General features: G+C 63.6%; 234 protein-coding genes, 5 tRNA genes and 6 pseudogenes (1 of these 245 cut by a window edge). 101 read left to right on the plus strand and 144 right to left on the minus strand.

Annotated features, from left to right (window positions below):
* Positions 1-661 (plus strand): hypothetical protein (locus tag OB905_11840; GenBank protein ID MCU4926665.1); only part of this gene is annotated, 661 nt, incomplete at its 5' end.
* Positions 662-852: 191 nt separating this feature from the next.
* Here OB905_11840 and OB905_11845 read toward each other — a convergent pair.
* The 4 genes from OB905_11845 to OB905_11860 all read right to left on the minus strand — a co-directional run bounded on the left by OB905_11845 (position 853) and on the right by OB905_11860 (position 4,175).
* Positions 853-1,344: a hypothetical protein gene (locus tag OB905_11845; GenBank protein MCU4926666.1), complete on the minus strand. Its 492-nt coding sequence runs from the start codon at positions 1,342-1,344 to the stop codon at positions 853-855.
* Between the two features lie 3 nt (positions 1,345-1,347).
* A complete protein-coding gene (locus OB905_11850; protein MCU4926667.1) occupies positions 1,348-1,473 on the minus strand; it encodes a hydrogenase maturation nickel metallochaperone HypA in 126 nt (41 codons plus the stop codon).
* Between the two features lie 220 nt (positions 1,474-1,693).
* A complete protein-coding gene (locus OB905_11855) occupies positions 1,694-2,119 on the minus strand; it encodes a hypothetical protein (protein ID MCU4926668.1) in 426 nt (141 codons plus the stop codon).
* A 694-nt stretch (positions 2,120-2,813) separates the two neighbouring features.
* Entirely contained in the window at positions 2,814-4,175 is a 1,362-nt protein-coding gene (locus OB905_11860) for a transposase (protein ID MCU4926669.1), read from the minus strand.
* 703 nt (positions 4,176-4,878) lie between these two features.
* Between OB905_11860 and OB905_11865 the strand changes: the two genes are divergently transcribed.
* The 6 genes from OB905_11865 to OB905_11890 all read left to right on the plus strand — a co-directional run bounded on the left by OB905_11865 (position 4,879) and on the right by OB905_11890 (position 9,469).
* Positions 4,879-5,304, plus strand: a complete 426-nt coding sequence (locus tag OB905_11865; protein ID MCU4926670.1) for a universal stress protein — start codon at positions 4,879-4,881, stop codon at positions 5,302-5,304.
* A 137-nt stretch (positions 5,305-5,441) separates the two neighbouring features.
* Positions 5,442-6,155 carry a hypothetical protein gene (locus OB905_11870; protein ID MCU4926671.1) on the plus strand — a complete coding sequence of 238 codons (714 nt, stop codon included), beginning with the start codon at positions 5,442-5,444 and terminating at the stop codon, positions 6,153-6,155.
* A gap of 190 nt (positions 6,156-6,345) precedes the next feature.
* Positions 6,346-6,525 (plus strand): hypothetical protein, encoded by a 180-nt coding sequence (locus OB905_11875; protein ID MCU4926672.1) that lies wholly within the window; start codon positions 6,346-6,348, stop codon positions 6,523-6,525.
* A gap of 87 nt (positions 6,526-6,612) precedes the next feature.
* Positions 6,613-7,563: an extracellular solute-binding protein gene (locus OB905_11880; GenBank protein ID MCU4926673.1), complete on the plus strand. Its 951-nt coding sequence runs from the start codon at positions 6,613-6,615 to the stop codon at positions 7,561-7,563.
* Positions 7,560-8,402 carry an ABC transporter permease gene (locus tag OB905_11885; protein ID MCU4926674.1) on the plus strand — a complete coding sequence of 281 codons (843 nt, stop codon included), beginning with the start codon at positions 7,560-7,562 and terminating at the stop codon, positions 8,400-8,402. Before OB905_11880 ends, OB905_11885 begins: the two co-directional genes overlap by 4 nt.
* Complete coding sequence (locus OB905_11890; GenBank protein ID MCU4926675.1) at positions 8,399-9,469, plus strand: ABC transporter ATP-binding protein; 1,071 nt, start codon at positions 8,399-8,401, stop codon at positions 9,467-9,469. Before OB905_11885 ends, OB905_11890 begins: the two co-directional genes overlap by 4 nt.
* 42 nt (positions 9,470-9,511) lie before the next feature.
* Here OB905_11890 and OB905_11895 read toward each other — a convergent pair whose 3' ends face one another.
* The 3 genes from OB905_11895 to surE all read right to left on the minus strand — a co-directional run bounded on the left by OB905_11895 (position 9,512) and on the right by surE (position 11,904).
* Positions 9,512-10,381 (minus strand): hypothetical protein, encoded by an 870-nt coding sequence (locus tag OB905_11895; protein MCU4926676.1) that lies wholly within the window; start codon positions 10,379-10,381, stop codon positions 9,512-9,514.
* Positions 10,382-10,452: 71 nt separating this feature from the next.
* Positions 10,453-10,833, minus strand: coding sequence for a hypothetical protein (locus OB905_11900; protein ID MCU4926677.1), 381 nt, complete (start codon positions 10,831-10,833; stop codon positions 10,453-10,455).
* 264 nt (positions 10,834-11,097) lie between these two features.
* Entirely contained in the window at positions 11,098-11,904 is an 807-nt protein-coding gene (gene surE, locus OB905_11905) for a 5'/3'-nucleotidase SurE (GenBank protein ID MCU4926678.1), read from the minus strand.
* 135 nt (positions 11,905-12,039) lie between these two features.
* Here surE and OB905_11910 point away from each other — a divergent pair, with 135 nt between their 5' ends.
* Positions 12,040-13,812, plus strand: a complete 1,773-nt coding sequence (locus OB905_11910) for an ABC transporter substrate-binding protein (protein ID MCU4926679.1) — start codon at positions 12,040-12,042, stop codon at positions 13,810-13,812.
* Positions 13,812-14,657: a phosphatase PAP2 family protein gene (locus tag OB905_11915; protein MCU4926680.1), complete on the plus strand. Its 846-nt coding sequence runs from the start codon at positions 13,812-13,814 to the stop codon at positions 14,655-14,657. Before OB905_11910 ends, OB905_11915 begins: the two co-directional genes overlap by 1 nt.
* A gap of 25 nt (positions 14,658-14,682) precedes the next feature.
* On the opposite strand, the gene OB905_11920 is transcribed toward OB905_11915, so the two are convergent.
* Positions 14,683-15,090 carry a hypothetical protein gene (locus tag OB905_11920; GenBank protein MCU4926681.1) on the minus strand — a complete coding sequence of 136 codons (408 nt, stop codon included), beginning with the start codon at positions 15,088-15,090 and terminating at the stop codon, positions 14,683-14,685.
* A 71-nt stretch (positions 15,091-15,161) separates the two neighbouring features.
* Positions 15,162-15,572 carry a hypothetical protein gene (locus OB905_11925; GenBank protein ID MCU4926682.1) on the minus strand — a complete coding sequence of 137 codons (411 nt, stop codon included), beginning with the start codon at positions 15,570-15,572 and terminating at the stop codon, positions 15,162-15,164.
* A 70-nt stretch (positions 15,573-15,642) separates the two neighbouring features.
* On the opposite strand from OB905_11925, the gene OB905_11930 reads away from it, so the two are divergent.
* The 3 genes from OB905_11930 (at position 15,643) to OB905_11940 (ending at position 17,634) form a co-directional block, all read left to right on the plus strand.
* Positions 15,643-16,122, plus strand: coding sequence for an MOSC domain-containing protein (locus OB905_11930; protein MCU4926683.1), 480 nt, complete (start codon positions 15,643-15,645; stop codon positions 16,120-16,122).
* Positions 16,123-16,267: 145 nt separating this feature from the next.
* Positions 16,268-17,068: a YqcI/YcgG family protein gene (locus OB905_11935; protein ID MCU4926684.1), complete on the plus strand. Its 801-nt coding sequence runs from the start codon at positions 16,268-16,270 to the stop codon at positions 17,066-17,068.
* Positions 17,065-17,634, plus strand: a complete 570-nt coding sequence (locus tag OB905_11940) for a cysteine hydrolase (protein MCU4926685.1) — start codon at positions 17,065-17,067, stop codon at positions 17,632-17,634. Before OB905_11935 ends, OB905_11940 begins: the two co-directional genes overlap by 4 nt.
* Before the next feature lie 34 nt (positions 17,635-17,668).
* Here OB905_11940 and OB905_11945 read toward each other — a convergent pair whose 3' ends face one another.
* Together OB905_11945 and OB905_11950 are read right to left on the minus strand one after the other, a co-directional pair.
* Positions 17,669-18,421 (minus strand): DUF2797 domain-containing protein, encoded by a 753-nt coding sequence (locus OB905_11945; GenBank protein MCU4926686.1) that lies wholly within the window; start codon positions 18,419-18,421, stop codon positions 17,669-17,671.
* 36 nt (positions 18,422-18,457) lie between these two features.
* The gene (locus OB905_11950; GenBank protein ID MCU4926687.1) at positions 18,458-18,733 is read right to left on the minus strand and encodes a hypothetical protein; all 276 of its coding nucleotides are present in this window, start codon (positions 18,731-18,733) and stop codon (positions 18,458-18,460) included.
* 257 nt (positions 18,734-18,990) lie between these two features.
* Here OB905_11950 and OB905_11955 point away from each other — a divergent pair, with 257 nt between their 5' ends.
* Both OB905_11955 and OB905_11960 read left to right on the plus strand, forming a co-directional pair.
* Positions 18,991-19,887 (plus strand): hypothetical protein, encoded by an 897-nt coding sequence (locus tag OB905_11955; GenBank protein MCU4926688.1) that lies wholly within the window; start codon positions 18,991-18,993, stop codon positions 19,885-19,887.
* Position 19,888: 1 nt separating this feature from the next.
* Positions 19,889-21,115, plus strand: coding sequence for a DR2241 family protein (locus OB905_11960; GenBank protein ID MCU4926689.1), 1,227 nt, complete (start codon positions 19,889-19,891; stop codon positions 21,113-21,115).
* A 37-nt stretch (positions 21,116-21,152) separates the two neighbouring features.
* Here the strand turns inward: OB905_11960 and OB905_11965 are convergent, their stop codons facing one another.
* The 3 genes from OB905_11965 to OB905_11975 form a co-directional block, all read right to left on the minus strand.
* A complete protein-coding gene (locus OB905_11965; GenBank protein ID MCU4926690.1) occupies positions 21,153-21,731 on the minus strand; it encodes a hypothetical protein in 579 nt (192 codons plus the stop codon).
* 10 nt (positions 21,732-21,741) lie between these two features.
* On the minus strand, positions 21,742-21,936 hold the full coding sequence (locus tag OB905_11970; GenBank protein ID MCU4926691.1) for a methytransferase partner Trm112: 195 nt from the start codon (positions 21,934-21,936) through the stop codon (positions 21,742-21,744).
* 137 nt (positions 21,937-22,073) lie between these two features.
* Positions 22,074-23,438: an adenylosuccinate synthase gene (locus OB905_11975; GenBank protein MCU4926692.1), complete on the minus strand. Its 1,365-nt coding sequence runs from the start codon at positions 23,436-23,438 to the stop codon at positions 22,074-22,076.
* A gap of 199 nt (positions 23,439-23,637) precedes the next feature.
* On the opposite strand from OB905_11975, the gene OB905_11980 reads away from it, so the two are divergent.
* Positions 23,638-23,943: a hypothetical protein gene (locus tag OB905_11980; GenBank protein ID MCU4926693.1), complete on the plus strand. Its 306-nt coding sequence runs from the start codon at positions 23,638-23,640 to the stop codon at positions 23,941-23,943.
* 6 nt (positions 23,944-23,949) lie between these two features.
* On the opposite strand, the gene OB905_11985 is transcribed toward OB905_11980, so the two are convergent.
* The 6 genes from OB905_11985 to OB905_12010 all read right to left on the minus strand — a co-directional run bounded on the left by OB905_11985 (position 23,950) and on the right by OB905_12010 (position 30,707).
* Positions 23,950-26,319, minus strand: coding sequence for a transcriptional regulator (locus tag OB905_11985; GenBank protein ID MCU4926694.1), 2,370 nt, complete (start codon positions 26,317-26,319; stop codon positions 23,950-23,952).
* Between the two features lie 38 nt (positions 26,320-26,357).
* Complete coding sequence (locus OB905_11990) at positions 26,358-26,636, minus strand: UPF0058 family protein (protein MCU4926695.1); 279 nt, start codon at positions 26,634-26,636, stop codon at positions 26,358-26,360.
* A gap of 98 nt (positions 26,637-26,734) precedes the next feature.
* Positions 26,735-27,373 (minus strand): DUF998 domain-containing protein, encoded by a 639-nt coding sequence (locus OB905_11995; protein ID MCU4926696.1) that lies wholly within the window; start codon positions 27,371-27,373, stop codon positions 26,735-26,737.
* 69 nt (positions 27,374-27,442) lie between these two features.
* Positions 27,443-28,891 (minus strand): PAS domain S-box protein, encoded by a 1,449-nt coding sequence (locus OB905_12000; protein MCU4926697.1) that lies wholly within the window; start codon positions 28,889-28,891, stop codon positions 27,443-27,445.
* Between the two features lie 74 nt (positions 28,892-28,965).
* Positions 28,966-30,156 (minus strand): ABC transporter ATP-binding protein, encoded by a 1,191-nt coding sequence (locus OB905_12005; GenBank protein ID MCU4926698.1) that lies wholly within the window; start codon positions 30,154-30,156, stop codon positions 28,966-28,968.
* 80 nt (positions 30,157-30,236) lie between these two features.
* The gene (locus OB905_12010) at positions 30,237-30,707 is read right to left on the minus strand and encodes a DUF5793 family protein (protein MCU4926699.1); all 471 of its coding nucleotides are present in this window, start codon (positions 30,705-30,707) and stop codon (positions 30,237-30,239) included.
* 121 nt (positions 30,708-30,828) lie between these two features.
* On the opposite strand from OB905_12010, the gene OB905_12015 reads away from it, so the two are divergent.
* Positions 30,829-31,464, plus strand: a complete 636-nt coding sequence (locus OB905_12015) for a class I SAM-dependent methyltransferase (GenBank protein ID MCU4926700.1) — start codon at positions 30,829-30,831, stop codon at positions 31,462-31,464.
* 55 nt (positions 31,465-31,519) lie between these two features.
* Positions 31,520-31,590: transfer RNA gene (locus OB905_12020), tRNA-Gly, on the plus strand.
* A 200-nt stretch (positions 31,591-31,790) separates the two neighbouring features.
* Here OB905_12020 and OB905_12025 read toward each other — a convergent pair.
* Both OB905_12025 and OB905_12030 read right to left on the minus strand, forming a co-directional pair.
* Positions 31,791-32,243 (minus strand): response regulator, encoded by a 453-nt coding sequence (locus OB905_12025; protein ID MCU4926701.1) that lies wholly within the window; start codon positions 32,241-32,243, stop codon positions 31,791-31,793.
* Between the two features lie 96 nt (positions 32,244-32,339).
* Positions 32,340-32,888, minus strand: coding sequence for a hypothetical protein (locus OB905_12030; GenBank protein ID MCU4926702.1), 549 nt, complete (start codon positions 32,886-32,888; stop codon positions 32,340-32,342).
* A gap of 162 nt (positions 32,889-33,050) precedes the next feature.
* Between OB905_12030 and OB905_12035 the strand changes: the two genes are divergently transcribed.
* Complete coding sequence (locus OB905_12035; protein ID MCU4926703.1) at positions 33,051-33,641, plus strand: GNAT family N-acetyltransferase; 591 nt, start codon at positions 33,051-33,053, stop codon at positions 33,639-33,641.
* A gap of 126 nt (positions 33,642-33,767) precedes the next feature.
* On the plus strand, positions 33,768-34,745 hold the full coding sequence (gene fen, locus OB905_12040; GenBank protein ID MCU4926704.1) for a flap endonuclease-1: 978 nt from the start codon (positions 33,768-33,770) through the stop codon (positions 34,743-34,745).
* Positions 34,746-34,799: 54 nt separating this feature from the next.
* Here the strand turns inward: fen and OB905_12045 are convergent, their stop codons facing one another.
* On the minus strand, positions 34,800-35,960 hold the full coding sequence (locus OB905_12045; GenBank protein ID MCU4926705.1) for an FAD-dependent oxidoreductase: 1,161 nt from the start codon (positions 35,958-35,960) through the stop codon (positions 34,800-34,802).
* Between the two features lie 142 nt (positions 35,961-36,102).
* Here OB905_12045 and OB905_12050 point away from each other — a divergent pair, with 142 nt between their 5' ends.
* Both OB905_12050 and OB905_12055 read left to right on the plus strand, forming a co-directional pair.
* A complete protein-coding gene (locus OB905_12050) occupies positions 36,103-36,831 on the plus strand; it encodes an O-methyltransferase (protein MCU4926706.1) in 729 nt (242 codons plus the stop codon).
* Between the two features lie 114 nt (positions 36,832-36,945).
* Complete coding sequence (locus OB905_12055) at positions 36,946-37,122, plus strand: hypothetical protein (protein ID MCU4926707.1); 177 nt, start codon at positions 36,946-36,948, stop codon at positions 37,120-37,122.
* A gap of 646 nt (positions 37,123-37,768) precedes the next feature.
* Here the strand turns inward: OB905_12055 and mvaD are convergent.
* Entirely contained in the window at positions 37,769-38,752 is a 984-nt protein-coding gene (gene mvaD / locus OB905_12060) for a phosphomevalonate decarboxylase MvaD (GenBank protein ID MCU4926708.1), read from the minus strand.
* A gap of 154 nt (positions 38,753-38,906) precedes the next feature.
* Here mvaD and OB905_12065 point away from each other — a divergent pair, with 154 nt between their 5' ends.
* From OB905_12065 to OB905_12075, 3 genes are all read left to right on the plus strand, one after another.
* A complete protein-coding gene (locus tag OB905_12065; protein MCU4926709.1) occupies positions 38,907-39,326 on the plus strand; it encodes a hypothetical protein in 420 nt (139 codons plus the stop codon).
* Positions 39,327-39,394: 68 nt separating this feature from the next.
* Positions 39,395-40,078 (plus strand): endonuclease III, encoded by a 684-nt coding sequence (gene nth, locus OB905_12070; GenBank protein ID MCU4926710.1) that lies wholly within the window; start codon positions 39,395-39,397, stop codon positions 40,076-40,078.
* Positions 40,079-40,201: 123 nt separating this feature from the next.
* Entirely contained in the window at positions 40,202-40,432 is a 231-nt protein-coding gene (locus OB905_12075; GenBank protein MCU4926711.1) for a hypothetical protein, read from the plus strand.
* 14 nt (positions 40,433-40,446) lie between these two features.
* Here OB905_12075 and OB905_12080 read toward each other — a convergent pair whose 3' ends face one another.
* The 4 genes from OB905_12080 to OB905_12095 form a co-directional block, all read right to left on the minus strand.
* The gene (locus OB905_12080) at positions 40,447-41,262 is read right to left on the minus strand and encodes an NAD(+)/NADH kinase (protein MCU4926712.1); all 816 of its coding nucleotides are present in this window, start codon (positions 41,260-41,262) and stop codon (positions 40,447-40,449) included.
* Positions 41,263-41,316: 54 nt separating this feature from the next.
* Positions 41,317-41,727 (minus strand): CoA-binding protein, encoded by a 411-nt coding sequence (locus OB905_12085; protein MCU4926713.1) that lies wholly within the window; start codon positions 41,725-41,727, stop codon positions 41,317-41,319.
* A gap of 95 nt (positions 41,728-41,822) precedes the next feature.
* Positions 41,823-42,443, minus strand: coding sequence for a recombinase RecA (locus tag OB905_12090; protein MCU4926714.1), 621 nt, complete (start codon positions 42,441-42,443; stop codon positions 41,823-41,825).
* 149 nt (positions 42,444-42,592) lie between these two features.
* Positions 42,593-43,453, minus strand: coding sequence for a geranylgeranylglycerol-phosphate geranylgeranyltransferase (locus tag OB905_12095; protein MCU4926715.1), 861 nt, complete (start codon positions 43,451-43,453; stop codon positions 42,593-42,595).
* A gap of 200 nt (positions 43,454-43,653) precedes the next feature.
* Between OB905_12095 and OB905_12100 the strand changes: the two genes are divergently transcribed.
* From OB905_12100 to OB905_12110, 3 genes and pseudogenes are all read left to right on the plus strand, one after another.
* Positions 43,654-43,728 (plus strand) — tRNA-Arg (locus tag OB905_12100).
* A gap of 235 nt (positions 43,729-43,963) precedes the next feature.
* A pseudogene (locus OB905_12105) lies at positions 43,964-44,452 on the plus strand (restriction endonuclease).
* A gap of 175 nt (positions 44,453-44,627) precedes the next feature.
* Complete coding sequence (locus OB905_12110) at positions 44,628-45,248, plus strand: peptide-methionine (S)-S-oxide reductase (GenBank protein MCU4926716.1); 621 nt, start codon at positions 44,628-44,630, stop codon at positions 45,246-45,248.
* 52 nt (positions 45,249-45,300) lie between these two features.
* On the opposite strand, the pseudogene OB905_12115 reads toward OB905_12110, so the two are convergent.
* The 5 genes and pseudogenes from OB905_12115 to OB905_12135 all read right to left on the minus strand — a co-directional run bounded on the left by OB905_12115 (position 45,301) and on the right by OB905_12135 (position 47,317).
* Positions 45,301-45,420, minus strand: a pseudogene (locus tag OB905_12115) (transcriptional regulator).
* 4 nt (positions 45,421-45,424) lie between these two features.
* The gene (locus OB905_12120) at positions 45,425-45,796 is read right to left on the minus strand and encodes a DUF2237 domain-containing protein (protein ID MCU4926717.1); all 372 of its coding nucleotides are present in this window, start codon (positions 45,794-45,796) and stop codon (positions 45,425-45,427) included.
* 186 nt (positions 45,797-45,982) lie between these two features.
* Complete coding sequence (locus OB905_12125) at positions 45,983-46,279, minus strand: hypothetical protein (GenBank protein ID MCU4926718.1); 297 nt, start codon at positions 46,277-46,279, stop codon at positions 45,983-45,985.
* Positions 46,280-46,596: 317 nt separating this feature from the next.
* Complete coding sequence (locus tag OB905_12130) at positions 46,597-46,827, minus strand: UPF0058 family protein (GenBank protein ID MCU4926719.1); 231 nt, start codon at positions 46,825-46,827, stop codon at positions 46,597-46,599.
* A gap of 397 nt (positions 46,828-47,224) precedes the next feature.
* Positions 47,225-47,317, minus strand: a pseudogene (locus OB905_12135) (IS6 family transposase).
* 275 nt (positions 47,318-47,592) lie between these two features.
* On the opposite strand from OB905_12135, the gene OB905_12140 reads away from it, so the two are divergent.
* Complete coding sequence (locus OB905_12140; protein MCU4926720.1) at positions 47,593-47,943, plus strand: cupin domain-containing protein; 351 nt, start codon at positions 47,593-47,595, stop codon at positions 47,941-47,943.
* A 70-nt stretch (positions 47,944-48,013) separates the two neighbouring features.
* Entirely contained in the window at positions 48,014-48,259 is a 246-nt protein-coding gene (locus OB905_12145) for a hypothetical protein (protein MCU4926721.1), read from the plus strand.
* Positions 48,260-48,441: 182 nt separating this feature from the next.
* Here the strand turns inward: OB905_12145 and OB905_12150 are convergent, their stop codons facing one another.
* The 4 genes from OB905_12150 to OB905_12165 all read right to left on the minus strand — a co-directional run bounded on the left by OB905_12150 (position 48,442) and on the right by OB905_12165 (position 52,039).
* Positions 48,442-49,407, minus strand: a complete 966-nt coding sequence (locus OB905_12150; GenBank protein ID MCU4926722.1) for a transcription initiation factor IIB — start codon at positions 49,405-49,407, stop codon at positions 48,442-48,444.
* Positions 49,408-49,651: 244 nt separating this feature from the next.
* Complete coding sequence (locus OB905_12155; GenBank protein MCU4926723.1) at positions 49,652-50,425, minus strand: 2-oxo acid dehydrogenase subunit E2; 774 nt, start codon at positions 50,423-50,425, stop codon at positions 49,652-49,654.
* Positions 50,422-51,015 carry a protoporphyrinogen oxidase gene (locus OB905_12160; GenBank protein MCU4926724.1) on the minus strand — a complete coding sequence of 198 codons (594 nt, stop codon included), beginning with the start codon at positions 51,013-51,015 and terminating at the stop codon, positions 50,422-50,424. The genes OB905_12155 and OB905_12160 overlap by 4 nt, the downstream gene beginning before the upstream one ends.
* Before the next feature lie 160 nt (positions 51,016-51,175).
* On the minus strand, positions 51,176-52,039 hold the full coding sequence (locus tag OB905_12165) for a hypothetical protein (protein MCU4926725.1): 864 nt from the start codon (positions 52,037-52,039) through the stop codon (positions 51,176-51,178).
* Positions 52,040-52,359: 320 nt separating this feature from the next.
* Here OB905_12165 and OB905_12170 point away from each other — a divergent pair, with 320 nt between their 5' ends.
* The 7 genes from OB905_12170 to OB905_12200 all read left to right on the plus strand — a co-directional run bounded on the left by OB905_12170 (position 52,360) and on the right by OB905_12200 (position 63,422).
* A complete protein-coding gene (locus tag OB905_12170; GenBank protein MCU4926726.1) occupies positions 52,360-56,433 on the plus strand; it encodes an N-6 DNA methylase in 4,074 nt (1,357 codons plus the stop codon).
* A gap of 238 nt (positions 56,434-56,671) precedes the next feature.
* The gene (locus OB905_12175) at positions 56,672-59,497 is read left to right on the plus strand and encodes a DEAD/DEAH box helicase (protein ID MCU4926727.1); all 2,826 of its coding nucleotides are present in this window, start codon (positions 56,672-56,674) and stop codon (positions 59,495-59,497) included.
* A 218-nt stretch (positions 59,498-59,715) separates the two neighbouring features.
* On the plus strand, positions 59,716-61,242 hold the full coding sequence (locus OB905_12180) for a stage II sporulation protein M (GenBank protein ID MCU4926728.1): 1,527 nt from the start codon (positions 59,716-59,718) through the stop codon (positions 61,240-61,242).
* A gap of 74 nt (positions 61,243-61,316) precedes the next feature.
* A complete protein-coding gene (locus tag OB905_12185) occupies positions 61,317-61,895 on the plus strand; it encodes a hypothetical protein (GenBank protein MCU4926729.1) in 579 nt (192 codons plus the stop codon).
* A gap of 84 nt (positions 61,896-61,979) precedes the next feature.
* Positions 61,980-62,630, plus strand: a complete 651-nt coding sequence (locus OB905_12190; protein MCU4926730.1) for a protein sorting system archaetidylserine decarboxylase — start codon at positions 61,980-61,982, stop codon at positions 62,628-62,630.
* A gap of 47 nt (positions 62,631-62,677) precedes the next feature.
* Positions 62,678-62,917, plus strand: coding sequence for a hypothetical protein (locus OB905_12195; GenBank protein ID MCU4926731.1), 240 nt, complete (start codon positions 62,678-62,680; stop codon positions 62,915-62,917).
* A gap of 151 nt (positions 62,918-63,068) precedes the next feature.
* Positions 63,069-63,422 carry a hypothetical protein gene (locus tag OB905_12200; protein ID MCU4926732.1) on the plus strand — a complete coding sequence of 118 codons (354 nt, stop codon included), beginning with the start codon at positions 63,069-63,071 and terminating at the stop codon, positions 63,420-63,422.
* Between the two features lie 95 nt (positions 63,423-63,517).
* Here the strand turns inward: OB905_12200 and OB905_12205 are convergent, their stop codons facing one another.
* The 4 genes from OB905_12205 to OB905_12220 form a co-directional block, all read right to left on the minus strand.
* On the minus strand, positions 63,518-63,670 hold the full coding sequence (locus OB905_12205; GenBank protein ID MCU4926733.1) for a hypothetical protein: 153 nt from the start codon (positions 63,668-63,670) through the stop codon (positions 63,518-63,520).
* A gap of 139 nt (positions 63,671-63,809) precedes the next feature.
* Complete coding sequence (locus OB905_12210) at positions 63,810-66,008, minus strand: CDC48 family AAA ATPase (GenBank protein MCU4926734.1); 2,199 nt, start codon at positions 66,006-66,008, stop codon at positions 63,810-63,812.
* 46 nt (positions 66,009-66,054) lie between these two features.
* A complete protein-coding gene (locus OB905_12215) occupies positions 66,055-66,300 on the minus strand; it encodes a hypothetical protein (GenBank protein ID MCU4926735.1) in 246 nt (81 codons plus the stop codon).
* Positions 66,300-66,806 carry a DUF5796 family protein gene (locus OB905_12220; protein MCU4926736.1) on the minus strand — a complete coding sequence of 169 codons (507 nt, stop codon included), beginning with the start codon at positions 66,804-66,806 and terminating at the stop codon, positions 66,300-66,302. The genes OB905_12215 and OB905_12220 overlap by 1 nt, the downstream gene beginning before the upstream one ends.
* A 110-nt stretch (positions 66,807-66,916) precedes the next feature.
* On the opposite strand from OB905_12220, the gene OB905_12225 reads away from it, so the two are divergent.
* Positions 66,917-67,789 carry a shikimate kinase gene (locus tag OB905_12225; GenBank protein MCU4926737.1) on the plus strand — a complete coding sequence of 291 codons (873 nt, stop codon included), beginning with the start codon at positions 66,917-66,919 and terminating at the stop codon, positions 67,787-67,789.
* Complete coding sequence (locus tag OB905_12230; protein MCU4926738.1) at positions 67,786-68,106, plus strand: chorismate mutase; 321 nt, start codon at positions 67,786-67,788, stop codon at positions 68,104-68,106. Before OB905_12225 ends, OB905_12230 begins: the two co-directional genes overlap by 4 nt.
* A gap of 287 nt (positions 68,107-68,393) precedes the next feature.
* Here the strand turns inward: OB905_12230 and OB905_12235 are convergent, their stop codons facing one another.
* The 5 genes from OB905_12235 to OB905_12255 form a co-directional block, all read right to left on the minus strand.
* Positions 68,394-68,747, minus strand: a complete 354-nt coding sequence (locus tag OB905_12235; GenBank protein ID MCU4926739.1) for a type II toxin-antitoxin system PemK/MazF family toxin — start codon at positions 68,745-68,747, stop codon at positions 68,394-68,396.
* A complete protein-coding gene (locus OB905_12240; GenBank protein MCU4926740.1) occupies positions 68,744-68,983 on the minus strand; it encodes a hypothetical protein in 240 nt (79 codons plus the stop codon). Before OB905_12240 ends, OB905_12235 begins: the two co-directional genes overlap by 4 nt.
* A 124-nt stretch (positions 68,984-69,107) precedes the next feature.
* On the minus strand, positions 69,108-69,500 hold the full coding sequence (locus OB905_12245) for a type II toxin-antitoxin system VapC family toxin (GenBank protein ID MCU4926741.1): 393 nt from the start codon (positions 69,498-69,500) through the stop codon (positions 69,108-69,110).
* Positions 69,497-69,757: an antitoxin VapB family protein gene (locus OB905_12250; GenBank protein ID MCU4926742.1), complete on the minus strand. Its 261-nt coding sequence runs from the start codon at positions 69,755-69,757 to the stop codon at positions 69,497-69,499. Before OB905_12250 ends, OB905_12245 begins: the two co-directional genes overlap by 4 nt.
* 184 nt (positions 69,758-69,941) lie before the next feature.
* Complete coding sequence (locus OB905_12255) at positions 69,942-70,808, minus strand: UbiA family prenyltransferase (GenBank protein MCU4926743.1); 867 nt, start codon at positions 70,806-70,808, stop codon at positions 69,942-69,944.
* Between the two features lie 222 nt (positions 70,809-71,030).
* Between OB905_12255 and sucC the strand changes: the two genes are divergently transcribed.
* The gene (sucC, locus tag OB905_12260; protein ID MCU4926744.1) at positions 71,031-72,179 is read left to right on the plus strand and encodes an ADP-forming succinate--CoA ligase subunit beta; all 1,149 of its coding nucleotides are present in this window, start codon (positions 71,031-71,033) and stop codon (positions 72,177-72,179) included.
* Positions 72,176-73,048 carry a succinate--CoA ligase subunit alpha gene (sucD, locus tag OB905_12265; GenBank protein MCU4926745.1) on the plus strand — a complete coding sequence of 291 codons (873 nt, stop codon included), beginning with the start codon at positions 72,176-72,178 and terminating at the stop codon, positions 73,046-73,048. The genes sucC and sucD overlap by 4 nt, the downstream gene beginning before the upstream one ends.
* Positions 73,049-73,113: 65 nt before the next feature.
* On the opposite strand, the gene OB905_12270 is transcribed toward sucD, so the two are convergent.
* On the minus strand, positions 73,114-73,680 hold the full coding sequence (locus OB905_12270) for a hypothetical protein (protein ID MCU4926746.1): 567 nt from the start codon (positions 73,678-73,680) through the stop codon (positions 73,114-73,116).
* 139 nt (positions 73,681-73,819) lie between these two features.
* Between OB905_12270 and OB905_12275 the strand changes: the two genes are divergently transcribed.
* Positions 73,820-75,025, plus strand: a complete 1,206-nt coding sequence (locus OB905_12275) for an aminotransferase class I/II-fold pyridoxal phosphate-dependent enzyme (protein ID MCU4926747.1) — start codon at positions 73,820-73,822, stop codon at positions 75,023-75,025.
* A 24-nt stretch (positions 75,026-75,049) separates the two neighbouring features.
* Here the strand turns inward: OB905_12275 and OB905_12280 are convergent, their stop codons facing one another.
* The 3 genes from OB905_12280 to OB905_12290 all read right to left on the minus strand — a co-directional run bounded on the left by OB905_12280 (position 75,050) and on the right by OB905_12290 (position 79,224).
* The gene (locus OB905_12280; GenBank protein MCU4926748.1) at positions 75,050-76,552 is read right to left on the minus strand and encodes a replication factor C large subunit; all 1,503 of its coding nucleotides are present in this window, start codon (positions 76,550-76,552) and stop codon (positions 75,050-75,052) included.
* Between the two features lie 75 nt (positions 76,553-76,627).
* Positions 76,628-76,867, minus strand: a complete 240-nt coding sequence (locus OB905_12285; protein ID MCU4926749.1) for a hypothetical protein — start codon at positions 76,865-76,867, stop codon at positions 76,628-76,630.
* A gap of 203 nt (positions 76,868-77,070) precedes the next feature.
* Positions 77,071-79,224: an ATP-binding protein gene (locus OB905_12290; GenBank protein ID MCU4926750.1), complete on the minus strand. Its 2,154-nt coding sequence runs from the start codon at positions 79,222-79,224 to the stop codon at positions 77,071-77,073.
* A gap of 251 nt (positions 79,225-79,475) precedes the next feature.
* Between OB905_12290 and sdhC the strand changes: the two genes are divergently transcribed.
* The 5 genes from sdhC to OB905_12315 all read left to right on the plus strand — a co-directional run bounded on the left by sdhC (position 79,476) and on the right by OB905_12315 (position 83,547).
* The gene (gene sdhC / locus OB905_12295) at positions 79,476-79,904 is read left to right on the plus strand and encodes a succinate dehydrogenase, cytochrome b556 subunit (protein ID MCU4926751.1); all 429 of its coding nucleotides are present in this window, start codon (positions 79,476-79,478) and stop codon (positions 79,902-79,904) included.
* A complete protein-coding gene (locus tag OB905_12300; GenBank protein ID MCU4926752.1) occupies positions 79,904-80,269 on the plus strand; it encodes a succinate dehydrogenase in 366 nt (121 codons plus the stop codon). Before sdhC ends, OB905_12300 begins: the two co-directional genes overlap by 1 nt.
* A gap of 1 nt (position 80,270) precedes the next feature.
* Positions 80,271-81,152: a succinate dehydrogenase/fumarate reductase iron-sulfur subunit gene (locus OB905_12305; GenBank protein MCU4926753.1), complete on the plus strand. Its 882-nt coding sequence runs from the start codon at positions 80,271-80,273 to the stop codon at positions 81,150-81,152.
* Positions 81,153-81,154: 2 nt separating this feature from the next.
* Positions 81,155-82,993, plus strand: coding sequence for an FAD-binding protein (locus tag OB905_12310; protein ID MCU4926754.1), 1,839 nt, complete (start codon positions 81,155-81,157; stop codon positions 82,991-82,993).
* 332 nt (positions 82,994-83,325) lie between these two features.
* A complete protein-coding gene (locus OB905_12315; protein MCU4926755.1) occupies positions 83,326-83,547 on the plus strand; it encodes a helix-turn-helix domain-containing protein in 222 nt (73 codons plus the stop codon).
* Positions 83,548-83,563: 16 nt separating this feature from the next.
* On the opposite strand, the gene OB905_12320 is transcribed toward OB905_12315, so the two are convergent.
* Complete coding sequence (locus tag OB905_12320; GenBank protein MCU4926756.1) at positions 83,564-84,379, minus strand: HD domain-containing protein; 816 nt, start codon at positions 84,377-84,379, stop codon at positions 83,564-83,566.
* A gap of 59 nt (positions 84,380-84,438) precedes the next feature.
* Complete coding sequence (locus tag OB905_12325) at positions 84,439-84,918, minus strand: redoxin domain-containing protein (protein ID MCU4926757.1); 480 nt, start codon at positions 84,916-84,918, stop codon at positions 84,439-84,441.
* A gap of 273 nt (positions 84,919-85,191) precedes the next feature.
* Here OB905_12325 and OB905_12330 point away from each other — a divergent pair, with 273 nt between their 5' ends.
* The 4 genes and pseudogenes from OB905_12330 (at position 85,192) to OB905_12345 (ending at position 89,913) form a co-directional block, all read left to right on the plus strand.
* Positions 85,192-85,494, plus strand: a complete 303-nt coding sequence (locus tag OB905_12330) for a twin-arginine translocase TatA/TatE family subunit (protein ID MCU4926758.1) — start codon at positions 85,192-85,194, stop codon at positions 85,492-85,494.
* A 15-nt stretch (positions 85,495-85,509) separates the two neighbouring features.
* Positions 85,510-85,582 (plus strand) — tRNA-Arg (locus OB905_12335).
* A 378-nt stretch (positions 85,583-85,960) separates the two neighbouring features.
* A pseudogene (locus OB905_12340) lies at positions 85,961-87,874 on the plus strand (type II/IV secretion system ATPase subunit).
* 473 nt (positions 87,875-88,347) lie between these two features.
* Positions 88,348-89,913: a type II secretion system F family protein gene (locus OB905_12345; GenBank protein ID MCU4926759.1), complete on the plus strand. Its 1,566-nt coding sequence runs from the start codon at positions 88,348-88,350 to the stop codon at positions 89,911-89,913.
* A 68-nt stretch (positions 89,914-89,981) separates the two neighbouring features.
* Here OB905_12345 and OB905_12350 read toward each other — a convergent pair whose 3' ends face one another.
* The 8 genes from OB905_12350 to OB905_12385 are packed head-to-tail and all read right to left on the minus strand — an operon-like array spanning position 89,982 to position 95,314.
* Positions 89,982-90,806, minus strand: coding sequence for a hypothetical protein (locus tag OB905_12350; protein ID MCU4926760.1), 825 nt, complete (start codon positions 90,804-90,806; stop codon positions 89,982-89,984).
* Positions 90,799-91,245, minus strand: coding sequence for a hypothetical protein (locus tag OB905_12355; protein ID MCU4926761.1), 447 nt, complete (start codon positions 91,243-91,245; stop codon positions 90,799-90,801). Before OB905_12355 ends, OB905_12350 begins: the two co-directional genes overlap by 8 nt.
* Complete coding sequence (locus OB905_12360; GenBank protein MCU4926762.1) at positions 91,238-92,155, minus strand: hypothetical protein; 918 nt, start codon at positions 92,153-92,155, stop codon at positions 91,238-91,240. Before OB905_12360 ends, OB905_12355 begins: the two co-directional genes overlap by 8 nt.
* Complete coding sequence (locus tag OB905_12365; protein MCU4926763.1) at positions 92,143-92,790, minus strand: hypothetical protein; 648 nt, start codon at positions 92,788-92,790, stop codon at positions 92,143-92,145. The genes OB905_12360 and OB905_12365 overlap by 13 nt, the downstream gene beginning before the upstream one ends.
* A 2-nt stretch (positions 92,791-92,792) precedes the next feature.
* The gene (locus OB905_12370; GenBank protein MCU4926764.1) at positions 92,793-93,269 is read right to left on the minus strand and encodes a hypothetical protein; all 477 of its coding nucleotides are present in this window, start codon (positions 93,267-93,269) and stop codon (positions 92,793-92,795) included.
* 54 nt (positions 93,270-93,323) lie between these two features.
* Positions 93,324-94,097 carry a DUF5803 family protein gene (locus OB905_12375; GenBank protein ID MCU4926765.1) on the minus strand — a complete coding sequence of 258 codons (774 nt, stop codon included), beginning with the start codon at positions 94,095-94,097 and terminating at the stop codon, positions 93,324-93,326.
* Between the two features lie 5 nt (positions 94,098-94,102).
* The gene (locus tag OB905_12380) at positions 94,103-94,795 is read right to left on the minus strand and encodes a DUF2110 family protein (protein ID MCU4926766.1); all 693 of its coding nucleotides are present in this window, start codon (positions 94,793-94,795) and stop codon (positions 94,103-94,105) included.
* Positions 94,796-95,314, minus strand: a complete 519-nt coding sequence (locus tag OB905_12385) for a transcription factor (protein ID MCU4926767.1) — start codon at positions 95,312-95,314, stop codon at positions 94,796-94,798.
* A 457-nt stretch (positions 95,315-95,771) separates the two neighbouring features.
* Here OB905_12385 and OB905_12390 point away from each other — a divergent pair, with 457 nt between their 5' ends.
* Complete coding sequence (locus tag OB905_12390; GenBank protein ID MCU4926768.1) at positions 95,772-96,089, plus strand: DNA-directed RNA polymerase subunit M; 318 nt, start codon at positions 95,772-95,774, stop codon at positions 96,087-96,089.
* A 498-nt stretch (positions 96,090-96,587) separates the two neighbouring features.
* On the plus strand, positions 96,588-96,881 hold the full coding sequence (locus OB905_12395; protein MCU4926769.1) for a hypothetical protein: 294 nt from the start codon (positions 96,588-96,590) through the stop codon (positions 96,879-96,881).
* Between the two features lie 161 nt (positions 96,882-97,042).
* Here OB905_12395 and OB905_12400 read toward each other — a convergent pair whose 3' ends face one another.
* Positions 97,043-98,419, minus strand: a complete 1,377-nt coding sequence (locus tag OB905_12400; GenBank protein ID MCU4926770.1) for a restriction endonuclease — start codon at positions 98,417-98,419, stop codon at positions 97,043-97,045.
* 192 nt (positions 98,420-98,611) lie between these two features.
* Between OB905_12400 and OB905_12405 the strand changes: the two genes are divergently transcribed.
* The 4 genes from OB905_12405 to OB905_12420 all read left to right on the plus strand — a co-directional run bounded on the left by OB905_12405 (position 98,612) and on the right by OB905_12420 (position 101,309).
* Positions 98,612-98,770, plus strand: coding sequence for a hypothetical protein (locus OB905_12405; GenBank protein MCU4926771.1), 159 nt, complete (start codon positions 98,612-98,614; stop codon positions 98,768-98,770).
* Positions 98,771-98,838: 68 nt separating this feature from the next.
* Positions 98,839-99,840: an MBL fold metallo-hydrolase gene (locus OB905_12410; protein ID MCU4926772.1), complete on the plus strand. Its 1,002-nt coding sequence runs from the start codon at positions 98,839-98,841 to the stop codon at positions 99,838-99,840.
* Positions 99,841-100,010: 170 nt separating this feature from the next.
* The gene (locus OB905_12415) at positions 100,011-100,595 is read left to right on the plus strand and encodes a hypothetical protein (GenBank protein ID MCU4926773.1); all 585 of its coding nucleotides are present in this window, start codon (positions 100,011-100,013) and stop codon (positions 100,593-100,595) included.
* Positions 100,596-100,616: 21 nt separating this feature from the next.
* A complete protein-coding gene (locus OB905_12420) occupies positions 100,617-101,309 on the plus strand; it encodes a cytochrome C biogenesis protein (protein MCU4926774.1) in 693 nt (230 codons plus the stop codon).
* Between the two features lie 15 nt (positions 101,310-101,324).
* Here OB905_12420 and OB905_12425 read toward each other — a convergent pair whose 3' ends face one another.
* Both OB905_12425 and OB905_12430 read right to left on the minus strand, forming a co-directional pair.
* Positions 101,325-102,122: an N-acyl homoserine lactonase family protein gene (locus OB905_12425; GenBank protein MCU4926775.1), complete on the minus strand. Its 798-nt coding sequence runs from the start codon at positions 102,120-102,122 to the stop codon at positions 101,325-101,327.
* A gap of 167 nt (positions 102,123-102,289) precedes the next feature.
* Complete coding sequence (locus OB905_12430) at positions 102,290-103,342, minus strand: NAD(P)-dependent alcohol dehydrogenase (GenBank protein MCU4926776.1); 1,053 nt, start codon at positions 103,340-103,342, stop codon at positions 102,290-102,292.
* 245 nt (positions 103,343-103,587) lie between these two features.
* Here OB905_12430 and OB905_12435 point away from each other — a divergent pair, with 245 nt between their 5' ends.
* Together OB905_12435 and OB905_12440 are read left to right on the plus strand one after the other, a co-directional pair.
* A complete protein-coding gene (locus tag OB905_12435) occupies positions 103,588-103,722 on the plus strand; it encodes a transporter (protein ID MCU4926777.1) in 135 nt (44 codons plus the stop codon).
* Positions 103,723-103,813: 91 nt separating this feature from the next.
* Positions 103,814-105,103, plus strand: coding sequence for an NAD(P)/FAD-dependent oxidoreductase (locus tag OB905_12440; protein ID MCU4926778.1), 1,290 nt, complete (start codon positions 103,814-103,816; stop codon positions 105,101-105,103).
* A 3-nt stretch (positions 105,104-105,106) separates the two neighbouring features.
* On the opposite strand, the gene OB905_12445 is transcribed toward OB905_12440, so the two are convergent.
* Positions 105,107-105,826 carry a metallophosphoesterase gene (locus OB905_12445; protein ID MCU4926779.1) on the minus strand — a complete coding sequence of 240 codons (720 nt, stop codon included), beginning with the start codon at positions 105,824-105,826 and terminating at the stop codon, positions 105,107-105,109.
* A complete protein-coding gene (gene artA / locus OB905_12450; protein MCU4926780.1) occupies positions 105,826-106,866 on the minus strand; it encodes an archaeosortase A in 1,041 nt (346 codons plus the stop codon). Before artA ends, OB905_12445 begins: the two co-directional genes overlap by 1 nt.
* A 147-nt stretch (positions 106,867-107,013) precedes the next feature.
* Between artA and OB905_12455 the strand changes: the two genes are divergently transcribed.
* Positions 107,014-107,793, plus strand: a complete 780-nt coding sequence (locus tag OB905_12455) for a winged helix-turn-helix transcriptional regulator (GenBank protein ID MCU4926781.1) — start codon at positions 107,014-107,016, stop codon at positions 107,791-107,793.
* Between the two features lie 247 nt (positions 107,794-108,040).
* On the plus strand, positions 108,041-108,754 hold the full coding sequence (locus tag OB905_12460; GenBank protein ID MCU4926782.1) for a class I SAM-dependent methyltransferase: 714 nt from the start codon (positions 108,041-108,043) through the stop codon (positions 108,752-108,754).
* A gap of 153 nt (positions 108,755-108,907) precedes the next feature.
* On the opposite strand, the gene OB905_12465 is transcribed toward OB905_12460, so the two are convergent.
* The 6 genes from OB905_12465 to OB905_12490 all read right to left on the minus strand — a co-directional run bounded on the left by OB905_12465 (position 108,908) and on the right by OB905_12490 (position 111,437).
* Entirely contained in the window at positions 108,908-109,078 is a 171-nt protein-coding gene (locus OB905_12465; protein MCU4926783.1) for a hypothetical protein, read from the minus strand.
* 52 nt (positions 109,079-109,130) lie between these two features.
* Positions 109,131-109,901, minus strand: a complete 771-nt coding sequence (locus OB905_12470; GenBank protein ID MCU4926784.1) for a proteasome assembly chaperone family protein — start codon at positions 109,899-109,901, stop codon at positions 109,131-109,133.
* Between the two features lie 69 nt (positions 109,902-109,970).
* Positions 109,971-110,147 (minus strand): RNA-protein complex protein Nop10, encoded by a 177-nt coding sequence (locus OB905_12475; GenBank protein ID MCU4926785.1) that lies wholly within the window; start codon positions 110,145-110,147, stop codon positions 109,971-109,973.
* A gap of 29 nt (positions 110,148-110,176) precedes the next feature.
* Positions 110,177-110,977, minus strand: a complete 801-nt coding sequence (locus OB905_12480; protein ID MCU4926786.1) for a translation initiation factor IF-2 subunit alpha — start codon at positions 110,975-110,977, stop codon at positions 110,177-110,179.
* Positions 110,974-111,147 carry a 30S ribosomal protein S27e gene (locus OB905_12485; GenBank protein MCU4926787.1) on the minus strand — a complete coding sequence of 58 codons (174 nt, stop codon included), beginning with the start codon at positions 111,145-111,147 and terminating at the stop codon, positions 110,974-110,976. The genes OB905_12480 and OB905_12485 overlap by 4 nt, the downstream gene beginning before the upstream one ends.
* Positions 111,148-111,152: 5 nt before the next feature.
* Entirely contained in the window at positions 111,153-111,437 is a 285-nt protein-coding gene (locus tag OB905_12490) for a 50S ribosomal protein L44e (protein ID MCU4926788.1), read from the minus strand.
* A gap of 180 nt (positions 111,438-111,617) precedes the next feature.
* Here OB905_12490 and OB905_12495 point away from each other — a divergent pair, with 180 nt between their 5' ends.
* The 7 genes from OB905_12495 to OB905_12525 all read left to right on the plus strand — a co-directional run bounded on the left by OB905_12495 (position 111,618) and on the right by OB905_12525 (position 116,374).
* Positions 111,618-111,884, plus strand: coding sequence for a hypothetical protein (locus tag OB905_12495; GenBank protein MCU4926789.1), 267 nt, complete (start codon positions 111,618-111,620; stop codon positions 111,882-111,884).
* A gap of 78 nt (positions 111,885-111,962) precedes the next feature.
* Positions 111,963-112,736: a glycosyltransferase gene (locus OB905_12500; GenBank protein ID MCU4926790.1), complete on the plus strand. Its 774-nt coding sequence runs from the start codon at positions 111,963-111,965 to the stop codon at positions 112,734-112,736.
* Entirely contained in the window at positions 112,733-113,185 is a 453-nt protein-coding gene (locus OB905_12505) for a GtrA family protein (GenBank protein ID MCU4926791.1), read from the plus strand. The genes OB905_12500 and OB905_12505 overlap by 4 nt, the downstream gene beginning before the upstream one ends.
* A gap of 64 nt (positions 113,186-113,249) precedes the next feature.
* Positions 113,250-113,324 (plus strand) — tRNA-Met (locus OB905_12510).
* Between the two features lie 478 nt (positions 113,325-113,802).
* Complete coding sequence (locus tag OB905_12515; protein MCU4926792.1) at positions 113,803-114,765, plus strand: acetamidase/formamidase family protein; 963 nt, start codon at positions 113,803-113,805, stop codon at positions 114,763-114,765.
* A gap of 94 nt (positions 114,766-114,859) precedes the next feature.
* A complete protein-coding gene (locus tag OB905_12520; protein ID MCU4926793.1) occupies positions 114,860-115,978 on the plus strand; it encodes a helix-turn-helix domain-containing protein in 1,119 nt (372 codons plus the stop codon).
* A 42-nt stretch (positions 115,979-116,020) separates the two neighbouring features.
* Positions 116,021-116,374, plus strand: a complete 354-nt coding sequence (locus OB905_12525; protein MCU4926794.1) for a hypothetical protein — start codon at positions 116,021-116,023, stop codon at positions 116,372-116,374.
* A 49-nt stretch (positions 116,375-116,423) separates the two neighbouring features.
* On the opposite strand, the gene OB905_12530 is transcribed toward OB905_12525, so the two are convergent.
* The 10 genes from OB905_12530 to OB905_12575 all read right to left on the minus strand — a co-directional run bounded on the left by OB905_12530 (position 116,424) and on the right by OB905_12575 (position 129,786).
* Positions 116,424-117,860, minus strand: a complete 1,437-nt coding sequence (locus tag OB905_12530) for an ATP-binding cassette domain-containing protein (protein MCU4926795.1) — start codon at positions 117,858-117,860, stop codon at positions 116,424-116,426.
* Positions 117,853-118,938 carry an ABC transporter ATP-binding protein gene (locus tag OB905_12535; GenBank protein MCU4926796.1) on the minus strand — a complete coding sequence of 362 codons (1,086 nt, stop codon included), beginning with the start codon at positions 118,936-118,938 and terminating at the stop codon, positions 117,853-117,855. The genes OB905_12530 and OB905_12535 overlap by 8 nt, the downstream gene beginning before the upstream one ends.
* Complete coding sequence (locus OB905_12540) at positions 118,938-119,963, minus strand: ABC transporter permease (GenBank protein MCU4926797.1); 1,026 nt, start codon at positions 119,961-119,963, stop codon at positions 118,938-118,940. The genes OB905_12535 and OB905_12540 overlap by 1 nt, the downstream gene beginning before the upstream one ends.
* Before the next feature lie 220 nt (positions 119,964-120,183).
* Positions 120,184-121,137: an ABC transporter permease gene (locus tag OB905_12545; GenBank protein ID MCU4926798.1), complete on the minus strand. Its 954-nt coding sequence runs from the start codon at positions 121,135-121,137 to the stop codon at positions 120,184-120,186.
* Positions 121,138-121,224: 87 nt separating this feature from the next.
* Complete coding sequence (locus OB905_12550; protein ID MCU4926799.1) at positions 121,225-123,156, minus strand: ABC transporter substrate-binding protein; 1,932 nt, start codon at positions 123,154-123,156, stop codon at positions 121,225-121,227.
* Between the two features lie 162 nt (positions 123,157-123,318).
* Positions 123,319-123,888, minus strand: coding sequence for a hypoxanthine/guanine phosphoribosyltransferase (gene hpt, locus OB905_12555; GenBank protein MCU4926800.1), 570 nt, complete (start codon positions 123,886-123,888; stop codon positions 123,319-123,321).
* Positions 123,889-123,979: 91 nt separating this feature from the next.
* Positions 123,980-125,185 (minus strand): bifunctional phosphopantothenoylcysteine decarboxylase/phosphopantothenate--cysteine ligase CoaBC, encoded by a 1,206-nt coding sequence (gene coaBC / locus OB905_12560; GenBank protein ID MCU4926801.1) that lies wholly within the window; start codon positions 125,183-125,185, stop codon positions 123,980-123,982.
* A gap of 74 nt (positions 125,186-125,259) precedes the next feature.
* Complete coding sequence (locus tag OB905_12565; protein ID MCU4926802.1) at positions 125,260-126,435, minus strand: PQQ-binding-like beta-propeller repeat protein; 1,176 nt, start codon at positions 126,433-126,435, stop codon at positions 125,260-125,262.
* A gap of 264 nt (positions 126,436-126,699) precedes the next feature.
* Entirely contained in the window at positions 126,700-128,919 is a 2,220-nt protein-coding gene (locus tag OB905_12570) for an IucA/IucC family siderophore biosynthesis protein (GenBank protein ID MCU4926803.1), read from the minus strand.
* A 129-nt stretch (positions 128,920-129,048) separates the two neighbouring features.
* Entirely contained in the window at positions 129,049-129,786 is a 738-nt protein-coding gene (locus tag OB905_12575) for an NAD(P)/FAD-dependent oxidoreductase (GenBank protein ID MCU4926804.1), read from the minus strand.
* Positions 129,787-129,893: 107 nt separating this feature from the next.
* Here OB905_12575 and OB905_12580 point away from each other — a divergent pair, with 107 nt between their 5' ends.
* Together OB905_12580 and trkA are read left to right on the plus strand one after the other, a co-directional pair.
* Positions 129,894-130,415, plus strand: coding sequence for an SRPBCC family protein (locus tag OB905_12580; protein ID MCU4926805.1), 522 nt, complete (start codon positions 129,894-129,896; stop codon positions 130,413-130,415).
* Positions 130,416-130,547: 132 nt separating this feature from the next.
* Positions 130,548-131,885 (plus strand): Trk system potassium transporter TrkA, encoded by a 1,338-nt coding sequence (gene trkA, locus OB905_12585; protein MCU4926806.1) that lies wholly within the window; start codon positions 130,548-130,550, stop codon positions 131,883-131,885.
* Between the two features lie 38 nt (positions 131,886-131,923).
* On the opposite strand, the gene OB905_12590 is transcribed toward trkA, so the two are convergent.
* Genes OB905_12590 through OB905_12600 form a run of 3 tightly spaced genes read right to left on the minus strand, consistent with a single transcriptional unit; the run spans position 131,924 to position 134,643 of the window.
* Complete coding sequence (locus OB905_12590; protein MCU4926807.1) at positions 131,924-132,991, minus strand: M42 family metallopeptidase; 1,068 nt, start codon at positions 132,989-132,991, stop codon at positions 131,924-131,926.
* Positions 132,992-133,042: 51 nt separating this feature from the next.
* On the minus strand, positions 133,043-133,714 hold the full coding sequence (locus OB905_12595) for an alpha/beta fold hydrolase (protein ID MCU4926808.1): 672 nt from the start codon (positions 133,712-133,714) through the stop codon (positions 133,043-133,045).
* Positions 133,711-134,643, minus strand: a complete 933-nt coding sequence (locus tag OB905_12600) for a VOC family protein (GenBank protein MCU4926809.1) — start codon at positions 134,641-134,643, stop codon at positions 133,711-133,713. The genes OB905_12595 and OB905_12600 overlap by 4 nt, the downstream gene beginning before the upstream one ends.
* Before the next feature lie 101 nt (positions 134,644-134,744).
* Between OB905_12600 and OB905_12605 the strand changes: the two genes are divergently transcribed.
* Complete coding sequence (locus OB905_12605; protein MCU4926810.1) at positions 134,745-135,236, plus strand: tryptophan-rich sensory protein; 492 nt, start codon at positions 134,745-134,747, stop codon at positions 135,234-135,236.
* 17 nt (positions 135,237-135,253) lie between these two features.
* Here OB905_12605 and OB905_12610 read toward each other — a convergent pair whose 3' ends face one another.
* The 4 genes from OB905_12610 to OB905_12625 all read right to left on the minus strand — a co-directional run bounded on the left by OB905_12610 (position 135,254) and on the right by OB905_12625 (position 139,900).
* Complete coding sequence (locus OB905_12610; protein MCU4926811.1) at positions 135,254-136,192, minus strand: alpha/beta fold hydrolase; 939 nt, start codon at positions 136,190-136,192, stop codon at positions 135,254-135,256.
* Positions 136,193-136,273: 81 nt separating this feature from the next.
* Positions 136,274-138,274, minus strand: coding sequence for a malectin domain-containing carbohydrate-binding protein (locus OB905_12615; protein MCU4926812.1), 2,001 nt, complete (start codon positions 138,272-138,274; stop codon positions 136,274-136,276).
* A gap of 88 nt (positions 138,275-138,362) precedes the next feature.
* Complete coding sequence (gene meaB / locus OB905_12620) at positions 138,363-139,487, minus strand: methylmalonyl Co-A mutase-associated GTPase MeaB (protein ID MCU4926813.1); 1,125 nt, start codon at positions 139,485-139,487, stop codon at positions 138,363-138,365.
* The gene (locus OB905_12625) at positions 139,484-139,900 is read right to left on the minus strand and encodes a cobalamin B12-binding domain-containing protein (GenBank protein MCU4926814.1); all 417 of its coding nucleotides are present in this window, start codon (positions 139,898-139,900) and stop codon (positions 139,484-139,486) included. The genes meaB and OB905_12625 overlap by 4 nt, the downstream gene beginning before the upstream one ends.
* 217 nt (positions 139,901-140,117) lie before the next feature.
* Here OB905_12625 and OB905_12630 point away from each other — a divergent pair, with 217 nt between their 5' ends.
* A complete protein-coding gene (locus OB905_12630) occupies positions 140,118-140,792 on the plus strand; it encodes an HD domain-containing protein (protein ID MCU4926815.1) in 675 nt (224 codons plus the stop codon).
* 30 nt (positions 140,793-140,822) lie between these two features.
* Here the strand turns inward: OB905_12630 and OB905_12635 are convergent, their stop codons facing one another.
* On the minus strand, positions 140,823-141,500 hold the full coding sequence (locus tag OB905_12635) for a LysE family translocator (protein MCU4926816.1): 678 nt from the start codon (positions 141,498-141,500) through the stop codon (positions 140,823-140,825).
* Between the two features lie 128 nt (positions 141,501-141,628).
* On the opposite strand from OB905_12635, the gene OB905_12640 reads away from it, so the two are divergent.
* Positions 141,629-142,198: a hypothetical protein gene (locus OB905_12640; GenBank protein MCU4926817.1), complete on the plus strand. Its 570-nt coding sequence runs from the start codon at positions 141,629-141,631 to the stop codon at positions 142,196-142,198.
* Between the two features lie 160 nt (positions 142,199-142,358).
* Here the strand turns inward: OB905_12640 and OB905_12645 are convergent.
* Both OB905_12645 and OB905_12650 read right to left on the minus strand, forming a co-directional pair.
* A tRNA-Ser gene (locus tag OB905_12645) sits at positions 142,359-142,442 on the minus strand.
* A 23-nt stretch (positions 142,443-142,465) separates the two neighbouring features.
* On the minus strand, positions 142,466-143,224 hold the full coding sequence (locus tag OB905_12650; protein ID MCU4926818.1) for a hypothetical protein: 759 nt from the start codon (positions 143,222-143,224) through the stop codon (positions 142,466-142,468).
* A gap of 94 nt (positions 143,225-143,318) precedes the next feature.
* Here OB905_12650 and OB905_12655 point away from each other — a divergent pair, with 94 nt between their 5' ends.
* Positions 143,319-143,798: a hypothetical protein gene (locus OB905_12655; GenBank protein ID MCU4926819.1), complete on the plus strand. Its 480-nt coding sequence runs from the start codon at positions 143,319-143,321 to the stop codon at positions 143,796-143,798.
* 65 nt (positions 143,799-143,863) lie between these two features.
* Here OB905_12655 and OB905_12660 read toward each other — a convergent pair whose 3' ends face one another.
* From OB905_12660 to OB905_12680, 5 genes and pseudogenes are all read right to left on the minus strand, one after another.
* Positions 143,864-144,538 carry a uracil-DNA glycosylase gene (locus OB905_12660; GenBank protein MCU4926820.1) on the minus strand — a complete coding sequence of 225 codons (675 nt, stop codon included), beginning with the start codon at positions 144,536-144,538 and terminating at the stop codon, positions 143,864-143,866.
* A 147-nt stretch (positions 144,539-144,685) separates the two neighbouring features.
* Positions 144,686-145,564: an Mrp/NBP35 family ATP-binding protein gene (locus OB905_12665; GenBank protein ID MCU4926821.1), complete on the minus strand. Its 879-nt coding sequence runs from the start codon at positions 145,562-145,564 to the stop codon at positions 144,686-144,688.
* A gap of 81 nt (positions 145,565-145,645) precedes the next feature.
* Positions 145,646-145,825 (minus strand): annotated as a pseudogene (locus OB905_12670) (iron-sulfur cluster assembly protein).
* 87 nt (positions 145,826-145,912) lie between these two features.
* Positions 145,913-146,236: a hypothetical protein gene (locus OB905_12675; protein MCU4926822.1), complete on the minus strand. Its 324-nt coding sequence runs from the start codon at positions 146,234-146,236 to the stop codon at positions 145,913-145,915.
* A gap of 285 nt (positions 146,237-146,521) precedes the next feature.
* On the minus strand, positions 146,522-147,832 hold the full coding sequence (locus OB905_12680) for a polysaccharide deacetylase family protein (protein ID MCU4926823.1): 1,311 nt from the start codon (positions 147,830-147,832) through the stop codon (positions 146,522-146,524).
* Positions 147,833-148,257: 425 nt separating this feature from the next.
* Between OB905_12680 and OB905_12685 the strand changes: the two genes are divergently transcribed.
* On the plus strand, positions 148,258-149,109 hold the full coding sequence (locus OB905_12685) for a translation initiation factor eIF-2B (protein MCU4926824.1): 852 nt from the start codon (positions 148,258-148,260) through the stop codon (positions 149,107-149,109).
* 24 nt (positions 149,110-149,133) lie between these two features.
* Here OB905_12685 and OB905_12690 read toward each other — a convergent pair whose 3' ends face one another.
* Positions 149,134-149,841 (minus strand): ThuA domain-containing protein, encoded by a 708-nt coding sequence (locus tag OB905_12690; protein ID MCU4926825.1) that lies wholly within the window; start codon positions 149,839-149,841, stop codon positions 149,134-149,136.
* A 269-nt stretch (positions 149,842-150,110) separates the two neighbouring features.
* On the opposite strand from OB905_12690, the pseudogene OB905_12695 reads away from it, so the two are divergent.
* Together OB905_12695 and OB905_12700 are read left to right on the plus strand one after the other, a co-directional pair.
* Positions 150,111-151,178 (plus strand): annotated as a pseudogene (locus OB905_12695) (Gfo/Idh/MocA family oxidoreductase).
* A 319-nt stretch (positions 151,179-151,497) separates the two neighbouring features.
* On the plus strand, positions 151,498-151,914 hold the full coding sequence (locus OB905_12700; protein MCU4926826.1) for a universal stress protein: 417 nt from the start codon (positions 151,498-151,500) through the stop codon (positions 151,912-151,914).
* Positions 151,915-151,977: 63 nt separating this feature from the next.
* Here OB905_12700 and psmB read toward each other — a convergent pair whose 3' ends face one another.
* The 3 genes from psmB to OB905_12715 form a co-directional block, all read right to left on the minus strand.
* Positions 151,978-152,709 (minus strand): archaeal proteasome endopeptidase complex subunit beta, encoded by a 732-nt coding sequence (gene psmB, locus OB905_12705; protein ID MCU4926827.1) that lies wholly within the window; start codon positions 152,707-152,709, stop codon positions 151,978-151,980.
* 126 nt (positions 152,710-152,835) lie between these two features.
* The gene (gene allB / locus OB905_12710; GenBank protein ID MCU4926828.1) at positions 152,836-154,200 is read right to left on the minus strand and encodes an allantoinase AllB; all 1,365 of its coding nucleotides are present in this window, start codon (positions 154,198-154,200) and stop codon (positions 152,836-152,838) included.
* Positions 154,201-154,249: 49 nt separating this feature from the next.
* Positions 154,250-154,423 (minus strand): hypothetical protein, encoded by a 174-nt coding sequence (locus OB905_12715; GenBank protein ID MCU4926829.1) that lies wholly within the window; start codon positions 154,421-154,423, stop codon positions 154,250-154,252.
* 329 nt (positions 154,424-154,752) lie between these two features.
* On the opposite strand from OB905_12715, the gene OB905_12720 reads away from it, so the two are divergent.
* Both OB905_12720 and OB905_12725 read left to right on the plus strand, forming a co-directional pair.
* Entirely contained in the window at positions 154,753-155,106 is a 354-nt protein-coding gene (locus tag OB905_12720) for a DUF555 domain-containing protein (protein MCU4926830.1), read from the plus strand.
* Positions 155,107-155,202: 96 nt separating this feature from the next.
* Positions 155,203-155,742: a CBS domain-containing protein gene (locus OB905_12725; protein MCU4926831.1), complete on the plus strand. Its 540-nt coding sequence runs from the start codon at positions 155,203-155,205 to the stop codon at positions 155,740-155,742.
* Between the two features lie 68 nt (positions 155,743-155,810).
* On the opposite strand, the gene OB905_12730 is transcribed toward OB905_12725, so the two are convergent.
* From OB905_12730 to OB905_12750, 5 genes are read right to left on the minus strand one after another with little or no spacing between them, the layout of a single operon-like run.
* Entirely contained in the window at positions 155,811-156,587 is a 777-nt protein-coding gene (locus tag OB905_12730) for an ABC transporter ATP-binding protein (GenBank protein MCU4926832.1), read from the minus strand.
* On the minus strand, positions 156,587-157,366 hold the full coding sequence (locus tag OB905_12735; protein ID MCU4926833.1) for an ABC transporter ATP-binding protein: 780 nt from the start codon (positions 157,364-157,366) through the stop codon (positions 156,587-156,589). Before OB905_12735 ends, OB905_12730 begins: the two co-directional genes overlap by 1 nt.
* The gene (locus OB905_12740) at positions 157,366-158,469 is read right to left on the minus strand and encodes an urea ABC transporter permease (GenBank protein ID MCU4926834.1); all 1,104 of its coding nucleotides are present in this window, start codon (positions 158,467-158,469) and stop codon (positions 157,366-157,368) included. Before OB905_12740 ends, OB905_12735 begins: the two co-directional genes overlap by 1 nt.
* The gene (urtB, locus tag OB905_12745) at positions 158,466-159,377 is read right to left on the minus strand and encodes an urea ABC transporter, permease protein UrtB (GenBank protein MCU4926835.1); all 912 of its coding nucleotides are present in this window, start codon (positions 159,375-159,377) and stop codon (positions 158,466-158,468) included. The genes OB905_12740 and urtB overlap by 4 nt, the downstream gene beginning before the upstream one ends.
* 3 nt (positions 159,378-159,380) lie before the next feature.
* Entirely contained in the window at positions 159,381-160,643 is a 1,263-nt protein-coding gene (locus OB905_12750) for an urea ABC transporter substrate-binding protein (protein ID MCU4926836.1), read from the minus strand.
* Between the two features lie 522 nt (positions 160,644-161,165).
* Here OB905_12750 and OB905_12755 point away from each other — a divergent pair.
* From OB905_12755 to OB905_12785, 7 genes are all read left to right on the plus strand, one after another.
* Positions 161,166-161,579, plus strand: coding sequence for an urease subunit beta (locus OB905_12755; protein MCU4926837.1), 414 nt, complete (start codon positions 161,166-161,168; stop codon positions 161,577-161,579).
* On the plus strand, positions 161,576-163,282 hold the full coding sequence (gene ureC, locus OB905_12760) for an urease subunit alpha (GenBank protein MCU4926838.1): 1,707 nt from the start codon (positions 161,576-161,578) through the stop codon (positions 163,280-163,282). The genes OB905_12755 and ureC overlap by 4 nt, the downstream gene beginning before the upstream one ends.
* 88 nt (positions 163,283-163,370) lie before the next feature.
* A complete protein-coding gene (locus OB905_12765; GenBank protein MCU4926839.1) occupies positions 163,371-163,787 on the plus strand; it encodes an urease subunit gamma in 417 nt (138 codons plus the stop codon).
* The gene (gene ureG, locus OB905_12770) at positions 163,788-164,408 is read left to right on the plus strand and encodes an urease accessory protein UreG (protein MCU4926840.1); all 621 of its coding nucleotides are present in this window, start codon (positions 163,788-163,790) and stop codon (positions 164,406-164,408) included.
* Positions 164,405-165,388: an urease accessory protein UreD gene (locus tag OB905_12775; protein MCU4926841.1), complete on the plus strand. Its 984-nt coding sequence runs from the start codon at positions 164,405-164,407 to the stop codon at positions 165,386-165,388. Before ureG ends, OB905_12775 begins: the two co-directional genes overlap by 4 nt.
* Positions 165,388-166,101 carry an urease accessory protein UreE gene (gene ureE / locus OB905_12780; GenBank protein MCU4926842.1) on the plus strand — a complete coding sequence of 238 codons (714 nt, stop codon included), beginning with the start codon at positions 165,388-165,390 and terminating at the stop codon, positions 166,099-166,101. Before OB905_12775 ends, ureE begins: the two co-directional genes overlap by 1 nt.
* Entirely contained in the window at positions 166,091-166,855 is a 765-nt protein-coding gene (locus tag OB905_12785) for an urease accessory protein UreF (GenBank protein MCU4926843.1), read from the plus strand. Before ureE ends, OB905_12785 begins: the two co-directional genes overlap by 11 nt.
* Positions 166,856-167,156: 301 nt before the next feature.
* Here the strand turns inward: OB905_12785 and nikR are convergent, their stop codons facing one another.
* A complete protein-coding gene (gene nikR / locus OB905_12790; protein ID MCU4926844.1) occupies positions 167,157-167,576 on the minus strand; it encodes a nickel-responsive transcriptional regulator NikR in 420 nt (139 codons plus the stop codon).
* 139 nt (positions 167,577-167,715) lie between these two features.
* Here nikR and OB905_12795 point away from each other — a divergent pair, with 139 nt between their 5' ends.
* Positions 167,716-168,159: a hypothetical protein gene (locus OB905_12795; GenBank protein ID MCU4926845.1), complete on the plus strand. Its 444-nt coding sequence runs from the start codon at positions 167,716-167,718 to the stop codon at positions 168,157-168,159.
* Positions 168,160-168,245: 86 nt separating this feature from the next.
* Here OB905_12795 and OB905_12800 read toward each other — a convergent pair whose 3' ends face one another.
* The 8 genes from OB905_12800 to mfnA all read right to left on the minus strand — a co-directional run bounded on the left by OB905_12800 (position 168,246) and on the right by mfnA (position 178,447).
* Positions 168,246-168,554 (minus strand): transcription factor S, encoded by a 309-nt coding sequence (locus tag OB905_12800; protein MCU4926846.1) that lies wholly within the window; start codon positions 168,552-168,554, stop codon positions 168,246-168,248.
* 81 nt (positions 168,555-168,635) lie between these two features.
* Positions 168,636-171,395 (minus strand): malectin domain-containing carbohydrate-binding protein, encoded by a 2,760-nt coding sequence (locus OB905_12805; GenBank protein ID MCU4926847.1) that lies wholly within the window; start codon positions 171,393-171,395, stop codon positions 168,636-168,638.
* A gap of 190 nt (positions 171,396-171,585) precedes the next feature.
* Positions 171,586-172,332, minus strand: coding sequence for a methyltransferase domain-containing protein (locus tag OB905_12810; protein MCU4926848.1), 747 nt, complete (start codon positions 172,330-172,332; stop codon positions 171,586-171,588).
* A complete protein-coding gene (locus OB905_12815; GenBank protein ID MCU4926849.1) occupies positions 172,329-172,712 on the minus strand; it encodes a nascent polypeptide-associated complex protein in 384 nt (127 codons plus the stop codon). Before OB905_12815 ends, OB905_12810 begins: the two co-directional genes overlap by 4 nt.
* 81 nt (positions 172,713-172,793) lie before the next feature.
* Positions 172,794-174,551: a pyruvate kinase gene (gene pyk / locus OB905_12820; GenBank protein MCU4926850.1), complete on the minus strand. Its 1,758-nt coding sequence runs from the start codon at positions 174,549-174,551 to the stop codon at positions 172,794-172,796.
* Between the two features lie 172 nt (positions 174,552-174,723).
* The gene (metG, locus tag OB905_12825; protein ID MCU4926851.1) at positions 174,724-176,859 is read right to left on the minus strand and encodes a methionine--tRNA ligase; all 2,136 of its coding nucleotides are present in this window, start codon (positions 176,857-176,859) and stop codon (positions 174,724-174,726) included.
* Between the two features lie 67 nt (positions 176,860-176,926).
* Positions 176,927-177,283, minus strand: a complete 357-nt coding sequence (locus OB905_12830; GenBank protein ID MCU4926852.1) for a hypothetical protein — start codon at positions 177,281-177,283, stop codon at positions 176,927-176,929.
* Positions 177,284-177,361: 78 nt separating this feature from the next.
* Complete coding sequence (gene mfnA, locus OB905_12835) at positions 177,362-178,447, minus strand: tyrosine decarboxylase MfnA (protein ID MCU4926853.1); 1,086 nt, start codon at positions 178,445-178,447, stop codon at positions 177,362-177,364.
* A 181-nt stretch (positions 178,448-178,628) separates the two neighbouring features.
* Here mfnA and OB905_12840 point away from each other — a divergent pair, with 181 nt between their 5' ends.
* Complete coding sequence (locus tag OB905_12840; GenBank protein MCU4926854.1) at positions 178,629-179,423, plus strand: hypothetical protein; 795 nt, start codon at positions 178,629-178,631, stop codon at positions 179,421-179,423.
* Between the two features lie 19 nt (positions 179,424-179,442).
* Here the strand turns inward: OB905_12840 and OB905_12845 are convergent, their stop codons facing one another.
* Positions 179,443-180,339 (minus strand): PhzF family phenazine biosynthesis protein, encoded by an 897-nt coding sequence (locus OB905_12845; protein MCU4926855.1) that lies wholly within the window; start codon positions 180,337-180,339, stop codon positions 179,443-179,445.
* Positions 180,340-180,437: 98 nt separating this feature from the next.
* Positions 180,438-181,883: a phosphomethylpyrimidine synthase ThiC gene (thiC, locus tag OB905_12850; GenBank protein MCU4926856.1), complete on the minus strand. Its 1,446-nt coding sequence runs from the start codon at positions 181,881-181,883 to the stop codon at positions 180,438-180,440.
* Between the two features lie 105 nt (positions 181,884-181,988).
* Here thiC and OB905_12855 point away from each other — a divergent pair, with 105 nt between their 5' ends.
* On the plus strand, positions 181,989-182,684 hold the full coding sequence (locus OB905_12855; protein ID MCU4926857.1) for a phosphoribosyltransferase: 696 nt from the start codon (positions 181,989-181,991) through the stop codon (positions 182,682-182,684).
* Positions 182,685-182,726: 42 nt separating this feature from the next.
* Positions 182,727-183,380, plus strand: coding sequence for a DUF192 domain-containing protein (locus tag OB905_12860; protein ID MCU4926858.1), 654 nt, complete (start codon positions 182,727-182,729; stop codon positions 183,378-183,380).
* A 3-nt stretch (positions 183,381-183,383) separates the two neighbouring features.
* Here the strand turns inward: OB905_12860 and OB905_12865 are convergent, their stop codons facing one another.
* From OB905_12865 to OB905_12875, 3 genes are all read right to left on the minus strand, one after another.
* On the minus strand, positions 183,384-184,412 hold the full coding sequence (locus tag OB905_12865) for a segregation/condensation protein A (GenBank protein ID MCU4926859.1): 1,029 nt from the start codon (positions 184,410-184,412) through the stop codon (positions 183,384-183,386).
* Complete coding sequence (gene smc / locus OB905_12870; protein MCU4926860.1) at positions 184,405-187,980, minus strand: chromosome segregation protein SMC; 3,576 nt, start codon at positions 187,978-187,980, stop codon at positions 184,405-184,407. Before smc ends, OB905_12865 begins: the two co-directional genes overlap by 8 nt.
* Positions 187,981-188,052: 72 nt before the next feature.
* Complete coding sequence (locus OB905_12875; GenBank protein MCU4926861.1) at positions 188,053-188,400, minus strand: hypothetical protein; 348 nt, start codon at positions 188,398-188,400, stop codon at positions 188,053-188,055.
* Positions 188,401-188,585: 185 nt separating this feature from the next.
* On the opposite strand from OB905_12875, the gene gatB reads away from it, so the two are divergent.
* The gene (gene gatB / locus OB905_12880) at positions 188,586-190,082 is read left to right on the plus strand and encodes an Asp-tRNA(Asn)/Glu-tRNA(Gln) amidotransferase subunit GatB (protein ID MCU4926862.1); all 1,497 of its coding nucleotides are present in this window, start codon (positions 188,586-188,588) and stop codon (positions 190,080-190,082) included.
* A 193-nt stretch (positions 190,083-190,275) separates the two neighbouring features.
* On the opposite strand, the gene OB905_12885 is transcribed toward gatB, so the two are convergent.
* The 4 genes from OB905_12885 to OB905_12900 all read right to left on the minus strand — a co-directional run bounded on the left by OB905_12885 (position 190,276) and on the right by OB905_12900 (position 192,170).
* On the minus strand, positions 190,276-190,488 hold the full coding sequence (locus OB905_12885) for a helix-turn-helix transcriptional regulator (GenBank protein MCU4926863.1): 213 nt from the start codon (positions 190,486-190,488) through the stop codon (positions 190,276-190,278).
* 2 nt (positions 190,489-190,490) lie between these two features.
* Positions 190,491-190,895, minus strand: coding sequence for a DUF2178 domain-containing protein (locus OB905_12890; protein MCU4926864.1), 405 nt, complete (start codon positions 190,893-190,895; stop codon positions 190,491-190,493).
* 228 nt (positions 190,896-191,123) lie between these two features.
* The gene (locus OB905_12895; protein ID MCU4926865.1) at positions 191,124-191,348 is read right to left on the minus strand and encodes a DUF2892 domain-containing protein; all 225 of its coding nucleotides are present in this window, start codon (positions 191,346-191,348) and stop codon (positions 191,124-191,126) included.
* A gap of 6 nt (positions 191,349-191,354) precedes the next feature.
* Entirely contained in the window at positions 191,355-192,170 is an 816-nt protein-coding gene (locus OB905_12900) for an NAD(P)H-binding protein (GenBank protein MCU4926866.1), read from the minus strand.
* A 141-nt stretch (positions 192,171-192,311) separates the two neighbouring features.
* Between OB905_12900 and OB905_12905 the strand changes: the two genes are divergently transcribed.
* Positions 192,312-192,911 carry a helix-turn-helix domain-containing protein gene (locus tag OB905_12905; GenBank protein ID MCU4926867.1) on the plus strand — a complete coding sequence of 200 codons (600 nt, stop codon included), beginning with the start codon at positions 192,312-192,314 and terminating at the stop codon, positions 192,909-192,911.
* 73 nt (positions 192,912-192,984) lie between these two features.
* On the opposite strand, the gene OB905_12910 is transcribed toward OB905_12905, so the two are convergent.
* From OB905_12910 to OB905_12955, 10 genes are all read right to left on the minus strand, one after another.
* Positions 192,985-193,620 (minus strand): IS6 family transposase, encoded by a 636-nt coding sequence (locus tag OB905_12910; protein ID MCU4926868.1) that lies wholly within the window; start codon positions 193,618-193,620, stop codon positions 192,985-192,987.
* Positions 193,621-193,830: 210 nt separating this feature from the next.
* The gene (locus OB905_12915; protein ID MCU4926869.1) at positions 193,831-195,009 is read right to left on the minus strand and encodes an XdhC family protein; all 1,179 of its coding nucleotides are present in this window, start codon (positions 195,007-195,009) and stop codon (positions 193,831-193,833) included.
* 33 nt (positions 195,010-195,042) lie between these two features.
* Complete coding sequence (locus OB905_12920; protein ID MCU4926870.1) at positions 195,043-195,963, minus strand: DUF364 domain-containing protein; 921 nt, start codon at positions 195,961-195,963, stop codon at positions 195,043-195,045.
* Positions 195,960-197,462, minus strand: coding sequence for a VWA domain-containing protein (locus OB905_12925; GenBank protein ID MCU4926871.1), 1,503 nt, complete (start codon positions 197,460-197,462; stop codon positions 195,960-195,962). Before OB905_12925 ends, OB905_12920 begins: the two co-directional genes overlap by 4 nt.
* Position 197,463: 1 nt before the next feature.
* Positions 197,464-198,471, minus strand: coding sequence for a MoxR family ATPase (locus OB905_12930; GenBank protein MCU4926872.1), 1,008 nt, complete (start codon positions 198,469-198,471; stop codon positions 197,464-197,466).
* Positions 198,468-199,625 carry an XdhC family protein gene (locus OB905_12935; protein ID MCU4926873.1) on the minus strand — a complete coding sequence of 386 codons (1,158 nt, stop codon included), beginning with the start codon at positions 199,623-199,625 and terminating at the stop codon, positions 198,468-198,470. Before OB905_12935 ends, OB905_12930 begins: the two co-directional genes overlap by 4 nt.
* Before the next feature lie 64 nt (positions 199,626-199,689).
* A complete protein-coding gene (locus OB905_12940) occupies positions 199,690-202,152 on the minus strand; it encodes an aerobic carbon-monoxide dehydrogenase large subunit (protein ID MCU4926874.1) in 2,463 nt (820 codons plus the stop codon).
* Entirely contained in the window at positions 202,149-202,826 is a 678-nt protein-coding gene (locus tag OB905_12945) for a (2Fe-2S)-binding protein (protein MCU4926875.1), read from the minus strand. Before OB905_12945 ends, OB905_12940 begins: the two co-directional genes overlap by 4 nt.
* 28 nt (positions 202,827-202,854) lie before the next feature.
* A complete protein-coding gene (locus OB905_12950; protein ID MCU4926876.1) occupies positions 202,855-203,742 on the minus strand; it encodes a xanthine dehydrogenase family protein subunit M in 888 nt (295 codons plus the stop codon).
* Positions 203,739-204,332: an SRPBCC domain-containing protein gene (locus tag OB905_12955; protein MCU4926877.1), complete on the minus strand. Its 594-nt coding sequence runs from the start codon at positions 204,330-204,332 to the stop codon at positions 203,739-203,741. The genes OB905_12950 and OB905_12955 overlap by 4 nt, the downstream gene beginning before the upstream one ends.
* 228 nt (positions 204,333-204,560) lie before the next feature.
* Between OB905_12955 and OB905_12960 the strand changes: the two genes are divergently transcribed.
* Entirely contained in the window at positions 204,561-205,832 is a 1,272-nt protein-coding gene (locus OB905_12960) for a molybdopterin molybdotransferase MoeA (protein ID MCU4926878.1), read from the plus strand.
* Positions 205,829-206,497, plus strand: a complete 669-nt coding sequence (locus tag OB905_12965; protein ID MCU4926879.1) for a nucleotidyltransferase family protein — start codon at positions 205,829-205,831, stop codon at positions 206,495-206,497. Before OB905_12960 ends, OB905_12965 begins: the two co-directional genes overlap by 4 nt.
* A 7-nt stretch (positions 206,498-206,504) precedes the next feature.
* On the opposite strand, the gene OB905_12970 is transcribed toward OB905_12965, so the two are convergent.
* Together OB905_12970 and OB905_12975 are read right to left on the minus strand one after the other, a co-directional pair.
* Positions 206,505-206,669 carry a type II toxin-antitoxin system PrlF family antitoxin gene (locus OB905_12970; protein MCU4926880.1) on the minus strand — a complete coding sequence of 55 codons (165 nt, stop codon included), beginning with the start codon at positions 206,667-206,669 and terminating at the stop codon, positions 206,505-206,507.
* A 68-nt stretch (positions 206,670-206,737) separates the two neighbouring features.
* Complete coding sequence (locus tag OB905_12975; GenBank protein MCU4926881.1) at positions 206,738-207,028, minus strand: hypothetical protein; 291 nt, start codon at positions 207,026-207,028, stop codon at positions 206,738-206,740.
* A gap of 292 nt (positions 207,029-207,320) precedes the next feature.
* On the opposite strand from OB905_12975, the gene OB905_12980 reads away from it, so the two are divergent.
* The gene (locus OB905_12980) at positions 207,321-207,665 is read left to right on the plus strand and encodes a hypothetical protein (protein MCU4926882.1); all 345 of its coding nucleotides are present in this window, start codon (positions 207,321-207,323) and stop codon (positions 207,663-207,665) included.
* A gap of 78 nt (positions 207,666-207,743) precedes the next feature.
* Here the strand turns inward: OB905_12980 and OB905_12985 are convergent, their stop codons facing one another.
* Together OB905_12985 and OB905_12990 are read right to left on the minus strand one after the other, a co-directional pair.
* Complete coding sequence (locus OB905_12985) at positions 207,744-208,376, minus strand: tRNA (cytidine(56)-2'-O)-methyltransferase (GenBank protein ID MCU4926883.1); 633 nt, start codon at positions 208,374-208,376, stop codon at positions 207,744-207,746.
* 75 nt (positions 208,377-208,451) lie between these two features.
* Positions 208,452-210,494, minus strand: a complete 2,043-nt coding sequence (locus tag OB905_12990; protein MCU4926884.1) for a cation:proton antiporter — start codon at positions 210,492-210,494, stop codon at positions 208,452-208,454.
* A gap of 226 nt (positions 210,495-210,720) precedes the next feature.
* Between OB905_12990 and OB905_12995 the strand changes: the two genes are divergently transcribed.
* The 6 genes from OB905_12995 (at position 210,721) to OB905_13020 (ending at position 216,528) form a co-directional block, all read left to right on the plus strand.
* Positions 210,721-211,056: a hypothetical protein gene (locus OB905_12995; protein ID MCU4926885.1), complete on the plus strand. Its 336-nt coding sequence runs from the start codon at positions 210,721-210,723 to the stop codon at positions 211,054-211,056.
* Between the two features lie 80 nt (positions 211,057-211,136).
* Entirely contained in the window at positions 211,137-212,189 is a 1,053-nt protein-coding gene (locus OB905_13000) for an MBL fold metallo-hydrolase (protein MCU4926886.1), read from the plus strand.
* Positions 212,186-212,461, plus strand: a complete 276-nt coding sequence (locus OB905_13005) for a DUF3006 domain-containing protein (GenBank protein MCU4926887.1) — start codon at positions 212,186-212,188, stop codon at positions 212,459-212,461. The genes OB905_13000 and OB905_13005 overlap by 4 nt, the downstream gene beginning before the upstream one ends.
* A gap of 163 nt (positions 212,462-212,624) precedes the next feature.
* The gene (locus OB905_13010) at positions 212,625-214,691 is read left to right on the plus strand and encodes a PAS domain S-box protein (GenBank protein MCU4926888.1); all 2,067 of its coding nucleotides are present in this window, start codon (positions 212,625-212,627) and stop codon (positions 214,689-214,691) included.
* Between the two features lie 118 nt (positions 214,692-214,809).
* On the plus strand, positions 214,810-215,112 hold the full coding sequence (locus OB905_13015; protein ID MCU4926889.1) for a hypothetical protein: 303 nt from the start codon (positions 214,810-214,812) through the stop codon (positions 215,110-215,112).
* 276 nt (positions 215,113-215,388) lie between these two features.
* Positions 215,389-216,528: a hypothetical protein gene (locus tag OB905_13020; protein ID MCU4926890.1), complete on the plus strand. Its 1,140-nt coding sequence runs from the start codon at positions 215,389-215,391 to the stop codon at positions 216,526-216,528.
* 28 nt (positions 216,529-216,556) lie between these two features.
* On the opposite strand, the gene OB905_13025 is transcribed toward OB905_13020, so the two are convergent.
* The 4 genes from OB905_13025 to OB905_13040 are packed head-to-tail and all read right to left on the minus strand — an operon-like array spanning position 216,557 to position 219,599.
* Positions 216,557-217,339, minus strand: coding sequence for a hypothetical protein (locus OB905_13025; GenBank protein ID MCU4926891.1), 783 nt, complete (start codon positions 217,337-217,339; stop codon positions 216,557-216,559).
* On the minus strand, positions 217,332-218,057 hold the full coding sequence (locus OB905_13030; protein ID MCU4926892.1) for a hypothetical protein: 726 nt from the start codon (positions 218,055-218,057) through the stop codon (positions 217,332-217,334). The genes OB905_13025 and OB905_13030 overlap by 8 nt, the downstream gene beginning before the upstream one ends.
* A 49-nt stretch (positions 218,058-218,106) precedes the next feature.
* A complete protein-coding gene (locus OB905_13035) occupies positions 218,107-218,619 on the minus strand; it encodes a hypothetical protein (protein MCU4926893.1) in 513 nt (170 codons plus the stop codon).
* A complete protein-coding gene (locus tag OB905_13040; protein ID MCU4926894.1) occupies positions 218,616-219,599 on the minus strand; it encodes a hypothetical protein in 984 nt (327 codons plus the stop codon). Before OB905_13040 ends, OB905_13035 begins: the two co-directional genes overlap by 4 nt.
* A 170-nt stretch (positions 219,600-219,769) precedes the next feature.
* Between OB905_13040 and OB905_13045 the strand changes: the two genes are divergently transcribed.
* Entirely contained in the window at positions 219,770-220,210 is a 441-nt protein-coding gene (locus tag OB905_13045) for a plastocyanin/azurin family copper-binding protein (GenBank protein ID MCU4926895.1), read from the plus strand.
* 135 nt (positions 220,211-220,345) lie between these two features.
* Here OB905_13045 and OB905_13050 read toward each other — a convergent pair whose 3' ends face one another.
* The 3 genes in view from OB905_13050 to OB905_13060 are tightly spaced (each overlapping or abutting the next) and all read right to left on the minus strand, a layout consistent with a single transcriptional unit that may run on beyond the window.
* Positions 220,346-220,987 carry a 30S ribosomal protein S3ae gene (locus OB905_13050; protein ID MCU4926896.1) on the minus strand — a complete coding sequence of 214 codons (642 nt, stop codon included), beginning with the start codon at positions 220,985-220,987 and terminating at the stop codon, positions 220,346-220,348.
* On the minus strand, positions 220,980-221,330 hold the full coding sequence (locus tag OB905_13055; protein ID MCU4926897.1) for a KEOPS complex subunit Pcc1: 351 nt from the start codon (positions 221,328-221,330) through the stop codon (positions 220,980-220,982). Before OB905_13055 ends, OB905_13050 begins: the two co-directional genes overlap by 8 nt.
* Positions 221,327-222,080, minus strand: the 3' portion of a protein-coding gene (locus OB905_13060; GenBank protein MCU4926898.1) for an exonuclease. It continues 434 nt past the right edge of the window; 754 of the gene's 1,188 nt are visible here — the last part of the coding sequence; the start codon falls outside the window, past its right edge — the gene reads right to left on this strand; the stop codon is at positions 221,327-221,329. The genes OB905_13055 and OB905_13060 overlap by 4 nt, the downstream gene beginning before the upstream one ends.

Below are 222,080 nucleotides of genomic sequence, written 5' to 3' on the forward strand. Positions count from 1 at the left end.
TGACGATACCGAGAGCAATGACGATACCGAGAGCAATGACGATACCGAGAGCAATGACGATACCGAGAGCAATAGCGAGTATGAGCAATGTCCCTTATCTATTGTTGAGGTTTCAGCCTTGCCGGCTCCCGCCCGCGAAGAAGTAACCACTGCAATTGAGGGTGGTGAGTACGAGACTCGCAATGGCCTGACTCTTCCCGAGGTAATCGACGTTGACGAATCGTATCTCTGGTATCGGAACGAGGACGAAAGCACGTATTTTGATCCAGAGGTTGAACAAGGATCGACAGAATCACAACTTCAGCTTGTAGAAACGTACCCCTCATCTGGCGTCGAGGTACATTTGCTTAATGGGGTTGATGACGGTATGCAGTTTGACGTCCGTATCGAACACGTTGACCTCGACGATGTCTCCATCGAAGAAACGGTGGAAGGAAGCTCAGATGAGAGAACCAATTTCGGCTTTGGTTACCGAGGGACCTATCGTGTCACAGTCGAGGGAGAGGAAGTGTCTAACGTGGTTGAACACGAGTTCTTAGAGGAAAACTGGGTCGTTATTACTGAGGAAGGTAGTGTGGAGGTCACTACTGGGTGGGATGTCGGTCAATCATTGTGCGGATGGGATGATGACGGTGAAGTCACAGTCCGCTGGCCACAGTGATGAGTTCATACTTATTGACCGCCACTTCTGCAAATCGGGTCAAGTCTCGTGCCACATTCGCGCCTTATATTCAGCACAATCCTTCGAACATATATGGGCGCTAAGACACTGTCAAGTGTTCAATAAGCACACGTATTTATCGCGCGTTCCGCTTAAGACCAGTCTGCAAATAAAGGGCAACCAGACGTCCGCTACTTTTGCTCACGGAACTTCCACTGTTCCGGATCCGCACACGGCGGCTTGACGAACCAGTGACGCCAGCGATTCGCCGCCTGGCCGGTGAGATCGACCGGCATCGGCCCGTGTGCGATAAATCCCTGTTGGCGGAGTGGGATGAGCGCGTCCGAGAGTTCGCCCTTGCTCACCTGGCGCGTCTCCTGGGCAATACTGCTCGCGTGGCGGCGCTGGTAGATCTTCAGGTCGTCCGTCGCGTACTTCAGACACGCCTCGTACAGCTCGCGAAGCTGCGGGTTACTCGGGTAGTACCCCTCCTCTTCGCCCTCGACGTCGACAGCGCCGTACTCGGAGACGACGCTTTTCATCTGGTTCTCGATGACGTCGGTCATCGTTTCCCCAGCAGCCTCGCAGGCGCTTTTGAAGTCGTCTTTGAGCTTGCTGTCGACTTTCGCGCTGAGGCGCGTCTGCCCGGCGCTACTGTAGCCGTCGGCACCCATCCGACTCATCGGTCACCTCGCGAGCGTCGTCTTCGCGCTCCCGCAGTATGGGCACCGTCGGAACTCGTACGTCCCGTAGTCGTTCTCGACGTCGACGACGAACTGCTGCCCACAGGTGTGGCACTGATAGTCGGGCATGCTCCCTCACATCTAGTAGTGGCTGCCTCCACTTCTCGTTCACTCCCGTGCCGTCTTGGTTGATCACTGCCAGCCGTGTACACAGATTCGGGGGTAAATGACCCCGCTGTGTACACGGATGAACACGCAGACGGGGCGGCGATAGACAGTTTAGCCACACGCCCCCTGGGGGGTGTACTGAGCGGCTTATCGCGCGGGTGCCCGCTCGTACGCGGGGCGCTCATGGCCGCACCTCCTGTTCGGTCCGGTGAGCGCACTCGATCGCTGGATCGTGTCGATCTCCGTCGAGTGCCTCGCCTGTGGCGTGGTGCATCTCGTGTTCGGCAGCTGGGCCGCCGTCGGTTTCCTCGACGTCGATCACCCCGATGAAGTCGGCTTTGCGGAGCGTACAGAGGTGGGCACACGGCCCGTCGTGGTACTGCCAGCCTTTGCAGTCGCAGCGGCCGATGTACTCGCCGTTCTCGATCCCGAGGGCGCAGTAGTGGACGTCTGCGCCGCCGCGAAGGGTGACTTTGTAGCCGTATCGACCGAACTTCTCGAGTAGAGCGTCGGCTGGGTGTGCGCGAATCCACGAGTCGGTGTTGGTGTCGCGCTGCTCGAGGAAGTCGAGGGGTTCGCCGTCGGTAGATTGTGGGAAGGCGCTCATGAGCGGCGGGGCACCTCCGATACGGGGTGGGGGCCTTGCTCACAGACGCGCTGGGGGATGCCCCCTCGCGACGATACAGTTATCATCTTCCCGCCACAATGTGGGCAATAACGTCTCACGTCGCGACACCTCCGCTCTCTTCGGGTTTGACACGACGGCGTTTTTCAGTTGCCCGCCCGGCGAGTCCACTCGAAATTTTCTGCCGTGGTCAGGGATCGTGATCACGAGGATTGGACGTTGGCTCGACCAGACTTGCCTAGAGTAACGATCTCGGCCGCACTCGCAGTAGCTGTGGAAGCCGGAATTGGCGCCGCTGGGTTGGAGATACCCCTATCCGCGGGTGAACACGGAGTGTGCTCCCTGGGAGTTCCTCGAGCAGTGCACCCCAACGACCGATGCTCAGTAGAGAAATCGGCATCTCCACCTCCTTTTTCTCACAGACGCGACAGGAGATTACCTGTACAATTTGGTGTAAGGATGATATACAGGGGAGAAGTTACACCCTTACATGGACTTTCTGAATCGGCAAGAGATAGCCACGGATGGCGGCTCGGCGATTTTCGTCGAAGAAGGTCCGAGCGAAACCACGGCACAGGCGGTGCTTCGTGGAATTGCTGTCCTCACTGACGTCCCAGAGCGCAATATGGATCCGCTATACGACAGTGTCGACCCAGAGTCAGTGAACTACCCTACCCTACTCGCTCACGGCTGACGCCGTTCGCTCGTTGAGGGTAGGGCTTCCTGCTTCCACGACGCGCTTTGCAGACACGGAATCGGTGTCCGTAGGGAGCGCAGTCTCCACAGGCGTTCGAAAATCGCTGTGCGATTTTCGCAGCCCATCAGAATCGCTGTGCGATTCTGAGGACGTTGATTCGGAGTGTCCCACTCCTATATCTTCGAGGCCGCGAGAAAGGATGTTCCACGCCGCGTTCGCGTCCCTGTCCGCCTCAAACCCACAGGCAGGACAAGAGTGTTCACGAACCCACAACGGCTTATCTGTCGAAACGCCACAGGACGCACACTCTTTCGTCGTTCCTCTCGGGTTGACCGCCACGAAATGCGTCCCTTCACGCTTACACTTGTATTCGAGCAACGACAGAAACGTTCGCCACGCCGCCGACGCCCTGTTGCGGCTGTTCGATGGCGATTCCATCATCCCCTTCACGTTCAGATCTTCGACCGCCACGAAGTCGTACTCCCGAGCGTAGTAGTTCGAGAGTTTGTGCAAGAAGTCGCGGCGCTTACGTCGGAGGTCGGCGTGACACTCTGCGACACGACGCCGTTGTTTCTCGTAGTTGGCAGACCCGTGTTGCTTCCGCGAGAGCTTCCGTTGCTCGCGCTCCAGTCGCTCCCGTTCGTCGGAGAGGTCGAGCGACCCAACGGCGGTCCCGTCGGTGTCGTGTGCGTACTTGAGAATCCCCACGTCGATACCGACACACCGCTCGGGATTCTCAGGCGGTTCGGGCGGTTCACGGTCCATTTCGACGCCGAACGTGGCGAACCACTCGCCCGTCGGCTCCTTCTTGACCGTGACCTGTTTGAGCGCCGCATCGTCCTCAGAAATCGGAGATTTCTGATGGGCTGCACGAGAGCTGTCGCTCTCGTGAACGTCGGGGATGGCGCGGTGGAGGCGAACCGGTATGTCCGCGAGTTTCGAGAGTGACAGCACAGTCTGACCGCCCTTCTTGTCGAGCTTGAAGCCAGACTGGCTGTACGTGAAACTGCGGAACTCCCGTGGCGGTTTCCACTTGAGTTGACCGACGCCGTAACCGTTCTCCTTGAGTTTGGAGAGGCTGTTGAGGTTATCGAACAGCCGTTCTACAACAGTTTGGAGAACCTTCGAATACACGTCCGAGAGACCGTCCCACCATTTCTTAAGATCGGGGAGTTCCGACCGAAGTGTAGTCATCGACGGCAGTTCGCCGTGTTCGTCTTGGTACTCGTTGAGCCGATAGAGCGTGTGGTTGTACAGTTGCCTACAAATATCGCGGTGACGGTCCAACTCCTCTCGGTGGACGTCGGACGGCTTGAGGCGGTATTTGTAGGCGTAGTACATACGCTACTCTCGTTCTTCAATTAGTTCGTCCAGTTGCTCACGGATGAACGACGAGAGGTTGAGGTGGTTGTCCTCTATCCACTCGTCTTGGTCCTCTCGGATGGTGATTGTCTTCCGCTTCACTGTGATGCACACTATACACGTTACACGTATAGCATCTTCGATTGCGTGGGCCTGTGGGCTGAGCGTCGAACGTGTTTGAAAACTGTGCGGCGTTGACGAGACGCCTTGCGTCTCGTTCGCACACCAGAAACCTCCGATTTCTGGGGACGTCCTCAGAAACGCGAGCGTTTCTGATGGGCTGCACAAGAGCTTGCTCTTGTGAACGCTGTATCCCCTCCCTACTGCGCTACTCATTCACTCCGCTCGTTGCGTTGCTCCTTGAGGAAGGGGGCTTAGCGCCTCAATTCAGCTAAACAGACTAATGGACCACTCACAGCGGCACTCGACCGATCTCTCTATCGAATTCACTCACGAGGGGTGTACAATTCGGCTCGACGGTCACGAGAGGATAACAATCACGGAGTCGTCGTCCGGTTACGGTTGACGATCGATCCCCGTCGATCCAGATACTACCGTCGAAACCGAGTGAGCCGACCCAGCGCGGCGACGGCAGGCAGTCCGCTCACCAGAGTCCATTTACACCTCCCACTCGTGTGGAGGTCGCCATACGCTTTTACCACGACCGCCCCTCAGTACGGGTATGCCACCGCACGTACTGCTTCCGGTCGATGGCTCCGAGAGCGCACAGGAAGCGATCGAGTTCGCAGCGGCGTCGGTCGACGCGAGCGCATTCACACTTATCCACGTAGTTACCCCGACGCAGGGCGTCGAAGGGAATTACTACGGAGTGGATCTGCACGAGCAGGCCGTCGAACGCGGGGAGCAACTGTGCGAGGACGCTCACGACGAACTCGCAAACGCCCTCGACACCGACGACGTAGCCATCGACACGACGGTCGAGACCGGGCGGCCCGCGCCAACGATCGTCGCGTACGCAGCCGACAACGACGTCGACCACATCGTCATGGGGAGCACAGGACGTTCTGGCCTCTCGCGAGTGTTACTCGGGAGTGTCGCCGAAACCGTCGTCAGGCGGGCGACCGTCCCCGTCACCGTTGTTCGATAACCACCGACTCGGACGATGAACGAGCCCCAGTCCCTCCCATCGTGTCCGAGCGCCGAGTCTGTGCGCAGAACTGAGCCGCCCGTAGCTACCCACCAGTCGCCAGCGGGGGCCGACACTATCGCCGAGTCACTCCCGAGATGAGCGCCAGTACGGATCCCGACCGGCGCAAACCGATCTCGTTCGATCCGCCAGCAGTCGGGCTCGCGGCGCTTCCGACCCGGCTGGCACTGGCGACGCGTTCGATGAGCGGGCGGTCGTGGGCGGTGCTGTTCGTCGTCGTCCCGGTCGGGCTGCTCGGTGCCAGCCTCTGGATCACGCCTCGCGTTGCGAACGGACTCGTGGGACTCAGTGGCTTTCTCGCACTCACGCTGTGGGCGACGGGGTACTACAACTACGGCCGGGCGCGGGTTCGAATCAATCCTAGCCGCGGGACGCTGATCGCGGTTCTGGGAAATGCCGACGGGCTGGAGCGAACCGTCGACCTCGGTCGAGTCGAGTCAGTGTCCGTCGAGCGGGGCGGTGCGGTCGCGCTCCTCCGAGTCGACGACCACTCTTTCGCGTGGATCGAGCGGGTCGTGATCCCGGATCCCGTTGCGATTTCCGAGCGACAACTGCCGTCCGCTCGCGACGCACTCCAAGTGGCGGGCGTCTCCGTCTCAGATCCGAACCCGGTCGCCGGTCGACGGTCGCGCTCGGCGACGGTTCGGCTCGTCGTCACGCCACTCGTCCTCGTCGGCGTTCCGCTCGCTGCCCTCGTCGCGTTCGGACGGTCGGTTCTGCTTACGAACGGCGCGGTGATCGTACTCGTCCTGGCGGTGGGTGCAATCGGGTGGGAACTGCGCGCCAGATGATGCGATAACCGATTCCAGTTTTGAGTGTCGGCTTCCGGTATATGATCGCTATCCTCTCGTCTCGGCAGTACGACGATCGCCCGTACCAGAGAACCCGTGGTAGCGTGAATCGCTTGCTTCTACGCTCGATTCTGACCGCCGTCGAACGGATCGTACCAAAATAAATAGGCAGAGCGTTTAAGACAATCCGATGGGAGAGGATGGCGACAGCGGACGAATCCTCGCATCGTGTGACGAGTGTGGGGCGGTATACGCCGCGGTCGAACTCGCTGACGGCTCGATTCTGCCGATCGGCTCTCGATCTGGATGCCGGTGTGGGGCGGGCTCGTTTTCCCGCGTCGAGGGCGTGAACGGAGACGATCCGTTGTAGTGCGGGGAGAGAAACCATAGTTGGTTACATCGATCCACGGCAGGAATCGGAGGTGGTTATATATTCCACCGCCAGTGAGTAGTGTACATGCATTCGTCCAGCGTCGATTCTGGGGCTCGCGTGACCCGACGAGGCGCCCTCGCGTCAATCAGTCTCGCCGTAGGGGGCAGCGTCGCGGGCTGTCTTGGGAGCACGTCCGACGCCGTTCGCGTCCTCTCGGCTGGCAGTCTCGCACAGACGTTCGAATCGCACGTCGGTCCGGCGTTCGAATCCGAGACCGGAACCGATGTCCACGGCGAGTACTACGGGGCAAACGTCGTGATGCGGATGGTCGAGGACCGGACCAAACACCCGGACGTCATCGTCAGCGCCGACGCGACGCTCCTTCGCGACCGCCTGTACGGCGACGTGACCGACTGGGACGTCGAGTTCGCAGCCAACAGCGTCGGTATCGGCTACAACGAGGAAACCGCGTTCGGGCGGGGACTCGAGGCCGGCGAGCCCTGGTACGAGCTCGCACTCGCCGCCGACGAGGGGGACCTCTCGATTGGCGATCCGAACCTCGATCCGCTTGGCTACCGGGCCGTTCAGGCGTTCGCCCTCGCAGAAGCCGAGTACGACATCGACGGATTTCGCGACGAGCTGCTGGAACTGGTCTACCGGGAGCCCGACGAACCACAGATGATGGCCGGCGTCGAGAGCGGATCGCGGGCCGCCTCGGTCGTCTATCGGAACATGGCCGTCGACCACGAGATGCCCTTCGTCGAGTTTCCGGCTGCGTACAACTTCGCCAACCTCGAGCTGGCCGACCACTACGCGACCGTCTCCTACACCACCGATGAGGAGGAGTACACCGCCGAGGGGCGGCCGGTGATCTACAACGCGACGGTAAGCGACGAGGCTGACAATCCCCGGGCAGGCCACGACCTCGTTCAGTTTCTGGCCGACAACCCGTCGGTACTCACTGGCGCCGGGCTGACTGTCGACGCTCCTCTTCCCCGCCCGTCTGGCGATCTTCCGGAGGAGATCACGGTATGAGTCACTCCGAGCCAACCAGGGAGCGCGGAGAAAACGCGTCCCGCGTCGGCCTGTTCGACCGACTCCCGGAGCTGTTCGTCCCCGCGCTTCTCGGCGCGCTCTTGCTCGTCTACTTCGCTCTCCCGTTCGTCGCGTTTCTGGCCCGTACCGGAACCACGAACGTTCTCGCGGAGCTGTGGACGCCACAGGCCCGGCTCGCGATCCGCAACTCCCTGCTGACCGCGCCGATCTCGACCGTGATCGCAACCACGTTTGGCGTCCCGCTCGCGTACGTTCTCGCCCGGTCGTCGTTTCCGGGCAAGCGCATCGTCGAGGCGATCGTGATCCTCCCGCTCGTCATCCCTCCCGTCGTCGGCGGGGCGATGCTCCTGACGGCCGTTGGCCGCTTTACCCCGGTCGGCTCGGCCGCCGCAGCCGCGGGCATTCCGCTGACCGACAGCCTGATCGGAGTGATCCTCGCTCAGACGTTCGTTGCCGCCCCGTTCGTCGTCATCACCGCGAGAGCTGGCTTCGGCGCCATCGACGTCCGGCTGGAGCAGGCCTCGCGATCGCTCGGATACGGCCCGCTTTCGACGTTCTGGAACGTCTCCTTGCCGCTGGCTCGTGGCTCGATCATCGCCGGAGTCGTGCTCACGTTCGCGCGGGCGATCGGCGAGTTCGGTGCGACGATGATGGTCGCGTACAACCCGCGGACGATGCCGACGCGAATCTGGGTCGACTTCATCGCCGGTGGCATCGACGCCGTCGTCCCGCTTGCACTCGCCCTGCTCGCGATCACGCTACTCGTCCTCGCAGCCGTCCAACGGTTCGGTCGCGTTCCGACGGTGATCGAGCGATGATTCTCGACGTCGATAGCCTCACTCACCGATACGGCGCCGAGCCCGTCGTCGAGGACGTCTCGTTTGGCCTCGATACCGGCGAGTTCGGCGCAATTCTCGGCCCCAGCGGCTGTGGCAAGACGACGATCGTCCAGGCGATCGCCGGCCACGTCCGCCCGACGGGCGGTCGGGTCCGCCTCCGTGGAACCGACGTTACCGACGACCCTCCAGAGTCTCGACGCGTGGGGATCGTCTTCCAGCGCTCGACGCTGTACCCTCACATGACCGTCCGGGAGAACGTCGCCTACGGCCTGGCGGCCCACGACGTGCCAGCCGACGAACGCCCCGAGATCGTCTCCGAGTACCTCGACCTGGTCGCACTCGCCGACCGCCACGACGCCTACCCCGCTGCACTCTCCGGCGGACAGCGCCGCCGTGTCGAACTGGCCCGCGCGCTGGCGCCCCAGCCCGAGATCCTCCTGCTCGATGAACCCCTCTCTGCGCTCGATCGCGGGCTGCGCGAACGATTGCGCGAGGAGATCGCCCGCATCCAGCGCGAGACGGACGTCACCACGCTGTTGGTCACCCACGACCAGGAGGAGGCGATGGCACTGGCCGACCGGCTCGTCGTGTTGCACAACGGACGGGTCGCGGGCATCGGCGAGCCGCGGGCGCTCTACGAGTCGCCGCCGACACCGTTCGTCGGCTCGTTTCTCGGCCGCTCAAACGCGCTCTCGGCGATTGTCGTCGATCGACATCCCCTCGTCCTCGCGCTCGGCGATCGGGAGGTTACCGTCCCGGAAGCGGTAGCACGTCCCCCCGGAACATCGGTTACCTGTCACGTTCGCCCACAGGATCTCTCGCTCGTACCCGGCGCGACCGACGAGACCGTCTCGCTCCCCGGAACCATCGTCCGGGTGCGGGACCTCGGCAGCCGCTACGACGTCACCGTCCGAATCAAGACCGGCGACGAACTCGTCGTCGAACGAACCGCCAATCCGCCCGCGGTCGGCGACAGCTGCACCGTCTCGCTGCCCGTCCGGGCCGTAACTGTCTTCGATAGCGAGCAGACAGCTGCGACCGCGTGATCTCGGCTCGACGGAGAACAGACATTCACAGTCCTCGACCGCTCAGCACGCTCGACTGGAACCGGGCACCCTGGTTCGGAGCTCCTCGAGTTCGGTATCATCTGGGGGCGCTGGCGCTCCAGTCGGCCGTTCGCGGAGGAACGCTGTGTACGCTCGGCGCTGTTCTCGGTCCGCGAACACGCGCCGCTGTATCTCGTCGACGGTGTCGACGCTCGTCGCCGCGTCGCGCTCGCGCCAGCGGTTTACGTGACTGAAAAAGACGTCGTCGTCGGTCTCCCGGTGCGGACCGTCTCCGCGAGCGCGTGTTGCCCACTCGCGAACCTCGGTGACGACCGCTTTATGCTGTGTCCAGTCGAGGTCGGCCAGCCGTCCGGTGTCGACAGCGAGCCCGCCCTCGAGGCTGACGGCGATCTCGTCGGTCCCGTTCGCTGCTGTACTCTCTGCGTCCCGATCGGCGGCGACACCTGCGTCGGCCACCCTTCCGCCGTTGCCGACCGCGGACGCCTCTAGTACGGCGACACGAACAATTGGCACCTCAAGCGGACGCTGAATCCGGTAGAGATAGTAGCCGACCGCAGAGAGGAGCAGCGAGACGAACAGCGTCGGGAGCGCGAAAATCGCACCGACGAGAACCACCAACGCGCCGTGGGGTCCGTAGGGTCGGTACTTGATCGTACACGTCGCGTCGCCGCGTCCAAGCGCTGTCCACCACCGCGCTGGCTCGCCGGCTGCCGACTGAGTGTCTGCGATCCGGTGAACGCCGTCGGCGCCGGCGACCGTCTCACCGTCGCTCTCTGTGCCGACGACGGTGCGGAGATGTGTGGCCGGACGCTCCCCGCTCCGTTCGTAGCGGACGGTCGGAATCCCGGCATCTACGTCAGTAGACGTCCCCCGCCCTTCGGAATCGTCCATACGCTCTCTCGGTCCCGTCTGCAGTAAGAAGTGTCGAATCGACGCCCGCCGATCGCTGCTACGTCAGCCGATCACTCGTTCAAGTGCGAGCGATACCCCTTTGGCTCGAAGCCACGTCGGCAGATCACTCGCTTTCTCCCGACGCTGATGGCGCTGACCTGATTTTCCGACTCCATCCGTTCGACGGTCGTCGCCAGACGACTCTCGCTCCAGCCGGTTTCCTGGAGCACGGTCTCCCTGTCGACGCGGCCGCCCTGCTTGACCAGCAGCCGCAACACCTTGTCCTCATCGCCCAGATCGCGCTCGTCGACGCCGTACTCGACCTGCTCGGCGTAACTCAGCGTCTCGTTGCCGCCGTCGGTGGCCGACTCGTCGCCTTCGTCCTTCCTGTCGGCGTCGTCACTACTGCGCCAGAAAGACCGCAGTCGAGCCCACAATGAATCCTGTGACATAGTTACCTACCCCGAAGCCGTGTGTTCGTTCTACGTACTCCTACCTTGCTCTTGTGATTCATTTTGATCATTTGTTACTGTGTCCACCCAGCCCGCACGCGTTCTAGCCGACAAGAGGTGGACGATAGCGAAAGCCAGCCGCCTTGCGAACTGCAAGGTACTTACCTGTCGCCAATCTCGACAGTCGTTACCACTGTCCCACCGGCGGAGGGTGCGATGGGGAGAGACGAACCGTTCTCCACCGGCTGCTGGGGCGTCAGCTGATTACTTCTGAAGCTCCACCGACTCGTGGTAGGACTCGATGACCTGCTCTAAACTCTCGTGTCGGTTCGCCACGTGGGGTGCCGTCAGCGGCGAGACGCTGATCCGTCCCTCGACGACGGCCCGCCGGTCGGTCCCCGGCGGATCCGGAAGCTCGTCTGGTTCCATGCGCTCCCAGACGCGGTCGTGGAGCGTGATCTGTGCACCCTCACGCTCGGCGTCCATCTCGTAGCGCTTTGCGGGGCGCGTGATCTCGACCGACGCCGGCTCGTCTGCGGGGAGCGGGACGTTGACGTTGAGGTAGGTGGCGTGCTCGAAGACGCCACCCGTCGGCGCGCGGTCGGCGAGAAAGCGCGTCACTCGTGCCCCCTCTTCGAAGGAGTTGCGGTCGAGTGTGATCTCGTGGAATGGGCGATCGGTTGTCGCGGGGACGTACAGCGAGGTCGCGATCGCTGGCACGTCGAAAAAGGCGGCCTCCACGGCCGCGCTGATCGTCCCCGAGCGCCCCAGCGCGTACTCTCCGAGGTTCGCGCCGCGATTGCAGCCGGAGACGACGAGATCCGGCTCCGGAACGAGCTCGGCCAGTCCGGCGACGACGCAGTCGGCGGGCGTTCCCTCGAGTGCGTACCCTAGCTCGTGTTCTCTCACCGCGACCTCGTGAGAGATCGACCGCCCGACTGCGCTCTGGTCGTCTGCCGGCGCGACGGCGGTCACCGACGCGTCCGCCGACAGCGCGTCATAGAGCGCCCGAATCCCGGGACTGTCGATCCCGTCGTCGTTCGTCAGCAAGATCTCGGGGTCGGTGTCCATGCTCGTCCCGTCGGATGGTGGTGCGAAAAACACACCGCTTCGTCGCTCTCTCGCCGGTCGGCCCTGACGCGTTCGGGCAACGTGATGACGCAATACAATTATAGCTCGGCTCTCCAAGTGCCAGCAACGACTCCGATGAGTGAGCTACTCGCCGACGGTCCCCACTCCTGCAGTCGCCGATCGTTTCTCGCCTCCGGTGCGGTCGGCGCGACGGTGGCGACGAGCGGCTGCATTCAGCGGCTCCGAAACGCCGTCACCCGCGACCCAGTCGAACAGCTATCGCTGACGATTACCACTCTCCCCTCGGACGACGACAGGGAGGGCGTCCAGATCGCACGCTATCTGCAGCGCGTTCTCGAGGACGCAGGGATAGACGTCTCTCTCGAGGTGCCGACCCACTCGTCGTTTCTGCGCACGATTCTCATCAATCACGACTTCGACTGCTTCGTCGCCCGCCACCCCGGCTCGACGGATCCGGACTTCCTCTACGAGGCGCTTTTCTCTCAGTATGCGCCCGAATCGGGCTGGCAGAACCCGTACGGGTTTACCAACCTCGCGTTCGACGAGTTCCTCGAAGAGCAGCGCCACGCCGACGGAGCCGAGCGCGAGGACGCCGTCGAGCGCCTTCTCGAGGCGTTTCTGGTCGAACGACCGTTCGTACCGATCTGCGTTCCCGAGGAGAATCGCGTCGTCCGCACGGATCGATTCGACGGGTGGGATACCGCCCATCCCGCAACGCGCCTCGGGCTGCTCGAACTGGAGCCACTCGACGGTACAGACCAGCTTCGCACGACCGTCATCGACGCACGTCTCTCCCAGAACCTCAACCCGCTCGCGGCGGAGTTTCGAAATCGCGGAACGGTCGTCGACCTCCTCTACGACTCGCTGGCGACGGACGGACCCGATGGACTCGTCCCGTGGCTCGCCGAGGAGTGGGAGTGGGACGAGGACGGAGACGGCGGCGGGACGCTCGCAGTCACGCTTCGCGACGACCTCACGTTCCACGACGGCGAGCCGTTGACCGCCGACGACGTCGCCTTTACCTACGAGTTCATCGCCGACACCTCGCGTGGCGACAGCGCCGTTGCCTCCCCGTCGTCCCGGTACCGGGGCCTTGCGTCGGCCGTCGTCGATGCCGCCGCCAACAGCGGCGACGAGCGCTCGCTGACGCTCTCGATTGAGGCCGGCGAGGCGGTTGCCGAACGGGCGCTGACCGTTCCGATCCTCCCCGAACACATCTGGGATGATCGTGCCGAGCAGGTAACCATCCCCGGCGTCCAGATCGCACAGGGCACGACGGAGGCGCTAATCGCGGATAACATTCCAGCCGTGGGGAGCGGGGCATTCCAGTTTGACAGTCGAACCGAGCGCCAGCACCTGACGCTCGAGCGATTCGACGATCACTTCACCCAACGTGGGGACGTCGACCTCCCGTCTGCCGACGTCGAGTCGATCCGATTCCAGATCGATCCGCGGAGTACCTCCGCGATCGAAATCGTTGCCGACGACGCAGCCGACGTAACGCTCTCGACGCTCGAGACGTACGCCATAGATGCCGTCGAAGAGGGCGACGGCGTCGAGTTGCTCGAATCGCCGTCGCCGACGTTCTACCACGTCGGCTTCAACGCCCGGTCGGAACCATTCAGCAATCCCCACGTTCGACGCGCGGTCTCGCAGCTCGTCGACCGCGAGCACATTGTCGAGACCATCTTCGAAGGGTACGCCAGCCCGACGGCCGTCCCGGTCGCCGAGGAGTGGGTGCCCGACGACCTGGCTTGGGACGGCGCCGATCCCGTTGCACCGTTTCTCGGAACCGACGGCGAGATCGACGCCTCGGCCGTCCAAGAGGAGTTTACCGACGTCGGCTTCGCGTACGACGAGGGGGGTGACCTCCTGGTGAGACGCTGATGCTCCAGCAAGTCCTGCTCCGGTTGGCGGTCGTCGTCACCGCGATGATCCTGCTCGGGATTGCGCTGTTCGTCGGCCGGTACCGGCTTCGGGATACGCTGTCTGAGTGGCGCAGCCGGGTCCGGGCAACGGTGCCGATCGTGATCGTCCTCGCGTCGGTGCTCGCGCTAAACGGCGTCGCGAGACAGCGCGTCCCCGACATCTCCGAGATGATCGGCTGGCAGCTCACCGGCACGATCTACGACATCGAGGGGGAGTTGATCGTCCGGCTACAACAGTACGCGACGCCGGAGCTCACAGCATACTTCTCGTTCATTTATATCTACGCATACATATTCATGCTCATCTTCCCGGTTATCGCCTACTTCGCGCTCTCGAACACCAGGCCCCTCCGGGAACTGCTCGCGGCATACACGCTGAACTACGTGCTCGGAATTTTGCTGTATACGTTCGTCATCGCTCTCGGGCCGCGCAATATTATGCCCGAAATGGTTGAGGCCCTACTGTACGACACCTACCCGCGTTACCAGCACCTCACCCGCGAGGTCAACCGCAACACGAACGTCTTCCCCTCGTTGCACACCTCCCTGGCTGCGACCGTGACCTTTCTCGCGTTCCGGACCCGGGACGTCTATCCGAAGTGGTTTATCGTCGCCCTCTGGCTCGGAATCAGCATCGCTATCTCGACGATGTATCTCGGAATCCACTGGGCGATCGACGTCCTCGCCGGAATCGGCCTCGCGTACGTCTGTGTCGTGTTAGCTGGCCACCTCGTCGGCCGCTGGTCGCTGTCGGCGGTTCTGGCACCTCGTCTCCGCGCGGTTCGCGGACGAGGAGACGACTGAGACCTCCCCGTCGCCGGTGGTCCGATCACCTCTCTTGCCGTCGGTGTCTGAGGACGACGATCCCCGCGAGCAGCGCAACTCCCAGCGCCCCGATCAGGGGCCGGATTGGGTCGACGTAGGTCGCCAGCCAGGACGCGCTAAACAGCGCGACGAGGACGGCGTTGCAGTGCGGGCAGGCAACGGCCAGGAACCCACCAACAGCTCCGCCGTAGGCACAGCCGTCGCCGCCACAATCAGAGAGGACCATTCGCTGACGAACGTAGCCAAAGACCAGTACGGAGGTAAGAAACAGAAAGCCGTAGTCGAGTGCCGTTCGGGGCACCATTCGGTCGAACACCGGCGTTGGAACGAGACCGGTGATCACGCCGGTCGCGAGGAAGAAGCCGGCTGCGGCGAGTGCGGGGTAGAAGACTGCGTTTCGATTCGATTGCACGGGATACTCGTTCGACTCTGCGGACAAAAATCGGTCGGGAGAGCCCGACTGCGTTCGGAGCTGCCAGAGCCTCAGTCGTCGTCTTCGATCGCGTCGGCGATGCGCTTTAGCGCTCGAGTCTGATCACGCATCTCGTCTCTGAGCTGTCTGACCTCGCGGACGAGCTCTTCGTTGCCCACGTCGCTCTCGCCACCTCGACCGGCGCCCGGACCGCCGGGGCCGCCGCCACCCATCATGCCACCCATCATCTGGGCGAACGGGTTGCCGCCGCCACCCATGCCGCCGGGTGGGCCGCCACCGCCGCCGAACGGGCTCTCGGGGCGCTCGCCGTCCTCTTCGGCCTCTTCTGCGCGCTGCTCGCGAATCTCTTCGACGCGCTCGCGGAAGGACTTTTCCTCGTCGGCGCCGTCGTCTCCGGGTTCGTTTTCGGGTTCGTCCGACATAGCTGCGGATTCTGTACCACCGCGGAAAAGGATTACCATGTCTTCGGGATCGCTGATACGTTCGTCGTCGGTTCGAAGCGTCTACGATCGCACCGCTCTAACGGCCACCATGGCAGGTCGTGTCCACGCAATCTACGTCGCACCCGAGCAGGGAGCCCCGATGGAGCGAGTCGACCAGGTCCGGGCGGTTGCCGGTCGCGGCCTCGTGGGGGATCGCTACTACGACGACGAGGGGACCTTTGTCGACCGCGAGGGCTGTGCGCTCACACTGATCGAGCGTGAGGCGTTGCTCGCGATCGAACGCGAGTACGAACTCACACTTGCGTCCGGCGCTCACCGGCGGAACGTGATCACGACTGGGATCGATCTCGAGACGCTGGTTGAGGGTCGGTTCAGGGTCGGTGAGGCACTCTGCGTCGGGATCGAACCTTGCGATCCCTGCGCGTATCTTGAGCGCCAGCTCGGACGCGAGGGAGTTCGCGAGGCGCTGGCCGATCGGGGTGGGCTCCGCGCTCGCATCCTCGACGGTGGGACGATCGGCGAGGGAGAGGCAGTCCGGCCGCGATCTGATTCGACTGCACCGAGCTGACTGTATACCGTGAGCTGATTCGAACAACATGCACTGATATCGACCAGTGGTGTCTGTTTGTGGATCTCTGATCGCTCTGGAAAGAACCGACAGCCACTTTTCCGTGCTTTCCTGAGCGATACGTGAGGCCGGAGCACTCAGACCAATGAACGAGCCAGGAATGCAGTCGCTAATGGATCAACGGACACTCGACCGACGCGTCCAGGCCGGAGAGATGCCACAGTGGGTCACGGACCACTGGGAGTCGTTTCAGGATGGCCTCCTCGGACAGCGAAACGACAGCCCGTTCCCCTGTTTTTTCGGCGCGGAGTCCGTCGAGAACGGCGACCCCCTCTACACCGCCGTTCCGTCGATGAGCGACGCTGACGCGCTGTTGACGCTACGAGATCGGATCCTCGAGTACCTCGACACCTACCGCGATCACTCCGATCGCGCCTCGCTGGTCACGTTCTTCAAGCCCCCTGCACAGCCGATGTCCGAGCGCGAGTACCACGATGCGCTCTGGCACATTCTCCAGACTCTCCACCTTCACGACCCCGAACCGTGGCCCGACGACATTCCGACCGATCCAGATGACCCGTATTGGGAGTTCTGTCTCGGCGGCGAACCGATGTTTCCGACCTGTCGCGCTCCCTTCTACGAGACGCGCAAGAGCCGGTACTGTCCGATCGGTCTCGAGATCACGTTCCAACCCCGCGCCCTCTTCGAGGAGATGGACGTCACCGCCGACACCGACTTCGGCCAGCACGCACGCGACGTGATCCAGGATCGACTCGAGGAGTACGACGGGGTCTGTCCCCATGCCGATCTTGGAGATTGGGGCGTCGAGGGCGACCGAGAGTGGCCCCAGTACATGCTCTCTTCGGACGAGGAGCAGGCGCCGTCGGCGTGTCCGATCACGATCTCTCGGGAACACCCAAAGCCCGGCGCGAGGCTGCCCGAATGACCGCTCCCAGAACCGGCGAGATTGCCGACGACGCGGTCTTGGTGGTGATCGATCTCCAGGAGGGGTTCGACGAGCCAGCCTGGGGAGAGCGGAACAATCCAGACGCCGAGGAGCGTGCGAGCGATCTCCTCGAATACTGGCGCCGGACGGATCGCCCCGTCGTCCACGTTCGCCACGCCTCGACCGAGCCTGACTCGCCGCTTCGCCCCGACCGTCCCGGATTCGCCTTCAAACCCGAGACAGCCCCCTTGCCGACCGAAGCCTCCTTCGAGAAGTCGGTCAACGGGGCGTTCGTCGACACTGATCTCGACGCGTGGCTTCGCGAGCACGGCTTCGAGACGCTAGTTCTCGTCGGATTGACGACAGACCACTGTGTCTCGACGACGGCCCGTATGGGAGAAAATCGGGGCTTTGAGGTCTGTGTGGTCGCGGATGCGACGGCGACGTTCGACCGGACGCTAGACGGAGAGCGCTTCGATGCGGATCTCGTCCACCGAACGGCGCTTGCCCATCTCGACGGCGAGTTCGCGACGATACGTCGGACTGATGAGATTCTCGACGCCTGAGAGTGCCCGGTCGCGATCTCTTTTCCGAGCCGTTTCACCCGAACGAGCCGAGCGAAGACTGGAGTCGTCGACGCGACTCACCAGTCTCTACCTCGTATCCCACCAGATCGCGCATGTCCACGGCGTAGCTCGTCCCACCGGTTTCGAGCACCAGCGTCCGTCCCCGTACCCCCTGGACGGTCCCTCGAGCAACTGTCTCGCGAACGGGGGTTCGGTCGAGGTCGAGACCGTACTCGAACTGGTAGCGGTCGATAACGTCGAATTCGGCGAGTAGCTCCTCCCAGGCGGGCTCGTCGAGCGGGGCCGCAAGCGCGTCGATCTTGGCGTCGACACGGACGCGGTCGACCAGGTCGTTAGCAATCTCTGCTTCGAGTTCGCGGGCGATTCGACCGTTCGAGACGGTGTGAATGTGCGCTGCGCGCTCGGCGCCCTGCTCGCGCAGGCGCGTCTCGAGGCGTCGGTGTTTCGTGACGCCGACTTTGAATACGTCGGGTGCGAACGCAGCGAGGTAGACCGCGTGTTCCTGATAGCAGTCCATCTCGGGTTTCAGGCAGGTGCCGGTACAGCGCGCACAGATCCACGTGCTGGTGTGGGACTCGCAGTAGGGCGTCTTGGGGCGGTCACACGAGACGTGTTCGTCACCGTCGACGACGCCCGCACAGCGACGCTCGCCGAGCGTGTAGGAGAGCCCCGTTCCTGGCTCGAGAGGCTCACGGCGCACGCGACCTCCCTCACTGACGAGCAGCGCCGACCCCCGACCGCTCGGCTCGTATCCGACGAGTTGCACGGCTGTTCTTCGAGGCGGACCGAAAAAGGCGTAGCGTTACTGATTGCGGCGCTGTCGACGCCGGCGACTCGATCTGAGATCACGTCGGACGCCGGTGGTGAGTATCCCGATTGGAACGCCGACGATTGCAGCACCGGCGATGACGAGCAAGACTACTGTCGGCGGGAGCAGCGCGACGAGTGAACCGACAGAGGGATCCGATTGCAGGGTCATCTGAACGTCTTCTGGATTCATCGTGAACGCGACGAGTGCGACGACGAACGCGTACGTAAAGCCAATCGAGAGGAGCGTTCTGATCGGACGTGAGATCATCCGTTCACTGTGGTGGCGGATAGACGCGACCAACACGTCAGGGTGACGAAGTCCGCGACGAAGCAAATCGGAGCGGGATCGGGAAGACATGGCTAACACTCTGCGCGGACGACGATATACATACTGGTGGTTACGAGTGTCCAGTGAACCTGTGTGTCTCGTTTCAGTCCGTTCTGCGCTACAGCAACGCACGAGATTCGGCGGCGACCGACGCCGACAGCGAAGTCCCTAAACCATCCCACTCCTAACCGCCGCCTATGCAAGCGCTGGTCATCGCAGCCCACGGGTCGCACCTGAACCCGGACGCCTCAGATCCGACCTACGCCCACGCGGACGCCATCCGCGAAACGGGCGCGTTCGACGAGGTCAGAGAGGCGTTCTGGAAGGAGGAACCGCACTTTCGCGAGGTGATCCGCACCGTCGAAGCCGACGAGGTGTTCGTCGTCCCGCTGTTTATCAGTGAGGGGTACTTCACCGAGCAGGTGATCCCCCGCGAGCTTCGTCTCGAGGAGTGGGATCCCGAGCTGTGGGACTCGGACGGAACCGACGCCGCTCACGTCACCCTGGAGGCGACAGACGTCGACAAGACGGTCCACTACTGCGGCCCTGCCGGCACGCACGACGCGATGACCGACGTCATCGTTGGGCGCGCCGAGAGCGTGACGAACGACGCCGACGTTGGAGAGGGGTTCGGCCTCGCCGTCGTCGGGCACGGCACGGAACGAAACGAAAACTCCGCGAAGGCCATCGAGTACCACACCGAGCGCATCCGCGAGCGCGACCGCTTCGACGAGGTCAAGGCGCTGTTCATGGACGAGGAGCCCGAGGTCGACGACGTCACGGACTACTTCGAGAGCGAGGACGTGGTCGTCGTCCCTCTCTTCGTCGCCGACGGCTACCACACCCAGGAGGACATTCCAGAGGACATGGGGCTGACCCAGGACTACCGTCTCGGCTGGGACGTTCCCGCGACGGTCGACGGCCATCGGATCTGGTACGCCGGCGCTGTCGGCACCGAGTCGCTGATGGCCGACGTGCTTCTCGAACGGGCGGCCGATGCGGGTGCCGCCGTCGGTGACGCGAGAGCACGCCTCGGTACCCACTCGACCGAGACCGGGACCGACTCCGGGGTGAACGCCGGGACGGGTGACTGACGTGGCACTCTCCGACCAGACGGTCGCAACACTCCGAGATGCGGCCGACGACGGCGGCGTCGCGTTCGACGGTCTTCGGGTGGAAACGGACGAGGCGGGCTATGCCGTCGAGACGCCAGCGGGAGCCGAAACCGGGCTCTCAGCCGACGACCTCCCGGCGGCACTAGAAGCGGTCGCCACGCACGTCACGAACTGGCGCTACTGGCAACACACCGTCGGCGGCGAGGGGACGGCTCGCCGAGCATTCTTGCGCTGGTGTGAACGCGCACCGATCGCGGATGCCAGTCCCGACGAGAACGGAGAAGACCTCGCCGTTCCGGACCGTTATGGGGCCCTGCGCGACGGGATCGTCCGCGAGTGGGGACAGCTCCAAATCACCGCTCGGGTGCCGGCCGACGACGAACACGCTGCCGGCGAGGAATCAGCGGACGACCGGGCAGACGACGAGCGTGCGTCAGGCGGCGAGCGTACGTCGGCCGGCGAACGCGTCTACGACCTGCGACACGTCGCTGACGTCGACGCCGAACGTGGCGAACTCGACGTCTACGACGATCCGAGAGCGGCCCGTGAGATCGCCACTGCCGACGAGGACGGACGGTACCGGCCGCTGAAGACGGCGCCGACGCTCGCTTCCGGCTGGATCTTTCCTGACCTCTCGGGTGCGGAGCTCGTCGAGACCGTCGGCTTCTTCTACCCCGCGACGATCCAAAACTGGCACCGTGAGCACCGGGGGAGCTTAGACGTCGACCACTGGCTCGGGACCGCACAGCGCCAGACGGGCATCTACGACGTGATCGACGAACTCCCTCGAGAGGCCGTCGAGTGGATGGCAGAGGCCTGCTGTGTCGACTCGCAGTGTCTCAGGCGTCGCGAGTGGCAGTACGAGGAGGGCGACGAGCTCGCCGTCGACGGCGGCGACGGAGCGTTCCCCTGTCGGGAGCCCTGCTCGCTCGTCGTCGCGGCGGCCCGGAAATGGGCGATCCTCGAGAGCGAAGAGGAGAAGACCTGGCAGCTCGAACTCACCACCAGCGAGTTACATCAGCTCGAGGCACTGATCGACGCCGTTGCAGACGGGCGAACCGACGAGATTCGAGAGGCAGACGTCTACGAAGGAGCAAACCGGTATCGCGCGCGCTATCTGCGAGCCAAGCGATTCGAGGACGGCGAGCTTCCGGCCGTCGAGCGAGACGGCGAGCTTCCGGCCGTCGAGCGAGACGGCGAGGACTAGCTGAGCGCCCTCGACGCGCTCGATACCCGGCCGACAGCTACGAGACCAACAGGAAGCCGGCGACACCGACGCCCGCGAGAACTGCGAGCAATCCGGCTACGGCGACGACGCCGCCGACCACCGCGGTCGTCGCGAGCCCGATTCCAAGCGCCGCGACGCCGAGGGCGACGACGCCGAGCGTCGCCGGATCGATTGTCGAGTCGTCGACGACCCGTTCGAGGGCTGTCGATTCAGCTGGCTCACGCGAGGGAGTCGAGAGTGTCTCGTCGACGTCGATCGGGGACGGTGCCGGTTCGGCGGTCACCTCGACGTCGACGGTCTCGGTTCCGTAGCCGATCGAGACCGAGAGCGTCCCGGTTACTGGATCGTCGATTTCGGCGACGGTGACCGGGATTGCGAGGCGCTCGTCCGGTTTCACGTAGTGATTCGAGTGATCGATACTCGCGACCGCGTCGAGATCGCCGTCGATCCGGCAGTGGGCGTGGGCCGGGACGCTGTGGCCGCGCAACAGCAGGTCGAACGAGCCGGAGACGCTCACCGCGTCGGTCGACGCCGCGAGCGACTCGCCGCCGTTGCGGTTGACGTCGATCGCGATGGGGTGAGCGGTGCCGGACACGAGTGGTCACCTACGCGGGAGTTTCTTCGCGCATATCTGGTGGCAGCAGGTTCGGGATCCCGTCCTCGATCGGGTAGCGCTCGCCACACTCGCTACAGACCAGGGTTCCAGAGATGATCTCATCGCCGTCGTACTCGGCGTCCTCGAGTTCGAGGTCGTGTTTGTCCAGTGGGCAGCAGAGGATATCCAGTAGCGACTCCTTCATGGTAGAACACCTGATCGCGGGGAGCAAAAGGTTTCGGGAACCGACCGGTCAGCGGTGGTGCCGGTTTCAGTCAGACAGCCGCGACGGCAGGTTCGTCAGTGAAGCCGTGACCGGCTCGTCTGCTCGTTCGAGCGTGGCTACTCGTAGGGGTTCTCGACGACGACGGTCTCTTCGCGGCCGGGACCGACACCGACGGCGTAGATCGGCGCGTCGAGTTCGTCGCTTACGTACTCGAGATACGTGCGGGCGTTTTCCGGAATCGCCTCGTAGCCCTCGTCGGCGACGGTGGCCCAGTCGACCTCGGGCCAGCCCTCGAACGTCTTGAGATTCGCCTCACACCGAGCCCACTGCTCGGTCGTCGGCGGAACGGTGAATATCTCCTCACCATCGAACTCGTAGCTATGGCCAACGTTCACTTCCTCAAGTCCCGCGAGGACGTCGATATGGTTGATCGCGAGGCCGGTGAAGCCGTTGGCACGCGCGGCGTGGCGCAACATTGGGATGTCGAGCCAGCCGACGCGCCGGGGACGACCGGTGACGGTGCCGTACTCGCCGCCTTCGTCACGGATGTCGGTCGCGAGTTGCTCTTCAGCCTCATCCGCTCCCACGTCTGCGTCGTAGTCGGGCGTCTGGCCTTCAACGCCGCCGAGTTCGGTCGGCAGCGGGCCGGTTCCGACTCGCGAGAGGTAGGCCTTGACGATGCCGACGACCTCGCCCCGCCCGACCGTCGTCGGGCCGAGGCCCGTGCCGACGGTTGCGCCGCCCGCCGTCGGGTTCGAGGAGGTGACGTAGGGGTAGACCCCGTGGTCGATGTCGATCGAGGTTCCCTGTGCCCCCTCTAACATGACGTTCTCGCCGGCGTCGATGCGCTCTTGCAGGAAGGTGCCACAGTCGACGGTCATGTTCTCGTCGGCGAGGCGCTCGCCGTACTCGCGGTACGTGTCGTAGAGGTGTTCGATGTCGAACTCCTCGCCGGTCTGCTTGCCGAAAACTTCCTCGGCAAGCGCTTTTTTCTGCGGGACGACGTACTCGAGCCGTTCGCGCAGCACCTCGGGGTCGAGTAAGTCGCCGACGCGGACGCCCCGTCGGCCCGCCTTGTCCTCGTAGGTGGGGCCGATGCCCCGACCCGTGGTGCCGGCGGCGAGATCCTCTTTCTCGTCTTCCTCGATCCCGTCTAACGCGCGGTGGTATGGGAGGATGACGTGGGCGCGCTCGGCGACGCGGACGTCCGGTTCGAGCCCGCGCTCGCGCAGCGCGTCGATCTCCTCGAACAGGGTCTCGGGGTTAACGACGCAGCCGTTTCCGAGGACGCCGATCTTCCCGCGAACGGCGCCGGAGGGGACCAGCGAGAGCTTGTACTTCGTCCCGTCGTGGACGACGGTGTGTCCTGCGTTGTCCCCGCCCTGATAGCGGGCGACCACGTCGGCGGCGTCGCCGTAGAGATCCACGACACCACCCTTGCCTTCGTCGCCGAGTTGCGCCCCGACGATGGTGACGGTCATAACAGCGCGGGCTTCTTGCCGTGCCGATATACAGATTACGGTCTGGTCGCCTCAACCACCCCAGAGAGAACGCACGCCGACCGCCGTGGCGACCAGATCCGAATCGTTAACTTCTCTCACGCACGACATCGTACCACAATCCTCGTTCTCTTCCGAGAGAGTAACATTTAAACGGCGGAAAGACAAGTTAACAAATGCCATGATAGACCGACTGGAGAAGGAAGTCGATATGCTGGAACGGCATCTGCAGGTCCTGAAGATGGTCATCGAGAACGAACCGATCGGGATCGTGAAAATGTCCAACGAGACCGGATACCCCCACCACAAGGTGCGCTACTCGCTGCGCGTCTTAGAGGAGGAGAACCTCATCGAGCCCTCGAGCCAGGGTGCGATCAAGACCGAGCGTACCGCGGAATTCGTCGACGAACTCGACGACAAGATGGACCACATCGTCGAGAAACTCGACGGGATGAAGATCGAAGACGTCGCCGAGATCGAAGGCTAACCGCGCTTATAGCTCTGGAACCGTCAGGTGGAAGCCCCCGTCACGCGCTTCGACCAGACAGAGATGGTACCCCTGTTTTCGGGACACGGTGACGTAACTCTGTTTTGAACTGCGGCTCAGGAAGCCACGCTTCGTCGCTTCCTCCGTTACCGCGAGCGCGCCCGGCTCGAAGTAACTCGTCGTCACACTGATCGCTGCGCCGAAGTCGGGGTAGGCTGCGGTGACCGCGGAGGCCGCCTCCTCGATCTCCTCGAGCATCTCCTCGGTCGCTGGCTCTCGCGATTCGTTGAACATCACCGCGACCAGCGGCGTCCCCATCTTGTCGAAGGCGACGAGGTCGAAGTCCACCTCGGTGGGACCCTCCTCGTTCTCGTCTTCGTCCAGCGAAATTCCGGCGTGAAGCTCGATGCGGTCGATACGCGGGATGACGTCGTAGAGGTCTGCCAGCCCGGCCGTGTGACCGGTGTCCCGAATCTCGAACAGCAGCGTTTCGGTCAGCCAGTCGACGAACTGGTACTCGATCGTCGAGGCGAGAAACGCGTCGAAGGGCTGTCCGGTTACCGTTACCTCGTCGGCGTCGAACTCGGTGTGGTGTTCGAGCTGGAGGTTCGACGAAACCTCGCTTCGCTCCGCACTGCCCTCGTGGGCCGCGTTGAGCGTCGGATCGCTTTTCGAGGCGTATCGGACGAACAGATTGGTTCCCGGCAGCGCTCGTTCGGGCGAGAGCTGCTCACCGCCGCCGCTGCCCGAACCGACGTCTAAACTTCGCGCTCGCTCCTGCTCGAGCTGTCCTTCGAGTGACTCGATTCGTCCCTGCAGTTGCTCGATCGTCGAGGCGAGTTCCCGGTTCTTTGCGCGCAGTTTCTCCCGGTCGTCCTCGAGTGCCTCCTGCTTTGCGACCAGTGCATCCCGCTGATCGGTGACCTGCTGTAGCTGCTCGGTGAGTGCGGCGAGTCTGTCGCCGGCAGCTCGCTCCCCTCCCGCCTCGCCACCGCCTGCTGCCTGCGAGGCGACGTCGGCCGTGGCCTCTTCCCCGACTGCACTCGCTGTTTGGCCGCGTGAACGCTCCCGCTGGCCGGACGTGTCCGCACTCGACTGATCGGGCGCTTCGTCCGGCGTCGGCGGCTGTGACCGCTCGGGGTCGATCGACGGAATGCGCCGCGTCTCGCGCCACTGTGCCTCCTGCTCGAAGCGCGCCTTTTGGTCGCCGTCCTCGCTGCTCGCCGCCTGCCCGCTCTCTTCCTGCGGTGTACTGGCTTCTTGACTGGTGGGCTTCTCGGGCGATTCGGGAGGCACTGTCGCGTCGCCGCTGTCGGTGGTCGACTCCACATCGATCGTCTCGTCGCGGTCTTCGGCAGCACCACCTTCCGTCGGTGTCGACTCGTCCGGTCCCGACTCCACGCCGGCTTCCGCCTCGTCGTCTGGAGGAGAACTGACACCGTCGTCGGATGCGTCCTCGACGGTCTCGCCGGTTTCGGGCGAGGCGCTCCCGGTGTCGTTGTCTGTCTGTGGACTCACGGAGTGGCTCGAGCCCGAATTGACGGGTGAATCGGATTCGGGCGCCGCGGCGGCCGCATCGACGGCGCCGTCACTCGGTCCGGCCGCCAGCGGATCCGTCTCGCGCTCGGTTGGCGCTGTCTCGGTGACCGGTTCCGTCTCTTCACCCGCCCCGTTATCGAGCTTCGGATCGTCTTCTCCGGCCGCAGACACGGCGTTTTCGGTGACTGCCGTCTCTGGTTCAGGGACGCTGGTCGTCGGTTCGGTAGTGCTGGTCGTCGGTTCGGTAGTGCTGGTCGTCGGCTCGGTGGTGTTTTCTGTCTCTGGTTCGGGTTCGTTCGGGCTCGGAACGTCGGTAACCTCGATGTCGACGTCGACGACCTCGTAGATGCCGACCTCGTCGTCGGCGCGTTCGAAGGCCTCGTCACCCGTGAGGAGGCGCTCTGAGTTGCCGATGTAGGCCGCCGCCATCCGGCGCCCGCCGTAGTAGACAGCGTAGTAGTCGCCCGAGAGCACCTGCTCTGAGAGTTCGACGTAGCCGGTAAACGAGCCATTCTGCAGCGTGCTATCGACCTCCGACAGTGACGTCTCGTTTGTGTAGTAGTTCGCCTGCGTCGAGCCACCCTGTGCTTGCATCGCACAGAGGAGCGGAAGTGAGGGTGCCGGTGCGGCGTAGACGGTGCCTGAAGCGTGTTCGAAGTCGTCGATGGTGCCGTCGACGACGCCGACGATACGGCCGTTGAGCATAAACAGCCACGACGGTCCGGTCGTGACCGCACCCGAGAAGCCGTTGTTCGCGAGCGTGGTGAGTTCCTCGTACCCGCCGCTGAAGGTGCGGGAATCCCAGCGCTCGACGCGCTCTTGCGTGCGCGAGTCCATGCCGCCAACAAGCCGGAACCGGACTAAATACGTTTCGCCTAGATCTTCGATTCGGCGTCGTCGGCGAGCTCTTGCATCCGCTTGCCGATCCGGCCGGCGCTCGAGAACTCGTCTTCGCTCATCGCACCCGCGAGCGCGTTCCCAAGCACGAAGACGGCGTGTTTGTGTTCGCTCTTGGATTTGTGAACGTGGGAGGGATCGACGTCGAGCTGGTGATAGGCGTCGAAGAGGCTCTCGTCCACCTCCTCGCGCTCCGAGAAGTACTCCATGATGACGACGAGCTCTTGGTGGAGCTCGAGGAGTTCGTCCTTGTGCATACACCGCCGTACGAACGGTTTCGGTTTAAGGGTTGTGTGCAATTCGGACACATATCGGCGCGGCACTCGCGAGGCGTCCGTCCCGTCTCGGGAGGCATTTACTGTCGCCACATCGCTGCTGCCAGCAGGAAGATCCACGCGCCAAACGCGGCGGCAGCGAGCAGTTCGGGCACCGCGAACCACCCCATTGGATCCTCACCGACTCGCCGCGAGAGCAGCCATGCCAGCCAGATTACTGGCTGGCTGATTCCGAGCCAGATCGAGGTCAGTCCCAGCCGGACTCGCTCCGTGAGGACGAGCCCAGACCCATACATCCACTGAGCGACGGGGCCCAGCGCGAAGTACAGCAGGGCTGCTGGACCGTGGAGATCGGTGCCGAGGTAGACGTCAGTGTGATCGAGGAAGAACACGCCGACGCCGACGAGAGAGATCGTCGCGACGGCTACCAGTGCAATGCCCGCGCGTTCGAGAGTGGCCTGGCTTTCGATCCAGAGACGCCACGCAAACGGGATTCCGAGCAGACCACCCAGCACGAGACCACCGTTGAACAGCCAGAACGTCTCCGCGCCGAGACGGCCCATATCCGAGAGGGCGCGATCGCTCCAGGTGAACGTCTCTGTGGGTGCCAGCAGCGACGAGAGGACGATCGTACCGATCGCGACGAGTGGAGCCAGTAGGCCGCAAGCGGCTGCGGCTCGAACCGCCTGCTGGTTCCGCCCGCGATATGTCTCCGACATATCGGTCCGATCAAACTAGAGTCACATCAAGTTACCCCACGGGCGGGACAGTCACGTCGATGGAGTGGGTTAGGAACCCGACGTTGGAAGCACGACCGTGACAACGTTTCCGCCCTCGGGATGGGAGTCGTACTGCAACTCGCCGCCGAGTTCCGCGACAATCCACGACACTAACCAGAGACCGAGTCCGCTCCCGTGGCGAAGCGGGGTGATCTCGTCGGCCTCGAAGATGAGGGTTCGCTGGGTCGGATCGATTTCGGGCCCTTCGTCAGCGACGGAGAGTGAGACCGCGCCGCCCGACCGGTCTACGGCGACCGAGACGCGTGGCTCGTCGATCTCGGCGTGTTCGACCGCGTTTTCGAGAAGTTCCTCAACGGCGGCCTGGAGGCGCGGATCCACCGAGACGTCTGCTTCCTCACCCACGTGGAGTTCGACCGTCGCGGCCGGGTAGCGGTCCTGGACGGTTGCCGTTGCATCCGACATGATCGCCACGAGCGAAACGGGATCACGTTCGGCGTCACTCTCCAGAACGGTGTCGACCAGCGTCTTGGCGCGTTCGGAGAGGTCGAGTAGCCCGGCGGCAGCCGTCGCCACCTCCGTCGCGTACTCGACGTGGCGCTCGTCTTCGAGTTCGTCTGCGAGGAGGTTGGCAAAGCCGATGACCGCGTTCAGGTCGTTTCGCATATCGTGGCGCAACACCCGATGGAGGACAGTGAGCTGCCGTTCGCGGTTTTTCAGCGACGTGATGTCACGCCCTTCGGGTACCAGCCTCTGGACCGTTCCGTCGTCGTCGCTGATCGGCCTGATCGAGAAATCGATAACCGCCTGGCGCGCCTGACCACGGATGGTGAGTTGCTCTCTGAAGAATTCGCCCTCGCTGGCGCGCTCAACCCCGCGACGGACGGTCTCAGTGGCGCGATCTGTCTCGATCCAGTGAGTCTCCCACAGGGGCTTTCCGACGACGTCATCGCGATTTAGTCCACCGAACTGCAGGGCCGTCTCGTTGATTTCGACGACCGTTCCGTCAGCCTCTAGCAGGCCCGTAAACTGGTAGGTGTTGTTGAAGACGGCCTCGAACTGTCGCTGGCGGCGCTTTCGACTCGATAGATCGCGAAAGATGCCGGTGAATAGCTGTCTCCCATCGTATTCGTGCTCGCGCAAACTGATCAGCACTGGGACCTCGTGGCCCTCGCGGTGGAGCGCCGGCAGTTCGACGCCATCCCAGTCGATGTGTTTCTCACCGGTTCTGACGTACTTCTTCAATCCCGCGAGGTGAGCGCCCTGGAGCCGTTCGGGGATGAGTTCGAGCTTCGACTCACCGATCAACTCGTCCGGACTGTAGCCGAGAATTGTCTCGATAGCGGGGTTCGCGTAGACGATCGTGCTCGTCTCGTCGATCGTCAACACGCCTTCGGAGGTGTTCTCCACCAGCGTCTCGAAAAAGGCCGAATCGGTCCGTGGATCGATCCGAGCCGACTCGCCATCTCCTGGCTCGTCGTCGCCGGTCCGGTTTCTCACGTGCTTCACAGAGCCGCGGCCTGCATAAACGTGTTCTGGCTCACAATTAGTGAACCACCGATCCGTTCGCGCGCTCAGTCTGCGGTGGCCGTGACGTCATCCTCGCGGTGACCGGCGGGGAACCACGCGAGTTCGTGGTCGGCCGTCACACGGACGGCGACGCGCTCGTCTAAGTCGATGTGGTCGGAGTGGTTGTGCATGCACTCGATGGTTTCGCCGGTGTCCAACTCGACGCGGTAGAGGACCGTCGGTCCGAGATAGCGCCGGTAGACGACGGTGCCGTCGGCCTCTGCCTCGTCGGCGACCGGGTAGGCGGTGACGTCGTCGGGGCGGACGAGCAGGTCGATCCACGAGCCGTCGTACTCGGGGACGAGTCCGTGGACGTTCTCTCGGAGGACCCGACCCAGCGAGGTGTCGACGTGGTCGCCCCGAACCGCGCCAGCCAGGAAGCTCGCGTGACCGAGAAAGCCCGCAACGAAGCGAGACTCGGGCTGCTGGAAGATCTGTTCGGGCGTGTCGATCTGCTCGATCGTCCCGGCGTTCATCACGGCGACGCGATCGGAGACAGAGAGCGCTTCCTCCTGGTCGTGGGTTACCGAGATGGCGGTGACGCCGGTCTCTTTGATAATCCGCCGTACCTCCTCGCGCATCTCTACACGCAGATCGACGTCGAGATTGGAGAACGGCTCGTCGAGCAGGAGGATTTCCGGCTCGGGTGCGAGCGAGCGAGCCAGCGCAACCCGCTGTTGTTGTCCCCCCGAGAGCTGCTCTGGTCGGCTCGAGCCGTGCTCCGTGAGTCCGACCAGTGCGAGAAGATCGTCGACGCGTTGTTCGCGTTCGTCCGCCGGGAGGTCCTGAATCCCGAACGCGACGTTCTCGCGGGCAGTCATGTGCGGAAAGAGGGCGAACTCCTGAAAGACGACTCCAATCCCGCGCTGTTCGGGTGGATGGAATTGGCCGTCGCCGGCGACGGCCTCCTCACCGAGCCGGATCTCTCCGCCATCCGGCCGCTCGAGGCCCGCGATGAGCCGGAGCGTTGTCGTCTTTCCACAGCCAGAGGGGCCGAGTAGCGTCAGAATCTCGCCATCGCGAACGGAAATCGATAACTCAGAAATGACGTCCTCGTTCCCGTACTGCTTCGATACGCCCTCGAGTTGGAGGACGGGTTCGCTGGTCGCGCCAGCGCTCGCACTCGACCTCGCCGAATCGGAGCGCCCGCGTTCGGCTATCGTTCCGTCCTCGGTAAGCAGTTGTCCGTTCCCCATGGGGCCTCGCCCGGCTCGAGCCGGTGTTCGTTCATTTAGGGCAGCCTAAAACACTTATAGTTGCCGGTTGGAAGCGATGCCTACAGCTCGACGCCACTCGGGATCAGGCTGTGCTGGCGCAGGAGGTTCCCCGTTTCGTCGTACACCAGAAACGTCCGCTTGTCGTAGGTGACGAACGGCTCGCCGTCGATCGTGATCGCCACCTCGTAGCGACCCTCCCCGGCCGTGGCCGTCTCCCCGTAGCCGCGAGCGGCGTCGACGAACTGTAACACACCATCGGCTGGCGCATTGAGTTCGAGGATAAACTCGCCAGTGACACGGTTCGTGACGCTGACGACGCCCGCACTCTCCTCGTCTATGGGCTCTCGCAGCCTGAACGAGGCATCGGTCTCCTCGGCTGCGAGCACTTCGCCCTCGGCGTCTGTGAGGCGCTCTCGAATCATCTCCGTCGACCCCGTTACGTCGATCGAGACCACTGGCTTGGCTGGCTCGCCCTCGGTCTCGGCCCAGTCGACGTTGCTCACGTCCAGGGTGAAATCCTCGCGCCTCATTCGGTAGCTGACGGTTAGGACTCCGACGGTATGAACGTAACGCACGGCGCACTCTTCGCCGGGTACTCGGTTCGCGTCGCACCGAACGCTTTTTCGCTCCCTCGACGCAAACTGCGTCGAAATGGACCGCCGAACCGACGTCCGGGCCACCTACGACCGGATCGCCTCACACTTTGCAGCCACGCGGGAGTACGCCTGGCCCGAGGTCGAAACGTTCCTCGAGGCCGCCCCCGACCGTGGGATCGGACTCGACCTGGGCTGTGGTAACTGCAGACATGCGGAACTCCTCGCCGGGCAACTGGATCGCGTGATCGGCCTCGACGTCAGTCGCGGGCTGCTCGAAACCGGACGCAATCGGGCTATCGATCGCGGGTTCGACGTCGATCTCGTCCACGGTGACGCCGCCTCTCTGCCGCTTACAGCCGACACCGTCGACGTCGCAGTCTACGTCGCGACGCTACACCATCTCCCGACGCGGGAGAGCCGTCGCCAGAGCCTCGACGAACTCGCCCGCGTACTGGCCCCGGACAGTCGAGCACTCATCAGCGCGTGGTCGACCGCCCACGACCGCTTCGAGGGGACGGAGTCGTTCGATACCACGGTCGAGTGGACACTTCCTGGCGGCGAGCGCGTCGACCGGTTCTATCACATCTACGCCCCCGACGCTTTCGAGCGCGATCTCGAGGCGAGTGACATCGACCTCCTCGAGTGGGAACTGTCGAGCGGAAACTGTTATGCGACGGTCACATCCCCCTGACGGGTCGGTCCAAAGAGGAAGTCACTTAAGGTCGTATCTCGAACCGCCGGATGGAGCGCGGATGGTCTAGTGGTAGGACCTGAGCCTTCCAAGCTCATGGCCCGGGTTCAAATCCCGGTCCGCGCATTCCTTCGGCGAACAATATCGTGAGCCGAAGGAATCGAATGAGGGATTCGAATCAGGGAGGAGCTACGCTTCGACCGTGGTTCAAATCCCGGTCCGCGCACTGTTTTCGAATCTCCCGGATTCGGAAGCCAGCAAATCTTCGATTTGTGCTGCTTCGGCGAGCAAATCCGTGAGCCCCAAGGCTTCACTCCCGGTGCCGATTACGACGGCGTCGGTGGATGGCGGACGGTGTCGATCCAGAAGTTTTCGATCGCCTGGGCCATCGAGTTGAACTCGGCCATATCGTTCGGTTTGGTGAGGTAGGCGTTCGCAGCGTTGTCGTAGCTGCGCAGAATATCCTCTTCGGTCTCGGAACTCGAGAGGATGAGTATTGGCGGGGGCGGGTAGTCGAGTTCCCTGTTGAGTACGTCGAGTACCTCGAATCCATCTGTCCGTGGCAGATTTAGATCGAGGAGCACGAGGTCGGGGTGGGGATCTCCGTCTGCCTCTTGGCGCTGTTGGAAGTAGTCGGTGGCCCCTTTGCCGTCGGTGACGACGTGAAATTCGATTACGCTGTCCGTCACCGAAAACGCCTCCTGGGTGAGACGGACGTCGCCGGGATTGTCCTCGACGAGCAGAATGTCGACTGGCTCGTCAGGCGTGTACTGGGTCATGGCTCTACGTCTATTTAGTGTCGAGCGACCGTAAGGGCCCCTCCTAAACACTTGGAATAGCCAGGCCTCTGCAAGCCGATAGCGGTGCGTCCCGACTCAGTCTTCCAGCGGCGAGTCGGGCGAGCGATCTTCGGTGTCGACCGTCAGGGCAAACACGAGTCCGAGGATCAGCCCGAACAGGAGGTGTCCGACGAGACTCTCGACGGCCAGCGTCGGAAAGCCACCCCCGTCGCCGGTTCCGAGCGCGTCGGAAACTGTCGGGAGGAGGATAACTGGAAGGACGGCCCAGACTGCTAACCCGTAGGCGACGCCCGAGCCGATAATCCGGGCCGCGAGTCCGGTCTGGGACAGTGCCTCAGTTTCGGGATTGGTGCGAACAATCCCCAGGATCGACTCGCGAGTGATGAGAAAGCCGAAGATAGCGCCCAGAACGACGCCGTGGCCGGCGTGAATCGCCCATCCCGTAGCACCTGGATCGAAGCCGTAGAACGTCGGAATCGCGCTCTCGATGATGTCTGGATCGGCGAGCCACAGCACCAATCCCATCGCGAGCGCGCCCAGTGCGCCGCCGACTGCGCCGCCGACCGGCCAGCCGATGCGACTGTCGATCCCGTACGTGGTCGTCTCCTCGGACTCGGTGCTCATGACACGGTCGGTACGACGATCACTCCCAAAAGCATTGGTCAGGCACACGTCTGATCTTGATCGGGGACCGGACCCCATCACGCGTCCTCACAGTGATTCTGCCCGCCTCACCCGCCCATCCGTACCGAGGAACTCTTTGGAACCGACGCCCGACTACCGAACGTGGATCTCGAGTACGACCTCCTGGGGTGGCCCCCTGACGGCCCGCAACTGCGCCTCGACCACGAGCGGTTTAGCTACGCCGGCAAGTTCGTGATGACAAACACGGGAAAGGCCGTCGTCAGAGCGCCCGATGCGGGCGGTTCGAACTGTGTGGACGAGATCGACGACGATGTCGTCGCCGCCGTCTCGTTCAACGAGGACCGAACGGACGAGACGCGCCTCTGGATTCGGTACGTCACCGTGGCTCGCGACCACCGAGGCGAGGGGATCGGCCCCGAACTCGTCGCGTTCGTCCGCGACCGGGCGGTCGCCCGCGGCTACGACCGACTTCGGATCGCCGTCAACAATCCCTTCGCCTACGTGGCGCTGTACCAGGCCGGGTTCGGCTTCACCGACGAGACGACGGGGATCGCCGAACTCGTCCTCGAGTACGAAGCCGACGGTGGGGCGGCGACCGACCGGACGGTTACAGCCTACCGGGACGGACTCGAACGCTTTCTCGACCGAGACTCACTCTCTGAGGAAGAGCGTGCGTTCGTCGAGGACCGTCTCGAGCGCGAGCGGCCCGACTGGCTCCAGACGACTGGGTGACTACTCACACGTACTCCAGACGGCAGACACCCATACGCCCCCCAACCGACAGACGCCCACACTGCGTGGCAGGCTACCCGCACGCAAAGGGAACCGTTCAATTGTCGGCGGTTCCGATACCCGGTAATGGGAAACGCAGCGCTTCGAGACCTCGCGTGTATCGAGGAGGTCCCCTTCGACGAGCTAGACGGCGTCGTCGCGGTCGACGCGCACAACTGGCTCTACCGGTATCTGACGACGACGGTCAAGTGGACCTCGAGTGGCAAGTACACGACTGCAGACGGGACGGAGGTCGCGAATCTGATCGGGATCGTCCAGGGGCTCCCGAAGTTCTTCGAGAACGATCTCGTCCCGGTGATGGTCTTCGACGGTGGTCCCTCCGAGCTCAAGACCGACGAGATCGACGCCCGTCGCGAGCAGCGCGAGACGTACGAGGAACAACTCGAGGTCGCCCGCGAGGAGGGCGACGAACTCGCAATCGCACAGCTCGAGTCACGGACTCAGCGACTGACGCCGACGATCCAGGAGACCAGCCGGAAACTGCTCGAGTTGCTCGACGTTCCCGTCGTCGAGGCGCCCGCCGAGGGTGAAGCACAGGCGGCACACATGGTCAAGCGCGGAGACGCCGACTACGTCGGTTCGGAGGACTACGACGCGCTGCTGTTCGGTGCGCCACTGACGCTGCGCCAGCTGACCAGCAAGGGCGATCCGGAGTTGATGGACTTAGCGGCCACCCTGGCACACCACGACCTCACGCTCGAACAACTGATCGACGCCGCGATCCTCATCGGGACGGATTTCAACGAGGGCGTTCACGGGATCGGCCCCAAAACCGCGATCACTGAGATAACCGAACACGGCGACCTCTGGAGCGTCCTCGAAGCCCGCGGGGCGAGCGTCGAGTACGGCGACCGCGTCAGACAGCTGTTTCGCGAGCCGAACGTGACAGACGACTACGAGGCCGAGACGACGCTCGATCCCGACGTCGAGGCGGCCAGAGCCTACGTCATCGACGAGTGGGGCGTCGACGACGGTGAGGTCGCACGCGGCTTCGAGCGCATCGAGTCGACGCTCGTCCAGACGGGGCTCGACGAGTGGGTGTGAGGCGGCGTGGCCGCGACGGCAGGTCTATCGCGGCTCCGAGACCTCCATCCCGGACTACTCCCGACTACATCCAAGCTCGCTTCCCGCCAGCCCGACGGCGTTCCGTGCGCCACCTACGGAGGATAGGTAGCCGACGCCGACGCCCGCTTTCATCGCCTTTGCTGCGCGACCCGTGACGATCGCGGATCCGACCTGTGCGACGGCGTCGTCGCCGATGCTGACCAGCCAGCCCGGCGAGTCGAAGGCGAACGAGTCGAGTGCTGTATCTGCCGGTTCACTGCCGCGACCGTCCGCTTCCCGTACGGCCTCGACAGTCCGAACCACGTTGGTCGCCGCAGTTTTCGCCTCTCGAATCGCCGACTGAGCGCTTGCCGGAACCGCTTCGCCGTCGGCGTCGATCACGCGGGCGGCGTCGCCCAGAGCAACCGTTCGGTCGTCGAGACGGAGGTCGGCCCGTACCGTCGGGCGATCGCCTGCCAGTGCGTCTGCGCCCCGAATACCACCCGCCCAGACGAACTGATCGTAGGCGAGGCGTTCGCCGGAGGCGAGGTGGACCGTCTTCTCGTCGGCGTCGGTCACCGTCGCTTCCGTCCGAACTACCACTCCGGCGTCTGCGAGGGCGTCCGCTACCGCGCGCTGGAAGTTCGCCGGAAAGCTCGGCGCGACGCTGTCTTCTTGCTCGAGAATCGTTACCGTTGCCGCGACGCCCTCCTGTTCGGCGAGCGCAGCGAGTTCGCCGGCGACTTGTATCCCCGAAAGCCCGGCGCCCCCGACGACGATTCGCGGGCCCCCGGAGTCCTCCCGGAGCGCCTCGTAGAAGCCTCGACGGATTTGGATCGCGTGCTCGAGGCGTTTTAGCGGGGTCGCGTGTTCTCGAACGCCAGTGAGTCCGTAGTACGCCGTCTCGGCGCCCAGACAGGTCGCGGCGACATCGTAGGAGACCGTTCCAGTCGAACAGTGGACGGTCCGCGATTCGCGGTCTACCTCCTCGACGGTCGCGACGTGAACGGTCGCTCGGTCGAGCGCCGACGGCAGCGAGACAGTGATCTCCTCGGCGAGCGACGGCCGACGGATCACCCGGTGGAGTTCGTGCTGGAGGAGGTGATCCGGTGATTCGTTTATCACGGTGAGTTCGACGTCGCTCGGTAGCGTCCGTTCGAGGAGTCGCGTGAGTGTCAATCCGGCGTACCCCGCTCCCAGAACCACGACGTGCATATCCGGTCTAGGGAGTCGAGACGTAAAGCTGTGATCGCCGCGGGTTCCGACGCTACTGCACTCTCACGGAACTGTCCGGCAGGGTCTTGACCGACGGCACCGGTGGCTACTATTAACTCGGCCCGTCCACAACTGGGGTCCAATGTCCGAACTCATCCTCGGTCGACACATCCCCGACGAGCTCACCACCATGGCGCGCGAGATCGGTCCCGAACCGGGCACCGTACTCGCCGAGATGGAAGCCGCCGCCGTCGACGAAGGGTTCCCGATCGTCGGCCCCGAGGTCGGCGGCTGGCTGGCCCAACTCGCCCGCATTCGGGGCGCCGAGCGGATCCTCGAACTCGGCTCGGGCTTTGGCTACTCGGCGTGCTGGTTCGCCCGGGCGCTCCCAGATGACGGCGAGATCATCCTCACCGAGTTCGACGCGGATCTACTCGACCGGGCGGAGCACTATCTCGAGCGAGTCGGCGCCAGCGACCTGGGAACGTTCGAAGCGGGCGACGCGGTCGAGATCGCCGCCCGGCAGGACGACCCCTTCGACGTGGTCCTCATCGACATCGATAAACACCAGTACCCCGAGGCGTTCGAGACGGTCCGGGATCTGGTCGCGCCAGGAGGACTGATCGTCGCCGACAACACGATCACCGGCGGCAGGGAACGCGTCGACGGCTCCGTCCACTTCGAAACGGTGCGGACCGCGCTCGCGGAGCCCGACTTCGACGTCGACGATGCTGATCTCGCGGAGAACACGAGAGTCGACACAGAGGGTGTTATCACGTACGTAGAGCGCCTCCGTGACGATCCCGACTTTGAGTCGACGCTGTTGCCGCTGGGCGACGGGTTGACTGTGTCGACCCGGATCCGGGAATAGTGGTTGTTGGTACTGGTCCTCAGAGATCACAGAACGCGTGATGGGGTCGTTCAGTGGATGTCACGTAGTAAATTCACAAGGTACATATTTGAGAGCAGGTGGAACTGTAGCATAATGAATGAGAATCCAGTCATCTTCCGCCTCAATCTGATTATCGGACTGCTGATTGCCAATCTGGTACTACTGCTGCTCTTGTTTCTCCCGCTGGAGGTGCTCTTTCTCGGCGGAGTGGTGCCTGCCATCCTCCTTCCAGTATCGGCCCTGGTAATCCTTATTCTGCTTCTTCGGTGAGTGCACGTGCCAACTGAACATCGTACTGGGAGTATGAGGTCACCAATCAGCTCTAGGATTTCGATCAGGTAGTCGCGGTAGATTGTCCACCGAACACGACTCGCCGGATACCATATTCGAACGCGCCAACGACCAATGGGATCCACAACACCATCGGCCAAAACCCGAGCCCGATTTCAAAGATGGTCGGCGTTAGCCCTGCACCAGACGACTGTGCCGAATCAATCATAGACGACCACGAGATAGCGAGCGCCCATGCGTAGATTCCGAAAGCGATGAGAACAGGGGTGATGAGACGATACCGCGCCGAAACGTAGGCCGGAACCCCGCCAAAAAACAATGTTCCCCCAACGATCCATGCGCCCGGCCACGGCCACGTTACAAAACCGAGGCCATTACCGTGCTCGAAACTTGCGAGATGAAGGTGAACGAGAAGCGTAAGGAAACATAGTACGACGCCAGTTCCAATCGCAAATAGGAGCGGGGAATCCCATCGCTGGAGGCGACTCATGTTGGTAGATAATGATATTGTCTGTCATAATTGTTATGCATATTGAACACTACGCTAAGTCTCTCACCTCTACTGATCACAAGCCTACGTTTCATTCGCTTTCTATCGACTGTCTCTGGCGGTCAGTCCCGCCGCTCAGAACAGGTGCTCGTCGGCGTCGAGGATCTCGGCCGGGCCGCCCACGCGCCAGGACATCGTCTGAACGTCGCAGTCGGCGATCTCGGCTTCCACGCGCTCGGCGTACTCTTCGGTGGTGTTGACGTAGACACTCGCACCCGTGTCAGTCGAGAAGTAGACCGGAATCCCCTCCTCCTCGCGGAGTTCGCGGACGCGGTTGAACACCCGCAGCGTCGCGGGCTGCCAGTAGACCCAGCCCTGCGGTCCGGTCATCGTGGTCGCGGCCAGCGACAGGGAGTCGTGCTCAGCCAGTGAGAACGCCCGGTCGAAGTCACCCTCACGTAAGGCGTCGCGCATCTCGGCGATCTGGCCGTGGATGTGGGCGTTTCGGGCGCCGAACATGTGGCTGTCTTCGGCCTCGTTATGGGCGTCTTCGGTCTCCTTGTGGTAGGGAACCAGGGCGGCGATGATCCGGACGTCCTCGCCGAGACCCGTCGGGACCTCCCGGGAGCGACAGTCGTCGTCGTTGAGTCCGGTGTACAGCTGCGAGAAGCCGCCAGTGACGGCGCGGGCGGCCGACGCGGAGCCGACGCGGGCAATCGTCGAGATTTCCTCGAGATCGACGTCCATCCCGGCGGCGTCCGCGAGTGCCATCGCGGCGGCCGCGAAGCCAGAGGACGAAGAACCCAGTCCGACGTTCGTCGGGAAGCTGTTCTCGCTCTCGAGCCGAACCGGCGCGTCCGCGTTGACTGCGTCGGCGCGGGCACGGACCTTCGCGACGACGGTCTCGACGCGCTCGGCCGCCCGGCCGGTGAGTTCCTCGCCGTCGACGACGTAGACGTCCTCTTCGAGGTCCTCCGAGAACTCGACGGTCGTCTTCGTGTGACTCGGCGCGGTGCAGACGCTGATGCTGTCGTGGTAGGGCAACCGTTCGACGCCGTCGCGCATCCCGTGGTACTTGACCAGCCCCTGGATGGGGTGGGCCTTCGCCGTCGCTTTCATACCCGGACACGCGCAGGTCGCCCGCTTAAAGCTCACGGCATTCGGGTCAGGGGGGCGCCGGTTGTTCCCGGTCTATTTTGGACGACGTCCGGATATTGTAATGAATTCGACATGGGCGTGGGGATTGATCCATTTCGACGGTGTGGGTATGCACATGGGTAGCACAGCGATCGACCGCCAGCAGGTACGGCGCGCTCGGGACCACTTACCGAAGTGGATCTCCGAGGCGAGAGAGCGAGCGTTCGTCGAGCTGTTCGCCGGTCCGGACTCGGCGGTTACTGACGGGGAGCTGGCGGTGCTGGATGCGATCGATTCGGACCTTACCCGACAGGACGGTATCGGACTGTGGGGTGCCGACGAGTACGGGATCGCCGCAGGCGACCGCCTCAACACCGACGCCCCGCTCGTGGTCTGTACATACCACCCCGAGATCCCCTACGAGGGGTATCGCGGCACCGAAAGCCTCGACGAAGCAACTCGTGAGGAGTTAAACGACGTACTCTGGGACTACTGCGAGCGCGTCGCCGATCTCGTCTCGGCAGAGCTCGCGACGTTTCTCGATTCGGCCGGTTGAGAATCGTCACGCTGTCGAGTGCCACACGGAACCGAACGCCTGAAATGGTCGCTCTCGCAAGCGCTCGTATGGGAACCCCTCTCGAGAACCGCGAGGAGCAGGCCGTAGAGATCGTTGATCGACTCGCAGACGAGTACCCCGACTCGACGATTTCGCTTCGGTACGCGAACCGACTCCAGTTGCTGATCGCCGTGATCCTCTCGGCACAGTGTACCGACGAACGCGTCAACCAGGAGACCGCCCACCTCTTCGAGACGTACGACGGCCCCGAAGCGTACGCGAACGCCCCACAGGAGGAACTCGCAGAGGCCCTGAGTTCGATCACCTACTACAACAACAAGGCGAAATACATCCGAAACGCCTGCCAGCAGATCGTCGAGGACCACGACGGCGAGGTGCCGGATACGATGAGCGAGCTAACTGACCTTCCCGGTGTGGGTCGCAAGACCGCGAACGTCGTCCTCCAGCACGGCCACGACATCGTCGAGGGGGTCGTCGTCGATACGCACGTACAGCGTCTCTCCCGCCGACTCGGACTCACCGACGAGGAGTATCCTGAGCCGATCGAGCAGGAGCTGATGGCACTCGTTCCCGAGGACGCCTGGCAGCAGTTCACCCATCTCTGTATCGATCACGGACGGGCGGTCTGTTCGGCCCGGAGCCCCTCCTGTGAGGACTGCGTCCTCGCGGATCTCTGCCCCTCAGAGAAGGGCGACAGCGACGTCGACCTCGCCTCGGGCGAGCCCTGGTGACTGGCTCGACACCCAAAACCGCCTTCGAACCGTCCGACAGCGGGAGGGGAGACAACCCGTGCCGACCGTCGCAAGCCCAACGCCTTTTCGCGTACCGGGGATAGCCCCCACCGAGTGAGACTTATGTCCGAGAATGACGAGCACGGCCGCGATGTCGAACTGGCAAAGGAGGACACCGAGGCGACGGACGAGCAGGACGACGAACTCACCGAGGAAGAAAAAGAAGCCCGCGAGCGCCACGCCGAGGAGCAGCGGCGACAGGACATCGAGCACCAGTCGGACGAGCGCGAGAACGACGCCTTAGAAAACGCGAACCCGAACAATCACCGCGACGAGGAGCCATACAATAGCTGAACGCGTCTGACACCCTAGTTCTGCGTCCGGTCACCGACTACGAGCGTCCGGATCGATGACTCAACGGCCAGCTCGACGCGCGTCTCTGTCCCGATGGCGTCGACCAGTCGACCGTCGACGGCGAGCGAGATGTCGTCCTCGTCGCGCTCGACAGTCAACGACAGCGCATCCTCCGGGAGCACCCACCGATTGGCGTGGGTGACGAACGGCGCAATCGGCGTCACGGCGACGGCTGGGACTGTCGGGGCGACCTCGGGTGCACCGACGCTACCGGCGTAGCCGCGCGTTCCAGCCGGCGTCGCGACGACCACCCCATCGGCACGAAAACGCGCCACGTGCTCGCCGCGACTCGCGACGGCGTACTCGGAGATCCGAGCCGGCTCGTCGGTCACGAGCGTCACGTCGAACAGCGCCCGCTCGGAGATGCCGTCTGCTGTGCTCTCGCCGTCTGTCGTCACCGAGATGATAGGGCGTGAACACACGCCAACGCACCCGTCCAAGACCGCACTGACGGCGCCAGCGACCTCGTTCGGGGTGGGGCCGTCCAGTTCCGTGCCGTGATCGTTCGACGTCACGGGAAGGACCGGCACCGACACCTCGGCTCGAACCGCTGCGGTCAGCGCTTGCTCGCCGGAAACGACCAGAAACGTGGGATCTACGTCGAGAACCGCGCCGATCGCTGTTGCGTCGCCCGAAACGCTCGACGCGTCCCGACCGTCGACGGCGCCAGCAACCGCGTTCGTGACTCGGCGTCCGCTCGTGGCCGGAGCGTCCCCCTCGAGAACGGCCACGGTCGGTGACTCGCCGGCGCTCCACCCCTCAGTATCCATATGCGGGTAGTTCCGCCGGGGTTACGAAAAGCGTGCGGTTCCGGCCCGGGACGATCACCCCATGAGTCGGCGGTGTTCGACCTTCAGACAGCGATCCTGGACGACAGCCACGCCATCCGCTTTCGCTCGTGTAGCTGCCTCGTCGTCGGTGATTCCTCGCTGGAGCCAGAGTGCGCTCACGTCCTCACGAGAGAGCACCTCGTCGACGATCCCGCTGACCTCTTCGCTCGGACGGAACACGCAGACGAGATCGACGTCTTCGTCGAGAGCTGTGAGAGAGTCGGTGGCTTTCCGGCCGAAAACCTCGTCAGCGTACGGGTTAACTGGCAACACCTCGTACCCTCGGTCGACGAGATACGCCGGGACATCGTGGGCGGCCTTCCCTGGCGTCGTCGAACACCCCACGACAGCGATCGTGTCGTACGCGAGGAGTTCGCGGAGGGTGTCATCAGTACTATGAGACATCGGGGCAGACTACGTACCTGCAGAATAAAACGGCCAGGATGATACCGTCAGGGGGGAGACGACAGGGAACTCCACCACCGAGTGCTGGGTGGACACTACGCCAGGCCGGCGGTTCGAATTTCGGGTTCGGACCCCTCGCCCTCTTCGACCTCGACAGCGGCATCGAACAGCTGTTTTAACGTGTTCATCGTCTGGGCGTCGTGAGCCGTCGAGTCGATGACGTAGATCCCAAGCGCGTTTGCAGTCTGAATTCGACCGGTGAAGACGTGGAGAAACCGAAAAACGGTCTTCAGATCCGAGTACATGAGCAACGTCGACACCGAGTGGAGAAGTACCCGGTTCTGTGTCAGTCCGCGCTCTTCGTAGAACTCTTTTAAGAACTCCGAGAGGTTAATTCCAATTCCGGTCATGTCAACCGGGGAAGAGGCGTACTTGATCCGTGGGTCGTCCTCGGTCGTCCCGATGCCACGCTGTTTCGTGACGCAGTCGACGACACCGACGTTCTGGTCGCTATCAGTGCGTGTGCCAAGTTTCGAGAGTACGGTCTGTGCATCGTCTTTCGTCGTGACAGCGACCGCCCCCTCACCGTTTGAGGCACCGCTGGCGAGAACATCGAAAGCGATCTCTCGCTTTCCCGTTAGCGGCGGCCCCGAGACGAGAACGTTCGTCCCAGGGTTGACGGTTGCGTCTGGGACGACGTCTGCAAAGTCATACATGCGAGATCTCACACACCCAACTTACGACCGTGTAGCGACCGTAGATACGCCTCTCTTCGCTCTGGTCTGGTATGAAAGTACGGGAACACACGTATAGTACTTGTGATCGAAGCGACGCCAACACCCACGAGAGGACCAATCGCCTCCAGTTACGTTATCACTGGGAACTCGAGAACCGACGACGCACGTCCGAGAACGAACGCCAGAACTGCCAGAAACATTCCGTACTTCATCACTGACTGGCCACGTGTGGGGTTATCAAAGCTCTTGATCGCTGCCAGAACCATGAGTGCGCTGGCAGGAAGTACCACAATCAAGTACGCTTCCCCGAAGTATCCCTGAAAATACGGAATCGGACTCGCCAGCACCGCGAGTACGAGCAGTCCAGTCCCGACGAGCAGTGCTCGCCGTTCCCCGATCGCGATCGGGAGGGTGTTCAACCCCTCCTCACGATCTCCCTCTATGTCCTCGACGTCTTTGACGATCTCGCGGGTCAGCGTGGCTGTAGCAGCCAACAAGAACAGTACGAGTGCTGCACCGGCGTCCCCAACTGCCGCCGCACCGAACAGAAATGTGCTCCCGACGAGATACGCCACGAGCGCGTTTCCGAGACCAGGCAACCCCTTGAAGAACTCGGTGTACGCGATCAGCGCGACGAGATTTATTGCCGCAATGGCAATCGAAAGCGCTGGCAAGGTAAGCGCCAGCGAAATCGCGATCGCGAACGTGACGAGACTGAACGCTAACGCACCACGTGGGGTGACTGCGCCGCGAGGAATCGGCCGCTCGGGCTGATTGATGCGATCGATCTCGCGGTCGAAGTAGTCATTGATCGCGTTCCCCGCAGCGACGGCTAGCCCGGTGGCCGCTGCCGCGGCGCCGACGGCACCCGGCTGTTCGACGACACCACCGGCAACGAATGCCCCCACGAACGGTAAGACCGCGGCGGCGACCACGTTTACCGGTCGGGTTAGCTCGAGCGTCCCCCGAATCGTCTCCCAGCGTCCCATCAGGGGGTATCTTCAGGCGGCAGAAATAAACGAACCGATCCCTCGCGCGGTTCAGCCCCTACCCTGGGTCCAATGCTCGCTTCTGACGCGTAGCAGGACGGAGGCAGTCGTCACTCTCGAGGCCAGCGTAATCACCACTACCGCCCTATCACGGAACGAATCGAGTAACTTATACGCACCCACCCGGAACGATTCGGTGAGGGCGCTTAGCTCAGTCTGGACAGAGTGCTTGGCTTCGGACCAAGTTGTCGCGGGTTCAAATCCTGCAGCGCCCATCCGAAATTAACACGGTTGGAATCCAACACCCCACAGCGGGGCGTATTTACCGGATCACCGTGTGGCGCCGAAGAGTTCGTGTATTTTGTACACGGGGGTCAGAGCTGTCGTGCGAATCTCTCAAGAGTTGACTCTCCACGAACTGGTATAATCCTTGGCACGCGTCGGCCGGGGAGACGGTCTCTGCGTTCGTCATCTATTTGAAGCTCTGCTGAGAGTCGACACGTATCCACTATGAGTCAGGCCACCCTCGTCCAGCGGCCATATACGAACTCCAATCTCTTCTCCGGGCACTACCTCGACGAACGCCTCCAGCACCGCGACGAGTGGCAGTGCGACGAGGCCGCCCGCGAGGCACTCACCGACCTGCAGTCGCTGTACGACCTCGAACAGGACTTGGTCGCCGGCTACGCCGAAGACCCCCTGATCGACAACTGGATCGACGAAGTCCTCGACATCCTCGGCTACGGGACCAACGTCGAAACCACGCTCCCCGACGGCGGCGGCTTTGTCGACATCCTCCTCTTCGACGATACGGCCGCCCGCCGTGATGCCGCCAAAGTCTACCTCGATACCGAAGACACACGTGACCTCTTCGACCGCGGTGTCGGCCTCGTCGAAGCCAAACAATGGGACGCCGACTTCAGCGCGCGTTTCAGCGACCAACGTCCGTACCGCAACGCCTCCCACCAGATCAAACACTACCTCGAACGCACGCCCGAGTGACCCCTTCGTCAAAACCAGGAGACGGAACATAGATCCACTTGCCGATGAAGAGAAGTACGTGACTCCTCTTGTGAGGGGAGATCAAGTGGGTGAGTTGTGGGGAAGAGAGCGCGGGTGAGACAGGGTTAATTGCCCGTGTCACGAGAGGGCATGTACCCCCGTTCACTACTTGATCATGCTCACACCGACGGTTGTCACGGAGTTCGATAGCCAGGCACCGACAGAGACGGAGACAGCGACGTTCGGGCTCGGGTGTTTCTGGGGTCCTGATGCGATGTTTGGCGCAGTTGACGGTGTCGTGCGGACCCGCGTCGGGTACGCTGGTGGGACGAAATCCGATCCGTCCTATCAGACGCTTGGTGATCATACGGAAGTCGTTCAGATCGAGTATAATCCCGACCAGCTCTCGTTCGACGATCTCCTTGCGCGTGCGTTCGCGGAACACACGCCGTATCGCCAGGCCAAGAAACGCCAGTATCAGCACCTCATTTTCACCGAGATGGCTGACCAACATGACCAGTTGCAAGTATTTCTAGACGAGAGCGACCTTGACCGGGACCGGATCGCAACGCGTTTCGAATCACTCGATCGATTCTATCCCGCGGAGCCGTACCACCAGAAGTTCAACCTTCGTGGAAAACGGTGGATCACCGACGTGTTCTCCAAGGCAGGGTACGACGATGCGGCGATCAGGGAATCGTCGGCGGCGGCGAAACTGAACGCTCACGCTGCAGGCCACGACGTCACCGTCCCCTTCCTCACCCACTCGTTCGATCCCCAGTCACGGCGATAAGCACGTGACCTCCACCCACGGCTGAAGTCGTGGCCTCTCTCCTGCTTTCTCTGGTGTAGGTGCGGCTGATGATCTCCCGGACGCGCTCGTAGGGAGTTGTCTCGGTTTCCCACTCTGCGCCAACCGCCTCGTTGATATCCTCTAATTCATCCGGGCCAGTCGAGTTGGGCATATGCTCACTCTTTGTGAGCATGCGTTTCGAGTTCGGTGAGTGTCAGCTCATCAAGAACGCCCTCAGTTGTCGCTTCGAGGACGACCGGCGGCGCGGTGTCAGCGTCACGGGCTTGGACCCACCGCGGCAGACAAACACACCACCGGTCACCGGGGTGAAGCCCCGGAAAATCGTACTCCGGTCGTGGCGTGATCAGATCGTTCCCTTGCTCGCGGCTATACTCTAGGAACTCTTGGGTCATGACCGCACAGATCTCGTGTCGACCCGGATCACGCTGGAGGTGCCGGCAGTCTCCATCCCGAAGAAAGCCGGTTTGGAGGGTTGTGCTACAGGGTTCGAGCGGTTCGCCAAGCACGTTCTTTTCCCTATTTGACATCGTTGCCATATTGGCTGTGTGGCGTATAGCTATTGGGTAGAGTCTGTAGGCTATTCAGTGGCTCATGGATCACCAACTCAGATTGCTGTTGGAACGCCTCGTCAAGATGGAATGCGCGACTGTTGTGCGGGGTGCAGTCGGATCGGATTCAATATCTTTGTACAGTGAATTTGTAACAGACCTTGATCACTCGCTGTTCGAATCCAGTATCGCGTTGGCGAGGTTGCGGGCCGCTTCAACGTGTTCGTCGGCAGTCGAATCGCCAGTCTCCTCAATATTCGAGAGCAGTTCTGCGACATGTCCGATCCGTTTTTCGATCACAGGTGGATCAAGATTTGAAATCCTTGCGTCGACTAGGTCGTCAGCGATGGCATCCGCTTCGCCGATCCACCGGTTCGCTTCCCGCTCGATTGGGCGCTCCCGAGTCGCAACGAGGTGCTCGTGAAGCTGTTTAACCCTTGGTTCGGGGGTTTTTCTGGGCATAGACTGAGTAAAGTGGCGCGTCAGAAAAGGCGCTTGGCCAGGATGGGAAGTCACGGCATAGATTCAGGCGTCTCTGGAGAGGTTGCTCAGTACTGACCATCTCTGATTACTGTATCCATGCTCTAGATATCCACCCAGCAGATTCCCTCTCTGCGTTCTATCAGAAACCAGGAAGACGCTGGCACTCTGGTTGGGAAACTCTTCGTCGTCACTGTGATTGTTACAGCCCCTATTGGTCTCGGAGCAGTAGGGATAGTGGGAGTTGTAACGCTGTTTCCCGGACGAACGGAGGAAAGGATACGTCTCACTGGTAGACGCTATTTCGGAGTCGCCTGTTCCGAGGTGTGATCTAGTGATTCATGGATTGCATTTAGAAGTAGCTGGAGGCTCTCTTCATGAGCGGTTTTACTGTGATGGATTGCCGTCGGTGAGACGCCGTTTTGGTCGTACTCTTCGAAAGCGGCAGGTGGTATTGTCTCCCGCTCAGAGATGAAGACGCCGATCTCGGTTGCCAGCATATGCATCTGGATCAGTTCTTGCTTTCGCATTAGCCATACCCCGCGTCTGGTCGTGTAATTTGCGGTGATCCGTCGCAGATTCGAACGCGCCCAGTCTCGGTGATAGAGATCCTGTGTCCTTCGTGTACAAACTCCACAGCGACGATTCCATCCCTGTGATTCGCGTGCGACAGAAACTCGGACAGTACCTCTGGAGCAACTAATTCGTACAACGGATCGAGAGTACTTGTACGACTGTCTTTCCCAGCACCTACTGACTGCAGGAGTTCCCGCATCAGGGCGATGGTATCGTCGTTTCCAGCGGAGATCACGGTACCATTGTCATCTCTCGGGTCAGGACTAGTATCCTCTATTGTACTCCCCAATGACAGATAATCATACAGTAAATGTTTACCCATAGTATTTTGGTAAAATCTGTGCGTCGTGTTCAGATAAGCTGGTTCCATGCGAATGCGAACGACCTGAGCCACTGATCAGCAGTTTCTGCATAAGCGTTGTTAAAGCAGTTTGAGAAGAAAGAGGCTCCAGATAGCCGCAGTTGGCGGACTCACACTCGTCGGGCTCGCCCAGACAGCTGGCATTTTCGACGCGGCGATCCGTTACTGACCCGTACGGAAAGCCATCCTCCTAGTCGGTACTGTGTGACGAATCGGTTCGGTGTTCGCGGGCAATTCACCACGATCGCCTATCAACAGTCATCTCCACTGATCCCGTCCGTATCAGACTGCTAGAAAACCTTCCGACGCGACATATGGAGGCAAAAGCGTTAATCCGAGCTACGCAAAGCGGTACCACATGACTCACGCTTCGATACGCGACGTGGTCGACACCCTCGACCCGAACGAACTCCAGCACAGCGACGTGCTCAATGCAGGGCCATTCACCGTTGAGGTGGGCACGTATCCCGCAGACAGTGCTGCCCCGAAGAACCCCCACAATGAAGAGGAACTGTACTACATCCTTTCGGGGGTAGGCAAGCTCCGCGTTGGTGACGACACTCACAACATCGAGGCGGGAGACCTCGTCTACGTGGAACCCCAACTTGAGCACGACTTTTTCGAGATCTCCGAGGATATTACCGTCCTGATTATCCTGGGGCCGTCGACGAACCCCTCCTCGTACGGTATCCGTGAGCAAAACGCCTGACTCGGATCGCGTTCACGTACAACACCACGCTCGGAAAGCCGACCGCGTCGCAATACACTTCGTCGAACCCATGACTCACGATCGAATCCACGCGCGAAAGCCGACACACAATATCGAACGGTGGTCTGTCGGGACCATCGAACACATTGCTGAACGGGATGGACACTGCGTGTTCGAGGTACAGACAGAGCAGGGAGAGACGGTTGAGCTTACCGTGACAGTCGCTATTCGGGAGCTAGTACTGTCCAGGTTAGACCGTGAGCACAGTGAGTCGCCCGTCGGTGCCCGAGTCTGGTACCGAATGCACGGAGGCTAGCACGTCAGCACCGATCACCGACGGCCGCCTAATGCAGCAATGATCACTGACAGCCAGCTAATTACGCCGCTGTTCTCTCGCACTATTCACCGAAGAGATTCCCAACAACGCCGGGCTTTCGCCCCTCCGATCAGGTTGGGTTCGAGTTTGCCGGTTGACGCCTGGCTGGCCGCTCGTGTCGGTCAGTTGTGGATGCCCATTGCAGCAATCTGCTCTTGGTATCGATTTCGAATAGTGACCTCCGTTACCTGAGCGACTTCGGCGACTTCTCGCTGGGTCTTTTTCTTATTACAGAGGAGTGCAGCCGCGTAGATGGCTGCGGCGGCGTATCCTGTCGGTGATTTGCCCGACAGCAACCCTTTCTCGGCCGTCGTGTCGATAATTTCGGTGGCTTTCAATTGGACTTCTTCGGGCAGTTCGAGTCCAGAACAGAATCGGGGGACGTATTTTTTGGGATCGACAGGCTGCATCTCCAGACTGAGTTCCTTCGAGATGTATCGGTACGTGCGGCCGATTTCCATTCGATCAACCCGTGAGACGGCCGCAATTTCATCCAGCGACCGTGGAATTCCTTCCATCCGACAGGCCGCATACAACGTACTCGTGGCCACACCCTCAATTGACCGTCCTCGGATAAGGTCTTCCTCAAGTGCCCGTCGGTAGAGGACACTTGCAACCTCGCGGACAGAACGGGGCACGCCCAGCGCAGAGGCCATCCGGTCCGTTTCAGAGAGCGCAAACTGGAGGTTTCGCTCGCCAGCATCTTTGGTTCGGATCCGCTCTTGCCATTTCCGCAGCCGGTTCATCTGGCTGCGTTTTTCCGAGGAAAGAGACCGTCCGTAGGCGTCCTGGTTTTTCCAGTCGATCGTCGTCGTCAGACCCTTGTCATGCATTGTCTGGGTCGTCGGCGCACCAACGCGTGATTTGGAGTCACGCTCGGCTGCATTGAACGCCCGCCATTCCGGCCCTCGATCGATCGTCTCCTCTTCCAAAATCAGTCCACAGTCCTCACAGCTAATTTCGCTCTCATCTGTACTTATCGTCAGCGTCGTTGAGTCACATTCCGGACAGGACTGAACGCCTTCTTTCCCAGTGGTTTCGTGCTCTGTTCCAGTATCGCGTTCTTTCTGTCGGGACAGGCGTTCCATTACAGAAGGTGAATTGCTCTACCGGGTTAAGCACTGGGTGTACTGCGACATCTTCCCCGCCGGGAACGGAGAGGGAGCTTCGCCCCCTCAAGCAGTCGGGCGTAGCCCGACGCAGCGATAACGTCTCCGCCTGTACTGCACGGATAGCTCCCTGTTCCTCTATGGGGGAGATCCCAACGGACTCGGAGATCCCAATCTGGTCACACCACCAGCGAGTTCGGTAGCCAAATTTCGGTGAATCGCGTTAGAGATCCTCTGGCTCTTCGATCAGTTCCTTCAACCGTTGAATGAACCGAGTTGCCGGTGCGCCATCGACGACGTCGTGGTCGAACGTCGCCGTAAGCGACAGGTACTCGCGGGGTTCGATCTCGCCGTTGATGATCCCCGGCTTTTCGCCGATTCCGCCAACCGTAAGCTGGAGGGTGTAGTTTGTCGGTGTGATTCCCCATCCAGTTCCGGTTCCGAACATCCCGACTGAACTCACCGCGACAGTGCCTGCGATACGTTTCCAGTGGCGAGGATCCCATTGCGGGAGTCGAAAGAACAGTCGACGTACAGGACCGGGCAGGCGGAGGGCCAGGGAGGCCAACCCTGGCTGCTGTCGTTCGCTTGGATCCGTCTGGACTGTCCGAATCTCGTCGTGAATCGTCTGCAGTGACTGCCGATTCGCCGCTCTAATGACGTGTGGAACGCCGGTTCGGCCCCCACCGATTTCAACCTCGATGAGGACCATCACGTCAACGTCATCGAATCGGACGATCCGTCCTCGCCAGTCACGGTAGGCGTTGATGTGGCGATGATCTTCGAGGGCTCGGGCCAGAGAATGGACGAGAAACGCGGTAAACGAGAGGTCCTCACCCGTCCGCTCCTCTCGGTCGTGAATGCGCCGGCGGGCTTCGGTGACGTCGAACTCGACGAGTCCGTGAATGACGCTTCGCCGGCCGGCCATACGCATCGCGTCGACGGTTCCTCGCCGCTGTCTCGGGAACGGTTCGATCGTGTCACGTTGCTCGCTCATTCGAGTCCTGCCTGCTCGTCACCAGCAGGAGGTGTAATCCCGAGTCGACCTTCAGCAAACGCGGCAACGTCGGCGGCGAACGCTTCGACCTCGTCCCAATCCGTAAATTCGACGTCTCCCGCCGAGTCTGCGTCGGGCATCCCGGTCACCTTTCGCTTGGCGATCTGTTTCATCACCAGTCGCTTCAGAAACCCATATTTCGTATAGCGCAACGCGCCACCGAACAGGCCGATTCGATCGGGATGCCAGTCGGTGGCCTCGATGAACTCCTCGACGTAGCTAGCCGCCTGGGCTTGCCCGCCTTCGTCGGCCGAGGACAGCGACACCTGAAAGAAGGCGGTTGGTTTCGTCGCCAGCGGGTCGCGGGTAGCGGTGACGAACTCACGGACAGCGGGCTGGTGCTTGCCGGCGTGAATGGACGCGCCGACGACGACCGCGTCGAAGTCATCGATAGCGAACTCCGGCGAAATTCCACTCGCATTCACCGTCGTGGCTGCGTGCCCGCGGTCGGCGAGTACGTCACCGATGCGAGTTGCAACTTTCTTCGTCTGTCCCTCACCGGTTCCATAGAGTACAAGGAATGTTGCCATGGTGAATCTCAGCGTACTACCCTCGCAACAACAATAAAGGGGTGGCAGCTATCCAGCGTCACGTCTCTCAGCGCTTCTTTTCGCCGTCAACCAGAGGTCCTGAGAGGTGAACCACCACCGGTATCTTCGTACCCAGCCGAACCCTGGCCACGGCGAACGGCTACCCATCTGGTCCATCAGTCGTTTCTACTCCGTCGGTCGATTGAGGTCCGTTCGTTCCACCAAACGCCAGCAGATAGTTGATCGCCAGCGCCGCTGCGATGACGAGCGGAAGCAAAGTGAACGTAACGACCCACACCGAGACAGTGATCTCGCCCTCCAGGACCAGCACAACGGTCATTCCCGTAATCGAGGGGGTAAGCAGCGCTCCGAGCAGGAGCACGACGCCACCGACGACATATCCCCACGGACGTCGCTGCCAGAGCCAGTAGCCGGCGATCGCCAGTGCCGGGACCACGACGGCGAGATCGATCGCGTGGCTGACCGTCGCCTGTTCGCCGAGCTCGGCAACGATCGTGGGTTGCGTCCCCGTTATCAACGGTGGCACCAGATCTCCCAACCACAACAACCCGAGGCCGAGTGCGATCACCCAGAGGAACCCGCTGTAGACGGTGGGCGAGACTCGACCGTGGATTTGGCGGTAGACTCGATCTTCGTCAATACCGGCAAAGCCGCTGATGAGTGCGAACAGTGAGAGGCCGAACAGGGCAACGTAGCCGAGGAAGAACGCGTTCCACGCGACCGAAAACGCAATCGACGCCCACATGTAGGTCATGTAAGCGAGCGCCCCGAGCCAGATCAGGTATCCGCGAAGCGAGCCGCGGGCGGCCAACAGGAGCCCAAGCGCCAGTACCGGCACGCCGACAAGAAGAATCGTGAGATCCTGCACGTACAGTGCCGTGAGGAAATCCGGGTGATCCTTATAGTGGCCCGGACGGAAGAGACCGAGGAGCGTCGAAACGATCGACAGGACGAGGATTGCGATCGTTGTCGCGATTTGCCAGCGCGAGAGAAGAGCAGTCATTCTCCAGGCACCAATAGTAGACACGGCTCGCACCGAGATAATCTCCCACGGAGGTTCTCATTCACGGGAAACACTGCTCGTTATTCGAGTCTCTCAGTGGAGTGTTGCTCGTGTTCTGGGAAGCGAGGAGTGTTCTTCCGGTAGTCCAACGTCCACGCTCCAGCAGCGGGTGTTTCTGATGATCCCGTTCGTCCTCTCCGTTTCGCCGGCTCTCGCATTCGACGGCTTCGTGTCCCGATCTGGCTATTTGCTCGGATTATAGGGGATCACTGCGTTCGTCACCTATTTGATGGCCTGTTGAGAGTCGACACGTATCCACGATGAGCCAGGCGGCCCTCGCCCACCGGCCATACACGAACTCGAATCTATTCACCAGCCACTACCTCGATGAACGAATCCACGATCGCGACGAATGGAACTGTGACGACGGCGCTCAGGCAGCGCTGACCGAGTTGCAGGCGCTGTACGATCTGGAAAAAGACCTGGTCGACGGCTACGCCGAAGATCCACTCATCGACAACTGGATCGACGAGGTGCTCGATATTCTCGGCTACGGGACCAACGTCGAAACCACCGTTCCTGACAGGGGTGGGTTCATTGACATTCTCCTCTTCGAAGACACGGGCGCCCGCCGCGACGCCGTTAAAGTCTCCCTCGATACCCACGAATCGAGTGACCGATTCGACCACGGTATCGGTCTCGTCGAAGCCAAACAGTGGGACGCCGACTTCAGCGCCCGCGTTAACGACCAGCGTCCCTACCGGAACGCTTCCCACCAGATCAAACACCACCTCGAACGCACGCCCGAAAATATTCAGTGGGGGATCCTCACGAACGGGCGCAAGTGGCGTCTCTACGGGACCAACGACTACGAGACCCAGACGTACTACGAGGTCGACCTCCCCGAACTCCTCGAGCGCGGCGATCTCAAGGCGTTCAAATACTTCTACACGTTCTTCCGGCCGGCAGCCTTCCACGAACGTGGGGGAACCACGTTCCTCGACGACGTCTGGTCCGAAAGCGAGACCGCCGCCCAGCAGCTCGGCGCAGACTTACAGGACAACGTCTTCACCGCACTGCGCGTCCTCGGGAAGGGCTTTATCGAGACGAACGATCTAGCCCTTGATCCCGACGGCGACGGCCGCAACGAACTCAAAGAACAGTCGCTCGTCTTGCTCTACCGGCTCATATTCTTGCTGTACGCCGAATCTCGCGGGTTGATCCATCCCGAGAATCAGGCGGCCGTCGACGAGTACGAACAGAACTTCAGCCTCGACGCGCTCCGCCTCGAGATTCACGACGAGATCGGCGAGGTCGACGACGGCTTCGACGACGTCTACAGCGAGCACTCGACGACGATGTGGCACCGTCTCGAGAACCTCTTCCGGCTGATCGACGAGGGTGAGGAATCACTGGGCATCCCACCGTACAACGGCGGCCTGTTTAACCAAGAGACACACAGCTTTCTGACCGACCACGAGATCAGCGACCAGTATCTCGCCGAAGTGATCTACCGCGTTTCGACGACCGAGAACGACGACGGGCGGTACGTGCTGGCTGACTATGCGGACCTCGACACGCGCCACCTCGGAAGCGTCTACGAGGGCCTGCTCGAACATCAGTTCCGGATCGCGCCCGAAGAGTACGCCGCCGTCGAGGCTGACGGCGGCCAGGTTTGGCGGCCGGCCACGGAGGTGGCGGTCGCCGACGCGGTTGAGACGGTCGAGGAGGGCGACCTCTACGTCGTCAACGACGAGGGCGAGCGCAAGGCCACAGGCGCGTACTACACGCCCGACTACGTCGTGACGTACATCGTCGAGGAGACGGTCGGGCCCCTCGTCGACGAGATCCGGGCAGATCTCGAAGAGCAGGGCTTCGAGCCGGGATCGTACGAGTACCTCGGGGCGTTCTACCGGCGCGTGACGAACTTGAATGTGCTCGATCCTGCGATGGGCAGCGGCCACTTCCTCACGCGGGCGACGGAATACCTCTCTCGGCAGGTGATGGACGAAGTGCTCGACGTGGAGGAGGCGACTGCCTTCGACGAGCATCACGTACGCCGGGAGATTGCCAAGGAATGCATCTATGGGCTCGATCTCAATGGGATGGCAGTCGAACTCGCGAAGCTCTCGATGTGGCTCGAGACGCTCGCTGCCGACCACCCCCTGGCATTCCTCGATCACCACCTCAAAACGGGGAACTCGCTGGTCGGCTCGGACGTCACCACCGTCCTCGCGAAGGATGCGGAGGCAAACGGCGGCCAACTCACCCTCCAGCAGTCGTCCGCCCACGTCCGCGAACGGACCCCCGATTACGTCATGGACCTGATGCAGGAACTCCTGAAGATCGACAACGAGACGCTCGAGGACGTCAAGTCGATGGAGGAACTCTACGAGGACGTCCGCAGTGACGCGTTCTACCAGCGGCTGTTTGAACTGACGAACGTCCACACCGCCGAGCAGTTCGGTCTCGACGTTCCGGAAGGTGCGTACGAACAGATGGCTCAGGTGATCGACGACGAGACGGCGTGGGCCGAGGTGAGCGAGGAAGACTGGTTTACAACAGCCCAGGCGATGAGCGAGCAGGAGTCCTTTTTCCACTGGGAACTCGAGTTTCCGGAGGTCTTCTTCACTATCGATGGCGAGAAGCTCGAGGACGGTGGGTTCGATGCGGTGATCGGGAACCCACCGTGGGTCATTCTGTCGGATGATCTCCAGCGAGCGTATCTGTGGAGGGAGTACGACTACCAATCTGGACAACCAGATCTGTATCGGTTCTTCATCGAGAAGTGCAGTGATCTTTCCCAATACCGGTATGGGCTGATAACGCCGTCTTCGTGGCTACGTATTCCAGCCGCGACGGCACTTCGCGAGTCACTCATTACCCCACAGCTTCTCGAATCGGTTGCGAAGGTACCATCGGATGCATTCCCTGAGGTTGCGGCGAATATGGTCACGTTTGTCGCCACTCTGACGGAGACTCAAGAGGCAATACGGGTCGATAGTCTCGACGACTCGAACCCGCCGAGTACTGATCACTGGATCAGCTATCCCACCCACATTGCAGACGAGTACCGGATACCCTTAGCGCACGGCGGATCGAGTGAATTGGCTATCGTCGAGAAAATGGGCGACTCCGGTGTGACACTCGGAGACATTGGGACGTCCACCGTCGGATATCAGTTGTACCACACCGATATTCATTCTGCGGACACTATCCAAGACGAAAGTCACCACTCCGATACACCAGTGGACGATGACTTCGTTCCCGAAATCCGGGCCGGGTCACTGTATCGGTTTTACGTCGACCCAGAGCCTGACGGGTATGTTGATCTCTCAGCGGAGTTCTTCAGAATCCCCCCGGAGACGTACCGGGATGGAGACCGCATACTCGTTCGCGAAGTTCCAGGTCCCGACGGAATTGTCTCTGCGCAGACCTCGGACGAACTGCTCTTCCCGAAGTCCGTCATCTCTCTCGTGACGGACTCCTCGGTCTCAACGCGATATCTCACCGCGTTACTGAATAGCAATCTCTTGGCCTTCGAGTTTCTTGTGACTGGCGAGAAGTCATCGCAGGACCTGTTCCCCCGGATTTCGGGATCGGCTCTTCAGAGACTCTCAATCCATGACACGCCAGCGTCTGTGTTCCTTCAGGAACAGACCCCAATCCGAGCAGCATTATCCGATCTCCAGGAGAGAACCGATCTTGACGACGGAATCTGTGATGACCCCATCGAGACAATCTTGGAAGCACTCTCAGCAGTCATGAAGCGGTGTGGGACCGAACGGCAGACGGTAAACTGCTCGCTGCTCGACTATCTCGGCACGTATGCCGACGGTCACTCCCTCTCCGAGGTCGGCCTCGTCCAACCGCCTGAAGGCGCTACCGACTCGAGCCTCACTGAGACGGCAGAAGACCGCGACAATCTCCGTATCGGCGACGTCAAGCTTCTCCGCGAATCGCCTACGAGCGTCGAAATTCGCCTCACTGTCCGCTACAAGCCGGACACCGAGGACGTCCACGAGACCGACCAGTGGGGGTATACCGAGACCGATTTCGAACCTGCGCTTCGCATTTCGGACCTCACCGAGACGGAGGCCGACCTGATCGAGGCGTTCGTCCCGGTGGCCGTCGACGAGGCGGGTGGCTTCGCGAACTTCCGTGAGACCGCCACCACGACGATGTCGCCACTCGACCGCCTCCGGACGCTCACGCTACCCGCCGTAGACGATGTCCGAGACGGGCTCGAAAGCTATCGCAAGACGACAGCCCGTGCGGCGGAACTGGAGACGACAATGGAACGTACCAACGAACTGATCGACCAAATCGTCTACGAGTTGTACGGGCTGACCGACGAGGAAATCGCAATCGTGGAAGAGGCCGTTGGGGACTGAATCGGACCGAGCTCCAGTCGGTAGAGTCGCGTTTGCGGCTGACGTGGCTTCGGGTCAGGTCACAACCACGCTTGCCGGTGACGAGGCGGAAGTGCAGTAGAGGAGAGGACATTATTTTTGGCGCATGTACGCGGGAGTCTCACAGACGAAGTGGTAGTTCGAGCCCGCGACGGACGGAATACTGCGTAGACGTGGCCAAAGCGTGGGTCTTAACCTCGCCGAACACCCAATAACGTCGATGACTGACGGCGACGTCGCGGCGTTTACACACCTCGGAGCGACGGTTCGCGGGGCGCTCTCCGAGCGGGGCTTCTCGACGCCGACGGCGCCACAGCGACTCGCGATCCCGCCGCTGTCGGCGGGCGAGGACACGCTCGTCATTGCCCCCACGGGGAGTGGCAAGACTGAAACTGCGATGCTACCCGTCTTCGACCACCTCGTCGCTGACCCACCGGAGGGGTTCGGCGCCCTCTACATCACGCCGCTTCGGGCGTTAAACCGCGACATGCGCGACCGCTTAGAGTGGTGGGGCGAGTACTTAGATCTCGAGGTCGACGTCCGCCACGGCGACACCAGCCAGTACCAGCGGGGCAAGCAAGCCGAGAACCCACCGGACGTCCTCGTCACGACGCCAGAGACGCTACAAGCGATGCTTACCGGCGAGCGCCTGCGCGAAGCCCTGTCGGACGTCTCCCACGTGGTAATCGACGAGGTCCACGAGCTTGCGGCCTCCAAACGCGGTGCCCAGCTCGCGATCGGCCTCGAGCGACTGCGGGATCTGGCCGACGGTTTCCAGCGAATCGGTCTCTCGGCGACCGTCGGGGATCCCGAGGAGGTGGGCAACTTCCTCACCGGCGGTCGCCCGTGTATCATCCGCGAGATCGACGTGGGGAGCAACGTCGAGGTGGTGGTCCGCGAACCCGAGGTCACGCCGGAGGACGAGGAGCTCTCCGGGACGCTCGTGACCGACGCCGAGACGGCGAGTCACGTCCGGCTGATTCGGGACCTCGTGGAGACCCACGAGTCGACGCTGATATTCGTCAACACGCGCCAGACCGCAGAAGCTCTCGGCTCACGCTTTGGCGAACTCGACCTGCCGATCGGGGTCCACCACGGCTCGCTCTCGAAGGAGGCTCGGATCGACGTCGAGGATCGGTTCAAAGCCGGCGAGCTGGACGCACTCCTCTGTACCTCCTCGATGGAGCTCGGGATCGACGTCGGCCGGATCGACCACGTGATCCAGTACCAGAGCCCGCGGCAGGTCTCGCGGCTGCTCCAGCGGATCGGCCGGGCCGGCCACCGCCGGGACGAGGTCTCGCGCGGAACGATCGTGACCACGCGACCGGACGACACGTTCGAAGCGATCGCGATCGCCCGCCGTGCCCGCGCCGGCGAGGTCGTGCCGGCCGAGATCCACGAAGGGAGCCTCGACGTGGTCGCCAACCAGATTCCAGGACTCATCAAGAGCCGCGGCGCCACGTTCGTCGAGACCGCTTACGAGACGGTGACGCGAGCCTATCCATTCAGAGATCTCGACCCGGAGACGTTCCGCGAGGTGTGCTCGGAGCTTCACCGCAACCGCATCGTCTGGTTCGACGAGGGCGAGGACCGCCTCGAGACGACCGGTGGCACCTGGCAGTACGTCTACGCGAACCTCTCGATGATCCCTGACGAGTCGACCTACCAAGTGAAAGATATCGCCTCGGGGGGCCGGATCGGCACCTTGGACGAGCAGTTCGTCGTCAACTTCGCCGCGCCCGGCGAGATCTTCGTCCAGCGCGGAGAGATGTGGCGCATCGCCGAGATCGACGACGACGACGGCGTCGTGAAGGTCAGCCCCGTCGAAAACCCAGCCGGCGAGATTCCCTCCTGGGTCGGCCAGGAGATCCCCGTTCCCCAGCCGGTCGCCGGCGAGGTCGGCGAGATCCGCGGCGTCACGGAGCCCCAGCTCGACGCCGGGGCCGACGCCGGGGCCGTCGCCCGCGACCTCGCGACCCGCTACCCGGCCGACGAGACGACCCTCGAACGCGCCTGCGAACAACTCGAGCGCCAGGTCGAAGCCGGCGCGCCGATCCCGGCCGCAGACCGACTTCTCCTCGAACGCGAGGGGCGGACCGCCGTGCTCCACGCCCCGTTCGGTCACAAGGCGAACGAGACGCTCGGGCGCGTGCTCTCTGCGCTTCTCGGCCAGCAAAGCGGTTCGAGCGTCGGTCTCGAGGTCGACCCCTACCGCATCGAACTCGAGCTCCCGACCGCGATCGCAACCAGCGACGTACTCGAGGTGCTCGAGACGACCGATCCAGACCACGTCGAGACGATCGTCGAACTCGGGCTCAAGCGCTCTGACGCCCTCGCCTTCCGTCTCTCGCAGGTCTCGACGAAGTTTGGTGCGTTAAAACGCTGGCAGGGGTCGGGTCGCTTCTCCGCCGAGCGACTGCTCGCGGCCTTAGAGGACACCCCAATGTACGACGAGGCGGTCCGCGAGGTGTTCCACGAGGATCTGGACGTCGACGCCGCGGGACGGATCCTCGCAGAGATCCAGTCGGGCGCACTCGAGATCGAGACTGTCCGCGGTCGAACCCCGGTCGGCCGCGGCGGGCGCTCCTCGGGCAAGGAACTGCTCGCACCGGAGAACGCGGACGCGGACGTCATCGAGACGGTCCGCGAGCGGATTCGGAACGATCGGATCATCCTCGCCTGCACCCACTGCAAGGAGTGGACGGCCCGGACGAAGGTCAAACGCGTCCGCGACCAGCCCGAGTGTCCCGACTGCGGCTCGACCCGCATCGCGGCGCTGAATCCGTGGGCCGACGAGGTCGTCGACGCAATTCAGGCCGCCGAGCGCGACGACGAGCAGCGGGAGATGACCGAGCGGGCCTACCGAGCCGCGAGTCTGGTCCAGAGCCACGGCAAGCAGGCGGTGATCGCGATGGCCGCCCGCGGCGTCGGCCCACACAACGCCGCCCAAATCATCAATAAGCTCCGTGAGGACGAAACCGAGTTCTACCGCGACATTTTGGCAAAAGAGCGCCAGTACGCCCGAACGCAGTCGTTCTGGGACTGAGCGTTTTGGCCAGTTCGTACTGAACGGTTGGACAAAGTCGTACTGAACGAGTGGTCGAGATCGTACAGGTGTCGGCTCGCGACCGGACTCACGAGGCTGTGTACATATCAATCCTTTATATTGTGCCTCACGAAGGACGTCCTATGATCGCGGCTTCCTGTGCCTGCTCGACTCACTACTCGTGGATCGGTTCCCCAACGGAGGCGAGTGCCTGACAGATGCGTCTCTCTCACGCCCTCTCGTCGGTCGCCCGCGCGCTTCGATCGCCCGGCGAGATTCTGCCGTTTTACGTACTCGGCATGGCGGTGCCGGTCATCGTACGCACCCTCCCATTTCTCGCCCTCGGCGTCGTCTGGCTCTATCTCGAAGCGTCGGGTCGCCTCGACCGGCTGCGAGAAGAACTCGCCGCACTCGAGACGCAACCGCCGGATCCAGAGGCAGACCCGGACGCGTTTTTCGACTGGACGCAGGACGTGGCTGGCGTCTTCGAGATCGTGTTCACGCCGGGAGTCGTCGGCGTGCTTGCACTCTCGGTGCTCGCTGCCGTCCTCGTCGGCGTGGGCATCTACGCCGTCGTCGCGGCCGGTCAGATCGCAGCCTGTTTCGGGCAGCTTCGGGCCCAGCAGGGCCTGCTCGCCGGCGTCGTCGGTGCGCGCCGGTTCTGGCTTTCGTTTCTCGGACTCCTCTTGCTGGAGCTGTTCCTCTGGATTGCGGTGACTGCCGTCCTCGGGATCGGCGCCGCGATCGTCGCCGGCCTCCTCGTGCTCGCCACCGATTCGGCACTGCTCGCGGCGCCCGTGGTTCTCCTCGCCGCCCTGTTCTGGATCGCCGCCGCGATAGGCATCCGCGCCCTGTTCGCGTTCGCCCCGGTTGCCGTCGTCGTCGACGACAGCGGAGTCTTCGCCTCCCTCTCGGCGAGTTTCCGGTTCATCCGGGCCAACCCGGTCGACGCGCTGTTTTATTACGTCGTCGCGCTGCTCGGGGTCATCGGAGTCGGCGGCCTGCTCTCGGCACTGACATTTCTCGGCGTCGGCAGTCTCGGATCGCTGCTCTCGGCGCTTCTCGTCCTGCCCGCACTTGACCTCCTGAAGACTACCCTCTATGGCGCCCACCGGGGAACGATCGGAGTTCCGCCGGCTCCCGAGTCGCGGCTGCGATCGCAGTTCGTCGGCGGAATTCGTCACGGAGTAGGCGAGATGGTGACGTTCGTGCGTTCCACCCCCGGAATTCACGGCTTCGTCGCCGCCGTCGGGATCGGCACCTTCGTCCTCGGCTGGATCGCCGCAGCGCCGCTGGCCGAGGTCTTCGAGGCGTCGATCGCCCAGCGAATCGAGGACATTATTCCCCCACAGGCCGCCCTCGAATTCTTCGGGAACAACTGGACCGTTGCCCTGACGACTGCCTTCGGCGGTCTCGCCTTCGCGATTCCGGCCGTGGTCTCGATCGCGTTTAACGGGGTCGTCATCGGTGCCACCGCCCGCCTCGAAGTCGAGCCGATCGAGCTGCTCGCGTTCGTCATCCCACACGGGATCTTCGAGATTCCGGCGATCTTCATCGCCGGGGCTGTCGGCGTCTACCTCGGGATCGTCGGCTGGCGCGCCGTCCGCGGACGTGCTGACGCGGCCACACTCGCCGACGCTCTGGGTCGGTCGTTCTGGGTCCTCGTCGGGGTTGGCGTCGTGCTCGCGGTCGCAGGATTTATCGAGGGATTCGTCAGCCCGTACTACTACCAGCCGTTCCTCTGATCGCCTGCGAGGACGCTCCGATGAGGACCGGTGTTCACGACAATATTATTACTATAGCGTGAGCACGGACCGGTATGCCATCGCTTTCGCTCGGCTACGTTGCCGTTCTCGGGCTGTTCGACTCCTGGACCTCGAAGGGGGAGCGCGCCGAGGAGGCCGACGACGAACTCGAGCTCGTGGCGTCGATTCCTGGCTGCGAACTGCGATCGCCGCCGACCGTCTCGACCGTCGCGGAGGTCAACGAACACGCCGAGTCCGGTGAGCCGATTCTCGTCCCGGTCGTCGAGTGTGAGATAGACGCTGACGAGGAGCCGTCGATGGGTGACGTCTTTCGATACGTTGCGGACGTCTGTGACCGGCTTCGACGCGTCTACGCCGACGCACATGTCCGACAGTTCGACGTCCGGTTCGCGTACGGTCCGGATCGGTTCCTCCGCGGTCGGGAGTGTCGACGGGTCACCGTTCCGCCCGAGATGGCCGAGGAGTTGGCCACAGCAGGGTACGACGCCCGTGATCTGGGTGCCGATCTCGAGGCGGCCGACGACGGCGACTCCGTTACGCCGCCGGTCGTCTGGGGCGACTGTGTCTCCTACACCTCAGGAGACGATATGGCTGCCTACAACGCGGCCACCGGCGGTGCGGGAAGCTGGTGACCACCTGGTTCGTCGGCTACTCGACGGAATCATGTCTCGGATCCGAGGCGAAACGGCCAAACCCGTCCCGCTCCAGTCTCGTGTATGAAGTTCGCCCCCGGCGCGTGGCGGTACGCGCTCGTGCCGCTGCTTGCGGCTCCGTTCGCCCTGCTAATCACCGTTCCAGCTGGAGTCGGGCTGGCACTTCTCGGGCTCGCCGTTCTGGCGTTCTTTCGCGATCCGGAACGAACGACACCACCAGCAGGGACGGTTGCACCCGCCGACGGGAACGTCTCCGTCCTTCGAACCGAGGGCGATCGGACCCGGCTCGGCATCTTCATGAACGTCTGGCACGTCCACGTCGTTCGCGCCCCGTTTTCTGGAACCGTCGTCGACGTCGAACACGTTTCGGGTGCGAACAAACCCGCCTTCTCGAAGGACTCGGACCGAAACGAACGCGTCCACGTGACGGTCGACCTCGACGAACCCGGACGCCTGGGACCCGACGTTGCCGACGAGGCAACGGTGACCTTCGTCGCCGGCGCGTTCGCCCGCCGAATTCACCCCTACGTCGAGTCGGGCAACCGACTCGCCCGTGGCGACCGACTCGGTCACATCGCGTTCGGGAGCCGCGTCGACGTGCTCTTTCCGGCTGGCGTCTCGCCTGCGGACGTTGCTGTCGAGCGTGGGGAGGCGACAACCGCCGGCGAGACTGTGGTTCTCCCGAACCAGAGAACACCCGCGAGGTCCGAGTGACGTCCTGTCTCGGAGACAACGTTATTTCCGTTCCGACCCTGAACCCGATGGGAGTTTCCATCGTAACTCCTCGAATCATGACCCAGACCTCTGCTACAGATATCACTGCGGCGTTCGAACACGACCTCACAGATCTCGTCGCGACGGCGTTCGGTCGGGGTGCCGTCGTCGAGGGCGAGTGGCGGGTTGGATTCCCCGTTTCGGGGACGCCCGAGTGGACGGTAACGATCCAAAAACACGAACCAGCCGACGCACCCAAATACGAACCCGAATTCCTCAGCAAATGACCGGTAATGGATCTGTACCATTTCATTTCCAGCCATATTCCGGCACAACAAAGGTTATACTGACGGGGGCCACACGTCCATCTGTACTCCGCTGAAGTCGCAATGTGAGACCCGTCGGTAGCAGCTCGCGTAGGTGCAGTACGGAGGAATAATGAAGCCAGAAGCCCGAAATCCGCAGAATCCCGCGGTCGAGAGTCCGGAAATTACCCCCACGGAACTGTTCGCGACGCTGTCGTCGGATCGACGCCAGTACGCCCTGTCATATCTCGCACAGAAACCGGCTGCAATTCCCCTCGGCGATCTCGCCGAGTACCTCGCGGTGACAGAAAACCGGCGATCGTACGAGTGGTACCAGCGCATCCTCGTCGACTTACACCACCAACACTTGCCGTACTTGGCGGACGTCGGTCTCGTGCGGTACGACGACCAAACGGAACTCGTCGAGCTCGCAGTCGATCGAAGCGTCGTCGACCCGTATCTGCGACTGGCGCGACGCGACCAGTAAGTCGCCTCGACCGGCCGGTGTGACCGATTCCGACTCGAAACACCTTCTGTACACTACTGAGACGAGTACCAACCCATCGAATCCCAGGATACGAGCTACGGTCCTCGCTCTCGGGTCGCGGCGTCGGTCACCGACTCGAACGCTGTCGACCCACACTGACAGCCCTGCGGGCTGCCGATGGGGAGAATCTCTTCGTTTGCGGTCCTCCGCGCTGCAAACACGGAGCCACAGGCCGTACAGGTTGCCATCAGTTTCTCTCCGTTCCCTCCTGCGTTCACACTCCCTGTACTTCCGACACCGCTATAGCCTGCGTGTCACGGTACCGTGACGGTCTCGTCGCCAGTTCAGTCTGGGCGCCGTTGCACTCCAACGTGTCCGGCTGACCGATCAGGAGCCGCTGGGTTCGGTCTCGGCGATCGCGTCCTCGATGTGGCGGTGCTCGATGACGACCTCGTCGGCCTGGTCGTTCGCCACCTTCGGCCCGTGAGCCTCGGCAACCTCCCGGATGGCACGCATCGAGGCGTTTCGAACGATCGCTTCGAGATCCGCACCCGTGTACCCCTCCAGTTCGGCGGCTACCTCCTCAACGTCGACGTCGTCGGCCAGGGGCTTGCCCCGGGCGTGGACCGAGAGAATCTTCGTTCTTGCTTCCCGGTCGGGTTCGGGGACGAGGACGTGCGTGTCGAGTCGGCCCGGTCGGAGCAGTGCCGGATCGAGGTACTCCTTGCGGTTCGTCGCGGCGAGTACCACCAGATTGGGGTTCTCGCGCATTCCGTCGAGTTCGGTGAGCAGCTGTGAGACGACCCGCTCGGTCACCTCGTGACTCTCGCCGCGCGCCCCGGCGATGGCGTCGATCTCGTCGAAGAAGACGATCGAGGGGGCCGCCTGGCGGGCACGCTCGAACACCTTCCGGACCGCCTTCTCGGACTCACCGACGTAGCGATCGATGATTTCGGCGCCGTCGACCCGGACGAAGTTGACGTCGGTCTCGCCGGCCAGCGCCCGCGCGAGCAACGTCTTCCCGGTCCCCGGCGGGCCGTACAGCAGGACGCCGGAGGGCGGTTGGGTGTTCGTCTCCTCGAAGAGCCGGTCGTAGGTCAGCGGCCACTCGACCGACTCCCGGAGGGTCTGTTTTGCGTCCTCGAGTCCGCCGACGTCGTCGAAGTCTGTCGTCGGCGACTCCGCGACGTACTCGCGCATCGCCGAGGGCTCGACGGCCGCAAGCGCCGTGTCGAAGTGGGCTTTCGTCACCCGCGGATCGCGGTTCCACTCCGTACGTTCCTCGGCGTCAGCCGGGCGCTCCCGGATCGCGGCCATCGCCGCCTCGCTGGCCACCGCGTCGAGATCGGCCCCGACGAAGCCGTGCGTTCGCGCTGCGAGCGTCTCGACGCTGACGTCGTCGTCCAGAGGCATTCCGCGGGTGTGAACCTGGAGGATCTCGCGGCGCCCTTCCTCGTCGGGAACACCGATTTGGATTTCGCGATCGAATCGCCCGCCTCGGCGCAGGGCGGGGTCAATCGAGTCGACGCGGTTGGTCGCCCCGATGACGATGACCTCGCCACGAGCGTCGAGTCCGTCCATCAGCGTCAGCAGCTGGCCGACGATCCGGTTCTCGGCGTCGCCGTCGTCGTCGCGGGTACCGGCGATCGAGTCGATCTCGTCGAAGAAGACGATCGCTGGAGCGTTCGCCTCGGCTTCCTCGAAGACCTCGCGCAGTTGCTCTTCGGACTCGCCTTTGTACTTCGACATGATCTCCGGCCCGGAGATCGTCTCGAAGGTAGCGTCAACCTCGTTGGCCACCGCCCGGGCGATCAGCGTCTTCCCGGTGCCGGGCGGACCGTACAGCAGGACCCCGGAAGGCGGTTCGACGCCCATCCGTTGGAAGAGCTCCGGTTCGGAGAGCGGAAGCTCGATCATCTCTCGGACCTGCTCTAACTCCTCGTCCAGCCCACCGATGTCCTCGTAGGTGACTCCCGTCGTGGGCTGTTGATCGCCACTGGCTTCGGGTGGTGACGGTGGGGCAGCCTCTCCCGGGGCGTCAGACGCCTCCGCGTCCGCGTCACCCTGACTGGTTCCCGGCCTGACGAGTCGAATCTCGGTCGAGTTCGTAATTCTGACGTCGCTGCCCGGATCCGTGTCGGTGACGGTAAACGGCTCGGCGGCGACGCCCTCGATTCTGATCTGCTCGCCGGCTTTCACCGGTCGATTGCGAAGCTTCTGGGTCGCGACGCGCTCGGCCAGGCGACACTCCGCCTCCGACAGCGCCGCCGGTGCGGCGAGCGTGACCCGGTTGGCGCCGGGGATCGCCGTCGTATCGACCGCCCGCACGGAGACGGTATCGCCGACGTGGACACCGGCGTTGGCCCGCGTATCGCCGTCGATCTGAATCACGTTCTCGGGGACCGACGGATCCGCCGGCCACAGCTTCGCTACCGTCTCCTCTGCGCCCTCGATGGCGACGGAGTCGCCGCTCAGCACGCCGAGCGTCCGTCGGGCGAGTTCGGGTATGCGCGCGACGCCTCGACCGGCGTCGCGTTTTTCGGCGGCGCGGACTGTCAGGCTCACCGCCGTCTCCGACTGGCTCATACCCTCCGTTCCGTCCCTGCACCCTTGAGAATTTCCGTCCCGGCGCTCAGTCGAGGCGCGCTCGGTGTTCGGCCGCCAGCTCGGCGGCCCGCTCTCTCGTGTGAGCCGTCTCCCAGCGCACCTGCTCGCCGTCGTCGTACGCAAGTGCTGTCTTCAGTTCGTCTCGGAGGACGCCGGAGCCGACACTCTGGACGACTCCCTCACCGTCTCCCAGTTCGTAGACACCGGGCCGGTCCGGTGCCCGAGCGACCGTCTCCCGATCCAGCGCTCGCCACTGCTTTCGGAGCGGCATCACTCCTCACCCGATTCTGCCGCGTCCAGTTCGACCGGCTCCGTCTGGCCTCCGTCACCAGCCACGTCGTCGCTGGCATCGTCCTCGGGAACGATCTCGTAGGCGTGTTCGCTCATCTCGTCTTCCGCGAAGACGAACACCCGGCCCTCGACCGCGTCGTGGTCGACGTCAACTCGGACCGAATACCCCTCCGTCGAGACGGTCACGCCGGGGAACAGCACTTCTTCGTCGTCGCCCTCGAGCAACACGCGACCGACGCCGGTCGACTCCAGAATCTCGTCGTGGGTGTCCCGATCGTTGACGTAGGTCATGACGCCCTCGATCCCGTCCGGATCGGTGACGAGCACGTGGACGTGTTTCCCCGGCGGCGTCGTAATCGCCCCCGAGACCGGGTCGGGCGGGCCGTGGTAGAAGGTGTCCCGTCCGTCGAGATACTCGACGACCACGCCCCCCTCGACGAAGTCGACGCCGACGGTACTGGGTGCGACGTTCGAGCGGAAACTCATACCGGCGTCTTCGACCGGCGCGAGGAAAAGCGGTCGGGTTCGACCGTTCCCTCCCGGAGTTCCCGGCGCGGATCGCCAGCCGTAAGTAGTCGCTCCGAGAGACGTGGGGTATGGACGGCCGCGCTGTCGCCCCTGCCGCCGGAACGGTTCTCAACGCCCTGGCGACGGGCACCGGATCCGCGTTTGCGATCGACCTCGAGACCACGGCTACGGTCGAGTTGACCAACGACGGCGAGATCGAGGCGACGATCGACGGTCAGCCCGACGCCGACACAGCCTTGATCGAGCGATGTGTCGCGCTCACGCTCGCCGAATACGCCGACGACGCCGGTCTCGCCGAGTCGGCGGTCGGCGCCCAGGTGCGAACCGAGAGCGAGGTGCCGATGGCCTCCGGACTCAAGAGTTCGAGCGCGGCGGCCAACGCGACGGTGCTTGCCACCCTCGATGCGCTAGAGTTGGTGGATGCCGTCGAGCGAATCGACGCCTGCCGCCTCGGCGTCCGGGCCGCCCGCGAGGCGGGCGTTACGGTCACCGGTGCATTCGACGACGCGAGCGCGAGCATGCTCGGCGGCGTCACGGTCACTGATAATACAGCTGACGAACTGCTCGCCCGCGAGCCAGTCGACTGGTCGGCGTTAGTCTACACGCCACCGGAGCAATCGTTCAGCGCCGACGCCGACGTCAGCGCTTGCGAGCGGATCGCACCAGTCGCGGCAGTCGTTTCCGAGCTCGCCCTCGCCGGCCGCTACGGCGAGGCGATGACCGTAAACGGGTTTGCCTTCTGTGGCGCACTCGGCTTCTCCACCGAGCCGATGCTCCAGGCGCTGCCCGACGTGACCGGCGTCTCGCTTTCCGGAACCGGGCCGAGCTACGTCGCGGTGGGCGAACGCGAGACGCTCGAGACGGTCCAACAGCGGTGGGATGAGCGCGACGGAACGACACGATTACTGCAGACGCGAACCGACGGGGCACGAACGAGATGACACCAGATACCAACGATTCGACCGGTAGCGAGCGGCGAACGCCCGAGGAGATGGATCTCGACGAGTTACGCGATGAGATCCGCTCGATCGATCGGGAGATCGTCGAACTGATCGCCCAGCGAACCTACGTCGCTGACACGATCGCCGCGGTCAAAGACGAGAAGGATCTGCCGACGACCGACGAGCAACAGGAACAGCAGGTGATGGATCGCGCCGGTACCAACGCCGAGCAGTTCGACGTCGACGCGAATCTGGTGAAAGCGATCTTCCGGCTGCTGATCGAACTGAACAAGGTCGAGCAAAGGGAAAATAGATAAGCACTACACAGGTTTTCGAGGGCGTGTCCCACTTGATCAGCGATCAGAAATTTTCCGGTTGCTGTTGAGTTAGTTCGTATCGAATGATTTGAGCAGTAGACCGATCACCGGGGCCAGCGGACACTACATGTGCGAACTTTTTCTGCGTCGGGTTCGCCGCAGGCGAACCGCTCGCGCAAAAACTTCGATGAAAAAGGCCGCTCGCTCCCGTTGGTCGCTTGCGTGTGCAGCGTTTGTGGCTCGACCGTAGCGATAACGTCTCCACTATACTAGTCGTAGCAGATACTTCAGTCCAGTCCGAGGCTCAGTTTTAATGCTTCGTCCACTGTCTCCATCGTTTCCGTGTCGAGACCTCCAACCACCGAGTGAATCCGCTTTTCCATGGAGACGACACGAATCTGGTCGAGACGGATCGAGGAATCTTTCTCGAAGGGCGACTCTGCTGCTTTGACAAGAACCTCGAACGGATAGCCTCGATACGTCCCAGTCGCAGGGGCAACGATAGTCGTACTGGCGTTTTTATTCCCGACATCGTTCTGAACGACTACTGCAGGACGGGTCTTTTTCATCTCGTGCCCTTCTGCTGGATCAAGGCGAACGATAACGACGTCACCGCGACGAACCTCCGTATCCTCGCTCATTCATCCAGCCCGCTCCACGCTTCGTCCGACGCTTCATCCCACTCGTCCGCAAGTTCTTCCGCGCTCTCAGAAGCCTCGCGATACGCGGCAGCCAGTTCGTCCTCGTCAGGATGATCAGATTCTACGTCGACGACAGCGACGGTTACACGCTTGTTCGCGTACTCCGTCCCGAGATAGATTCGGCCTCGGTCGTCAGTCTCGTTGGTCTGAAGGTCTCGCACATCCACTTTCGTCATGTTACTGGCTAGATTCTACTACCGAATAAGACTTGCCCACTATTACCCACGGCAGATATTTTCGATGGATCCTACCATGGATTTCATCTACTTGAACACGGTCGAGCAGCGTGAGAATAGGTAGTCAATAAGACCGTACGTCGAGGCTGTCGATACGCCCAAAGTGCTTGGTGTTTCTAGTGATAACCGGGTCATCGTTGAGAAGCGCCGTCGCAGCGATAACACAGTCCTCTCGCTCAATCCGTTCGCCGTCATCGATTAGCTCACCCGAGAGTTTTCCGGCTTTTCGCATCACGGTGTGGTCGGCACTCACGACGTGTTTCGTTTCCAGTATCTCGAGAATTCGCTCTCGCTTCGTCTCCGGCGTTTGAGACCGAGCAACGCCTTCGTAGAGTTCCAAAACCGTCACGGAGGACACTTTTTGCGGCCGTGCTTCTTTTTCGACGATATCGAGAAGTCGTTTTGCGTTTTCGTCACCACGTAATAGGTCGATAATGAATGATGTGTCCTGAATCATTCTGACGTCTCGTCGATTACGGCCTCGTCTAACTCCGCCGTAAGACGGTCACTTCGTTCTCTGGATTTCGTTCGTCCCTCCTCGATAGCGGTCTCGAGGTCTGCCGCCTCATCCTCGGAGAGAATTCCTGTAACCTCGTTCCACGATCGTTCTCCAGCAAGGCGCTTGACGGTTTCACTGAAGCTTTCCCCCTCTTTCTTTCGGGCCCTCAACCGCTCGTAGGCTTCCTCGTCGAGTGAAATCGTTTTTGTCGCCATTGTAGTACACAGTACTACATGCACGCTTAAAAATACTGGCGCAAATCCCATCCCGAATTGGCTCGGTGCAACGTAGCGAAAACCGGCAAAGTACACGAAACAGTGTAACGTGAGCTAGAGAGCTGAACAAGGTCGTGCAGCGCGAAAATCGATAGTAGCGGTGGTGACGCCACGGCCTCTTCTCTCACCAAACGAGTGCGTTTAGCAACACCACGAGGATTGCCAGAAAGAGGTGCTCGCCGTCGACGACGAACCCGTAGTACAGCGCCCCCCGGTCGGACGTCGCGAAGGGAATGTACGCGCCGACGTAGGCGTTAAACGCGAGCAAGGCGAGAAATGGCGCCGACAGGAAACCGGCGAGGACGGCCCCGAGAACGACCGCGGCGGCGAAGAGGTTGATCGCCTGCGAGACGCGGCGAGTCGCCGCCGGCCCGTACCTGTTGGGAACCGTCTCGATTCCCCGGGCCAGATCGCCCACCATATCCTTGATGTCGAAGATAGCGGCTGCGACCGTCAGCATGACCGTGACGTAGCTGGCGAAAAACAGGAGTTCTGGATCGGTGAGCACGCCATAGTAGGCACCCACGCCGAGGGGGATCGCGCCCCAGGCGATGCCGACAGTGAGGTTCTTGACGAGAAACGCTCGCTTCAGCCGCAGCCAGGAGTACGCGACCGCGACGAGAAGCGGCAGGGCCAAAAACGGCGTCCAGGGGCGCGCGGCGACGGCTGCGACCCCGACTGCGAGAAGGTATCCGAGGATCCCGAGTGCAAACCAGAACCGGCCGTACCGCCTGGTGAATGCAGCGCGTCCGGGGACGTTTCGCTCGTCTTCTTCGACGTCGGTGAGCCGGTTGACGCTGTAGACGAACAGCGTGACCGCGAAGACGACGAACAGCGGAATCGGATCGATCGGCAGTGAGAGCAACACCATCGTCGTGATCGCGACGCTCGTGGCGCCGGCCGAGATGAAGAGGTTGCTGTGGACGAGAGCCAGTAGAGCACGCTTTAGCACCGACGCCCCTCTCGGGACCGATCGGCGGTGGATATCCACGGTTCGTCTCCTCGCCTGCGGATTGGGACCTGAATTGTTTAACTCTTCTACCGTCGACTCGACCGCCAATGCGTCGATCGGACGAGCAGGCACCACCCCGGCCGCAGGCTATGTCACGACGCTGCCGAGGTGTTTGTCAACTTTTATCGTGTGCAACGCGCTCGCTCGGACGTTTCGACACTACTAATTGCGCAGTTGCGAAAGTACGCGACGAACCCACACATGAAGCTTCACGAGTATCAGGCGAAGCAGGTCTTCGCTGACACGGGGATTCCGACCCCGCCGTCGCAGCTCGCTGACGACGTCGACGGCGTCTTGGCTGCAGCCAACGAGGTCGGATATCCGGTCGCGATCAAGGCGCAGGTACAGGTCGGTGGCCGCGGGAAGGCTGGCGGAATCGAGCTCGTCTCGAACGACGAGGAAGCCCGCGAGGCGGCCGATGCGATCCTCGGGATGGACCTCAAAGGCTACCACGTCGACCGCGTGCTCGTCGAGGGGGCCGTCGACTTTACCAACGAGCTCTACGTCGGGATCACGATGGACCGCGGCGAGGGCAAGCCCGTCGCGATGGTCTCGACGAAAGGCGGTGTCGACATCGAGGCTGTCGCCGAGGAGACGCCCGGCGCGATCGCCCGCGAACACATCGACCCCGCGTTCGGCATGCACCCCTACCAGGCCCGGAAGGCCGTCTACGACGCCGGTGTCGATCCCGCCATCGCGCGAGACGTCTCGAGCGTTCTCACGACGCTCTACCAGCTCTGGGAGAGCCGGGACGCCTCGGACGTCGAGATCAACCCCCTCATGGTCACCGGAGACGACGAGGTCGTCGCCGCAGACGCCGTCATGAACGTCGACGAGGACGCGCTGTTCCGCCAGCCCGAGCTGGCCGAAATGGAAGCCGAGGCCGCAAGCGGCGACGCACTCGAGCAGAAAGCCGACGAGTACGACTTCGACTACGTCCGCCTTTCGGGCGACGTCGGCATCATCGGCAACGGCGCCGGTCTCGTCATGACGACCCTCGACCTCGTCGACTACTACGGCGGCGAGCCCGCGAACTTCTTAGACGTCGGTGGCGGCGCGAAGGCCGACCGCATCGCGAACGCCCTCGACATGGTGTTCTCCGACGACAACGTCGACTCGGTCGTCTTCAACATCTTCGGCGGGATCACCCGCGGCGACGAGGTCGCCAAGGGAATCAACGAGGCACTGGGGCAGTTCGACGAGATTCCCAAGCCGGTCGTCGTCCGACTGGCCGGGACCAACTGGGAAGAAGGGATGGAGATTCTAAACGAAGACCTCGTGACGGTCGAGCAGACCTTGGAGGATGCAGTACAGCGTGCCGTCGCGTACGCTGAGGAGGTGAACGCATGAGCGTACTAGTCGACGACGAGACGCGTGTCGTGGTACAGGGAATCACCGGCGGAGAAGGTAAGTTCCACGCCGAACAGATGATCGAGTACGGAACCAACGTCGTCGCCGGCGCGGTCCCCGGGAAGGGCGGCCAGGAAGCCGCTGGTGTCCCGGTCTACGACACCGTCGACCAGGCCGTCGAGGAGGAAGACGCCGACACGTCCGTCATCTTCGTGCCGCCGGCGTTCGCCGGCGACGCAATCTTCGAGGCCCTCGATACGGACCTCGACCTCGCGGTCGCGATCACCGAGGGCATCCCGACTCAGGACATGGCGCGGGTGAACAAGCGTCTCTCGGAGACCGACACGCGACTCATCGGTCCGAACTGTCCCGGCCTCATCACGCCCGGCGAGGCGAAACTCGGCATCCTCCCCGGAAACATCTTTTCGGAGGGGAACGTCGGCCTCGTCTCCCGATCCGGCACCTTGACCTACCAGGTCGTCGACAATCTCACCAACCGCGGCATTGGCCAGACCACCGCGATCGGCATCGGTGGCGACCCAATCATCGGGACGGACTTCGTCGACGCTCTCGAGCTCTTCGAGAACGACCCCGACACCGACGCCATCGTCATGTGCGGTGAGATCGGCGGCGAGGACGAAGAGGAAGCCGCTGCGTTCATCGACGCGCACGTCGACACGCCCGTTGCCGGCTTCATCGCCGGTCGTACGGCGCCCCCAGGAAAGCGGATGGGTCACGCCGGCGCGATCGTCTCCGGCTCCGGTACGGGGACAGCAGAGAGCAAGATCAACGCACTGAACGACGCCGGCGTTCCCGTCGGTGACACGCCCGAAGAAGTCGCCGACCACGTCGAGTCGTTCCTCGAGTAAGCAGTTCGGTCTCGGTTTTTCTTGCGACCGGCAACCGTCCGTAGCGGAGGTGGCCGTCCTTCCTCTCAGAACGGTAGTGCAGATCGCAGACGAGCGAAGACACCGCCGGAGCTGCTCTCCTCGACTGTGGTCGACCCGTCGGATTCGTTTTCGGTGGTCTGGCCGTCACCACTCTTGGCGGTCTGGCCGTCACCACTTTTGGCGGTCTGGCCGTCACCGCTCTTGGCGGTCTGGCCGTCACCGCTCTTGGCGGCTTGATCGTTACCGGCCGAGCTCGCATCTTCTGCGCCCTCATCAGTTCCTGCCTCACTAGCACCTGTCTCCTCGTCTGACGGGTCGTCAGTCACGCTCGCGTCTTCGGCCTCGTCGGAGTCTCGGGAGGCGCCAGCCTCACCGCCCTCGTCAGCAGGCGCTTCCGACGGCACAGCATCCCTTGTCCCCTGGGTGTCCCCTGGCGCTGACTCCGAATCCTCGACCCACTGGAACCCGTCGTCAGCCGAGCCACCTGTCTTCTCGCCGCCGTTTGCGTCGTCGTCCGTCTCGGTCCGCGTACTGGACGGGTCGACGTAGCTAAAGCCGTTCGTGTCTCCCTCTTCCTCGCGGTCGTCCGGATCGTCGGTAGTGGTATCCATCGGTGTCTTTCGATGCCAACGGTGGCGTTGGTTGGCGTCTCACAGCGCATCGAGTTAAATTCTTGTGCTGCCTCGAGCGCTCGTCGCCACGAACGCGAACCGTGAGAGTAAAAACGGGGGACAGACTCCCTTCAGGAGAATGGAAGACCGCGGGTTCGACCTTGGATCGGCCGCCCTCCAGCAGCCGACACCCGACCGCAGACGCACGATTTCCCCGGCAGACCGGGTTGCCGAGCGGGGACGCTTCGCGCCACCCGCAGACGGCAGTCTCCCGGTTCTGGACGCCGACGAATCACTCGTATTCGCGTCGGACAACTATCTCGGATTGACTGCCGATGAGCGGATTCAGGATGCCGCCTGTCAGGCCGCAACAGCGGTCGGTACCGGTGCCGGAGCCAGCCGAACTGCGACCGGTGACACCCTCGTTCACCACGACCTGGAGGATCGCCTCGCCGAGATCACGGACACCGAACGGGCACTCTCGTTTTCCTCGCGGTACACGGCAACCATCGGGACGATCACGGCCCTCGACCCGGACGTCATCTTCACCGACGAGCGCAATCACGCAAGCATCGCCGACGGCTGTCGCCTCGCAGACGCCACAGTCGTCACCTACGCTCACGGCGACGTGGACGCGCTCGACGCCGCCCTCGCTCAGCAGGCTGAACGCGCCGAGTGCGACGAGTCGTGGCTCATCGTCACGGAGACGGTTTTCGGTGCTGACGGCTCGGTCGCACCGCTTGCAGCGATCTGTGACGCTGCCGAGAGCTACGGCGCCTGGATCGTCGTCGACGAGTCTCACGCGGTCGGACTCTACGCCGCCGGCGGCGGCGTCGTTCAGGCGGAGACGCTCGCAGACCGTGTCGACGTCCAGCTGGGTGCCCTCTCGAACGCGCTGGCCAGCCAGGGCGGATACGTCGCGGGGACCGATACGCTGATTAGCCACCTCCTGTCTGAGTCGCGGCCGTTTACCGCCGTGGCCGGGCTCGCTCCGACCGCAGCCGCTGCGGCCAGCGAAGCGTTACACGTCGCCCGCCACGAGGATCTCCGGGAACAGCTATGGGAGAACGTCGCACACATGCGAGATGGGCTCGAGTCCCTTGGCCTCACCGTACTCGGCGACTCCCAGATCCTGTGTGTGTTGACCGGTGAGGAGCGCGATGCGTGTGCACTCGCAGACGGCCTCCGCGAACGGGGCATCGCTTCGCTGCCAATCTGCCCGCCAACTACCCCCACCGGTGCCAGCGGACTCCGACTCACGCCGATGGCGACCCACACTGAAGGCGATATTCGTGCCTGTCTCGAGGCCATACAGGCCGCCGGCTCGGAGATCGGCCTCTATTGATCTCGTCGACGGGGACGGCTTCGCTCAGAAGAACTCGTCTAGTCCCGACTGATCCTGGTCGGTCCCCTCTGCATCTCCCGTGGGGGATTCCTCGTCGCTGGTGCTCCGCTCGATTCCATCGTCGTCGTTCTCGGCCCCGTCTCCGTTGAGCATCGCCTGGCCCGACTCGCCGTCAGTCGCCTCACTATCCTCGAGATCCGCGTTTCCGCCACGCGTCGCGTTCTGGAAGGCGGTGCCCGAATTGTCGACTGCCGTCGTGAGCCGGCGTTCCTCGGCGTCCGCGACGATGGATTCGACCTTGTTCGTGGTCGCGCCGCTTCCCGTGACGAACGACACGTCGTCCTCGTCTAACTCGTAGGCCGCCGCCATCGACACCGTCAGCTCGCGGTTGCGACAGTGGTGGGTCATCGCCGCGAGGTACGGCACGATCTCCCGGCGGGCGGTGGCGACGCTCGTCCCCTCGCGTTCAGCGATTCGCTCGGCTATCGCGTCGCGGGTGTCGCGTTTGCCCCGCGTGCGGCCGAGCTTCGACCAGTAGCTCGGCGGGCCGTAGCGGGTCCACCCGCCCTTTGGCTCCCGGCGCGAGGCGGCGACGCCAGCGGTCATGTTGTCCGTCGCGTAGCGCCAGTAAGAGTAGTTTTGCGTGGCCCGAACGCGGCCGAGCCACCGGTCGGCGTTCGCGAGGAACTCGTAGGCGTCTGCCAGTTCGGCACCTGCGTAGTCTTTCGGGACGTTGTCCTCGATCCAGTTTAGCAGCTCGTCGGGCGTCTCGTCGACGTCGTAGGACGCCCGCAGCGCCCCCTCGGCGCCCTCCTCTTTGATCAAGGCGTCGAGGAAGTCGAAGATCCCCTCGGTGGTGTCGCGCTCGCTCGTGACGACGTCCTCGACGGACAGCATTTCGGCCGTCTCGGCGACCGCTTGGAGGTCGTTGACCGCCGACCGGAGGTCCCCACTGGTCGACTCGGCGATCTTCTCTAAGGCTGCATCCTCGTACTCGATCCCCTCCTTGCGGCAGATGTCTCGGAGGACGGGGACGATCGATCGCTTCGAGACGTCGCGGAACTCGATCGTCTCGCAGGCGTTTCGTAGCCCCTGGCTCATGTCGTAGAACTCGTTGGCGACGAGGACGATCGGCTGGTTGGCCGACTTGACGACACGGGTGACCTCGCGGGCCCCGCCGTAGTCGGCGTTTCCGTGGAAGTTGTCCGCCTCGTCTAAGATCACGAGCCGCCGGCCGGCCTCGCCGCCGGTCAGCGTCCCGCTCTTTGCGGCTTCGCCCGCGACGCGTTCGATCACGTCCGCCTGGCGGTCGTCGCTGGCGTTTAACTCCATGACGGGCCAGCCCATGTCGGCGGCCAGCGCGTGGGCGGCCGAGGTTTTTCCGACACCAGGGCTACCGTGGACGATCACCGCCTCCCGGTGGTCGTCCCAGGACTCGGCCCACTCGCGGAGTTTGTCGCGGGCCTTGTTGTTGCCGCGTACCTCCGACAGCGTCGTCGGCCGGTAGGTTTCGGTCCAATCGCTCATTGGCGGTGGTTGGGCCGAGTCGCGTTTAGTGGTTCCGGAGCGTGAGCATCAGGTCGACCGGTATCGGATTCCTAGTCACTCTCTGGGATGGCGTAATAGCGCGATCGTTGTCCACATCGACGCTGAGAAGACGTGTGCGAGGGCGCTCAGGTACAGCCCGAGCGAGGCGAACGTCCCCGAGAAGATAAATAAGATCATCCCAGTCGGAACGCTCGTTGAACGCGGCACCGTCGACTCAGGATTGATAATCGTCGGCGTGAGCAATAGCGCCATCGTAAACCCACCGAGTGTGAATACGATGTCCTGCCAAATCATGGCAGATATTGCCGGAGATTGTATATAGTTGTGGCGGTCTCCCGAGAGACTAGCTTACTTGGCCGTTTGAACCCCTCCTTGGCTCAGAGAGACAGGGAGCTATCCGTCTCAGTAACGGGGTTTCAACAGAGCGAAATCTGTGTGTTTGTAACGACCGAACCCCAGTAGACAGCGTAGGGACGCTCCTGAAAAAAGAGCAGCAGTTAGTCAGCGCTACCATCAGTTGCCGGCAGTGTAAACGAGAATTCCGTCCCATCCCCGGGTTCGGATTCAACCCAGATGTCGCCGCCGTGGCGCTCGACGATCCGCTCGCAGAGCGCCAGACCGATGCCGGTTCCCTTCCGTTCTGTTGTGCCGTGTAGTCGCTGGAATACCTCGAAGATTCGGTCCTGATCGCCAGCGTCAATCCCAATTCCGTCGTCACGAACTGAGATGACCCATTTTGTGCCGCGTCGCTGTGCAGTCAGGTGAATGAGTGGTCGACCATCACCGCTATACTCGATAGCGTTGTCCACCAAATTCTGAAACACCTGTCGCAGCTGGTCGGGGTCGCCCTTGACGCGGGGAAGTGAGTCTGTCGTGATTTGGGCATCGCTGTCCTCAATTTTCACCTGGAGGTCATTGTAGACATCTTCGACCACGTCATTCAACTCAATCGGTTCCAGCTGGTGGCCTTGTGTTTCGACGCGTGAATACTGAAGCAAGCCGTCGATCATCGTACGCATTCGGTCTGCCCCATCAACAGCGAAGTCTAGGAATTCTTGCCCTTCCTCGTCAAAGTCGTCCTCGTATCGACTTTCGAGCAGCCGAAGATACGAGGAGACCATCCGTAAGGGTTCTTGGAGGTCGTGGGAAGCCGCATATGCGAATTGCTCTAATCGCTCATTGGACGCTTCGAGGTCGGCAACCAACTGCTCGAGTTCCCGTTGATACTGGTGGCGCTCAATTGCCTCTGCAAGGACGTTCGCAACGCTCTGGACGAACGAGACGTCCTCGTCCGAGAACTCCCGACGATCAGTGTCGTGTACACCGAGGATTCCCCATGGCCCGCCGAAGGGGCCGATGATCGTGCTAACCCCACTCAAGACGTTGTGAGACGTCAGTAGGTCCGGTCCGCTGAATCGGCTCTCAGTAGAGAGGTCAGAGACAACTACCGGCTCTTCGGATCGCAGCGTGTAGCCAGCTTGAGAGTCGTCCTCGTCTGCGCCGACGGTTGCGTTCCCGGCGATGCCGTCGTCCCAGCCGACACCCTGTCGAAGTAACAACTCGCGATCATCAGAATCAAGGTCAAGTACCTTGCAGTACTCGGCGTCTAATACTTCGGCCACTAGGCAGGTCGCTTCCTGCATGAGGTCGTCAAGATCATCAGTTTCGAGTGCAGTTTGGCCGAGATCGGCGACGGTCTGTTGTTGGGTAGCCCGGTGTGACAACTCACTCTCGCGTTTTTTCCGATCAGTCACGTCTCGTCCGACCCCGACTAGCACTGTCTCTCCGTCAGGGTTTTCGATCGTTGAGGCAGCGAACTCGTACGGAATGTGCGCCCCACCTTTGGTACACAGTTGCGCTTCAACCTGCGTGTTCCCCATTTCAAATCCCTCCTCAACTGCGTTCGCAATCGTCTGCTGAGATGGCTCGTCGAAAAAGTCCTGTGCAGACATTGATGCGATTTCCACATCGGAATAGCCCGAGACTTCACACAGCGTCTCGTTCCATCGCTGAAGGCTGCCGCTCACGTCAAGCACGTAGAAGAGATCGTCGATGCCGTTCAGCATGTCGTTAGTGTATTTCTGATACCGTTCGAGTCGGTAGTTTGCCTGTTCGAGTCGATCCACCGTGTCTTCGAGCTCGATCTGTGTCTGGCGGAGAACGTCGTTACGCGCTTGGAGTTCATGGGCCCGTGTCTTTGCCCGGCTGTCGTGAACGCCCACGGCAAAGCCCGCAACACTGGCGAGCCCTGTGAGGATCGGCGGAGCCTGTGTGGAAACGCTCTCTCCAGGTTGGAGATGATACACGACGAGGAGGGTAGCCATGAGACTGAATCCGGCGAGACACCAGCTGACGATACCGGGATAGTATTCAGGGGCGATATCGGTCCGTGAGAGTCGATATGCTCCGAAAACAAGGACGAGGCCCGGACCAGCAATCAATAGGCAGATAAGAAGGGTATTTACCACTGGTACGCCCTGGCCAGTCTCGGAAAAGAGCCATCCTGCACCAAACACAATGTATAGACCGCCGAGAACGCCGAGAGCGCGCCTGGGGCCAACTGTAGACACGAGGCGCTTCCAAGAGAACACTTTATGTTCGTAAGGCAGATAGCCGCCTTGGGCTTTACGATGACCATTGCCAATTCTCACTGGAGACGCAGCAGTAGGTATAGGATAGACTGATGCTCTTGAACGATGGTTAGTTCTTTCAGCCGGTCAAGTGCCCGATCGACAGGCCGATCTGGAAGACCAGTTTGCTGGTGAAAATCATCGCGAATAATTGAGCCACCGTACATGAGGGTGTGCTGGTGGGCGATTCTGGGGACGTTGTACTCTGTGCCTCACTCAGTTCCGAAGAAGTAACTTCTATACCTCCCCGGTCTAACCACCAACGTGAGTGTATGAGTCAGTCTTACAATCGCGGTCTCATCGAGGACTTCGGCCGGTGGAAGGAGTTCTCGGCCGGGATGTGGGCGTGGATCTTCCACAAGTTCACCGGGTGGATGCTGATCGGCTACCTGTTTACCCACATCGCGGTGTTGAGCACAGCAATCGGCGCGGCGAGTCAAGGTGATGCGACGATCGCAGCGGGGGAGGACGTCTACACGACGACGATCCAGGGGCTCGAGGGCCTGTTTATCGTCCGCGTGCTCGAGGTCGGCCTGCTGGCGGTCGCCGTCTTCCACATCCTTAACGGAGTCCGGCTGCTGATGATCGACCTCGGCATCGGTCTCGACTCCCAGGACGCGAGCTTCTACGCCTCGCTGATCCTCACCGGGATGATCACCGTCGCGAGCGTTCCGACCTTCCTGCAGGGGGTGGGCTTCTAATGGCAGAGCGTTACTCATCCTTTACGCCCGGCGGAACCGGCTGGCTCCTTCAGCGCATCACGGCGGCATTTCTCGTCGTCGTCCTCGCCTTTCACTTCTTCCAGCTACACTTCGTCAACCACGCCGCAGACGTTACGTTCGCGGGCACCCAAGCCCGGATGGACCACGTCGGCTACTTCCTGGCCATGGTGTTGTTCCTGGTCACGGCCGCGTTCCACGGTATCAACGGCGTCTACAACGCGCTCGTAAATCAGGGGCTGTCGGGTACGCCCAAGAAGGTCATGCTGGTCGTACTCACCGTCGCTGGCGTCGCGCTCGTCGCACAGGGAACGTACGTCGCGCTGGTCATGGCGGGGTGGATCTAACATGAGCACGCAACAACAGAAACCACAGAGTCAGGAGGCACCGGAAGACCCCGAGATGAAAGGGGCCGAGTCGCCCCAGCAGGAGCGACTCGACAAAAAGGCCGAGCGGGCGAAGAGCCGCGAGGAGACCGCAGACGAATCCGAGACAGAGGGGGAGACGGTTCACCTGAAGGTGTTCCGGTACGACCCCGAAGTGGAGGCCAAACAGGAGCCACGCTTCGACGAGTTCCACGTCCCCTTCTCGAAGGGGATGACCGTTCTCGACGCGCTGATCTACGCGCGAGACGAGTTCGACTCCTCGCTTACGTTCCGACACTCCTGTCGGCAGGCGATCTGTGGCTCGGACGCCTTCTTCGTCAACGGCTCCCAGCGCCTGGGCTGTAAGACCCAGATCTCCGAGCTCGACCAGCCGGTGCGAGTCGAGCCGCTTCCCCACCAGGACGTCGTCAAGGACCTGGTCGTCGATATGGACCACTTCTACGAGCAGATGCACGCCGTCGAGCCGTACTTCCAGAGCGAGGAGACGCCCGACGCGAGCGAGCTCGAAGAGCAGCGCCAGTCCAGGGAGAACCGCGAGAAGGTCAAGATGTCGACGCGGTGTATCTGGTGTGGCGCCTGCATGTCGAGCTGTAACATCGCCGCAGGGGACAACCAATACCTCGGACCGGCGGCGATCAACAAGGCCTACCGGTTCGCGATGGACGATCGGGAGGAAGCAGAGATCAAAGAGCACCGACTCCGCATCATCGAGCAGGAACACGGCGTCTGGCGGTGTCAGACCCAGTTCTCCTGTACCGAGGTGTGTCCGAAGGACATCCCCCTCACCGAGCACATTCAGGAGCTCAAGCGTGAGGCAGTGAAGAAGAACCTGAAGTTCTGGTAACCATGTACGAACACGACGTTATCGTGGTCGGCGCCGGCGGCGCCGGCCTCCGAGCCGCGATCGCAGCCCACGAGGCGGGAGCCGACGTGGCGATGGTGACGAAGCTCCACCCCGTCCGCAGCCACACCGGCGCGGCCGAGGGCGGCATCAACGCCGCGCTGCGCGAGGGCGACGACTGGGAACTGCACGCCTACGACACGATGAAGGGATCGGACTACCTCGGCGACGCGCCGGCCATCGAGACGCTGGCCCAGGACGCGCCCGAGGACACGATCACCTTAGAACACTGGGGGATGCCGTTCTCCCGCGAAGAGGACGGCCGCGTCTCCCAGCGACCGTTCGGCGGGCTTTCCTACCCGCGAACGACCTACGCTGGGGCCGAGACGGGCCACCACCTGCTGCACGTAATGTACGAGCAGGTCGTCAAACGAGGCATCCAGGTCTACGACGAGTGGTACGTGATGAATCTCGCGACCAGCGACGAACCCGACCCCAACGACCGGAGCTGTCACGGCGTCGTCGCCTACGACGTCCAGAGCGGCCAGATTCAGGGCTTCAAGGCGAATCAGGGCGTCATCCTCGCGACTGGCGGTCCCGGGCAGGCGTTCGACCACACCACCAACGCCGTCTCCTGTACCGGCGACGGGCAGGCGATGGCCTACCGCGCGGGCGTTCCGTTGGAGGACATGGAGTTCATCCAGTTCCACCCGACGACGCTGCCGAGTACGGGCGTCCTCATCTCCGAGGGGGTCCGGGGTGAGGGTGGTATCCTCTACAACGAGGAGGGCGAGCGGTTCATGTTCGAACATGGCTACGCGAAAAACGACGGCGAGCTCGCCTCCCGTGACGTCGTCTCCCGGGCCGAACTCACTGAGGTCAACGAGGGTCGCGGCGTCGAGGACGAGTACGTTCACCTCGACATGCGCCACCTCGGAGCCGACCGCATTCTCGACCGACTCGAAAACATCCTCCACCTCGCGGAGGACTTCGAGGGCGTCGACGGGCTCGTCGAGCCGATGCCGGTCAAGCCCGGCCAGCACTACGCGATGGGCGGCATCGAGACCGACGAGAACGGCGAGACGTGTATCTCCGGACTCTACGCCGCGGGCGAGTGTGCCTGCGTCTCCGTCCACGGCGCCAACCGACTGGGCGGCAACGCCCTCCCCGAACTCGTCGTCTTCGGCAAGCGCGCGGGCTACCACGCCGCGGGCGGCGATCTTGGCCCTGCCGAGATCGAAACCGGCTACGGTCCCGGCGTCGAGGACGAAAACTACGACCTACCGATCACACCCGGCGAGGCCGGCCTCGACCCCGCAGACGGCAGCATCGCCGCCGACGGCGGGCAGGTCGCCGACGCGGAGGGAGCGCTCGAACGCGCCGTCGAACGCGAACGCGAGCGCGTCGATCAGCTGATGGAGAAAGACGACGGCGTCCAGCACGCCGAGATTCGCTCGAAGCTCCAACGGGCGATGACCGACTACGTCAATGTCTTCCGGACCGAGGAGGGCGTCACGAACGCCTTAGAGATCATCCGCGAGTGTCGCGAGGAGTACCGCGACGTCTACGTCGACGATCCCTCGCGGACGTTCAACACTGACCTCCAGATGACCTACGAGACGCGCAACCTGATCGACGTCGCCGAGACGATCGCGCTGGGTGCGCTCGTCAGAAACGAGTTCCGCGGCGCTCACTGGCGCCAGGAGAATCAGACCCGCGACGACGAGAACTGGCTCAAGCACACGCTCATCTCCTGGAACGGCGGGAAGCCGTCGATCTTCTACCGGCCCGTCATCTTAGAGGGTGAGGAGAAGACGTACGAGCCGAAAGTTCGCAGCTACTGAGCTGGCGCTTTAGTCGGACAGATCCGTTTTCTACCCACGGTCTCTACTCGCGCCCACACGCTCTCGCGAGCGTGCTCGGTGACGACCGTCTCGACTGGAGTACCCTCCTGACGCACCGCTACCGTATTGTCGACCGTCAGATCGTGGTATTGAGTCACAACGACAATTGTTACAACGGACGTTTCGACTCCAGAGTCGGTGTTGACGCCGAATCGGTCGGTCATCGCCTATCGACCGGCCATCTGATCCCCCCTACTGGTGCCCGACACTGGTCGATTTTCGACGATCGTTGTAGGACGGGTTTATTATCGTCGAAACACACAGGAGGATGTATGAGCGCGACGCAGGAACTCGACGTGTCGGTCCCGACGGACATCGAGTCCGCGCGAGGGAAACTGGTGTACCTCTACCTCGCGACCGCGGGGACCGCGACGGTTGATTCGCTTCACGACGACCTCGGCATCTCCAAGGGCACGGCTCTCTCGATCACCGGCGCACTCCGCGAACGAGGGCATCTCCGACGCACGAACGGGCGGTACGAACTGGCCTGCTAGCGGGCCGGTTGGCGACTTAGAGTTCGATACGCTCGACCAGTTGTTCCTCGTCCTCGTTTGTGTTTACGGCGACGATCCGAATCTCATCTTCGAGTCTCGATCCCTGTACCTTCGGCTTTAGCAAGTTATCGACCTGGTAGACACCCGCGGCGTTGGTCATCGCGATTTCGACCATCACTGGCGCCGTCTCTCCCTCACGAAGTGTGACACGCTTGATCGCCTGGCTCGAGAGCGTGTTGATTCCGCGCCCGCCGTGTTCGTACGGGATCCGCGAGCGACCCCGTTCCATGTCTAAGGCGTCGGCCACCCGGATGAGTCCCGCCTCGGTGGTGAGTGGCGTCTCCGCCCGGTGGTGACAGAGGATGGCGTGGAGAATCTCCCCTTTCATCCGAACCGTCTCCGAAAGGTCGTAGAACTCGGGGAGCAGCCGGTCCAAAATGTCCGCTGCGAGCGGAATCGAGTAGTAGGCGTGCTCGTCTCGATGGACGACGTGTCCGATGTCGTGTAGCGTCGCGGCCAGGCAGATGATGACCGACTCGTCGGCCTCCTCGAGTCCCTGCTGGCGTGCGCCGTTGAAGTCGACGTCGCTGGCCTTCAACAGATCGTACAGACACAGCGCCCGGTTGCGGACGATCTCGATGTGTTTGGTGCCGTGGTCGTTGTACTGCATCCGATCGACCGCGTTGATATTTTGGGCTTCGAGGTACGTCTCGATCTCGGCGTCTGACTGAATCGTCTCCAAAACGGCGTGAAGCTTCTCGTCGGGGAAGTTGTGGTTCGCGTCGGGGTCGTAGACACGCTGGGGATCTGTGTCGATAGGCGATTCGTTCATAGGTGATGGTCAGTCGGGAACTAAAAAAAGCCCTGCGACAAGAACGGAACGACCGGGAGTTACGCTGCTGCTTCGACTGCTTGCTCGACTTCGTCGTAGTCGGGTTCGACGCCGGGGTCGTCGCTAACCCACGCGTACGTAATCTCGCCGTCGCCGTCGACGACGAAGACGGATCGCTTGGCGACGCCGTACACTCCGAGGTCGTCGAAGTCCATCTCGATGTCGTAGGCGTCGATGACCTCCTTGTTCAGGTCGCTGATGAGGCCGAACTCGAGATCGTTCTGCTCGCGGAACTCGTTTAGCGTAAACGGCGAGTCACGGCTGATTCCGTAGACAGTTGCGTCGAGAGCCTCGAACGCGCTGAGTCGATCCTGGAACGTACACATCTCGGTCGTGCAGACGCCGGTGAACGCGCCAGGGAAAAAGGCGAGCACGATCGGTGCGTCGCCGTCGACGCGTTCGTCGAGACTAAACGAGTCGACGTCGCCGTTTGCAAGCGGTGCGGTGAACGCTGGTGCTGAGTCGCCGGTGGTCGGCATGTGCGTCCCTTCTTGCGCGGCGGGAAAGACAGTTTCGTTCGCGGAGGGAATGGCACAGAGTGACAGGTGGGTGGGAAGTGGTCGTCGATAGAGCGCGCCACCTAGAGAGGTATACCTATCACGCTCGATCGAGTGGCGAGTAGTCCCTGCTTTTGGTCGAATTCGACCGGTAGCGGGCCGCTCCGTGACACACTCCGCCCATGACCATTGACTCGACGCTAGCTAAGTGGTCCAAAAAGGTTATAATTGCCAGCGGGTAAGCCACGCATAGAGATGGTAGCCGAAATCGCACCGCTGTTCATCCCTGGTGCACCCGGGGGTCCGGAACTGCTGATCATCCTCTTCATCGCCATTCTGTTGTTCGGGGCAAATAAGATCCCGAAGCTGGCTCGGTCGACCGGTGAGGCCATGGGCGAGTTCCAGAAGGGTCGTGAGAAGGTCGAAACAGAACTTGAAGAGATGCGTGAGACGGGAGACTTCGACGAGGACGACGAGACCGACTTCGTCGACACCGAGCCCGTCAGCGCTGAGAACGAGACGGTCACCGACGCCGAGACGGAGACCGAGACGAACTAACACCTTTTTCGGGTGGGGCGTGTGGCCTAGCGGAGAGGGCAGAAGGTTCCTAACCTTCTGATCGCGGGTTCGAATCCCGTCACGCCCGTGCAGCGAGCCACGTAGTGGCGAGCGAACCGGCATGACGGGATTCCTGAATCCTACCAGTCGCGCGCAGCGAAGCGAGCACGTCTGGGTTCGGTTCGAATCCCGTCACGCCCGCTCACTTCGTTCGCGAGCGTGACGTAGCTCGCGAACGCGTTGCGTTCGCTCACTCCCGTCACGCCCGTAATCTGTCGCGAGCAGCTGCTACGGCACTACGGGATTGCTGCACGCTACAGCCATCAGGTGTAACGACGACCGCCTCAGAGCCGTGAGATCGGGCTCGACTTTTTCAACGATCACGCGGCCAACCAGCGTAATGGCCAGCAACGACGTTCCGTCGACCGAGAGCCGACTCTCGGCTGCCGTCGGAACCGCACAGACCCTCGGAGACCACCTCGACGCGCGGACCGTCGACGTGGACCCGAACGTCGACGAGGACGCCTTCTTTTCGACCGCCGACGGAATGCAGACGGTCGTCGGACGGGACGATCTCGAGCGGTGCATCCCGCCAGCCAAGAAGGACTCGTTTCGAGAGATCGACCGCTACTGGGTCAACAAACCCTACGCATTCGTCGTTCTGTTCGACGCAGAAACTGCCCACGAAACCCGCTACTACGTCGTCGAACCGCACCTCGACGCCGTCGAATCGGAGCTACGAACGCGTCTCTCACGGACGCTTTCGGAGACGATCCCGTATGGCGAGGCTCACATCCGGGACGCAGACGGTTTCGAAGCGCGTGCGGCCGTCGTCGAGGCAGCACTGGAGACGCTGATACGGCGGTACGGACTCCGCGAGCGAGAGCGCAGAAACGAAGCTGCCGGCCTGCTCGAGCGGCTTCGGTCCAGGCTACCGAACGTAGCGCCATCACTTCCGACAGATCGCGGCCTGCGTTCGAACGTAGATCGCACGGCAGCCACGCTCACCGAGCGCCAGATCCGAAAGCTTCGGTACTATCTCATTCGCGATATCGTCGGCTACGATCGTATCGATCCGATCATGCGCGACGAGAACGTCGAGGATATCTCCTGTGACGGCTACGGTGAGCCGGTTTTCGTTTACCACACGGCATGCGAGCAGATCGTCTCGAACGTGACTCACGGGACGGACGATCTCGACGACTTCGTCGTTTCACTCGCACAACGGTCGGGTAACGGAATCAGCAAGCGCGTTCCACAGGTGGATGCGACGCTTCCCGACGGCTCTCGAGCACAGCTCACGCTCGGGACCGACGTCGCAGACCACGGCACGAACTACACTATTCGGCAGTTCACCGACGTCCCGTTTACACCGATCGATCTCATCAACTGGCGTACATTCAGTCTCGATCAGATGGCCGTCCTCTGGCTGGCGATCGAGAACGGGCGCAGTCTGTTGCTGGCCGGCGGAACCGCCTCGGGGAAGACGACGAGCTTGAACGCCATCTCGTTGTTCATCCCCTCGAGCGCGAAAATCGTCTCGATCGAAGACACCCGTGAGGTCGAACTCCCACAACGAAACTGGATTGCAAGCGTCACTCGCCCATCGTTTGCAACCGACGAGCGTGGAGATATCGACGAGTTCGACCTGCTCGAGGCCGCCCTCCGACAGCGCCCGGAGTACCTCGTGATGGGCGAGACGCGAGGTGAAGAGGGTCGGACGTTGTTTCAGGTCACCTCGACCGGCCACACGACGCTGACGACATTTCACGCCGACTCCGTCGACGAGGTACTAAAGCGCTTTACCACGGCACCGATCGACGTTCCGAAGTCGATGTTCGCCACACTCGATCTGGTCTCGGTGCAGACCCAGACAGATCTCGACGGACGGACCGTTCGCCGGAACCGCTCGCTCACCGAAATCAACCACTACGATCCCGAACACGACGAGATCAACGTTCGTGATCTCTACCGCTGGCAGCCAGAGACCGACGACTTTCGCGAGATTCGAGGATCGAATACGCTCGCCTCGATCCGCGATGACCGTGGCTGGAGCCAGAAGTGCCTCGAACGAGAGCTGTTCAAACGCCGGGTGGTACTCGCATACCTCGTCGCGAACGGCTACCGTCGGTACGCAGAAGTCGCGACCACCATTCAGGCGTTTATGGCCGACTCGGAGACGATCCTCTCACTGCTCGCAGCGGGGACGCTCGGACGTCGATTTGCCGATCTGCGGACGATGGAGAGCATCTCGATCAGGGGTGGCCAGGAATCTTCGTCACTCGATTCGCGTCCTATTCCCGGTGACCGCGCCGTGGCCCGCGCCACCGAGATTCTCACGCAGGCCGATCGGTCGCTGTTCCCCCAGTACCGGACGCAGAGGAGCTGATGGGTCCCCAATGGACTCCACTCGATGACGGGGCTGAAGCGCGCTCACGAGCGGCGATTGCTCTCGGTGACGTGTGCTATCCCCTCGTCGACCGAGTACTCGATGACGAGGCGCGGCTGACTGTCAGTGTTGAGACCGTACTCGCACAGGCGCGAATTCCCACGCCCGCCAAACACTATCTCGCGACGGCACTCGGCACTGCTCTTCTCTCCGCGATCGTATGTGGGCTTCTGGGGACGTGTCTCGGATACACGCTGGCCTCGACTGAGATCCGTCCAGGGTGGGTAGACTCCATCGTCGTTCCCGTTGGAAGAGCGTTTGCGGTATCCACGCTACTCGGCGCCACAGGATCGATACTCCTGTTCGGTCTGCTGTCCGGGATACTCGGGTTCGCTTTTGGGGGTACTGTTCCCATCGCTATTCCAGTCCTCCGAGCGAGGCGGCGAAAACGTGCTATCGATCTGTTGCTGGCTGACTCGGTTTCCTTTCTGTACGCCCTCTCGACCGGTTCGCTCGACCACCTCGAACTGTTCGAGGCGATCGCTGGCGCGGAGGACGCCTACGGTGAGGTCGCCGCCGAGTTTCGCACTCTGTTGCTCGAAACGCGGTACACTGACGCCGATTATCGGACAGCAATTGCGAACCGAGCGGCGGTCACACCCAGTGACGACTTCTCGAAGTTCCTAACCGACTTGCTCTCGACGATCGATAGCGGCGGCGACATTGAGCGATTTCTGGCAGACGAGACCGAACGCTACAGTCGAACTGCGAGACGCCGTCAGGAGCGAATCCTGGATTCACTCGACCTCGTGGGAGAGCTGTATCTAACCGTCTCACTGTTCCCGCTGTTCTTTCTCGTCATTATCGTCGTCGGCCAGCTGATTCCCGGTAGCGGTGTCCAGACTGAACTGCTCTATCTGGCTGTATACGGGCTCACGCCGCTTGTTGGGATCGCGTTTCTCGTCCTCGTTTCGGCGGTGACGCCCGACGAACCAGGTGACGGATTCCTGTACCAGGACAGAGAAGTCGGGTCACCCACTGGCGGGTGGCGCCGACGGCAGGGTCCCAGCCACGCTGAATCGTCGTTTCCAGACACCGAGATATTCGACCGAATTCGGCGCCGGGAGAGGATGCACCGACGCAAACGGCTGCTGGCTCGGCCACACCGTTTCGTTCTCGATCGACCGCTATCCACGCTCGTCGTGACTGTCCCGGCGTCGGTCGTACTCCTCGCATTCGCGGTCGCTCTCGGGTTCACACCGCGGTCGCTCTCTGGGCTCGTAGCCGAGCCGGTTCGGGGAACGGCCGTGTACGTGTATACACCGCTCTATCTCATCCTCGTTCCGCTCGCAACCGTCTACGAGTGGAACGCTTGGCGCCGAAACGCAGTCACTGCCACACTGTCGACGGTCCTTCGGAACCTCTCGAGTGCAAACGAGACGGGGCTCACGTTCCTCGAGTCACTCCGGACCGTCTCGACACTGGAACGTGGCTTGCTCGCCCGCGAGCTCGACGTCGTAACCACGAAGGTCGCGTACGGAACCAGTCTCCGCCCCGCCCTTGTACAGTTCGCAAACACGTACCAGACACCGCGTCTCGCAAGAACCGTCCGGCTTCTGGGTCACGCACAGGAAGCCTCGAACAATCTCTCTGCCGTACTCCAGACCGCAGCACAGACGAGCGAGCGCCACGAGACGCTCGAACGGGACCGTGTCGCTCGCGCCCGAACGCAAATCGTCATCGTCTCTCTGACGTTCCTGACGGCTCTCGTCGTCTTCGCGATCCTCCAGACACAGTTTTTAGAGACGATGGGTGAGTTGGACCTCACACCCAACTCGACGGGTGCAGATCCCGATTCTCCGCTTGACGTAGATCGGCTTTCGTTGCTGTTTTTCCATACGTTGACCGTACAGGCGTTCGTCTCCGGGCTCATCTGTGGCTATCTCCGGGATGGCTGTCTCGCAAGCGGTCTCAAGTACGTTCTGTGTTTGGCCACCGTAGCACTCCTCACGTGGTCGGTTATCGCCTGAGGGTGTGGAGCGTCGACTCGGCATACCGCTGTTTGCGTCCAATCGACCCTGACTCGATAGCCCGACGTCTACGGTTCCCCTTCGACCGAAACGTCCAGCCGAACTGTCGGAACGTAGACCGCGCCCGTAACGGCCACACAGCGCAGTGTGTCGCGGTTTGTCGTCTGTTGTTGACATGTGGCGTTCGATTCACTGGACTCGATGTAGTTGGCCCACAGATCAGCTCGGTCGGACCGTGTCTGTATCCGAATTTCGACCGCGTAGGTCTCCTCACCGTCCCACCGAAGCTGGCGTGACGAGGCTCGCTTGGTAGTGATTTCGCTTACCGTTGTGGCGTCCATCCAGGTCGTGTTCGTGCCTGTGGTTTCGATGAGGGGAATCATCGAGAACTCCGTGCTAACCCGTAATCTCGGTTCTCGGAGCCACTCGTTGCCAGCACCTCCTTCGCGGGAGACGGCGCCGTTTGCGTAGACAACTGCCGACTCGGCATTGGTGCCGCCAGATTCGGTCGGTGGTGTCGCTCCTGGGGGGATGTACGTGACCGGGTCGATCGTTCCGGTGTAGCTGTCTCCCGTAGCAAACGTTTCGGCGTGCAACTCGGCGTCGGGTTCGTGCTGTACAACCGTCACCTCGATGTGGGCTGTCCGGTCAAATCCGATCGCTCCCTCGCCGATCCCAACGGGAGTCGATCGTCGCTGAACACCCTGTGCTATGTGATCGTCGATGGTCATCGCAAGCTCCTCGAGCGTTTGCTGTCCGTTCTGGATCGCGCTGTCCTCGCGAACCTCGTCTAGCGACGTCGCTCCAACGAGAAACAGTGCGCTCGCAGAGAGAGTTATTAGCCCGAACAGGAGTGCGTACCCGAGCACCTCGCTCGTCGCTCGCTCAGGCACGGCTGATCACCATCCGTTGATCGGAACTAGCGTCGACGGTCGTCATTACCGACCCACCGCGGACAGTGGTGAGTTCGATCGGAGTCGTCGTCGCGAGACCGCGTTCGACCGCACTGGAAGAGCGGTGCAGTTCGAACCGAAGGGAGGGTTGTTCGTCCACTACAGTGATCGTGATCGCGTACCGTTCAGTACCGATTGTCTGTGGAAGCTCCGTTGCGACGGAGACGTTCGCCCCGTCTCCCTGCTGGGCCAGCCTGTCAGCCGTCTCGATATCGGCCGCCAGTTGCTCTGCGTACACGCCGAGTTTTGCCTCGGTCGCTCGCTCCTGTTGGGTCTCGACCAGCCCGTTTGCAGCCATCGAGAGGCTGACCGCGAGGATCGCAACGACGACGATTCCAATCGCGTATCCGACGACGGTCGAGACAGCGCGCTCAGCCATCGCCTGCCTCCAGAGTGGTAGTCGACGCGTACTGGAGCCGATAGCTCTCGTACCGAACCTCGAGGTCGACACCGGAGAGTACGTCACTCGTGTGCAATTTCTCCTCGTCACCACCGACGCCCGAAATTTCGGCCTCATCGTCGACGACGAGAGCGTACGTTCCACGGACCCGGTTTGCGTTCTCGTAACGAACGTCGTAGTCCCGGAGCCCATCGAGTAACTGTGCTGCCGGGTGATCGTCGCCATTGAGTGTTCCAGCGTCAAAATCGACGGTCACGCTGCCGTTGGTAGTCCACTCGTTGCCCTCGTGATCTGTGACGGTCGTGGACTCGCGTTCGTGGACCGACAGCCACCGAGATTCGTTTCGGTCCGATTCGACGAGCAGTCGAAATGCGCCCGTTCCTGACTCATCGATCTCGTCGATGGTCAGCGCGTACGCCACAGCGTTTGCCGCAGTCACGACGGTCCAGTTTCCCTCTCCGGTCGCACTCGTTACCGGTGCCGTCTCGTTTTGTCTGACCAGCGTTTCGTGAGCCGGGTCGCGATCAATTACGACGTCGACGTACGCTCCGCGTGAGGCGTAGTGAGTACGTACCTGTTCGATCCACGCGTCGAGCGCCGTCGAGAATGCAGATACCTGTTGATCGACGCCGTCGTGTTCGTCGATCGCAGTCTGAAGCAGTGTCTGACTTTCGCGTTCGACGGCGGCGACGAACTCGAGCGCCGCAGACGCGTCGTGAGTGACCTCACTCCGATGCTCGTCGACGACGCGGTCTACCTCGACGAGGGTGATCGCGAGTGCGAGCACAGCCATGGCAAGAACGATTCCGACGACGACGAACAGCTGAGCGCGCTCGCTCGTCGGATGCCGGAGATCACCGCCGTCCTTGCGGTGGGCTATCGGCGCCATATGTGGAGTTCCACCTCCAGGACCTGGTACACGGGACTGTGCTCGTCGGCGTTCACTGCAAAGAACGTCTGTGAGTTCGATAACGAGAGCGAGTCAGTGGTGAGTGGTTCGTCGTCGAACAGCGTGACGAGCTGCGTTGCCGTCACCGCACTCTCACTTGGCGTGCCCTGGTCGACGAGGTGCTGTGTTCGGCGTGTTCCGTTTTCACCGACGTAATTGATCCGTACGTTGTATGCAACGTCGTCAGAGAACGTCGATTCGAGCGTCGATCCGAACGAGAGAACGGCGGCGTGATTCGTCTCAGAGGGTAAATCGATCTCTGAGGGTCGATCGGACCCCGTCTCTGGGTCGCCTGGAATGCCATCCGTATATCCCGTCTCGGTGGAGTAGCTTCCTTCGAACCGCCCCTCGCTTTCGTTCCAGAAGCGGACGACGGCAGAGAGGGTTCCGTCGGCACTCGCTGTTCGTAGCAGTTGGGTCCCGAGCTCTTCGTGAGTCTCTTGGCACTCGTGTTGGTCAGCGCCCGTCTCGAGCGTCGAGCCGGCGGTCAGCTGTAGTGCAAGAGCCAGGCTAGTGACGAGCAAGAGGGACGTGAGTGTGGCTTCGAGCGTCAGCGCCTGTCCTCGTGTATCCATCGTCACCACACCACGACGGAGAGCCAGTGGGCCGATTCGTTGTACTGAACGGCTCGAGCCGAGGTCGCCGTTCTACGGTCGTCGGGAATGGGGAGCCCGCGCTCGCCGACGGTCGCTCCACCGTCGAGATCGGTCACGGAGACGTTGATTCGGTCGTGGTCTCCAGGAAGTTCGGTTCCGAGACGGTCGTCACGTCCATCGAAGAAGGCCACAACGGCCTCCCGGTCGAGTGGTCGTTCGGCTCCGGGATCGGCGCTGAGATCTGCTACGAGGTGGTCAGCAATTCGGTCGCCAGTGAGTGATGTAGCGGGGGGTGTCGACCGTTCGTCTCCGGACGGGACGGTCAGTTGTGTCGCTGTCGCGAGGACGGAGATCGTAATCAGCAAAACGAGAGATGTACTGATCGCCAGATCGAGCGTCGTCTGTCCGCGCTCGTGATTCCGATTCCCGTCTCGCCTTCGTCCAGTGGGATCCAGCATCGTCGAGGTGCTCCAATGCCGGGGTTCCCTCGTTCTCCAATAAAAATGTGGACGTCACTTGAGCCCGGGTGGCGGCTCGTCTCCGTCGTCGTCCAAGTCGACGTCGAGTCCCAGCTCCTCGCGCTGTTCGCGCAGTCGTTTCATCTGCCGATAGTAGTAGAGGGCCCCAGCGCCACCGAAGACGACGAGCACTCCCGCGACGCCAAGGAAGATCGCGACGTTTCCAGCCGTGTAGTACTGCAGCGAGATCGTGCTATCGAGCTGCTCCCAGGAGAGTCGCTCCTGGCTGTCGACGATCTCGCGATCGTAGCCACTCGGACTGGCGCTTCCGAACAGGAAGTTCGAGGTTCGCTGATCTTCGGGGAGATAGACGACGTACGACCCTTCGACGTACGCGGGTAGCTGGAAGCTGTTCCGATCCGACGGTCCGGAGATCGCGAGCGTTCCGTTCCCGTCTGGCACCACAACGTCCGTGCTGGTATCGCCCTGGTCGATCTCGAGCTCAGAGCCCGTCAGCTCCGTTCCGTTGTCTGGGTACCAGTAGCGAACGCTGTGGATATTGAGAGCGCTGTCGCTGTAGAACCCTTCCTGGTACATCGAGAGCTCGTCGGTCTCGTTTAGGTCGTACACGGCGCGAAACTCGCCGCTGCTCAGTATCCCGCCGCCCTCGATGTCGACGGCGACCGTCGCGTTCTCCTCGCGGAGATCGTCGTACTCCTGATCTCGGTCGAGATCCTCGTCGGAGATGCCGCTGAACAGCGCCGTACAGCCCGCGAGTCCGATCAGGGCAACGACAGCGACGGTAGCGAGTGCGAGTCGGCGATTCATACCGGTCAGGGGACGACACACCGCAGCTCTGCCGGCAGATACTCGCCGATGCTCGCGAGCAAGCCCGGTGGATCCGTATCTTCCGTGCAGATCACGCTCTGTTCTAACAGGCCGATCCGCTCGACGGTGACGTAGTCCTGGGCATGACCGGCGCGGTTGAGCGTCGCCCGTACCTCGGCGCGAGTGGCGCTGTTGACGTTCAGTCTGCCGTCACCTCGCGTCCATTCGTAGAGTCGGTCGCGCTCTTCGTCGGCGAGCCGGGAGGGTGCGCCGCCCTCGGCGTCCGCGTCGCCGTAGACGAACCGCAGCGGCATGTGCTGGACCAGCCCGTACCGGTCGCGGATCTGAGTCGCCGATCCGGGACCGAGCTCGAGTTCGTCAGTTGAAATCCGGACGCCGTCGTCCTGTCCGGCGTCGAGAACGAAGCCGTCCTCGTCCCAGGACGCGAGCGTTCCGACGTAGGTCTCGCCCGGTTCGAGGTCCGGGACGATCTCGCCGAACGCCTCCCGAAGGACGTTGCGAGCGACCGTCGCGTCGTCGCCCTCGATCGTCACCGAGGGGAAGTCGTCGTGGCGGACGCCGATCTCGTAGGAGACGTCCAGCTCGCCGATCTCGTTGTCTACGAGCGAGCGAAGCGAGTCGAGCGTTCGCTCGCGGGCGTCGCCCTCGACGTAGACTTTGGTTGCGAGTACGACCATCTAGGCGTCCACGTTGAGTTCGTCCTCGAGCTGTGCGAGACGGTCGTCCATCGAATCGACCAAGCGATTGTTGTCCATCGATTCGACGGGCGAGCCACACTCCGGACACTCGAAACCAAAGTCCATCGCCTCGCCGAACTCGAACCGGATCGAGCAGATCTCACAGAGGTAGAACTCGTGATTTCGCTCGTACTCCCGGCGGTCCTCCAAAGCGTCGTGGAGCCGGTACATCTCCTCTTCTAGGTTCTCCGGAATGTTCTCGTATTCGAACGTCCAGAGGTAGGTGAGCCAGCCCGAGTCCTCGTCTCGCAGGCGTCGGTAGGTGGCGAGATCGTTCTCGTAGAGAATAAACAGGGCCCGCCGCACGTCGTTTAACTCGAGATCGAGCGACTCCGCAAGCTCCTCGTCGGTCACTTCCCCGTCCGGCGGTGCCGCCGCGACGGGCATCCCCGTGGGACCGACCAGCTCGTGTAAGTACTTCTGGATGACTGGATCTTCGAGCAGGTCCTCAAAAGCCATTACCTACGTGTAACGGCATCCGGCCATTAAGTCTTTTGAGCGCGCTCGCGGTTGGCGTTGGCCATCACGTGGGCGGGAACCGAGAGCAGTTGCTCGTCAATGTTAGAGAGACGGGGTAGGTCCGTCAGCGGTGGCCACACGTGGAAACCACGTGGGCTGAAAGGTGCTGCCAGACCGTGCCGCCTACCGTCACCTCTTCGCTACGGTGGTAAAAGGGCTCCGGTCGCCGGAAGGGTGGAGACCAACCTGTTACGCTGCGCTCGTTCGCTCGGTAAAAGCTGGACCAAAAGCAGGTCGTTCGAAACGGCCTTACCGTTTCGTGATGACTCCGACACCGACGTCCACGTTCGTCTCGAGATTCTGAGCCATATCTACGACACCCCATGGCCAGTTCCTGAAATCCACGACGGATCGGAAGTTAACGCATATATTCGACACCCGCGTATTCCTATTATATATGCAATTCTGTGGCGAGTGCGGTTCGATCATGCACACGGAGGGCGACACGTGGGTGTGTCGCTCCTGTGAGAACGAGGAGCCGCGGGACTCGCAAGCAGAAGCGGCGATGGCGACCCGGGATGGACAGCGGGACGGCGGGGCACCGGCCGTAGCCGACGCGACCCAGGGCACCACCGAGACGATGCAGGAGCCCTGCCCGGCCGGGGACTGCGACGGCGACCGGGCCTACTCCGAGATGATGCCGAAGCCGGGCGGCTCCTACGAGGTTCGGCTGTTCACCTGCGTCGAGTGTGGCCACAAGTGGCGCGAGTCTTGACGGCGTATTTCGCCAAGCCCGCCGCTTACATCTGCACAGACCGCCACAGAAGACCCTCAACTCCCGGGATTACTCGGTCTCGAGGAGCCCACACATCGACTCCAAACCAACTCCCACAACGTTCGTGAGGCTATTGACAACCGCTGTCACAAGAGCCGTTGTTGGAATGTTCATTCCCTGGTTATCGGTGCGGTTGTCGTTGGAACACTCGAGTTCCAGAAGCGGAACCGAAGACGGGGCAGTGGTCGGACTCCTCGGTAACCCAAACCACTCAATTCACAGGCTTGATGAACGCTGAACGGTCTCTCTGGTCTGGTAGGTATTCAGAAGATTGTTCTGAACACAGGGCGCGTATGTTCCATAGAGTTCTGGAGCCTGGGGAGCAACAACGCCGGCGAGACCGTCAGAGACGCCACAGTGTGTTGCCAACTCAAACAAAGTCAGAATTGAGATGCTCAGTTCAGTAATTTCAATAAGAAACATATCTGATACACTGTCATGCTTGCCGAATCGCCGATTGTAACAGGTGTCCTATTCGTGTTTGCGGTGACGGCACTCGTGGTCGTAACCGACAGATACCGGCGTCGTTCTTGGGAGGGCGACAATCGGGACGTACCCTCTGGCGCTACTGACGTAACGGGCGTATTTGCTCTAACTGCGCTGGCTTTGCTGTGGTTTCTTGATGCGCTTGCGATGACTACTACCTCAATAGCTGCAATACTACTGATGGCGTCGGGTGTTGGAGTGCTTGCCACTATTGCCCTCAGCATCGCCCAGATTCGGGCTCAGTAAGACTCAGTGGCATGAAAATGAACGCTGAACGAATGCTGCATCCAGACCTTAATTCAGTAACCGACTGTTAGCGGATCTCGGACAGATTGAGCGTCGCTTCGGCAACTGCGCTACCGATAACCGATACGGAATCGGCGGCCGAGAACGGCCGTGAGAGCTGCTCAGACGACGCCCACGCTCGAGAGAATCCCGACGAGCACAACCAGCCCGAAAGCCACCAACCCAGCGAGCAGCGCCGGATTCTCCCGAACCTTCTCGTGGAGGGCCATCGCCTCGTACTCGGCCTGGAACGCCTCCCGATTGTCCTCGTCGTAGAAGTACTTCGTCTTAAGCGCAAAGCGCTCGGTAACCGCACAGCCGGTACAGACCGGCTCACTCTCCAGGCGCTCGGTCCGGATGTGGTCCGCGCAGTTGATGCTCCCGCAGTTGTCGCAGTAGGTGTAGGTCGCGTCGCTATCGTCAGTCCCGCAGTGGACACAGCGTCGGATTCCGTCCTCGGTCGTCACCCGCGAGGGGCCCGCCGCGTAGTAGGCGTAGGGGTAGCGGTACTCACCTACCTCGACCGCCTGGCGAACCCGGGGGACGTAGACGGGAGTGATCGACTGGACGGAGACGTCGGACTGGCGCGGCTCGCAGGTCTTGGTGTAGGTGACGTTGTTGTCGCCGGTGTAGGAGACGGTCGCCGTGTGGCGCTCGCGAAATCGGTCGACAGCCCACTCCTTGTACTCAGTCTCGGTGCGACCGAATCGGGTGACCGCCACGTCGTCGAAGATCTCGGCGAACCGGGACTCGTCGAGGTCGGTCGTCCGGTGGCGGTGTTCGGAGACGAGCCGGCGGACAGGGCCCCGAAGCACGGCCGGCTGTCCTCGCACGGCCCGGACGGCGACCGTCTCCGTCTCGTCGACCCGGTGGACGACGCCGACGGCGGTCTCGAAGACGGCGTCTACCTCAGCTGTGATCGTGACGACGGGCTCGAACGCGACGCTGGAGCGTGGCGACGGCAGCTCCACCGCAGCGTCGAGATTCTCGACGCCGCGAAACGCCTCCCGGACGGGGTCCGCGACCGATCCCGTGGGGTCGAGCGGGCGAAGCGTCTCCTCGCAGATGATCTCGATGCGTCCGTTGTAGAGGTCGAGACCGACCTCGTCGGCCAGTTCGCGCAGGTCGGTGCCGTCGACGAGTTCGATCGGATGCGGATCGCCTGCAGCCCGCAGATCGGCGGCGTACTCCCGGGCAGGGGCGGTAAACCGGCCGGTTGTCGCGACTATGCCGCGTTTCGGGCCGTCAAAGTCGTACGTCGCGACCGCAGAGTGGAGCTTCTGGACGACGGGGCGACTGACCGCGTCGGTGTGTTTGCACTCGACGACGACGGCCCGGTGGGTGCCGTCGACGACCTCCTCCATAACGATGTCCCGTCCCATATCGGCCGTCCGCTCGGCCTGCCGAACGTTCTCGTAGCCGAGCTTTCTGAACACGTCTTCCATCACGTCCTCGAACTCGAACCCGGAGAGGTCGTCGAGCAGCGCCGCCTCGGTCATCGCTCTGATCATGTTGTGCGGGCGGTAAATACGTTGACGACTGGCAGGCAGATCCCAGCTGGCGACAGTTACACAGACCACATTCGACGATACTGGTCTAGCGGAGTGCGATCGTTCGAATCTGTAACGCGTACTGACGAATATTTGTTCGGAGCGATAGATTTACCACGATCTCCACCGACGATCAGGTAGATGTTGGACATTCCACTGCACGCCGGCACCGAACACCCGAATCTCGTCTGGGTCCTCGTTCCGAGCTATCTCGCGTTCGTCGCCGGACTTGGTATCGGCGTCTACTCCGATCGCGTTCGTAGCTGGCTGCGTTCACGGACCGCTGCCACGGGCGAGTAATCCGAGCTACGGCGTCGTTGCGGCCCTGGTATCGGACCGATTATGGCGGTCGCTCGCGTGGTGCCAGCATGGACCGCATCTCGCTGAACAGCGAGGCGTTCGAGGGCGAGAACAACGCGTACGTGGTCGAAGGGAGCGACGATCTCGCGCTCGTCGACACGGGAGTCGGCACCGACGACGTCCGCGATCAGCTCCGAGAGGGACTCACAGAGCGTGGCTACGCCTTCGCCGACGTCGACGCGATCGTCCTCACGCACTTTCACCCCGACCACGCCGGTCTCGCCGGCGAGATTCAGGCCGAGAGCGACGCCACCGTCTACGTCCACGAGGCCGACGCACCGCTCGTGGCCCGGGAAGCGGGTGACGTCGCGGCGTTCGACGAGCGCAGGCTGGCCGCGCTCGAGGCGTGGGGGGTTCCGGACGCAAAGCGAGACGAATTACTCGCCTTTCTCGAGGGAGCGAGCCGCATCCTCGGCGAGCCGGCGTCAGTGACACGGATTGCGGACGGAGACACCATCGATGTTGGCGGACACGCGCTCGACGTAGTGCACGCGCCGGGCCACACGGCCGGGCTCTGTTGCTTCGAGATCGCCGACCGAAACGAGGCGTTCGTCGGCGACGCCATTCTCCCCGTCTACACGCCGAACGTCGGCGGCGCAGACGTCCGCGTCGAGCGCCCGCTCGCGACGTACATCGACTCGCTGCAGCGGATCGCCGACCGAGACTACGACCGGCTCTGGCCCGGTCACCGTGACCCGATCGACGAGCCGACGGCCCGGATCCGCGAGATCGTCGACCACCACCGCGACCGAACCGAACGGGTAGTCGACGTGCTCACCGAGTACGGTCCAGCCGACGCCTGGACAGTCAGCGCCCACCTCTTCGGTGATCTCGAGGGGATCCACATCAAACACGGACCCGGAGAGGCGTACGCCCACCTCGACCACCTCGTCGCAGAAGACGTCGCGACGGTCGACGACGGGGAGTACCGGCTGCGTGGCGCGGATGAGATCGACCTCGAGACCCTGATACCGACGATTCGCGGGCCCGGCGAGTTACCACCATCCTAACGGCTCTGCGCTCGTGTATCCTACCGGTCCCCCACTCGTTCAGTTCACGGACCGGCCCGAGACGCGAACCGTCTGAGACACCCGAAGAGGCGAGGGCAGAAAGTAGATCGTGACTGAATCGACGTGTGTACCACAACCGTTGTACCCGTGTGTTTCGTAGGACACAGTAGATGCTCAAACGTCGAGGAACCCGAGTCACGCGGCGGACGCTACTGTGCGGGCTGGGCGCGAGCGCGAGTGGTGGCCTCGCCGGCTGTTTCGGCGACGACGACGGCGGGTCCGAGGACGACGACGGCAACGCCATCGATCCCGACCCGGTTGACGTCGCCGCGGACGCCACCTGGCGGACGGCAATGCTCGAAGACGTGACGGGCGACGCCGAGTTTCGAATCGACGAGTTCGATCGTCCGACCGTGGTACACACGTTCGCGATCGGCTGTGCGGTGTGTGCCTCCCAGCACGATCAGTTCGCCGCGCTGTACGAGCAAGAGGACGTCGAAATCGTCGATCTGACGACCGATCCCTACGAGAGTCGTGAGGCGGTTCGCGATCACGCTGACGAAGAGGGGTTCGACTGGCGATTCGGCATCGCACCGGACGCCGTCATCGGCAGCCTCGTCGGTGATTTCGACCAGGAAGTCACGTCAAGCGCCGCGTCGCCGGTGATCGTCGTCTGTCCTGGCGGCCAAACCTACCGCCTCGAGAAGGTCGTCGACGCCGAGGCGCTCGCCTCGGTTCTGACAGAGCACTGCTAAGCGGTCTCGAAAGTCTTACAGATGACGTCAACGACCGCCTCTCTGATCGAGTTCTTCTTGCTCGGCCTCGCCACGCCGCTGACGGCCTCGTGTGTCCTCCCGCTCTACCCGAGCTTTCTCGCATACTTGGCTGCGACCGGGGACCGATCTCGCAGTCCGTCAGTTGCTGTGCTCGGCGCGCTCGTCGTCGCTGGCGTCATCACGTTCATGGCGATCGTCGGTGTCCTGTGGACGACCGTCTTCCGGGGCGGCGTCTCGGGCGCCGTCACCCTGCTCTCACCGATCGCGTTCGCCGTGCTAGCGGTTGTCGGCGCGGCGCTCGTGATCGCACCCAACGGGTTCGCCAGGCTCCCGACCGTCGAGCCGCCTCACAGCCGGTATCCGACGTTGTCGGCGTTTGGGTACGGCTTCTTTTTCGGTGCGATCGTCATCCCCTGCAACCCGGGGCTGATCGCACTGTTTCTCAGCCGCTCGACGGTCGCATTTCCCGCCTTCGACTCCCAGGTCGAGGTGCTGGCTGGCTTCCTCGCCTTCGGGTTGGGGATCGGCACACCCCTGCTGGCGTTCGCGGTGCTCGCCCAGCCCTACAGCCGCCGCGTCACCCGGACGCTCGCGCGGTACAGCGGTCCGATCAACCGGTTCGTCGGTGTCGTGCTGGTCGTGGTCTCGCTGTACTACCTGATCGTCGTCTTCGGCGTCGGTGCGCTGCTGTAAGAGAACCGACCGTCCTCACAGCGACCGAAGCTGTTCCGGTGCGCCGGGATCGTGGCCACAGATCACCGTCGCGTTCTGCCGCCGTGCTATCTTTCTGACTCGCCGCAAACTCTCGAACCAGTCGCGCTTGCTCCAGAGCAGGTCGCCACCCATCGGGTGTTCGTCCTCGTAGTTCGCCCGGAGGAAGGCCTGATCGCCCGCGAGGACGACCGTGCCGGTACCGTCGAGTTCGAGGACGACCCCGAGGAGGCCGGGCGTGTGTCCGGGGAGGCGGACGAACTCGATCCCCTCGAAGGCGTGGGCGCGATCGCCATGGACGATCTTCCAGGCGAGGTCGCGGTCGAAGTCGCCGGCGAGGTACGCGGGATCGCCGTCTGCGGTGTCAGTTTTCGCGCTGTAGTAGGCGTACTTCAGCTCGCGTTCGTGGACGTAGATTGGCGTCTCAGTGCCCTCGAAGGCGTAGAGGCCGCCGGCGTGATCGAGGTGGAGATGTGACTGGATTACGGCGTCGATGTCCGAGACTGAATAGCCCGCGTCCGCCAGGTCGTCTTCGAGCGGACGCAAGTCGGTGTGCTTGAAGGCGTCGTAGAGAGGGGCGGGCCAGTGGCCTGTGGCGGCGTCGGGATGGGAGCCGGTATCCCAGAGAATCGTCCCCGCTGGGTGGTCGATGACGACGTTGTACACCGGCGCCTCGAGCAGTTCGATCTCGGGGTTCGGCTCACTGGCAGTTCCTCTGGTGTGCCCCTCGAAGACGCCGTTCGCATCGGCGGAGACTGTCCCGCGTTCGACCGGGGTGAGGGTGGCCTCAACCATATGTCGACGACGACGGCCCGAGGGAAATACCGTCGGGTGGCGACAAGAGAGAGTCAGCGTTGTTGCGTCCCGTTTCACAGCACACAAAGAAGACTGTCTCCGCCGGGTCGGTCGAGAGCGACTGCCTTCCTCCGCGCAGTGGGGCCCAGAAGCTGCTGTCTGACCCCTTACTCGAAGTGAATTAACGGCTTGATGATGTCGTCTTCTTTTTCGTCCATCATTTCGAACGCCGCTTCGATCTCGTCGAACTCGAACTCGTGTGTCGTCATTTTCGTTGGGTCAAGGCGGTCGTTCTCCAGAAGTCGCAGGAGTCGCTTGATGCGCAATCGCCCCCCTGGGCAAAGATCAGTCACGATGTCTATTTCGGCCATTCCAACGCCCCACTCTTCGCGTGGAATATGTCGATACTCACCGTCACCGTGATAGCCGACGTTAGAGACAGTGCCACCTGGTTTTACGACCGTGATCGCATCCTGTAACGTTTGATCGCTGCCGAGTGCTTCGATAGCAGCATCGACGCCCACGCCATCAGTTAGCTCCATAATCTCTTCGACTGAATCCGTCTGACTGAAATCGACGACGTGGTCGGCACCGTACTCCCGAGCGAGTTCTTGTCGTTTTGGAACGGCCTCGACCGCGATGATCGTCCCTGCTCCCTGTAATGACGCCCCTTTCGTTGCCATCAATCCAACCGGCCCCTGCGCGAATACCGCGACTGTCCCACCGATTGGGATGGCTGCGTTTTCGGCCGCTGCGAATCCGGTAGTCATCATATCGGTCGTGTACAACGCCTCGTGATCGCTTACCCCATCGGGGATATGTGCAAGATTTCCATCGGCATCGTTCACGTGGACGTACTCCGCGAACGTTCCGTCTTTTACATTTGCGAACTTCCACCCGCCTAACGCGCCTTGTGACTGGGAGGGGTGACCGTCTTGTGCCGCTTCGGAGCTCCAATCCGGCGTAATTGCACCGACAGCCACGCGGTCTCCCGATTCAAAATCAGTGACTGCTTCTCCGACCTGATCGACGACACCGACGACTTCGTGTCCGAGGGTGAGGTTTTCGCGATCCCCGATTGCACCGTGGACAGTGTGGCAGTCCGACGTACAAATGAGCCCTTTCGTAGGCTTGAGAATCGCGTCACTGGGCCCGAACTCGGGACGATCTTTTTCGGTTACGCCAGTTTCTCCGATCCCGTCCATTACGAACGCTTTCATCGACATGCATCACTGAGCACCATAGCCGACATGATAATACTTTCACAGGAATTTTTATACTTCGGTTCCTTTGTCTCTGTGAGACTGCTCCCGCCGAAAATCATCTGTACGGAACTCCTGTATTCTGTCGACGTCGGGTGGATAGACATGACATCCAAACAGAACCCGTGATTCCAACGGCAGCCACGTATATCGGCTGTTCCTGCCGGCCCCAGCCTTACCCGTCGTCTCGGCGAACCCGTAGCATGGTCAGACTCTCCACAGTCGTGATCCTCGCCGGTGTCGTCTTCCTGTTCATCCCCATTCCGCCCATCGCGACGATCGCGGGAATCCTTACCATTGCGGCCGGGATCGGGCTTCGGATATTCACCGATCACTGACGCCCTTACGCGTCCGGAATGGGCGATAGTCAGTAGCAGGTCGTCCAGTGTTGGGTGTAGGACTTAGTAGGGTGCCTTCGAAGGCAGGATCATGTCGGAAACGCCTTCGGTACTCGTGGTTGGCTCGGGGCTGGCCGGGCTTGTCGCCGCCCGACACCTCGCGGCGGCCGACGTGGACGTGACCTGTCTCGAGCGCCGCGAGCGCGTCGGCGGTCGCGTCCGGACGGTCGAGCGCGACGGCTACCGGCTCGATCGCGGCTTTCAGGTGCTGTTTACCGGCTACCCGGCCGTCCGCCGAGAGCTCGATCTCGACAGCCTCTCCTTGCGAACGTTCGCACCTGGCGCGGTACTTGCGGGGCCCGGCCGTCGACGGATTCTCGGCGATCCGTTTCGGGATCCACGAACGGTTCCCGCCTCCGTTCTGGCGACCGAGATCACGCTCGCGGACAAGCTTCGCGTGCTCCGCCTGCGCGAAGAACTCCGGCGTCGCCCCCTCGAGTTCGCGCCCGATCCAGACGAGACGGACGTCTCGATCGCGACGTACCTGCGCGAGCGGGGCTTCTCCGAGCGCTTTCTCGCGAACTTCGCGGCACCGTTCTATGGGGGTATCACGCTCGACCGGTCACTGTCGACCTCGGCACGCGTCTTCGAGTACACGTTCGGGGCGCTCGCCCGCGGAGAGATCGCGGTGCCAGAGGCAGGAATGGGAGCGATCACCCGCCAGCTCGCCGCAGCCGCACGGGCGGCCGGAGCCGAGATCGAGACGGGCATCGGCGTTGCCTCGATCGCAGAACGACGGGATGAGAGCACGGTGACGATCCGAACCGAGGACGGCGAGCGCCGATCTGCCGACGCCGTCGTCGTCGCGACCGATCCCCGTTCGGCTCGCGATCTGACTGGCGTCGCGTCGATTCCGACCGACGCACGATCCTGTGTCACCCAGTACTACCGGCTCCCTCCCGGCTCCGACCTCGGGGTTGGTCCGCGATTGCTCGTCAACACCCGACGGGACGGACCGAACCACGTCGTCCCGCACACGGCCGTAGCGCCGTCGTACGCACCCGAGGACGAGACGCTGTTGAGCGCGACCTACCTCGGTGAGCCAGAGGCCGACGATGCGACCCTCGCCGAGCAGACCAGAGAGAGCCTCGGCTGGTGGTTTCCCGAGCGCGGGTTCGACGAACTTTCCGTGGTACACACGGACCGCATCCCGTTCGCACAGTTCGCCCAGCCGCCGGGTATCCACGAGACACTTCCGGACACCCGTGACGGAGGCGAGGGCGTCTACCTCGCCGGCGAGTACACTCGCTGGTCCTCGATTCAGGGCGCGATGGAGAGCGGCTGCCAGGCCGCTGGCGCAGTCCTCGCAGATCAGCACTGAATCTCAGAGCAGGTCGCGACACTCCCCGAGCGGCGGAAACCACAGCGTCTCGCCTGTCTCCGGGTCGTAGACGCCGGGCCGAAAGCCGTCGATATCTCGAATCAGCGGTGACTGGAAGTCGCTGGTTCGACGTGCGTTTACCGTCGTCCCGCGGGCTACACGGGTGAACGTCGGGAGGACGATCACGTCGGCGCCCTCGTAGGCGCCGGGACCGTAGAGCACGCACGGACGCTTGCGCCCGTCGACCGACAGGGCAGGGTGGTCGTGCCCGATCACGTACCGTTCGGCATCCGCCTTGGGCAATTCGTGGCCGTGACAGACGGCCGTCTCGCCGTCTGCAAGGCAGTGTTCGGCGGGGGTCCGGCCGTCGAAGACCTCCTCGAGCAGAACGTCGTGGTTGCCGGGCGTCACCACGAGGTCCGCACCGGCGTCGGCGACGAGCGCCTGGATCGCCCGCAAATCATCGGTAACACCGCGTGGAACGTGGGAAAACGAGTGGAGCAGATCACCCGCGATGACGAGTTCCTGCGGGCCGAGATCGGAAAGGAGCCCTTCGAGACGCGCCGTCGCGTCCGTACCGTCGGCCAGGGGTGCCTCGACGGCCGAGGCTGTACCCTTCCCGAGATGGGGATCGGCGAGGACAAGGGTTCGGGCGTCCGGAAGCCAGACGCAGCGCTCCCGAGGCGAAACCTCCGGGCCAGGGCCGAACGCGGGGCCATCCATCAGTCTCCCGGCTCAGTGCTCCTGCCAGGAGCCGGCTCCCCAATCGCGCTCTCGAGGTCGTACTCGTTGCCGGTGAGGACGAACAGTACCTCCTCTAACGGCGCCAGAATCTCGGGCACGATCTTCACGAGGAGATAGGTGATCCCGAGCAGAGCCACCACTGCCAGCAGCTGCGAGATGTAGTTGTGTGCGACGACGTAGGAGACGCGGTTGGCCTCAGTGCCCAAATAGGTCGTCATAAACGAGACGAGCCAGTCCTGCTGGAACCAGCCCCACGGTGAGGCGAGGCCGATGAAAACGTTACGGGTGAGGTTCAGAAACCAGATGACGCCGATCGCGAGCGCAAATGCGGATACCTTTCGCTTGAGCGGTGCGGAGACGGAGGCGATGAGTCCGCCAAAGATTGCCATACTTCCCAGACCCGTACACGCGAGGACGATGTAGGTCGTCCGCCCGGTGGCGGTCTCATCAGGGTCGAAATCGAAGCGACTCTCGTAGCCGTTCGCGCCCTCGTTGATCCCGGGACTGTGACCGAGCAGTTCCATCCCGTAGTGGGTCTGGACCGCCGTCGTTTCGATGAGCCACCGGCGGACGAACGGGATCGTCTCGGCGGGGAGGTATATCAGCCCCATGATCGCCACCGCCTTGGTGAGCAACAGCAGCGACTCCCGCCCCTGGACGAGCAGGTAGCCGGTGTAAGCACACAGCGGCAGCGCCGCCAGCGCCAGTACGGTCTGGAGGGGACTCTGGACGTCGTAGTGGTAGTACGGAGCCATCGTCAGCCAGAAGACGCCAAAGAGCACCCAGGCCACCGCGGCGGTGTACCGCGCCGGGTCGGGCGCTCCGCGCCATTGGAGAGCGATCGCCAGCACGAAGATCAGAATCGATCCCCACGCGAGGGCGTCGGTCGCCCCAATCGCACTCACGACGGCGACGACCGGTCCTGCCCCACCCTCGAACGCGGCCGACGTGAGCACCGATGAGTCGACCGTGGACGCGACACTCGATCCGCCCGCGTCCGCGACCGAGGTGGAGGGCATGATGTTCACGTCGTGACGACGGACTCGCGTAGCATCAACTTGACGCCTCGCATCGAACGTCGCAATTCGCTCCCTCACGAGGAGTGTGTGCGGATGACGGGGCCGCGGACCGCGCACCTTTTTGACGCCCACCCGAGAGGTATCGGTATGGTCGACGTCCTCGATAGCAAGCGATCCGCGACTCGTTTTCGGATCTTAGTCCAGATCGCCCAGCGCCAGCCCGCGGTCAGCCAGGGGGAGATCGCAGACGAGGTCGGCGTGACGAGCCAGGCGGTCAGCGAGTACATCCGCGAACTCGTCGATGACGGACTCGTCGAGAAGGAGGGGCGATCGCGCTACCGAGTCACCAAGGAGGGCGTCGACTGGCTCTTCCAGGCAGCCGACGCAGTCCGGCGCTTTGCTGACCACGTCACCGAAGACGTCCTCGCGACGATGAGCGAGGACGCTGCGATCGCTACCGACGACGTAACCGAGGGCGAGACTGTCTCCCTCTCGGTTCAAGATGGGCTGCTCCACGCTACTCCCGGCGAGGAGGGGCCCGCCACAGGCGTCGCGACGACCGACGCTGCTGCCGACACCGACGTCGGCGTCACGAGCTTCGAAGGCGTCATCGACCTCGAACCGGGTACTGTCACCGTTCTTCAGGTGCCAGCGGTCAGAGCCGGCGGCAGCCGAGCGATCGACGACGACGCCGTCGCCACACACTGCGAGGACGCGGATCTCGTCGCCGCAAGCGGCATTGAGGCCATCGTCGCCTCTCGGCGAGCGGGCAGCGAGCCCGCAGTTACCTTCGGCGTTGGCGGTGTCGCGGCCGACGCCGCCGAGCGCGGGCTCTCAGTGACCGTGGTCGCGACGACCGACGTGGTCGGCCGAGTCACCGACGCGCTTCGGGACGCCGAGGTGGCCTACGAGGTTCTCGAGGGGTAATACGTCACCAGCTGTCGAGGGTGAGTCGAGCAACCGTCGGTATGTTCTATGTCACGAACAGCGCTTGCCGAACCCAACACCAACTACTTCCGTACGCGCCCTGTTGTCTACTGTATCTTCGACCAGGTCGCGTGCTTGGGCGGCCAGGTCCCGTTCTCGTATCGATGCCGGGAGAGACAGACGACAGACGCCACGGCGCCTCAGCGCCGGTTCGACGACCCGACCGGATGCGGATAACAGACACACTATGGAGACCAACGACGTACACCGACGATGGGCGGGCCGCTCGACTGCGTACTCACCGGAGTACTACGCGTACTACGGACCGAACGAGACGAGCGAGTTGCTCCGCTCACACCTCGAGGCGACCGTTGGAACGGACGCAACCGTCTTAGAGCCCGGTTGTAGCGCCGGACGCCACCTCGCACACTTACACGAGCATGGGTTCCGCGACCTCTCGGGAATCGACCTGAACGACGAGAGCTTCGACGTCCTTGCCGAGAACTATCCGGGGCTGGCTACAGACGGATCGTTCTACGCCGACGCGATCGAAGCGATCGTCCCCGAGTTCGACGACGGCGCGTTCGACGCGGTCTACACCGTCGAGACGCTCCAACACATCCCGCCGGAAAACGACGACGCGTTCGCAGAGCTAGCCCGGATCGCCGACGACACGATTGTGACGGTCGAGAACGAAGGCCACACCGACGGCGAAGCCGGGAACGCTGACGACGAAGCCGGGAACGCCGACAACGACGTCGGGAGCTGCGATACTGAGACCGAGGACTCCGATAACGACGCCGGACAGCCCGTCGACGAACACGTCAGCTACGTCGACGACGGGATCCCACTCTACCACCGGCGCTGGGACCGCGTCTTCGAGACGTTAGGGTTCGTCGAGCGCGAGTCGCAGTCGCTAGAGCGGGATACCCTCAGGGTGTTCCGTCGACCGGAACGGTAGCGTCGGCACGAAGCGAACAGGTTCGGATCGGCATCGATTCCAGATCGGCTCGATTCCAGATTGGTGCGATTCCGGGTCGGCACGGTTTTTCGCGAGCGAACGGCCTCCGACCGGCGGACGGTTCCCGGCCGCGAGCAGTTCCGCCCGAACGAGCTACGGCTCGTCGCGTCGGTGGCCCTCCGATGCCTCCTCGAGAGTTCGGTCTGCTTCGGCCGACCGTTTGTGCTGTGGCGAGGTGATCGCCTCGCCGGTGCCTTCGATGCGCTCCTCGGCGTCTTCGACGGCGATCCACTCCCGTACCCAGGCGATAGTCGATCGAAGCATATCGCTACCGTAGACGCAGTCGGTGAAAATACTTCCACAGTGACAAGTCCACTCAGCCGATGTATCGCAGATCCTCGTCCATCGGGACGTCCATTCCCTGTTGCTGTTGTTCCATCTCTTCTATCTTCCCGATGACTTCCTCCATCTCCTCTGCGCGCTCGTCTAAACTCTCGTAGTCGATTTCGAAGCCGAGCACTTCCTCGAGCACTTCCAGAACGGCACGGGCGCTTTTCGGATCGACGAGATACCCGCTGGTTTCGCCCATGAGGCAGGCAGCGTCGACACCCCGGCGGGCACCGAGGCCAAGCAGGAGTCCGGAGACGCCGACGATCCCGCCTGCGGGCTCGTTCTCCCGGAACTCGACGCCAGCCTCCTCGAGTGGCTCACGCAGGGGGTCGTCGGTCACGGCGCCGACGACGGCGTACTCGTCGATCAGTTCGCCGGTCGGCACCCCGCCGAGAGCGTACGCTTCGGACGCGCCGAAGCTCTCGGCGATGTCGAGAAACGCACTCGTCAGCAGGTAGTGTCCGTCGTTCGTCTGGGCCTGGTGATCACCCGTAAGCACGAGTAAGTCCCGACCGTCCGAGGGCGTGATCGCGTGGACGGTCGCACACGTTAATGACGCGACGCCGTCCTCAACGGTAACCTGCGGGGGGAACTCTCGCGAGTAGATCCGCCGAACGAGCGTGGCCTCGTCGGCGAACTCCTCGAGTATGTGATCGGCAACCAGCTTGCCGACGTGCCCGACACCGGGCAGCCCCTCAAGAAGAACGGGATCATCCAGTGTCACCTCGGCGACTGCGTCGATCTCGAGTTCGTCCATACCGGATGGGTGACGGCGAGACGTAAGTGCGCATCGGTGTCACACCGAGAGATCGAGAATCGGGACCGGTTACTGGCGACGCTTGAGCGCGCGCCGGTACTCACCGTGGGGATCTTCGGGATCAAACGGTGCAGGAGCACTGTTGACCGCCGGTTCGCCACACTCCGGACAGCTATCTGAGAGCGTATACACCGGGCGGTCGTGGACGTCCTGCCACGCCGAACAGATCCGAATGTCGGATTTCATGTGCGAGATCGATGTCGCCTGCGGGCCGGTTACTCGTCGTCGCTGCGACGCTCGCGGTGGTACTCGCCGTCGCCGCCCTCTGACTCGACTGCGGCGATGGCCCGCTGTGCGCTCTCTTCGAGCTGGGCCTCGGCAGTCTTGTAGTTGGGAGCTTTCACTTTGATGCGGTACTCGGGGGCACCGACGTAGGTGACGTCGAGTTCGACCTCCTCGGGGACCTCGCCGTTGCCGGCGGCGGCCTCAAGCGCCTGGCGAATGCCGTCGACGCCGCTCGCAGAGGGATTCTCGAGGTCGACGTAGCCGGTGACGTTGACGTAGGGCACCGAGACGTTCTCGCGAGCGGTCTCGACGACGGCCTCGATCTCCGCATCGTCGAGGTCCGTGCCGTCGATGGCCTCCGCCCCGTGGATCGCCGCCTGTTTGAACGCGGCGTACAGCGAGGGGTGCGTGGTGAGCAGTTCGTTCGCGATCGCGGTGTACTCCTCGTCGTCGATCTCCTCGCCGAAGGCGAGTTCCATCCAGTTGTCCGCTTTCTGCTCGTTTTTCCACTCCTGGATCTTATCGGAGCGCTGGTGGTCGTTGACGTCTTTCAGCGAGAGATCGATCTGCTGGGCGTCCTCGTCGACATCTAGAACCTTACAGACGACGATCTGGCCCTCGCGGACGTGGTCGCGGACGTTCTTGATCCAGCCGGAGGCAACCTCCGAGATGTGGATGAGCCCGCGCTTATCCTGGTACTCCTCTAGGTCGGCGAAGACGCCGAAGTCTTCGATCTCGTCGATCTTGCCGACGACGAGTTCGCCGGGGTCGGGCCAGCCGCTGTACTTCATCGTGATTCGACTGTCTCGACGATCTCGTGGTCGATCTCGGCGTTGCCGCCGGTCGGCCGCGCGAGCGTCGTTCCGCAGACGGCGCAGGCGACCTCGGTCGACGCCTTGCCGAAGACGACCTGTTCGTTCTCGCAGTCCCCACAGCGGACGGAGTAGAAGTTTCCTGCCATAGAAATCACTCCTGGAACTCGAGTCGGCCAGCGCGCCATCCCTCGCGGAGGTGGGCCTTGCCACACTCGCTGCAGCGGTACTTGAGGTCGGTCTTCTTCGTCGGCTTGTTTCCACTGGGCACCTTCGAGAACTTCCCGGAGTTCCCGATGGAGGCGGTCTGGCGCTTGCGCTGGCGGTCAGCGACCTTCTTCATTCCCGTCGAACGGCCGGTTCGGACCTTCTCGACTTCGTGTTCGTGGTGTGCGTTACAGTGCGGGCAGTACGTGTTGAATCGGCGTGGCATCTGCATGGGTAGTTCTCTTGGACGGGGCTACGATAGCCCCGCTTAAAACCCGTTTGGTTCGCAATCGACGGCGGTTTCGCCCGCGGGTGAGGCCAAACCGGCCACAGTCGCGACGAAACCGGCACTTCTCGAGACCACACTCACCCCTTCGAAGCGTTTAATCCGGGGCCCGCCGAAGCCGACAGTATGAAGCGGCTCATCATCCATGGCGATCCCGGCATCCGGAAAGGGGCGATCGTCGACGTCGACGGAGAGGAGCTGGTCTGTTTCGCCGTCAGCCGAAACGGCGAGTGGCACGGCCCCGAGGAGGTCCAGTTGTGGTGTACCGTCGGCGACGCCGACGAGTTCGAGGACTTCGAGCGCCAAGATTACGTTCCGCATTTCCTCGATGTCGAGCGTGTCGACGCCGCGGACGTCGGTGTGGTCCGCGCAGCCGGCGAGCTGACAGTGTAAGTTGCCACCCGAAAATCCGTTTTCCACGCACCGGTCGACAGAACGTTTTTCACCTCGCAATGGGATCGATACGGACGAATGACCCCGACGGTCGGTATCGTCGTCCCCGCATTTCGGCCCGACGTCGATGTTCTCGGCGCGTACGTCCGTGAGATCGACGACGCACTTGCTCCCGACACGATCCGGATCGAACTCGACGAGCCACGGGAGGGGACGGTCGAGTCGCTATCGGCTCTGCCGGCGATGGTCAACGCTGTTCCCGAGCGACGGGGAAAGGGCGCGGCGATCACGGCGGGGTTTTGCGCACTCGAAACCGACGTCCTCGCGTTCGTGGATGCGGACGCCAGTACCCCAGTCGACTCCCTCGTGCGCGTCGTCGATCGGGTTCGAGGCGGCGAAACGGCGGTCGCGACTGGCTCCCGGCGCCACCCGGAGGCCGAGGTGACGACCCACCAGTCGCGGCTCCGGCGACGACTCGGCGACGGCTTTGCCTGGCTGGCCCGCCACGTCCTCAGCCTCTCGCTTTCTGACTACCAGTGTGGCGCGAAGGCGATCGACGCGACGGCCTGGGCGGACGTACGCGGCCACCTCCGCGAACCGGGGTTCGCCTGGGACGTCGAGTTCCTCGCCGTCGCCGACGCGCTCGGCTACCGGGTCGAGGACGTGCCGATTACGTGGGCCGACGCTCCCGAGTCGACGGTCTCGACGGTCGGAACGGGGAGGGAACTCGTCACTGGACTGTTCGCGACGCGCCACCGTGTCAAACGACTTCGCGGTGATCGTATTCGCCTTCCGCTCCCCACACGACGGTCCGCGCCGGAACCGCTCGTCGATCGCGTCCGCAAGCGATGATCGACTCGCTTGGGGAGTTCCTCGCGACGCGTCTGTCGGCGCTGCGCGCCCCGAAGCGATTCACCCAGTTCGCCGGCGTCGGCTTCGTGGGTGCCGCCGTCGACAACGTCGTCCTCTTCGCGCTCGTTTCCGCGACCGCGCTCGGCCCCGTTGGCGGGAAGGTCGTGGCCTGGGTCGTTGCCATTGGCGTCATCTTCGCGATCAACGAACGCTGGACGTTCGCAGCCTACGGCTCCGTCGGGAGGCGTTCGCTGGGCTACCGGCTGCTGCGGTCGTACGTGGTCCGCTTTGGCGGCTTTCTGGTGACGCTTTCGGTGCTTACGATCCTCGTCTACTGGGCCGGAATCTGGTACATCGTGGCGAACCTGATCGGGATCGGCGTCGGGTTCTTCGTCAACTACACCGCAGAGAGTCTCTACACCTGGCGGGTCCACCACGAGTCACCGTAGCACGAAACCCGCATCAGGCGTCCGAATCACAACCCTTAACTGTGGAACCGGGTTACGATCTGGTAGCGGGATGGGATAGCCAGGAGATTCCGGCGGGCTCATAACCCGCAGATCGGTAGTTCAAATCTACCTCCCGCTATGTTTTGGCGCGAACAAGTTCGTGAGCGTCACCCATAGCACAGTGGTAGTTTGAACCAGGGAGCAGTTCTGCTGCGACCGTGGTTCAAATCTACCTCCCGCTACTTTTCATGGATTCAAACGCGAGCGAGGAGTGAAACGACGAGTGAGTGCTGAATCCGTGAAAAGACGACGAGTGGATTTGAAGTAGACCACGAGCGGCCGAAGGGAGCGACGTGGGCATAGTTCAAATCTACCTCCCGCTATGTTTTGGCGCGAACAACTTCGTGAGCGCCACCCATAGCACAGTGGTGATTTGAACGAGAGAAGACGCGCGCAGCAGAGCGAGCACGTCTTCGCGTCGTTCAAATCTACCCACACTGCTTCCATCCACTGTCAAACATCGAACGACGCGTCCAAAATCGGTACACTGGGACCGTAACTAAAACCGGTCCAACGTTGGCAACCGTTTATGTGCAATCGCTCCCTCTACTATTTCGATGGCTACCGATCTCGTTATCGACCACCATATCTCCGCTACCGAGGGCGACTGCCACACGTCGTGGAGCCGGGACCACGACCCGGTTCGGACGGTCGAACCCGGCGACGTCGTGCGCTTTGACTGCTTAGACGCGACGGGAGGTCAGTTGGATCCGGACGCGACGGTCGCAGACGTCGCCACAGTGGATACGGACCGGGTCCACACGCTGACCGGGCCGGTCGCGGTGGCAGGCGCCAGCCCGGGTGACGTACTCGAGGTGGAGATCCTCGATATCGAACACCGTGGGTGGGGATACACGCTCGTCCTCCCCGGCGCGGCTGAGTTGGGGCTGCTAGCCGACGAGTTCCCGGAGCCGGCGCTGCACATCTGGGACGTCGAAGACGGCGCCGCTCAGTTCGTCGACGGGATCGAGGTGCCGGCAGCCCCGTTTCCCGGAACCGTCGGCGTCGCGCCGGAGGCGACTGGCGAGTTCGACACGCTTCCACCCCGGGCTACCGGCGGCAACCTGGACATCAAACACCTCACGGTGGGGTCGACTGTGTCCCTGCCCGTCGCGGTCGAGGGAGCGCTGTTTAGCACCGGCGACGGGCACATCACACAGGGAGACGGCGAAGTCTGTGGAACAGCGATCGAGGCGCCGATGTCGATCACGTGTCGGATCGACGTGCGCTCGGACCGCTCGATCGACCAGCCGCAGTTCGAGACCGAAGGGCCGTTCACGCCGACCGGTCGCGACGAACCGATGTTCGCGACCACCGGCGTCGACGATGACGTGCGTGAGGCGGCTCGGCGAGCTGTGCGGGAGATGATCGACCATCTCCAGACCGAACGCGGGCTGTCGCGCGAGGAGGCGTACATCCTCTGCTCGGCGGCCGTCGACCTGAAGATCAACCAGCTCGCCAACGTGCCGAACTGGACGGTCTCCGCGTATCTTCCACGGGAGATCTTCCCGGCGGAGTGAGTCCCTCACTGTGACGAAAAGCGGCGACGCGTCGGCTGCCGGGTCCAGACGGGCAACGGATGCCGGCGGCAGATACCCCGACGAGTCACCTACCATGACCAATCAGCCAGCGAACGACGACAGCACACGAGATGGCGAGCCAGTGCCGCCGGGACCGCTGGCTCGTCGTATCTTCGAGCGAAGCCCGACCAGCATCGCCGTAGTCGATTCGACGGGGACGATCGTGTTCGTGAACGAGCGGGCGACGGAAACGTTCGGCCGGTCTCGGGAGTCGCTTACCGGCCGGCCCTATGATTCGCTCGAGTGGAACCTTTACGACGACAGTGCACCCGCAGCCACTGACGAGCATCCCATTGCCCGCGTCTTCGCGACGAACGAACCCGAGTTCGGCTTCGAACAGTGGCTCACGCACCCGGACGGCTCCGAACGGTGGGTGACGAGCAACGCCGCCCCGCTGGGGACAGAGAGCGGCGAGGCGGCGTACGTCGTCGTCACCTTCGAAGACGTGACCAGAGTGAAACGGCGAGAGGAGCGGCTCCTCAGCGACCACATGCGTCGTCTCGAGTTTCGGACCGACGAGTCCGCAGTGCCGCCGTCGCTTCGCGTCACCGGTGGCGAGCGGCGACTCGACGTCGAGTCGGTGGTCTCGCTTCCCGACGGCGCGACCATCCAGTATATGGGCACCAGCGATCTGTCGGCGAGCGAGTTCGTCACCGCGATCGAAGAGGTCCCCCACTTCGTCGACGTGCGGTTGCTCAGCACGGCCGAGGGGTACAGCCGCATCGAAGCACGCGCGGAAGACGCCACGGTTGCAGAGGTGTTTCAGTCACTCGGCGGGCGTCCGCGCGGGATGGTCGTCAGCCGCGACGAGGTCCGGTTTTTTGGGGAACTTCCCGGCGACGCCGACCACCGCGCTGCAGCCGAGTGGATCGAGGAGTTTCACTCCGGCGTCGAACTCGTTTCCGAAGAGCTCGTCTACTCGCCGCACCTGCTGTACGACGTCGTCGCCGACGCGCTCACAGATCGCCAGCTGGCCGTACTGGATGCTGCCTACTTCAGCGGCTACTTCGACACGCCCAGAACCAGCACCGGCGACGAGCTCGCCGCCCGCTTTGACGTGACCAGACAGACGTTCAACCAGCATCTTCGGAAGGCCCAGCGGACAGTGCTTCGGTACCTCTTCGAAGAGTCCAGCGTCGGAAGCACTGACTAGTCAGCGTCCACCCTTACTGTAGCGCAGCTACTGCTACGAGGTATGAGTGACGAGACAACCTACCCCGATACAGGCGGCTCCTGGACCTCCGGCTCCGGCCTCCGTGACGACAGTATCGCTCTTGATGACGAGCAGCCAAAGGGGTGTCCGCAAGCAACGTTCGGTCCGGACGACGATCCGATCGTGACTATCGTCGATCTCGTGGCCACCGTCACAGATCAAGATGTGACCAGCATGCCGCCCCTGTTCGAGCAGGTCGACCCCGAAGCGCTCGGAACCCTCGTGGACTCGTCCCGACCACAGGGACCGCCGGTCACGATCACCTTCTCCTATCAGCGCTGTCGAATTACGGTTTCGAGTGCTGGTGACGTCGTCGTCGATCCGAGTCCGCAGTAATCGCTCGGGATACCGCCACGATTGCGGCCGTCGAATTCGCGTTCGCAACCTACTCGTTCTCTCCCGCATCGGCGCCACGCCCAGGGATCCTCCCCGGCAGCTCGTCGTCGTACCGTATGCAGGCGATCTCGTGTCCGTCGTCGAGCGCTGTCGACGTCGGACGGTGGGTCACACACGGACTGGCGAACGTCGCCTCGAGGTGTGACAGCGCTGGCTCGATGCCCGACTCGGACAGTCTCTCGATCGTCGCCGAAAGGGCCGACTCGGCTCGCGGGTCGGCGAGCGGTCGCGGGAGCGAAAACGCCGACCGAACCCGCCGGTCGAGTGTATCGACCGCAGGCGCGTCGATCCCATCAGCTGCGGACGTATCGGCCTCGTTAGCCGTGGACGTATCGATCCCGTCACCCACGAACGGGTCGATCTCGCTAGCCGAAACGACTGCCTCAATGCCCTCGGCACCGTCGAGCTGCCGCCACAGGGCGAGCAACGATTGCCAGGTGTCGGCGGAAATGTCGTACTCCGCCGGCGCGACAGCACGTGGACAGCGAGTGTGAAACCGACAGCCAGACGGCGGATCGACCGGCGACGGGACCGTTCCAGAAAGCCGGATCCGCTCGCCGTCCCAGCGCGGATCCGGTTCGGGAATCGCCGAGAGTAACGCCTCAGTGTACGGATGATGGGGCGCCGCGAAGACGTCTTCCGTCCGCCCCTGCTCGACGATCTCGCCGAGATACATCACCGCGATCCGATCTGCGACGTGCTCGACGACACGCAGATCGTGGGCGATGACGACGTAGGAGAGCCCGTGGGAGGCCTGTAGATCCGCGAGCAAGTTTACGATCTGGGCCTGCGTGGAGACGTCGAGTCCGCTGACGGGTTCGTCACAGACGATCACCGACGGCTCGACCGCGAGCGCGCGGGCGATCCCGATCCGGCGACGCTGGCCGCCGGAGAACTCGTGGGGATACCGGGCGGCGTGGTCCGGATCGAGCCCGACCGTCTCAAGGAGATCGCGGACGCGGTCAGTTCGGGCGGTACCGTCTGCGATGTCGTGAATCTCGAGCGGTTCACCGACGATTTCACCGACGGTGAGCCGCGGATTCAGACTCGCCGATGGGTCCTGAAAGACGTACTGAAGCTCCGTCCGAAGATCGCGAAGACGGGAGTTCGAAACGGCGGTCAGATCGACCGTGTGATCTACCGACTCCGGATGGGACCCGTCTCTGGGCCGGTAGGCGACGGTCCCCGCGGTCGGCTCGACGAGACGAAGCAGCGCCCGGCCGAGCGTCGTCTTGCCACTGCCCGACTCGCCGACGATGCCGAGGGTCTCGCCGGGATAGAGTTCGAGGTCGACTCCCTCGAGCGCCCGGACCGGGACAGAACGGCCGAGCAGGGAGTCGAGAACCCCCTGGTTGGATTCGTAGTGTTTGGTCAGCCCCTCGGCGCTGAGGATCGGCTCCGCGTCGGTCGGGCGGTCGTCAGTCATCGTCTCCCTCCTCGCGGCGTGTCGGCGGATTTCGGCCGGTCTCCGCCGCCGGCTCCCGAACCCTGACCGTGTAGTCGAGTCCGTCGTCGAGCTCGCCGGCGTACTCGAGACACGCTGCGGCCCGACGGGCGCCCGGTGGCGCCTCAGCGCCGGTCTCGGGATCGAGCAGCGGTGGCTCGCGCTCGGTGCAGGCTGGCTCGGCGTACGGACACCGCGGATGGAATCGACAGCCCGTGGGCAGGTCGGCGGGCGCTGGCATCGTTCCGGGGATCGTCCGGAGTCGGTCGGTCGCGTCGCCGAGGCGAGGAGTCGAACTCAACAGTCCGACCGTGTAGGGGTGTTTCGGGTTGTAAAAGAGGTCCTCGACCGGGGCGGTCTCGACGGCCGTTCCCGCGTACATGACTACCACGCGCTCACAGAGCTGTGCGACGACGCTTACGTCGTGCGTGATGAGCTGAACGGCGGTGTTCGACTCGGCTGCGATCTCCGCAAGCAGATCGAGGATCTGGGCCTGAACCGTCACGTCGAGCCCCGTCGTGGGCTCGTCACAGACCAGTAGCTCCGGATCACAGGCGAGGGCCATCGCGATCATCGCCCGCTGGAGCATCCCGCCGGAGAACTGGTGGGGGTACTGCTCGAAGCGCGTTTCGGCTTCGGCGATCCCGACCCGCCGGAGGAGCGAGATCGTTCGGTCGCGAGCCGCCGTCTCGTCGTACGCGAGGTGGTGTCTGATCCCCTCGGCGATCTGTTCGCCGACCGTGTAGGAAGGGTTGAACGCGGCCGCCGGCTCCTGAAAGACCATCCCGATTCGGTTGCCACGGACGTCACGGAGGTCGCGCTCGGAGCGCTCGAGAAGGTTCTCGCCGTCGAGACGGATCTCTCCGCCCTCGATCTGACCGGGGCACTCGACGAGATCGAGCAGCGCACGCGCGGCGACGCTCTTGCCAGCACCGCTCTCGCCGACGATACCGACCGTCTCGCCGCGCTCGATGCTATAGGAGAAGTCATCGACCGCGCGCACTGGGCCCTCCGCCGCGGGAAACGAAACCGAGAGCCCCTCGACCTCGAGCAGGGCCATCAGCCGCCACCTCCACGACGACTCTCATCCGGAACCCGCGCGTCCAGGGCGTCCGAAATCCCGTCCCCGACCAGATTCGTCGCCAGCACGAACAGGAAGATCGCTGCGCCGGGGAAGACCGTCGCCCACCACGGGATCGCGCCGCCCCCGCCGATGAGGGTCTCCCGAGTGTCGTCGAGCATCGTCCCCCACTCCGGCGTTCCGGGCTCCATCCCGATTCCGAGGAAGCCGAGCGCGGCGACGCCGATGACGACGGTCCCGATCGAGAGCGAGGCCTGGACGAGCAGCGGTGCGACGGCGTTCGGCACTACGTGTCGAACGATGACCGTGCGGTCGCGCGCGCCGATCGCTCGCGCGGCGAGGACGTACTCGTTCTCTTTGACCGCCAGGACCTCGCCGCGGATCAGTCGGGCGTACGTCGCCCACCCCACGAGGGAGAAGGCGGCGACCAGCTGCCAGTAGCCACCGCCGAGCATCGCCACGAGCAACAGTGCCAGAACGAGCGAGGGGAACGCGAAGATCACGTCGACGACGCGCATCATGATCTCGTCGAGCCAGCCGCCGTAGTAGCCCGCGATGCTGCCGTAGATCATCCCGACGCTCGCGGTCAGCGCGACGACGACGACGCCGATCGAGATGCTGTAGCGCCCGCCGTAGATGACCCGCGAGAAGACGTCGCGGCCGGAGCCGTCGGTTCCCATCGGATGGGCGAGCGAGGGCGGATCGTACCGCCCGACGTCGGTGTACCCCTCTTGCAGATAGAGGATCGCCGTCGGATCGTGTGGCGCGATCGAGAACGGCTGAACGGGCACACCGAAGAGCACGATCGGTCGCGCGAAGATCGCCAGCAGGGACATCCCGACGACGACGATCAGCCCGAACATCGCGCTGCGATTGCGGCAAAATCGCCGAAGTGCGCGTCGGCGTCGGCTCGTGGAGCCTCCCCGTGTCGCGCTCGCAGCGGGTTCCCGGTGTTCGGACAGTGGCTCGCGTCGCTCGACCCGGCGTGGATCGAAGCCGACGATCTCGAGGCGGCCGCGACGGGTCGCGGTCGACTGGTGACCGCTCCTCGATTGGGCTCGCTCACTGGCCGTCGGGCGGGAATCGCTGGTCGGTCGATCAGGTCCGTTCGTCATCGCTCACCTTCGGTTCGCGTCTCGGCTGAGGAGTTGCACTCGGGACATATGATTGTGGGCGTCTCGGATACGGGGACGGGTGTCGGCCAGACACAGCTATAGATCGGGGTCACTCGTGGCGGATCCGCGGATCGAGAACCGCGTAGACGATGTCCGCGAGCAGATTCGCCAGGACGATGGCGACGCCGGTAAACAGCGTGATCGCCATGATGAGATTGATCTCTCGAGCGTGGATCGCCTCGACGAACTCCCGGCCAAGTCCCGGCCAGTTGAACACGTACTCGACGACGACCGCGCCAGAGACGATACTCGCCGTCAGAAACGCAGCGACCGTAACCACGGAGACGAGGGCGTTCCGGAGCGCGTGCTTGCAGACGACCGTCCGCTCCGGGAGGCCTCGCGCTCTGGCAGCGGTCACGTACTCCTCGTTCAGCTCCTCGGCGAGCGACGAGCGGACGATTCGCATCAAGATCGCCGCCGAGGCCGTCCCGATCGTGAGCCCCGGCAGGAGGAGGTGCCAGAGCATCTCGGGGTGGTACAGCGGTTGACGGGGCGCGAGCACGCTCCAGAGGTCGAGCCAGAGCGCGAAGACGAGGATTAACACCAGCCCAAGCCAGAAGTTCGGCACCGAGATGCCAGAGAGCGCAACGAGTCGGCTGACGTGATCGCCGAGTTCGTTGCGGTGGACTGCCGCGTAGATGCCGGTCGGAATCGCAATGATGAGCCCGAACGCCCAGCCGAAGAGGCCGAGGGCGACTGTCTCGGGGAGGCGCGCGATCACGACCGCACTCACGTCGCGGTTCGTTCCGACGACCTGCCCGAAATCGCCGGTCAGGACGGTTCCCATCCAGGTTAGATACTGCTCCCAGACGGGACCGTCGAGCCCGTACCGGGAGCGCAGCGCGGCCTCGTCGGCGGCGGTGATGTCGGGGTTAAGTCCGACCAGTCGAGTGACGGGATCGCCCGGCGTGAGAAAGACCAGGGCGAACGTGATCAGAGAGACGCCGACGAGCGTGGGGACGGCCGTGAGCAGACGCCACAGGAGGAATCGGCGAAGGCTCATCGTGACGGTTGCGTTCGTGATCGTCCGAGCGGTGCGTACGTGCGGTCGGTCATGGTCGGCTGGGTGGGACGTGACGAGCGATCGCGGTCAGTCCTCACCGTCGAGATACGTGAGCTGTCGGTCCATCGGTGCGTAGAGACCGTAGCGCAGCATCGATTCCGGGAACGGGTAGGCGTTGAACCCCCGAACGTCGTCGGCGACGACGGCCGACTCGACGCTGAGTTCGAGGTAGGAGTTTGCGTTGTGCTCCTGGACCAATCGCCAGATCTCGTCGTAGCGCTCGGCGCGGAGGTCGTCGTCGTTTGCGACGTCCGTTCCGTACTGTGCGGCCTCCATCGCCTCGGTGAGTTCGTCGATATCGACGTTCTGGTAGTTACAACACTCGGTGAACTGCTCGGGATGGTGGGTCGACTCGACGAAGCTGTGGGGGTTGAACGTCCCCGAGAGCCAGATGACTGGCAACCGACCCCGTTCGTGGTACTCGGGGTCCATCACCCGGGGTAAGAACGTTCCCCACTCGTAGGTGACGATGGACGTCTCGAAGAGCCCCGACTGGTCCATCGCCTCGGCGATCAGTTCGACCATCCGAACCCGGTCTTCGGTCTCGGAGTTCGTCTCTATGGTCACGTCGATCGGCGTAGAGACGCCAGCCTCGGAGAGCAACTCCTCGGCGCGGTCGGGGTCGTACTCGTTGTACTCGCGTAGCTCCTCGATCAAGGCGTCGTAGTCGGCCGACCCCTGCTCGGCGGCCATCTCCGGCAGCGGCGCCCACGACTCCATCGCCCAGCCCGAGAAGATGTTCTCGACGATCTGTTCGCGCGGGACGAGGTGATTGACGGCCCGACGCACCCGCGCATCGTCCCAGGGAGCGACCGTCACCGGGAACTGGAGGAACGTAAAGCCGCCAGCCGGTGTGGCGGTGACGCGGTAGTCGGCAGACTGCTGAAAGTCCGTTCGCGCGTCGGCAGTGAGTCCGTAGGCGACGTCGACGTCGTCGTCTTGCAGCGCCGCAGAACGCGTCGCGTCGTCCGGGACGATCGACATGTCGATCTCGTCGATTACGGGACCGTCCGGCCAGTCGGCCGGGCCGTCCCACCACTCCGTCTGTTCTATGTCGAACCAGTAGTCCTCGTTGCGGGTGAGGACGACGTAGTTCTCGTCTTCGAACTCCGCGAGCTCGTACGGTCCCGTTCCAACCGGCGTGACGCCCTCTCGGGGGTCAAGTCCGCCCGGATCGAGATCGACCTGCTCGTCGGGAAAGACGTACACCGGGAGGTCGCGCTCGGCGCCGGCGTCCGGGATCTGTGCGTAGAGGTCGACCGTGTACTCGTCGACCGCCTCGGCGTAGAGGAACTGGTCGAACACCTGTCCGGCCATATGCGACCCCTCGTAGCGCTCGTAGGACCGGACGACGTGTTCGGCGGTTAGCTCCTCGCCGTTGGTGAACTCGACTCCCTCGTGGAGGTCGTAGCGAAACTGCATCCCGTAGACGCCGTCGGCGACGGCGTCGCCGGTTTGGTCGACCGTCAGGTACCGCCCCTCGTCGGCCGACGAGTCCGTCTCTGGGTGTGTGACGACCACCTGAGCGTCGGTCTCGGGAACGCCGTTCTCGCCGTGGGAGATGTCGACCATGTACTCGTCGTAGGCCGCCCGATCGATATCCTGTGTGTCTCGGAGTTCGTAGCTCTCGGCGAGCCAGGGATAGAGATTGCCCTCGGCGTCGGTCGCGGTCAGGCTCTCCCAGATGAGATTCTGGACGATCACCGAGGCCGTGTCGACGCCGTAGGGCGGATCGAACGAGGAGACGATCTCGTTTAGCGCGACGCGCAGGGTCCCCCCGCGCCGAATGTCGTCGACCTCGACTGTCGCTCGTTCGAACGCGGCGCCGAGGTTGGCGACGTCGCCACTATCCCCCCAGCTGAGACAGCCTGCGGCGCCCACCACGCCTGTGGCTGCCATCCCACGTAACACGTCCCGCCGGTCGAGGGCGGGCCCCGACCGGTCCTGTTCCCACACCATGGTCTCCGATTGTGAGTCGAGCACATATAGGTTATTGGACGCTCCGCGCGCCATCGCAGAATCGCCATCGAAAAGATCCAGTCGAATTACTGACGGTTCAGGGGAAACGGGATCGAAATCGGTACCGGAAGTGACGGCTGAGATGCGGCGGCTCCGCTAGCGCTAATCGTCGCCGGTTTCGTCGACGATGACGACCTCGCCGTCGACGACGTCGACGTTGATCAGTGTCTTCACGTCGTAGTCGGCGTCTGCCACGGCGTTCTCGCCGCCGACCTTCTTGATGACGGCGACGGTGTCGACGACGTCGGCGCCGATCGAATCGAGGGCCTCGAGCACCGAGGCCAGCGTGCCGCCGGTCGAGAGCACGTCGTCGAGCACGAGGACGCGCTCGCCCTCGTGGACGTCGTTGATGTACATCTCGTTCTCGGAGTAGCCCGTCTCCTGGGAGATGGCAACCTCGCCCTCGAGGCCGTACTCGCGCTTTCGGATGACCGTCAGCGGGATGTCGGTCATCAGCGAGACGGCAGTCGAGATGTGGATGCCCATCGCCGCGGGCGTGACGATCTTGTCGACATCCTCGAGTCGCGCCTTGCGGATGATCCGGATGACGATCTCGCGCAGCAGCGTCGGGTCGAGCTCCGGGACGCCGTCGCTGATCGGGTGGACGAAGTAGTGGTAGTCGTTCTTCTCGATAATCGGGGCCTCGAGCAGCGACCGCTGAAGCTGATCCATGTCGTGGGTGGGTCGGTGTCCGAGTAAAAGTTGACGATCCAGTTGCTCACCGGAGCGGTCGATCAGTGAACAGAGCGTGCGGACGGTTCGGTCACTCCACGGTCGCATTCACGACGACCGCGACGGAGTCGGCGATCTCGCCGGCCAGCCCCGCCTTTGATCCCTCGAACCGAGCGACGTCTTCGCCGTGGACGAGCAGCGCCCGGGTCCGATCTGCGCCCATCACCGAGGCGTCGTTGGCGACGACGAACGCGAGTCCCGCGCGATCGATTAGCTGCCCCGCAGCCTCGATCATGGCACGCTCGTCGCCGCTCGCCTCGGTCTTGAAGCCGACGATGGGGAGGTCCGCGTCTCGGTCGCGAACCGCATCGATCAGCTTCGACGTCGGCTCCAACTCGAGCGTTCGCGGCTCCCCGGAGCGCAACTTCTCCGGGCTCGGGTCGGTGGTGTAGTCGCCGATCGCGGCCGCCGAGACGAACGCGTCGGCGTCCGCGCAGGCCCCAAGCGTTACCTCGCGCATCTCCGCTGCGCTCTCGACCTGCCGAACGTCGACCATCTCACCGGGGAGGCCCGGCTCCGCCGCGTCAGCCAACGATTGCGCTCCAACGAGGCCGTGGACGAGCGTGACGTCGGCGCCCCGAACCGCACAGGCCGTCGCGACCGCCCGCCCCATCTTCCCCGACGAACGGTTCGAAAGCACCCGAACCGGGTCGATCGCCTCGGCGGTCGCCCCTGCGGTGACGACGACATGTTGGCCCGCGAGCGGGCGATCCCCGGCCGCGCGGGCCGTCGCGGCGACGATCGCCTCCTCGGACGCGATCTTCGCTTTCCCCTCCTCGATCCGCGGCTCGACGAACTCCACTCCCCACCCCTCGACGGTTCCGATCGCGGAGAGCACGCCGGGGTGGTCGTACATCGGCTCGTGCATCGCGGGCGCGATGACGACCGGCGTGTCGGCGCCGAGCGCGGTCGTCGCACACGTCGTCACCGTCGTGTCGTCGACCGCGCCGGCGATCTTCCCGACCGTGTTCGCCGTCGCCGGCGCGATCAGGAGCACGTCGGCCCAGCCATCGTACCCGCAGAGCTCGACGTGTTCGACGCTACCGGTGATCTCCGTGACGACGTCGTTGTCGGTGGCGAACTCGACCGCCCAGGGGTGGACGATTCCCTGTGCGCTGCCCGTCATCACGCCTCGAACCGACGCGCCGCGCCGTCGCAGCTCGTGGGCCAGTTCGACCGTCTTGACGGCCGCGATCGACCCCGTCACCCCGAGTGCGACGTTGACTCCCTCGAGCATTCGGCTGCTAGTCTCTCTCGAAGTGTGTTAAGGGTAGCGAGGATCGACGCCGGTCGCTATCGACGCACAGCTCGTTACCCGTTACGCACGTCGTCGTGGTGTCCGAGCGTGCCCAGCCTGACCCGCGAGTCTTCGCTCGATCCGTCCACGTCCGCGTCGATCGCGTACAGCGTCTCCCCACCACCAATGTAGACCGTTCCATCGACCACGGTCGGTGACGAGTAGGCGATCCGTTCCAGTTCGGTGAACGCCCACTCCTCCTCGCCGGTTTCGGCGTCCACCGCGTACAGCGTCTCCCACGAACCGACGTAGACGGTTCCGTTCGCGACCGTCGGTGAGGAGTCGACCGCTTCCGACGGTTCGGTGAACGCCCACTCCTCCTCGCCGGTTTCGGCGTCCACCGCGTACAGCGTCTCGTCGCCGGCGCCGACGTAGACCGTGCCGTCCGCGACCGTCGGCGACGAGTAGATCGGGTCGGGCGACTCGTCGAACGTCCACCCCTCATCTCCCGTTGTCGCGTCTACCGCGTGCAGGGCTCCATCGTCCGATCCGACGTAGACGAGGCCGTCTGCGACCGTCGGAGACGACTGCGTAATCCCCCCCGGAACGGTGTATGCCCACTCCTCTTCGCCACTGTCCGCATTCACCGCGTACAACGTCCCATCTACCGATCCAACGTAGACGAGGCCGTCGACAACCGTCGACGCCGACTGATTGATCGACTCGGGGTCGGTGAACGCCCACTCTTGGTCGCCAGTTTCGGCGTCCATCGCGTACAGCGTCCCATCTATCGATCCGGCGTAGACGGTACCGTTCGCGACTGTCGGCGACGAGCGAACCTCTTCCGTCGGTTCCGTGAACGCCCACTCTCGCTCGCCAGTCTCCGCGTCCACCGCGTACAGCGTCTCGTCCCACGAGCCGATGTAGACCGTGCCGTCTGCGACCGCAGGCGACGTGCTGACTCGCCACGTCGGCTCGTCGAACGCCCACTCCTGCTCGCCAGTCTCTGCGTCCACCGCGTACATCGCCCAAGCGTGGTCGAACCCCATGTAAACGGTTCCATCCACAACCGTCGGTGAGGCTGATTCCAGCACATCGCTGTTGGACCTGCTGAACTCCCACTCCAGTCGCTCGGGCGGTGTCTCGTCGAACGGGAGACTCCCGCATCCAGCGATCGACGCGCAGCCGATACTCGCGGCGACCTGGAGAACGCGGCGTCGGCTCACTTCACCTGTGTCGTTTTCGTTCATCTGGGGGTGGCTCCTTCGTGAATGGAATGTCTATTCAAAAAAACCTTTTTGCTTGTCTGACAGTTTCCGCGCTTCGTCGGCACGTGTCGAGCAACCCGCCCCCTCTCATCGCCGGTACCCTCCTCGATTCGCGCTGCCTTGCTTCGATCGGCGTGTCCCGGGCTCGTGGCGTGTACTCACGCTCGTGGCGCGACCGTGGTGCGGCCGACGGGTTCGCGTGCTGACCACCATTTCGGCTGCTTTCAAGAAACCGCATCGCCTTCGTCACTGCGGAACGATCCGCTTTTGCCCCGCTTCCGACAGCGGATTCGACACCTCGCTCGTGACGTACTCGTGGCGCTTACCGCGAAGCCGCATGGCGGTCAGCGCCTTGTGGGTCGCGGGCTCCGCGAACAGGGCGCGCTCGTCGCGCCGGATGCGGTCCGCCGGCGCCAGCCCATCCGCACGGAGCGTCTCGAACGCCCGCTCGCACTCGGTACGGACGAGCGCCCAGCAGTCGCGCTCGTCGACCGGAAGCGCCGTCGCGATCGTCGCAATCAGTTCCGCGAGGTGGTTCTGGAAGAGCGCGTAGTACAGCTTCCGGTAGCAGTCCGCCTCGCCGTCCGCGTCGAGATCCGAGTCCGGGTACGGATCGATCGAGAGCCCATGCTCAGTAAGCCGGCCCTGATGGACCCGGATTCCGCCGAGATCACGGACCAGGGCCGCGATCGGCTGCGCGCGCTCGGGGTCGAAGACGACGAGGCTGTTCTGGAGGTGGCTCTCGAGGGCGACGCCGTAGACACACAGCAGGCGCAGTTGCGCCGGAACGACGATGGAGAGGTACTCCTCGAGAAATGCGAGCGCAGCCTCCTCGGTGCTCGATACGCCCTGCACCTCCCCGTACCGATCGATCAACTCGGCGACGAGGGGGCGCCCAGTCGACGGCGCGTCGGCGACAAGTGCCGAGGCGACCACCAGAGCCGCGCCCTCCGGGACGAGCGGGTGCGCAGCGGGATTGGTCCGGAGCAGCCCGGAGAGGTGGCGGGCGTCGTCGAACGCCTCGCCCTCGGGGTGGGGACCGCCCGGCGGGTGGTAGCAGGTCGCCACCGGCTCCGAGAGCAGTCCGAACGCTTCGAAGGACTCCCGTCGCTCGATCTCCCGGACGACGTCGGTCACCTGCGGCCCGTTCGTCACGGCGTGGGGCGACAGCGTCCGGACGACGTTCGTCGTCTGGACCGGGATCGCGAGCTTGAGATGCGGGAGGGGCGCGTCGGGAGTGCGATCGGTCTGGTAGGGAACCACCGTCCGGAGGTTGAGCTGCGGCGTCGCCGGGTGGGCGTAGTCGGGAATCGGTACGACCCGGCCCTCGGCGCGCTGACGGGCGTAGCGCGCCGGAATCGTCCGGTAGTACTGCAGCGGGTGGACGGGGACGACCGCGTACTCGTCGACTGCCCGCCCCGTCGGAATCGCGCGCTCAGCCGCCGACTCGAGCCCCGCGAACGCGTCGTACAGCCGGTCGGTCAGGCGGTCCCCGTCGGCTGCCGGCGCAGATTGCGTTCCGTCGCCCGCCAGCTCAGATTGACTCCTATCGCCCGATCGCGCGTGCGATTTCCCGCCGGCCGTAGCCGTCTCGAGGGCAATCTCCCGGTCGACGGCGACGAACCGGAGATCGATCCGCTCTGCGAACTCCGGGGCGTAGGCCAGCCCTTCGGCGGCGCTCATGCCCTGTCGAATCTTCCCCGCCGGGTGGAACGGGTGGCCGCCGGTGACGATGCGCTCGAACGCGCTGGCGGGATCGGCGGCCGGGACGCCGGCCGCGATGGCGTCGAAGGGAGACGCGGCCGTCTCTGCTCCCAGTGCCTCGATTCCCCCCGCCTGCACGCGTTCTGCCAGCCGCGCCAGCGCCAGATTGGCGGCACTCTCGGCCACCTCGGTCCGGATCCGCTCGGCTTGCTCGGCGTCCCCGAACGCGCCCTCGTGGGCGAGCAGCGGGACGAAGTCAACCGGGTGGGTCAGTCGGTTGTCCGCGTTCGAACGAGCCGCCGATTCGATCCCAGCCCGGTCCGCAGACCAGCGCCGAATCGGGCCGGCGAACCGAAACCGGTCGTAGCCGTGTCTCGCTGCGACCGCGGCGACCACGACGCTCTCGGAGGCGGGAAACGGGAGGAGTGCGAGCCGCCGACACCGATCCGACAGCGGCTCGGCGAGGCTGCGCAGTTGGTCCCCGTCGAGCGCGCCGAGCGGCGCCGGCTCGTTCGGCACGGTGTCGGCGTCCGGGTCGAGAAATCGGGGCTCCGCTATTCCTGCCGGACGCCCGCGAAGCACTCCTCGGACGAACCGGCGGAGAATCTCGCGGCGGGCCTTCGGGAGCGCCGCGAGATACGCCGTCTCAGCGGGCGTTTCCAACCCGTGGGTCCGTGCGTACCGGGTCGCGGCACCGAGAGCCTCTCGCTCGGCGTCCGTCCGGAGGCGCGGCTCGCGTCCACCTCGGTCACGTTCGCTCATCATCGCCGTCGCCTCATCGGTCGAATTCTCACCACGAGCCGTGATAACTGCACAGGGAGTGCCTCGAACTGCGTGCCGGCGTCTGCGTCGACGTCGGCGGCGCAGTGACTGGCCCCGGATCGCCCGCGCTCAGTCTCGTTCGACACTGGGATGCATCGTCGGCTCCTCGTCGAGCGGCTCGGCGAACGCCTCGAGAATCGTCTCGCGCGCCTGCTCGTCGCGCTTCCGGCGCTCCTCGTCGTCGATCTCCTCGCAGCCGGGGGGCACCTCGCGGCCGCGACCCGTGAAGTAGCCCTCAGGGGCGACCCAGTCGTGGTAAAAGTTCACGTCCGAGTCGTGGGTCACCGCGAGGCCGACCTTCGAGCCGTGGCCGGCAGCGATGATCGCCTGGTGTGGCTCTCCTGCGATTCGGCCCGCCGCGTAGACGCCGTCGACGGCCGTGCGCCCGCCCTCGTCGACGCTGACGAAGTGCTTGCTCCCACGCTGGATACGTCCGACGTCGAGGGGGACGAGGTACTCGCTGTCCGACCAGGAGGCGGCGATCACCCGGCGCGCCTCGATCGGCTCCCCGCCCTCGGTCTCTACGACGAATCCAGCCTCGAGGTCGTTCTCGTCGACGAGTTCGGCGCTCGTAACGCGTCCGAGTTCGAACGTCGCGCCCGCGTTCTGGGCCTGCTCACGGGTCAGTTGCAGGTACCGGCGCGCGTCGACGCCGTCCGGAAAGCCGGGGTAGTTTTCGAGGCTCGCGTTGCGCGCGAGGATGGATTCGCCCCCGTCGATGACGAGGGTATCGAGACCCGCGCGGGCGGTGAAGATCGAGGCGGCGAGGCCGGAAACGCCCCCGCCGACGATGCAGACGTCTCGCATGCCTCTCCGTTGCCGACGGCGGGTATAGAAGGTTCCCACTCGCGCAAAACGACCGGCGCGTCCGTTGCGATGGTAATTCTTACGTTCTATCCGGTCGTAGCCGGATCGTGGACAGAATTCTCCTCAGCACCGTCGCCTACCGATCACCCGAGGAGGTCTTTCCGTACGTGCGATCGTTCGGCGACTATCCCCGGTACACGGAGCACCTGACAGACGTCCAGGTCAGCGGCGACGGCGGCGTCGGCTCGGTCTACGATCTTCGCCTCGCGTGGTGGAAGCTCTCCTACACGGCCCGATCGGAGGTCGTCGACGTCTCGGCACCGAACTCGCTCGCGTGGCGCCTGCTGAACGACCTCGACGCACGCGGCGAGTGGCGTGTGGAAGAAGAACCCGGCGCCGCCCCGCCCGACGAGGAGACGGCGAGCCGGATCTACTTCGAGGCGACGTACGATCCCCACTCGGCCGACGAGGGTGCGATCTCGCTGCCGCGGTTCGTCTCGCTGGACTGGGTGATTGGGAAGGTCGAGCCTCGCTTGCTGTCGGAGGCAGAAGAGGTCGTCGAGCGCCTCGTCGCCGACGTCGAGGGCGAGGCTCGCGAGGTCGAACTCACCGTTCACGAACTTCCCTGACGCCGCCTTCTGGCCGCACCCGGGTTCGAACCGTCCGAAACCGGCACCCTCGTGCGACGGTTCGCGCCATTCGGATGCGATAGAAACGGATTTGCCGCTCGGTCTGATAGCCGAGTTTATGGTGGAGTTCGCGTGCGAGTAATCGTCGTCGGCGCCGGCGAGGTGGGGACCAACATCGCCGAGAGCATCGCCGCCGACCACGACGTCGTGGTGATCGACAACGATCCCGACCGCGTCGAGGATATCACGTACGATCTGGACGTCCTCGCGCTCGAGGGTGACGGAACCTCGATCGACACGTTAGACGAGGCCGGCATCGAGAAGGCAGAACTGGTCATCGCCAGTACCGACGACGACGAGACGAACGTCGTCATCTGCGGCGCGGCCAAGACCGTCGACGATCCGTTTACGATCGCCCGAGTGAAGCGGACGACCCTGTTAGACACCTGGAACCGCTCTGCGGGTGCCTTCGGTGTCGACGCGATGGTCTGTACGAACCTCTACACCGCCGAGGCGATCGTCCGCATCGCTGGTCTACCCGGCGCCTGCGACGTCGAGCAGTTCGCGGGCGGCGCGGTCCAGATGGCCGAGTTCGAGATCGATGCCGACTCACCGATCACCGGCGAGACCGTCTCGCAGGCCGACCGCTACGAGTCGCTGACGTTCGCCGCTCTCTTTCGCGACGGGGACGTCGTCGTCCCCCACGGCGGCACCGTCATCAGACCCGGCGATGCGGTCGTGGTTATCGGCTCGCCGTCGAGCGTCCGCGGCTTCGCGAGTTCGCTCTCCCCCGAGCCCACGCTCGAGGACGCAGACGAGATTGTCATCGTCGGCGGCAGCCAGATCGGCTACCAGACGGCGCGGCTGTTCGAAAAGGAGGGGCTCTCGCCCCGACTGGTCGAGCAGGACCACGACCGGGCACGGGAGCTGGCAGAGGCCCTCCCGAATACGCTCGTCTTAGAAAGCGACGCGACGGACATCGACTTCCTCGTCCGCGAACACGTCGACGAGTCGGACATCGTCGTCGCCACCCTTGATAGCGACGAGAAGAACCTGCTCGTCTCCCTGCTGGCAAAGCGAATCGGCGTCGACCGAACCGTCGGCATCGTCGAATCCGGCGAGTACGTCGAACTCTTCGAGACCGTCGGCGTCGACGTCGCGATCAACCCTCGGCTGGTCACCGCCGAAGAGATCACCCGGTTTACCCGCGAGAAGCGCACTGAGAACCTCGCGATGCTCGAATCCGACCGAGCGGAGGTCCTCGAGATCGAAGTCGATTCGGACAGTCACCTCCTCGGACGGCCGATCCGCGAGACGATGGCAGAGCTTCCCGAGGGAGTCGTTATCGGCGCGCTCACCCGCGATGGAGCAGTCATCCCGCCGCGCGGCGAAACCGTCGTCGAGTACGGCGACCACGTCGTTGTCTTCGTCGAAACCGAACTCGTCGGCGAGATCGCCGACGCGCTCTGACTGGGCCGTAAACGAAGCTGGGCCCCGCTATCCGCTCCTCACAGCGTGTAGTCCTGCCGCCCGTTTTCCCGTTCGAGAAACGCACAGAGGAGATCGACCGTGGCCGCAATATCGGCTACGTGGGCCATCTCGGTGGTGGTGTGGAGATACCGCGTCGGGACCGAGAGCGCCCCGACCGGGGTAGCACCACCGCCCAGCTGGAAGCCGGCCGTGTCGGTGCCGCCGGCAGGTAGCACCTCGTGCTGGTAGTCGATTTCCGCATCCTCGGCCGTCTCCCGGAGCCGGCGGTGGACCTTCGGGTTCGTCAGGACGCTCGAATCCTTGAGCTTGATCGCCGTTCCCCCACCGAGCTCGGTGACGTGATCACCGTCGTCGGCCTCGGGAACGTCGTTGGCGACGGTGACGTCGAGAGCGATCGCCAGGTCCGGATCGAGGTCGACGCCGAGCGCCCGTGCGCCGCGGAGGCCGACTTCCTCCTGGACGGTCGCACAGAAGTGGATCGTCACGTCCGGCTCGGAGAGCCGCTCGGCCGCCTCGAGCATCGCGAACAGACAGACCCGGTCGTCGAGCGCTTTCCCCGTCACCGTCTGCCCGACCTGACGGGTCGAGCGAGACATCGTGACCAGATCGCCGACGGAGACGCGTGCTCTGGCCTCCTCGACGGGGAGGCCGACGTCGACGTAGCAGTCGGAAACGTCGGGCTCTCCCCGATCGTCCTCGTCGGTCGTGTGAGGCGGCGGCGAGCCGATCACGCCCGGGAGATCGCCGTCTTCGGTGTGGACGGTTACCCGCTGGGCGCGCAGGACGCGGGCGTCCCAGCCGCCCAACGGGTCGATCTCGAGAAAGCCATAGCCGTCGTCGTCGCCCCGGACGTGTCTGACCATGAAGCCGATCTCGTCCATGTGGGCCGCTACGGCGACCTCGTAGTCGGGGTCGGCTCCGTCGAGCGTTCCCACTACGTTCCCCATCGCGTCGGTCTGTACCCTGTCGACGTAGCCTTCGAGGGCGCCGACGACGTGCTCCCGGATGCGGTCTTCGTATCCGGGAACGCCGTCGATCTCGGTGAGCGTCGAGAGCGAGCCGACGTCGATCGAGTTCTCTCCCATACCCCACTCTTTAGATTAATCAGTGATAAACTCGGCTAGAGGAGACCCGGGTTATTCGGTGGGGTCTCTGCCACGGAGCCGCTCTACCGTCGTCGAGAGTGCACTCACGTCGGCGTCTGTGATCGCGTGTGCATCGCCGGGAACCAGGTCGACGCTCACCTCGCCGCCCAGCGCCTCGATCGCCGCCGCACTCGCGGCGACGTGCTCGCGGTCGACGACCGGATCAGCCGCGTGGCCGCCGAACCACACCGGCGTGCCGCCGAGGCCGTCTCGAGCCTGCTGTGACCCGTCAGTGAGTTCGTCGAGACGATCCGTCGGATCGTCGCCCGGAATCGCGCCCGAAAGGACGAAGACGCCGCCGTAGCGCTGTGGCCGGCGCAGGACGTACTCGGCTGCCAGGCAGCCACCCTGGGAGAAGCCAACCAGCACCGTCTGCTCGGGTGGTATTCCCGCCTGCACAGCGTGTTCGAGCGCACCCTCGACCCGCGCGACCGCCTCGGTAAGCTGGGGCTCGTTATCCGAGATGGGCGACCCAGCCGGCCGTGGGAACCAGCTGCTGCGGTCGGCCTCGGGTGCGATGAAGACGACGCCACGACGGTAGACCGGCTCGAGCAGGTTGATTACTCCCTGGGCCGTCGCACCCCGTCCGTGAAGCGCAACGACCGCGACGCGAGCGGCGGCCCGGGGGGCCCCCGAAACGACGATCGAGCCTTCCCCGGTCATCGCCCCACGGGTTCGGTTGGCGCGATGAACTCTGGGTGCTGGCGCTCGACGAGGTCGCGCTGGTGGGCGAACCGCTCCGGGAGGTAGATCGAGTCGCCTGGATCGTGGTCCGCGGCTCGCGCCAGCCCCGGCGCCTCGGTGGCCAGCTCGAAGAGAATTCCCCCCGGCTCCCGGATGTACAACGAGTGAAAGAAGTGCCGATCTTTCACGCGCGACACCTCGGCGTCGCGGTCGCGAAACCGGTCGTGCCACGCGTACAGCGCATCCAAATCCGGAACTCGGAGAGCGACGTGGTGGAGCGTTCCGGGGCCCTCCCTGCCGAATTCCCCTTCCCGGTCGACGACATCGACGACGCGGCCCACGTCAGCGGTGCCACGGTATCGGATGCGGTCGTCCTCCTGGTCGGCGCGGTCGAAGCCAAGTGTCTCGAGGACTGCTGCGGTCGCGTACGGGTTTACCGACTGGAGGGTGACGCCGTCGATTCCACGAATGCGGGTCTCCGCCTCGCCTTCCGCCTCGACGCGCGACGTCTCGACGAGTTCAACCCGCGTTCCGTTCGGGTCAGGAAACGAGAGCACGCGCTCGCCGAACCGATCGCTTCGGCCACCGATGTCGACGCCTCGCCTCTCCAACCGCTCAGTCCAGTCCGGGAGCGATCCCTCGGGAACTGCGAGGGCGACCGCTGTCGGCTGGGGCGGACCCACTCGCCCGGGATCCGTCTCACCGAACGGGAAGAACGTAAGCACCGAGCCCGGTCGGCCGCTCGGATCGCCGTAGTAGAGGTGTGGCGTCAGCACGTCCTCGAAGTTGACGGTGCGGACGAGCCACGAGAGTCCGAGCGTCCCCGCGTAGAAGTCCACGTTTGCCTGGGCGTCGCCTGCGGTCCCGGTGACGTGGTGGATGCCGACCGGAGCCTCGTCTCGATGCATACCCGAAGGGAGGCGCGCCGGACACAAAAGCACGCAGCCGGGACACCGCAACTGCATTTCGCCACCCCAACTGACTACCATCTGCTCGGTGTACGACCGGTATGCGCCTTCGAGCACTGCGGCCGTCGACCCTCTCAGGGCGGAACCTCGCGGTCGCGCTCGGGCTGATCGTCGGCGCCAACCTCCTTGGGTCCGCCCCGAGCGTCTTCGTCGGCAGCGATACCGGCTGGTTCGAGCCGCCGTGGTTCTACCCGCCGGAGATCGCCTTCCCGGTCGTCTGGACGCTGTTGTTTACTCTCCTCGGCGTCGTCGTCTTTCGTCTCTGGCGTCGGGGTCTGGGCCGACGCGATGTCCAGATCGCCCTCGCAGCGTTCGCCGTCCAGTTCGCACTGAACCTCGCCTGGACGCCGGCCTTCTTCGGCCTGCAGCGACCCGGACTGGCACTGGCCGTGATCGTCGCGTTATGGGTTGCAATCGTCGCCACTATCGGCGCCGTCGCCAGGGTCGATCGGGTGGCCGCGGCTCTGCTGGTTCCGTATCTGGTGTGGGTCTCGTTCGCGACGGTGCTCAACTACGCCATCTACGCGACCTGAGCCGATTCGAACACCGGCTACCGATCGGTGCCGGCACGCGGGCGCTCGCTAACGAGGTACTCAGCAACCGTCTCGGGGTATTCCGCGTGAGGAAGCAGCTTCGCCTCGTCGACGACGACCAGGTCGCAGTCGGCGGCGTCGGCGAGATCTCGACCCTCCTGCAGAGGAACGCGCTCGGCTTCACGCCCCCAGACGAGCGTCACCGGAATCTCCAGGCCCGCGAGCGCTGTCGCCAGATCCGTCTCGGGGTCGAGCGCACCCGACGCGAACGATGCTGGTGCGTAGCGAGCGCCGGGTTGGTGGGCGCTGCGCCAGGCGTAGGCCAGTCGCCCGTCGTCGAGAACCGTCGGATCCTCGTAGCCGTCTCGTGCGTAGAAGTACCGCAGCGAGGGCTTGCTCGCGAGCAGGTTGAACAGCGTCGTGCCAACTACCGGCGTCCGAAGCAGCGTCCGCAGTCGCGGCCGATCTGGGCCCGTCTCGTCGGTCGGACAGATCAACACCAATCGTCCGATCGGCGCCTCTCGCGCCGCCTCCGCGGCGAACGCACCGGTCAACGAGGAGGCGATCACGGTCGGTTCAGAGACCAGGTCCGTCGCGACGTCCCGGAGGAACTCCGTGTAGATCCCGGGTGAGTAGACCAGCGGGGGGCGATCCGACCGCCCGAATCCGGGAAGGTCGACCGCAACGACGTGGTGGTCGTCAGCCAGTTTCGCGGCGATCGGTTCGAACTCGTCGCTGCTCGCAGCGGCGTGGATCCCGTGACACAGCAGGACGTCCGGATCGTCCGGATTGCCTGCTTCCGTGTAGGCGACGTCCATGCCGCGCCAGCGGTAGGTTCGCTCGACGCCCGGCAGCGAACTCTCGAGGTTGCCCGCCCGACGCGAGAGCAGTCGGTTGCCAACCACGGCCGTCCCCGCGGCGCCGATCGCCGACGCCACCGCTGTTCGAACGTTCATGGCACTGAATACGCCGCGAAGAACCTTCAACGTGGGGCCAAAGAGCGGTGAGTTCATACTACTACAGACGACGGTCCACGCTCAGTCCGAACCTTGCTGATATAACGCGTCGGTCTCGATCACCGACAGCGGGCGATCGTAGAGGCGGACGTCGGCTAACTCACCGGTGAACCAGTCGTCGTCCCCAGATTTCGAGGCGATTCCGAGCGGAGCGTCGGAGGGCGCCGATTCGGTCACGTCGTCGTTCGACGCCTCCAGCTCGCCGTCGACGTAGATGGTCGACTCGTCGTCCGGGTTGTGACAGTAGACGACGTGGTGCCACTCGCCGTCGTCGATCGCGGTCTCAGCAGCGAAGTCCTCGCCTAGTTCGAAATCGTCGTGGGGATCCAGGCGCGGCTGGGCCGTATCGTCTAAGGTCCCACACCAGAGCGAGGTATCCTTGCCGACCAGTACCGACCAATCACCCGTCCCGTCGGATCGGGCCCAGACCGAAACCGTGTACGCTGGCGGATCGATCTGGTCGGCGTCATCGATCAACACCGTTCCGTCTTCGCCGTCGAACTCCGCAGCGCCGCCAACAGGCGCCTCGAGGCCCGTCTCGACGCCGCCCTGAATCTCGCCGTCGTGGCCGTTCCCGCTGCTGTCCGCGACGGTGTCGCCCTCGACGCTGCCCTCCTCGAACGACCAGTGGCCGGCCAACCCGTCGGTGACCTCACCGTCGAACTCGCGGATCTCGATACCGCTGACTTTCGGATTCTCCTCCGACGACTCGAGTGCGACGACCAGTTCGTTGTCCTCGACCTCGACGACGTGGGTGAACGTCACCGCGGTGTCCGGACCGTAGTCGGCGTAGAGATCGACGTCCGCGAAGAGCGACTCGCCGTTTACTGCGCCGCTGTAGATGCGCTCTTCCTCGCCGACGAACCAGATCTCTGCGGTATGCAGCGTAACCTCGTAAACGCCGTTCTCGATACCGAACGTGTAGGTGAGCTCGTCGTCGCCCCAGTGTTCGGTCCAGTACAGCGAGTCGTACTCGGTCCCCTCGATGTCCGGTTCGGCGCTGAATCCCTCCTCGTCGTTGAGCGGCCGGGACTCGTCGGTCGCGCCCGGGGACTCGTTGGGTTCGGGCGAGATCGAGAGCTGATCGGGCCACCAGATCTCGTCGTCTTCGAGGGGGCGGTTCTCACCCTCGAGTTCGATCGCCTCGGCGACGTCGGGTGCGGGGCCGAACTCGAGGCCGTCGATCTCGACGGTCTCGTCGGTGTGAGCGCCGCCGCAGTCGATCCCGAAGGGGGCGCTCATCGGCGTAAAGACCGAGACTTCGTGACTCACCGAGACGGTCGCCGTCTCGTCTCTCGCGCCGTAGCTCACGTCGGCGGTCAGCTCGTAGGAACCGTCTGCCTCCTCGGGAATCGACAGCTCCCAGCTGACGTCCAGACTCTCCTCGGCGCCGATCTCGTCGAACTCGGTCCCCGATTCGCCGTCGACGGCCCAGTCGTCGGGAACGTCAAGGCTCACATCGCCATCCTCGACCGGCACGGCGTACGGGTTCTCGACCGTCCCCGAGAGAGTGCTCGGCCCCGTGGGTAGTTCGTCGTCGTCGAACGAGAGCAGTGGATCGGGGTCGTCGAGCAGCGCCGCGAGTTCGAGCGTGCCGGACTCTTCGTCGTCCTCGGTCACCACCGCGTAGGTGTACTCGCCGGCGTCGAAATCGCCGGTGTCGAGCTCGAAGGCGATGGATTCGTTCTCCCCCGCTTCGAGCGTGTACTCCTCGTCGGCCTGTCTCTCACCGTCGACCTCGAGTGCGACGGTCTGGGTTCCCTCCTCGTCGCCGGTGTTCGCGACCGTCGCGGAGATGCCGACCGCGTCACCTCGCGTCGCGGTCGCCTCGGTCGGTTCGAAGTCACCCAGCGCGAAGAACGCCGCGTCCGTTTCCTCGTCATCTGCAGGCTCGTCGTCACCGTTCTCGTCCGCCAGACAGCCCGCCAGCACCCCGACGAGGCTGGCCGCGCCGACTCCGCGAAGAAATCGCCGCCGATTGCTTCCCTCACCCGTTCGTGTGCGTCTCTCGTCTGAAGACATGTGCGGGGAGTCATCACACGATCGTATATGCGCTCGGCAGATTCTCACGAAGCGGACAGTCAGCGGCGAACGAACGTTCGTCGCCGCGTCACTCAGTCTGGCCGTCTGGCTCGGTTGCCGCCACCGTCGCCTCCTCCAGGCAGCGCTCGACGGGGGTCAGAACGTCTTCGGCGATCGCGTACGGATTTGTTTCTCCCGTCCTGACCGCCTCGGCGAGGTGGTCGAGGCCGCCAGCCTCGTCCAGGCGTGTCTCGAGAAGGCCGTGGAGATCCTCGCGCAGGAGCGTCCGAATCTCCTCGGCGCGGCGCTCGCGGGCGCGACGCTCACCCCCACCGGACTCGGCGAGGAACGCGCGGTGGTCGGCGAGCGCACCGAGCAGGTCCTCGATTCCCTCACCGGTCGTCGCGACGGTCTCGACGATCGACGGCTGCCAGCCAGCGGCGTCAGTCTCGTGGGTCTGGAGCTGCCCCGGTCCGTGGTGGCCTGCCTCGACTCGTCCGTCAGTTCCGAGGTCGATCATCTCCCGGAGTTCCCGGACCGTCTGGTCGGCGCCCGGCCGGTCGGCCTTGTTGACGACGAGGACGTCCGCGATCTCTAAGATCCCCGCCTTCAGCGTCTGGACGGAGTCGCCGGCCCCCGGCGGGACGAGGACACAGACCGTGTCGGCGGTCCGAACCACGTCGATCTCGTTCTGGCCGGCGCCGACGGTCTCGACGACGATCTTGTCCTTTCCGAACGCGTCCATCGCTGCGACGGCCTCCGCAGTTGCCGTCGAGAGGCCGCCGAGAGTCCCGCGGGCGCTCATCGATCGAACGAAGACGTCCATATCGCCGACCGTCGAGGCCATCCGGATGCGGTCGCCGAGGACGGCGCCGCCGGTAAACGGTGATGAGGGGTCGATGGCGATCACGCCGACGGTCTCACCCTGCTCGCGGTAGGTCTCGGCTAGCTTGTCGACCAGGGTCGACTTTCCCGCACCTGGACTGCCCGTTATGCCGATCACGTCGGCGCTCCCAGTGTGTGCGTAGAGCTGGCCCACGAGATCGCGGTAGCCCGGCGATCGGTCCTCGATCTTCGAGATCGTCCGGGCCAGCGACCGGTGGTCACCGTCGAGGACGCCGTCGACGAGAGCGTCGGTCTCCCTGCCGGTCGATCCAGAAGCGTCGTCCGTCGGTTCGGCGTCGTCTCCCGTCGCCTGAGACCCGTCGTTCATCGATCCGGAACGTTCTCGCGGACGAACTCGATCGTCTCCTCGGTGGAGGTTCCGGGGCCGAAGACGGCCGAGACGCCCGCTTCCATCAGCTCTGGCCGGTCTTCCTCGGGAATGACACCGCCGACGAGGACGAGGGTGTCCTCGGCAGCGCCGTACTCTTCGAGTCCCTCGATGACTTTGGGAACGAGGGTGTCGTGGGCGCCGGAGAGAATCGAGATTCCCAGCACGTCGACGTCCTCCTGGACCGCCGCCTGAACGATCTCCTCGGGCGCCCGATGGAGGCCGGAGTAGACGACCTCGAAGCCGGCGTCCCGGAACGCCCGCGCAATCACGTGGGCACCGCGATCGTGGCCATCAAGGCCGACTTTCGCCACGAGACACCTGATCGACGCACCCGTCTGTTCGCTGCTCATGCCATCACGTACCGTGGCCCGTCGCTTGGGTGTAACGGTCCCGGTGAGACGTCCCTCGTCACAGCGTTGACGTTCCCGTCCCCTCCCATCCCCAACGGTCTCCTTCCGGACTGACGGCGGGCCTGCGGGCCGTTGTTGCCCGAACCAAAGGCTAAAGAGCGAAACTCGCATAGAGTACACCAATGACTATCGTTCGTTTGCTGCGGAGGGATCTCTCGTGGGCGTCGAAATAAAAGAGACCAGGGTGTCCGACGCCGAGTTCGAGGCGATGCAGTCGTTCGTCTTCGAGTATCTCGCGGCCAGCGTCGAGAAAGAAGAGGAAGGGGGGCGGATGCGCTGGTACCCGTGGCACTCCGCGGAGTACCGCCACAACCACATCCTCAACGTCGTCTCACTCGCCGAGGAGATCGCCGAGAAAGAGGGTGCCGACGTCGACGTCACCCGCGTCGCCGCCCTCTTTCACGACGTCGCCAAGCTAGAGGCCGACCAGGAACTCCACGCCGAAGCCGGCGCCCGGATCGCCCGAGAGTACTTGGAATCGCGTGGCGACTACCCCGATTCGTTCATCGACCAGGTGTGTCGCGCCGTCGAACACCACTCCTATCAGGGTACCCTGAGCGACCTCTCGCTCGAGGCGCAGTGTCTGCTCGAAGCCGACCTTCTCGATAAGGTCGGCGCCAACGGCACGGCCCTGATGCTCCTGCGAATGGGCTACGAGGCCCGGACACATCTCGACGCCGACGAGATGATCGACCGCGTGCTCGACCGCGGAATGGACGCCGCCAACCGGGTCGAGAGCGAAACCGCCGAGGGGATCGCCCATCAGCGGCTCAAGCGCGTGAAGTGGTTCCGCGAGTGGCTCGAAGACGAAATCGCCGCCCTCGGCAACTGACAGGGACTGCCAACACCCTCCAGGCCTCCCTCACAGCGATCCGACGCCAAGCCCGAGGAAGACGACGCCAAACACCGCGAGCACCGCGGCGCTCAATCCGGCCACAAGCGGCGCGATCGCGTCAATCCGCCGGCCAGCCCGAACCAGCGCAGCCGGATACGTGACGGCCCAGACGGCGATCCCGGCAAAGAACCCGAGCAACAGGACCGGCGATCCGGTCCGAACGACGAGCTCTGCGTCGGATGCGCCGCCGACAGCCGGCACGTAGGCGGCGACGTCGATCGTGCCCGGTTCTAACAGCGCGATCCCGGCAGTCAGCCAGAAGCCGATCTGGTAGGGATTGGTCAGCGAGAGCGCGAACGTCCGCCGGAAGCCGGTCGAGTCGGTGGAGACGTCCTCCCGAAACGCGGTCGACCTGCGAGCGTCTGCCAGTGCACCCACGGCGAAGTACAGCATCAGGACGCCGCCAACCAGGTAACAGACCGTCCGAATCGACGGATAGTGGTCGACGACAGCGAGTGCCCCGAACGCAGCCAGTACGAAAAAGAGGACGTCAGCACTCATCGCGCCAAGCCCGGCGCGAAATCCTGCAGTCCATCCTCTGAGGACGCTCTCCTCGGCGATGATCGCGTTCATCGGCCCCGGCGGCGCCGCGAGCGCGAGTCCGAAGAGTGCGCCCACGAGGAGGGTGTCGACGGGCGAAAGCACGTCTCAGATTGGGACGGGACCGTGAAAACCCTCTCGAACCCAGTCGACGGTCGACTCAGCCCCGCTTCGGTAAAACAGCTCTTTCAGCTAGAAGTGGTTGTTTATCCCAGCAACTCCTACGGGTAGCTATGCCAAAACCCAGTCGACGCCAACTACTCTCCGGAACGGCCACAGCAGTTCCCGCAGTGCTCGCCGGCTGCGTAACTGAGGCGCGTTCATCGTTCGAAGCCGGAAGCGACGATGGAGATGATGGAAGTGGTGACGACAGCGACTCGCGGTCCGACAGCGAGAACGGCGATACCACCGGTGGCGACGACGATGCGGAAGACGGTACTGGAGAATATCGTCCAACAAACGACTCGGTCGATGCGTGGATCGAGACGGTCGACGCGGACTGTGGTGGCCCAACCGACCACAGGGTTGCCGCCGAACACGACGGGGAGAGCGTCGTCGTCACGGGTGCGCTCACCGCCTCGAATCCGTGTCACGAGGCGATCGTCACCGGAAGCGAGTACGATGACGGAAACCTCCGGCTACAGATCGACGTCAAGTCGACGCTCGAAGACGGAGAGGTCTGTGTGGAGTGTGTTGGGATCATCTCGTATGAAGCGACGGCCAAACTCGCGGACGGCGCCGAACCCGACACAGTGGTCGTCGACCATGCGACCGGCGACGAGCACGTCGTCGAACTGGAGTGAGCGGCCCGTCTTCGTTCGGAGTAGAAGCGGTGGGGATGGGATTTGAACCACGGTCGTTTCGCTCACGTCGTTCGCTTCACTCCCTGATTCAACTCCCATCGTCCGTGCTTTCTCGCTCACGCACTCCTCGCTGTGCTCGTCGTCATTGTTCGCGAGAAAACGGTGGGGATGGGATTTGAACCCATGAGGCTTGTAGGCCAGTTGCTCTCAAGGCAACCGCGTTGGGCCGCTCTGCCACCCCACCTCACGTTATCTTTCCTCGCCCGCTCAAAAAGCGTTGTCGGTCTCCCGGTGTTCGATTTCGCCGTCGGCGCCGACCGAGAGGGCGAGGTCGGCTATCGCAGCCGCAGTCGCGGGCGCGACCTCCCGGCCCGCCGCCGCTCGAGCCTCGATTCCGGCGATGGTCGCGGCCAGACCAGTCGACGTCTCGACGGTCGGAACCGTCGGGGCGAAGCCGACCTGCAGACCGGCGTCTGCGCCACGCTGGGCTAGCGTCGCCAGCGCGGGCGATTCGGAGGCGTCGGTGAAGTCGATCGGTTCGCCGAAGCAGGCTATAGAGACGTTGCCACCGGTCGCCGGTCCCAGGACGACATCGTGGCGACGGAGCGACATCGCCGCGCCGTCGATCTCGGTCCGTGTCACGAGCGCTGCGGTGGGATCGAGGACGGCAACGCTCGAAGCCCCCTCTCGCTCTAGCAGGTGGGTGACGGTGTTCCCCATCCTGGCTGCTCGGGTGGAGCCGACCTGACGTTCGAACCGAACATCGTCGAGATCGCCGAGTGCGTCGCTGGCGAGGTCGCGAACGTCTCCCGCCGGATCGTCGCCTGCGTGCTCGTCCGGAAGCGTCTCGTCGTCGCGATAGTTCACCAGTAGGTCGCCGCCACTTTCGGTTGTGGCTCGAAACACGTCGCTGACTGTCGCCCGATACAGCGTCACAGCCTCTCGGTCGGTAAGCGGCGTCGACTCGACGAGTCGCGTCAGGACGAGCCCGTCTCGGGGTGGGTCGACAGGGACGACGACGATCATGCCATCTCGTGGGTTCCGGCGAGCCTTGAAGCCCGTGCTTCGGAGGGTCAGACTGCGCCGGTACGTATTTATGGCAGTTGTCGAGAGTGTCAGTGTGATCGGAACGTTCGAGAGCGATCGTGACACCGGCGGACGCAGGTGGCCCGGCTCAGAAAGCGTCGACGGGCGCCTCTACGTGCTCCTGGCTGTGGCAACGGTCTTTGGCGCCGGCCACCACGTCGACCACCTGATTCGCGGCAATCACGTGGGGTGGCCCGTGATCCCGGAGGTGACGGTCTTCACCTACACCCTCGCCATCTACCCGCTTCTGGCGATCGGACTCTATCTGACGCTCACAGAACGTGTGGGGGCGGGCTACTGGACGATTCTGCTTGGCGCCATCTTCGTCGCCGTCACTGTCACGCACTTCGGCCCCCTGGCGGTCGAACCGCCGGGGGACGTCGTTGGGCCGTACGAGAGCGCGATCGTCGGCTACGCCGCCCTCGCCTGGCTGGTCGGGTTCGTCGCGTCCCTGTTCGTCGCGACTGCCTACGCCGCACACCGGTGGCGACGAAGTCGGATGCACAGTTCGTAAGAAGACGGACACGCACGGTTCGTGAGGACGAAGACCAGGGTGTCGGATACTGCCAGCAGTCGACGCTACCGTCCCTGTCGCCCCTTCGTCTGGCGGTAGTCGGTCGCCAGCAGCGCGGCAAAGGCTTCGACCCACGCCTGGGTCTGCTCTGCGGTCTGTTCGGCCGGGTGGATCATCGGAACCAGTTCGAAGCCCCGGCCACGGATACGCTCGCCGTGGTGGCTCGTCACGTCGAACTCGTCGGCTGGCGTGGTCGTGTACTCGGTGGCGATTTCGGCCAGGGCACGCTCCCCGATGGGAACGATGATTTCGGGGTTGATCATCCGGATCTCGGCGTTGAGATAGAGCTCGCAGGTGTCGACCTCCTCGTCGGTCGGCGACCGTTCCGGGTCGCGACACCGCGTCAGGTTCGTCAGGAAGGTGTTGACGAGCCGCGGCTGGTCTGCAGGCGAGGTCGCATCACAGAGGCCGAGGCGCTCTAAGATGCGCCGGAGCCCGCCGCTTTCTGCATGTCCGTCGTCGTCCGCGTCCACACCCGTCCCGCCGTCCGAGGCGGCGACGAGCGGAACGCCAACCGTATCTGCAGCCGCACTCGGTGCCTCGCCGACGAAGAGGAAGTCGCCGCCGACATCGCCGTAGCCGTGAACTACCTGCGTGCGGGTCTCACAGAGCGCCGGGCAGTTCCGACACTCCTCGTCCATGCCGAACGGGTTCGATTGCGACCGTTGATTCGCGTCCACGGTCGCTCTCGGGCCCGGGGGATCAAAAACGTCGCGTCAACGGTCGCCGACGGTGTCCCAGCGTAGCGGCGGTAGCAACGATGTGACGGCGTGCGGTAGCGCCGACGATATGCCAGCCGTCGATGGCGCCGCTACACGTGTGGCCGATCAGTCGGTCTGTCTCGTTGGGTCGTGTCCGTGGGCCGATTCGTCGCCGCGATCGCGGGCGCCAGGTTCGGAGGGAGTCGACTCGGGATCGGGAGTCGACTCGCCGGCGATCCCGCGCCGGTGAACGATGCCGGTGTTGTTCGCGACGTTCGCGGCGAGTTCGCGGAACGCGTCGCCTGTCTCACCCTCCGCGAGGACGGTCGGCGTGCCGGCGTCGCCGCCCTCACGAACTGCGGGATCGAGCGGGATCGAGCCGAGAAACGGCATCCGGTGGACGTCTGCGAACGTTCGGCCCCCATCGGCACCGAAGATGTCGTGCTCGCCGCCGCAGTCGGGGCAGGCAAACGACGCCATATTCTCGGCGATTCCGAGGACGACGGTGTCGTGGCGGGCGAACATCTCGAGGCCTTTGCGCGCGTCGTCGAGTGCGACCTCCTGGGGGGTCGTGACGATCACTGCGCCCGTCACGGGCATCGTCTGGAGCATCGTCAGCTGGGTGTCGCCGGTTCCCGGCGGGAGGTCGACGACGAGGTAATCTAGATGGCCCCACTCGACGTCCTCGGTGAGCTGGGTGATGACCTTGTGGACCATCGGCCCACGCCAGATGACGGGGTCGTCCTCGCCGACGAGGAAGGCCATGCTCATCAGCTTCACGCCGAACTTCTCGGGCGGGACGAGCGTCTCGTCTTCGGTCGCCATCGGCGGTTCGTCGGCGTCGACCATCCGGGGCACGTTCGGGCCGTAGATGTCGGCGTCGAACAGGCCGACCCGGGCACCCAGATCTGACAGTCCGGCGGCGATGTTGACCGCGAGCGTCGACTTTCCGACACCACCCTTGCCGGAGGAGACAGCGATGACGTTCTTGACGTTCGGTAACACCTGGTCCTCGGCGCCAGCCGCGTCGCGGTCGGGGATGCTCGCCGAGAGGTCGACGTCGAGCCCCTCGGCATCGAGTACGTCCCGGACCTCACCGGCAAGCGCCGTCTCCGTCGGTGAGTACGGCGCACCGAGCGCGAGGTCGACCGCAACCGAGTCACCGTTGACGGTCACCTCGTTGACCAGTCCCAGCGAGACGATGTCGTCGCCGAGATCGGGGTCCTCGACCGCTTGCAGCGAGTCGAGAACGGCGGATTCGTCCATAGTGGCACTCGTCGCCGGTGTCGAAAAAGGATTGTGTTCGGTTGACCCCTCGGTCTCGTCAGCTCACGGTCGTCTCGGGCAGGCGTCCTACGCGTTGAAGTCGAACCGTGGACCGCCGTACGTCGGCGGGTCGGGATCGAGTTCGACGCCATGCTCGTACCGGACGAAATTGAGGTAGAACGGACGTCCGCAGCCCTCGACGGGGTCGCCCTCGAGGTTCGTGACCGGTCCGTCCTCGCCGCAGACGAATGCGATGCCGTCGGCGGACTCGCGGTCGGAATCGTCCGGTGGGGCGTACTCCCACCCCGGCTGGCGGACTTTCGTGACCGACCGATCCGCCAGATCAGGCGGTCGCTCGAGGCTGACGACGGCGTTGCAGTGGGGACAGGTGTATCGAACGGTGACGGTCATCGGCGGGAGTAAGGGACTCAAGGACGTAAGCTTGCGGCCGAAAATGGCGGGCCGTCGTCGACGCCCGGCAGTCCGTACGGTTGCGTTGTGCCAGCGTGAGTCCGAACCGTTTCTCTGTCAGCGAACCCGGTTCCGTCCACGACCAACTCCAGATCAGAGTTTGACCCCACGAAGTTCGAACCCCTCCACGAGGTATTCACCGGCCGATCCACCACGAGCCTCGGTAGCTCTTCGGAGCGATCAGCGAGTGAGGTGGTCGGTGAGCCGCGGCCGCGTTTGCAGCGTCTAGAGCACGTACTGGTCGGCCATCTCCACGGGCGAGATCACCTCGAGTTCGCCCTCGCTCTCGAGGTCGGCGAGTCGTGCGGCTGTCTCTTCGAGCGCCTCGATCGCGTCGTCCTCTTCGAGCAGGTAGAACGGGATCACCGTGATCCCGCCGTACTCGGCGGTCCACTCGAGCAGTTCGGGACCGTCGCCGGGATCGGGCGAGCTAGTTATCGAGCAGAGGTGGGGGTTCCCTGCGTACCCCTGGGCGGGCGCCTCGCCCGCGAACGCGATGTCGTAGTTCTCCCGGACGAGCTCGTAAGCCGCCTCGTTGTACGTCGAGCCGGGGTAGGCGAAACAGCGGGCACCGTCCTCATAGCCTCGCTCCTCGAGCCACTCGATAGGACCGGCGATGTTATCCTCGAGGCCGTCGCCGGGAGCGTCGTCGTCGCTAAGTTGCGAGCCCTGCGCGGAGTAGCTACCGATCGTCCAGCCGGCGTCGGCGAGGTCTGCAACCTGGTCTTCAGTGAGGTAGTCGCCCGCAGCCGCCGCATCGGGGCCGATTCGATTCGTCGGAACGAACGCGGTGCCGGTTAGGCCGTGTTCTTCGAGCGTCGAGAACCCTTCTGAGTAGTGGGTTTCGTGGCCACCGTAGAATTGGAGCATGACCTTCCCCGGTTCGTCTGGACGAGGTGTGAAGTAGAAGTCATCGACCCACAGTCGAGCGTCTTCGGCCCAATAGACGACCTGCAGGACGATGATCTCACTCAGGTCGGGATCTCCGCGAATGCGGCTGAGGCCGAAATTGTGGCGCGTCAGCGGTCCGTCTTCGACCACGCGTTGACTGAACTCGGCGTAGTCACCGTTTTCGTCCTGAAGCTGGATTCGGATCCTGCTATCGGTTTCACAGGTCATCGCGATTCCAGGAACGACGTCCCGGACGTCGATCGGTTCGTCCAGACTCCGGCGCATCCGAACCTGTCCGTCGTCCTCGGGGTCGAGAACGGCCGACTGAGACCCCTCAAACGATCGATCCGTGTCCGCTTCGATGGAGCCGAAATCCTCGTGTTCGAACCACAGGTCGAGATCTTCGAGGTCGTCGAAGGTACCTATCAGGCCGTGGTCGGATTCGTCTTCGTCGTCGGGTTCTTCTTCCTCGTCGGGTTCGTCTTCGTCGTCGGGTTCGTCCTGCGTATCTGTCTCGTCGCTGTCGTCGGATTCGTCTTCAGGGTCTGTATCGTCCTGAGGGTCTGGCTCTTCTTCAGTGGTGTCGCCCATGCAGCCAGCGAGGGCGACCGCGAGCCCCGTCGCGAGGTAGCGTCGTCGGTTCATCAGTACAGTAGTTTCCCGGTCGGGCACCACATTTGTTATTCCACAGATACATCGAGGAGGGTTGGTACCGAGGTGCCAGTGGTTCGAAGTAGTACGATCCAACTGAGCTGGAACTGCCGGCTACCAGAACAGTCGAGACCCCGTTCGTCGAGAGTCACTCGTCAACGTTCCCGAACGACACACTGGGTCTTCTGCACGACCAGCCTACTCATGGTAGCTCCGCCCTTGGAATGATCCCCGAGACTGAGTGTCACGTGAAAGGGATGACGAACGGACGCAGTAGTCCCGTACATCGGTGATCGGCCGACCGACTGCGACGTGCCCTACAGGGGCAAGGAAACCGAACCGATACGTGAGACACGGATCGAGTCTCCCCGACGCAGTCACCCGGAACATCTTTGACGCTGACCGGAATCCGTACGCATATGATCGACCAGACGGCCGAGGAGATCAGAGAGATGCAGACCCACAGCTCCTCCGTGGTGGCCGTAAACGCGAGCCGTGCCCTCCGAGCGCTCACGGAGCGCGAGTTCGCAACCGTCGAGGAGTACCTGCGCGCGTTAGAGCAAAACGGCACGATCCTGCGCCGGGCGAATCCGTCCCACGCCTCGTTGCAAAACGCAGTCCGGGCCGTCGTCCGCGAGGTGACCGACGCCGAGCCCGATACGGTCGAGGAGGCAAAGCGACTGACCGACACCCACATCCAGGACGTCGTCGCCCGAATCGAGTCGGCAAAGCGCCGCGCCGCGGAAAACGCCGTCGACGTCCTGGCAGACGGTGCGACGCTGTTAACCCATGATTACTCCTCGACGGTCATCGAGGCGCTCGAGGCTGCGACCGCCGAGGGGAAATCCTTCGACATCTACGTCACCGAGGCGAGACCACGCTACATCGGCCGTAAAACCGCCCGACGGCTCGCCCCGATCGAGGGAATCGACGTGACTCTCATCACAGATAGCGCGAGCGGCCTCCACCTAGACCAGTGTGACCGCGTCGTCGTCGGCATGGACTGCATCGTCGAGGAGACGCTGTACAACCGGGTCGGCACCTTCCCCATCGCCGCAGCGGCCGACCAGGTAGACGTACCCGTCACCGTCCTCGGCTCGGCCGCGAAGCTCGTCGGCGACGGCTTCGTCTTCGAGAACGAGTTCCGCTCTGCCAGCGAGGTCCTCCTCGAGCCTGCCGAGGGCTTTGCGGTGGAGAATCCGGCCTACGACGCCACGCCGGTGTCCCTCCTCGAGAGCGTGGTCACCGACGACGGCCGGCAGACCTTCTAATTCGAGTCGACTCTCGCTCGAGACTCAGTCGCGATCCCGCGGACGCTCGCCGAACGTGCGAGGGCCCCCATCGGTCGGCGTCGCCCACGTGACGGCGTTTCGGAGCACGCGGCGGATCTCCTCGTTTTCGTAGATCGGAATCGTCTCGTGCCCCGGTCGGAAGTAGAAGATCCGGCCACTCCCTCGTTGGTAACAACAGCCACTCCTGAACACCTCTCCGCCCTCGAACCAGCTCGTAAACACCAGTCGGTCGGGTTCGGGGACGTCGAACGGTTCGCCGTACATCTCCGTTTCGGGGAGCTCGATGTACTCGTCTAGGCCGTCAGCGATCGGATGGCCCGGATCGACCACCCAGAGGCGCTCGGTGCCGTCGTCTTCTCGGTACTGGAGGTTGCAGGTCGTCCCCATGAGCCGCTTGAACACCTTCGAGAAGTGCCCGGAGTGCAAGACGATAAGCCCCATTCCCTCCAGAACATGCTCCTGAACGCGGTCGACGATCTCGTCTGTAACCTCGTCGTGGGCCTCGTGACCCCACCAGCACAGCACGTCCGTCGCCGCCAGAACCTCGCGAGTGAGCCCGTGTTCGGGCTCGTCTAACGTCGCCGTCGTGACGTCGTGATCACCGTCGAGCACGTCGGCGATCGTCGCGTGGATCCCGTCAGGGTAGACCGCCGCGACCGCCTCGTCTTCGCGCTCGTGCCGATACTCGTTCCAGACCGTCACGTTCGCCATACCGTCCAGTCTGCCCTCGGTGGATATAGGACACACAGAGGATTCCACAGCCACAACACCAAATTTACACATACAGTCACATATTCGTGGTATTTTATTCCTGTATAGAATACTATTCCCATACTTTCCAAATATTCGTGCACAACGTTTATTCGTCTCGGCTTCTCGATAGCATCTATGAAGCATTGGTCTCCTCGACACCCTCCCGTACAACGGCTTATTACCGACCCGGCTACAGCCGCGTCTGAGGGGAAAGGGGGGGTTTCCCGATGAGCGTCGGCATCGGCATCGTCGGACTCGGCGGGATGGGCCACCTCCACGCCCGAACGCTCTCCGATCTCGGTGCGTCCGTCGTCGCGGGAGCCGACCCGATTCCCGGAAAGCGAGAGCGATTCGCGGATGAGTTCGGCGCGCGCGCGTACGAGTCCCACGACGAACTCGTCGTCGACGACGACGTCGACGCCGTCGTCGTCACGACGCCGAATCGGTTCCACGAGCCGATCGCCGTCGCCGCCCTGGAAGCCGGCTGTGACGTACTGGTCGAAAAGCCCCTCGCACACACCATAGAGAGCGCAGAGCGGATCGCCGCCGTCGCGGCCGAGTCTGCCGGCCACTGCATGGTGGGCTTTCACAACCGCCACGCGGGCTCGATGGCGATGTTCGACGAGCACCACGCTCGCGGCCGCTTCGGCGATCTCACGCACGTCGAAGCAAACTATGTGCGCCGGCGGGGCGTCCCAGGAACCGGCTCCTGGTTCACCAATCCCGACCTCGCAGGTGGTGGCGCCTTGCTCGACATCGGCGTCCACGCCATCGACCTCGCACTCTACGCGCTCGACTTCCCCGAGGTCGTGGAGGTAAGCGGCGTCACCCGATCGACGTTCGGCTCCCGCGACGAGTACGCCGATCCAGAGGGGTTCGGTGAGGATTGGAACGCTGAGAACGGCGGCTACGAGGTCGACGACTCGGTCAGTGCCTTTATCCGGTGTGCCGACGGCACGACTGTCTCGCTCGAGGCTGCCTGGGCGACCAACCGCGAACCGACCGCTGATTTCGTCGTCCGAGGAACCGAGGCGGGTGCACGGTTCGAAATCGGCGACACCGACCTCTCGATCCTCGAGGCCGGAAAGGCCGGCTGTGACCACTACGCCGACGTCGACCTGTCGGGAGATCCGTCGGCGACCGGCTACCGAGCACAGGACCAGCGATTCCTCGAGACGGTGGTCACCGGAATCGAGCCGAACACGAACACCATAGAAGAGGCGCTGACCGTCCAGCGAGTGATCGACGCGATCTACCGCTCGAGCGAGACGGGACGCGCCCAGCGAGTCGAGGCGCCGGTTTCGGACGACGTCTCGGCTGCAGAGACCGAGACAGCGCCTGGCAGTGTCGAACCGAACGCCGAAGAGGAAGTCGCCGACGGTACAACATCGAAGGAGACCGAGGACACCGACGCGGGCGTTTCGGCGGACTGCGACGCGGAGGCCGGGCCAGGTGCCAATGCGGAGACGGGTCCGGGTGCCGATGCGGAGACGGAAGTGGAAGCCGAAGCGGCGACGCAACCCGAGTGACACGCGTCACGCTGGACGCTCTTGTTCGAGACGAACCCGAATCGACCGTTCGGGATTTATGAGGCTTCGAGCGTAACCTGGTACTATGACAATTCTGGTCGCCTACGACGGCTCCCAGCCCGCTCAGGAGGCAGTCGAGTACGCGCTTCGCGAACACCCCGACGAGGAGTTCGTGTTATTCCGGGTGGTCGAACTCGCCGGCGGCTCGGTGAGTGCCGGGCTCAACCTGGCCAGAGAGGAGGTCACGAAACGCCGCGACGAGGTTGCAGACGATGTGGCCACGGACGTCACGACGCTCCTCGAGGAGGCCGACGCCGACTTTCGTATCGAAACCGCGCTCGGCGATCCGGCCCGAGAGATCGTCGAGTACGCCGAGGAGGGGGGCGTGTCTCAGATCGTAATTGGTAATCATGGCCGGGAGGGAGTCTCCCGAATCCTGCTTGGCAGCGTCGCCGAGTCAGTGGTCAGACGGTCGCCGGTTCCAGTCACCGTCGTCCGCTGACGGAGCAGCTCTTCTCGCCAAGCCATCGGCTACAGGCCGGGAAACGAACCGAAAAGGGGACGCTTAGATGACTTCGTCGAAGTCGTGGTGGCCGTGGATATCGACGCCCTCGTCGGTGATCTCACAGAGGAAGACCCCGTTTCCGGAGCCGGTGTCACGCTCTGCTGCGGACTTGATCCCGCGTGCGGCGACCGTCGTCGCCTCCTCGTTGGACATGTCCTCCTCGTAGGCCTGCTCTAAGTGACCGTAGGCGAGTTGCATCCCGGAGCCGGTAACGGTGTAGTCGTCTTCCATGACACCGCCGGCTGGGTCGATGCTGTAGACGTGACTGCCCTCCTCGTCGACGCCGCCCAGAATCGGGTGGATCGCGAAGAACGGGCCGCCACGGGCGAAGTTGCCCGCGAGCGTCGCCAGCGCGTTGATGCTCATCGGCTCGCCGCGGCGGGTCTCATAGAGGTTGACTTCGGCACGCAGGCTCGAGATGAACGACTGGGCGCCACCGACGCTGCCGACCATCGTCAAGGCGGCAGTCGGGTGGATCTGCTCGACCTTCTGGACGTTCTTGTTCGAGACGAACCGGCCGCCGAGACTGGCGCGCATGTCCGTCGCGATGACGACGCCGTCGGCCGTCGAGATCCCGATCGTCGTCGTCCCGGTCTTGTTGACCGTGTCGAGATCGGTGCGTGAGAGGTCGTTTTCGGGCATCGAGCCGAGTTCCGGAGCGTACGGATCCGACTCGGTGGCCAGCTTGTCGACCGTGCGAGAGAATTCCGACTCGTGTGTAGGCGTACGCATTGTGCACCACTAACGGCGGGGCGATATAAAACCCCGGCGGTCGCAGCACTTCAGGAATCGTCGATCGGCTCCTCTGGGCTGTGGGCACCCATCCCGACGCATCGGCACCGAAACCGCCCAATAAGATCAGTCGACGTCGACGCGCGTCCCGTACCCCGACTCGCCAACGACCTCGCCGTCGTCGTAGACGACCTCGCCGCGGACGACTGTCGTCGTCGGCGCCCCGGTAAAGGTCTCGCCCTCGAACGGCGTCACGCGACTCTTCGAGTGGAGCGCGTTGCGGTCCTCGAGGGTCCACTCGCGATCCGGATCGACGAGGGTGAAGTCGGCATCGGTACCAACCTGTAGCGATCCCTTCGTTGGATACAGCCCCCAGACCTCCGCAGGCCGCGCCGAGTGGTGGTAAACCCACTCCTCGAGGGAGAGCCAGCCACGGTCGACGAAGGTGAGCATCGCGGGAACCTCCGTCTCAAGGCCGACGAACCCCGAAATCGACTCCCAGGTGTCGGCGAAGGGGTCGTCGACGCCTTTCTCCGCGTCGGTGTGGGGTGCATGGTCGGTCGCGATGCAGTCGATCGCGCCGTCCTCGAGAGCGTCCCAGAGCCGTGCGCGCTCTTCGCGGTCTCGAATCGGCGGTTGCACGCGCGCGACGTTTCCTTTCTCGCGAAGGACCTCCTCGGTGAACCAGAGGTAGTGTGGACAGGTTTCGGCGGTGACGTCGACGCTACGATCGCGGCCGTCCGCGACCGCCTCGGCAGCCGAACCCGAGGAGACGTGAAACATGTGAATCTTGGCGTCGGTCTCCTCGGCGAACGTCACCATCCGCTCGACCGCCTCACGCTCTGCGATAACGGGTCGGGAGTGGGCGTGATCGATCGGCTCGTTTTTTTCTTCGGCTTGGAACTGCGCCGTATAGTGGTCGATGATCTCGCCGTTCTCCTCGTGGAAACCGAGTCGCTTGCCCGTCTCGCGGATCGCCTCCATCGCCTCGAGGATCTCGCCATCGGTCGGCGGCGGCACGTCGCCGACCGTCGAGCCGAGAAAGATCTTGTAGCCAAGCGCCCCGGCGTCGTCTATGTCGGGAATCAGATCGAGGTTCTCGGAGGTGACGACCGCGTAGCTCTGGAAGTCGACGTGTGCACCCGCCTCGCCGCGTTCGAACTTCAGTTCGAGGTGTTCGGGTCGATCGATCACCGGGTCGGTGTTTGGCATCCCGACGACGGTCGTCACGCCGCCAGCGGCCGCAGAACGGGTGGCAGACTCCCAGTCTTCTTTGTACTCGAGACCCGGCTCGCGGTTGTGGATGTGACAGTCGACGATGCCGGGGACCAGCACGCGACCGTCGGCGTCGATCTCTCGTCTTGCCTCGGGCAGTCGATCGCTGCGAGCGACGGCGGCGATCGTCTCGTCCTCGACGGCGACGCCTGCGTCTTCGGTGCGGCCGGCCGGCGTGACGACGGTGCAGTTTCGAACGACGAGATCGACGGTCATCTGGCTAGACGGTTCAATTTGGGGCGGATAAAACTTCCGCGAACGGCTCTCAGCGGGACTGTGCGCTCTCGTAGGCCTCACCCACGTTCGCGAGGAGGCGGTGGACGGGGAGGGAGAGTCCAACCCGATTGGCGGCGATCGCCAGTGGCATCGCCGTGATGCCGATCAGGATGCACAGTTGGTACAGGGCGAACAGGGTCGCGTGGTACGCGCGGGATATCATCGGCGTTCGCTCGTGTGCAGATCAAGGGTGTATATAAGCCTTTGTGAAGAGTGCAGACCATCACCGTTGTTCGTGTCGGTATCAGGTCGACGCAGTCGTGCGATTCAACTAGAGTTTCGCCAAAGGCAACCGAAGGCGCACTCGCGTCGAACTATATGGATCCCAACGGAAATCGATGGACTCTATTCTCATAACGTATGGCCATCATCCGAAGCACGTGCGCGGCCAGCCAGCGCGCGCAATCGGGCGTTTCATGCGGTGTGCGCCCGTTTCGCAGTCGTTCCGGATCGAACCGCAAGACAGGAAACCCCCCGGACCGATTAGTCGGTATGAGCAACTATCTCGTCGGGATGGAGGCCGCGTGGTTGGTTCGGGACGTCGACGCAATCGACGACGCGATCGGCGTCGCGGTCAGCGAAGCGGGCAAACGACTCAACAGCCAGAATATGGAGTACGTCGAGGTCGAGGTCGGCGCGACCGGCTGTCCGGCCTGTGGCGAACCGTTCGACTCGGCGTTCGTCGCAGCCGATACCGCTCTCGTGGGTCTGGCCCTCGAGATGGAGGTGTTCAACGCCGACGGCGAGGAACACGCCTCGAGAATCGCGAAAAGTGAGGTCGGCGGTGCCCTCCGAGACGTCCCGCTCTCAGTCGTCGACGTCCTCGAGACAGAGGCAGACGAGTAAGGTAGTTGGCGCTCGTCGCCGCTACCGTGAGGCCGTCGGGCGGCGAGTACGGCAGCCACCCCAAAGCATTTCTATAACTAACAGTTATTGATTCGCATGGAACTGCCGACGCCAGCCGATCTCCGGCAGCGGCGTACCGACCTCGGGCTGACCCAGAGCGAACTCGCAGAGAAGGCCGACGTCTCTCAGCCGCTGATCGCCAGGATCGAAGGCGGCGACGTCGACCCTCGACTGTCGACGTTACGACGCATCGTCAACGCGCTCGAAGAGGCCGAAAGCGACGTGATCCGCGCCGAGGATCTGATGAACGAGGCCGTCGTCAGCGTCGCCCCCGACGAACCGGTCAGCGAGGCCGCCAGCCGGATGGAATCGGAGGCGTACTCGCAACTCGCCGTTATTCAAAACGGGATCCCAGTCGGCTCGATTAGCCAGAGCGACCTCGTTCGCCTCGATTCTGAATCCCGGGATGAGCCCGTCGAGACCCACATGAGCGAGAGCTTTCCGACGGTCTCGAAAGATGCCACGCTAGACGAGATCAGCAACCTGCTCGAACACTACAAAGCAGTCATGATCACCGAGGCCGGCGAGACGGTCGGCATCATTACCGAGGCAGACCTCGCAGCTCGGCTCTCCTGAGACTGGCCTTGTGGCTCGCTTCTCCTAACACCGATCGAAACGAGCGCCGCGGTTCGACTCGTCGTCGGTTAGACGGCCAGATACTCCGTGACCGTCTCCCGATCGTCGAGGTCGGCGGCGTCGAGTTCGTCGACGATTGTTCCCTTGTCGACGGCGTAACAGCGTTCCGCGAGGTTCTGGATGACCTGCAGATTCTGTTCGACGAACAGAATCGTCGTTCCGAGTTCCTCGTTTATGTGCTGTAGGTCTCGGGTAATCTCCTGGACGATCGACGGCTGAACCCCTTCAGAGGGTTCGTCGAGCAAGAGCAGGTCTGGGTTGCCGATCAGCGCGCGGCCGATCGCCAGCATCTGCTGTTGTCCGCCACTCATCGTGCCGGCTTTCTGTGTCCGGCGCTCGGCGAGAATCGGGAAGTACTCGTAGACCTCGTCGTACAGCAGCGTGTCGTCGTCCGCGTTGATGGTTTCGCCCATCGTTAAGTTCTGTTCGACCGTCAGATCGGGGAACACGTCCCGTCCCTGCGGTATGTATCCCATGCCACGGCAGGCGCGCTCGTCCGCGCTCGTCCAGGTTCGAAGGCTGGTAGCGCCCAGTCGCGAGCGCACGCGATTGGCGAACGTAGCGGCCGACTCCGGTTCGGCGGCGTCCGCGACGACATCGTCTTTGAACACGATCTGGCCCGATCGCGGTTCGAGGAGTCCCATGATCGCCTTCACGAGGGTCGTCTTTCCGACCCCGTTTTTACCCATGATGCCGACGATCTCACCGTCGTCGACGTCGATGCTCACGTCCCGAAGGATCGGCGTCTTTCCGTAGGAGACGCCAAGGTTCTCGACGCGCAACATCACGACTCCTCCCCCAGGTAAATCCGCTTGACTTCAGGGTCCTCTCTGATCTCTCCGATCGATCCCTCGGTGAAGATCGAACCTTGGTGTAACACCGTCACCCGGTCGGCGATCGATTCGACGAAATCGATATCGTGCTCGATGACGATGAACGCGACGTCGTCTTCTGCCCTGATCTCCTGGAGGTAGGTTCCGATCCGCTCGGTCTCCTCGACGGAGAGTCCAGCGACGGGTTCGTCGAGCAACATCAACGTCGGTTCGAGACTGAGTGCCATTCCGATTTCGAGGCGCTGTTGTTGTCCGTGCGAGAGGTTCGCAGCTTTGGTGCCCGCGTACGCAGCGAGGTCAGCGCGATCAAGAACCTCGCGGGTTCGCGTCGCGTACTCCGACGGCGAACAGACGCGCTGGAGTGGGATGCGAAGGTTTTCTCGAACGGTGAACGACTCATACACGCTCGGAACCTGAAACTTCATGCTGATGCCGCGGTCGACGCGCTCGTGAGACGGGAGTTCCGTGATATCGGCACCGTTGTAGTAGATCACGCCCTCAGAGGGCGAGAGCTGTCCCGTGAGGAGGTTGAGCAGCGTACTCTTCCCCGCACCGTTGGGTCCGATCAGACAGCGCAGTTCGCCGGCGTCGATACCGAAGTCGACGTCGTCCGTCGCGGTAATCCCGCCGAAGTGCTTACTCAGGCTCCGAGTCTGGAGAATCCGGTCTGTCTGCTGGCCAGTTTCGTCCGCCGCAGCCGTCGTCTTGACTGTCGGGTCGCTAACACCCATCAGTCAGTCACCTCCTCGGGAGTCGCAGGCGGCCCAGATGACTCGTCCGAGCGACTCTCCTGAATCCAGACGTAGACGTCCTGTACCGCAGGAGCCATCCCTTTCGGTAGCAAGAGGATGACCGCGACGAGCAGCGATCCAACCATGACCAGTGCCCACTCGTCGGCGAGCTGGAGTTCGAACCACTGGATCGCTATCGCGGCCGCGGCAGTCCCGATGAGCGATTCCCGGCCACCGATGCTGGCCCAGATCACCGGCGCCGCTGCGGCCGTGATCTCGAAGACGTTCGGGTTGATGTAGTTGTCCGTCGTGACGAACAGCACGCCACCGAGACCAGCGATCGCGCCGCCGGCCGTGAACGTGGCGAACTTGATGAACGTCGTGTTGTAGCCGAACATCTCGGTTCGTTCTTCGTCTTCGCGCGTCGCAACCATCGCGTACCCAAAGCGGCTGTTCACGAGCCAGCGCAACAGCAGGTAGGTCCCGATCAGGGCTCCGAGGACGACGTAGAACTGTGCGGCGTCCCCGAACTCGATGCCGGTCTCGCCGATCCCGATACCGAGGTTCGGAATGCCGGGCATCCCGTTGTGACCGCCAAGTCGCGCTTCGCCGATCGCCCACTCGCTGCCGGCGGTCTGTCGCATGAACGTGAACAACACGAGTGCGACGACTAACGTGATGATCGTGACGTAGACCTCTCTGACGCCACCGTAGAACATGAAGTAGCCGAGTACGGCGGCGAAGCCTGTCGACACGAGTAGTGCGACGACGATACCGAGTGTCACCCCGGTGAACGCCTCGAGATTGAATGCGACGATCCCGAAGGTGTAGCCGCCGACGCCGAAGAACGCCACCTGGCCGAAGCTCAGGATGCCACAGTACCCCCAGATGAAACAGAGGCTGATCCCGAGCAACGCGAACACCATGAACCCGGTGACCGTCCGTGCGGCGTACGGCCCGAACAGCACGGGGTACAGCGCGAGCAACAAGACACCGACGGAGAGCCCGATCCAGAACGCCCTGGAGTTGCCGAGCGTGTTCGGCCCTTCGAACGGCGCTCTGAGTCGCTCACCGAGCGTCGGGCTGCGGTCGGGCTCTGTCATTCTGACTCCCTCCGTTTTTCACGCCAGTTTTCGACCACGCCGGTGATCCCGTCGGGCATCAGCCTGATGGCGAAGATGGCGACGATCAGCATCATGATTTCACCCATGAACTGCCCCCAGCCGACGGTGAAGATGGCGTCGACCGTCCCGAGCACGCTGCTCGCGAGCGAGGTGCCGAGGATCACCGACGGGCCGCCAACGACGACCGCGACGAACGCGTCGACCAGGTATCCGGTACCGAACTCCGGTCCGAGCGAGCCGCCGAACGCCGGCGCCAGGAGGGCACCGGCCAGTCCGGCCAGTCCGGAGCCGATCGCGAACGTCGTCATGTACATGCGGTCGGTGTCGACGCCCATGCTCCGTGCCGTCTCTGGGTCCTGCATGGTCGCACGGGCTCGAACGCCGAAGTTCGTCCGCGTGAACAGCCAGTACAGGAAGATGAGCACGATGATCGCCGCGCCAGCGAGCATCGTCCGGTAGGTGCCGGAGGTGTACGGACCGTAGCTGATGCTGCCAAAGGGCGTGCCGATGCTGTCCAGTGAGCTTCCCCACTGGATGCGAACGAGTTGCATGATCGCGATACTGATCCCGAACGTGAGCACCATCGAATCGAGCAGCCTGTCGTAGACGTGTCGGATAATCGTCCGCTCGAGGATCAGCCCGAACACCGTCGTCGCGAGAACGCCGACGACCATCGCTGCGGGGAGTGGGAGCCCGGCGTGAAACGAGAGGGCCGTCCCGTAGGCGCCAATGAGGATGAACTCCCCGTGGGCTAAGTTGATGATCCCCATCATCCCGAAGATGATCGCCAGGCCGACCGTCGCGAGCACGATGATACCGAAGCTCCGCGTGAACTCGAACAGCACCCGTAACACTTCGTACTGATCTACTGCCGCAATCGTAATCATCGGTTAGATTGCGTCGTAGAACTCTTCAGGTTCGTACTGCGTTGTCTCTGACTCTTCGGTCAGATCGCAGCCGACCTCGTGGAGGAAGGATGGTTCGATGTACTGTTCTTCGTCGAAGGTGACCTCGTGGTCCTCGTCGGCGTGTCCGATCCGCATGTGGTGGGTCATGTGGTGGGTCGCCGGGTCGAGTTCGATCGTTCCCTCGGGGGCGTCGATCTCCATGCCCGACTCGAGTTCGGCGATGACTTCTTCCTGGTCGAACGTGCCGGCGGCTTCGACGGCCTCCGCCCACAGGTGGACCGAGAAGTAGTTGTTCTGGGCCTCCTGGTTGAGGTAGTCGGCATCGGGGTACTCCTCGTAGAAGGCGTCGACGAACGTTTGACTCTCCTCGGTCTCGAGTTCCTCCATGTAGTTGACGCCGACGTACATGTCCTGCAGCGCGGGCGTGTCGAGGCGAAGATGCTCGTATCCCTGGGCCATCGTCGTCGAGGAAGCCATCGGGAGCATCAGGTCGTTGTCGGCACGCTGCTCGTAGAAGTTCCCATGATTGTCTCCGACGAGCATGGAGGCGATGAAGTCGACGTCCTCGCCTTGGATGTTGTTGATCGTCGACGAGAAATCCTCCTCTTCGAGCGGGATGTACTCCTCTTCGACGACCTCTGCCCCTTCTTCTTCGGCCAGAACCTTGACCCAGTCGCCGGAGATCTGTCCGAAATTGTAGTCGGCCGCAATCGTGTAAATCCGCGGGCCGTACTCCTCGATCATCCACGGGATGACGGCGCCGAGTTGCTGGCGGGCGGTCGCACCGACCGGGAAGACGGTTCGGTCACAGACACCGCCTTCGTACTGGGTCGTGTAGAAGTACAGCTGATCCTCCTCGTTGATAATCGGTCGGATCGCCTCGCGAGTTGCGCTCGCGTAGCCCGCCCAGAGCGCGTCGACTTGCTGATCGTTGATCGCCTCGCGCGTCAGGTCCTGGTAGCGCTCGTCGTCGGATTGGGGATCGGGATCGAAGACTTCGATCTCTTCGCCGAGAACGCCGCCGTTCTCGTTGAGTTCGTCGATCGCCAACAACGACGCCTGCCACTTCGAGGTCCCGTTGAGCGCGAAGTTGCCGGATCGATCCTCCAGAATTGCGACCGTGTGTGCGTCGGTTCCGCCACCGCCAAGGATCCCACCGTCAGAGACACAGCCGGCGACACCCGCGAGCAAACCAGCTCCGCCGGTCGCAAGCACCTCACGGCGCCCGTATCCTCGATCCGTCATCGCCCCACCTCTTGGGCGACAGCAATCTGCGAGACTATCTTGAAAGACAGAGGCAATTCAACAACATCACCAGACATTCGTCCAGTCATCGTTCACTCGATTCGGAAGCAAGAGTATTATAAAAGGCTTCTCCCCAGACTATCCAATTCCGTATACAGTCTTGAAGTCACCTTAGCCGATACTTCTGCCCTTCCTGACGGTTATATTCTGGCCATATGTCCACTTTATTGAGCCCCACCATGGCACCACACACGATGTCACGCTCCCGCCGAGGAGTCGGACTTTCGCCCGTTTGTCCAGCGCCACCTCGAACGACCCTAGACGAATAAGAGAATATCCACTTTTCACACCTGAACAACAGCGATTGAGTTATTTTGACTGTCAATACGCAATCTGTGGGCAAATATTGGGCCGTCTGCGTAGTATTAGGCTACCCGTGCCCGAGTGGGCACTCGTGATCACACAGTCCACAGTGAACGGCACGAAGCGGAATCGTCGGCCAGTCAGACCGAGGGGATGCCGGTGAGTTCGTTCGTCCCCGGAGAGCTCCGGCCTGCCGACCAAGCCGTCGAAATCAACGCTGATCGGCCCACGACGACGGTGGCCGTCGAGAACACCGGTGACCGACCGGTCCAGGTCGGCTCACATTTTCACTTCTTCGAGGTCAATCCCGGACTCCGCTTCGATCGAGAGGCGGCGTACGGCTACCGGCTCGACATTCCCGCCGGAACAGCCGTCAGGTTCGAGCCGGGAATCGAGCGCGACGTCGATCTGGTCGCCATCGGCGGCGATCGCAACGTCTACGGAATGGGCGGACTCGTCGGCGGTCCACTCGACGACGATGGGATGAAAGCCCGCGCACTGGAGCGAGCCCGAGAGCGAGGATATATACACGAGGCGGCAGGCGAAGACGAGAACGGGGAGGGCGACGAATGAGTCGCGACCTCTCGCGGCGCGAGTACACCGACCTCTTCGGCGCCACCGAGGGTGACCGGGTCCGACTGGGAGATACGAACCTGTTGGCGGAGATCGAGACGGACTACGGAACACCGGGCGAAGAGGCGGTCTTCGGCGGCGGAAAGACGATGCGCGACGGGATGGGGATGCAGGCCGGAACCACGCAAGCCGAGGGAGCGCTCGACTGGGCGTTTACCAACGTCGTGATCATCGACCCCGTCCTCGGCGTCTGTAAGGGCGATATTGGCGTTCGCGACGGAGAGATCGTCGGGGTCGGGAAAGCCGGCAACCCCGACACGATGGACGGCGTGGACATGGTCATCGGCCCGAGCACGGATACGGTTCCTGCGGACGGGCTGATCGCCACGGCGGGCGCACTCGACATCCACGTTCACTTCAACAGTCCGCAACTGGTCGACCATGCGCTGGCCAGCGGGGTCACCACGATGTTCGGGGGCGGCTTCGGCGGCGGGGCGACGACCTGCACGCCGGGGCCGACGAACATCCAGCGCTTTCTGCAAGCCGCCGAGGAGTGGCCGGTCAACGTCGGCTTCTACGCGAAAGGCAACAGCAGCAAGCCCGAGGCACTCGTCGAGCAGATTGAGGCCGGCGCCTGCGGGATGAAACTCCACGAGGACTGGGGCTCGACGCCCGCGGCGATCGACACCTGTCTCGAGGTGGCAGACGAGGAGGACGTCCAGGTCTGCATCCACACGGACACGCTAAACGAGTCAGGCTTCGTCGAGCACACCTTCGACGCCATCGACGGCCGGACGATCCACACGTTCCACATCGAAGGCGCCGGCGGGGGCCACGCGCCGGACGTGCTCGAACTCGTCGGGCACGAACACATGCTTCCCTCCTCGACGAATCCGTCGATGCCCTACACCGACAACACCTTCGACGAGCACCTGGATATGGTGATGGTTTGTCACCACCTGAATCCGGACGTTCCCGAGGACGTCGCCTTCGCCGAATCCCGTATTCGCGCGGAGACGATCGCCGCCGAGGACGTCCTTCACGATACCGGTGCCATCTCGATGATGACCTCCGACTCCCAGGCAATGGGGCGACAGGCCGAGGTGATCTCTCGGACCTGGCAGACCGCTCACAAGATGAAGGCCCAGCGCGGACCGCTACCCGAAGACGAGGGCACGGGCGCCGACAACGCCCGCATCGCACGCTACGTCGCGAAGTACACGATCAATCCAGCGATCGTGGCCGGTATCGACGACCACGTCGGCTCGCTCGAACCCGGAAAACTCGCCGACCTCGTGCTCTGGGATCCCGCCTTCTTCGGGGTCAAACCCGAGGTCGTGATCAAGGGCGGGTTCCCCGTCCAGTCACAGATGGGCGAGGCCAACGGCTCGCTGATGACCTGCGAGCCGATTCTCTCTCGCAAGCGCGCCGGTGCGCAGGGGCGGGCGAAACAGGCGCTCTCGGTTACCTTCGTCAGCGAGGCGGCCGCCGAGAACGACGTCGGCGAGGCGTACGACCTGAAGACGCCGGTCCGCCCGGTCCGCGGAACGAGGTCTGTAACGAAGTCCGAGATGCTGCACAACGATCACTGCCCGGACGACATCGACATCGACGCCCAGACGTTCGAAGTCGAAATCGACGGCGAGCACATCACCTGTGATCCGACCGACGAAGTGCCACTCGCACAGCGATACCTCCTCTAATCATGTCCGAACGACCCGATTCACCGAACCACGAACCGCTGGACGCTCCCGCCAAACCGCACGACGCTTCCGCCGAGGTGAGCCGCCGATGATGCTCTCGCCAAAGGAGATGGAGCGACTCACCGTCTTCATGGCGGCCGAACTCGCGCGCCGACGGAGAGACCGCGGCGTGAAGCTAAACCACCCCGAGTCCGTCGCCTACATCTCCGACTGGGTCTGCGAGGCCGCGCGGGACGGCAAATCAGTCTCCCAAATTCGGGAGGAGGCGACGGGACTGCTCACCCGCGAGGACGTCATGGATGGCGTCCCCGAGATGATCGGGATGGTCCAGATCGAACCCGTCTTCCCCGACGGGACGAAGCTCGTGACCGTCCACGACCCCATTCGGGCAGACACCCGTGAACAGCTCGACGAACTGGACGACGGCCCAGACGCCGAATCCGTAGACAGCGGTTCGGCAGACGCCGCCGCAGCTGCATCCGGAACGCCAACGGAGGGCGAGTAGATGGGCTACCGAGACGTCGCGAAAGTCGGCATCGGCGGCCCCGTCGGCTCCGGGAAGACGGCACTGGTACGCCACCTCGTCCCCGAGTTGGTCGCTCGCGACTACGAGGTCGGCGTGATCGCAAACGACATCATGACCCAGGAAGACGCCGACGTCTTCCGCGAGTCGTTCGCCGATCTCATCCCCGCGGACCTCGTCTCCGGCGTCGAGACCGGTGCCTGCCCGCACACGGGCATTCGCGAGGATCCCTCGATGAACCTCGCAGAGATCGACGAGTTTACCGAGCGCCACCCGGAGCTCGATGTCGTCATCGTCGAGAGCGGTGGGGACAACCTCGCCGCGACGTTCAACCCCGAACTCGCAGACTACTTCCTGTTCGTAATCTCGGTCGCAGAGGGCGAGGATATCCCCAGAAAGCGCGGCCCCGGAGTCACGCAGGCCGACTTGCTGGTCGTCAACAAGACCGACCTCGCACCCTACGTCGACGCGGACCTCGACGTAATCGAGCGCGATACGGACGCCGTGCGAGGCGAGGATCCGTTCGTCTTCACCGACTGCAAGGCCGGCGAGGGGATCGACGACGTCTTAGAACACGTCGAGCGCGAGGTGCTGTTCGCGTGAGCGGAGCCGGCGCGACTCGCCACCCCACTGCCTCACGGACGCCGACCGTTCCGCCGGCGTTCGAGCGCTACGGCGACGAGGAACTCCCGCAGGCGCCCGCGTTCGGTCCCGGAAAGAACGGGCTGCTCGAGGCGACGTTCTCACGGGTCGCAGACGGCCCCACGCGGCTCGTCCGCGACCGCGTAGAAGTCCCCTACCATCTCACCGGGACGCTCGAGACCGATCCGGCGCCGGGGCTGACGACGCTGGTCGCCCAGGAACCGACCGGTGGCGTCGCCCAGGGCGACCGCCACCGGATGGATCTGGAGGCCCGAGAGGGGGCTCGGGCGCACGTGACGACCCAGAGCGCGACGAAGGTCCACAGCATGCGCGCGAACTACGCCCACCTCGACGCCAGGCTATGCGCTCACGAGGGAAGCTACCTGGAGTATCTCCCCGGCCCGACGATCGTCAACGCAGACGCACGTTGCTTGCAGACCGTCTCGGTCGACGTCGCGAGCGACGCGGTCGTCGTCGTCGCAGACGTGCTCGTTCCCGACGGACTCAGCGACCACGAGCCGTTCACGTTCGACCACTACCATGCCCGCGTCGAGGCAGAACACGAGGGGCGGCTGATCTGTGCGGACGCGGTCGATCTCCGGCCGGAGGAGCGCGATCCACGCGATCCCGCCAGCGTCGGCGCGTACGGCGTCGTCGGCTCGCTGTACGTCTTCGCGCCCGGCGATGGAAACACAGGTGGGGAAAACGGGTCTGAGCGCGCCGACACGCTCGTCGGGCGGATTCGCGACCGATTCGAGGAAAAGGCAGAGAGCGAACCGACGACCCACGCGGGCGTCTCTGCGCTACCCGCCGACTCGGGCGTCGTGGTGCGAATCCTCGGCCACCAGGCGGCGGCCGTAAGCCGCGCGGTTCGGGACGCGTGGGACGAGACGCGACGGGAACTACTGGGGGTCGGCGCACCAGCCGACCGGCGATACTGATGGAGCGCATCGACGGCGTTCTCGGAAACGTCCACGCCGACGACGATCTGGCGGCGCTGCGAGACGATCACGCTGCGGCGGGGACCCTCGAACGAGTAATTATCGACGCGGCCAACCGTCGCCGATCGCGATTTCGGGCGACGACCGACGCCGGAACCGACGTCGGCGTCGTCCTCGACCGGCCTGCGCTGTCGGTCGGCGACGTCCTCCAGTGTGCGGACGATCGGATGATCGTCGTCGCCTTCGAGCCCCGCGAGGCCCTCGCCATCACGCTTCCGGAGCCGACCGAGACAGCGCTCGATGCGGCGGTCGAACTCGGCCACCGAATCGGCAACCAGCACTGGGATCTGGCCGTCGAGGACGGGACGGTGTACGTCCCGCTCGCGGCCGACCGCCACATCGTCGAGCGCGTGGTTTCGGACGTCGTTCCGGGATCGCACGTCACAGAGACCACCGTCGAAGCCGACCTGTTCGTCACGGATCCCGGAGAGTTCACTCCGGACCACGATCACGGAGGCAGCTCAGAGGGCGACAGCCACGACCATAGTCCCAGCGAGCACAGCCACGATCACGGCGAGCACGACGAGCACAGCCATAGCCACGGCCACAACGAGCACAGCCATAGCCACGACTACGACCATACCCACGAGGACGCTGGCCGCGGCCACACTTACCACGACAAGTCCGACGCTGATTCCCACCATGACCACTGACTCCGACGCCTTCCTGGCTGCGCTCCGACTCTCGGACTCGTTTCTCCCGGTCGGGGGGTATACGGCTTCCTACGGGTTAGAGCAGTACCTGAACGAAGACGAGATCGAAACCGCCGACGATCTCGAGGCGCTCCTCGAAGCGTACCTTCGGCGCATCGTCGGCCCCTGTGAAACCGTCGCAGTCGCGAACGCGCACGCGGCGAGTGCGGCCGCCGATTTCGAGCGCGTTTGCGCCGTCGACGAGCGTCTCCACGCGGTGACGATGCCCCGCGAGTTCCGCGACAGCTCGACAAAAGCGGGTCGAAAGCTCGCCGAACTGCTCTTGGAGAACGACCGCGACCGGCATCCGGGCGCTGGGTCGAAGAGCGCCCAGTCGGATACAACGGGTTCAGAAATAGCCGACGCCGATCGTTTCAGGGGCAAATTCGTCGACGCGATCCGAACGGAGTCGACGCCCGGGAACTACCCAGTCGTCTTCGGCGTCGTGGCCCAGCGCCAGGGGATTTCGGTGCTCGAGGCCTGTCTCTCGCAGGCGTACTCGTTCGTCACTGGACTGTTAGGCGCCGCCCAGCGCCTCGGTCGGTTCGGCCACACCGAGATCCAGGACGTACTGGAGTCCCTTCGGCCCACGATCGCAGCGGTCTGCGAGCAGTACGTCGACGCCGACATCGATGCGATGGCGTCGTTCGCACCGCTGGCCGAGATCATGGGGATGCGCCACGAGCGCGCAGGGCGGCGGCTGTTTATGAGTTGAGACCGCCAGTCACTCGACCGGCGAGGAACACGACAGCAACACCCACGAACGTGACAGCAGTCGTGGCCGTTATTTTTTAGTGAATAAACGCCCATATTCGAACCATGGTGGACGAGCAGCCCACCGCCGACACGAACGATAGCGACGACAGTGGCATCGTCTCGCGAATCAAGCGTGTCTTCGGTCGCGACGGGTAAGCCACCCGTCAGTAGCCATTTTTATCGGCCGTGGTTTGCGGTCAGGAGGGTGTACTGACCGCGAATAGAGCGGGCAGTGATGAGAACGGAGTAGACGGCGACTGTCAACCCAGCGGGTTAAAATCGTCGACCGGCATCACCGAGTAGTCGACGGAGAGGACGTCCTTGGTGGCCCGAATCTTCCCGACGAACGTCGAGATGTCCTCGAGTTCCCCCTCTAAGACGAACAGCTCCATGCAGTAGTGATCGCCGACGTGACTGTGGAAGTTCGAGGCGACCAGGTCCTCGTGTTCGTGGCGAAGGTGCATCATCTGCTCTTCGACTGCCGTCGTCTCGTAGTCGAACAGAACGGTCACGATACCCATCAGCTCGCGCTCTTCGAGCCGCGTGTCTTCGAACTCTCCGAGGAGATTCCGGGAAGCCTCGCGAACGACCTCGCTGCGACCGGTGTAGCCGTGGTCCTCGGCGAACTGATCGAGACGTTCGAGGAGTTCATCCGGCATCGAAACGCTGACGACTGCCATATAATAATTCAATCCCGTTCGAGTATTAAGGCTTATCATCGACTGGGTCCCGCCTCGTCTCCCATCCGTGTGTCGACGACACATACTGACTGCTCACCAACAGCTATATACCCATCCCTGCTATTCCTCCGAGCAACCGGTGTACGACGTGGGCTCGTTTATTACCTCGAACCGACTGCGGTTCGCTGCTTCGCTTACTGGATTTGCGGTCGTCGGAGCGGCGCAGACGGCGACTGGTGGGGTTTTGGTCGTTCTCGTGACAACCCTGCTCGCAGTCACGGCAATCTACGGGGTCGCTCAGTATGCAACGCGGATCTCTCGACGACAGCTCGCGATCCGTTCGCTCGGCCTCTGGGTCGCTTTCCTCGCGATTGCGGCAGTCCACGCGGTCGGGATCGGCACCGTCATCGGAGCGTTGTCCGTTCCATCGTCGGTCGGACACCTGATCGTCTCCGGGCTCACGTGGGCGACGCTGCTGGGGGCCGGTTCGACGACAGCGTTTCTTGGGTTCCGTGAGTACGGTTCCCCGGCTAGCGTCGAGCGGACTGACGAGGCGGTGCTCGACGGAGACTCGATCCAGTGACTGAGTGAGTCAGTCGCCGTACCGAGACACTGCAGGCAGTATGTGTGATAATCGAGAGACCGGAGCCGAGACGCCAGAGACGGCGGTCAGTTATCGTCCTCGCGCCACTTGTACTCGCAGTCGGTGCAGATGAAAAAGCGCGTCTCGGACTCGTCTGCCGACCGAATCTGCTGGAGGTACCAGTAGGCGCGATCGTTTCCACACTCGGGACACCGAGTGTCGGTCTCCGGGAGTGAGGTCTCCTCGGAGGACTCGATGACCTCGGTGGCCTCCTGGTCTTCGGTCAACGTATACTGGGAGGCGTCGCCGCGCGGTTTCGTGGCGTCGCAGCTCCCACAGACCCACAGTCCGTCATCGGTTTTCATCATCGAGCCGCAGTCGTCGCAAAACTCCATGTGTCCGGGGTAGGCGCGCCGAGGGACTTAAGCGACCCGTTTATGCCTTCGGAAGGAAGCGCATCGAGAGAGGAAAACAGCTTATGCGTCGGCGAGGTCGGCGATCTCGGCTTCGGACAGCGGCCGATCGTAGACGCGGACGTCGGCGATCTGGCCCGGCAGCCAGTCACGCCAGCCGCCCTCCTCGTCCGGATTGCCACCGATGCCCAGTGGCTGTTCGCTCTCTTCGAACTCGTCGCCAGCCTCAACGGAGGCTTCCAGTTCGCCGTTGAGGTAGATCTCCGAGACCCCCTCGGAGGGTGCCTGCCGGTAGACCATGTGGCGCCATTCGCCGTCGTTCAGCGAGTCCTCGCCCCACGGACCTTCGTCCCACTCGTTGCCGTCGTAGGCGTCCATCCGGGCGGTCTGATTCTCGCCTTCTAGCCCACACCACATCGCCCCCTCCTTGGCGACGATGCAGTGCCACTCATCTGCCTCCTCAGAGACCTGTACCCACGCCGAGACGGTGAACTCCTCGAGATCGAGCGCGTTCTCGTCTTCGACGCGAATCAGTTGTTCGTCGTCTTCGTCGCCGCTAAACGCCGCTGCAACCTGGCCGGCCGGACTCTCGAGGCCGGTCTCGACGTCGCCGAAGATCTCGCCGTCGAGACCGTTCCCGCTTTGGTCGACGACCGTCCCGTCCTCGACGCTCTCCTCGTCGAACGTCCAGTGGCCGGCGAGTCCGTCGATCTCGTGGGAGACGTCGACACCCCACGTCTCGCCGAGCTGGTTTTCGAGTTCCTCGCGCTGGTCGGTTGGGAGTTCCCAGTCGTAGACCACCGCCTCGCCGATATCGCCGTGGAAGTACGGCGGAGCGTGGCCGTCGTTCGTGTCCTGGCCGATGCTGAACTGGTCGGACGGCGCGACCGGCGGGTTTGCCTCGACCTGATCTTCCAGCGTCAGTAGCTGCCCGTCGAGCCGGAGTTCGGGCTGGTCGGGGGCGTCCTCTGAGATGGTGAGCGTCGCAACGTGGAACTGATCCTCTTCAACCGCCGTATCCGACCAGTACCAGTTGACGCCGCCGTACAGGACGTGGAGGTAGCCCTCCGAATCGGGGCCGCTGCCGCCTTCGTTGTTGACAAAGATACCGTAGCCGTCGCCGTTGTCGTCGCTGCCGTTGTAGAGGAGAGTCTGGCGTTCGGCGGTGACGTCGTGGGTGTTGAACGCGACGGCCATCGTCACGCCCGCCGTCGACTCCGTCGGCACACCCTCGGAGTTGATGTACTCGCCCTCGCCGAAGTCGGTGTTGCCCTCGAATCGGACAGTGGCGTTGCCGTCTGCCCCATCGGCGTGGTAAGTGGGCTGGGCATCCTCGTCGTCCTGGGTCAGATCGAGGCCCTCGCCGGTGGCGTCGGCCCAGGCGGCGAGCGCGTCGCCGTCGTCGACGTCGAGCGCGTTCGCATCGTAGTGTCCGGCGACGCCGGACTCGAGGCCCGCCTCCCGGATCTCGATGCCGGCGATGTTGGTCCCCTGCCCTTCGACGCGAACCAGAAGCTCGTTGGCGTCGACGGCGGTCGTCGTCGTGTAGGTGATTGCGGTGTCGGGTCCGTACTCGGCGTAGGGATCGAGTCCCTCGACGATCGCCTCGCCGTTGACCAGCACGGTCAGATCCCGAGCGCCCTCCTCGTTGTCCCAGACCTCGGAAATGTGTGCCGTCACTTCGTAGACACCGTTTTCGATGGTGAAGTGGTAGTCTAACTCCGCTTCCCAGTGCTCCGTCCAGTAGAGTTCGTCGTGGTCGGTTCCCTCGATGTCGGGAGACGTGTCGTAGCCGCTGTCGGCAGTGAGCGGCCGGTTCTCGTCCATCGCGGCGTCAGAGGAGTTTGGACTCGGATCGATTGTGAGTGAATCGGGCCAGTACTGGTCGTCCGCGTCGAGTTCGGCGGATTGCTCCGCGCTGGGGGCGAACTCGAGGCCGTCGATCTCGACTGCGTCTTCGGTGTGGACACCACCACAGTCGAGTCCGAACGGGGCGGACATGGGTTCGGTGACGGTCACGTCCAGGGTGAGGGTCACGTCGGCCTCCTCGTCGAACACCGCGTAGCTGCCCTCGATCGTGAGTTCGTACTCGCCGTCGGCATCGTCGGACGTCGAAATCTCCCACTGGGCGTCCTGCTCGGCTCCACCCTCGAGCCCGTCGAGGGCGGTCCCGGACTCGTCTACAACCTCCCAGCCGTCCGGCAGCTCGATCTCGAACTGTCCGGAGTCGATCGCGACCGAATAGGGGTTTTCGATCGTCCCCGAGACGGTGTTCTCACCCGGGACGAACGTCAGTTCGTCGGTCTCGAACGAGAGCAACTGATCGGGATCGTCGTCGAGAACCGTCTCGACGGTCACCGTCTCTCCGGCGGCGTCGTCCTCGGTGGTGACCTCGTAGTCGTAGTCGCCCGGTTCGAAGTCCGCGGTGTCGATCGACGCGAACGAGACGGTCTCGTCGCTGCCGGCCGAGAGGGTGAGTTCGTCGCTGTCGTGTTCCTCGCCGTCGAACGTCAGCGCAACCGTCTGCGTCCCCTCTTGTTCGCCCGTGTTTTCGATCGCCGCGTTGACGTCGACAGACTCTCCCCGTGTAAGACTGGTCTGTCCCGGCGTCAGAGCGGTGATCTCGAACGCGGCGGGGTCTTCCTCGCCGTTCTCGTCGTCGTCACCGTTCCCGTCGTCGGCTGGTTCATCGTCGCCGTTCTCATCGTCGTCGCCGAGACAGCCGGCGAGTCCGGCGAAACCGGCGCCGCCGACGGCCTGTAGGACCCGACGTCGGTCGGCGCGGTGTGAACGATCCGTGCTTCGCTCTGATTCGTTTGCCATACCGATGGGTCTCAACAACGGTAAAAATCACTTTTCATTATGTATGTAACAGAATACACAAGCTGGTGGTCCCACACGTCGAAAATCCAACATATATAAAATATTCTCTAACTTTGATACTATGGCCCTGGTGCTCCCAATAGTGGGCTACGGTGGATATCGTCTCGAGCCGGCCACCAACACCGTGGTCCTACTCGTTTCGGGCAATCGTCAGATATCCCGTGTGGCCCACGGGCGCCGTCGACGGCCTAGAGCCGCGATCGTCGAAGTCCATCTCGCGCTGGATCGTCTCACGCGTCCGAATCTCAGAGAGGCCGACCTCCCGGGCGGTCCGGGCGACCTCGCGAGTCGACTCGACGAACGGGCTGTAGACAGCGAGGAACCCGCCCGCTACCAGCAGGTCGGGAGCGTCGGCGACGACCGTCGCCGCGTCGCCGGTGTCGAGGGTGAGGACGTCGAACGCCTCCTCTTCGGTGACCGAATCAAGTTCGTCGGTCAGGTCCCCCGTCCGAACGTCGACGTCGTCGGTGACGCCGGCCAGCGCCATGTTCTCCCGGGCGACGTCGGCGAACTCGGGATCACGTTCGTAGGTGACGACTGTCGCGCCCGCGCGGGCCATCGACGCCGCGAGGACGCCGGTTCCGGTGCCCGTGTCGAGCACGCGGTCGCCGACCGAGACGCCGGTCTCGCCGATCACCAGGCCGACGTCTCGGGGGACCATCGGCGCGCCGGTCCGCTCGAAGTGATGAAAGAGGTCCGGACCGCGAAGTCGTCGGACGCGAAAGGCGTTCTCCAGGTGTGTCTCGATCGTCTGGCCGGGTTCGACGTCCTCGGGGACCTCGAGGACGCCCAGATCGGTACCGAGCTCCTCGCCCGGGGCAACGAGGTACTCACGGTCGTCGCGAACGAGCAAGACGGGAACTGAGTCGCCCGTCACTCGAGTTGTGCGACTGCTGCGGCGAGGTCGCCGTCGTTCTCCTCTAGGGCCGCGCGAGCGTCGTCCTCACTCGCGCCGGTACGGGTCGCGACGAGTTCGACGTCGCCTTCGTCAACGCCGCCAGCAGCACCGTCGTCCGACGCGCTGTCGGCTGCGGAGCCGGCAGTACCAGCCTCGCGCTCCTCGGGCGAGCCGATGACCTGGTAGGTCTCCTGGCCACGGGCGTCCATCTTCGTGACCTCGGGGTCGGTAAAGACGAGGTCGTGCTCGCCGGTTCGGATAATGACCTCCTCGGCGTCGATGTCGTCGACGTCGATTCCCATCTGCTTCATCATCTGTTCCATCTTGCGCGGGTTGAGTCCGCCGCCACCTCCAAACATAGTCGAGACGTTACCACGCGCGGCAAAAAGGCTACCGCAACGGTACGACGCGACGGCGGGGTCGTCGATGTGGCGCAGTTCTCAGATCGGGTCGGTCCGCCCCTGAAGATCGCCCTGATAGACCACGCCGCGCTCGGCGTCGATCGTGACGACCGTCCCCGACTCGAGGTCGGTGAGGTCGGCCCCCGAAACCATCGGGATATCCAGTTCGCGTGCGACCAGCGCCGGATAGCTCGTCATACCGCGGCGTGCGTCGATGATACCGTTGATCCGGTCGACGTCGCCGTCGAACTCCGCGTCGAACTCGGAGCCGAGGACTAACACACTGCCAGCCGGTACCTCAGAGAGGTCTCCGTCCGTCACGTGGACGATCGGTCCCGAGGCCCGGCCTTCGACGACCACCCGTCCCGCCGCGATCGCATCGGCGGCGACGTGGACTTTCATCATGTTCGTCGTGCTCGCCCCCTCGAGGTCGGTCATCATGCCACAGAGGACGACGACCGTATCGCCACTGTCCGTGACGCCTGCGTCCATGGCGGCCTGAACGGCGTTCTCGACGACGGCGTCGGCTCCCTGATCGGAGACGTTAGCGTACAGCGGGATCACGCCCCATGAGAGTGATAAGCGCCGCCTGACCTCGTGACTCGGCGTCGAGGCGACGACCGGCACCGGCGGCCGGTATTTCGCCGTTTTGAGGGCAGTGTAGCCCGATTCCGTCGCTGCGACAACGGCATCGGCGCCGATGTCGCGGGCCATAAAGCGCGCCGAGCGCGCCAGCGCGTCGGTGCGGGCCTCACCAGCCGCAGGGACGCGCTGTTCGACCATCTCCGCGTACTCCCGAGAGTTCTCGACCTGCCGGACGATGCGATCCATCGTCTCGACAACCTCGACGGGGTAGTCCCCGACCGCAGTCTCGGCCGAGAGCATCACCGCATCCGTTCCGTCGATGACGGCGTTAGCGACGTCAGAGGCCTCCGCTCGTGTCGGCCGTCGGGCGTGGACCATCGAGTCGAGCATCTCCGTCGCGGTGATGACGGGTGTGCCGGCCTCGCGACACTCCCGAATAATCCGCTTTTGAATCATCGGGACGTCTTCCATCGGACACTCGACGCCCAGGTCGCCCCGGGCGACCATCACGCCGTAGGCAGCGTCGATGATCTCGTCTAAGTTCTCGACGGCACCGACGCGCTCGATCTTCGCGATGATCGGGATCTCCGCGCCGAACTCTTCGAGAACCTCGCTGACCTCGTAGACGTCCTCTGCGTCCCGGACGAAACTCGCCGCGACGAAGTCGACTCCTTTCTCGGCGGCCAGTTCGAGATCGGCTCGGTCCTTCCCAGTCACCATGTCGAGTCCCAGATCGACGCCGGGGACGTTGACGCCCTTTCGGCCGCCCAGTTCGCCACCGGCTTCGACGCGAACGTCGACCCCGTCCTCGTCGCACTCGAGAACGGTCGTCTCGATCAGGCCGTCGTCGAGTAAGATCCGATCACCCGGGCTGACGGCGTCGATAGTCAACGAGAGGCCGACCTCCGTGGGGGTTGCCTCCGCGCCCTCGACCAGTCGTACCGTCGACCCCTCCTCGAGCGTCACCGTCTCGCCGTCAGGAAGCGGCGCCGTCCGGATCTCTGGCCCCTTCATATCGAGCATGACGCCCACCGGACGGTCGTGGGTCTCGTCGACCCGTCGAACCCGATCCATCAGCTCGGCCCGCCCCGCCCTATCGCCGTGGCTCGCGTTAAGCCGCGCAACCGACATTCCAGCCTCCGCAAGCCTGGTGATCGTCTCCCGGCTACTGGTGGCCGGCCCAAGCGTACAGACGATTTTCGCGTTTCTCATACCGGGGGGTTGCCCGAGCATCCTCTAAAAGATAGGGACTTCTTCGCGTTCGTGTGTCGATGTCGCATTCGGGCGACGTTTCGTCCGGATCTCACGGCCGTGGGTTGCTGCTCGGATCGATATTGGCGGGATGTGTCAACAGATGCGTACTCCGGATCTGGGAGGTCGCGTTCTATCGAATCTTCTCGCCAACGGTGGCGTTGCCGTGGGTCGTCAGCAGGTCTGCCTCCTCGCCGGCCGCGAGGACCATCCCGTTCGACTCGACGCCGAACAGCTCGGCGGGCTCCATGTTCGCGAGCAGGATGCACTTTTCGCCGGGCAGCTCATCTAGGTCGTGGAGCTGCTTGATGCCGGCGACGACCTGGCGGGTCTCGAAGCCGATGTCAACCTCGAGTCGGGCGAGATCGTCGGCGCCGTCGATACCTTCTGCGACCTCGATCCGGCCCACGCGGATGTCGACGTTCTGGAACTCCTCGAAGCCGATTCGGTCCTCGAGTAGGGGTTCGAGGTCAGCTGGTTCTGCCATGTCCGTGGCTTCGTCCGCCTCGGCGTCGTCGCTTTCGGTTTCCTCGTCGGCGTCGTCGGCGTCGCCGTCTTCTTGGCCCGCGTCCTCCCCGTCAGCAGCAGCCGCGACGCGCTCTGCTAACTTCTCGTTTAATTCGTCGACGCGGTCGTCCTCGATCTTCTCGAAGAGTTCGCCCGGCTCGTCGAAGCGCCCCGGCGGCGCCGTCAGGGCGTCCTCGATGTGGGCGTCTGCGATCGCTCCCTCCTCGCCGATCTGCTCCCAGAGGGCCTGGGATTTGTCGGGTGTGATCGGAGACATGAGGACGGCGACGGCTTTCGCAATCTGGACGCAGTCGCGGATGACCTGGGCCGCTTCGTCGGGCGAGTCGTCGGTGAGCTTCCAGGGCTCGTTGCGCTGGATGTACTCGTTGCCGAACTGCGCGAGGCGAGTGGCGGCCTGGCCAATCCCCCGAAGGTCGTAGTCGTTGACCGCCTCTCGGACCTCGCCGATGGCGCCCTCGATTCGGTCTTCGACGTCCGCAGAGACCTCGACGTCTGGTGTCCCCTCGTAGTTTCGGTAGGCAAAGAGCAGTGAGCGGTACCAGAAGTTGCCGACGGTACCCACGAGCTCGCCGTTTACCTTCTCCTGGAAGGCGTCCCAGGAGAAGTCGACGTCCTGCTGGAGGCCCCCTGTCGTCGTCAGGTAGTACCGCAGCAGGTCGGGATGGAACCCCTCGTCGACGTACTCACGGGCCCAGATCGCGCGGTTGCGGCTCGTCGAGAGTCCCTTCCCGTTGATGGTGATGAAGCCGGTCGCCGCGATGGCTCGCGGAGCGTTGTAGCCAGCTCCCTCCAACATCGCGGGCCAGAAGATCGCGTGGTGCTGAATGATGTCGCGGCCGATAACGTGGACGATCTCCCCATCGTCCGTCCACACCCGTTCCCAGTCGTACTCGTCGCTGCCGACGCGATCGCTGTACTGCTTCGTGCTCCCGATGTACTCGATCGGCGCGTCGACCCAGACGTAGAGGACGAGGTCACTCTCGGCTTCTCCCTCGGCGGTGGGGTAATCGATCCCCCAGTCCATGTCACGGGTGATACACCAGTCCTGCAGGCCGTCTTCGATCCACTGACGGGGCTGGTTGCGCGCGTTCGAAGTTCCCTCGAGGTCGTCGAGGAACTCCGTGAGGTAGTCCGAAAATTCGGAGACCTGGAAGAACTTGTGAGAGCGCTCGCGGTACTCCGCGGGGTTGCCCGTGATCGAGCTGGTCGGGTCCTCGACGTCGCCAGGCTCTAAGTGGCGCTGACAGCCCTCGTCGCACTCGTCGCCACGAGCCTTCTCGCCGCAGTAGGGGCAGGTGCCGACGACGTACCGGTCCGGGAGGTACTGGTCTGCCTCGGGGTCGTAGGCGACCTGGATCTCCTTCTCGTAGATGTGGCCGGCCTCGTCTAAGGTGCGAACGATCTCTTTGGTCAGCTCGGTGTTGGTCTCGTCGTGGGTGTGCCCGTAGTTGTCGAACTCGACGTTGAACTGCGGGAACGTTTCCTCGTACTGCTCGTGCCACTCGAGGGCGAACGCCTCGGGGTCGACGCCCTGCTCTTCGGCGTTGACGGCGACGGGGGTGCCGTGCATGTCCGAGCCGCAGACGTAGGCGGTCTGCTGGCCGAGCGTCTCCAGGGCGCGCGAGAAGGCGTCCGCGCCGATATACCCGCGCAGGTGGCCGATGTGGAGGTCCCCGTTGGCGTAGGGCAACCCACACGTCACGACCGCGGGGCGGTCCGTCGGGAAGTCGTCGTGGCTCATACGCCAACCAAGTCGACGGCGGGCGTAAAACCCGCCGGTTTCGCCTCGTCGGCCGGCCCCACCGTGATCAGCTACCGTCGCCGTTCGCAGCCCTCTCGGCGTCCGACTCGTCGCCATTGACGCCGGGCTCGGAACGCGCGCCGCTCCGACTCGCGAACAACACGACGATGCCGATCACGACAGGTCCGAGAAATCCGGCCCAGAACGCCAGGCCGCCGGGCGGAAACACGACGACAGACAGCGCCGCGACGACCCACGCGAACCAGGCGACGGCCTCCCAGGGTCGCCCTCGATAGAGCTGCCAGGTCGACAGTGAGAGCAGAAAGCCGCCGAACACCGCCGCGGCCAGTGGCTGGCCGAGCCACGTCGACGCGAGCAGTATCGCGGCGATGCCGACGACCGCGACCGTGTCGAATCGCTCCATGTACCCGCATTGAACGGTTCGCACAAACGCGTATCGGTGTCGCTCGTCGGCGATCCATGGCGGCACAGACCCGGAGAATCAGTCGTCGCTCACGACCGGGACGCTGGCCCGACACTGCAATCGATCTAAGTCGGCGACAAACGCCTCGAGCATTGACCGGGTGACGTGGGGCATACAGACGATCCGCATCTCACCGCTTCCAGTCCGCGAGAGGCGCCACCCCTCGCGGCGCAACGCCTCGAACGTCGGTGCGGGGACGTCCGCGGCCACGAGCGGAAGCGTGGGCGTGACGACCTCGAAGCCCCGGGCTGCGAGCGCGTCGGCCAGCCAGTCGGCATTGCGCTGGGCGCGTCGGTACTGTCGGCGGTAGCCGTCGGGCCAGAGCGCCTCCATCGCGGCGACGGCGCTCGCGACGCCGGCACCGGAGCGCGTTCCGGTGAGCGTCACCTGGGCGGTCGACTCCAGGTACGGCGTCTGAATTGAGAGCGTCGAGAGAAGCTTCTCGCTGCGTGCCAATAGCCCGCCGGCGGGGACCGCGGCCCGCCCCATCTTGTGGGGATCGATCGCCATCGTGTCGACCGGGGCGTGTGCGAAGCTCCACTCGTGGTCGGTAAACGGGAGCACGAAGCCGCCCCAGGCGGCATCGACGTGGAGGAGGGCGTCGACCTCCCGGGCGATTTCGCCGAGTTCGGGGATCGGATCGACCCGGCCGTACTCGGTCGAACCCGCGACGCCGACGACCGCGGCGGTGTCGTCGTCGACGCAGCGCCGGACTCCCTCGAGGTCGACCCGGTGGTCTTCGTCGGTGGGCGCGATTCGTAGTTCGACCCCGAGGACGTTCGCCGCCTTTCGGAAGCTGAAGTGGCCTGACTCGGGGAGGACGACGTTTGGAGCGTGCGTCTCGGCTCGTTCGCGAGCGATTCGAACCGCCTGAATGTTCGCTTCGGTTCCGCCGCTTGCGACGTAGCCGGCGGGCTCCTCGAGGCCGACGATCTCGCCGAGGGCGGAGACGGCCTCCTCTTCGAGCGTGGCGACCGTCGGGTACGTACCCGGATCGCCGGGGTTGGTTGCGAGGAATCGTTCTGCCGCCTCGCGTGCGGCCGGGTGCGGCTCGGTACACATCGAGGACAGCACCCGGTCGAACGCCTGCGGCTCTCCCTGCATATCAGATGGCCACGGGCGTCATCGGCTTAGTGGTTGCGTTTGTCCGAGACGAGAGCGAGAGGCGACTGCACTGTCGTTTTGGCCGTCTACGCATCGCGTCAATAGGGCCAACAGCGACGAGTATCACATCGAGATGACACTCAGCCGCAGTGATTATATGAGTCGTCTGTGTGGAGGTTGTATGGAGCTTTCGAACGCGATCAAGTGGACAGTGATCAACCGAGTGGTGACGATTGGAGCGCTGCTAGCCGCGACTGGGATCGTCGTTCTCGGATTCGTCCTCGGCTTCTGGGGGTCGATCGAACTCCTGATCGACGATCCGCTGGATCCGGGGCCGGCGGTTGAGGAGGCGAATCCGATTATCACGCTGGTCGGTCTGGTCGCCGGATTCCTCGTCTGGCAGGTCGGAAAGACCTACGCGTTCTTCCGGACGCTTCCGCGGGCATCCGGCCGGCGAGCGGCCGCTGAGTTCGACCACGAACGCGTCAAAAGTGGGGTGCTCGACGGACTCGACGATCGACTCACCCAGATCGAGGAGGACCTCGCCGAGACCAAACGCAGCGTTCACGAGTTAAAACGCGCCGAGCACGCCGCCGCCTTCGACGAGGGAGACCTGCTGGCCGCCGGACGCGAAGACAGCGCGACCGCAGCCGACGAGTCGGGTCAGCCAGACGAACACACGGACTCGTTCACGTTCGGAGCGGAGGGAGAAGGCGACAGCGAAGGCGATAACGGAGTCCAGGAGGAAGCTAATGGCTCGTTCGAGTCCGGTGCCGACGACGATCCGTTTAGCTCAGCAGAGACAGTTCGACCAGTCGGCGACGAGTCCGCAGAGACCGGTGGGTCGTCGGTTGGGGATGACGACGCCTTCGATTCCGACGCGGATGAATCGGGCTCGAAAGCAGGGGATGATCCGTTTACGTCTGCCGAAGACGATCCCCTCGCGTCCAACGATGACGACGATCCGCTGGCCTGACCTCGAGGCCAGATAGCGCTCAGACCTCGATGATGTCGTCGTCCGGTGCTTCGGGGACGGAAAGCGTTCCGGTGAGCGACGTGACGCCGGTTCCACCGATCCTGACCGGGTCGTCGATCTGCACCCGGACGGTTCCGGGTCGGTCGACGTAGTGGCCCTGTTCGACGCGACACTCCTGTGGGAACGGATCGAATGCCTCGTACTGTTTTAGATAGGCGCCGACCGCACCGCTTGCCGTCCCCGTCACCGGGTCTTCGGGAACGCCGGCGCCGGGAACGAAGGTGCGACCGTGAAGCGTCGCGTCCCCTGCGAGTGTATCGAACGTAAAGAGGTAGATGCCGGCCGCGTCGACCGCCTCTGCGAGCGTCTCGATCGCCGCCAGATCCGGCTCGGCGCCGCCGACGTCAGAGAGGTAGGTGATCGGAACCAGCAGGAAGGGGAGTCCAGTCGACGCGACCGCGAGCGGCAGGTCCGCGCTCGGGCCGCGAAGCGCGGTTCTGTCGACGCCTAAGGACTCTGCCACGCGGTCGTAGTCAATGTCGACCTCACGGATCGTCGGCTCGTCCTGGCTCATCCAGACCGTCCCGTCTGGGTCGACCTCCACGTCGAGAACGCCGGCGTTCGTTTCTACGGTCGTCGTTCCGGCCACCTCTCCCGCTTCGTGGAGGTGGGCGAACGTACCGATCGTCGCGTGTCCGCAGCAATCGACCTCAGTAGTCGGCGTGAAGTACCGGAGCCGGCGGTCGGCGACGTCGCTCTCGCGGACGAACGCGGTCTCGCTGACCGCCAGTTCGCTCGCGATCGCCTGCATCTGGTCGGCCGAGAGACCGTCGGCGTCGGGGACGACCCCCGCTGGATTCCCGGCGAGCGGTTCGTCGGCGAACGCGTCGACCTGTCGGACGCGGATGGGCTGCATACGGTGTCGGTCGGCCGAGCGCGGTATCAATCCTCGGTCCGAAGCCGCGGTCGGGAGTGAACGCGACGGGTGCGCGCTCGTCACGTCCGCCAACCGGATCAGTCGTCGCTTGCGGCGCGATCGGCGGCGTCCGGTTCGTCGTCGAACGTCGGGATTTCCGCCGAGTCGTGGGTACCCACCGGCGGCAGGTTGACGTCGGCGGCAGGCGAGGCGTCGAGGTCAGTTTCGCCCGACAGCGTCCGCATCTCGCCGTCGTCGCTCGTCTCTCGTGCGTCCTGGTCGATCCGCATCGAACAGAACTCGACGCCACACATCGAGCAAAAGCGCGCTTCCTTGTAGTTGTCCCCGGGCAGCGTCTGGTCGTGGTACTCGCGGGCGCGCTCGGGATCGAGCGCGAGCGCGAACTGCTCGCGCCAGTCGAAGGCATAGCGTGCCTCAGAGAGGGCGTCGTCCCAGTCGCGGGCGCCGGGGAGGCCGTTGGCGACGTCGCCGGCGTGGGCTGCGATCCGGTAGGCTGCGAGGCCGTCACGGACGTCTGCTTCCTCGGGGAGCCCCAGGTGCTCTTTGGGGGTGACGTAACAGAGCATCGCCGCGCCCTCCTGGGCGGCGATGGCCGCGCCGATCGCGCTCGTGATGTGGTCGTAGCCGGGTGCGATGTCGGTCACGAGCGGCCCGAGGACGTAGAACGGCGCACCGTTGCAGACCTCGCGCTGGCGCTCGACGTTCTTGGCGATGCGGTCCATCGGGACGTGGCCCGGTCCCTCGACCATGACCTGGACGCCGCGGTCTTGGGCGATTCGGGTGAGCTCGCCTAACGTGTCGAGTTCGGCATACTGGGCCTCGTCGCAGGCGTCGGCCAGCGAGCCGGGCCGGAGACTGTCTCCGAGACTGAAGGTGACGTCTTGCTCGACGAAGATTTCGCAGATCTCGTCGTAGACCTGGAACAGGGGATTCTGCTCGCCGTGTGCTTCCATCCATTTTGCCATGATCGAGCCGCCGCGGGAGACGATTCCCGTCGTCCGGCCGTCGGTCAGGGGCAGGTGTTCGGCGAGGATGCCGGCGTGGATCGTCATGTAGTCGACGCCCTGCTCGGCTTGCTTCTCGATGACGTCGAGCAGCAGGTCGGTGGTGAGGTCCTCGGGACTGCCGGCCCGCTTGACGGCCTCGTAGAGGGGGACGGTGCCGATCGGTACCGGCGAGTGCTCGACGTTGGCCTCGCGGATCTCGTCCAAGTCGCTTCCCGTCCCGAGGTCCATCACCGTGTCGGCGCCGTGGTGGACCGCAGTGTGGAGCTTCCGCAGTTCGGTCTCGATATCGCTGGTCTCGGCACTGTTGCCGATGTTCGCGTTGACCTTCGTCGAGAACGCCTCGCCGATGATCATCGGGTCGAGCGTCCCGTGGTTGCGGTTGGCCGGGATAACGGCTGTTCCCTCGGCAACCTGCTCGCGAACGAACTCCGGGTCGCGGTTCTCTCGCTCGGCGACTCGCTCCATCTCGGACGTGACGACCCCGTCTCTGGCGGCCTGTCGCTGCGTTTGTGCCATCGATAACTAGATAATATTATCCAGTTATAAACCTGCCGTCACGCCGACGAAGTCACCTGACTTAAGACCGGCGCGTCCCTGTCTCTCGACAGGTGGCCACGAGCAATGTCCGATCTGCCGGAGGATTTCAAGTGTACCGTGACGAACTGGGAGTACATCTACGGGCTCTGCCGGGACGTCAGCGAGGACGTTCGCCGCGACGAGTTCGAGCCAGACGTCGTCGTCGCGCTGGCTCGCGGCGGCTGGTTCGCCGGGCGGTGTCTCTGTGACTTCCTCGGACTCGACGACCTGACCAGCCTGAAGATGGAGCACTACGTCGGCGCCGCCGAGAAAAGCAGCGAGCCACAGATTCGGTACCCGATGCCAGAGGGGACCGTCGAGGGAAAGAACGTCTTGATCATCGACGACATCGCCGACACCGGCGGCTCGATCGAGCGCGCCGAGGAGTACGTCACCGACCGCGGTGCCGACAGCGTCCGCACCGCGACCCTCCAGTTACTCGGCACCAGTGAGTTCGAGCCCGACTACGTCGGCGAGCGACTGTCGGAGTGGGCATGGGTCGTCTACCCCTGGAACTTCATCGAGGACATGATCGACCTGATCTCGGGCGTGATGGACGAAGCAGATCAGGAGACGTTTACCCTCGAGGACGTCAGACACTATCTCGACGCGTTCCACGAGATCGAGCGCATCGAGATGGAGATCGCCCAGCCAAATCGTATGCGCGAGGTCCTCACGGAGATGGAGCGCCGGGACGTCATCGAGATGACCGCGCCTGGCGAATGGCGCCTCGTCGAATAGCCCCGCGTTTTTTACGGCCGGCGGCGTCCGTCACTCACCGGAATGACGCGCTATCGCGCTCCATCTCGACTCCGCTCGCGACGCGCCCACCTCGCCGGAACCGGCGCACTCCTCGCGAGCGCCGTGCTCGCCGGCTGTGCCGACGCGGACGGTACTGACGACGCCGACTCGTCCGTCGATGACCCCGACAACGGAGGCGCTGGCGACGCCGAATCCGCCGACGGCGACGGCGGCACCGATGCCCAATCCGCCGACGGTGGAGACAATTCCGAATCGGACGACGCGGACGGCGCATCCGTCCACGACGAGTACGAAACCACCGACGTACGCGTGTTATCCGCTGAAGGCGACGAGTTGGGCTCCGTGACCGCGGCGATCGCCGACACGCCACACCTCCGTCGAACTGGCTTGAGCGAGACGCCGTCGCTGCCGGTAGATCGAGGAATGCTGTTCGTCTACGGCGAGTCCGGCCAGCGTACGTTCGTCATGCGCGAGATGGACTTCGGGATCGACATCGTCTACGCCGACGCGGACGGCACGATCACCGAGATCCACCACGCGCCCGAGCCGGAGCCCGACGAGGACGGCGCCGATCAGCGCTACCCTGGCACCGGTCAGTACGTCCTCGAAGTCGGCTACGAGTGGACTGCCGACCGCGATATCGAGGCGGGCGACGTACTCTCGTTCGAACTGTGAGCGTCAGTCCGCGATCGCTTCCTCGGCCTCTGCATCGACGCTCGGGCGCTGGACCCAGAGATCGCCGAACAGCTCGTCCTGCTCTAAGACGATCCGCCCGCGATGGGCCAGAAAGAGTAAGGCGAGGTAGGTCATCACCCGGGAGCCGCCGACCCCCTCAATTTCGGCGTACAGGACTTCCTCACGCCCGTTTCCGTACTGGGTTTCGAGCGCTGCCTCGACGTCGTCGATCACGACTTCGATATCTTCCTCGTGGGTCGTGTGAGTGACGTCGTCGGCCGTCGGCTCGTGGTCGATCCGTCGGTCGTCGTCGGCGTGGTAGGACAGCTCCTGCACGCCGCGATCGAACCCCGTCGGCGACCCACTCGTGTCATAGCTCCGGGACTCCTTCCACCAGGTTCCCCGTTCTGCCTCCCGAAGCTCCCGGACGAGTTCGTCTAAGGTCTCCGGCTTCCCACGGGCGTGCTTTCGCTCGAGCCGGCGGTCCATTTCGGCTTCCAGACTCTCGACGGGGTCGAAGCCGTCGTCTTCCGGCGGCGCCATCGCCCCGTCGTCGGCAAAGGGCGCCTCCCACGGCGGCAGCTCCTCCGCTTCGGGCTCGTCCGGGGCGAACAGCTCGTCGCTTTTCATCCGGAGGAGCACGCTCGCGTAGAATAGCGCCCGTCCCGACGTGCGCAAGTCGGCATCGTCTAACGCTTCGAGGAACTTGTCGGTGACTCGGACGACGTCGATGTCCCAGGGGTCGATCTCGCCGTCTTTGGCGAGCTGGACCAGCAACTCGACCGGCTCGACGTCGTCCTCCTCGGAGTCGTCGCTCCCCTCCGTCGCGTCGATGTCGTCCTCGTCGAACGAGAGGACCGAACCACCCTCCGCCGATGATCCGTCCCGATCCGACCCCGGATGTGAACGCGATTCGTGGCCGGCGATCTGCAGCGGGATATCGTCGTCCGATTCTTCGCCGTCTCGCGGGTTACTTCGTTCCCCGCTCGCTTTCTCCGAGGCGCTTCGCGCCTCGCGCTCCTCGCTAGTCACTAGCAGGCACCTCCGCCTCACCGCTCAAGTCGATCCCCGTCACGGCGCTTACGTTGTCCTGTTGCATCGTCACGCCGATCGCACGCTCGGAGCGATCGAGCATCGCCGTCCGGTGGGAGACGACGACGAACTGGGCGTCGCCGGCAAGCTCGTCGACCATCTCACCGACGCGCTCGGCGTTGACCGCGTCGAGGAAGGCGTCGATCTCGTCTAACGCGTAGAACGGCGCCGGGTTGTGCCGCTGGATCGCGAAAATAAAGGCGAGCGCGGTCAGGGATTTCTCGCCGCCAGACATCGCGTCCAGCCGCTGGATCGGCTTGTCGCCGGGCTGGGCCTTCATCGCCAGCCCGGCCTCGAAGGGGTCTTCTTCGTTCTCTAACTGGAGGGTGCCAGTTCCCTCCGAGAGCTGCTCGAAGATCTCGGTGAAGTGGGCGGCGATCGCCTCGTACGCCTCCATGAACGTCGCTTTCTTCTGGGTCTCGTACTGCTCGATCCGATCGCGGATGCCGTCTGCCTCCTCGACTAACGTGTCTCGGCCCTCCTCGAGCTGATCGAGGGCCGCTCGGACCTCGTCGTACTCGTCGATCGCGAGCATGTTCACCGGCTCTAACGCCTCCATGTCCGCCTCGAGCAGCTCGATCATCTGAGTGACGGTCTCGTGGTCGGGGACGTCTGCGGGATCGTATTCGCCGACCTCGGCCTCGAGGGACTCGATCTCCCACTCGAGGTCCGAGACGCGTTCGCGGGCGTTCTCGAGTTTGCTCTCGACGGCGTTCACACGATCCTGTTGCTGGTCACGGGCGCTCCGTGCTTCGGAGAGCTCCTCGCGAAGGTCGCCGCGGTCGTCTTTCAGTTCGGCGAGTTCTTCCTCGAGTTCCGCGACGGCCTCCCGGCGCTCTTCGAGGGACTCGCGCTTTTCGGCGATTTCATCTTCGCACTCCGCGATCCGCTCCTCGTGGTTGGCCTTGCGATTTTGGGCCTCCTCGACGTCGTCGTGGAGGTCCTCGATCGCGTCCTCGGCGTACTGCTTTTCGAGGCCGAGCTCGTTCAGTCGCCCGTCGAGTTCGTCGATTCGGGACTCGCGTTCGGCGATCTCCTCGTCGATACGCTCGATCTCGGCGGTCAGCTCGGGAATCTTCGAGTCGGCGAGTTCGGCCTCGAGCTCGTCGATCTCGGTTTCGATCGCCTCGATCTCGGCCTGGGTCGCCTCGATCGCCTCCGAGAGCTCGCCCATGCGCTCGTCGACCGACTCACGCTCCTCGCGGAGCTCCTCGAGTTCCGCTTCCAGCGATTCGATCTCGGCGTCGGTCTGCTCGCGCCGATCGTCTATGCCCTCGATCTCGCTTTCGATCGACCGCACTTCGTCGGCCGCATCGGTCCGACGGTCGCGGGCGTCCTCGAGCCGGTCCTCGACCCCGCGAAGCTCCTCGCGAAGCTCCTCGCGCTCGTCTTGCAGGTCGGTGATCCGCTTCGCCACACGCTCGAGTTGTCCCTCGCCGCCGCCCGAGAAGGAGTACCGCGATCCCTTCCGGGAGCCCCCGGTCATCGCGCCCGACTTCTCGACAAGGTCGCCGTCGAGGGTGACCATCCGGTAGTCGCCCATGTACGCCCGGGCAGTCTCGATGTCCTCGACGACCAGCGTGTCCCCGAGCACGTACGAGAAGATCCCGGCGTACTCCTGGTCGAACTCGACGAGATCGTAGGCGAAACCGACGACGCCCGGATCCGAGGGCGCCGAGGGCAGGCCCCGCTCGCGCATCTTCGTGATCGGGAGGAAGGTCGCTCGGCCAGCGTTTCGCGACTTCAGGTACTCGATGCACTGTTGGCCGACCACGTCGTCGTCGACGACGACGTTGGCGAGCCGACCGCCGGCGGCGGTCTCGCAAGCCGTCGCGTACTCGCCGGGGACACTGCCCAGCTGGGCGACCGCGCCGTGAACCTTGTCGATCCCCGAGTTGAGGATCGTCGTCACCGCCCGACCGAACGAAGAGTCGCCGCTCTCGCCCGCATTGGCCTCGAGTTCGGCGTACTCCTGTTGTTTCGCCTGGATCTCGTCGTCGACCTCGTCCAGATCGCTCTGTAATCGGCGTTTCTCGGCTTTCAGGTCGTCGACGACAGCGGCGATATTCTCGCGGTTCGTCTCGGCCTTCTCGAGTTCGCGCTCTAAGTCGGCGCGCTCGTCGTCGAGCTCCGGGAGCGTCTCCCGTTTTGCTTCGATCGTCGCCTCGGTCTCTTCGATCGCGTTCGAGCGCCGGCGCGCTTCGTCTAACAGTCGGTCTTGCTCGCGCTGGTGGTCGTTCTTCTCGGTTTTGGCCTCCTCCAGAGCGGCCTTCCGATCCTGGAGTTCGGCTTTGACCTCGTCGTACTCGGTGTCGACCGACTCGATCTCCTCCTGGACGGCCTCGCGCTCGGCCTCGCGCTCCTGTATCTCGGCTTTGATCGAGGCCTTCTCGAGTTTCGCCTCGCGAATCTCGTCGTCGAGTTCGCCGACGCGCTCTTGCTTGCGATCTAGCTGGACGAACGCTTCGCGGCGATCCGCCTCGGCGGCCTCGATCTGCTCTTCGCTGGCCTCGATCCGGTCTTCGAGCCGTGAGATCTCGCCTTTGATCGACTCGATCTCACTTTTGATCTCGAGCTGCTCGTCCTCGCCCTTGCGCTCGATTTCGGCGTTTAGGTCCTCTAGGTCCTCCTCGAGTCTGACGACCCGCCCCTGTCGCTCGTCGAGTTCGCGCTGGCGCTCCTCGAGTTCGTCGGCCAGCTCGTCGACCGCCTCCGCGGCCTGCTCGCGCGCCTCGCGTTTCTCTTCTAACTCGCTTGCCTTCCGGTAGCCCTCGTACTCGTCCTTTTCGCGGCGGAGCCGTCGGTACCGCATCGCAGTCCGGCGCTCGTCGGCAAGTTGCTCGAGCCGGTCGCGCTTCTCGCCGATGCGCAGTTCGGCCTCGTCGATGCGCTCTTGGACGACCTCCAACTCCTCGAAGGCGTCTTCCTTCTTCGCGTCGAACTCGGCGACGCCGGCGATCTCGTCGATGATCTCACGACGCCGGTAGGGCGTCGTGTTGATGATTTCGGTGACGTCACCTTGCATGACGACGTTGTACCCCTCTGGCGTGACACCGGCCTGAGCCAGCAGATCCTGGATATCAGAGAGGTTCACCGAGCGGTCGTTCAGGTAGTAGTAGGAGTAGTAGTTGTCGTCGGTCTCCTTGATGCGCCGGCGGATCCGAATTTCGTCGACGTCGCCGACGTCCTCGCTGCCGGCGGCGTTGACGACCTGCGAGCGAGTGAGCGTCCCGTCAGCGTTGTCGAGGACGACTTCGACGCTGGCCTCGCGGGTGCCGCCGCTTCGCTCGCCGTCCTCGTGGCCGGGGTTGTAGATGAGATCCGGGAGCTTCTCCGCCCGAATACCCCGTGTCCTGGCGAGACCGAGCGCGAAGAGCACGGCGTCGATAATGTTCGACTTCCCGGAGCCGTTTGGACCCGTGATAACGGTGAAATCCTCGTAGAAGGGGATCCTGGTCGGTCGGCCGAAACTCTTGAAGCCGTCCAGTACGAGCGCCTTGATATACATCGTCTTCTCGGGACCTCCGTGTTCGGTTCCGGTCCGCTCCCGCGAGGAGGGTGTGGCGGGTACAGACCGTCGTTATGCGACGATGATGTCGTCGGTTCCTGAGTCTTCCGCTTCGTCGGCGGCGTCTGTGTCCTCGCCGGCCGCGTCGAGATCGTCGGTAGCCTCGTCGTCGGCCTCGGCCCCACCGTCGTCAGCAGGGCCGTCTGCGGACTCGATCTCGGCCGACTCGACGAGGTCGCCGACGGCCTCAGATCCATCACTTCGGCGCTCTGGGACCCGAGTCGGCGTCTCGGCGTCCAGTTCGGCTTCGAGCACGCGAATGCGCTCTTTGGCCTCGACCAGTTCTTCCGTGAGCCCCTCGACTGTGGACTCGAGCTCCGCGACCGTCGATTCGAGTACCTCGACGCGGTTGTTCGACATACCTGCTAGGGGACCGTCGCGACATATAAACGTACGTCAGACACGCATATCGATTCCGTCAGGTTCTCGCGCGAGCGGCGCCGGCTCTCGTTGGACGGGACAGCACTGCCCAATCCTCGAATAATCGCCGCGTTCCCGAGGGCGTCCCGTTACGTTTTACCCCGCCGACCTCGAATCGGGTCTCAATGACTGCCCAGACCGTCCAGCAGGGCGACCTCGTCACCGTCATCGGGCTCGAGGTCCACGTCCAGCTGGAGACCGACACGAAGATCTTCTGTGGCTGTTCGACCGAGTCCGCCGAGGAGCCAAACGAGCACGTCTGCCCCGTCTGCCTCGGCCTGCCGGGTGCGCTCCCGGTGTTGAACGAGGGCGCCGTCGAAGCCGCGGTAAAGATCGGGAAGGCGATCGACGCCGACATCCCAGAAGAGACCCGCTTTCACCGGAAGAACTACTACTACCCCGACCTGCCGAAGAACTTCCAGATCACGCAGTACGACGAACCGATCTGTGCCGACGGCAACCTCGAGGTCAGCGTCGAGGGCGAGCGCCGGACGATCACCATCGAGCGCGCCCACCTAGAGGAGGACCCGGGGAGCCTCCAGCACGTCGGCGGCGGCGGCGGGATCGACACCGCCGATTACACCTTAGTCGACTACAACCGCGCCGGCACGCCACTGATGGAGATCGTCACGGCGCCGGACTTCCGTCGCCCCAGCGAGGTCCGGGCGTTCCTCGCCGAACTCGAGGAAGTCTTGGAGTACCTGGGCGTCTTCGACGCCGAGCGCGACGGGAGCCTGCGGATCGACGCGAACCTCTCGATTATCCCCGCCGAGGAGATCGAGAGCGACGATATCGACGAGATCGGCGCCGAGGCGCTGGCGGCCGCGAACCGCACCGAGGTCAAGAACATCTCGAGTCACAAAGGCGCCGAGAAGGCCTTAGCCTACGAGGAGACCCGACAGAAAAACGCCGTCCGTCGGGGCCGCGCCGTCGAGCAGGAGACCCGCCACTGGGACGAGTCCCGCGGGATCACCGTCTCGATGCGCTCGAAAGAAGAAGAGAAAGACTACCGCTACTTCGAGGAGGCCGACCTCCCGCCGCTTCGGGTCTCTCACTGGAAAGACGAGATCTCCATCCCCGAACTCCCTACCGCGCGCCGCGAACGCTTCCAGGCGGAGTACGGGTTGGACGAGGAGTCCGCCTCGAAGCTCACCTCCACCAAACAGGTCGCCGACTTCTACGAGGACGTCGCCGCCGAGTACGATCCCGATCTCGCTGCGACCTGGGTCGCGGACAACCTGCTCGGCGAACTCAACTACCGCGACATGGCGATCACCGACCTCGAGGGCCGTCTCGACGAGGTCACCCGCCTCGTCGCCCTCGTCGCCGACGACGAGATCACCGCCAAGAACGCCCGCGAGACCGTCCTCCGATCGATGCTCGACGACGGCGACGCGCCCGACGAGATCGTCGATCGCGAGGGGCTGGGCAAGACCGGCGCCGACGAAGTCGAGCAGGCAGTCACCGAAGCTGTCTCCGAGAATCCCGACGCCGTCGCCGACTACGAATCCGGCGACGACGGCGCGATCAACTTCCTCGTCGGACAAGTCATGCAGAAGACTGGCGGCAGCGCAGATCCCGGCGACGTCAACCAGTTGCTGCGGGCCGAACTCGAGTCGTAGCTCCGGTCTGGACGTCGATTACACGGGAAATTCCTGTTCGTCTTGAGTCCGGTTAGTAAACGTGCGTATTGACCGTAGAGACTCCTATCAGCCAGCGTACCATTTCAAAAAGTCGTGATGAATACACAGCGCATATCTTGCACGACGACGAGTCAAAGTGCAATGGCTCAACAGTTGCTAGTGGATGCAGTATTCAGGACTCATTGGTGTCGGTGATGTCGGGATCGAACAGGTCTTCGATTGCACAATCGAAGTGATCTGCGAGTTTGAACGCGAGTTCCAACGAGGGATCGTACCGGTCACGTTCGATGGCGTTGATCGTTTGACGAGAGACGGCAACGGCCTCTGCGAGGGTTGCCTGGCTCTCGTCGCGTGTTTGTCGTTTCTCGCGGATCTTCGAGTCCATCGCTATCGGTAGTACCCGAGGAGAAGCCCGTAGGTGATGTACACGACTGCGGTCGTGATTGAGAGAGTTGTCGTCACTGGCCCCCACTCGAAGTGCGGGGTCGTCGATAGCGCCACCAGCGATGGGAACACGATGGCTGCAAGCCAGCCAAACACAGCGAGTGTGACGCCGCTGGCACGCTGATGGATCGTGTCGTCTCGCTCGTCGAATAAGGTGTAGTTCGTTGTATAGGGGATCATCATGCCCCCAGTCACTCCGAGAACGTAGAGCCCGACGGCAACTAGCGGGAACTCAAGCGCGGTTCCTACACCAAGGGCAATTCCTGCAAACACGAAACAGGCTACCATCAGTCGTTTGTACGCTTCCGGCGATCGGGATTGTATGGTGGTGGATGCTAGTTCTGACATGACTGGTGTCAACCTCGCTTTCCGTAAAGTCTGCTTTACAGTAAAGTGTACTTTACACACTTACATAAAACCCCGGGTTCAGTTCGTACGAACCATCCGTTGACTACGCCACCTGGATTCAGCTCGGGGCGTTTCTGACAGAAATAGAACGTTCAGACTCTGCTGAATATACAGCGCAAATGTGACACCGCAGATTTCGTCGATAATTACACGTCTTGACACAGAGGGCTATTCCACTGAGCAGGATCTGTCCGAAGAAGTATCGATACCGAGTAATGCATTTCCGCCGCAGCGACCCGTCAACGAATTCGAGAGCAGACCCAGTCCCGCAATACCCGTGATAGCTCCAATCACGTGTCTCCGATCAAGTAATGCACCAACCGACATTGCCAGCAACCAGATCCCACTCACACCGCGAATAACCCGGTCAGCCTGCGACATGTTTTGCTCCATTGACGATCACGCTGGTGATTGCGCACAAGATACGGTATCATCCGCTTCACTCGTGTATCGCTCCGCGAGCCACTCCTCCCAAGTGACTGTCCCGACCCTTTGATTGGGACACGTCGCATGGCCAGTTCGAAACGCCGCCATAGTTTTGCCGGGAATTGGAAGTCTCATTATCGGATGTCGGAGGCCACGCGCATTGCGGTACATCTGTGCTAGCTCACCTACTAAATGGATGTTGGGTCCACCAATTGGGCCAGTTCGACCACTCGCTGTCAGGGTTGCATGATCCACTATGACATCTGCGACCTCACCGACATCGACAGGCTGGATCTGTACGTTCGTCGGAAGGGGCCATAGCGGAAGTTTCGCCACCGAATCCAACAGTTCCGCAATGAACGAGTGGAACTGCGTCGCACGGACGATAGTCGTCGGTATATCGCTCTCTTCGACTATCATCTCACCAGTGACTTTTTCTTCGTAGTAGGAGAAGGGAATGTCGTCGATACCGACGATAGAAGGATAGAGAAAGTTCTCAACGTCGGCCGCCTCGGCCACCTCAACAAGTCGTTTCGTCCCCTCCACATCAACCGCCGCTGTGTCACCCTGCGGGGCCGTCGCCGTGTGGATGATAACATCGGTGTTTTCGAGCGCTGACTCGAGGCCCGTGCCATCGATCAAGTCGAGTTCCACCCAGTTGAGATTCTCTTTCGTTTCTTCGGGAGGCGAACGGCTCGCTGCCCGGACAGTATGACCCGCCGCTGTGAGTCGCGGTCGGAGTGCAGTCCCGAGCGTACCTGTTGCGCCTGCTAGCAGCGTCCGGATCATAGGTGATGATTGGCCATACCGATCTGAGTAACTATGGCCGAGTGTACTCGGGTGGTTTAATTGACTGATCACGTATCGTCACCTATGAAACACGTCCGAGTGCGCATTACGGCTCATGGGCGAGCAGGTGACATCCACCCGATGTACGGCGTACTGACTGAGGTATCGTTCGTTGAGCGAGCGACGGCAGTACAGTGGAATTATACCGGAGACGCATTGGGCATCCTGCATTACGTTGTTGGCGACGCCGAGGCACTCGAAAAAGCGATGCAAGAGATTCCGGAGGTCATCGGCTACGACATGGAACGTATCGACGAGCGGTCATGCTACGTGTACGTCCGAGACGCGACAACTGATTCACTCCAAGCGATGTTCAGTCCGCTCTCTTCCGGCGGCCTTATCGCCGTCCCCCCTATCGAATACGAACCTGATGGGACGGTGGTTTTCTCAATATTCGGTCCTGACGACGAGATACAGGATGCAATCGAAGGCTTCTCTGTGCCAGTTGACGTGACTATCGAAGAGGTGGGCAGTCTCACTAGCACGGCGGCTACTATAGAGGCCACCCTCACCGACCGCCAGCGCGAAGTTACCAAAACGGCAGTACAACTAGGCTACTACGACATCCCTCGGAGCGCCAATCAGGAAGATATTGCTGCGGAACTGGACTGTGCGCCAAGTACCATTGCTGAACACCTGCGGAAAGTTGAGGCAAGGATACTCCGAGCGCAGTTCGCCTAAGCCAGGATATTTCCCAAATACGATGTCTCTCCCGAGAATGTCGAGTGAGAATGGCGTGTGCTGCTCATCGTGTTTAGTTACGCGAGTTCCACCAGACGGCGAACGATCTGAGCCATGTTTCGGCGGTTGCTGGATCGACGTGGCTGAAACTATTGCTAAACGAGGAGGTACGTCGTTTTACCTCTCTAAAGACACGTTCAACGGCGTTCCGATTTCCATGTCGCTCGGGCCGAAATCGGAGCCCTGTTCGTTGCAATGCAGCCGCTAGATGATGGGCATGATCAACGAGAAACACCGCGTCTTCGACATCGTGTTTCTCCCGAAGCTCTTGCAGGAATCGCTGCATCAGTGCTGTTGTAGTCGTCGTAAAGAGCCGTACGTGCAAGAATTCGTTTATCTTGGGATCGACAGCCGCGTACAGCCAGAACTGCTGTCCATTGATTCGGATCACTGTCTCGTCCAGGGCGACGTGATCCGGACTCGCACCGCTGGCGGGCTGTAGATCGGCCTTGTGCACCCAGTCGTGGACGGCTTTCCGCGAGCGTTCGACACCGAACTTCTCTAATTCTCGAACGGTATTCGAAAGCGATAATCCGGCAAGGTGCAGCCGAATACCGAGCTCCATCAGTCGGCGCGGTGTCCGCTCTCGCTCCACAAAATCCAAGTCGATCCAGTCGCTACGACCGCTGAGGCGAGCGATTTCTGCCATTGACCAGCCGAAACTCGTCTCGCCTCAACTTTCAGTCTTAACTAAACACGACCGTGCTGCTGCACCGTGATTATTTCAGTACTATCGGCGTGAGATCGATTTGACGTGCCAGATATATCCTCTATATTTAGTAGGCGACTTTTGGCATACTTCGGATAGATCGATAGTCGCTTCGGTAACTGCTTCTGCTGTAGGATCGCTGTCGCTCTCTCAGTCGTCCGCCTCGACCTCGACCCGGTCGTGGATGTGCCCCTCCCGCGTTCGGAGGTGTCGCGGCTGACGATCGTTCGAGACCGCGAGCACCTCCGCGACGATGCTGTGGGCGATCTGGTACGGCGAGCCGCCACCGAGATCGAGCCCGATCGGCGTGTACAGTGCCTTTAACTCGCCCTCGTCGAACGTTCGCCCCTCTTCTTCGAACACCTCGACCATCTCCGCGAAGCGCTCGTTCGGCCCCATCAGCCCGACGTAGGGGACGTCGGCGTCGATCAGCGCTTCGACGGCCAGCCGGTCGTCGATGAAGTTGTGGGTCATGACGACGGCGTGGGTGCGCTCGTCCAGATCGACGCCCGCAGCGTCGAAATCGGCCGCGATCGTTCCGGGTGAGGTCGTAAGCGTTTGGTCTGCGTCCGGGAACTTCTCGGCGAGGTCGACCGCACCGCGGAAGCCGACCACCGTGACGCGGAAGTCGTTTTTGGCCGCGAGTTCGGTGACGGGACCGACGTCGTGGCCGGTGCCGAAGATCACGAGTTCCTCGGGCGCTGCGAGCCCGTCGACGAAGATCTCGAGGGTCCCGTTCCCGGAGTCGAGGTCGACCACGTCGGCCTTCCCCGAACTGGCGAGTTCGGCGGCGGCGCTCTCGAGTCCGGACGGCCAGTCGGTCGCGGGCTCGCCGTCGGGCGTCGATAGGCGACCCTCGTTTTCGGGGTGGTAGTACGCCCGGTCGCCGCGCTCGAGCGGGTCCCCGTCGGGTGTCGAGAGCACGGTGCAGATACCGACGTCGCGCCCGTCGTCGAAGGCCGCGACAGCCGGTCGGTAGGTCTCAGAGAGTGGCTCGAGTAGCACCTCGATGATTCCGTTACAGCCCACGCCAAGCCCCCAGACGTCGTCCTCGTCGTCTTCCATCAGGTCGTAGGTGACGAGTTTCGGTCGCCCCTCGGCGCGGACCTCCTCGGCGACCCGCAGCAGTTCGTCCTCCAGACAGCCCGCGGTAATGCTGCCGATTCCCCCCGCCTCGTCAAGGAGCATCTTCGCGCCCGGCCGACGGTAGGCGCTGCCCTCGACGTCGACGATCGTCGCGAGGACGTCCTCGTCCGACGCTGCTTCGATACGCTCTCGAACGCGCTGTACCACTGCCGTCTCCGGTACGCTCCAGTTGCGTCGTGTCATGGTCTGGTCGTGTTGTCGTGCGTGTCTGACCCGTCAGCTGTCGCCTTCCGGGTGTTCCCTGTTATCAGTTCGTTCGGTCCCGAGCGCCTTCAATGGGTCGCCCGACCCGCCAACCGCCACCGGATCCTCGCCTTCGGCATCGTTGCGAACGAGGAACCCCTTCTCGACACCGGCGTCGTGCAGTGACGTCCCGCACGCCCCCGACGTGACGGCTCGCCGAACCGACTCGGTAGCCGCTATCGAGGCCCCTGCGAGCACGTCGACGCCCGCGTCGAACGCCGGTTCCGGGACGAACGAGGCGGTCGCGCCAATGAGGACGACGACCTGCTCGTCCGTGGCGAGCTCGAGATAGTGATCGATGCCGCCGTACAGCAGCGCCGAACCCGTGACGAAGACCACGTCGGCGCCGTCGATCGCCGACGCGGCCTCGCCGGGTTCGAACAGCGAGACCCCGACGTCCGATGGCGTTTCCGGGACGGCGTCGGGGTCCGGGCGGCGCTCGATGACGCGCACCGAAACGTCGCCGAACTTCCGAAACGCGGGTCCGAAGAGACCAACGGTCGCGATCGTCCCAACGTCGTCGTCCAGAAGTTCCATCGGATCGCCCCGGCGCCAGTCGAGCAAGGGCGCAGAGAGGGCGTTTGCGGTCGCGATCGCGATTGCGACGGCGACCCGCGAGTCGGCGTCTGACGGCGGCCGCCAGTTGGCGTCGAGCCAGCCGAGGACGGCGCCGGCGCCGGTCGGAATCTCCGGGGGCGTCCCCGAAGGCCGGTAGGCCAGTGCAGCTGTCGATCGGGCCTCCCCGTTTTGGCCTGCTGTCTCTCGTACCTCCACACCGTCGAGTTCGACCATGATCGCCCCGTCGCCGACCGTTACGCGATCAATCTCGGCCGATTCGACGTCGATCCGACGTCTGAGTGTCGCGGCGACCTCCGCTATGATTCGATCGCTCACGATCTCCCACCGTCGGATGCGTAGGCCGGCCCACCGCTGGAAACTGAATCCGAACCGGTCACCTCGAACCGTCGCGGATCGTGTTCGTATCCCACCGCACCCGAGAGTCCGCGCTGTTCTAGCTGCCGGGCGGCCTCCGCGAGGTCTGCGGGTGTGGCAAACCCGAAGAGGGCGTCGATGTAGGGGAGACACGTTCGCATTCCCTTCGTCGCCGGTTCGTAGCTTGCCGCGACTGCGAGTGGGTTGAGCCAGACGATCGCTCCGGCCCGCGTCGCAAGCCAGGTGATCCCCGACTCGAGGGCCGCGTCGTCGCCGACATCTAACCCGTCGCTGACGACGACCAGGACGGTGTCGCGGTCGACCGCGTCCGGATTGCGAGTTCGGATCGCTTCCATCGCCGCGCCGATTCGCGTCCCGCCGCCCCAGCGGACCGACGCCTCCCGCAGCGTCGCGGCCGGATCGCCGTCGGTACGATCGAACTGCGCGGTGACGTCGGCGAACTCGTCGTCGAAAAGAAAGACTCGGCCGCGTCGACTGCGCTCGTGGACGCGCTCGGCGAACGCGAGCAGCGTCGCCCGGTCGATCGTATCGAGGACAGAGCCGCTCACGTCGAGCAGCAGACAGACCCGGCGCTCGCTGTCTGCGCGCTCGCGTCGGGGCAAGACGACGGGCGCGCCGCCGGTCTCCAGGGCGGCCCGGAGCGCCCGGCGGGCGTCGACCTGGCCTCTCTGTCCCCTGCTTGGCTGCTCCCGGCGCCCAGGCATCGTCGAGAGCGCGTCGACGAAGCGGTCGATCGCCGCGCGCTCGCGGTCGCCGAGCAGTACGCTGGGAGCGTCGATTTCGCTCCGGTCGCCCGAGGTACTGAACCGGCGGGCGTCCTCGTCACCGCCTTCGGAGGGGCGCTCGCCGGTCGCGTGGCGCCGCCCCGTCCGGATCCGGACCGCTGCTCGTTCGGAGTCTCCCGTCTCACCGTCCGGAACCTCGGCGTCGGATTCCTCCTCGTGGGAGTCGCCCGACTCGCCGGCCATCTCTTCGGAGACGTCGGCCGGAATCGTCACCGACTCCCCCTCGTCTTCGTCGTGCTCCTCGGATGGCCGCGAGGAGATCCGGTCGATCCCGGTCCGCAGCCGGTGCCAGAACGTCGGGAAGTACTCGTCGAACGCCTCGAGATCCGTCTCCTCGGCGATTAGCGACGCGCGCATCGCGCTCTCGACGCGCTCGCGGTCCGAGAGACCGACGACGGCGAGCGCCCGGGCGGCGTCCAAGCCGCCCGTAATCGGCACGGTAGCGCCGGTTGCCCGAAGCTGGCTTGCGAACCGAATTATTTCGGTGAGGACGTGCTCGCGGGCGGCCTGAAAGTCCGGAACGCCACGGGAGACCTCCGGACGGGCAATACCCCCGGTTCGGTCGACGGAGCCGCCGACGGCCCACTCGGGGCGCACGTTCGACTGGCTGTCGGGCTCAGCGTCTGTCGTTTCGTCTGGCGACTCCTCTGTCATATTACTCCGGGGGAGCTGCCGCCGCCTCGGCGGCCTCGTGCAGCCGACCGAGGAGGTCGGCGTCGACTCGGCCGACGTCCTCGGCCTCTTTCAGCAGGCAACCGAGCGTCGACTCGATCTCCTGTGGCGAGAGCGATCCCTCGCCGTCCCCGTTTCGCAGCGCGGCTACCGCCCGCGCCCAGTCTAAGGTCTCGGCGACGCCGGGCTGTTTGAGAAACGCCTCTTCGCGGAGGTTCTCGACGACGGCACAGACCTCGGCGGCGACCGCCGCGTCGAGTTCGGGCACCTTCCGGCGGACGATTTCGTACTCCGTGTCGAACGACGGTGGCTCGACGTGGAGATACAGACAGCGTCGCTTCAGCGCGTCGCTCAGTCCCCGCGTCCGGTTCGAGGTGAGGACGACGATCGGCGGGTGCTCGGCCGCGACGGTCCCGAGTTCGGGGATCGACACCTGAAAGTCAGAGAGCAGTTCGAGGAGGAACGCCTCGAACTCGGCGTCCGCGCGGTCGATCTCGTCGACGAGCAACACCGGCGGCCGGTCGCCCTCGGTTGACAGCGCCCGCAGGAGGGGTCGTTCGAGCAAGAACTCGTCGTCGAAGACCGACCGCGGCGCGACGGCCTCGGCTGCGTTTTCGCCACCTTCGACTGCGTTTTGGTCCCTCTCGACTGCGCCCCCGCTTCCACCTGCCTCTGTCGCGACGGCTCCCTCGTTGGATTGAACCGCCAGCAGCTGTTTGGTGTAGTTCCACTCGTAGAGGGCGTTTTCGGCTGTCAGCCCCTCGTAACACTGCAGCCGGATCAACTCGGTGTCAAACCCCTCGGCCAGCACCTTCCCCAGCTCGGTCTTCCCGCTTCCCGGCGGTCCCTCGACGAGCAGCGGTCGCCCCAGCTGTAAGGCGAGGTAGGCAGTCGTCACGATGCGGTCGTTGGCGACGTACTCGGCCGCCTCGAACCGCTCGCGAAGCTCCGACTCGGTCACGGACGCGAACGGCGACGGTGACTCGCTCATACCGTCTCCGATGGGGTCGCGTTACTTCCCGATTCCGGTGACTCGGACTTGGAGTTATCCGACTCCGAGCCATCGGCTCGATCAGCGCCAGCGTCCTCGCTCTCGCAAAACCCGCCGCTCTCCTCGGCCGCCGACTCGTCCTCGCCCGACCGGAACGCATCGCCGTTTGCAACCGCCACGAGCTCGGCCAGCACGCTGACTGCGATCTCGGCGGGCGAGCCGGCGTCGATGTCGAGTCCGGCAGGGCTCGTCACGCGCTCGCGGACGTCTCCCTGGTCTGCGTCGAGCAGCGCCGCCGCACGTTCCGTGACGCGCGCGGCGCGCTTCTCGCTGGCGACGAGGCCGACGTAGGGGGCTCGCGCACTCACTCCTGCGGCTACCCCCTCGGGGTCGCACTCCCCCATCGAGGCTGCGACGACGAGCGTCCGGTCGTCGATCAGCGCCTCGATGGCGTCGGGATCACTCGTCGCCAGAACGGTGCCATCGGCGGCCTCCTGGACGGGATCGGCGTCAGTCAGCTCATCAGTGGTGTCGGTCGGCCTGCCCTCGACGTCGTCCGACCCCGCCGGCGATTCGGCGGCACGCCCGCTCTCGGCGGATGGATCTACCGTCACGATCTCGAAGGGCAGTTCGGTGGCGAGTCGACGCAGCGAATTCGCGACCGGCGTTGCGCCGACCACGACGATCCGGGCCGTCGGCCGAACCGGTTCGACAAACACCTCCAGGGTCCCTTCGCTGTGACACTTCATCGGGTGGGCGGAGAGGCCCGGCCGGTCGATGGCGTCTGGCTCAGGCGCGATCCCGACGAGTCGAGACTCACCGTCCGCTATCGCGGCCAGCGCCTCTTCGGTCACCGCCGACTGTGCGCAAGATAGCCCGCCGATCCAGCCGTGGAGTTCGCCGTCGCGGGTGGCGACTGCGCTGTCGCCGACGGTCGTCGAGACCGGTGGCTCCCGACGCACGACCGTGGCGGTCGCGAACGGCTCGCGCGCCCGGCGCAGGCGCTCTGCGAGCGCCCCCGGGTCCTCCGCGTCCGTCGGGGCGTCTCCGCCCGCGCGCCCTGGCTCCGCCCGGTTCGAACCGCCGTCGGTATTCTCCTCGCCGTTCATCGCTACGTTCAGTCTCGTTCCGTGGTAGTAGGTGCGTCCGTCCATTAGTCGTGTCGGGAATCGGCACGCGACCGGAAATCGCCGTCCGGTCGACCGAGTCGATCCCGTCTCAGTCGTCCGCTTGCAGTTCGATCTCGACGTTCTCCGCTGGATCGACCGCGAGCCCGGCCTCGTCGAGTTTCTCCCAGACGACGTCGGGGGTCATCGGCATCTCGACGTGGGTGATCCCGGCGTGGCTCATCGCATCGACGACGGCGTTGACGATGGCCGGCGGCGAGCCGACCGTGGGTGATTCGCCGACCCCCTTCGCCCCGATGGGGTGGTGTGGCGAGGGCGTCACGGTGTGGCCCGTCTCGAACTCGGGAATCTCCATCGACGTGGGGAGCAGGTAGTTCATGAAGTCCCCGCCGGTGACGTTGCCGTTGTCGTCGAAGGTGACGTGTTCCATCATCGCGGTGCCGATGCCCTGGGCGAGCCCGCCGTGGATCTGGCCCTCGATCACCATCGGGTTGATCCGGTTGCCACAGTCGTCGACCGCGACGAACTTCTCGAAGTCGACCTCGCCGGTTTCGCGATCGACCTCGACGACGACGATGTACGAGCCGAAGGGGTAGGTCATCTCCGGCGGATCGTAGTAGTTGATCGCCTCGAGCCCCGGGTCTTCGCCGGCCGGTTTGTTCATGTACGCACCCGCGGCGATCTCGGTCATCGAGATCGACCGGTCTGGCGCGCCCGCCACGTGGAACTCGCCGCTCTGGCGGTCCCAGGTGATATCGTCCTCGCTGGCTTCGAGCTCGTTGGCCGCGATCGATTTGGCCTTCTCGCGGACCTTCCGGGAGGCGACGGCGGCCGCCGCCCCCGCGACCGGCGTACTCCGCGAGCCGTACGTACCCAGTCCGTAGGGGTCGGTGTCCGTGTCGCCGTGTTCGACGGTGATGTCGTCGACGTCGAGCCCTAACTCCTCGGCGACGATCTGGGCGAACGTCGTCTCGTGGCCCTGTCCCTGGGTCTGGACGCCGACGCGAACCGTCGCCTTGCCGGTCGGGTGGACCCGGATCTCCGCGGAGTCGAACATCTCGACGCCTGCGATGTCACACGTCTTGCCGGGGCCGGCGCCGACGACCTCGGTAAACGAGGAGATGCCGATGCCGAGCAGTTTGTCGGAGCCGTCTTCGAGCCGGCGCTGTTGCTCCTCGCGGTACTCGTCGTAGTCGGCCATCTCGAGGGCCTTGTCTAAGGCCTTCTCGTAGTCGCCCGAATCGTAGTTCCACCCCGTCGGGCTCTCGTAGGGGAACTGCTCGGGCTGGATGAAGTTCTTCCGGCGGATCTCGGCGGGATCCATCTCGAGTTCGTCCGCGAGCACCTTCACCATCCGCTCGATGAGGTAGACCGCCTCCGTCACCCGGAACGAACACCGGTAGGCGACGCCGCCGGGTGCGCTGTTTGTGTAGGCGGCCGTCAACGAGCCGTAGGCCGTGTCGACGTCGTACGATCCCGTGAAGATGTTGAAGAAGCCGGCCGGGAACTTCGAGGGCTGGGCGACGGCGTTGTAGGCGCCGTGGTCTGCCAGCACGTCGGTTCTGACCGCCAGAATCTCGCCGTCTTCACTGGCGGCGAGCTCGCCGGTCATGTCGTAGTCGCGGGCAAAGCCCGTCGACTGGATGTTCTCCGAGCGCTCCTCGACCCACTTGACAGGTTGCTCGAGCACGTACGACGCAGCTGCAGCCACGACGTAGCCGGGGTAGATCGGCACCTTGTTGCCGAAGCCGCCCCCGACGTCCGGACTCACGATCCGAATCTTGTGCTCGGGGATCCCCGAGACCATCGCGAACAGCGTCCGGTGGATGTGGGGCGCCTGCGAGGTCATGTGGACCGTCAGCTTGTCCTTTCCGGGGTCGTAGTCGCCGACGGCGCCGCAGGTCTCGATCGGCGCTGGGTGGAGGCGCTGGTAGAGCATCTGCTCTTTGACGGTGACGTCGGCCTCCGCGAACACCTCCTCGGTGGCCTCCTTGTCGCCCGTCTCCCAGTCGAGACAGTGGTTGTCCTCCTTACCCTCGATGTCGTCGCGGATCACCGGGGCGTCATCTTCTAAGGCATCCTCGGCGCGGACGACCGGGTCCAGCACGTCGTAGTCGACGACGACCTTCTCCGCGCCGTCTTTGGCGGCGTAGCGGTCCTCGGCGATGACCGCGGCGACCTCCTGGGACTGGAATTTGACCTTGTCGTTGACCAGTACGTCCTGTGTGTCGTCCATCAGCGTCGGCATCGTCGCCAGATCGTACTCCGCCAGGTCCTCGGCGGTGAGGACGGCGACGACGCCATCGATCTTCATCGCGCGGGATTTGTCGATCCCCTCGATTCGGGCGTGGGCGTGGGGACTGCGGACGATCTCGCAGTGGAGCATCCCCGGCTTCTTGATGTCGTCGACGTAGTTTCCGCGACCGGTGATGAAGCGCTGGTCTTCTTTGCGTTTGACCTCCTCACCCATCCCGCCGCGACCGTGCCCGCAGTGTTTCTCGGGCTGGGGACCACCGTCTTCGGCCTGTGCGAACCGCTCGGAGTCGCTGCTCATTCGGCATCACCTCCGTAATTCGGATCGGCACTTACAGGGGCGTCTGGCCCTGTGTGCGTACGATCGGTCGCCGGCCCGCCACAGCAGTTCTCCGCGCCGCAGTCGAACTCGGCGGACGCGGGATCTCCGCCTTCCGTCGTCGTACTCTCGCCACGCTCAACGGCGACGCCGCCGTCTGCGGCCGCGATTCCTTCCAGCTCGTCGGCGGCGTACTCGATCGAGCGGACGATGTTCTGGTAGCCGGTACACCGACAGAGGTTGCCGCTGATCGCCTCTCGAATTTCGTCCTCGCTCGGGTCCGGGTTCTCGTCGAGCAAGGCTTTGCCCGACATGATCATCCCCGGCGTACAGTAGCCACACTGGAGGCCGTGCTCCTCGCGAAAGCCCTCCTGTAGGGGATGCAGCTCGCCGCGCGCTTCGGGCAGTTCTTCCATCCCCTCGACGGTCATGAGTTCGCTCCCGTCGGCCTGGGCGGCGAACAGTAGACAGGACTTGATCGGCTCCCCGTCTTTGAGGACCGTACAGGCACCACAGTTGCCCGTATCGCAGCCGATGTGGGTCCCCGTCAGATCCAGTTGCTCGCGGATCGCGTGGACGAGCAGCGTGCGCGGCTCGACCTCGATTTCGTGCTCGGTGCCGTTTACCGTCAGCGTGATCTCTCTCTGTGTACTCATTGGCGCACCTCCGCGCTGATCTGTGTCGTCATTGGCTCACCCTCCGCGTGGCGACGCCCGCCCGCTCGGCTGCATCGACGAGCGCGCGCTGGGTCAGGACGTTTACCATCCGCTCTTTGTAGCTCGCGTCGCCGTGTTCGTCCGACTCCGGATTCGACTGCTCGGCGGCGAGTTCGCCCGCCGCTCTGAACAGCTCCGTACTCGGGTGTTCGCCCTCGAGGTGCTCTTCGGCGTCGGTCGCCCGGACGTTCGTGATGTCGACGGCCGTCAGGCCGATTCCCGCAGTCTCGATCTTCCCGTCGTCGTCCAACACGAGCCGGACGGCCGAGCCGGCCATCGCGTAGTCGCCGACCTTCCGCTTGAGCTTGTGGTAGGCACTCCCCTCGTTCGGCTCAGGTGTCGGGACCCGAATCTCGGTCGCCAGTTCGTCTTCGTCTAGCGTCGTATCGTAGGGCAGGAGGAAGAACTCCGCTGCAGGAATCACCCGCTCGCCGTCGGGACCGCGAGCGACGACCTCGCCGTGATGGGCCAGCAGGACGCTGCCCCAGTCCCCTTTCGGATCGGCCTGCGTGATCGAGCCGACGACCGTGCCACGGTTTCTGATCTGCGGGTCGGCGACGAGGGGGGCCGCGTCCGCGAAGCTGCCGTACCGATCTGCGATCATCTCGGCGTCCTCGACGTCTGCGTGGCGGACCAGCGCGCCGATCCGGAGATATCCGTCGCGCTCTTCGAGCGTGTCGAGCCCCTCGACGTTGTTGATATCGATGACGGTTTCGGGCACCGCGAGCCGGAATCGGAGCATCGGGACCATGCTCTGGCCGCCGGCCAGAATCGCCCGGTTATCTAGGCTCTCGAGTAAGCTCACGGCCTCGTCGACCGTCGTCGGCTCGTGGTGCTCGAACTGGGCGGCTTTCATAACATCCCGCGGATCCGGTCTGTGATCCCCGAATCCGTCTCCTCGACGTCGGTCATCTGCTGTTCGATATTACTGAAGAAGTTGCCGACTATCTTGTTCGCGACCGGCTGGATCACCCGCGAGCCGAGCTGGGCGATCCGTCCCGAGATGTCGGCTTCGGTCCACCACTCGATGCGCGACCCCTCACCATCGTCGAGCGGGTGGATCTGCATTCCCGACTCCATGCTGAAGCTGCTTCCGCCGGCGTCCCCGCTTCCCGTCGCCGTCATCAGGTAGTCCTCGTCGTCGCGTTCCTGGATCGTCACCGTCGTCTCGAAGCGGGGTTTGACGCTGCCGACACCGACCTGCATCAGCGCGGCGTACTCCTGTCCTTCCTCGAATGCTCGCTCCGCGACGGCCTCTGGATCAGCCTCCGGAAGCGTCTCGGCGTCCTCGTCGGGTTCGTAGTCGTCGAAGCTGAATTCGTCGTCTTTCGGCGTGATGTACGCACAGCCTTTCAGCGCATCCCGGACCGCGATCGGATCCGAGAGAACGACCCACGCTTTCTCCGGCGCCACGGCCTCGAGTTCGAACTCGCCGTCGAACTCCATCTACCATCCCCTCCGGCGCCACGACTGTCGGTCGTCACCCGTCATCTTTTATAACCTCGTCCTATGGGCATACTATTACCACGTCCTATGATGTCGTCCGACACGGTGATAAAGATTATTGTTCATTAACTATCTCGCCGGTGCTGGGTCCGGTCCTACGTGGCCAATCGCAGGCGCCATCGAGTGCGCGGCGGAACGACTTTGGAGCCACGGCACACGCTCTCAGACATGAGCGACACCCACGCCGATCTGGTGCCCTGGACACGAGCCGCGGCTCGCGTTGGGGAGCTTCGGGCGGACTGGACGCCGAGACTGGGGACCGAGCGCGTCTCGATCGACGAGATTGCGGGACGGACGCTCGCAGAGGATCTCTCCGCCCCACGGCCGATTCCGGCCGCGAGCCATGCCACGATGGACGGCTTTGCCTTCGACGCGACCGACGACTACCCCCTCGAGGTCGTCGACGGGGTCTTCCCCGAGGACGAGCCGCCCGCGGTCGAGCCGGGAACGGCGGTGCGAATCGCCACCGGCGCGCCAGTTCCGGACAGCGCGAACGTCGTGCTCAAACGCGAGGAGGCGACCGTCGAGACGGAGCCCGAGACCGGAACCGAACGGCTCTCCGGCCCGACACTGGAGCCGGGAACCTACGTCTACGAGGAAGGCAGCAACGTCGCCGAAGGCGAGGTGCTGTTCGAGGCCGGCGAGCGTCTCGGCCCGAAAGACGCCCTGCTGCTCGGGGAACTCGACGTCGAGGCCGTGCGCGTCCGCGATCGGCTCTCGACCGTACTGCTGGCGACTGGAACCGAGATCCACGAGGGACGGATGCGCGATCTGGACTCGCCGATGTTGGCGGGACTGGTTCGGTCGTGGGGCCACGAGGCCGCCTACGAGGGGACCGTCCCGGACGAGTATGACGTGGTCGAAGACCGCATCGCCGAACTTGCGGAACGCCACGATGTGGTGATCACGACGGGCGGAACCAGTGTCGGTGAGAAAGACTACGTGATCCGCGCCCTCGACTCGCTCGGCGAAGTGCTCTTCCACCGCGTCGCGCTGCGCCCCGGAAAGCCGATCGCCGTCGCCCGGCTACCGGACCAAGATGCCGTCGCGTTCGCCATCCCTGGCAAACCCCTCGGCGCCTACACGGTGACGACGCTGGTCGCGCGCCCCTTCTTCGCGGGGCCTGACGCGGAGCAGAGCACCGCTGACGGCGCGGACGACGGGACTGCTCTCCCGACCGTTCCGGCGACGATCGAACGCGACGTGGGGCTGCCGAATCCCGACTTCGCCTATGCCGTTCCCGTCACGCTCACAGCGGGGCGGGCGATGCCGCTGGGTCACCGGGACTCCGCGCTCTCGATTTACGACGAGACGTTCGACCCCAGCGTCCTTTCCTCGAGTACGCGCGCGACCCGGGCGGACGGATTCGTGCTCACCGAGACTGCGCTCGAGGCGGGCGAGCCGGTCGACGTCGTTCCCTACCAGGCCGTCGAGCGATGACGGAACCGAGCGAGCCAGCTGACTCGTCTGCGCTTCCCGTCGTCGAGCCGCCGGAGTCGGCTGTGGCTGGGGGCTCGGATACGACCCCGACCGTCGCCGCCGTTCTGCTCGCGGCGGGGACGAGCAGCCGCTATGGAGAGCGAAACAAGCTCCTCGCGACCCACGACGGCGCACCGCTCGTCCGCCGGGCCGCCCGGACGCTGCTCGACGCGCGGGTCGAATCTGTCACGGTGGTCGTCGGCCACGAGGCAGACCACGTTCGCGACGCGCTCGCCGATCTCGATGTCGAGATCGTACACAACGACGCCTACGAAACGGGGCAAGCCTCCTCGGTTCGCGTCGGAGTTCGCGCCGTCCGCAACCGGGCCGACGCCGTCCTAATCGCGCTCGGGGACATGCCGTTCGTCTCGCCGGCGACCGTCGACGCGCTCGTCGCGAGCTACGAGGCTGGTACCGGCGACGCGCTCGCCGCGGCCCACGACGGCGCGCGCGGCAATCCGGTCCTCTTCGACGCGCGCTTTTTCGACGATCTCACTGCCGTCGACGGAGATATCGGTGGCCGGGAGCTGTTACTCGAGAGCGAGGCGGGCGCGCTGGTGGCGGTCGACGACCCCGGCGTCAGACGAGATATCGACACGCCTGCGGACCTGGCGGACAGCTCCTGAGGTGCAGTTACTCGCCTCCCTCGTCACCGGCTTGCTTCTCGATGATGATCCGGCCATCCTCGACGTGCCACTCGACTCGGTCGCCCGCGCCGACGTCGAGGAAGTTTCGGACGGGTTTTGGGACCGTCGTCAGGTTCTTCTCGGAGATTTTCGTGTCCGTGAGTATGCCCATCGCCCGTGGATACTCGCGTAGTCAGTACATAGTTTTCGCTACGACCTCGCGTAGCTCTCTGTGGCAGGTTACCCGGTCGAGCGCCACCGGTGGGCGCCGCCGTCAGAGGCCTTCGAGAAGTCGAGATTGTAGCGGTCGGATTCGATCAGCACCCGCCCCGGCACGTACCGGCCCTCGTCTGCGGTCTCGTCGAGCAGGTCGCGCTCGCAGAGGGTCTCGAGGACGTCTTCGACCGTTCGCTCGCGGCCGGGTTCGAGATTCGCCTCCGCCATCACGCCCGCGACGTCGACTTCTCCCCGGAGGAAGGCGAGTCGAATCGAGGCTACCCAGGCGGGCTCTCTGTTCATTTCCCGGCACATATCTCCCAGAATGAGACACGCTCTCATATACCTGTCCACTGCTGGGCCCAAGCAACGTGCGACACCATTTCCGGGGATCGGTCAGCACCGCTGGGATGACCTCCCGATGAGTCGGCGATCCCCCATAACCGCCCGCCCGTGTCGACGGTAATACGATATTACCGGTGTAGAACGATGATAAACGGATGGGGAGCGTTTGAACGACGTTCGTAAACGAACGGAGAGCGTTTGAACGAACCACGACCGTACACCCCCTTGATACGTCCGGTACTGACTGGTGTGACTGAATGTCATGCAATCCGATGCGTCCACACCCCTCTCGGAAACCACCGCGTACGCACTGCTCTCACACCGCCGACGTCGACTCCTCCTCCGGCTCATGCAGGAGTTCTCGTCGCCGCTGACGGCCCGCGAAGTTGCCGCGCTGATCGCCAACTGCACCTACGAGGATCCGCCGGAAGATCGCATTCGCGTCGTCCACATCTCGCTGCACCACACGCACCTCCCGAAACTCGACGACGCTGACGTCGTCGCCTACGACCAGGACAGCGGTGCGATCGAGCCGGGATCGAATTTCGGCGTCCTGATCGGCGCGCTCGAAGAGGGCGAACGAGGCCGTTCGCTGGTCAGCCCGTAGCGTTGCGGCCTCGCCATCTGTTGCGCCTCGGCCCCGCCATCCGTAGCGGTCCCGTCCTTCGAGTCGACGTGGGTGCGATCAGGCCTCGCGGTCGTTGTCCACCGGCTCGACGCGCTTGCCCGTCGCCTGGGGAATCACTTCGCGGTCGGCGCCCTCCCACTCGCGTTCGAGTTGGGCGCCCTCGAAGAGCCGATCTAAAAAGACTGCCAGCCCCGCGACCTCGGAGTGGGGCTGGTTGGTGACGCCGACGTTCCAATCGGCCGCCTCGTAGACGTCGAATGGAACCTTCTCGGCGCCGACGACGATCAGGAGTGGTTGCGCTTCCTCACGGTGGGCCGTCCGAATCGCGCCTTCGATGTCCTGGACGCGCTCGCCGTACATCGTCAGGTGGACGACGACCCCCGTCCAGTTCCGCACGACGCCCTGGGGAGAGTCCGTCAGCTCGACACCGAACGGGCCACCAAATCGCTCGGTGATGTCGCGTACGGTCGCGGCCGACTGACCAGCGTTGTCCGGGAGAAGGACCCGGTCGGCGCCCAGCGCGCGCGCCGTGAGCCCGACGTGGGTCGTCATTCGCTCGTCCCGGCCCGGCCGGTGGCCGAGCCGAAGGACGACCACCTCGGCTGCGGCGTGCCCCTCTCGACCGTCTTTCGGCAACTCCTCGGAGGCGAGCTCCGCCGGCGCATCCTCGGAAGCGACCGTCTCGTCCATGACTCGTCTTCTGAGTCGGGGAAGTATGTGGGTTCGGATTCGGCGCTCGTTTCCGTCGGCGTCACGCTCACCGTCTCACTCGAGGCGCAGGAACTGGCGGTCGTCATCGCGACCCTCGCCAGCCGGGTAGACCACGATGACGTTCCCCGGGACCGCCGTCGCGACGCTTCGGGGCAGCGTCTGTAGCGACGACTGCCAGCCGGTCGCGTCCCGCCTGGCGCTGACGACGATTACCAGCTGATCGATGGTGACCTCGGTTTCGAGCAGGGAGAGCGCCTCGGACCACCCCTCGACGCGCTCGAAGGTCGCGGGAACCGACGGTTCGGTCGCCTCGAACAGCTGGCGACACCGGTCGGGGTCGCCGCCGACCGCAACCGCGCGGATCGGCGCGCCGAGCTGTTCGCTCAGCTGCTCGATCGTGTGGACGGCCCCGAGCACGCCTTCGGTGTGTCCGATTCCTGGCGGGAGCAAGACCACGACGTCCGTGGTGGTGTTGAGGGGCTCGCGGACCCGAGCGACGAGCGTCAGCTGGTCGGTGCGCGCGAGCACCTGGTCGATGACTGTCCCAATCGTCCGCTGGCGACGAGAGGCGGCGCCATCCCAGCCGAGGACGAGCGTCCGTGCGCGATTCTCGAGTGCCGCGCGAACGATTCCGGTCGCGACGTTGTGGGCGACGCGGGTCTGTACCTGAACCGGGACGTCCGCCCCGGCGCCGTACTCACGGACGTCGTCGAACGCCTCCTCGATCGAGGCGATCTCACGGCTCGCGTCCCGGCCGGGGCGGACCACGCTCAGGGCGTACAACGGCTCCGTCGACTCCTCCCCGCGGACGAGCAAGGCGAGGTCGATCAGCCGGCGACGGTGTCTCGACCCCCGAGAGAACGGCACCATCACGCGTCCCGGCGCTGCACCGGGATCGTAGCTCTCACGTCGCTGGCGGGCGAGTGCGCTGCCGTAGCGATCGACGATCGACGGGCTCAGGACGCTCGTAACCAGGATCAACAGGATAACGGCGTTCAGCATATCCTCACCGAACAGCCCGACGTCGGGCCGGCTCCCGATCAGGACGATGGCCAGTGCCGCGGCGGCCTGGCCGAGCGAGAGCCCGAACATCGTTCGGAGCTGGTCAGCGGAGTAGTCGTAGACGCGGGCGGTGGTCCACGCGGCGACGTACTTCGTCACGATCACCATGACGATCATCGAACCGGCCAGCGTCAGTGTCCGTGGGCCGCTGACGAGCACGCGAACGTCGACGAGCATCCCGATCGACAGGAGGAAAAAGGGAATGAACAACGCGTTGCCGACGAACTCGACGCGATTCATCAGCGGACCGCTCTTCGGGACGAGCCGGTTCAACGCGAGCCCCGCGAGGAAGGCGCCGACGATCGCCTCGACGCCGACGGCGTGTGCGGCGTAGGCGCTACCGAACAGGACCGTCATCACGAACAGGAACTCGAAGTAACTCTCCTCGCCGACCCGTCGGAAGACCCACCTGGCGAACGCGGGCAACAGAAACCAGATCACGAAGAAAAAGGCCGTAAGCCCGCCGACGAGTTGCAACCAGAAGTCCGGGCCGAGCTGGTCCTGTGCGAGGGCGACGACGACAGCGAGCACCAACAGCGCGAACGTGTCGGTGATGATGGTGCCGCCGATCGTCGCCGTGACGCTCTCGTCGCCAGTAATCCCGCGTTGTGCAACGACCGGATAGGCGAGTAGCGTGTGGGAGGCGAAAATCGAGGCGAACAGCAACGCCGCCGGCAGCGAGAGACCCAGCAGCGCGTAGCCGACGACCGTCCCGACAATCTGGGGAATCAGAAAGGAGGCGAGCCCGAAGACGACGCTGCGATCTGTCTCCTCTAAAAACTGATTGAGGTTGATCTCGAGACCCGCCACGAACAGCAGGTAGACGAGGCCGACTTCGCCGAGCAGAACGATCGTCTCGTCGCGCGCGAGCAGCCCCACGCCATTCTCGCCGATTACTGCACCAACCAGGATGATGCCGACGATTCCCGGCAACCGATACCGCCCGAGGACGAGGGGTGCAATCAGGAAGACGAGCATCGCCAGTCCGAAGATAAGAAGCGGATCTTCAGCCGGTAACGACGGGATCGCGGTCATCTCTGATAGCGTCCTCTTCGATTTCGGGCGACTCCGTCAGAGCGCGCTACGAGCGCTGTTTCGACCCTCGCGGTCTTCGTGAGAGCACGACCCAACGGTATCAATCTAGCCCGTCCGACGAGACGCCCCCCTATCGTAATGCCCGATTTGTACTTTCGTAACCAGCTATTATCCGGAAGTGCATGAGACAACGAACTCGTTTCCCAACGATCGAGGTGACCCGATAATGGCGTGGCAAGATTTCGTCTTCCTTACCGGCAGTATGCTCTCGGTACTGTTTCTCCTCCCGACGCTGCGAAATCAGGCCTCGCGCGTCCCTCGCGCGACGAGCATTCCATCGATGGTGATCGGTGGCGTCTATGCCGTTACGTTCTCGACGCTCGGAATGACCTTCTCTGCGGTCGGCGCGCTCGCGACCTGCGTGATGTGGTCGCTGATCGTCTGGCTGCGTGCGCCGGGCACCGTCGACCTCACCGATTGCTACCGACGCCTCTACGAGACGATCAGCAACTGCTGTGAGCGCGGTCGCCATCTCACCCACGCCGGCTCCTCGTCCGACTAACAGCTCTTACCGTCACTGCCCGATCGATCGGTCCGTCGCGTAGTCGGTACAGTAAACTGTCGGCTCCCCGAGCGTGACGTATGAGGCGAGCCCTGATCGTCGGCTGTGTTGTCTTTCTCGTGGCGCTTGCCGGCTGTCTGGGCACAGGTGGCGTCCCCGAGGACGACAGCGACGCGACGGTCCCCGACGGCGAACTCGAGATCCACCACGTAGACGTCGGACAAGCCGACTCGACGCTGCTCGTCACGCCAGACGGCGAGACGATCCTCGTCGACACCGGTGACTGGCGCCAGGACGGAGCCGACGTGATCGACGCCCTCGAATCGGCGGGGATCGACCGGATCGACCACCTCGTCGCCACCCACGCGCACGCAGACCACATCGGTGGCCACGCGGCGGTTATCGAGCACTTCGAGACCGAGCACGACGGTGTCGGCGCGATCTACGACTCCGGCGTTCCCCACGATTCGGCGACCTACGAGAGCTACCTCGACGCGGTCGAAGCGTACGGCCACGAACTCCTGATCGTCGAGGAAGGCGACACCCTCCCCATCGACGATGAGGCGGTCACGGCTGACGTCGTCAACCCGCCGTCGGGCGAGTCGGGCGGCGACCTCCACTACAACAGCGTCGCCCTCGTCGTGGAGTTCGGTGAGGTTCGCTACCTGACGACCGGTGACGCGGAAGCCGACGCCGAGGAGCGGCTGGTCGACGAGCGCGGTGACGAGATCGATGCGGACATCTATCAGGCCGGCCACCACGGCTCCGCGACGTCCTCGACGCCCGACTTCGTCGACGCGGTCGATCCCGAGATCGCGGTGATCTCGAGTGGCTACGATTCCCAGTACGGTCATCCACACGACGACGTGGTAGAACGCTTTGCCGACCGCGGGATCGAAACCTATTGGACCGGCGTCCACGGCGACATCGTCCTCACGACCGACGGCGAGTCGATCGAGGTCTCGACGAGCCAGTCGTTCTCGACCGACGCGGCCGACCTGCTCGACGAAACGCCCGACGACGAGGACGAATCGCCCGCCATCACGCCACCCCCAAGCGCACCGGCGATGGATTCGACCCCGCTCGCGTCGAGAATCATTGATGGTGCCTCGGCGTCTACCCTCATCGGATGAACGGGGAGTTTCGCGGGACGGTCGATCGGATCGTCGACGGCGAGACGGCGGTCGTTCTGATCGAGGAAGACGGCGAGGTGACCGAGCAGTTCGACGTTGCCACAGACCGACTTCCGGAGCCAGCGCGCGAGGCGGGCGGGGTGCTCGCGGTCACGGTTGTCGACGGCGCGTTCGAGGCGGCCGAATACCGGTCGGAGGCGACCGAAAAGCGACGCGAAACCGTCCGTGAGCGCCTTGACCGGCTCTCTCGAGATCTCTCAGACACTGAGTGATGAGCAGACGCGACGGCTTGCCCGCGTCTATACGCATTGTTTCGACGAGAAACACATGGTTAACTCCGGTGTTCGTCCCCGGTATGAGGGCTCTATTGGCCGTTGAGGCAGACGATTTCTGGGGAGAAAAACACCCAAGAACCTCGCGGTGGGTCGGGTACATATGTCGACGCCACCGGATCCGGAACAACACTTCCGGACGATCGCTCGGTGTGCCCGCGATGGGATCGTCACGATCACCGTCGAGGGCACCATTCGATACGCGAACCCGGCGATCGAGCGACTCTTCGGCTACGAACCCCAGGAGCTCGTCGGCCGCTCGCTCTTCGATCTCATGGCGGAGGATGACGCGCGCGTATACCGCGACGCACTGGCTCGATACCGGGAGACTGGGGAACGTGCGTTCGACTGGGACGATATTCGCTTCTTAGGAGTTCACCGCGACGGTCGAGAGATTCCGGTTAGCATCTCGATTAGCGAGTTCGAAGACGGTGGAACGCGGTATCTCACCGGTATCCTGCGCGACGCGAGCGAGCAACAGCGCCGGGAACGCCGCCTGGCCGAGTTGAATCGGCTCGCCCAGGACCTGAGTGGGGCCGAATCGGTCGAAGCAGTCTGTGAGCGAGCAACCACCGCCGCACAGCTGACGCTCGGTCATCCGCTGGTGACAATCGAACGCTACGACGCCAACGCAGGCCAACTCGACGCATACACGTGGACGTCGGCAGTCGATGATCTCGTCGATGATGGGACGCTATTCGGCGCCGACCAGTCGCTCCCCTGGCAAACGTTCGTCAACCAGGAGCCGACGATCGCGAACGATCTCGGTGACGCTGCCGACGCGACGCCCCTTCGGAGCGCGATCTGCTACCCGCTTGGCTCCCACGGCGTCCTCGTCGCTGGCTCGACCGAGCCGAACGCGTTCGACAACGAGGACGCCGATACGGCCAGCATTCTGGTTGGAAACACCTACTCCGCCTTAGAGCGTGTCGACCGGGAGGGGACACTGCGCAACCAGCGCGACCAGCTCGCAGCAAAGACCGAGTCTCTCGACCGCGTTCGGCGGACCAACGACGTCATCCGCGACCTGACGAAGGTACTGACGCACGCGACCGACCGCGAGGAGATGCTCGAGGCGATCTGTACCCGGCTGGCGTCGTCGTACCAGGCCGCCTGGTTTGGCTCTGTCGACCCCGCCAGCGGCGCGGTGGAACCCGAAGCCGCCGCCGGGGGCGCAGCGGAGTACCTCGCGGTCCTCGACGACGGACAGCCCGGCGGCGAGCCGGTCGAGCAAGCGATCGTCGAGCGCGAGGTACAGGTGCGCGACGATCTCTACCGAGATCCGCCGTTCGAGCCGTGGCGCCAGGCGGCGATCGAGCGCGGCTACCACGCCCACATCGCGGTCCCGATCGTCTACGGCGAGACGCGGTACGGGGTCCTCTCGCTGTATGCAGGTACGGCGAACGGATTCGATCGGATGGAAGTGGCCGCCCTCCAGGAGTTCGGTGAGACGATCGGCTACGCGCTCAACGCAACCGAGCGAAAGCAGGCACTGACCAGCGACCGGTCGATCGAACTCGCGTTCGATATCGTCGGCGACGGGGCGCTGCTTGGCCTACCCGAGCGGGCGGGCGGATCGGTCGAGCTCGAAAATCTCGTCGAGCGTCCCGACGGTACCGTGACGATGTTCGTTGCAGTTCCCCATGGAGCGGGCGACTGGATCGACAGTTGGGCCACAGACCGACCGGAGGTCGAGGCCGTACAGCTCCTCTCAGAGCGTACGGAGACGGCACTGATCGAGGCGACGCTCTCGGACGCAACGGTCTGGGCACAACTCCTCCGGCGAGGTGCCACCGTTCGGGACGCTACCGCCGCGGTCGAGTCGAGTCGGGTCGTGATCCGGATCCCGAGCAGTGCAGACGCCCGGTCGTTCGGGAGCCTCCTTCGCGAATACGTCGACGAGGTCGAACTCGTCGCCAGACGGGAGTACGAGGAGCCGGTGTTGACTCCCGAGGAGTTCGGCGTCGAGTTTCGCGAGCGGCTGACCGACCGACAAAACGAGGTCTTGCAGACCGCGTACTACGCGGGCTACTTCGACTGGCCCCGGGAAACGAAATCGGGCGAACTCGCCGATCTTCTCGGGATCGCACAGCCGACAGTCAGCCGTCACCTCCGTACGAGCCAGCGGCGGTTGCTCTCGATGATCTACGACGACCCCGACCAGCTCTAAGACGGGCGGTAGTCGCCGCTGACGGTAAGATGGCTATCATCATAGTATCACCGTACTTGCGACGGTAGAATGATATCGGTAACGCATACCCCCGTCCACCGTGTACGAATGATCGTTAATGTCAGAGACGATGTTCACTCCGACGGAGTCGGCTCCGGTCAGTCAGCGAGTCGTGCATGCAGTTGCTACGGAGACTGACACCGATCCCCTGGAACTCGAACCGCTTTTTGGGGTCGTGGACCCGGAAAGCCTCGATTCACTCTTCGAACCCACCAGCGGCGGCGCCACCCGGTCGACGGGAACGATTAGGTTCGAGTACGAAGACTGCGAGGTCACCGTTGACGCCGACGGTAGCGTCGACGTGCGTCCGCTCTCAGTCCAGACGGATGTCCCCCGGGCCGAGGCAACGAGCGCCCAGTAACAGGCGGCGACGCCCATACCCCTCGGCAACGACGTCACGACGTTTCGAACGTCGGATCCGTCGATCGGTGCTTGCAGCGCCGCAGATGGTTTTATCAATTTGATATACATATCAAAAGCTGTTATTTTCCAGCGAGCGATGTCCTGTGATCGTCCGAACGCCTCGGTTTTGCGGAAGAAGCGTACTTACAACAGATCAACACGTAATACCATCACCCCGAATTCAGTTTCGTAGAAAGCAGACAAAGAACATTATTGTCTTCGGTGCATGTGGCCTATGTCCAGAGCCGCACACCTGATGGCCGCACTGGTCGCACTGTCACTGATCTCGGTGGTCGGCGTCGCCGGGATGACGACTGGAAGTGATGACTTCGAATCCGATCGCTGTGGATTCGGTGCCCCCGTGGTCTCCGAGGGATCCTACTCGGGCTCGTTCGACGATGCGGACGACGACGCTAGCGCGAACGTCCGTCTCTACGAGGACCAGCCAGTGACGATCACGCTCGACACCGTCTCAGAGACCGATTCGGGTGATATTTTCGTCCACGACGAAGCAGACCGGGATGGATCGACTATCGAGTACGAGGTTCGTGGTGAGGAGAACATCAACGTCGACCGTGGCGTCCTGAAGGGGCTCCAGAGCGACGCCCCAGCTCAGTTCCAGCTGTGGCCCCAAGAGGACGGCTACGCCTGCATCCAGCTCACCGCGGATGGCGAATCCGAAGAGGAGTGGAACGTGACTATCGAGCGCCAGGGTTCGGACGTTGCGCTCAAAGACGTCGACGAACTCGAGAGCGCGGTCGTCTCCCTGGAGAACGATCTCCACGCAGAACAGCAGAAGACCGCCGAGCTCGAGGACGAAATCGACGACCTAGAAACGGAAGTCGCTGACCTCGAGAGCGAGATCAGCACCCTCGAAGCCGACAAAGCGGACCTCGAAGACGAGATCGACGACCTCAAAGACTCACACGATAGTGAAGTCGCGGACCTCGAGGCAGAGATCGACGATCTCGAGGAGGAAATTAGCTCTCTGCAAGCTGAGAAGGCGGATCTCGAATCCGAAATTGAAACCCTCCAGACGGATCTCGAGGACCAAAACCAGACGATCGACGAGCTGAACAAGATGATTGATAACAAAGACGACATCATCGCCGAGCAGGACGACACGATATCCGAACAGAACGATACCATCGCCGAGCAGGACAACACGATAGCCGAACAGAACGACACCATCGCAGATCTAGAACAGACCATCGCCGAGCAAAACGAGACGATCGACGAGTTACAAAGCGATGACAAGAGCGACGATGAGAAGAAGGGGGACGACACCGGTGACGACGACCGGACGCCCGGATTCGCCCTCGGTGCGACCGCACTCGCCCTGATCGCCGCGGTGCTCGTTCTCCGGCGCCTGTAGCATCGCCAGTCTCACAGCTACGCTCGGCTTACTCTCTGCGTGGCATCGTCGAGTGACGGCGGACGGCGCGCATGTCGGCGCGATCGGACGACGGGATCGTCGAATGCCTGCTCGATTGGCCGGCTGAGTCGTCCGCACCCGAGAGCGTGTCGCCGAGGAACCCGTCCTCGTCGGCGGCGTCTTCCTCCCGCTCGCTTTCTTCGGCGTCGTCCGGTTTGGCGTCAACGTCACCCGATTCGACGTCGCCGTCGTCCGCTTCGACCTCGCTGTCCGCGGAGTCTTCGGCCTCGGACTCGGCTCCGTCATCTCTGAGGTCGACCAGTCGATTCTTCAGGGAGTCGAGTTCATCCCCCAGCGCCTCGACGTCGTCGCCAGCCGTCGAGAGGAGTTGCTCGAGCCCTGATCCCTCGTCAGCCGGTTCGTCCGCTGTGGACTCGTCTGAACGTCCATCCGCGCTGCCGAGTGTCTCGGCGAGGGCTGCCACCTCGGAGTCGGATGCTCCCGACTCGTCGGCGAGCGAGGCGAGTTGCGCGATGGCTCGAAGCTCCCGAACCTGATCCGGGGAGCCGCGGGCGATTGCCGCTGGAATGGACTCCGTCTTGTCGTCCTCGAACGACTCACCCAATCCAACGGCATCGACGGCTGCGCCCGGCTCGTGCTCAACGATGTCGCGAACCTCGCTCGCGCGCGCTCCGAGATCGAGGTCTTCGATGGCCTCGTCTGAATCTACGTCCGGTTCGTCGGAATCCGATTTCGCCAGCTCGTCTCTGACCGCCGAGAGGATCTCGGCGAGCCGATCTGCATCACTCACCGTTTCCCTCCGCGGTCGCGAGTTCGTCCGTCGACTCGCTTACCTCCTCGACGATCCGCTCGGTCATCTCTTCGCGACTGAGATTTGCCTTCACGCCGACGTCCTTGGCGACCGACTGGATATCCGAGTAGGACATGATCGAGAGAAACTCCGTGAGCGTCTCGCGGCGAAGTCCCTCGAGGTCGTCGGCCGACGGCTCGTCGTCCGACTCCGCTCTCTCTTTGTCAGTCCCCTCTTCACCTGACTCCACCCCTTCGTCGTCATCCTGTGACGCCGCGCTTTCGGCTTCTTGATCGGACAGCGACTGGTCCTCGGCAGAGTCGGTACTACCGTCATCCGCTTCGTCGGCCTCGGTGTCTGATTCCTCGTCGGCTTCAGCGTCTGATTCTCCGCTATCGTCGCCGATCTCGAGCTCCTCGCTGGCGTCCTCGACGACGCCGCCGATCGCGTCCCGAACCGCTTGCGCGAGGTCGGCTCGAAGTGTCTCGAGATCCCGGCGCTCCTCGTCGTCGCGTTCGATCGTCTCGTGGATCTCCCGGCCGATCGCCTCGCCGAGCTGGCGTCCGAGCTGTTCGCCGAGTCGGCGCCCGACCGCCGAACCGAGTTCGGCGCCGTCGATGCCGTCCCCGACCGACCCGTCGCCCAGTAGCTCGTCGACCGTGAGCTGTTCGGAGACTTCCTCGACAACGAGCGCTTTCAGCCCGGTTGCGTCACTCATCGGTCCCACCTCGTCGCAGTCGGCTGCGGTGCAGAGCCGTCCTCACGGGTTATTCCTCCGTTTCCTCGTCCCCATCGTCGTCCGATTCGTCTGATGCTTCCGATCCCTTCGCGTCGTCTGTCTCGTCGTCGCCACTGTCTGCGTCGTCGTCGGCCTCTTGCTCGTCCGTCCCCTCCTCAGCGTCCGATTCCGACTCCTCGTCTTCCGCCGCCTCCTCATCCTCTCCAGACTCCTCGCCTTCTGTATCGTCGTCGGGCTCTTCGTCGCCGGCCTCTTCGTCTTCTGCCGACTCCTCACCCTCGGCTGCCTCTTCGTCCTCCTCGGCTTCCACATCGTCGTCGCTGAACAGCTCCTCAACCAGCATCGACCCCAACGTGCGGCCGAGGGACTCGCCGATCTTCCGGCCGACGAGTGCGCCGACCTGTGCGCCGAGGGCGGCGCCGAGCGGTTCGTCCTCGTCGATTTCACCCTCCCACTGCGTCCCTTCGAGGAGTTCGTCGACGTCGATGTTCTCGGTGATCTTCTCGTAGTCGATCCGCTGTGTCAATGTCTGGTCACTCATGAGTGGGCCTCCTGAGATTCTGCGGGGGCGTCGGCGTCCGTCTCGGCCTCGTTTTCCGGTTCGAGTTGGTCAAGTAACTGTTCGAGCGCGCTGCTGACGATTGTAGCGATGATCTCTTCGAGCGGGAACCCCGGCACGAGTCCGGCGAGCCCGGACTTGAGCCGGCCGAGGATCGACGGTCGATCGCTCTCCTCCCCGGTGTCTTCCTCGTCCGTGGCCTCCTCGTCCTCCGCGGCTTCTTCGTCGGCTTCGCTCTCTTCTCCCTCGTCCGATCCGAGGCCGAGCAGCGACGCGGGTGCCCCGAGGAGCGACTGCAGCCAGGACATTGGCTTTCCGGCGAGATTTCGAAGTCCGCCCACGGTCCGGTCTTTCAGCCCCTGGAGCCACGATAGCGGCGTTTTGAGGAGGGATTTGGCACTCCCGAGCATCGACTTGACGCGATCTGCCACGGTGCTCGGTCCGTCTAGCAGTCCGGTCACGGTCGAGAGGAGGTTGCCGAGCAGGTTGCTCTCGCCTGGCCGCGCCGAGACGTCGAGGGTCACTGGATTCAGGTTCACCTCGAGACCGAGGAGATCCAAGAAGAGTCCGTCGAGGTCGAGGTGAAGGACGCCTGATGCGTCGTCGCCTTCGTAGACGTCTTCGGCATCCTCGACGTGGTACTCGTCCTCCTCGTTCTCTTCACTCCCGCCGCCTTCGTCTTTGCTCTCCTCGCCTTCGTCTTCCGCCTCGTCTTCGCTTTCGTCTTCTGCCTCGTCTTCGCTTGCGCTCTCGCCGTCTTCCGCCTCGTCCTCGCTCTCGTCGTCCGCTGCAGACTCACTCTCCGGTTCGTCGTCATCGCCCTCTGCAGAGTCGGACTCGACCACCTGTCCACCGTCTGGAATTGCGCGCGGCGACGCATCCGCGCGGCCGGCGGAGACGGATCCGGCAGGTGGCGGGTGTGAATCCTCGTCGAAGCCATCCTCTCCGTAGCCGAGTGTCATTATCCGGACCTATCCACACTAGTCGGCGTTGTCGTGGTTTCCCTTGCGTGTGCGACCACTGCTGGTACGTAGGGCGGACACGGTGGACCCTGGCCAAGGAGCGGGTGCGTTCGAGTGCGCCGAATCGGACAAATCGCGGGCGTTATATCGCCCCTGTCCTAACGGTCGATATGGACCGCCGCGTCTACCTCGCTGGGCTTGCCAGCGCGTCCACGGCTGCCCTGGCGGGCTGTTCGACCGTTCTGAGCGCGTTCGATAGTGAGCCCTGCGACGGAGACAACTGTGACATCGGGATGACCCGAACCGAGTTCGTCCCCGAGGAGTACACGGTGAGCGCTGGTGACACCGTCGTCTGGAAGAACACCAGCGAGGCAGACCACACAGTCACGGCCTACGAAAACGTTCGGTTCGAAGAGGAGGGCGCGGAGTACTTCGCAACCGGGGGATACGACGACTTCGACACCGCCTTCGAGGAGTTCTGGGGCTCCAGAGGGGGGCGGCTCGGCACGCAGGAGACGTTCGAGCACACCTTCGACGTGCCTGGGACGTACAGCTACGTCTGTCTTCCCCACGAGGAAGGCGGTATGATCGGCACCATCCACGTCGAGTAGACCGCTCTGCGACCAGCAATCCTGTCAGCTACTCACGTTCGGCGAGCGAACGACGAACGCTTTCCTGACTGCGGTGCTACCCGACAGCCGCGGTGGTATCCGTCTCGTCGCGAAAAATCGTCGTCTTCGAAACCGTTAGTCGTCGGTTGCGACGTCGTCCTCGTCGACGCTGACGGAGGTCGCCTCCTCTTCGGCGACTTCCTCGGGGCGAGCCTCGAGGGTCGTCTTCTGGATCTCGACGCGGCGCAGCGGGTAGATCGTCTTCGCCTCGCCGTAGATCGCCGAGGAGAGGCGTCCTTCGACGACGCTGTCGATGAGTTCCTCGAAGTCGCGTTCGGCTGCGGCCTCTTTGACCATCTTGACCATCTGGTCGCGGATGGCCTTCTCCTGGCTCGCGTCGGCCTTTTTCGTCGTGAAGGCGACGGGCTGGATCTGGACGCGGTAGTCGTCCGTCGTCAGGACGGTGACGTAGGCCTCGATCTTCGAGGCGCCACGTCGAACCAGCGATCGCAGGTAGTCACGGGTGAGCGCGTGCTCTTTGAACTCCGTGTATGCCGCGTCGCTGCCGACGTCCGTAATCTTGAACGTGAGCTTCGTGTTGTTCTCGCTGGCGTTGTTCGTGAGTTCGCCAAGCGTCGTTTCGATGGTTCGGTCGTACACCTTCTCGGGCTCGTCCGCAGGGGTCTCGCCGAGTTCCTGTCGGTCGAACTGCTCCGGTGCGTGGACGGTGTACCACCGCTTCTCCTGTTTCGCACGTGAAACTGATCGTTCACTCATTGTGTGTCGTGTCTGTGTTGGTCTCTGTGGCGGCGGTCGAGGTCGCGTCGGTCGCGTCCGCCTCTCCGTCCGCCGGGTTGGTTGCGTGCTGTGCGACTCGCGTTGCGACGTCGAGATTGACGACGTAGTCGTCGACTGTGGCGTGGAGTCCGGCGGTCGTCTCGCGGTCGATCCGCGTGACCACCGCGCCGTCGGATTCGGTTCGATCGGTCACGGAATCGGTCTCCTCGCCGCCCTCGACGGTCGTCACCATCTCGGCGGTGTTGTCGGGGGCGAGCGCGTGGGCGACGGCCTCGGGGTCGTCGTGGGCCGTCCGAATCGTCGCGCGTCTGGTCGGCGTCATAGTGCTCCCCTCGTCGCGTCGATGAGCGTTTGCTTGTCGCCGTCTCGGTCGTATCGTACGTGTCCGCCTCGGCTGCCAGGATCGCACTCGCACTCGACGTCACCCTCGCGGAGTTCGTCGGTGACCCCCGCGAAGATCGGGCCAACGGATGAGCCATCTCGAACCGCGAACGCGGCCTCGCCGTCGCCGACTACGAGCGTAACCGGCTCCGGCGACCGGTAGTCGGCCGCCAGCCGAGCGACGCTTTCGACCGAGCCGTCGTCGACGTCGACGACGAACAGGCCGTCGTATCGGCCGGTCCGGGCCCCGTCGAGGGCGGCGTGGACACGCCGACCGTGGGCGCGCCACGCTGTAAGCGCCGGCTCTGCGGCCTGGTGTCCCATCGCCAGCGCAACGCCGGTTCCGGGCTCGACTCGGGCGACCGCATCGAGAACGTCGGCATACCCGCCGACCGTCTCGAACGGTGCCGACAGCGTCGCGTACGGTCGAACGGCAGTCGACACCGAGCGTGCGGCCCGGTCGGTCGCGCCGTCTGTCGCAACCGCGTCGATAGCGGCCAGCGAGGCGACGGCACGGTGTGTCTCATCCGACTCCGGATCGTCTGCGACCGCGTCGGAAAATGCCTCGCGCGTCGCCTCGATGTCGCCGGACCACGGAGCCCGGATACGTGTCGAGTGTGCGAGGCCGTCGATCGGGTCCGCTGTCGGTACCGCGACGCCGGGACGGCGCTCAATCGTACCCGCTTCGTGG

The organism is Halobacteria archaeon AArc-dxtr1, from assembly GCA_025517425.1.
Classification (GTDB): Archaea; Halobacteriota; Halobacteria; order Halobacteriales; family Natrialbaceae; genus Halostagnicola.

Coding starts and splice junctions, on each gene's coding strand:
- OB905_12320 (MCU4926756.1), bottom strand. CDS start 84,379: ATGAACGAATCGCCTATCGACACAGATCCCCAGCGTGTCTACGACCCC.
- OB905_12400 (MCU4926770.1), bottom strand. CDS start 98,419: ATGACCGAGGCGGCGCTGCTCGACGACCTCTCCGGGTTCGAGTTCGAG.
- OB905_11915 (MCU4926680.1), top strand. CDS start 13,812: ATGCTCCAGCAAGTCCTGCTCCGGTTGGCGGTCGTCGTCACCGCGATG.
- OB905_13050 (MCU4926896.1), bottom strand. CDS start 220,987: ATGAGTGAACGATCAGTTTCACGTGCGAAACAGGAGAAGCGGTGGTAC.
- OB905_12310 (MCU4926754.1), top strand. CDS start 81,155: ATGTACGAACACGACGTTATCGTGGTCGGCGCCGGCGGCGCCGGCCTC.
- OB905_11970 (MCU4926691.1), bottom strand. CDS start 21,936: ATGAAGGAGTCGCTACTGGATATCCTCTGCTGCCCACTGGACAAACAC.
- OB905_13045 (MCU4926895.1), top strand. CDS start 219,770: ATGGACCGCCGCGTCTACCTCGCTGGGCTTGCCAGCGCGTCCACGGCT.
- OB905_12525 (MCU4926794.1), top strand. CDS start 116,021: ATGAGTGACGAGACAACCTACCCCGATACAGGCGGCTCCTGGACCTCC.
- OB905_13030 (MCU4926892.1), bottom strand. CDS start 218,057: ATGAGTGACGCAACCGGGCTGAAAGCGCTCGTTGTCGAGGAAGTCTCC.
- urtB (MCU4926835.1), bottom strand. CDS start 159,377: ATGATTACGATTGCGGCAGTAGATCAGTACGAAGTGTTACGGGTGCTG.
- OB905_12615 (MCU4926812.1), bottom strand. CDS start 138,274: ATGTCTTCAGACGAGAGACGCACACGAACGGGTGAGGGAAGCAATCGG.
- OB905_12390 (MCU4926768.1), top strand. CDS start 95,772: ATGCAATTCTGTGGCGAGTGCGGTTCGATCATGCACACGGAGGGCGAC.
- OB905_13040 (MCU4926894.1), bottom strand. CDS start 219,599: ATGACACTCGGCTACGGAGAGGATGGCTTCGACGAGGATTCACACCCG.
- OB905_12590 (MCU4926807.1), bottom strand. CDS start 132,991: ATGGGAGAGAACTCGATCGACGTCGGCTCGCTCTCGACGCTCACCGAG.
- OB905_12640 (MCU4926817.1), top strand. CDS start 141,629: ATGCCAAAACCCAGTCGACGCCAACTACTCTCCGGAACGGCCACAGCA.
- OB905_13015 (MCU4926889.1), top strand. CDS start 214,810: ATGTCAGAGACGATGTTCACTCCGACGGAGTCGGCTCCGGTCAGTCAG.
- OB905_12830 (MCU4926852.1), bottom strand. CDS start 177,283: ATGGAGCGATTCGACACGGTCGCGGTCGTCGGCATCGCCGCGATACTG.
- OB905_11860 (MCU4926669.1), bottom strand. CDS start 4,175: ATGTACTACGCCTACAAATACCGCCTCAAGCCGTCCGACGTCCACCGA.
- sucC (MCU4926744.1), top strand. CDS start 71,031: ATGAAGCTTCACGAGTATCAGGCGAAGCAGGTCTTCGCTGACACGGGG.
- OB905_12805 (MCU4926847.1), bottom strand. CDS start 171,395: ATGGCAAACGAATCAGAGCGAAGCACGGATCGTTCACACCGCGCCGAC.
- OB905_12385 (MCU4926767.1), bottom strand. CDS start 95,314: ATGGCTTTTGAGGACCTGCTCGAAGATCCAGTCATCCAGAAGTACTTA.
- OB905_12305 (MCU4926753.1), top strand. CDS start 80,271: ATGAGCACGCAACAACAGAAACCACAGAGTCAGGAGGCACCGGAAGAC.
- OB905_12355 (MCU4926761.1), bottom strand. CDS start 91,245: ATGGCTGAGCGCGCTGTCTCGACCGTCGTCGGATACGCGATTGGAATC.
- OB905_12065 (MCU4926709.1), top strand. CDS start 38,907: ATGGGTAGCACAGCGATCGACCGCCAGCAGGTACGGCGCGCTCGGGAC.
- thiC (MCU4926856.1), bottom strand. CDS start 181,883: ATGGCACAAACGCAGCGACAGGCCGCCAGAGACGGGGTCGTCACGTCC.
- OB905_12490 (MCU4926788.1), bottom strand. CDS start 111,437: ATGCAGATGCCACGCCGATTCAACACGTACTGCCCGCACTGTAACGCA.
- OB905_11895 (MCU4926676.1), bottom strand. CDS start 10,381: ATGGACGATTCCGAAGGGCGGGGGACGTCTACTGACGTAGATGCCGGG.
- OB905_12930 (MCU4926872.1), bottom strand. CDS start 198,471: ATGAGCGAGTCACCGTCGCCGTTCGCGTCCGTGACCGAGTCGGAGCTT.
- OB905_12550 (MCU4926799.1), bottom strand. CDS start 123,156: ATGGTGTGGGAACAGGACCGGTCGGGGCCCGCCCTCGACCGGCGGGAC.
- OB905_12045 (MCU4926705.1), bottom strand. CDS start 35,960: ATGCACGTCGTGGTTCTGGGAGCGGGGTACGCCGGATTGACACTCACG.
- OB905_12515 (MCU4926792.1), top strand. CDS start 113,803: ATGGCTACCGATCTCGTTATCGACCACCATATCTCCGCTACCGAGGGC.
- OB905_12505 (MCU4926791.1), top strand. CDS start 112,733: ATGATCGACTCGCTTGGGGAGTTCCTCGCGACGCGTCTGTCGGCGCTG.
- ureE (MCU4926842.1), top strand. CDS start 165,388: ATGGAGCGCATCGACGGCGTTCTCGGAAACGTCCACGCCGACGACGAT.
- OB905_12230 (MCU4926738.1), top strand. CDS start 67,786: ATGACACCAGATACCAACGATTCGACCGGTAGCGAGCGGCGAACGCCC.
- OB905_13000 (MCU4926886.1), top strand. CDS start 211,137: ATGAGGCGAGCCCTGATCGTCGGCTGTGTTGTCTTTCTCGTGGCGCTT.
- OB905_12985 (MCU4926883.1), bottom strand. CDS start 208,376: ATGGACGAGACGGTCGCTTCCGAGGATGCGCCGGCGGAGCTCGCCTCC.
- sdhC (MCU4926751.1), top strand. CDS start 79,476: ATGAGTCAGTCTTACAATCGCGGTCTCATCGAGGACTTCGGCCGGTGG.
- OB905_12360 (MCU4926762.1), bottom strand. CDS start 92,155: ATGGCGCCGATAGCCCACCGCAAGGACGGCGGTGATCTCCGGCATCCG.
- OB905_12435 (MCU4926777.1), top strand. CDS start 103,588: ATGGTCAGACTCTCCACAGTCGTGATCCTCGCCGGTGTCGTCTTCCTG.
- sucD (MCU4926745.1), top strand. CDS start 72,176: ATGAGCGTACTAGTCGACGACGAGACGCGTGTCGTGGTACAGGGAATC.
- fen (MCU4926704.1), top strand. CDS start 33,768: ATGGGAAACGCAGCGCTTCGAGACCTCGCGTGTATCGAGGAGGTCCCC.
- OB905_12395 (MCU4926769.1), top strand. CDS start 96,588: ATGCTTGCCGAATCGCCGATTGTAACAGGTGTCCTATTCGTGTTTGCG.
- OB905_11910 (MCU4926679.1), top strand. CDS start 12,040: ATGAGTGAGCTACTCGCCGACGGTCCCCACTCCTGCAGTCGCCGATCG.
- OB905_11995 (MCU4926696.1), bottom strand. CDS start 27,373: ATGTCGGAGACATATCGCGGGCGGAACCAGCAGGCGGTTCGAGCCGCA.
- OB905_12225 (MCU4926737.1), top strand. CDS start 66,917: ATGGACGGCCGCGCTGTCGCCCCTGCCGCCGGAACGGTTCTCAACGCC.
- OB905_12980 (MCU4926882.1), top strand. CDS start 207,321: ATGCAATCCGATGCGTCCACACCCCTCTCGGAAACCACCGCGTACGCA.
- OB905_12015 (MCU4926700.1), top strand. CDS start 30,829: ATGGACCGCCGAACCGACGTCCGGGCCACCTACGACCGGATCGCCTCA.
- OB905_12875 (MCU4926861.1), bottom strand. CDS start 188,400: ATGTCGAACAACCGCGTCGAGGTACTCGAATCGACGGTCGCGGAGCTC.
- artA (MCU4926780.1), bottom strand. CDS start 106,866: ATGCCCTCCACCTCGGTCGCGGACGCGGGCGGATCGAGTGTCGCGTCC.
- OB905_12275 (MCU4926747.1), top strand. CDS start 73,820: ATGGAAGACCGCGGGTTCGACCTTGGATCGGCCGCCCTCCAGCAGCCG.
- OB905_12050 (MCU4926706.1), top strand. CDS start 36,103: ATGTCCGAACTCATCCTCGGTCGACACATCCCCGACGAGCTCACCACC.
- OB905_12005 (MCU4926698.1), bottom strand. CDS start 30,156: ATGGGGAACGGACAACTGCTTACCGAGGACGGAACGATAGCCGAACGC.
- OB905_12250 (MCU4926742.1), bottom strand. CDS start 69,757: ATGGCGACAAAAACGATTTCACTCGACGAGGAAGCCTACGAGCGGTTG.
- OB905_11940 (MCU4926685.1), top strand. CDS start 17,065: ATGACCGCTCCCAGAACCGGCGAGATTGCCGACGACGCGGTCTTGGTG.
- OB905_12675 (MCU4926822.1), bottom strand. CDS start 146,236: ATGACCGTCACCGTTCGATACACCTGTCCCCACTGCAACGCCGTCGTC.
- OB905_12185 (MCU4926729.1), top strand. CDS start 61,317: ATGCCATCGCTTTCGCTCGGCTACGTTGCCGTTCTCGGGCTGTTCGAC.
- OB905_12025 (MCU4926701.1), bottom strand. CDS start 32,243: ATGACCCAGTACACGCCTGACGAGCCAGTCGACATTCTGCTCGTCGAG.
- OB905_12735 (MCU4926833.1), bottom strand. CDS start 157,366: ATGGGTGTTAGCGACCCGACAGTCAAGACGACGGCTGCGGCGGACGAA.
- OB905_12990 (MCU4926884.1), bottom strand. CDS start 210,494: ATGACCGCGATCCCGTCGTTACCGGCTGAAGATCCGCTTCTTATCTTC.
- OB905_12140 (MCU4926720.1), top strand. CDS start 47,593: ATGACTCACGCTTCGATACGCGACGTGGTCGACACCCTCGACCCGAAC.
- OB905_12090 (MCU4926714.1), bottom strand. CDS start 42,443: ATGTATGACTTTGCAGACGTCGTCCCAGACGCAACCGTCAACCCTGGG.
- OB905_12125 (MCU4926718.1), bottom strand. CDS start 46,279: ATGCCCAGAAAAACCCCCGAACCAAGGGTTAAACAGCTTCACGAGCAC.
- OB905_12690 (MCU4926825.1), bottom strand. CDS start 149,841: ATGGCGAACGTGACGGTCTGGAACGAGTATCGGCACGAGCGCGAAGAC.
- OB905_12940 (MCU4926874.1), bottom strand. CDS start 202,152: ATGAGCAGCGACTCCGAGCGGTTCGCACAGGCCGAAGACGGTGGTCCC.
- OB905_12535 (MCU4926796.1), bottom strand. CDS start 118,938: ATGGCCCTGCTCGAGGTCGAGGGGCTCTCGGTTTCGTTTCCCGCGGCG.
- OB905_12480 (MCU4926786.1), bottom strand. CDS start 110,977: ATGAAGTACAGCGGCTGGCCCGACCCCGGCGAACTCGTCGTCGGCAAG.
- OB905_12720 (MCU4926830.1), top strand. CDS start 154,753: ATGAGCAACTATCTCGTCGGGATGGAGGCCGCGTGGTTGGTTCGGGAC.
- OB905_12895 (MCU4926865.1), bottom strand. CDS start 191,348: ATGGAGCAAAACATGTCGCAGGCTGACCGGGTTATTCGCGGTGTGAGT.
- OB905_12845 (MCU4926855.1), bottom strand. CDS start 180,339: ATGCAGCCCATCCGCGTCCGACAGGTCGACGCGTTCGCCGACGAACCG.
- OB905_12195 (MCU4926731.1), top strand. CDS start 62,678: ATGGGAGTTTCCATCGTAACTCCTCGAATCATGACCCAGACCTCTGCT.
- OB905_12380 (MCU4926766.1), bottom strand. CDS start 94,795: ATGGTCGTACTCGCAACCAAAGTCTACGTCGAGGGCGACGCCCGCGAG.
- OB905_12700 (MCU4926826.1), top strand. CDS start 151,498: ATGACAATTCTGGTCGCCTACGACGGCTCCCAGCCCGCTCAGGAGGCA.
- OB905_12465 (MCU4926783.1), bottom strand. CDS start 109,078: ATGCTTCGATCGACTATCGCCTGGGTACGGGAGTGGATCGCCGTCGAA.
- OB905_12945 (MCU4926875.1), bottom strand. CDS start 202,826: ATGAGTACACAGAGAGAGATCACGCTGACGGTAAACGGCACCGAGCAC.
- OB905_11975 (MCU4926692.1), bottom strand. CDS start 23,438: ATGACCGTCACCATCGTCGGGGCGCAACTCGGCGACGAAGGCAAGGGT.
- meaB (MCU4926813.1), bottom strand. CDS start 139,487: ATGAACGACGGGTCTCAGGCGACGGGAGACGACGCCGAACCGACGGAC.
- OB905_13005 (MCU4926887.1), top strand. CDS start 212,186: ATGAACGGGGAGTTTCGCGGGACGGTCGATCGGATCGTCGACGGCGAG.
- OB905_12900 (MCU4926866.1), bottom strand. CDS start 192,170: ATGATCCGGACGCTGCTAGCAGGCGCAACAGGTACGCTCGGGACTGCA.
- OB905_12950 (MCU4926876.1), bottom strand. CDS start 203,742: ATGAAAGCCGCCCAGTTCGAGCACCACGAGCCGACGACGGTCGACGAG.
- OB905_12785 (MCU4926843.1), top strand. CDS start 166,091: ATGACCACTGACTCCGACGCCTTCCTGGCTGCGCTCCGACTCTCGGAC.
- OB905_12470 (MCU4926784.1), bottom strand. CDS start 109,901: ATGGACGAACTCGAGATCGACGCAGTCGCCGAGGTGACACTGGATGAT.
- OB905_12815 (MCU4926849.1), bottom strand. CDS start 172,712: ATGTTTGGAGGTGGCGGCGGACTCAACCCGCGCAAGATGGAACAGATG.
- OB905_12170 (MCU4926726.1), top strand. CDS start 52,360: ATGAGCCAGGCGGCCCTCGCCCACCGGCCATACACGAACTCGAATCTA.
- OB905_12085 (MCU4926713.1), bottom strand. CDS start 41,727: ATGTCTCATAGTACTGATGACACCCTCCGCGAACTCCTCGCGTACGAC.
- OB905_11955 (MCU4926688.1), top strand. CDS start 18,991: ATGCAAGCGCTGGTCATCGCAGCCCACGGGTCGCACCTGAACCCGGAC.
- OB905_13010 (MCU4926888.1), top strand. CDS start 212,625: ATGTCGACGCCACCGGATCCGGAACAACACTTCCGGACGATCGCTCGG.
- smc (MCU4926860.1), bottom strand. CDS start 187,980: ATGTATATCAAGGCGCTCGTACTGGACGGCTTCAAGAGTTTCGGCCGA.
- OB905_12430 (MCU4926776.1), bottom strand. CDS start 103,342: ATGAAAGCGTTCGTAATGGACGGGATCGGAGAAACTGGCGTAACCGAA.
- OB905_12750 (MCU4926836.1), bottom strand. CDS start 160,643: ATGACGGATCGAGGATACGGGCGCCGTGAGGTGCTTGCGACCGGCGGA.
- OB905_12975 (MCU4926881.1), bottom strand. CDS start 207,028: ATGTGCCGGGAAATGAACAGAGAGCCCGCCTGGGTAGCCTCGATTCGA.
- OB905_12150 (MCU4926722.1), bottom strand. CDS start 49,407: ATGGAACGCCTGTCCCGACAGAAAGAACGCGATACTGGAACAGAGCAC.
- OB905_12455 (MCU4926781.1), top strand. CDS start 107,014: ATGGTCGACGTCCTCGATAGCAAGCGATCCGCGACTCGTTTTCGGATC.
- OB905_12855 (MCU4926857.1), top strand. CDS start 181,989: ATGTCCGATCTGCCGGAGGATTTCAAGTGTACCGTGACGAACTGGGAG.
- OB905_12545 (MCU4926798.1), bottom strand. CDS start 121,137: ATGAGCCTTCGCCGATTCCTCCTGTGGCGTCTGCTCACGGCCGTCCCC.
- OB905_12570 (MCU4926803.1), bottom strand. CDS start 128,919: ATGAGCGAACGTGACCGAGGTGGACGCGAGCCGCGCCTCCGGACGGAC.
- OB905_12030 (MCU4926702.1), bottom strand. CDS start 32,888: ATGAGCACCGAGTCCGAGGAGACGACCACGTACGGGATCGACAGTCGC.
- OB905_12235 (MCU4926739.1), bottom strand. CDS start 68,747: ATGAGCGAGGATACGGAGGTTCGTCGCGGTGACGTCGTTATCGTTCGC.
- OB905_12575 (MCU4926804.1), bottom strand. CDS start 129,786: ATGCGAGACGTCTGCATCGTCGGCGGGGGCGTTTCCGGCCTCGCCGCC.
- OB905_11855 (MCU4926668.1), bottom strand. CDS start 2,119: ATGAGCGCCTTCCCACAATCTACCGACGGCGAACCCCTCGACTTCCTC.
- OB905_11870 (MCU4926671.1), top strand. CDS start 5,442: ATGAGCGCCAGTACGGATCCCGACCGGCGCAAACCGATCTCGTTCGAT.
- OB905_12175 (MCU4926727.1), top strand. CDS start 56,672: ATGACTGACGGCGACGTCGCGGCGTTTACACACCTCGGAGCGACGGTT.
- OB905_12420 (MCU4926774.1), top strand. CDS start 100,617: ATGACGTCAACGACCGCCTCTCTGATCGAGTTCTTCTTGCTCGGCCTC.
- gatB (MCU4926862.1), top strand. CDS start 188,586: ATGACTGCCCAGACCGTCCAGCAGGGCGACCTCGTCACCGTCATCGGG.
- OB905_13020 (MCU4926890.1), top strand. CDS start 215,389: ATGTCCAGAGCCGCACACCTGATGGCCGCACTGGTCGCACTGTCACTG.
- OB905_12935 (MCU4926873.1), bottom strand. CDS start 199,625: ATGGACGGACGCACCTACTACCACGGAACGAGACTGAACGTAGCGATG.
- OB905_12905 (MCU4926867.1), top strand. CDS start 192,312: ATGTACGGCGTACTGACTGAGGTATCGTTCGTTGAGCGAGCGACGGCA.
- OB905_12330 (MCU4926758.1), top strand. CDS start 85,192: ATGGTAGCCGAAATCGCACCGCTGTTCATCCCTGGTGCACCCGGGGGT.
- OB905_12410 (MCU4926772.1), top strand. CDS start 98,839: ATGGACCGCATCTCGCTGAACAGCGAGGCGTTCGAGGGCGAGAACAAC.
- coaBC (MCU4926801.1), bottom strand. CDS start 125,185: ATGCTCGAGGGAGTCAACGTCGCACTCGGGGTGACGGGGTCGATCGCG.
- OB905_12120 (MCU4926717.1), bottom strand. CDS start 45,796: ATGTCAAATAGGGAAAAGAACGTGCTTGGCGAACCGCTCGAACCCTGT.
- OB905_12495 (MCU4926789.1), top strand. CDS start 111,618: ATGAAGCGGCTCATCATCCATGGCGATCCCGGCATCCGGAAAGGGGCG.
- OB905_11950 (MCU4926687.1), bottom strand. CDS start 18,733: ATGATCTCACGTCCGATCAGAACGCTCCTCTCGATTGGCTTTACGTAC.
- OB905_12145 (MCU4926721.1), top strand. CDS start 48,014: ATGACTCACGATCGAATCCACGCGCGAAAGCCGACACACAATATCGAA.
- OB905_12215 (MCU4926735.1), bottom strand. CDS start 66,300: ATGCCGCTCCGAAAGCAGTGGCGAGCGCTGGATCGGGAGACGGTCGCT.
- OB905_12955 (MCU4926877.1), bottom strand. CDS start 204,332: ATGGAGTTCGACGGCGAGTTCGAACTCGAGGCCGTGGCGCCGGAGAAA.
- OB905_12055 (MCU4926707.1), top strand. CDS start 36,946: ATGAATGAGAATCCAGTCATCTTCCGCCTCAATCTGATTATCGGACTG.
- OB905_13055 (MCU4926897.1), bottom strand. CDS start 221,330: ATGACGCCGACCAGACGCGCGACGATTCGGACGGCCCACGACGACCCC.
- OB905_11930 (MCU4926683.1), top strand. CDS start 15,643: ATGGCAGGTCGTGTCCACGCAATCTACGTCGCACCCGAGCAGGGAGCC.
- OB905_12240 (MCU4926740.1), bottom strand. CDS start 68,983: ATGACGAAAGTGGATGTGCGAGACCTTCAGACCAACGAGACTGACGAC.
- OB905_12220 (MCU4926736.1), bottom strand. CDS start 66,806: ATGAGTTTCCGCTCGAACGTCGCACCCAGTACCGTCGGCGTCGACTTC.
- nikR (MCU4926844.1), bottom strand. CDS start 167,576: ATGGCAGTCGTCAGCGTTTCGATGCCGGATGAACTCCTCGAACGTCTC.
- OB905_12415 (MCU4926773.1), top strand. CDS start 100,011: ATGCTCAAACGTCGAGGAACCCGAGTCACGCGGCGGACGCTACTGTGC.
- OB905_12300 (MCU4926752.1), top strand. CDS start 79,904: ATGGCAGAGCGTTACTCATCCTTTACGCCCGGCGGAACCGGCTGGCTC.
- OB905_11885 (MCU4926674.1), top strand. CDS start 7,560: ATGAGTCACTCCGAGCCAACCAGGGAGCGCGGAGAAAACGCGTCCCGC.
- OB905_11990 (MCU4926695.1), bottom strand. CDS start 26,636: ATGCACAAGGACGAACTCCTCGAGCTCCACCAAGAGCTCGTCGTCATC.
- OB905_11985 (MCU4926694.1), bottom strand. CDS start 26,319: ATGGACTCGCGCACGCAAGAGCGCGTCGAGCGCTGGGATTCCCGCACC.
- OB905_11980 (MCU4926693.1), top strand. CDS start 23,638: ATGATAGACCGACTGGAGAAGGAAGTCGATATGCTGGAACGGCATCTG.
- allB (MCU4926828.1), bottom strand. CDS start 154,200: ATGACCGTCGATCTCGTCGTTCGAAACTGCACCGTCGTCACGCCGGCC.
- OB905_12245 (MCU4926741.1), bottom strand. CDS start 69,500: ATGATTCAGGACACATCATTCATTATCGACCTATTACGTGGTGACGAA.
- pyk (MCU4926850.1), bottom strand. CDS start 174,551: ATGAGAAACGCGAAAATCGTCTGTACGCTTGGGCCGGCCACCAGTAGC.
- OB905_12715 (MCU4926829.1), bottom strand. CDS start 154,423: ATGATATCCCGCGCGTACCACGCGACCCTGTTCGCCCTGTACCAACTG.
- OB905_12280 (MCU4926748.1), bottom strand. CDS start 76,552: ATGAGCGATTGGACCGAAACCTACCGGCCGACGACGCTGTCGGAGGTA.
- OB905_12325 (MCU4926757.1), bottom strand. CDS start 84,918: ATGCCGACCACCGGCGACTCAGCACCAGCGTTCACCGCACCGCTTGCA.
- OB905_12610 (MCU4926811.1), bottom strand. CDS start 136,192: ATGAACGTTCGAACAGCGGTGGCGTCGGCGATCGGCGCCGCGGGGACG.
- OB905_12910 (MCU4926868.1), bottom strand. CDS start 193,620: ATGGCAGAAATCGCTCGCCTCAGCGGTCGTAGCGACTGGATCGACTTG.
- OB905_12210 (MCU4926734.1), bottom strand. CDS start 66,008: ATGAGCCAGTCGGAGACGGCGGTGAGCCTGACAGTCCGCGCCGCCGAA.
- OB905_12765 (MCU4926839.1), top strand. CDS start 163,371: ATGATGCTCTCGCCAAAGGAGATGGAGCGACTCACCGTCTTCATGGCG.
- OB905_11925 (MCU4926682.1), bottom strand. CDS start 15,572: ATGGTAATCCTTTTCCGCGGTGGTACAGAATCCGCAGCTATGTCGGAC.
- OB905_12130 (MCU4926719.1), bottom strand. CDS start 46,827: ATGCGAAAGCAAGAACTGATCCAGATGCATATGCTGGCAACCGAGATC.
- OB905_13035 (MCU4926893.1), bottom strand. CDS start 218,619: ATGAGTGACCAGACATTGACACAGCGGATCGACTACGAGAAGATCACC.
- ureC (MCU4926838.1), top strand. CDS start 161,576: ATGAGTCGCGACCTCTCGCGGCGCGAGTACACCGACCTCTTCGGCGCC.
- OB905_12200 (MCU4926732.1), top strand. CDS start 63,069: ATGAAGCCAGAAGCCCGAAATCCGCAGAATCCCGCGGTCGAGAGTCCG.
- OB905_12925 (MCU4926871.1), bottom strand. CDS start 197,462: ATGACAGAGGAGTCGCCAGACGAAACGACAGACGCTGAGCCCGACAGC.
- OB905_12160 (MCU4926724.1), bottom strand. CDS start 51,015: ATGGCAACATTCCTTGTACTCTATGGAACCGGTGAGGGACAGACGAAG.
- mvaD (MCU4926708.1), bottom strand. CDS start 38,752: ATGAAAGCGACGGCGAAGGCCCACCCCATCCAGGGGCTGGTCAAGTAC.
- OB905_12520 (MCU4926793.1), top strand. CDS start 114,860: ATGACCAATCAGCCAGCGAACGACGACAGCACACGAGATGGCGAGCCA.
- OB905_12595 (MCU4926808.1), bottom strand. CDS start 133,714: ATGACCGGGGAAGGCTCGATCGTCGTTTCGGGGGCCCCCCGGGCCGCC.
- OB905_12730 (MCU4926832.1), bottom strand. CDS start 156,587: ATGTTGCGCGTCGAGAACCTTGGCGTCTCCTACGGAAAGACGCCGATC.
- OB905_11935 (MCU4926684.1), top strand. CDS start 16,268: ATGAACGAGCCAGGAATGCAGTCGCTAATGGATCAACGGACACTCGAC.
- OB905_12375 (MCU4926765.1), bottom strand. CDS start 94,097: ATGAATCGCCGACTCGCACTCGCTACCGTCGCTGTCGTTGCCCTGATC.
- OB905_12650 (MCU4926818.1), bottom strand. CDS start 143,224: ATGATCGTCGTCGTCCCTGTCGACCCACCCCGAGACGGGCTCGTCCTG.
- OB905_12475 (MCU4926785.1), bottom strand. CDS start 110,147: ATGAAATCCGACATTCGGATCTGTTCGGCGTGGCAGGACGTCCACGAC.
- OB905_12405 (MCU4926771.1), top strand. CDS start 98,612: ATGTTGGACATTCCACTGCACGCCGGCACCGAACACCCGAATCTCGTC.
- metG (MCU4926851.1), bottom strand. CDS start 176,859: ATGAGCCACGACGACTTCCCGACGGACCGCCCCGCGGTCGTGACGTGT.
- OB905_12565 (MCU4926802.1), bottom strand. CDS start 126,435: ATGAACGAAAACGACACAGGTGAAGTGAGCCGACGCCGCGTTCTCCAG.
- OB905_11880 (MCU4926673.1), top strand. CDS start 6,613: ATGCATTCGTCCAGCGTCGATTCTGGGGCTCGCGTGACCCGACGAGGC.
- OB905_12725 (MCU4926831.1), top strand. CDS start 155,203: ATGGAACTGCCGACGCCAGCCGATCTCCGGCAGCGGCGTACCGACCTC.
- OB905_12315 (MCU4926755.1), top strand. CDS start 83,326: ATGAGCGCGACGCAGGAACTCGACGTGTCGGTCCCGACGGACATCGAG.
- OB905_11900 (MCU4926677.1), bottom strand. CDS start 10,833: ATGTCACAGGATTCATTGTGGGCTCGACTGCGGTCTTTCTGGCGCAGT.
- OB905_12080 (MCU4926712.1), bottom strand. CDS start 41,262: ATGGATACTGAGGGGTGGAGCGCCGGCGAGTCACCGACCGTGGCCGTT.
- OB905_12915 (MCU4926869.1), bottom strand. CDS start 195,009: ATGACACGACGCAACTGGAGCGTACCGGAGACGGCAGTGGTACAGCGC.
- OB905_12285 (MCU4926749.1), bottom strand. CDS start 76,867: ATGATTTGGCAGGACATCGTATTCACACTCGGTGGGTTTACGATGGCG.
- psmB (MCU4926827.1), bottom strand. CDS start 152,709: ATGCGTACGCCTACACACGAGTCGGAATTCTCTCGCACGGTCGACAAG.
- OB905_11850 (MCU4926667.1), bottom strand. CDS start 1,473: ATGCCCGACTATCAGTGCCACACCTGTGGGCAGCAGTTCGTCGTCGAC.
- OB905_12075 (MCU4926711.1), top strand. CDS start 40,202: ATGTCCGAGAATGACGAGCACGGCCGCGATGTCGAACTGGCAAAGGAG.
- OB905_12095 (MCU4926715.1), bottom strand. CDS start 43,453: ATGGGACGCTGGGAGACGATTCGGGGGACGCTCGAGCTAACCCGACCG.
- OB905_12425 (MCU4926775.1), bottom strand. CDS start 102,122: ATGGTTGAGGCCACCCTCACCCCGGTCGAACGCGGGACAGTCTCCGCC.
- OB905_12685 (MCU4926824.1), top strand. CDS start 148,258: ATGATCGACCAGACGGCCGAGGAGATCAGAGAGATGCAGACCCACAGC.
- OB905_12370 (MCU4926764.1), bottom strand. CDS start 93,269: ATGCTGGATCCCACTGGACGAAGGCGAGACGGGAATCGGAATCACGAG.
- OB905_12960 (MCU4926878.1), top strand. CDS start 204,561: ATGAGCGACACCCACGCCGATCTGGTGCCCTGGACACGAGCCGCGGCT.
- OB905_12530 (MCU4926795.1), bottom strand. CDS start 117,860: ATGACTGACGACCGCCCGACCGACGCGGAGCCGATCCTCAGCGCCGAG.
- OB905_12860 (MCU4926858.1), top strand. CDS start 182,727: ATGACGCGCTATCGCGCTCCATCTCGACTCCGCTCGCGACGCGCCCAC.
- OB905_11865 (MCU4926670.1), top strand. CDS start 4,879: ATGCCACCGCACGTACTGCTTCCGGTCGATGGCTCCGAGAGCGCACAG.
- OB905_12010 (MCU4926699.1), bottom strand. CDS start 30,707: ATGAGGCGCGAGGATTTCACCCTGGACGTGAGCAACGTCGACTGGGCC.
- OB905_12800 (MCU4926846.1), bottom strand. CDS start 168,554: ATGGAGTTTTGCGACGACTGCGGCTCGATGATGAAAACCGATGACGGA.
- OB905_12605 (MCU4926810.1), top strand. CDS start 134,745: ATGCGCCTTCGAGCACTGCGGCCGTCGACCCTCTCAGGGCGGAACCTC.
- OB905_12625 (MCU4926814.1), bottom strand. CDS start 139,900: ATGAGCAGCGAACAGACGGGTGCGTCGATCAGGTGTCTCGTGGCGAAA.
- hpt (MCU4926800.1), bottom strand. CDS start 123,888: ATGGATCAGCTTCAGCGGTCGCTGCTCGAGGCCCCGATTATCGAGAAG.
- OB905_12885 (MCU4926863.1), bottom strand. CDS start 190,488: ATGGACTCGAAGATCCGCGAGAAACGACAAACACGCGACGAGAGCCAG.
- OB905_12970 (MCU4926880.1), bottom strand. CDS start 206,669: ATGGGCATACTCACGGACACGAAAATCTCCGAGAAGAACCTGACGACG.
- OB905_12165 (MCU4926725.1), bottom strand. CDS start 52,039: ATGACTGCTCTTCTCTCGCGCTGGCAAATCGCGACAACGATCGCAATC.
- OB905_12180 (MCU4926728.1), top strand. CDS start 59,716: ATGCGTCTCTCTCACGCCCTCTCGTCGGTCGCCCGCGCGCTTCGATCG.
- mfnA (MCU4926853.1), bottom strand. CDS start 178,447: ATGCAGGGAGAGCCGCAGGCGTTCGACCGGGTGCTGTCCTCGATGTGT.
- OB905_12995 (MCU4926885.1), top strand. CDS start 210,721: ATGGCGTGGCAAGATTTCGTCTTCCTTACCGGCAGTATGCTCTCGGTA.
- OB905_12460 (MCU4926782.1), top strand. CDS start 108,041: ATGGAGACCAACGACGTACACCGACGATGGGCGGGCCGCTCGACTGCG.
- OB905_12740 (MCU4926834.1), bottom strand. CDS start 158,469: ATGACAGAGCCCGACCGCAGCCCGACGCTCGGTGAGCGACTCAGAGCG.
- ureG (MCU4926840.1), top strand. CDS start 163,788: ATGGGCTACCGAGACGTCGCGAAAGTCGGCATCGGCGGCCCCGTCGGC.
- OB905_12500 (MCU4926790.1), top strand. CDS start 111,963: ATGACCCCGACGGTCGGTATCGTCGTCCCCGCATTTCGGCCCGACGTC.
- OB905_12840 (MCU4926854.1), top strand. CDS start 178,629: ATGGAGCTTTCGAACGCGATCAAGTGGACAGTGATCAACCGAGTGGTG.
- OB905_12440 (MCU4926778.1), top strand. CDS start 103,814: ATGTCGGAAACGCCTTCGGTACTCGTGGTTGGCTCGGGGCTGGCCGGG.
- OB905_12205 (MCU4926733.1), bottom strand. CDS start 63,670: ATGGCAACCTGTACGGCCTGTGGCTCCGTGTTTGCAGCGCGGAGGACC.
- OB905_12890 (MCU4926864.1), bottom strand. CDS start 190,895: ATGTCAGAACTAGCATCCACCACCATACAATCCCGATCGCCGGAAGCG.
- OB905_12965 (MCU4926879.1), top strand. CDS start 205,829: ATGACGGAACCGAGCGAGCCAGCTGACTCGTCTGCGCTTCCCGTCGTC.
- OB905_12365 (MCU4926763.1), bottom strand. CDS start 92,790: ATGGATACACGAGGACAGGCGCTGACGCTCGAAGCCACACTCACGTCC.
- OB905_12270 (MCU4926746.1), bottom strand. CDS start 73,680: ATGGATACCACTACCGACGATCCGGACGACCGCGAGGAAGAGGGAGAC.
- OB905_11845 (MCU4926666.1), bottom strand. CDS start 1,344: ATGAGTCGGATGGGTGCCGACGGCTACAGTAGCGCCGGGCAGACGCGC.
- OB905_12445 (MCU4926779.1), bottom strand. CDS start 105,826: ATGGATGGCCCCGCGTTCGGCCCTGGCCCGGAGGTTTCGCCTCGGGAG.
- OB905_12485 (MCU4926787.1), bottom strand. CDS start 111,147: ATGGCAGGAAACTTCTACTCCGTCCGCTGTGGGGACTGCGAGAACGAA.
- OB905_11875 (MCU4926672.1), top strand. CDS start 6,346: ATGGGAGAGGATGGCGACAGCGGACGAATCCTCGCATCGTGTGACGAG.
- surE (MCU4926678.1), bottom strand. CDS start 11,904: ATGGACACCGACCCCGAGATCTTGCTGACGAACGACGACGGGATCGAC.
- nth (MCU4926710.1), top strand. CDS start 39,395: ATGGGAACCCCTCTCGAGAACCGCGAGGAGCAGGCCGTAGAGATCGTT.
- OB905_11890 (MCU4926675.1), top strand. CDS start 8,399: ATGATTCTCGACGTCGATAGCCTCACTCACCGATACGGCGCCGAGCCC.
- OB905_12155 (MCU4926723.1), bottom strand. CDS start 50,425: ATGAGCGAGCAACGTGACACGATCGAACCGTTCCCGAGACAGCGGCGA.
- OB905_12680 (MCU4926823.1), bottom strand. CDS start 147,832: ATGAACCGACGACGCTACCTCGCGACGGGGCTCGCGGTCGCCCTCGCT.
- OB905_12190 (MCU4926730.1), top strand. CDS start 61,980: ATGAAGTTCGCCCCCGGCGCGTGGCGGTACGCGCTCGTGCCGCTGCTT.
- OB905_12600 (MCU4926809.1), bottom strand. CDS start 134,643: ATGCATCGAGACGAGGCTCCGGTCGGCATCCACCACGTCACCGGGACC.